The following is a 175,334-nucleotide window of genomic DNA, read 5'->3' as shown; positions in this document are numbered from 1 at the left end:
CGGTCCTTATGGCCCTCAAAACACGCATGAAGGCGAACGGGAAGGCCCCGAAGGAAATCATATGTGCGGCCATGCGCAAGCTGTTGCATCTGGTGTACGGAGTGCTCAAGTCGGGGAAACCCTATGACCCTGACATCGCGCTTGCTCGATGAGGGTCAAGACGGTATCTACAGATTTGTATTCCAATCCGAACTGTTACTAACGGTTTACCGCTTCAACATCCACCGCAACGTCTCTTTCAACGGCGGTGTCTGCCACTCTGGCACCAGCCCGCGCAGGCGTGAGTTATCCCCGCACAACGTCTTCACTTCGTTCTCCCGGACGAACGCCGGATTCACTTCGGTGATGATTTCATGGCCGGTGATTTCGCTGCACATGTCGATCACTTCGCGCAGCGAGTGAGTGACGCCTGAGCTGACATTGATGGTCTGCCCGACAGGCTGAACCTCCAGCAACCCCCGATACGCACTGACAACCGCACGGACGTCGCTGAAGTCGCGCCATACATCAAGGTTACCCAGCTCGATCCTGTCCGCCTTGCGCAAAAAGTGCGCGACGATTTTGGGCAGCAGAAAGTTTTCGTCCTGCCCCACGCCGGTGTAATTGAACGGGCGGGCAATGATGAGAGGTAAGCGGGCCTGCCAGAGATTAGCCATGTGTTCCATGGCTAATTTGCTGACCGCGTAATCATTGGCAGGGGAGGCTGGCGTTGTTTCATCCAGCGAACCTTCGGAGGCATTTCCGTAGACGTTCGCGCTGCTGGCGATCAGCACACATTCCGGGGTTTTGCCGCAGGCATCGATGGCCTCCAGCAGGTTGCGAGTGCCGATCAGGTTGACCTGATAAAACGCATCCGCCACGCCATGCCCGACAAAGGCCACTGCGGCAAGATGCACCACAATGTCGGGCTGGATTTCGGCCAACAACTTTTGCAGCGCTGCAGTGTCCGCCAGATCGACCTGGTAATAGCCCGCCTCTGCAGAAGGTTGACGACCAATGCCGATGACTTCGCAGCCCTGGGCCTGGAGTTCCGCGGCCATGTAGCGGCCGGTAAAACCGTGGATGCCGGTAATCAACGCGCGCTTGCCAGCAATAGTCATCAGAAGCTAATGCCTCTTTCATTACGCAGCAAATCTGCTTCAACCATCATGCGGCACAACTCCTCTAGCGTGGTTCTGGATTCCCAGCCAAGGATTTTCTTTGCCTTGGCCGGGTCCCCGACGAGCAGTTCGACCTCGTTCGGTCGGTAAAATTTCGGGTTGACCGTCACCAGCACTTTGCCCGAGGCAGCATCCAGCGCGTGCTCCTCTTCACCTGTGCCTTTCCATTCGATGTCCATGCCGACGGCTTTGAACGTCATGGTGACGAAGTCGCGCACGGTTTCCACGCGGTTGGTGGCGAGGATAAAGGTGTCCGGCTCGTCAGCCTGAAGCATTCGCCACATGCCCTCGACGTACTCCTTGGAATACCCCCAGTCACGCTTGGCGTCCATGTTGCCCAGAGAAAACGCGTCCAGCTGACCCAATTTGATCTTGGCCACTGAGTCGGTGATCTTGCGGGTCACGAATTCCAGCCCGCGCAGGGGCGACTCGTGGTTGAACAAGATGCCGCTGGTTCCAAAGATCCCGTACGACTCCCGGTAATTGATGGTCATCCAGTGCGCGTAAAGTTTGGCAACGCCATAAGGGCTGCGCGGGTAAAACGGCGTGCTTTCAATTTGCGGGATGGCTTGCACCTTGCCGAACATCTCCGACGTGGATGCCTGATAAAAGCGGATTTTCGGGTTAACGATGCGTATGGCTTCGAGCAGATTGACCACGCCCACGCCGGTAATTTCGGCGGTGGTCAGCGGTTGGTCGAAGGACACCCCCACGAAGCTTTGCGCTGCCAGGTTATAGATTTCCGTGGCTTCGGTTTTCTGCAGCAACCGAATGCTGGCTGACAGATCCGTCAGGTCATATTCGATCAAGTGCAGGTTGGGATGATTCTGTATACCCAGCTCGTTTATGCGCCAGAAGTTCACCGAACTGGTGCGTCGGTAGGTGCCATAAACCGTGTAGCCCTTTTCGAGCAATAACTCGCTCAGGTAAGCGCCATCCTGTCCTGTGATGCCGGTGACGATTGCTTTCATACGGTGGCTTTCAACTCCGTTCATGAGGATAGAGCGGTCGCCTGTCGGGATCTTCATGACCACAACGCTATGGCTGACCATCCTTGATACTGCGGGGGAGATGCTGCGCGAGACCCTTCACATGCTAGACGACACATCGGCCAAGTAAAGCCGGCTCGCAACATCTTGCAAAAAACACGCGCACGATTGGAAAGTCTGCTTTATTTACTCATGTGCGGGTAAGTAGTGAGTGGAAACGGGCTCGACCTCACGCATTTGGCGGCGTGTAGCGCGTTGCGTGAAATCTGACCAAGGGTCATAAGCCCTTTTCACCCTTTGCCGATAACCGAAAATACTCAACACATCGACCGGTGGCGAAATGTTCAACACTCGCTTGAAAAAGGAATTACAGGCGCAACAAGCCGAGTTGGCAATCTACAGGCAGATGGAAGTCGGCATGAATGCGCAGATGCTTTCCATCACCCTTGATTCCAACTATCGCATTACCCGAATCAACGACAATTTTCTGAAAATACTGGGCTATGGTTCCGAACGCGTTCTGGGCCGACCGCTGGATGATCTCGTTCCGGCCTATGTCAGACAACTGGAGTGCTACCGCAACCTCATTGCGGCGGTCGACAATGGCGTATCCGTCATCGACAACTACCGTTTCATCAAGGCGGACGGCGGTCTGGCCTGGGTGCGGGCGATCTGGTATCCGATCATGGGCGCGGATGGCAAGTTGTCCGAGGTCCGTTGCTTCGGTAGCGACATCACCGAAACGATCGAGCTGGCCACGGAAAACGCCGGTTTCATACAGGCGCTGCTGCGCTCGACTGCGGTTATCGAGTTCGATCTCAGTGGGCATGTCATCACAGCCAACGATCAGTTCTTGCGCGGCATGGGTTACAGCCTTTCGCAGATCAAGGGCAAGCATCACAGTATGTTTTGCGAGCCTGAAGAAACCTCTTCATCCAAGTACAAAGAGTTCTGGGCGACCTTGAATCGTGGCGAGTTTGTTGCCAGCCGGTTCAAGCGGGTTGACGCCAGTGGTCGTGTGGTATGGCTGGAAGCAACGTACAACCCGGTGCATGACGCTCAGGGCAAACTTTATAAGGTTGTGAAGTTTGCCACTGTGGTAACGGATCAGGTCGAGCGCGAGGTGGAAGTCAGTGAAGCGGCCGGCATTGCTTTCGAGATTTCCCAGCGTACGGACTTGAGCGCCCAGCGCGGCGCGACGGTGGTTCAGGACACTGTGGACACCATGCGCAAGATATCGGATGAAATGCAGTCGGCGTCAGAAGGTATCGAAGCACTGGGCAAGCAGTCGCTGCTGATCAGCTCCATCGTTCAGACCATCGGCGGCATCGCGCAGCAAACCAACCTGCTGGCGCTTAACGCAGCGATTGAAGCTGCCCGGGCCGGTGAACAGGGCCGGGGCTTTGCGGTGGTAGCCGATGAGGTCCGGCAACTGGCCGGGCGCACCAGCACCGCCACCGAAGAAATCGTCAGCGTGGTGCAACAAAACCAGAACCTGGTGGATGCCGCCGTTCGCGGAATGGCCAACAGCCGGGGTCAGGCCGAGCAGGGGTTGGGGCTGGCAAACGATGCAGGCTCAGTGATCGTCGAAATCCAGGAGGGCGCTCGACAGGTGGTGGGCGCGGTGAGCCGGTTTGCCAATCAGTTGAAGTGAAACCTCGCTGCAATACTTCCTGGTAGGAGCTGCCGAAGGCTGCGATTAGCGGTTTGTCTGATACACCGCTATCGCGGCCTCGCGGTGCTCGTGCGCTCCTACAGGTCTACCTTTTAGCGCGAGACAGCGCGGTGGGATGGACACTGGAGCAACTCCTAAAGGTTCGTCATTTACTGCGCGATGTTGTTGCGTCTCTGCTATCCGGGTTTCCCCCGGCTCACGCATTGAGTACCCTTGCGGCCCACACCGCTCCAGGGGAGCCGCAGTGCTCATGAACCTATCTTTCAAGCAATGGCGAAAAGGCCTGGTCTGGGCCGTGCCGTTGGCCGTTCTGCTCGTCGGTTGCGATGGCGGAGACAAACAGCCCGCCCCGCCACCCGAACCACCGCCACCGCCGCATACCACTTACACCCAGGCGAGCTGGGATGCCCTGCCTGCGGTGTCCGATGCAGACTTGCAAGCCGGTTTCGCTTCTTGGCGCAGCGCCTGTGTGCGACTCAAGGCCGATGCGGTCTGGGGCGCGACCTGTGCCGCTGCCGCTACAGTGCCGGCGGATGCCGACGCTGCACAGATCCGCAGCTTCCTGCAGACCAACCTTCAGGTCTACAGCTTGCGCTCGGCCACCGGCAGCGCGGACGGTTTGATCACCGGCTATTACGAGCCGGTCTACCCCGGCAGCCTGACCAAAACCGCCAAAGCCTCGGTGCCGATCTACGGCGTGCCCGATGATCTGATCATCGTCAATCTGGAAAGCATCTACCCCGAGCTCAAAGGCAAACGCCTGCGCGGACGTCTCGAAGGGCGCGTGCTCAAGCCTTACGATGACGCCGCAACAATTGGTGCGCAGGGCCTGAACGCTCCCGTGATTGCCTGGTTGACCGATCCGATGGACCTGCAGTTTCTGCAGATTCAGGGCTCTGGCCGGGTTCGCCTTGAGGATGGCAAACAGCTGCGTATCGCTTACGCCGATCAGAACGGCAGACCTTACCGGGCCATCGGTCGCTGGTTGGTAGAGCAAGGCGCGATACCGAAGGAAGACATCACCATGGGCAGCATCGCTGCATGGGCCAAAGCCAATCCCACGCGAATCCCCGAGCTGTTGGCGAGCAACCCCAGTTATGTGTTCTTCACCCGCAATCCTGATAGCAACGAAGGGCCACGGGGCTCGTTGAATGTGCCGCTGACATCGGGCTACAGCGTGGCGATCGACCGCAAAGTCATCCCATTGGGCAGCCTGCTTTGGCTATCGACTACCCGGCCTGATGGCACGGCTCTGGTACGTCCGGTTGCCGCACAGGACACCGGGGGCGCGATTGCCGGTGAGGTTCGTGCCGATTTGTTCTGGGGCACGGGCGATGAAGCGGGTCACCTGGCGGGCGACATGAAACAGAAGGGCAATATCTGGTTGCTCTGGCCGAAAGGTGTGGCGCTGCCTCAGGAGTAAATGCAGACAAACTCAAGGGCGCTCAGGCGCCCTTTTTTATTTGCCTGCGGTCACCCTTAAGAGCGGCCCCGGTAAACAGAGGGCTGGTGGGACCGGATTCCTCCGGGAAGACAGCATTCCAGACGAAGATGATGTAGCGGATGTGCTGGCCCCTTCCCGAATGAATTCGGTCCCACAGGATTTGCGTAATTCAGATAGTTACGTGTTGTTTGATGGGAGCGGTCTGAGCGGTTCTCAGGCTAAGTAACAGTTTGCAACGGTTTTGTATCGCCAAAAAAACGGCATATCACTACCGTTCGTCCGGTGGCTGTAACAACCTTTTCAAATTATTGACAGTGTCACTTTGATGGCACATTATTCGCGCCACACGGAATGAATGTTCACTGCCATGGCTGGTTTGTTGAAGGAATCAGATCGCGCGGTGGGGATGATCGCACTCATTTACACGCTCTGAATATTGAGGCTCGACGCGTATCAAACGCGCCGCCTTGACGAGCGCTTGCCTCGTTTTTTTGTTGTTCAAAGTTCTGGTAGTTCTGCCAACGTTCAGCCATTTCGGTCTGAGGGTTGCCTATGCATTCGAATTGATGGGGTAGCGCGTTTGGGTCATGTCACATTAGCCATCCGGCGTATGCAGGATGAGAACATGTTGCTGCGCCAGGGAGGTCTGTATTGGATCGCTCTGGATCTGGCATCGGATGCTGACATTCTGGCCCGACAGTTCTTGTCCGCGCTGACCGAGCAGCATCTTGCAACCCTGGTGAGCACCGATATTGATCCTCAAACAGTCGTCGAATCCATGGGCGCAGATTGTGGCCCCTCGGCGGTGCGCCTGTTTGCCGTTCCCGGAGCTGCCCGTGCACGCACATTTCTCAGGTCGCTGACTGCTGATCTGCACCGAATCAATCTGGCACGTGATAGCTATCTGGTCCTGATGTTGTCGGCTGACAGCCTGGAGAACTTCACCGGGCTGGAGTTGCAACGCTGGTGCGAAAGTACTCGCCAGTGGCTGGTCAAACGTAATTGCACACTGCTGGTGCTGTGCAGCGATCAGGCTCCGCAGTTGCATGAAAAACTGCTTGATCTCAACGAGCAGATTTCCGGTCTGGCGCAGTTATATCGCCAGGACGGAGGCGTGCGTTATCAGCTCAACTTCTGGCACAGCGGTCTGGGAGTCTGCGCCGCGCAGGCTTTCGATCTGAACGTGACAGGCGGTGCGTTTGCCCTTAGCAAGTCGCCATTGTCCAGCCCTGTGCAGGTGCGCACTGACGACCAACGTATTTACCTCACGCAACGCGCGGTACTTGAGGGCACTGCACCGTTGTCGGAGCAGTGGCGTCTGTTTGAAACACGCAGTGACTTGCTGGACCAGGCGGCACAGGCTCGGGCCGCCAGCGTCATCGTGGCGCTGGAGAGCAACAGCGAAGTGGAGCCGCTTGCCCGGCAGTTGCACCATTTGCGTGACCACTGCGGCGTGGCCCTCAAAATCATTGTGCGCGAGATGGAGCCTTGCCTGCGCTACCGGGATGAGCGCCTGTTGCTGGCGTGCGGTGCCAACCTGATTGTGCCGGCCAATACTCAACTGGCGAACTTCCTCAGCATGGTCGACAGCGCACAGGGCCAGACCTGGCATTATCGTCAGACGCCCGACTTCCAGTCGCTGTTCGAACGACTGCGCCCGCCTGCTCAGCGCGGCCTTTTGCCGCCGCAAGAATTCATCGCGTTGCTGGATCAAGTCTATAGCGGTGCCTCGGGCGAACTGGTTCACCAACTGCTGAGCCTTCGGCCACGGGGTGATCTGAACATTGATCAGTACCTGAACCAGATCAGCCTTCGGCGTTTTGGCGACGTGGCCTGTGTGGTCAACGGCGTGTTTTACCTGTTCCTGTTCGCCTGTCGTGGCGATGGCCTGGAACCGGCGCTGGGCAATATTTGCCGTTTGCCCTGGCGAGACCTGTTTACTGAGTGCAAGTCGCTTTCTGCGGTAGACATGCTGCCGCGTCAGGACTTCCTCGACGCCTCGCAGCTTCTCGAAACTTCCCGCCTTGCCACGGAGCAGGTCACTGCAGATCTGACTCAGGCCATTATCCAGGTGGGCTATGCACCGCAGCGGATCACTTTGACGTTGTCGGAGCACTGCTCATGAATTATGCCGAGCTGTTGCAGGTGATCGCGGCGACGTGTCTGATGACTGTGGCCTTGATGTTGGTATTGGGCCGTTTTCACTTGAGCCTCAAACTGTGGTTCCAGCGTTACTTGCCGCCGCGTTATCTGAAACCCCATGGTGTGCGCCGACGCGTATCCACTGCGCCAACGGTGAGTGACGCTCATGATCCATCCTGAGAGCGTCGGCGCTGCCCCTGCGCGTATGAATACTGTCTGGACCTGGCAGGGTCTGGGGCTGTGGAACCTGTATTTCATTATCAAGCTTGCGCTGCTCTGGGCTGGCTATCTGAATCTGCAAATCCTGCCGAACCTGGTTTTCGCCGCCGTATTGCTGGTGCCGCTGAGCAATCGCTATCTGAGGTTGTTGCGCACGGTGATTGCGATACCGGTAGGCGTAGCGTTGTTGTATCAGGACACCTGGCTACCGCCATTCAGTCGTCTGCTGGATCAACCTGGCGTCTTGAACTTCACCGGTGACTACCTGCTTGAGCTGGCGGGTCGCTTTATCGACTGGAACCTGTGCGGCGCATTATTGCTGCTGATGGTGGGGTATTTCTTCGTCCGTCAGTGGCTGCGTCTGACCACCCTGACCCTGGCCGGTTTTGCCTGGCTGGGTGGTTCAGGCTTGTTGGCGATGCATGCGCCCGCTCCGCAGCCGGTCAATCAAGTGGCCGGACCAGCAGCCACCATCAGCGCGGTGGAACCGGACAGCCCGACGCTCGATACCTATCTGCAGAAGTTCTACAGCACCGAGGCAGGGCGGCAGGTGGCGTTTGTCCCTTCGGCATCGGCCGCCCAGCCGTTCGATCTGCTGTTGATCAACATCTGCTCAATGGCCTGGGATGATCTGGACGCCGTGGGCATGCGGGACAACAAGTTGCTGCAGCAGATGGACGTGGTATTCGACAACTTCAACTCGGCCACTTCCTACAGCGGTCCCGCTGCCATCCGACTGTTGCGTGCCAGTTGCGGTCAGCAACCCCACAACAAGCTGTACGGCGTGGCCCCCGAGCAATGCCTGTTGATGGATGATCTGCGCAAGCTGGGCTTCGACAGTGAAGTCATGCTCAATCACACCGGGCAGTTCGAAGGTTTTATGGACGAGGTTCGTGCCCAGGGATCAATGCCTGGCCCGGCGGTCAGCACTTCGGATCTTCCGCGCACGTTAGTGGGCTTTGACGGCTCGCCGGTATGGCGTGACCGGGACGTGCTGGATAAATGGTGGAAGCACCGTGAGGGTCAGGCTGACTCCCGAGTGGCGCTGTTCTACAACACCACGACCTTGCATGACGGCAACCGTGCGCTAACCGCTGATGGCGGGACGAAAAGTGCCGAGTACAAACCCCGTGCGCAAACCCTGATCGACGACCTTGCCGCGTTCCTCAAGGAACTGGAAAAGAGTGGCCGAAGAGTCGCGGTGGTGATCGTCCCTGAGCACGGCGCGGCTTTGCACGGCGACCGGATGCAGATCGACGGCATGCGTGAAATCCCCAGCCCGTCAATTACCCATGTGCCGGTCGGCATCAAGCTGATCGGCATGGGCAAAAATCCGCGCCCGGAACCGTTGCACATCTCCGGCCCGAGCAGCTACCTGGCGGTCTCGGAAATCATCTCGCGGTTGTATGCCGCACCGCCTCAAGGGGACGGGCTGATACCTGACTGGAAAGTCCTGTTAGCCAATCTGCCAGAGACCCCGATGGTCTCGGAAAACTCCGGAACCGTAGTGCTCGACTACGCCGGCAAGCCTTACGTTCGGATCAAGGAGAAGGGCGCATGGCTGCCTTACCCGCAAAGGTTCAAGTGAAAAAGCAGGCGGTTTCGCGCAATGAGCGAGCCGATGACATTGCCCGGCTCAAAGTCGAACTGAGTCTGCCGAGTCTTGAGTACATCGATATCTCTGCGCAGATGGAACTGAGCCGTGCCCTGCAGCGTTGGCCGTTGCTGGTTGATCTGACGACTTCTGGCGAGCCGACGCAAGATTTGCCTGCTCATCAACCGATCCGCAAAAACAGGTTCGGGGCGCAATCGTGACAACCCTGAGCTTGCGCGGCATTCGCGGCGGCGTCGGCACCAGCTCGTTGCTGGCGGCAGTGGGGTATGCCCTTGAAAGCCTGGGCGAGCGGGTATTGATGATCGATATGTGCCCGGAAAACATGCTGCGCCTGCATTTCAATCTGCCCGTCGCGGAAAGTGGCGGGTGGGCCCGGGCCATGCTGGAGGGTGAGGACTGGTATGGTCAGGCCTGGAGTTTGTCACCGACATTGCAGCTCTTGCCCTATGGGCAGTTGACTCATGAAGAGAGCATGCTCATCGAAAGGCAACTGGTCGATGATTCGTTCCTCTGGAGTCGACGTCAGGCGAATCTGGCGGCCCACTACGACTGGATTCTGTTCGACCTGCCGCAACGCCTGACAGGCCACGCGATGATCGGCCCGTGTCAGTTCCCGATCCAGGTCGTGCAGGCGGATGCGGCCTGCCATGTGCTGTTGCTCCAGCCGTCGGCTCACCCGATACCGGTGCTGGTCAATCGCTTTGATCCGGGTAGCCAGTTACAGCGCGACTTGCTGCTGATCTGGCGCAAGAATCACGCGTCGCGTCTATTGCCACTCACGGTGCATGCCGATGAGGCGCTGAGCGAGTCGTTGGCGTTCAAGCAACCGGTCGGCCAATACGCACCTGACAGTCTGGCTGCCCAGGACGCGTTAAGCCTGGCGACCTGGTGCCTGACGCGCCGTGGTGAACTGGCATGATTGCGCGTTACTTCCCTTACGTGCAGCTGCGTCGCCAGTACGATTGTTATCCACCGACGGCATTCTTGCTGGCGTCTTTGATCAGCTTGAGCTGGCTGTTTTTGCGACTGGAATCTCCGGTCTGGCAACGTCTTCTGGAGCAACGTCAACGCTGGTATCCGCATCTGGCGGGCAAACAGCCGAGTGCCGGGGATCCGTTACGTATCGCCCTGCAAAGCCTCTGGTTGCTGGTGTTCCGGCCTTGGCCAAGCTATCGCCGCCGGGGAATACCGCAGTGGCTGCACACGACCAGACAGATTAATCAGCGCGTCTGGAAGCGTCTCGGGATTTTGCTGGATGGCTTGCCAGTGCAAGTGACTCAGAGCCAGTCGGTGAATGGCAGTGCCAGGTGGTGGCAAACCCTGAGCGCTCGCCAGCAGCGTTGCTTGGGCTATCTCTGCGCGGCCGTGGCCTTGCTGCTGGTGGCAGTGTGCATCACCGAACCCTTCAGCTATTTCTCGCAACTGTTGTTCGTGATTCTGCTGTGGGCGGTGGCGATGCTGATCCGTCGTGTGCCAGGGCGTTTTCCGACACTGCTGCTGATCATGCTGTCGGTCATTGTTTCGTGCCGTTATCTCTGGTGGCGTTACACCGCAACCCTGAACTGGGACAGCCCACTGGATCTTGCCTGCGGCGTCATGCTGCTCATCGCCGAAACCTATTCCTGGCTGGTGCTGTTGCTTGGGTACGTCCAGACCTGCTGGCCTTTGCGGCGGCCACCCGCGCAGCTGCCGCGAGACACGCGTTTATGGCCGACCGTGGATCTGCTGATCCCGACCTACAACGAAGATCTGTCCATCGTGCGGGGCACGGTATACGCCGCACTGGGTATCGACTGGCCGCATGACAAGCTGCGTATATCGATTCTCGATGACGGCAAGCGTGATGCGTTTCGGCTGTTTGCCGAGCAGGCGGGCGTGAACTACATCACCCGTTCCGACAACAAACACGCCAAGGCTGGCAACCTCAATCATGCGTTGCAGCAGCTTGATGGCGAGCTGGTGGCGATATTCGATTGCGATCACGTGCCGGTTCGCTCCTTCCTGCAACTGACCGTGGGCTGGTTCCTGCGCGACCCGAAGCTGGCGTTGGTACAGACGCCGCATCACTTTCTTTCGCCTGACCCTTTCGAGCGCAACCTCGACACTTTCCGGCAGCGTCCCAATGAAGGCGAGCTGTTTTACGGCCTTGTGCAGGACGGCAACGACATGTGGAACGCCGCATTCTTTTGCGGCTCATGCGCCGTGCTGCGTCGTTCTGCCCTTGATGACATCGGCGGTTTTGCCGTGGAAACCGTTACCGAGGACGCGCATACCGCGTTGCGGCTGCATCGCCAGGGCTGGAACTCGGCCTATGTGCGAATTCCTCAGGCAGCGGGGCTGGCAACAGAAAGTCTGTCAGCGCATATCGGTCAGCGGATTCGCTGGGCGCGGGGCATGGCGCAGATCTTCCGCACGGACAATCCGTTGCTGGGCAAGGGCCTGACGATCTTTCAGCGGATCTGTTACGCCAACGCCATGCTGCACTTTCTGGCGGGACTGCCGCGGCTGATATTTCTCACCGCGCCCTTGGCGTTCCTCCTGCTGCACGCCTACATCATCTATGCCCCCGCTCTGATGATCGTTCTGTATGTGATCCCGCATATGGTTCACGCCAGCCTGACCAACTCCAGAATGCAGGGCGAACATCGCCTGACCTTCTGGGGCGAAGTTTATGAAACCGTGCTCGCCTGGTACATCGCCCGGCCTACGACTGTGGCGTTGTTCAACCCGAAGAAAGGCACGTTCAACGTCACCGCCAAAGGTGGGTTGATCAGCGAGAACCAGTTCGACTGGGGGATCGCGAGGCCTTATCTGGTGCTGGCGGCGCTCAATATCCTTGGCCTGGGCTTTGCGGTATGGCGCTTGTTTACCGGCCCGTCGAATGAGATCGGCACGATTCTGGTCAGCAGTTTGTGGGTGCTCTACAACCTGCTGATTGTCGGCGCAGCAGTGGCGATTGCTGCCGAGGTGCGTCAGGTGCGTGAAACCCATCGCGTCCAGGCCCAACTGCCTGCCGCCGTGCGTTTGCCGAACGGACGGTTTTACCCTGGCATGCTGGTGGACTACTCCGACGGCGGCGCAGGCATCGAACTGGACGCGCAACTGAGTCTGCCAATGGGCGAGCGTGTCAGCTTGCTGATGCAGCGTGGCGAGCGCGAGTTTCTGTTCTCCGGAATTGTCAGTCGCAGCCACAAGAACTTCATCGGTATCTCGCTTAACGAACTGTCTGCGCAACAGAAAATCGATTATGTGCAATGCACCTTTGCCCGCGCTGATGCCTGGTTGAACTGGAGCGAAGACTTCGCCCCGGATCGCCCGCTGCACAGTTTCATTGATGTGCTGAGCCTGGGGGCTCGCGGCTATTACCGCCTTTATCAGTACCTGCCTGCCTGGCTCCGTACGATTGCGCGGCCCTTTGTAAGTGCGTGTGCGTGGCTGCTCAGCTATGTGCCGCGTTTTGCCAGATCCGAACCTTATTCCTCATCCTCCCGATCGGTAAGTGCCCCATGATTCGCTCTTTTAATCTAACCCTGGCGAGTCTGCTGTGGGTGGCCATGACCTGTGCCCAAGCCGGGGCTGCGGTGGTTTCCACTCCGGACCTCACGACGGCTGGCGCCACGCCAGGCTGGGATGTCACGCGCAGCTTTTTGCAACTGGGCCGCCCTGCGGACAGTCTTTTGCTGGGCACGCACACTACCGATCAGTTCGAGTTCACCATGCGCCGCGACCGCATCGCCAGCGATGCCAGGCTGCAACTGGAATACACCCCGTCACCGGCGCTACTGCCGACGCTGTCGCACTTGAGGGTTTACCTCAATGACGTGTTGATGAGCGTGATCCCCATTGAAAAGGACCAACTGGGCAAGAAAGTGGTTCGCCCGGTTCAGCTTGATCCCCGGTTGATCACCGACTTCAATCGGGTCCGGCTGGAGTTTGTAGGGCACTACACCGATATCTGTGAAGAACCGTCCAACAGCGCGCTGTGGGTCAATATCGGACGCACCAGCCAGATCGCGCTGAGAGAGCAGGCGTTGATCGTCAAAAACGATCTGTCCTACTTCCCGATGCCTTTCTTCGATGCCCGCGGGTATGAAAAACCGGTGTTGAACATGGTGTTCGCTGCCGAGCCTACACTGGGCGAACAGCGCGCCGCCGGGATTCTGGCCTCGTATTTCGGCAGCCTGTCTTCATGGCGTCCCATGTCTTTCCCGGTATTGTCAGATCAGTTGCCTGCCGCCAGCGCTGATCAAGTGACATCATCCGTTGTCTTCGCCACCAACACCCATCGTCCGGCGTTTCTGGCAGACCTGCAGAAATTCCCGGCGGTGGATGCGCCCGTGGTGCAGGTAATCGATAACCCTGGAGATCGCTTCAGCAAGGTTTTGCTGGTGCTGGGGCGTGACGACGCAGACCTGGTCACCGCCGCTCAGGCGCTGGCATTGGGCGGCGATCTGTTTCGTGGCGAGCGCGTGGTTATCGACAAGTTGCAACAGATCAAACCGCGTGTGCCCTATGACGCGCCAAACTGGATGCGCACTGATCGCCCGGTACGTTTCGCCGAGTTGATCAAGTACCCCGAACAGTTGCGTGTCAGCGGCCTGCAGCCTTTGCCGATCAGCCTGGACATCAACCTGCCGCCTGACCTGTTCGTCTGGCGCAATCAGGGCATCCCGCTGCAAACCAAATACCGCTACACGCCGCCCGCGTATAACGATGGTTCGCGTCTCAACATCAGCCTCAACAACCAGTTCATCACCAGCCTGCCGTTGCAGGTCAACAGTAATGACCGGCTTGAAGAGTTGCGCCTTGCGGTGATGTCCAGCGAGTCAGCGAACGTCAATGAAAACCTCTCGGTACCGGCCCTGAAGATCGGTGACCGCAATACCCTGAAGTTTAATTTCAGTTTCGCGACGACCAATAGCGGCTCCCAGCGTGACCGCTGCCAGACATCGTTGCCGGTGGACACCCAGGCCGTCATCGATGACCAGTCGACCATCGACCTGTCGGGTTACCACCATTACATGGCGATGCCTGATCTGGCGGCTTTCGCGCGCAGTGGTTTCCCGTACAGCCGCATGGCGGATCTGTCCGAAACCATGGTGCTGCTGCCGTCCCGGCCGAGTGCTGTACAACTGAGTACCTATCTGGAAGCGGTCGCGGGGATTTCGGCACGTTCGGGGTTGCCCGCCATGAACCTCAAGCTCAGCGATAACTGGGAGGAGGCGTCTAAATACGACGCGGACCTGCTGGTGCTCGGCTCGTTCGCACCCGATATGCGCGACAACCGCGACATGAATCTACTGCTTGAGCGCTCGCGTAACTGGTTGCTCAAGGCTAACCAGCAAGGGCCAGGTTATGCGTCAGCCATAAAGGGTGAGAGCAACCCGGTTGCCAGTCGTGTCGACGTGTCGGCTGAGGGACCGATTGCTGCAATCGTCGGCTTGCAGTCGCCTTACCATGACCAGCGCAGCATCGTCGCGTTGCTGGCCACCACTGATGCTGATTTCAGCCTGCTGCGCGAGACGCTTAATGACAGCGGCAAGATGGACGCCGTGGCTGGTTCTGTCGCCTTTATCCGCAGCAGTGGCGTCAACAGCCAGGTGGTTGGCGATCGTTATTTCGTCGGCGAGCTGCCGTGGTGGCTGATGCTCTGGTTCAAGCTTTCCGAGCATCCCGTGCTGTTGGCCTTCATGGCCGTTGGCGGCGTTTTGCTCAGTGCTTTCCTGATCTGGCGCATGCTGCAGTGGGCGGCTCGTCGCCGTCTGGCTTATGAGGAATAAGTCAGTGAACGGCGTCGGGTTTTTGTTGGCCACTGTTGCGTTGTCATTCCTGACTCAGGAGGCCGAAGGTGCGCCCGCGTGCACATGGCCCGCCTGGGAGAGTTACAAGCAACACATGATCAGCGCCGATGGCCGGGTCATCGACCGCTCCTCTGCGCAACAGATCACCACGTCGGAAGGGCAGAGCTACGGACTGTTTTTCGCTCTTGTGGCCAACGACCGGGAAAGCTTCGAGCGTTTGCTGAACTGGACGCACGGCAATCTCGCAGGTGGTGATCTCGACGCTCGTCTGCCCGCCTGGCAGTGGGGCCTCAAGGCAGACGGCAAGTGGCAGGTGCTCGACAGCAACAATGCCAGTGACGCTGATTTGTGGATCGCATACAGCCTGCTGGAAGCGGGGCGGCTCTGGCGCAGGCCGGATTATGTGCAGCTGGGCAATCACCTGCTTTGGCGCAGCGCCGCGCAGACTTTGCGCACACTGCCGGGCCTGGGGCTAATGCTGCTGCCGGGAGATAAAGGGTTCGAGTCGCCCCAGGGCTGGCGTCTGAACCCCAGCTATACGCCGCCGCAGCTCTTGGCTCGCTTTGCGCTGATCGCACCCGTCTGGGAGGAAGTGGCGAAAAACGCCCGGCGTCTGTGGATCGAGGGCTCGCCAAAAGGCTTCGCGCCAGATTGGTTGGTGTGGCAAGCGGGGCAAGGCGCAGTGGCCCAAGAGCAAGGCGCAAAAGGCAGTTACGACGCCATTCGCGTCTATCTCTGGTTGGGGATGCTGGCGCCCGATGCGCCGGAGCGTGCTTCGTTGCTTGCGCACTTCAAACCCATGATCGATGCCACGAAGCAATCGGGTTTTGTGCCTGAGCAGGTCGCCGTCGCAACTGGCGAGTCCACCGGCACGGGGCCTGTCGGTTTTTCGGCGGCCCTCCTGCCGTTGCTGACCGGCGACAGTGCGGCGTTGAGTGCCCAGCGTGAGCGGCTACGTACAGCGCCGCCGTTGGCTGACGCTTATTACAATCAATCGCTGCTGATGTTCGGACAAGGCTGGGACGAACAGCGGTATCGATTCGATAAGGATGGGCGTTTGCAGCCGGGCTGGACGTCTTCATGCAAACAGTGAATCCACCACCCGTTTCCGGCTACCGGCTGCTGCCCAAAGGCGCACTCAAGGCCTTGTTGATGTGCGGCGCATTGTCCTTGTCCTGCTGGTATGGCACGGCGCTCAGCGCCACCGCAGCGTTTGCTCCTCAGGATCAACAGCAGTGGCTGCTGCAACAGGCGCGCATTGGCGAAGCCTTGTATCGCGACGATCTGGTGCGTGATGCCCTGGCGAGGCTGGAGCTGATTGATCCCAATCATCCGCAGGTTCTGGTGGGTAAGATTCGCCAGGCCCTGGCTGATAAAAGTGCGCCGCAGAACACCGCCTGGATTGAGCAACTCATGGCCCGTTTGCGTCAGCAGGGGCCCGACTCGGCGGCGCTGCGTCAGGCAAGTGCGCTGATCCGGCTTAACAGCCAGGAAGGGGCGGGGCAGTTGCAGCAAGCGCGGTTGTTTGCTGCTGCCGGACGTTTCGATCAAGCGAGTGAGGCGTTTGAGCAACTGTTCGGCAAAGAGCCGCCGGACTTGCCTTCGGCGCTGGAATACTGGAGTGCCCGCAGTCGCATCAGCGGTCAGCGGGCGGCCGTCATCGAGCATTTAAAAGAGCTTGATCGTGACTATCCGGGCAATGCCAGCGTGCGGCAGATGCTGGTCGGTCTGTTATTTGCCGAAGGCCGTAATGATCAGGCGCTGGCGGTGCTGCATCAATTGGCAGCGGATCCTCAAGCGAGCAACAATGCAGCGGAGCGGGAGCTCATCTACCTGAATACGTTGCCGGTGAGCCCTGAAACAGCCCGAAGCTGGCAGGTCTTTCTCGATTCCTATCCTTATTCGCCATTCCGGAAGGACGCTACCCAGCGGCTGGCCGAACAGCAACGACTGCTTGCCGATCCTTCGTGGCAGGCGGGAGCCCAGGCCAAGCGTCTGCTGGAACGAGACAAGGGTAACGACAGCGCTCAGGCCGAAGTCCTGTTGCGGCGCGCCGTTAAAGCCTACCCGCAAGATTCGAGTTTCCATGGTGCCCTTGGCACAGCTTTGATGCGCCAGGATAAATACCCGGCAGCGCTTGAGGCGTTTTCCACTGCGCTGACCAAAGAGCAGGACACCTATTACATCAGCAAGTGGCAGGACCTGCAGTTGCTGACCCGCAACTGGATGATCCTTCAGCAAGGCGACGAAGCCTTGCAGCGCAAGGATTACGAGAAGGCGCGCAAGGCGTATCAGCAGGCGCGGATCCTCAACCCCAAGGCCGCTGCACCCTTGATGGGGCTGGCAGCCGTGGCCCTCGGCGAAGCCGATGATATCGGTGCCGAAGCGCTGTTACTGCAAGCGCGCAAGGCTGAACCGAACAACACCAGCGTGCTGCGTGCTCTGGTACGCTTGTACCGCGGGCAGTCCAGCGCCAAAGCCGAAGCATTTATTGATAGCTTGCCCGCCAGTAACCAGTCCGAGTTCGCCGCTTTGCGTCAGAGCTTCGAAATCGAGCGTTTGAATCTGCAGGCTGACGTGCTGAGTGAACGTTCCGATTGGGAGCAGTTGGTGCCGGTGCTGAAAAAAATCCGTCAATTGGACCCGGATAATCCGTGGCTGACCTATCGCCTTGCAGCCGCCGAAATCGTCTTGGATAAACCGGTTGAAGCGGATGACGCGTTTCGCCAACTGTTGGCACGCCAAGGCAGCAATCCTGAAGCGCGTTACGCACACGGTCTGTATCTGGCCAACCTGAATCGCGACAGCGACGTGTTGAGCAGCCTCGGGCAGATTCCCGCGAAGGCCTGGACGGACAACATGCGCGAGCTGGCCGCGCGGATCAAACGCAGGCAATTGCTGGCCCAGGCGCAGCAGTTGCGTGATGCCGGGCGCGAGCCGCAGGCCATTGCCTTGCTGCGGACCAATCCGACCCTGGACGATTTCGCCACGCTGGCCGATTGGGCCATGCAGCGTGGGGACTATTCCGAGGCTGAAAGCGATTACCGCAAAGTGCTTAAAGGTGATCCACAGAATGCAGAAGCACAGTTGGGGCTGATCGAAGTGCAGATCGCAACGGCGCGCATACCCCAGGCACACGCCGCGCTGAACAGCATCGTCGTGACCCCAGCCGCTCCGGTGAGCTGGCAACGCCGTCTGGCTAATGCCTGGGCTGCCGTGGGCGAAAAGGACAAGGCCAATGGGATCTTCGCCCAACTGCTGAAAACCCCGCAGACCGATCCTTTGCTGTACCGCGATGCCGCCCGCCTGATGGCCAGTGATCATCCGCAACAGGCACTGGATAATTACGCCCTGAGCATGGCCTCGGCTGGTTTGATTTCACCTGCGCAAGGCAGTCCGCGGGACAACCTGGCCGTGACTGAGGCCAGTCGTGCCAAGGACGCCGATGACTGGTTGCCACGCAGTCTGCGCAGTGAAGTCGATGAGCTGTATAAGCAGCAGAATCCAACGGTCAATGTGTACCGCGATTTCGCCTGGCGCACCGACAATACCGCGCCGGGGATTTCCGACCTGACTACCCAGACCACTATTTTGCGCATTGACTCTCCCTTTGCTGCGGGGCAGGGTTTTGTGCAGGCTGAGCAGGTGGATCTGCAGGCCACTGCTTTCGACACCGATGCCGATGGCCTGCATCGGGAGTCATTCGGCACCTGTGCGGTTCAGTTTCGTGACCGAACCACCGGGGCGCTGGCCGCCAACGGCTGTCGCAGCACCTCACAAAGCACCTCCGGGCCGAGCCTGGCGGTGGGCTGGAAAAACGCTCAGTGGGCCATTGATCTGGGTCATACGCCACAAGGCTTCGAAGTGGGCAATTGGCTGGGTGGCGTCGCCTATAGCAGCGATTGGCAATCCATCGGCTGGACCCTGACTGCCTCGCGCCGTCCGGTGAGCAACTCCGTCGTGTCCTATGCAGGTGCTGTCGATCCTGTGACCGGGACCCGCTGGGGCGGTGTGACCAGCAATGGCCTGACATTGAGCCTGAGCCATGATGAAGGCGGCGTTGATGGCGTATGGGCCAGCTTTGGCAGCCATTGGTTGCGTGGCACCAATGTGGTCGACAATCAGCGGCTTTCGGCAATGACCGGTTATTACTACCGCTTGATGGACCGTGCCGACGAGCGCATGCGCACCGGCCTGACCTTGATGTACTGGGGCTACGACAAGGATTTGAGTGAGTACACGCTGGGGCAGGGTGGTTACTACAGTCCGCAGCAGTACTACTCGATCGGTGTGCCGTTCAGTTATGCCTGGCGTAACGCCAATTGGTCCGTCCAGCTGGACAGCTCAGTGGGCTGGTCATTTTCGAAAACTGACAGCAGCGATCTGTACCCGCTGGATGGCCCGGCCGGCAAGTTCTTCAATCAGGCCTCGGACGCCGGACTGGATATTGATGGCAGTACCACGCTGACCAAGGCCGCGAGCAGTAGCTCCGGTGCAAGTGTTCGCTTGCAGGCATCGCTTGAGCGACGTTTGAGTGATCACCTGGTGCTTGGCTCCGGTGTCGCGCTGCAACACAGCGAAGGTTACGCACCGAGCCGCGCCATGCTTTATCTGCGTTATACCTTCGATGTATGGCAGGGAAATCTGCCGATGCCTATCGAAGCCGTGACACCTTACGCGGATATGCGCTGACAAGTCGGCGGGCGAGATAGCTGTCCAGACGGTCAGTATTTCGCCCGTCGGTCGCTTCAAGCCATGCTTTATACCTGGGTATGATTTCAGAAACGTGCCGCGCTGGTTACCGTGCAGGCCATGAGTGCGCAGATCATCGGCACTTCTACTCATGGGTATTGAAGGTAACTGGTTTTGGCAAAATCCCCGGTGATTGCAGTCGTCGACGACGACGCGGCAGTCCGCACTGGCATCGACAGTCTTGTTCGCTCTCTGGGGTTCGTCGCATGCCTGTTTGCTTCGGCGGAGGAGTTCCTGATCTCGCCCGTTCTGAAAACGGCTGATTGCCTCATCACCGACGTGCAAATGCCCGGCATGAGCGGCGTTGAGTTGCACGAGCACCTGACGGGGCAGGGTCTGCAGATCCCTACTATCTTCATCACCGCCTTTCCCGAAGAGTCCGTACGCCAACGCGCCATGACTGGCAGCGCAGTGGGCTTTTTAAGCAAACCCTTCAACGCCCGGGTGCTGATCGACTGTATCGAGTCGACGTTTCCTGCGGCTTGATTCCCGATAAATGACACACTGTCGCCCAGCAAACAGTGGATTCTGTAGTGAGCTTGCTCGCGATAGCGTCAGTTCAGGCAACCAGTTCGTCGATTAAAAAACCGAATTCGCGAGCAAGCTCGCTCCTACAGGTCTTGTGTTTGCTTCGCGACAGCGTGGTGTCAGCGACACTGGGGTGACTTCCTCAGGATGTGCGTGTCGATCCAGCGGGGCATGCTTTGTTTGATGGGCACCCATCTGCAGATCACTTCCCCAATTCCAGCGTCTCGGCCATGCGCACCAGCTCCGCAAATGACTTGGCATTCATTTTCTTCATGGCATGCCCACGGTGGATTTTGACGGTTATTTCGCTCAGGCCGATTTCACCGGCAATCTGCTTGTTCATCAGGCCAGAAGCCGCCAGGGCCATGATTTCTTTCTCGCGTGGGGTCAGGCTTTCGAAGCGGGTGCGTATTTCATGGGCGTTCTTGTTGGCCTGCCGACCGCTTTTGTCTTTTTCCAGCGCCGCTGTCACCGCGTCCAGCAAGTCCTGCTCACGGAACGGCTTGGCAAGGAAGTCCACTGCACCGGCCTTCATGGCGCGGACCGTCATGGCAATGTCGCCGTGGCCGGTCATGAACACGATGGGCAGATTGACGTTGGCGCGCACCAATTCGTTCTGGAAATCCAGGCCGCTGGTGCCTTGCAGGCGAACGTCGAGTATCAGGCAGCTGGGTACATCGGGCCGCTGAAACAGAGTGAAGTCGGCCACGGAAGGGAAGGTCTCGACCCGCAGGCCGATGGAGCGCAGCAGGCTGCTCAACGCATCGCGCAGGGCTGCGTCGTCATCAACGATGAACACGATCGGATCGTGGCTGATTTTGGCAGCGCTGAGGTTCATCGGATGATCATCGTTCATGAATTGTCTCTGTTTCTCGGGGGAGGGCGAAAAGCAGCGCCGCTCCTTCGCCTGGCTGGTTCTGGGCCCAGATCCGGCCACCGTGCGCTTCGATGATCGAGCGGCAGATAGACAATCCCATTCCCATGCCTTCAGGTTTTGTAGTGAAAAACGCATTGAACAGGCGTCCCATGTCGTCCGGCTGAATACCCGGTCCGCTGTCGCGTACCTCCACCACCAGTTCGTTTTGCGGCTCATGGTGCAAGCGCACGTTCATCTTGCGCAGGGAGCCCTGATTGCCGCCCATGGCCTGTATGCCGTTGATCAACAGATTGATCAGGACTTGCTGCAACTGAATGCGGTCCCCCATGACCCTGGGTGCATCCCGGTCGATGTCCAGGATCACTTCGACCCGTGCCCGTTGAATTTCCCGAGCGACCAGACTCACTGAGTCCTCAATGATTTCCTGCAGATCAACGGGGGCTCGTTGCGGGTCGGCTTTGCGCGACAATGCACGAATCCGCCGGATCACTTCACTGGCCCTGAAGGTTTCACTGAGAATGCGCTCCAGTGCCTGCGCGGCTTCGGTGATGTCCGGTTCTTTGCGATTGAGCCAGCGCAGCGACGCTTCGGCGTTGGTCATGACCGCCGCCAGAGGTTGATTTACCTCATGGGCGATCGATGCGGCCAGTTCGCCGAGGGTGGTGACGCGGGTGACATGGGCCAGCTCGGCCTGCGAGCGATGCAGCGCTTCTTCGGCCTGCCTGGACGCGGTCACGTCCATCAAGGCCCCGACGTATTCGCAGCTGCCGTCCTGATCGTAGGTCAGGTGCGCGAGCATGTGCAGATGCTTGATACGTCCGTCAGGCATCAGCAGACGATGCTCGACGCTCAGGTCTGGGGTCAGTTTTCGTGCCTGAGCAATGGAATCCAGCACGATTACCAGGTCATCGGGGTGGGTTCTTTGCAGGACCCGGTCCATGGATGCGTGAGCACCCGTTTCGTACTCGAAGATCCTTTGGGTTTCTTCCGACCAGTGCATCTCCAGATCTGGCACCCGAAAGCCGACGCTGCCGGTCTGGCTCAGGCGTTGGGCATCGATCAGAAAGGCTTCGTTGCGACGCAGTGCCTGGTGCGCCTCGGCGAGCAGGCAAATCTGCTCCTGCAACCGGTCATTGACCGCTTTGTTGCTGCGCGCCAGCACGGTGGTAATCCCGATCGCAGCGATGCTCACCAGGCAACGGGCCACGGCGGGTAACTCGGCGTCCTGGCCGTGGGTCAGCAAAAAGGAAATGATCGTCAGAAACAGGCAGCTCAAGGCGACGATGGTCAAACCATGGCGACTGAAGATGTTCACCGACAACAGAATGACCGTGACATAGAGCACCGCCACCGCAACGTCCAGCGAAGTCACCGTATCGACGATGAACACCGCAGTGGTAATGGCGACAGCGCCCAGGCGAAGCAGCAAAGATGAGGCGCGGGTGTCGAGAGGCGCACCGTGCCCGGCAGACAACGTAGCGGGTGTATTCATATGGACGCTTCATGCCCTTGAATGCTGGCCGACAACCGCACTGGACAGCTCTGATCCTTGAATGGGCGCAGCGGTAAAAATAATCAGGACCGCGTGCCGGTGTGAGACGAATTTTAAGCGGCGCGGTTGTTTCAACCTATAGTCAGAATGGTTATTTTTGGAACGCTTGTGCTTTTGCTTGTGCTTTGGCGGGCAGTCATGAGGCGTTGCAGGCCCCGCGGGCGCTCAAGTCGTCAAACTTTCAAGGGGCTGTTTCTATGGCCGGTTAATTGCAGATTTATCATCCACTGCCGATGTATGAATACATGAGCACGGATAACACAGTGTCTGTAATGTTGCGTGAGCGAGTGAACGTATTATTGGGCGCCGATTAAATGATCCAAGTGATTGTTTAATAAGGAAGTGTTCAATAAGGTTCACTTTTCTCGCGAGTGAAATGAAGCCCGCTGATACTTGCGCCAGAACTCTTTTGCAGTGAGAAACAATGCAATGCCGATGATTCCCTTGGTGATTTGCGACGACTCGAACATGGCCCGCAAGCAATTGCTCAGGGCTTTACCTGCCGAGTGGGGCGTGTCGGTCACGCAGGCGACCAATGGGCTCGAAGGCCTTGACGCGGTGCGCCGTGGACTGGGCCAGGTCATGCTGCTGGATTTGACCATGCCGGTCATGGATGGCTATGAGACCTTGGCGGCGATTCGCCAAGAGAATCTCGATGCCAAAATCATCGTCGTTTCCGGTGACGTGCAGGACGAGGCGGTGCGCCGCGTCATGGAATTGGGTGCGCTGGCATTTATCAAAAAGCCGGCTGATCCGGATGAACTGAAAAATACCCTGGCCCGATTGGGCTTGCTGGGCGAGCCTGCCCCCGTGCCGACTATTGCGCCCGCCATGACCGGCGCGGTCATCAGCTTTCAGGACGCCTTCCGCGAAACCATCAACGTTGCCATGGGCCGGGCCGCAGCATTGCTGGCCAAGGTGCTGGGCGTGTTCGTGCAGTTGCCGGTTCCCACCGTCAACATGTTCGAGGTGGGTGAGCTGCACATGGCATTGGCTGACGCACACACCAGTGAACGACTGACCGCTATCTGCCAGGGGTACATCGGTGGCGGCATCGCGGGCGAAGCGTTGTTGATCTTCCATGACTCGGACATCGCCGACATGGGCTCGCTGATGCATCGCGACTCGGCGGATTACACCGACGAGGAAATGCTCCTCGATCTGTCCACGATCCTCATCGGTGCCTGCCTGAGCGGTATTGCCGAGCAGATCGACGTGGAGTTCTCCCAAGGGCACCCGCAAATGCTCGGTTCTCAGGGCGGGATTGACGATCTGATCCGGATCAACCAGACCCGCTGGCAGAAGACCTTGGCCGTGGAGATCAGCTACAGCGTAGAAGGGCATAGCATCAACTTCGATTTGCTCATGCTGTTCACCGAAGATTCGGTAGACCGTCTGACTAAAAAACTTGCGTACTTGATGAGCTGACCCATGAGTAATCAGATCGATATCAAAGAGCTTCATTGGTTACTGACGGTCACCCAGAACATCGACGTGGGGATCGTAGTGCTCGACCGCGACTACCGCGTCCAGGTCTGGAATACGTTCATGGAAAACCGCTCCGGCGTGGTGCCATATGACGCGGCCGGGCAGTCGATCTTCAAGTTGTTCCCTGAACTTAACCCGATGTGGTTCAGCAAAAAAGTCGACAACGTGATCACCCTGGGCACGCCTGCGTTCACCATCTGGGAGCAGCGGCCTTATCTGGTGCGGTTCAAGAACTACCAGCCAATCACTGGCCGGGAAGACTTCATGTACCAGAACACCACGATGTTCCCGCTGCGCTCGACCACCAGTGAGATTACCCATATCTGCCTGGTGATCTACGACGTGACAGACGTCGCCAGTAACCGGCATCTGTTGCAGACGGCCAACAGCGAACTGCAGAAACTTTCCAGCACCGACCGCCTCACTGGCCTCTACAACCGTGGTCACTGGGAAGAGCTGCTCAAGCTCGAATACGCCCGCCATAGCCGATACGGCGCGGTGTCCTCGCTGGTGATTTGTGATATCGACCATCTCAAGCGGATCAATGACACGCATGGCCACCAGGCCGGCGATAAAGTGATTCAGCGTGTCGCCGAGGTCTTGCGCAGCCATATACGTAATGCGGATATCGCCGGGCGTTATGGCGGCGAAGAGTTCGCTGTGCTGATGCCGGATACCAACAAGGCCGGTGCGGCAGTGTTCTGTGAGCGGCTGCGTCTGGCGGTCGAGGCTGAGACCGTGAATTACGAAGGGCACGCAATCAAGTGCACGATCAGCCTGGGTGTTGCCGACCTCTCCAGGCCGACCACTGAGTACAGCACTGTCATTACATGGGCCGACCAGGCACTTCATCAGGCGAAGAAAAACGGTCGCAATCAGGCTTCGGTGGACGAATAAGGCGCCGATTGCTGGTAGCATCGATGTTTTTCCGGCGACGATCACGGACATCATGCGACCACAATCCACACTCACCGTAACCCCTGTAGACCAGCCATTGATCGGGCGCGTGAGCCCGCCGGGCTCGAAATCCATTACCAATCGCGCGCTCTTGCTGGCTGGCCTGGCCAAAGGCACCAGTCGCTTGAGCGGTGCGCTCAAGAGTGATGACACGCGAGTGATGTCAGAAGCCTTGCGCCTCATGGGCGTGCAGGTTGATGAGCCGGACGACAGCACCTTTGTGGTCACCAGCAGCGGCCAGTGGCATGCGCCCGGGCAAGCGCTGTTTCTGGGCAACGCAGGTACGGCAACGCGTTTTCTGACCGCGGCGCTGGCTAACTTTGACGGTGAATTTGTCGTTGATGGCGACGAATACATGCGCAAACGTCCCATCGGTCCGCTGGTTGATGCCTTGCAGCGCATGGGCGTCGAGGTCAGCTCGCCGACGGGCTGCCCACCGGTGGCCATCAAAGGGCAGGGCGGGCTGGCGGCGGGGCGTATCGAAATCGACGGCAACCTCTCGAGCCAATACGTCTCGGCACTGTTGATGGCGGGCGCGTGTGGCAAAGGTCCGATTGAAGTGGCGCTGACCGGCAGTGATATCGGCGCGCGCGGTTATGTCGATCTGACACTGGCCGCGATGAAAGCCTTTGGTGCTGAAGTCGAAGCGATCAGCGACACCGCCTGGAAAGTCCTGGCTACTGGCTACAAGGCAACAGATTTTCATATCGAGCCGGATGCTTCGGCAGCGACTTACTTGTGGGCGGCGCAGGCAATTACCGGCGGCGCTATTGATCTCGGCGTGGCCACCGAAGACTTCACTCAGCCTGATGCCTTGGCCAGCCAGTTGATCGAGCGGTTCCCGAACATGCCGTCCGTGATCGACGGTTCGCAAATGCAGGACGCAATTCCGACACTGGCGGTACTCGCCGCTTTCAATAATCAGCCGGTGCGCTTTGTTGGCATCGCGAATCTGCGGGTCAAGGAATGTGACCGTATTTCCGCGTTGTCCCAGGGTCTGTGTGCCATTGCGCCGGGGCTGGCGGTGGAAGAGGGTGACGACCTGATCGTCCATGCCGATCCTCAATTGGCAGGTCGCACTGTGGATGCATTGATCGACACCCACGCGGATCACCGCATCGCCATGTGCTTTGCCCTCGCCGGACTGAAAATCGCCGGCATCAGAATTCAGGACCCGGATTGCGTCGGCAAGACCTACCCAGGTTACTGGGATGCGTTGCAGTCGTTGGGGGTCAAGGTTCAGCGGCAGGATTAAGGTTATTTGACTCGAAATGCTTTTCCTGTAGGAGCTCACGAGTAACGCGAGGCAGCGATAGCGATTTGTCTGACACACCGCCATCGCTGCCTCGCGTTGCTCGTGAGCTCCTACAGGTCATTCAGTTCGCTTGAATCTGTCGCGCCATCTTCCATAAACAGCACGCTACGCCGTTGCCTCGGCGCTTTCAGCCAATGCTGCTTTGCATCTCAGGCATCATGAATGGCCCCTTCATGTTCAGGACTCATTCATGGCGCTGCTCTACAAAGCTGATCCCGCACGGGGCGAACAGTGGAAAGCACTGTTTGCCGAACATGCCCCGGATATCGAGTGGCGAGCCTGGCCGGACATTGGCGATCCGCAGGACATCACTTACCTGGCCGCCTGGCTGGCCCCGGATGATCTGCAAACCCTGCTGCCGAACTTGCAGGTGGTGTTTGCCTTGTCGGCGGGGGTCGATCAACTGGATCTGAGCCGCCTTCCCGAGACGTTGCCGGTGGTACGTTTGCTGGACCCGGGGATTGGTCGGGGGATGTGCGAGTACGCGTGCTTCGCGGTGTTGAGCCTGCATCGGGACATGGTGCGTTATCGACAGCAACAGGTTGAAAGCCACTGGCAGGCGCATCGTCTGGTGCCAGCCAACAAACGTCGAGTCGGTGTCATGGGCCTGGGGTTACAAGCGCAGCAGATTCTCGCCAGTCTGCAGAATTTCGGCTTCGAGTTATCCGGTTGGGCGCGCAGTGAGCATCAGGTCGACGGCGTTACGTGTTATGCGGGCAGTGCACAGTTGCCCGCATTTCTGGGGCAGTGCGACATTCTGGTGTGCGTACTGCCGTTGACTGAACAGACCACGGGCATCCTGAATCGTGAGTTGTTCGAGCAATTACCTAAAGGTGCTGCGCTGGTGAACATGGGACGGGGCGGACATCTGATTGAGCAGGACTTGTTGCACGCTCTGGACAGCGGACAGATCAGCGCTGCAGTGCTGGATGTGTTGCAACAGGAACCTGCTGACCCGGCGCATCCATTCTGGCGTCACCCGCAGATACTGCTCACGCCGCACATCGCCGCCATGACCCAGCCAGACAGCGCCTTCCCCGGCCTGCTGGAAAACATCCGCCGCTTCGAGCGAGGCGAGCCGATGCTGGGCCAGGTGGATCGCGGGCAGGGGTATTAGCAGCCATAGACATCTGTAGGAGCTCACCGAGTTTACGAGGCCAGCGATGGCGGTGTGTCAGACAGAACGCTATCGCTGGCCTCGTAAACTCGGTGAGCTCCTACAGGTCCCAGGTTGATCAATCAGCGCACCAACGAGCCCAGCAAACCGCCTAGAAACTTCTGTCCGGCAATCATTTGGCTCACCTCGATAAACTCGTCCGGCTTGTGTGCCTGTTCGATAGAGCCTGGCCCGCACACCACCACTGGCACGTTCAGGCGTTGAGCGAACAGACCGCCTTCCGTGCCGTAGGACACCTTGACGTGGGAGGTGCCAGCCGGCGCGAACGCTTGCAGCATTCGCACGGCTTCGACGCTGGGATGGGTATCCAGACCGGGGTATTCGTTCAAGGTTTCGATCTCGATGGCCGCCACTGCCGAGACCTTGCGTGCTTCACGAACGATGGCTTCAGCCTGTTCGCGTAACTGGTCGAGAAACAGTTCTGGATCATCCGCATTGAGATTGCGCAGCTCAAAATCCAGCGTGCAAAGATTCGGCACGATGTTCAGCGCCTTGCCGCCGTCGATGCGGCCGACATGCACCGTGCTGTAGGGAATGTCGTACTCAGCATCCTGTGCGCCATGTTGTTGCAGCTGCTTTTGGCTGAGGCGCAACGAGGCAATGAAATCGCTGGCCAGATGAATCGCGTTGACCGCCAGCGGTGCTAGAGACGAGTGCGCTTCCTGACCGCGACAGAAGGTCCGGAATGAGCTTTTACCTTTGTGGCCTAGCGCGAACTGCATGTTGGTCGGTTCGCCGACGATGCACAGAAACGGCCGCTGTGGCGCCAGATGCAACACGTCCAGCAGGCGTCGTACACCCACGCAGCCGATTTCTTCGTCGTGGGACAACGCCAGTTGTAGCGGACGGGTCAGGTTCAGGTCGGCGGCATCGAGCATGCAATCAATGGCCAGAGCGATAAAGCCCTTCATGTCGCAACTGCCACGCCCGTAAATCCGACCGTCCCGCTCGGTGGCCTGGAACGGCGGTAAAGTCCAGGCCTGGCCCGCGACCGGCACTACGTCTGTATGGCCTGAAAGCAGTATGCCCGGCTGGTCTTTGGGCCCGGTACTGGCGAACAGATTGGCCTTGTGGCCTGTTTCATCCTTGACGATCAGCGCCTCTACGCCCTTGGTCGCCAGTAAATCCCGCACGTATTCAATGAGCGCCATGTTCGATTCGGACGATACGGTATCGAACGCCAGGAGACGGTTAAGTATTTCCCGTACACGCGGTTTCATGAGGCTTTGCTCTGTTGGTTGGTGGCACTGGCGAAGCGGCGGATATCGAAAGGCGCAATCGAGGTGCTGGTGCTGCCGGTGCTGAGCAATTCGGCCATCACATCTCCCACACCGGGGCCGAGCTGAAAGCCGTGGCCGCAGAAGCCGAACGCGTAAAACAGGCCGTCGACAGTGCCGCTTTGGCCCATGACGGGCAGTGAGTCCGGCAGATAGCCTTCGATGCCGCTCCACACCCGAATGATATTCAGGTTGGCGACACCGGGCAGTAAGCGCCGCATCTGCTGCAATTGATTGATGGTGCTGCGTGGTTCGACCACGGCCCGTTTGTTGATCATGTCCGGTTTGCTGCGAAAGCCGCCGCCAATGATGATGTTGCCGCGTGGAATCTGCCGGAAGTAGATCACCTCTTCGGCGATTTTGGTGTAAACGCCGATGACTGTCGGCAGGGCGTAGGGTACCGGTTCGGTCACCGCCATTTGCGGACCGAAGGTGTCCAGTGGCACCGGCTCGCCGAACTGAGTGGACAGCTTTTGTCCCCAGGCGCCCGCGGTGATCAGCAACTGATCGGCGCTGAACACGCGACCGTCGCCGGTGGTGACTTCAAACTGGTTGCCGACTTTCTGCACCTCGGTGACTTCGGTACGTTCTTCAATGCGCGCACCGGCCCGGATCGCTGCGCGGGCAAAAGCGGGCGCAGCCAGACGTGGATTGGCGTGACCATCGTGCGGGGCGTAAGACCCCCCTTTGACCACAGGCCCGAGAAACGGAAAGCGCTGATGCAGTTCGCGGCCACTGTAGATACGCAGATCCAGCTCACGGGCCTCGGGTGCTGCGGCATAGGCCTCCAGCTCAGCGATTTCATCCTCGCGATAGCAGATGCGCATGTGGCCGCTGGGCAAGAACTCCAGGTCTTCACCAATCAGCTCCGGCAGGCGGCCCCACAGCGCACGGGAGCGATTAGCCAATTCCAGTTGACCGAGGAAGCGGCCCTGACGCCGCACGTTGCCGAAGTTAACGCCGCTGGCGTACTGGCCAATCATGTCGCGCTCCAGCAGAGTCACCGACTGGCCACGCTGGCGCAGGAAGAACGCCGTGGCCGAGCCCATGAAGCCGCCGCCGACAATCAGTACATCGGATTTTTGCTGTTTCATGACACGACCTCATCAGTAAGCATCGACAACGGCTTGATCGGTGCCTGGCCGCGCTGGCGGCCGACCAGCTCCACGGCAACACCCGCTTCGGCGGCGATTACTTCTGCCCCGGCCTGGGAGCAATAACGCCCCTGGCAGCGGCCCATGCCGACCCGACTGAAGGCTTTGGCACGGTTGACTTCACAAGCGCCTTTTTCCCGGACGACGCCGCGCAGTTCGCCCGCACTGATCATTTCGCAGCGGCAGACAATCGCTTCGTCAGGCAGCGCCCTGGCTTGTGCCGACGGCCACGGAAAGGCTTCGGCGAGCCCGACCCGGAAGCGATCCATGACGGCCAGCTGGCGCGTTTGCGTTTGCATCACGGCGACATCTACCGGCAGTTTCAGGTCCTGTAGTACAGCCAGTGCAGCCAGACGTCCGGCTTGTTCGGCAGCGTCCGCGCCACGAATTTTTGCCCCGTCGCCTGCAGCATAAACACCACTCACGGACGTGCGGCCAACCTCATCGACCTCCAGCAACCACTGGCTGGAAACCTCGTCGAAGCGCAGGCGACATCCGGCCAGGTCGGCCAGTTGAGTTTCCGGTCGCAGGTGATAACCCAGCGCCACGGCATCGCAATCCAGCTGTTGCGGGTTGCCTTTGCCGTCTTTGAAACGCACGCCACTGACACCGGTTTGAGCATCGCCCAGTACCTGTAAGGGCTCGATACCCAGGTGCACCGGCACCTTGGCGCTGCGCAAGCGTGCGATCAGTTTCATGCCTTCGAGCAGCACGCCGGGGCGCGCCAGCAATTTGGGCGTGGCCATGATCCGCTTGCTCAGCGGCGAGGTGTCCAACACCGCAGCGACGTCTGCTCCGGCCTTCACGTACTGGCTGGCGACCAGATACAGCAAGGGACCGCTGCCCATGAACACGACTTTGTGGCCGATGGAGACGGATTGCGCCTTGAGGGCAATCTGCGCGCCGCCGAGGCTGTAAGTCCCGGCCAGTTGCCAGCCGTTGATGGGCATCAGCCGGTCAGTGGCACCGGTGCAGAGAATCAGCGCGTCGTAGTTGAGCACTGAATGCTGGCCCTGATGGACGCAGCACAGTTGACCCTGGCTGAGGTTCCAGACCAGCGTATCGGGACGGTAATCGATATGTTCGCGCAGGCGATCAAAACTCTGGTGCAGATCACACGCCTTGTCCGCCTCGGTGCCATACAGTGCCGCGTAATCGCGCTTGAAACCTTCAGGCTGACGACGATAGATCTGCCCGCCATCGCGGCGATTTTCATCGATCAGGATCGGCTTGATCCCGGCGGCGAGCAGCGTTTGGGCGCAACGCGTACCGGCTGGCCCGGCCCCTACTATGACTAACCGTGGAGTGGCCATGTCGCCTCCGGTTGTGTGGTGACAATATCCAGGCCTTCACGGGCTTCGCTGGAGCAGGCGCGCAAACGCTCGCCGGAACGGGTCCAGACCCAACAGTCCTGACACGCACCCATCAGACAGAACCCTGCGCGACGGCCCGGATCGAACTCCGACTGGCGCAGCGAGACGCCCTGGGTCAGCAGCGCGACCATCAAGGTGTCGCCCTGCAACGCTTCAATCGGTGCGCCGTCCACCACCAGGTTTACGGTGGTTCGGTCGCGCTCGCCCAGCCTTACAAAACGCCCGTTCATGCGTAGGCTCCCACGGTCATGTTTTCCAGTTCCTGTTGATGTTGCCGTAGCTCGCTGCTGTCCAGATGGCAGAGCACCTGGCTGCCACCCGTGATCTCGCGGCGGCCAGGTGCGGTGCGGTTGCACAAGCCTTCGACGCGTTGCGGGCAGCGGTTCAAGAAGGTACACAGTTCTCGCGTGTTGGTCGGCGCACTGATGGGCGGCAACGTACCGCAGGTGGTCGTGCCACAGGTTTCCAGCCAGCCCTGACGCAGCTCGGGCACCGAATGCACCAGCAAGTCGGTGTAGGGATGAAACGGTGTCTGGCTGAAGGATTCGCGGCTGCCTTCTTCGACCTTGTGACCGCTGTACATCACCACGATGTCGTCGCACAAGGCACGTACTGTGGAGATGTCATGGCTGATGAACAGGTAGGAGACACCCAGCTCTCGGCGCAAGTCGCCCAGCAATTCGAGAATCGCTGCACCGACCACAGTGTCCAGTGCCGACGTCACCTCATCGCAGAGGATCAGGTCCGGTTTGGCGGCCAGTGCCCGGGCCAGATTGACCCGCTGCTTTTGTCCGCCGGACAGTTCACTTGGACGTCGTTCAGCCATGTCACGGGGCAGGCGCACCAGGTCAAGCAATTCATCGACGCGCTGGCGCAAGGCTGCACCTTTCAGGTTGAAGTACATCTTCAACGGCCGACCGAGAATAGTGCTGATGCTGTGCATCGGATTGAGCGCGGTGTCGGCATTCTGGAACACCATTTGAATGCGCCGGAACTGATCGTCGGTACGCCCGGCCAGATCGCCTGAGAGCGGCTGCCCGTCGAATCTCAAAATGCCGCGCGCTGGATCAAGCAGCCCGGCCACGACCCGAGCCAGGGTGGACTTACCCGAGCCTGACTCACCGATTACGCCAATCGCCTGACCCCGATGAATGGTCAGATCAATGTCTTCCAGCACGCGAATCATCGGCATGCCGTGCAGGTCTTTGTTGCCGTAACCGGCCGACATTTCGGTGATTGTCAGCAACGGTACATTCTGCGCGACCTCGCTGGCCGGGCGCAGTGTCGCGTCAGGTCGGGCTGCCGCAAGCAAGCTTCGGGTGTACGGATGCTCCGGGCTTTTGAGCAAGGCTGTCGTGTCGCTTTGCTCAACAATCTGGCCGCCCTTAAGCACCACAATCTGATCGGCCATTTGCGCCACCACGGCCAAGTCATGAGACACGTAGACCGCCGTGGCACCGCGCTCGCGCACGACGCGTTTGAATGCGCGCAGCACGTCGATCTGCGTCGTCACGTCCAGCGCTGTAGTAGGTTCATCGAGAATTACCAGCAATGGATCGCTGATCAGCGCCATCGCTGCCATGACCCGTTGCAATTGGCCGCCGGAGACCTGGTGCGGGAAGCGCTGACCAATGTGTTCAGGGTTGGGCAAAGACAGGTCTCGAAACAGCCCTATGGCCTTGGCTTCCAGTTCTGCGCGCTGGCCCAGACCATGAATCAACGCACCTTCGATCACTTGGTCGATCAGTCTTTTCGCCGGATTGAACGCTGCAGCTGCGCTTTGTGCAATGTACGAAACCCGGTTGCCGCGCAGTCCTTGCAGGGTGCTTTCGGGCAATTCGAGCATGTTGTGCTCGGCGATCTGCACCGTGCCACTGGCCAGGCGGCAGCCGCGTCGGGCATAGCCGAGCAAGGCCAGCGCGATCGTGGTTTTGCCTGATCCGGACTCGCCGATCAGCGCCAGCACTTCACCTTTTTCCAGGGCGAAGCTCACGCCTTTGACAATCTCGATGTCGCCGCTGTCTGCGCTGGCGACCACCCGCAGGTCCTGGACCTTGATCAATTGGCTCATATCAATGCCCTCCGGAACGTCGGCTGCGCCGCGACGAGAGCCTGTCGATGAACAGATTCACACCGATCGTCAGCGTGCCGATGGCCAGCGCCGGAATCACGATGGCGGGCGCGCCTTGATTGAGGCCGCCGATGTTTTCCCGGACCAGCGAGCCGAGGTCGGCGTCGGGCGGTTGAACGCCAAGGCCGAGAAAACTCATGCCGCTGAGCAGCAATACAATGAAGCCGAAGCGCAGGCCCAGATCGGTCAGGACCGGGTTGAGCATGTTCGGCAGGATTTCCACGCAGGCGATGTACAAGCGGCGCTCGCCGCGGGTGCGAGCGACCTGCACGTACTCCAGCGCCTCGATGTTGACCGCCAGACTGCGGGCGATACGGAATGCGCCGGGCGCAAAGCTCAGCACCGCCGTGGTGATCAGCAACATGACCGATGAACCAAACGCAGAGACCATGATCAGCGCCAGCATCTTGCTGGGAATCGAAATGAAGGCGTCCATCAAGCGGCTGATCACTTCATCCAGCCATTTCGGCACCACCACCGCGAGCAGCGCCAGGCTGGTGCCCAGACCGCTCGCCAGCACTGCGGAAATCAGCGCCAGGCCGACAGTGAAACGCGACCCGGCCAACACCCGGCTGAGCATGTCGCGGCCCAGATAGTCGGTGCCGAAGGGGTAGGTGCCACTGATGCTGTCGAAGACGTTGCTGGACACCACTTCACCGACTGGATGGGGGGCCAGCCATACCCCGAACAGCGCCACCAGCAACCAGAAGATGCACACGAACGCACCTGCCAGCCCCAGCCAGGATGTGCTGTGAGCGACCTTGCCTACTGACAGATCAGGAGAGGATGGCGTCGATTTTACAATGAGGTTATTCATTGGGTTCTCAGCCTCGGGTTGGAGAGGATTGCGCACAGGTCGGCTATCAGCACCAGGCCCAGATACGCCGAGCAGAACAACATGGTGCAGGCTTGCACCAGGGCCATGTCCCGGTTAGTCACGGCGTCGACCATCAAACTGGCGACACCGGGATAGTTGAAGATGGTCTCGACAATGACCACACCACCGAGCAAGTACGACAGGCTCAACGCGATGGCGTTGGCGATGGGGCCGATGGCATTGGGCAAAGCATGGCGCAACACGACGCGGACGGGGCTGACGCCTTTCAGGCGGGCCATCTCCACGTAAGGGCTGTCCAGTTGATCGATGACGGCCGCGCGGGTCATGCGCGCCATTTGCGCGACGATCACGCAGCACAGGGTCATTACCGGCAGCGCATAGGTGCGGATGAATTCCAGAGGGGAGTGGGTATCACTGGCATAGGACAAGGCCGACAGCCAGCCCAGGTTAACCGCGAAGATCAGCACCGCGAGGGTTGCCACCAGGAACTCCGGAACGGCAACCAGCGCCAGGGTGATGAAACTCAGCGCGCTGTCCAGACGCCCGCCACGGCCCATGGCCGAACCGATACCCAGCACCAGCGCGACCGGCACGGACACCAGCGCAGTGGCCCCGGCCAGCATCAAGGTATTGGGGAAGCGCCCGCCGACCAGTTCGGCAACCGACATGGCGTTGGACGCTGACTCGCCAAAATTGCCACTGAGCAGGTTCATCAACCAGCTCAGGTAGCGCACCACACCCGGCTGATCCAGGCCCATTTTTATCCGCAATGCCGCGACCTGTTCAGGCGTCGCGAATTGCCCGAGGGCTGCTTGAGCCGCGTCGCCGGGTAGCACCGCCGTAATGGCGAAGACCACCATGGAAACGATCAGCAGGGTCAGGATCGCAGCGCCGAAGCGTCTGCCGATCAACCAAAGTGTGTTGCTATTCATGGCATTGCTCCGGCAAAAGAAAAGCTACCCGCAATCAAGCGTCCAGCCAGATCTGCTCGCTGAACATGTAGCCCATGAAGCCGCCGAGCGGGTTGCTGCCATAGCCTTTGATGCGCTTGTCGACACCGTCGATGTTGCTGATGAACACCGGTATGCCGATCCCACAATGGTCGTGAACCAAGGTTTGCATGTCGCCATACATCTTGGTGCGCTTGGCTTCATCGGTTTCGCCGCGTGCCAGCATCAGCAACTGATCGAACTGGTCGTTCTTCCAGGCCGATTCGTTCCATGGAGCCGAGGACTGGAAGAACTGCGAGAAGATCACGTCAGCGTTAGGCCGCGGGTTGATGTTGCCGAAGCTCAGCGGGTGCTTCATCCAGTGGTTGGACCAGTAGCCATCGCTGGGCAAGCGGTTGACGTTGAGGGTCAGGCCTGCTTCCTTGGCGGATTGTTGCAGCAATACCGCAATGTCCACAGAGCCAGTGGCAGCAGGGGAGGCGGCCACGGCCATCGTAATTTTTTCCATACCGGCTTTTTTCAGGTGGAAACGGGCTTTTTCCGGGTCATACATACGCTGCGGCAGATCAGCATTGAAGTAGCGTGAGCCTGGGGAGATCGGTGTGTCGTTACCCACGCGGGCGTAACCCCGGAACACCGCCGATTTGACCTGCTCTCGATCCAGCAGGTACTTCATGGCCAGAGTGAAGTCCGGGTTTTGTCCCGGCATTTGGTCCTGACGGATGATCAGGTCGGTGTAGTTGCCCGACGGTGCATCGAACACGCTGTGCTTGGCGCTCGCGGCAATACGTGCGGTGGAGCGTGGGTTGACCTCGTTGATCAGATGGACGTCGCCGGACAGTAGCGCGTTGACCCGCGAAGGCTCGTCGCCAATGGCGATGAATTCGATTTCGTCCAGATACGGCAGGCCCGGCTTCCAGTAGTTCGGGTTACGCACGCTGATCGAACGCACGCCCGGCTTGAATTCCTTGACCTTGAACGGTCCGGTGCCGATGCCCTGATTGAAGTCGGTGGTGCCTTCCGGAACGATCAACAGGTGCGACACCGCCAGAATCGACGGCAGTTCGGCGTTGGCGGCGCTGAGGCGGATCTGTACTTCGTTTGCGCCAGTGGCTTTGACTTCGCTGACCTGAGCCATCAACGGCATGACTTTGGAACCGGTCAGCGGGTCTTTGTGGCGGTTCAATGAGAACACCACGTCAGCCGGGGTCAGGGGTTTGCCGTTGTGGAACGTCACGTCTTTGCGCAGGGTGACGGTCCACAGGGTGGCGTCGCTGCTTTCGATGCGCTCGGCCAGTTCCATCTGCGGTACCAGATGTGAGTCGAAGCGAGTCAGGCCGTTGTAGAACATGAAGTGGCGAACATAGTCAGTGGACAGTGCGCCTTTGGCGGGATCGAGGGTGTCAGCGGTAGAACTGGACATGCCTGCTACACGAATACGCCCGCCGGGTTTGCCCTTGCCTGGCGCTGCCGCTTCGTCGGCGAAGACTTTGCCCGCAGCACCGAACAGACTCGTCGCACCGCTGGCGACGACGCCGGCAACGCCCAGCATACGTAATGCATCACGACGTGAAAGACCGCGATTGAGCCCTTCGAATACGCGCAGGCTGTCCTGGCCTGAGATCAATGGGAAATCGTCTTTGTTGTCAGCCATATCAGTTCTACCTGTCGATTAAGGGAATGCATGAGTTGCCCACGGTTGACCGGAGCGTCCTTGAAACGCACACAACGACGGTTAAGCAAAAAATCTAATGCCGGGCATCCTGAAAGCGGTACCACGCGCCCACCAACGGCAGAAACCACGGGGTGCCGAAATGCCCGGGGACGGCTGGCCAATCCAGCTCGCGCCACGGGTTGGCTTGCGGATTGCCATCCATGACGTCGGCCATGACCTGGCCCATGTGGACGGACATCTGTACGCCGTGGCCGCTGTAGCCCATGGAGTAAAAAACACCGTCATGTTCACCCGCGCGCGGCAAACGGTCGGAGGTCATGTCCACCAGACCGCCCCAGCAGTAATCCACTTTGACGTTTGCCAGTTGCGGGAACATCTGCACCATGGCGGCTTGCAGCACCTTGCCGCTTTTCGCGTCAGAGGTGGCATTGGACATGGCGAAGCGGGCCCGGCCGCCGAACAGCAAGCGGTTATCCGGCGTCAGGCGGAAGTAATTGCCGATCATGCGGCTGGTTACGTAGGCGCGATGCTGTGGCAGCAATCGATCGATCAAAGCCTGAGGCAGCACCTCGGTGGCAATCACGAAACTCCCTACCGGCACGATGCGCCGCCGATACCAGCCTGGGCCGCCATGCTGGCAAGCACCGGTCGCCAGCAGGATCTGCCTGGCCTGAATAGAACCTTTGGCGGTATTAAGCAGATAGCCTGAAGCGTTGGCTTTCCAGTTCTTGACGGCGGCACCCTGAAATACCTGCGCGCCGTGACGCACGGCAGCCTCGGCCAGCCCGACGCCAAATCGCCCGACATGCATCTGCACACCGTTGCGCTGCAGCAGACCGCCGTGGAATTCGGCAGAGTCCACCTCGGCGCGTGTCTCTTGGGCAGACAGCAGTTCGACATCCGCGTCCACTTCGCGACGAATCAGCTCGCAGGTGCGGGCCATACTGTCGAAATGCATGGGTTTGGCAGCCAGCTTCAGCTTGCCGTTACGCGTCATGTCACAGGCAATCTGCTCCTGCTCGACCAAGGTGACGACACTCTTCACCGCGCTTTCATACGCCAGGTAATACGCGCGGGCCTGGTCGGCGCCAAGGCTCGCTGTCAGCGCCGAGTAATCCTGCGCTACGCCGGTATTGCACTGTCCGCCGTTGCGGCCGGACGCTTCGCCGATCACTCGGTCAGCCTCCAGCACCACCACACTGGCACCCTTCATCGCCAGGGCGCGCGCCGCCGACAGGCCGGTGAAACCGCCCCCGACAATGGCGACGTCCACCTGGCCTTGCACCGCGCCGGTCTGTGCCCCGGTAAAAGCCGGTGCGGTATCAAGCCAGTAGGATTCACTTCGCATGTCGCTGTCCTTACCTGTGGTGTTGCCGGAAACCGTGGGTGATGAAGATTACAGACCGACCAGCGCAGGCAAACCGCCGATGTCCTTGAGGGTGTGGTAGCCGTAGGACTCGTTGGCAGGCACATCATGGCCTCGGGCAACGAACGCGCGGTTCTTGATCTTCATGTCATGGGCCGGGAACAGGTCGTAACGGAAGCTGGATGAAACGTGCAGTACGTCTTGCGGGCCGCAACCGAGGTTGTCGAGCATGAACTCGAACGCACGAAGGCGAGGCTTGTAGGCCTGGGCCTGTTCAGCGGTGAATACTTTGTGGAACGGCGCGCCGAGCATGTTGACGTTGGACATGATCTGGCTGTCGCTGGCGTTGGAGAAAATTACCAGGGGGATCTTGTCGGCGATTTTCGCCAGGCCTGCGGGTACATCAGCGTGCGGACCCCAGGTTGGAACGGCGTCGTAGTAGATTTGGCCTTCCTGGCGGTATTCGATACCCCAGCGTTTGCAAGTGCGCTCCAGTGCAGTCTTGATGATCTCGTCGTAAGGCACCCAGTCGCCCATGACCTGGTCCAGGCGATAGGCGGAGAAATCCTTGACGAACTCATCCATCCGTTCGGCGGGAACACGGTCAGCGAAGAGCTCGCGAGTCATGGTGCCCATGTGGAAGTTGGTCAACGTGCCGTAGCAATCGAACGTAATGAATTTTGGTCGAAGAAAGCTCATTGAGTGCGGTCCTGAGGTTCGTTAAGTCGAGGCGAGGTCTGCCTGTGCTTCAGGTTTGAAGCGCGTGATGCAACGCAGCACCACACCTTCATTACAACACTGTGAAATCAGCAGATGACGTTAAAAGCGTCGGCTAGTTGATAGAAAACGCCGTTTTAGGGGGCACCCTCAGCACACTTTGCGGAGCGCTCCAGCCTTGGGCGGGCCTCGTGTTTATGCGTCTTTATGGGGATTTTTGGTACTGAGGCAGAGCAAACGCGCTTGCGGCGCAGCACAAACTGCGTAGATCCACTGGGAGCCGAGTCTGCTCGTGAGGCGGTGTGTCAGGCGGGATGTCTCGCGAACAAGTTCGCTCCTACCGTTGCGACGCGGTGTTTCAGGCTTGCCGCTTTCAAGGTAGGAGGCAACGTGTTGGCGAGGCGGTGTGTCAGGCGATGTCTCGCGAACAAGTTCGCTCCTACCGTTGCGACGCGGTGTTTCAGGCTTGCCGCTTTCAAGGTAGGAGGCAACTTGTTGGCGAGGCGGTGTGTCAGGCGGGATGTCTCGCGAACAAGTTCGCTCCTACCGTTGCAGCGCGGTGTTCAGGCCTGTCGCTTTCAAGGTAGGAGGCAACGTGTTGGCGAGGCGGTGTGTCAGGCGATGTCTCGCGAACAAGTTCTCTCCTACCGTTGCGACGCGGTGTTCAGGCTTGTCGCTTTCAAGGTAGGAGACAACTTGTTGGCGAGGCGGTGTGTCAGGGGGGATGTCTCGCGAACAAGTTCGCTCCTACCGTTGCGACGCGGTGTTCCAGGCTTGCCGCTTTCAAGGTAGGAGGCGGTGTGTCAGGCGAGGCGGTGTGAGGCGAGATGTCTCGCGAACAAGTTCGCTCCTACCGTTGCAGCGCGGTGTTCAGGCTTGCCGCTTTGATTCCGTGTTTTTCTGCTATTACTGCGCGATATCGATCAACACGCTTTTAAACCGCAGATTGGCTTCAAACGCCTCACGTCCCAGGTCCTTGCCAATGCCGGAGCGTTTATAGCCGCCAGTCGGCAGGATGTAGTCGTTGCTGCGCCCGTAGCGATTCACCCATACCGTGCCGACTTCCAGCTTGCGAATCAGTCGCAGTGCGCGATTCAGGTCAGCCGTGTGCACGCCCGCACACAAACCATAGATGTCGTGTTCGGCCAGTTGCAGGGCTTGCTCTTCGGTGTCGAATGCCTGAATGGTCAGCACCGGGCCGAAAATTTCTTCGCAGACTGCCGGGCTGTGGCTGTCCACTGCGGTCAGCAATGTCGGCTGGTAATAGGCGCCGCCCATGCCTTCGAACAGCCCGCCACCGGCCAGCACTTCCGCACCCGCCTGACGCGCACGCTGGACGATGTTGTCGATGCGGCTGCCCTGCAGGTGGGAAATGATCGGCGGCAGCGTAGCGTCTGGTGACCAGGTCGGGCCGGGGAGCAAAGAAGCGAAGTAGCCCTGAAGATGCTCAATGAACGGCTCCATGATCGAGCGTTCGATCAATAGCCGCGATCCCGAAACACAAACCTGTCCCGCATTACCGGTAATGGCCAGAGCGACAGTACGAGCCGTCTTGGCCAGGTCAGGAATATCAGCGAACACCAATTGCGGACTTTTACCGCCCAACTCCAGCGTCACGGGTTTGGGGCCCACCAGCGCGCAGGTGGACATGATGCTGGAGCCCGTCGCCGTGGAACCGGTAAAGGTCACTTTCGAGATGCGCGGATGACGACACAGCGCGTCGCCCGTTGTCCGGCCGTCACCCTGTATCACGTTGAACATCCCGGCTGGCAGGCCAGCCTGCACCGCCAGTTCGGCAAAGCGCAGGCTGGAAAATGGCGTCAGTTCCGAAGGTTTGAGTACCACGGCGTTACCGGCTGCCAGGGCCGGGGCGACTTTCCAGTGGCCCATGCTCAGCGGGAAATTCCACGGTGCAATCGCTGCAATCACCCCGTAGGGCTCTGCGATCTGCATGCCCAGGCGGTCGCTTTGGGTCGCCGCTACTTCACCGCCATGCTTGTCCGCCAGCTCGGCGAAAAAGCGAATCCCTTCGGCGACATAAGGAATGTCCCAGGCCAGCACATCTTTATGTGGCCGGGTCGAACCGACCGCTTCCAGCGGACCAAGAGTCGCGCCGTCAGCTTCAATCAAATCGGCCCAGCGCCGCATGACCCGGGCTCGCTCGCGAGGCGGGCGGCTGGCCCAGTCACTGTGCTTGAATGCCTGCCAGGCATTGCTGACCGCTTCGTCCACCATGTCGGCGTCAGCAATCGGCAGTCCGGCATAGACCTGCCCATCGGAGGGGCGCAATACGTCCATGCCTGAATGGGCATCGCGATAACGACCGCCGATGAAGTGCGCGCTGCGAACAGCAATTTGACGAGGATCGAAGCTATCCATGAAGGACTCCAGCCGATAAAAAGCGAGGTGTCCATCCTAGGAAAAAACAGCAAGCATTTGCTGCCGACCTTTGTGTCGTTTTAAGCAGTTACTGTGGTAAACGGCAGCGCGTTTTGCGCAATCTGCCGAATCGTTGCGAGCCTCTTGCCATGAGCGGTGGACAGATGGGATACAGGCGTTATTGCCCCTTTGACCGGAGAGCTTTTCATGGCCGACTCGCAACGTTCTTCCTACTCGTATCGCCCGATGACCGTCGACGATGTTGACGCAGCGCACCAACTTTCCGTCCAGTTGAAATGGCCGCATCGTCGCGAAGACTGGGCGATGCTGCAGCGCGTCAGTCAGGGCTTCGTGGCCGAAGATAAAGGGCGCGTGATCGGCAGTGCATTCACTTGCCATCAGGGGGGATTTTCAACCATTGGCCTGGTGATCGTCAGCGATGAATATCAGGGCAAGGGGATCGGTCGGCAACTGATGAATCTGGCCATTGAGGCAGCCACCCCTCGCACCGCCATTCTCAATGCGACCCTGGCCGGAGCGCCGCTTTATGCGAGTTTGGGGTTTGTGGATTTCGGCAGCGTCGAACAACGTCAGGGGCAGGCGCCGGCCGAAGCACCACCAGCGCCCTCGCTGGCGTTCAGCGAAAGCTGCCGCTCAGTGAGCGAAGCGGATTACCCGCGCCTCTTCGAGTTGGCCAACGCAGGCAGCGGGCTGGATCGCACGCAAGTGCTCAAGGACCTGCTGCCGAGCGTCGAGCACTCGGCAGCTATCGAGCGCAATGGGCAGTTGCAGGCGTTCGCTTTGTTGCGTCCGTTTGGTCGCGGCCTGTGCATCGGCCCGGTGATTGCCCAGAACATGGAACAGGCCAAATATCTGATCAGTCAGTTGCTGTCGCGAGTGCCGTATTCGTTTGTGCGCATAGACATCCCGACTGACAGCGGCCTGGCGGACTGGCTGGATCACGCCGGTCTGAAAGCCGTCGACAGCGTTACGCAAATGGCCAAAGGCGAGGCACCGCAGGCCACTGCGGGCGTCGCACAGTTCGCCCTCGTCACCCAAGCCGTTGGCTAATCCGGAGATTTTTTAATGTCACAGCTAAAAGCTTTGCTGTTGGTCCGCGCTGACGGCAGTCAAATTGATACCTCTTTCAATCACGGTGCCTTGAGCGCGGGCGATCCGTTCTCTGACGTGCGTGAGATTGCTTATGTCGGTGATGATGGCGTGAGTGCCGGTGTGGTCAGTGCCAGTGGTGTGCGCAGCAGTGACGCGTATCCATTCACGGAAATGCTGGTGGTCCACCGTGGCCGTGTCGCCTTGCGCAGTAAGGGTGAAACCCTCGAAGCCGGACCTGGTGAGAGCGTGGTCGTGGAGCAGGGCGTCGCCTGTCAGATTGATGCAGCAGAGGGGAGTCTTTGGGCTTTTTGCGCACTTAGTGGCAGCAAGCCGTCGACACAACCGGCGCTGACCTGGATCGACAAGCGCGTTGCGCTTGCACCGTCGGCAGCCCCCGAGGCCAGCATCCTGATTGGCCCGACACCGCAGTGCCGTTCACACAACGCCTATGAAGACCCGAACAGCTCTTTGCGCATCGGCGTCTGGGATTCGACGCCTTATGCCCGCGGTGGCCGACCGCACAAAGTCCATGAGTTGATGCACTTGATTGAAGGTCAGGTCATGCTCACTGGCGCAGACGGCACAGTACTGACCGTCAAGACCGGCGACACCGTTTTCGTCCCGCAAGGCGCGAGCTGCGCGTGGCAGAGCGATGTGTATGTGCGCAAGTACTATGTGGTGGTTTGATTCTTGGCTCTCATCTCATAGCCACACGAATACCGGATTTGGAATGCATTCATTTGTGGGAGCGGTGCTTGCCCGCGATAAGAGTGACTCGGTCTCGGATAATGAGATGTCCTTATCGCGGGCAAGCCCTGCTCCCACAGGGATTTGCTATCCGCCTGAAGTTGTTACAACGCCCGGTAACTCAGGCTGAACCCCAGCTCTGCCGACTCCCCCTGCCGTAACAACCGCAACCCCGGATGTCCCGGCAAGTGGTGAGCATTTACCGGATGGCTAACAGGCTCAAAGCAGAAAAAATCCAGCCCCGGCGGGCAGAACACCAGAAAGACTTCACTCCCGGTGGCCCGGCATTCAAGCTCATAACCCAAGTCCGGCTGGCTGATCAGGCCATTGCCATCCCATTCGGTAAAACCGTTATCGAGTCGGGTTTGTGGCAGGCTGTTCAGCGAATTGAAGTCCCACTCGGCCGGTATGTTTTCCAATTGAGTGGGCAGCCCGTCTTCATCCGTCAGCCAGACCTGCGAAGCCTTGGCCTGTAACCGGGTTTTGGCAGTGCGTGGCAGATAAGGATGCAAGCCCAGCCCGTGCCAGGCGGCCCGCGAGTCCAGGTGGGTCACCTGCAGCGTGATGCTCAGCGTGCCGTCCTGCAGGCTGAAACGCAGTTGCGCGCGATAAGCGAAAGGGATGCTGCTATTCAATTGCAGGCAGGCATGTTGCGGGCTCTGCTCGATCACCTCCCATGGTTGCTGCCAGGCGCTGCCGTGAATCGGCAACGCATCGTTGGCGCTGTTGGGTTCAAGCGCGAACCAGCCATCAGGGCTTTCAAAACCCCCGTCGCTGATCCGGTTTGACCAGGGCGCCAGCGGATAGCAGGCCAGTTTGCGTGCAGTTCCGGCGCTCAGGGCGTCGTCGTTGCTGGGGCGCAGCAGCGGCTGACCACTGGCAATCACATTCCAGTTAACGATGCTGCCGCCGGTTTGCGGGGCGAGTGTCAGTCGGGTGATGCCATCTTCAAGGGTCAGGATTGCCGGGTGCATGATGATCCGCCGTGTGTGTACAAATAAAGGCTCAAGCCGCTTTGCGACGCCAGGTCAGCAGCACAATGCCGGTGACCACAATCAGACCGCCAATGATCTGGCCGCCGCTGAGCAACTGATCAAGAATTAACCAGCCAAACAACAGACTCGCCACCGGCTCGATGTTCATCACCGGTGCGTTGCGGGCCATGTCCAGACGGTTTACGCAAATGAACAACAGGGAAAATCCCACGCCATAAAGCGTGACCAAGCAGGCCAGAGCAGTCCAGCCGGTGGAGGAAGACGGCAATGAAACACCGCCCGGCAGCACGCCGCTGAAACCCGCCAACGCAGCGGCGCTGAATACGATCAACATGGTCAGCATGCTGCGCACGGTGCCGCGCAGGGACGAGAGTTTATGGTCGGTGATCCACAGCGCGCAGGCGAAAACACCCGCTGCGCCGAAGCCAAAGGCGATCCCTTCAAGCCATTGAGCTTCGGTGCTGTGTTGGCTGGACAGGCGCTCTGGTACGTCCAGTGCGAAGACCAGACCGATCAGAATAAAACCCATCAGCAGGGCGGCACGGCCAGTCGGCTTCGCACCGCCCAAAGCCCAGGTGAGCAAGGCCAGCAGGATGGGGGCAACGTTGGCGATCAGCAACGCCAGCGCTACCGGAATACGGGCAACAGCCGAGTAGATGCAAAAACTTTGTGCGGCGATAAGCAGGCCCAGCAGCAATTGCCAGCGCCAGGTTCGAGCGGTCAGGTTTGGACGTTCCCGCTGCCAGAGCACCAGACCGGTCAGGACCAGCAAGGTCACGCCCGAGCGACACAGAATCGCCAGCAACAGGCCGGTGTCATGGTCGAAGGCGATACGCGCGGCAATGTGGTTGCCTGCGAAAGCACAGGCGAGAAGGGCGAGGAGCACTACAGCGATGTGGCGGGGAAACAAAGCAGGAGCAGACATGAGCAACCAGCCTCCTTGGCTGGGGGCGTAGCAGTAGCCTGTTGGAGCGTGGCTTGCCCGCGAAGAACGATAACTCGGTATGTCTGCAATACCGCAGTGATCCATTCGCGGGCAAGCCTCGCTCCAACGAGGTTTGCGTCAATTTCTCTTACAACACCACACTCGGCAACCACAGGGAGATTGCAGGGATGTAGGTCACCAGCATCAGTACCAGGAACAGCGCCACGTAGAACGGCAGCAGAGCTTTCACGGTGGCTTCGATGGTGACTTTACCCACCGCAGCACCGACGAACAGCACCGCGCCAACCGGCGGTGTGATGAGTCCGATCCCCAGGTTCACCAGCATGATCATGCCGAAGTGCACCGGGTCCACGCCTACACCGACGATCACGGGGAGCAGGATTGGGGTCAGGATCAGGATCAGCGGTGCCATGTCCATCACGGTACCCAGCAGCAGCAACATGACGTTGATGCACATCAGGATCACGTAACGGTTATCCGACAGCGTCAGGAACGCTGTGGTGATCTTCATCGGGATTTCCATCAGCGTCAGGATGTAACCGAAGCTGGCGGCGAAACCGATCAGGATCATCACGATGGAAATGGTACGCGCTGCCCGGTGCATCAGCTTGGGCAGGTCACGCCATTTGTAGTCGCGGTAGATGAACATGGTGACGAAGAACGACCAGACCACGGCAATCGCTGCCGACTCGGTCGCCGTGAAAATACCCGACAGAATACCGCCGAGGATGATGACCATGGCCATCAGACCCCAGAGGGCTTCACCGGCGATTTTGATCGCCTGACGCAGCGGGATTACTTCACCTTTCGGGTAGTTACGCTTGCGGGCGAAGATCATGCACAGGCCCATCATCACAGCGCTGAGCAACAGGCCCGGTCCGATACCGGCCATGAACAGCGACGCAATGGAGACCGTGCCGCCAGCCGCCAGCGAGTACAGCACCGAGTTGTGGCTCGGTGGTGTCAGCAAGGCTTGAACCGAGCCGCTGACTGTGACCGCTGTGGAGTAGTCACGAGGGTAGCCAGCACGTTCCATTTCCGGAATCAGTACCGAACCTACCGAGGCAGTGTCCGCAACCGAGGAGCCGGAGATGGCGCCGAAGAAGGTCGAAGCAACGATGTTCACCAGCGACAGACCGCCGCGCACGAAACCGACCAGTACCGCAGCAAACGCCACCAACCTTCGTGACATGCCGCCTTCGGCCATGATCGCGCCCGCGAGCACGAAGAACGGAATCGCCAACAGCGAGAATTTGTTCACGCCGCCTGCGATCTGGATCATCAGCGCGTCTGCTGGAATATCAATCCACCATGCACCGATCAGCGCGGAAAGACCCAACGCGTAAGCGACCGGCATGCCGATCAGGATCAGCGCGATAAAGCTGCCTAACAGTATTAAAGCGTCCATTTATGCGGCCCCTTCACTTTCTTCAATCACATCGAACCGCATGACAGCCCGGTGGCTTTGGTCGCCCAGAAAAAGTCTTTCAAGGACAAAAATCAGGGTCACGATGCCGCCAATGGGAATGGGCAGGTACGAGATGCCAACACGCAGGAACGGCAGCTCCCCGATGTATTGATTCCAGGTGGTACCGCAGAGCTTGAAGCCTTTGATAATCATGAACAGCGCAACGGTTGCCATCAAAACTTGCACCACCACCGCGGCAACTTTGCGTACCTGAGCCGGCATACGATCGACTGCCATGGAGACGGCCATGTGCGCACCGGCACGGTAGCTGGCAGCTGCACCGAAGAAGGTGAATACCACCATCAGCAGAATGGCGGTGGGTTCAGGCCAGCTGGAACCGCTGCCCAGTACGTATCGGGCAAAAATGCCCCACGGAATAATCAGCGTCATGATCAGAATCGACATACCGGCGATCCCGACACAGACTCGGTAAAGAACGTCGTTGAAGCGCAGCAGCGTATTTTTCATGGAGGCTCACCACAGCGGCGGCGAACGAGCTTGCGCTCGCCCCCGCGGCGTTATCGGACTGGCTTATAGGGCTGCTTGGTGGTTACTTGGCTGCGGCCAGAGACGCGTCGGTTTGCACGGCCTCGATGCGGCTGATCAAGTCTTTGTACGGCGCACCGAACTTGTCGCGAACCGGCTGGGTGGCGTCATAGAACGCTTTTTTCTGCTCAGGCGTCAGGGTGATGAATTCCACGCCAGCGGCCTTGAGTTTGGTTTCCGCATCTGCAGAAGACTTGTCCCACAGCACGCGCTCTTCGGCCTGTGCTTCACGGGCCAGCTTTTTCACCAGCGCCTGTTGTTCAGGCTTGAGCTTGTTCCAGGTGTCCTTGGCCATCACGATTGGCTCAGGCAGGATCAAGTGCTCGGTGATGGTGAAGAACTTGGCGTTCTGATAGTGGTTGTGCTGGTAGTAAGTCGGCGGGTTGTTCTCTGCACCATCGATGACGCCAGTCTGCAAGGCGCTGAAGATCTCGCCGGTGGCCATGGCGATACCGTTACCGCCCATGTCGTTAATGGTTTCGATGAAGACCGGGTTGCCTTGAACACGGATCTTCATACCCTTCAGGTCGGAGATCTGGCGTACCGGCTTCTTGGTGTACAGGTTGCGAGTGCCGCCATCCATCCAGGCCAGAGCGACCATGTTGAAGTTGGAGTTGGTGATCTTGTCGAGGATTTCCTGACCGATTTCACCGTCGATGATGGTGCGCATGTGCGCCTGATCGCGGAATACGAACGGCAGGTTGAAGACGTTCACGTCAGGCACTACCGGGCCAACGATGCCCAGGCTGACGCGGGTCATCTGGATGGCGTTGCTTTGTACCTGCTCCACCACTTCTTTTTCGGAACCCAGCACGCCACCGGCGTACATCTTGAAGCTGATCTCGCCTTTGGACTGCTCTTCGAGCTTTTTGCCCATGTTCTGTTCGGCCACTACCGGGGCATAACCGGCGGGGTGAACTTCGGCGAATTTGATTTTGACTTCTGCCTGGGCCAGGCCCGACATACAGAAGGCCAGCGGAAGTGCGGCGATGAGAAGCTTGCGTTTGAAATCCATGGATAACTCCAATTTTGTTGTTTTTGTGGTGCTGGTGGATTTGTGTGTGATTCGTTAGCCCTTGAAGGCAGGCTCCTCAAGGCCTCTGACTCCGGGTCTCAGGGCAAAGACGCCACCGGCCAGTGGCTGGTCGCTGATATCGCCACCGGGGCGAATCGAGGTCACGAACAGCGTGTCCAGATTCGATCCGCCAAAGGCGCACATAGTGGGTTTCTTCACCGGCACAACCAGTGATTGGTCAAGCTTGCCAGCCGGTGTGAAGCGGTGAATCAGCCCGGCATCATTGCCGCAGATCCAGTAACAGCCTTCGGCATCGACCGCTGCACCATCAGGGCGGCCCAGATAGTGATTCATGTCTACGAAGAGGCGGCGGTTGTGGGGTGTGCCGCTGTCGGTGTCGTAATCGAACGCCCAGATCTTTTGCACGCCGGGGTGCGAGTCGGACAAGTACAGGGTCTTGCCGTCCGGGCTGAACGCCAGACCATTGGGCACGATGAAGTTGGTGAGTTGTGCCGTGAGCGTTTCGCTCTGGCCTGCGCTGTAGCGGTACATCGCGCCGACCGATGCACCTGCGCCCATGTCCATCAACATGGTGCCCGCCCAGAAACGGCCTTGGCGATCACAGCGCCCATCGTTGAAGCGCATGCCAGGCAACGCATGCTCAACGCTGGCTAGAGAAGTGCTGCTCAAGGTGCCGTTGGCTGTTTCAGTCAGGCGATACAGACCGTCTTCCATGCCGGCAATCCAGTCGCCATTGTCATAACGGGCGATGCAGGCAAGCATTTGCGGTGCTTTCCAGCTTTGGCTGCTTTCATCGGCCGGATCCCAGCGATGCAGCATGCCAGCCGGGATATCGACCCAGTACAGGGCCTGTTCCCTGGCGCTCCACACAGGACTTTCGCCTGTCGCGTTTTTTGCGTCGAGAATCAATTCAGCATCCATGTCGCCCTGTCCTTTTATTATTTTTTTATCGGTGTTCAGTCGTCGCCGAAAGGTCCTGATGCAACGAAGGCGCCGCCCTGGTAAACCATCGCAGGGTCGTCAGCGGCTGGCATGGGCTGCGCTTCAACCTTGTCACGAAACTGTTCCGAGCTGTCCTTGGGGTGGTAACCAAGATGGGCTGCGTAACGGTTATCCCACCACACGTTGCGGTTGGCGGAAGCGCCGTAAACAATGGTGTGGCCGACGTCCGTCGCATACAGCGAACGCTCGATGAGCTGCGTCAGGTCGTCGAAGCTTAGCCAGGTGCTCATCATTCGGCGGTTTTGTGGTTCCGGGAACGACGAGCCAATGCGGATGCTCACGGTTTCAATGCCGTAGCGGTCGAAATAGAAGCTCGCCATGTCTTCGCCGTAGGATTTGGACAGGCCGTAGTAGCTGTCCGGGCGGCGAGGGGAGAGCGCGTCGATGGTTTCATCCTGCTTGTAGAAACCGATGACATGGTTGGAACTTGCAAAAATGATGCGCTTCACGCCGTGGCGGCGTGCGGCTTCGTAGATGTGGAACACGCCACTGATGTTCGCGCCGAGGATCTCCTCGAACGGACGCTCCACCGAGACGCCACCGAAATGCAGGATTGCGTCTACGCCTTCAACCAATTGATGAACGGCTTGCTTGTCGGAGAGATCGCAGGGTTGTACTTCTTCGCTTGCGTCAATGGCGGGGGCCATTTCGCTGATATCGGACAGTCGCAGGACCTTGGCGTAAGGCCGCAGACTTTGCCGCAGAACCTTGCCCAGACCGCCTGCTGCGCCTGTCAGAAGCAAGCGATTGAAGGGAGTTTGGGCGGTATGAGTCGTTGTCATGAGAGTCCCTTGCCGTTCTTATTAGTTGTCATCTGTTGTCGTATGACTTCCGGTGATTATTTGCAGTCGCTTATGGCTTTGTCAACGCGACTTAGGTCGAAATGATGGATCTGAATTCTGTGGTAATCCCTGTGGGAGCGGTGCTTGCCCGCGATAAGGGCGACGCGGTTAAGGATAAATCGCGTCGCCCTTATCGCGGGCAAGCACCGCTCCCACAGGGTGTTCGCTCAAATCTCGCGTATCACCTTAAGTTCACAGCAACGACAGCGGATAGCTGATGAATATCCGGTTTTCGTCGAACTCGTTGGTGCTGAAGTCGCGACGAATGGAAGAGTTACGCCACCGGAAGTTCAGGCTCTTGAACGTGCCGCTTTGTACGGTGTACGCGAGCTCTGATTCTCGGCCCCATTCCTTGCCATCGGTGATCGCGCCAGTGTGTACGTTGTCACCGCTGATGTACCTGTTCATCAGGGTCATGCCCGGTACGCCGAGGACAGCGAAGTCCAGGTCGTGACGCAGTTGCCAGGATTTTTCCTTCGCGTTGTCATAGCTGGCGTTGTAGCTGTCGTTTGCCAGCGTACCGCCGCTGGTCCCGTTGACCCGGAACCAGCCGTCATCGCCACTCACTTTCTGCAAGCCGACGTACAAGGTGTTGCCCTTGTATTTGGCCGACAGCAGGGCGTACGCGGTTTTGTTGTCCAGATCGCCCGCCAGTTTGTTGCCGTCTTCATTACCCCAGAAGTAACCCAGATTGGCGCCCAGCGTCACGTCGCCAATAGGCTGGCTGTGAAGCACGTTGATGAATTTCTGGTTGTAGATGTCTTCAAGCTGGGCGTACCACAGGCCGACCTGGGTGCGCTTTTCATTAAAGGCGTATTCGCCGCCACCAAAGTTGAAGCGATCAGACTGAAAAGCGCCCCGGCCGTTGAGCGACATGTCTTCCATGCTCGCATCGTTACGCGGGCTGTTGCCTCTGAACTGACCGCCGTACAAGGTCAGGCCATCCAGTTCCTTGGAGGTAATCTGCCCGCCACGGAATGTCTGTGGCAGCGAGCGGCCGTCATCCGAGCGCAGGATGGGCAGAACCGGCATCCACTCGCCGACTTTCAATTCGGTCTTGGAAACCTTGGCTTTGGCCGCGACACCCAAGCGTCCGAAATCATCGGCCGGACGACCGTCATCGTGGATCGGCAGCAGCTGTGTACCGCCTGTGCCTTTGCCGCCATCGAGTTTCACCGAGTACATGCCGAGGACATCGATCCCGAAACCGACTACGCCTTGGGTAAAACCGGATTTGGCATCAAGGATAAAGCTTTGCGTCCACTCTTCCGCCTTGCCCTGTGCGTTCGCCGGGTTGACGAAGTTACGGTTGAAGTAGGCGTTACGAAAAGTCAGCGTTGCTTTGGTGTCGTCTACAAAGCCTTCGGCCATGCCCATCAGCGGGAACGTCAGGCTCATGGTGCCCAGCCCGAGAAGCGCCAGTGAACGCTTGTTTTGAGATCTCATTATTGTTGTGCTCCCATTTTTTTGACAGAGCACTCCCCCTCCGGCACTTGAATGGCCTGTCCTGTGGAGAAGTGCAAGGTGCCCCCATGCCGGGGCTTCAGACTCTGGCCGCTATGCAGACGAGTCTTTGCTTCGAAACGGATTAACCGTCAGCGAATTCTATAAAAGAGGGTTATCCCGGACTTGATCGGGAGCGCAAACGATAGCTACCGCTGGGCACTGGGTGTGCGGGTCGTCTTATGCGTGGGCATTGCGGGGTGCGAACGAGGTTCGTCATACGTGTGCTTCCCTGATTATTGTTATTTTTGTTATCTGTCGTCGTACAACTTTTCGCGATATTTGCAGTCCGCCTGATGTTTGTCAATAAGCCTTTCGGACGTGCGTCGGGTGGTGCAAGTGTCTCCTTGGCGAATGAGTTCGTGAAGAGTCTACGAAAAAACGTAGGACTGGCTTTAGCCGGGAGGACGTCCGGACATCCGCTAAACATATTCGCCAAAAACACCGCTCTCCCGGCTAAAGCCGGTCCTACAAGATCACAAGCAGGCCGGGGGGCTAACTTAGGGTCCCATCAGGACTGTCCCGTCGCTCACAGAGCCCGAATACCGATATGCTCAGTCCCTACGTTTAAAAAGCACGAGCAGACATCATGAAAATTGGCCTGATCTCCGACACCCATGGCCTGTTGCGCCCGCAGGCGCTGGATGCACTCAAAGGTTGTGAACAACTGATTCATGCCGGTGACATTGGCAAGGTTTCGATTCTGGAAGCACTGCGCGCCCTCGCGCCGCTGACTGTGGTGCGCGGCAATAACGATCAGGACGATGCATGGGCTAGCGATGTGCCTTATTCGGCGGTGTTGAAGGTGGAGGGCATCGGCATTTACGTCACTCACATCCCCGCCGAGGTTCCCAAGTCCTTGCCGGACGACATCCGGGTCGTCGTCGTGGGTCACTCTCACAAACCGCTGATCGAACAACGGGACGATGTGCTGTTCATCAACCCGGGCAGCGCCGGGCCCCGGCGGTTCAAACTGCCGATTTCGGTTGCTGTGCTGCATATCGACGAGCAAGGCGTAAGGGCCGAGCTGGTTGAGTTGGCGGTGTGAAGCAGATCTCTACGTTTGGCTGGACTACATCCTTGTAGGAGCTGCCGAAGGCTGCGATGTGTTTTTCCTGACACGCCGTCATCGCAGCCTTTGGCAGCTCCTACACATTGCGTCAGCTCAGGCAATAATGAGCCGTTACTTGGCCACCGGATCCAGCCCGCTTTTTTTGATCGCGTCAGCCGCCGCCAGCGAGCCCAGATATTCCAGCAGCTGTTTAGCCTGTTCCGGATGAGCGCTGCGCGACGAAACCGCACCTGAATACAGGGTCATTTGTTGAGCCTGGTCGGGAATCAAACCAACGATGTCGATGCCTTCCACCTGCTTGAGCTCGCTCAACTGCTGAAAGCCAAGCTGGGCCTCGCCACGTGCAACCACTTCACCCACTGGAGTGGCAGGAATCATGCGGCTTTTGGTCTGCATCAGCTCACCAATATGCATCTGATTGAAGAGCACACGGGACAGGTAAACGCCGCTGGCACTGTCTGAATAAGCGATGGATGTTGAGTCGATCAGCGTCTGCTTGAAGGCTTCCATGGTGCTGATATCAGGCTTGGGAGCGCCGTGACGCACCGCCATGGCGATGTAGGATTTACCCAGATCGACGCGGCTCTTGGGGTCGATCTGGCCGTTCTTGATCAGTTTATCCAGCGCCGAGCCAACCATCAGTACAACGTCCGCGGGTTCATTGCGGGCCAGGCGGTTAGGTATCGCTTGCGGCGTAGCACCCATTGACGGCGCAGCCTCCGCCACCAGACGCACGCCCGTGCGCTGCTCATAATCGCTACTGATCGCGTTGAACGCGCCCATGATGCCGCCGGAACTGAGAACCACTAGAGAAACAGGCTTGGCTGCCGTCGCGGCGCTGACCAGCGCCACAGGAGAGAAGGAAAGGACGGCGCCGAGCAGGCAGGAAAGAATTTTTTGCATGTGAAGATAGACCTTGCAGTGGAAGAAACCCGACGATTATGTGGCAAAGCCCTCAATAATGCGCGTCTATCGGTTGAGAGCAGAAACCTTGAGTCAGGCGGAGTCAAGCAAGTACCGATTGTCTACCTGCGTCATGTGAGAATGTTGGAGGGCGTATCGGAAAGTACGAACTTCAGAAACGCTCAAGCCCGGCAATTAGCCGGGCTTGAGGTATACAACGACTGCTTGTCGAGGGTCAGACCTTGAAGTGGCTGACCAGCATTTGCAGCTGATTACCCAGACGGGCAAGTTCAACGCTGGATGCGGCAGTTTCTTCGCTGGCCGAAGCGGTCTGCTCGGAAACATCGCGCACGTTGATGATGCTGCGGCTGATCTCTTCGGCTACCGCGCTTTGCTCTTCAGCCGCGGCGGCGATCTGCTGGTTCATCGCCTGAATGTTGGAAACCGTCAGGGTGATGCTTTCCAGCGATGTACCGGCCTTGCGAGTCAGGGTCACGCTGCTTTCAGTCAGTTCACGGCTGCTGAGCATGATGCTTGAGACCTGACGGGTACCGTTCTGCAAACCAGCGACCAGGGCTTCGATTTCCTCGGTGGATTTCTGTGTGCGCTGCGCCAGGCCGCGCACTTCGTCAGCCACTACCGCAAAACCACGTCCGGCTTCACCGGCACGAGCCGCTTCGATCGCAGCGTTGAGGGCCAGCAGGTTGGTTTGTTCAGCGACCGCCTTGATCACATCCATGACCTTGCCGATCTTGTCGCTTTCCTGCTCAAGTTGAGTCATGGCGTCGGTGGAACGGACGACTTCAGCTGCCAGACGTTCGATCTGTACGATGGCTTCGCCTACGACCTTGTCGCCGTTGCGTGCTTCTTTATCGGCGACCGATGCGGCTTGGGATGCCTGTTCGGCGTTACGTGCAACTTCCTGCACTGTGGCCGACATTTCGTGCATGGCGGTGGCGACTTGATCAGTCTCGACCTTCTGGCTGTTTACACCGGCGCTGGTCTGTTCGGTAACGGCGGAGAGTTCTTCAGCTGCGCTGGCAATTTGCACAACGCTGTCACGAATGTTACCGATCAGGTCGCGCAGCGTGGTGCCCATGCGCTGGATGCCTTGTTGCAGCTCACCCAATTCGTCACGGCGGGTCACAACCATGGTGTGCGACAGATCACCAGAGCCGATGCGCTCTACAACTTCCAGGGTGTCCTTCAGAGGACGGGTAATCTGACGCGTGATGATAATCGCTGCCAAAACACCCAGCACGAGTGCGAGCAAGGTGCAGATCAACTGCATATTGCGGGCGTCGGCGCTCTCGATGTCACGGCGGTCCAGCTGGATTTTGTACATGTCATCGCTGAGTTTGACGATGGTCGCGCCCTGGGTCGTCATGTTCTTGCGCAATACAGCAAGGTTGCCAATGGTGGTCTTGAAGGCCATCAACGAGTTGCGGTACTCGCTCAGTTCGGTTTCCAGCTGCTTGAGTCGTTCAGCCTGGACGCCGCCAAAAGTCGATTGTGTAGCTTGCAGGCCTTTGATCGCGTTCTCGATCTCGCTCAATGCTTTCTGTTCGTTCTCCGGAGTGGTGCTGCCGGTGTAGCCACGCGTCGCGTAACGCGCCAGCATCAGGTCCTGTTTGACCTTGCTGATGGCTTGATACTGCTCGAATCGGCGCTCGTCGTCCGCACCGAGGTTCAGTACATCTGCGTAAAGCTGATCAACCAGCGCATTGCCTTTATCTGCATGGCCGCCCATTGAATCACGTGCGCTGTTACTGGCCTTGTAGCCAGCCCGCATGTCAGCGAGGCCTTTTTCGTATTCGGCGATGACGGTGCTCAGTTGTTTCAAAAGCGCGATATTCTCCGGGCTCTTGAAGCTTTTCAGCAGTTTTTCCTGCTGAGCCTTGAAGCCGTCCAGGGCCACCTGAACGCTCTGGGCCACGGCGTCGTCGCCGTCGGCAACCATGTATTGCAGGCGTGCTACCCGCAATTTGGTCAATTGGGCATTGAGCTCGGTGATGTCACTCATCCAGTTGCTACGGTCGATGAGTTTGCTCAGGCTGTTCCAGCCAGTCAGAGCGAGAATGGCAGTAAAAACAAGCACCAGCCCAAAACCGAGGGCGAGCTTCATGTTGACGCTGATGTTGGCAAACCAGCTGTTCATTGTGTTTCTCCACGATTTTTTTGCTTGGAAGATCAATCACAGCCGGAACATTGTTTTTTTAAGGCAGCGAGGGCATCTGTACAACACCCTATCGGCAACGACGTTCGAACCTTAATGGCCGACCGTCAAAAACCAGTGCAAAGTTTCAAGCAGTTGTTTGATAAGATTTTTTAGTTACCCGATTGTGATCGGACGTCATACTTGTGGAGGGTAATTATTAACGGTTTATTGGATCCAATTTTTTCGTCCAATAACTAGGTGATTATAACTTTGTATATATGTGCTGTCGGGAAGAACTTTATTCTGGACAAAATTAAGCCCGGCATAAGCCGGGCTGTAGACAAGCAGATTAGAAAATCAGCTTAGGCGGTTTGCACCTACGTGGTCAGCACCGTCAGCAGCAACGCGATTTGCACCTACGTGGTCAGCACCATCAGCAGCAAAACGGTTTGCACCTACATGATCAGCACCGTCGGCAGCGACGCGGTTTGCACCTACGCGGTCAGCACCGTCGGCAGCAAAGCGGTTTGCACCTACGTGGTCAGCACCGTCAGCAGCGACGCGGTTTGCGCCTACGTGGTCAGCACCGTCAGCAGCGACGCGGTTTGCACCTACGTGGTCAGCACCGCCTTCAGCAACTATTGGAGCGTTCAGTTGGTTGTGGACATTGACGGCCGGCAGGGCGAAAGCACTTGCAGCCAGCAGGGAGAAGGTAAAGCCAAAAATCAGGTTTGAAGTTTTCATAGTAGTTGCTCCAGATCGGTTAGTTGGTAACTGGGTATGGAGGCAATGCTACGCCGCTGGTATTTATTAAGAAGTCAATGCGATTACTACCCATCATCGGTCAAATTGATAGTTGAAAAATGTTTCTCAAGGATCTGTCATTCTGGTCGATGACGAGATGCACTCATACGGATACATTGACCTTGAGCTATCAGCCACTATCCAGCGTGTACGCGGATAGTGCGCCGGGTATTAATTTTCTTTGAATTACCCAACCGGATGGCAGCATGTGAGTAAAGCCCAGGCACCCTCGGGTCGTGACAACGGCTCGTATAGCACCTTCTTGTTACCTCTCGGGGTGCTGGTCATTGGCGCATTTCTGTCCTATGGGCTGGGCGCACTGGATAATGCACGTCACCGCGACAATGATCGGGCTGGTCTGGCTCTTCAACTCAGCAGCCTAGGGACGCGACTGGCAGAGCGTGTGCGATTTGCGTTCAGCGGCACCGAAGGCATCGCCCAACTGATCAGTATTGACGGGAGTATCTCGCCCCAGCATTTCAGGCGCATGGCCCATAGCGCCATCGATGCCGTGCCGTACATTCGCAACATCGTCATTGCGCCTGATGAAGTGATTCTGGATACCTACCCGCTGGCAGGCAATGAAGGCATCATCGGCCTGGACTATCAAAGCTGGCCCAACCAGTACCCACTCATAGAAAAAGCACGCGTAACCGGCGCCGCGTTGCTGGCCGGACCCGTAACGCTGTATCAGGGGGGCAGGGAATTGATCTATCGCCGTCCTGTTTTCCTTTCTGCACATCAGGAACATGAGGCCTATTGGGGCGTTATTTCCGTAGTCACCAGTACTGATGCACTGCTGAAGGCGGCCGGACTGGAAGAGGAAGAAGGGCTGCAAGTCGCGTTGCGCGGTCACGATGGCCTCGGTGCAGCAGGTCAGCTGATTTATGGCGATTCAGCATTGTTCGACAGCGATCCGATCGTGGTTGACGTCAGCATTCCCGGCGGTAGCTGGCAATTGGCAGCTCTACCCAGGAGCGGCTGGGTAACACGGTCCATCCTTGATTCCTCGCTTTTCCTGCTGGCCATATCGACGTCCATACTGTTGAGTCTCTTCATTCTGCAGGCCAGTCTGAATCACAGTCTGATCCGCCGGCGAAATGCCGAGCTGCGCAAGGAAATTACCGAGCGGGAAGTGGTGACCTCTTCGCTGGTACAAAGTGAAGATCGCTTCCGCATGCTATTTGAGCGGTCACCGGACCCCATCTGGATTCGGGGTCAGGATGGGCGGATCAATCAGGGGAACACTGCCGCAATGAAGGCCTTGGGATTCGAGGGCGACGTGTTCCCCAGTGTCACCGTGGCCGAGATCTCTCCACTGTTCCAGCCTGACGGGCAGTCCTCGGTGGCCAAAGCCGCAGCGCTTCGGGTCGAAGTAGAGCGTGAGGGTTCGCTGCGTTTCGAGTGGGATCACAAGCGTGTGGATGGCAGCGTGTTTCCGACCGAGGTGACGCTGTGCACCATGCAACTGGCGCAGGAGCTGGTGACCTATGCGATTGTGCGAGACGTCACGGTGCGCAAGGAAGCTGAACGCGGGCTTGAGCGGCTGGCTCACTTCGACTCGGTTACCGGGTTGCCCAACCGTGTGTTGTTCCACCAGCAACTGATCCAGGGCATTGAGCAGGCCAAACGGCAGAACAACTGCATGGCTGTGCTGATGCTGGACCTGGATGGTTTCAAGCTGGTCAACGACAGCCTCGGCCATCCGATGGGCGATCTGTTGCTGCAACAGGCTACCCACCGTTTTGTCGACGCGGCAAGGTTTGGGGATGTTGTCGCTCGACTGGGTGGGGACGAGTTCGGCTTTATCCTTGATGGAGTGGAGTGCGAGGCGGATGTCGTACCGGTGGTGGGCAAAATCCTTCAGTCGTTGCACAAGCCGTTCGATCTGGATGGGACTGCCGCGTTAGTGACTGCCAGCATCGGGGTCACGATGTATCCAGAGAATGGGACTACGGCCCAGGCGCTTCTGACTCAGGCCGATACGGCAATGTACGCCGCCAAAGAGGCCGGTCGTAACGATTTCTGTTTCTACCAGTCGCATATGACCACGCTGATTCAGGCCCGAGTGGCTCTGGAGGCGGCGATACGTCAGGCCCTTGAGCGCAATGAATTCGAAGTCTGGTACCAGCCCAAGCGCGATCTGAAAACCGGCAGGGTCGAGGGCGCAGAAGCATTGATTCGCTGGCGCAGCCCGACGCTGGGACTGGTATCGCCTGCAGACTTCATCCCGCTGGCTGAGCGCACTGGGTTGATTGTCTCGATCGGCCAATGGGTGCTTGACCAGGTGTGCAAACAGGTCCGGTGTTGGCGCGACTCCGGACAGTACAACCAGCACATTGCGATCAACGTGGCCGTGCTGCAAATAGAACGCAGCGATTTTGTCGAAGATGTACGGCTGGCCTTGCAGCGCTATGACTTGCCCGCCCAGGTGCTGGAGGTGGAGGTCACCGAAAGCCTGATCATGAACCGCCAGGAGTTGGCGCACACGGTACTCAGTCAACTGCGCAGCATGGGCCTGAGCGTAGCCATTGATGATTTTGGCACGGGCTATTCCTCTCTGGCTTACCTGAAAGATTTGCCCATCGACAACCTGAAAATTGATCGCACGTTCATTTCCGGTCTGCCTCACGACCGAGCCTACGTCGCAATCACTGAGGCCGTCATAGAACTGGGGCATGCCCTCGGCTACACCGTCACCGCCGAAGGCATCGAAACCCCGGAGCAACTGGCGTTTCTAAGCGATGCCGGGTGTGACACCGGGCAAGGCTATCTGATCAGCCGACCCATGCCTCTGGAAGAATTCGAGGCCTGGCTCGCGGAATGTGTGCTGACTTGAAAATTGTCGTCTACAGTCAAAATGCCACCATTCATCGGAAGACGTGCATAAACCGGCTGCGCTGCCGACACGAATAGATAAGTGCACGGTCTATCGATGTACTTGACCAAAACTGGAAGGGATATCTGGTCGGTTTATAACTGGTTGAACTTTCAGAGCCACGCCTGATGAATAAAACCTTGCTTGCCGATTTGCGAGCGCTCATGTCTGTGCCTAAAGACAACCCTGGCTTGGTCAAAGCCCAATACATTGCGTTGTCCCGGCAACTGCCGATGATGTATTTCATTCTGCTGATCAATACGCTGGTGCTGGCGGGCACTCACTATTCGGCAGCACCGGCCTGGCTGGCGGTCTATTGCCCGTTGGTCATGACGGTATTCGGTGTTATCCGTGCCGTGGAGTGGTGCCGTACGCGCACACGTACAGCCAGCCCGGCACAGATGCTGGCCGCCCTGAAACGCACCAATCGTCTCGCGCCATTTGTGGCCGCGGGTTTTGCCGCCTGGTCGCTGGCGCTGTTTCCTTATGGCGATAGCTACGGACAGGCTCACGTTGCCTTTTTCATGGCGATTACGGTCATCGCCTGCATCTTCTGCATGATGCATTTGCTGCCTGCGGCGCTGGCAACCACGGTCGTGGTCAATACGGCGTTCGTGGTGTTTTTTGCCTCGACCAACAACATCACGTTTATCGCTACGGCGATTGATGTGGTATTGGTTTCCATTGCGATGCTCATCATTCTCAAGGCCCAGTACGGCGATTTCACGCGACTGGTGAACATGCAGGCCAGTACCGAAAGGCTGAGCAACGAGAACCGTCGCCTCGCCAACATGGACAGCCTGACCGGGCTGGCTAATCGCCGACAGTTTTTCTCCCTGCTGGAAATCCTGCTTGAAGAAGCTCGCGTCCATGATGCGCGCCTGGCGGTTGGCTTGATCGACCTGGACGGCTTCAAGCCGGTCAATGATCTCTACGGCCATAGTATTGGCGACAAGCTGCTGTATCAGGTTGGCCAGCGTTTGACGGGTTTACTGGATGATGGCGTTCATCTGGCCCGACTGGGCGGGGATGAGTTCGCATTGATCATGACGGATGCCAAAAGCGACGAGCAGTTGCGTGCCTTCGGCGAGCGGATCTGTGCACAGATGCGTGAGCCTTTTCTGCTGGTGGATATTCCGATCCAGATCGGCGCTTCAATGGGCATCGCCACTTTCCCCGATTTGGCTGCCAGCGAAACTGAAGTTTACGAATACGCTGATTACGCGCTTTACCAAAGCAAGCGCAACCGACCGGGCACAGTCTGCATGTTCTCCGGTGTTCACCGTCAGCAACTCAGCCGACAAGGGCTGACTGAACAGGCGTTGCGCAGGGCCAATCTGCAGGAAGAGTTTCACGTGGTGTTCCAGCCGATCGTTGATATTCATAGCCAGCGAACCATCGCATTCGAGGCACTGGCGCGTTGGAAGAGCCCAGAGTTGGGGAATGTGCCGCCCAGTGATTTCATTCCCATCGCCGAGCGTATCGGCATGGTTAATCGCTTGACCGTGCCGCTGCTGAGCAAGGCGCTGGAGGCCGCATCGTCCTGGCCTGCCGGTATTCGCCTGTCGTTCAACCTTTCCGCTCATGACTGCGGGTCGGAAGAGGCTGCTCAGGTTATTGCCCAGGCCATCAAGGACAGCGGGTTCGATCCGTCATGTCTGGATCTGGAAATCACCGAGACCGCCGTTATTCAGGATCTGGCCCAGACTCAGCGGGCCATCGGCCTGTTTCGCAGTTTAGGCTGTGGTATTTCCCTGGACGACTTCGGCACCGGGTACTCGAGTCTGAGCCAGATTCACGCACTGTCGCTGACCAAACTCAAGGTCGACCGCACTTTTGTGACCGACATCCACCTCAACCCTGCGAGCTTCAAAATCGTCAAATCCCTGCTCGCGTTGTGTCAGGACATGCAACTTGAATGCATCGTCGAAGGGGTTGAAACGGCAGCAGAACTTGCCGCACTGAAGAGCCTGGGCTGCATGTCTGCGCAGGGCTACCTGTTCTCGCGGCCGATGCCGTTGGAAGAGATTGGCGTATGGTTCGAGCATGAGCAGGTTTCTGCGGCCTAGTTCCTGATTCAAAAGCCTCTGTAGGAGCTGCCGAAGGCTGCGATTGCGGCATGTCAGGAGTAAATGCTTCGCAGCCTTCGGCAGCTCCTACGGGTATTCGATGGGCATGACTATTCTGCAAACATCACTCCCCGCGACCGCCCCAGCAGCAACCCCTGATTCAACTCCGTCACCTCCCGAATGTAATCCCACAGCACCGTAATCCGCTTGAGCTTGCGCAGGTCTTCGCGGCAGTACATCCAGAAATGTCGGGTGATATTCACTTCATCTGCCAACACCGGTATCAACCGCGAATCCTGAGCGGCAAGAAAGCACGGCAAAATCGCCAACGCACGGCCTTGCAGCGCAGCGAGGTACTGGGCGATGACGCTGGTGCTGCGCAGTTGTGCTTGGGCGCCGGGGAGCAGGTTGCTGAGGTAAAGCAGCTCCGAGCTAAAGGCCAGGTCGTCTACGTAACTGATGAAGGTATGTTCAGCCAGGTCAGCCGTGCTGTTGAGAGGCTTGTGGTTGTCCAGGTATTCCTGGGTCGCGTACAGACGCAGGTTGTAGTCGCACAATTTGCAGCACACATAAGGTCCGTGCTCCGGTCGTTCCAGGGCGATAACGATATCGGCCTCGCGTTTGGACAGGCTGATGAAGTGCGGCAGCGGCAGGATATCCACCGAGATGTCGGGGTAGTCATCAAGAAAGTGGCTGAGCTGTGGCGTGATAAAAAAACTGCCGAAGCCTTCGGTACAGCCGATGCGGATATGCCCGGATAGCGCCAGGCCTGATCCCGAAACCTGCTCGCAGGCCAGATGCAGCGTGCTTTCAATGGACTCCGCATAACCCAGTAATCGCTGGCCCTCGGCGGTCAGTATGAAACCGTTGCCACGAGATTTCTCGAACAGCAGCGTACCCAGCGAGTTCTCCAGCGAAGTGATGCGCCGCGACACGGTGGTGTAATCCACTGCGAGTCGTTTGGCGGCGCTGCTGGCCTTGCGAGTACGGGCCACCTCAAGAAAAAACTTCAGGTCATCCCAGTTCAGATTGCTCAGGGAGGTGATGTTTTTTTGCATGTTGGTCCTGCTTTTATGTGCGTTCTTGTTAGAAGTTTGCACATCTATACTCCAGAACGCCGATCTGCGGATAGTCCGTAGGACCGGCTTTAGCCGGGAGGGCGATGCTCGACTCAATGACGCCCTCCCGGCTAAAGCCGGTCCTACGGCGGTTACGCGCATTCGTTTCAAATCCCAGGCAACACCCCACGACATAACACCCTGCACAACAATAAATAAGCGGAGGAGTTTATGAAGGACGCACTCACGGCGGACGCTGGCGCACTCGATGCCGGGCCCCCGAAAAAAGCCAAATCCTATCGCCTTGCCGGTGCCGCGAGCATGGCGGGTACAACCATCGAGTGGTACGACTTTTTCCTATACGGCACGGCTGCCGCGCTGATCTTCAACAAAATATTTTTCCCTGCACTGGACCCGATCACCGGCGTTCTGGCGGCATTTGCCACCTACGCTGTGGGCTTTCTCGGGCGGCCGCTGGGCGGGATTATTTTCGGGCATTTCGGCGATCGCATCGGGCGTAAATCCATGCTGCTGATGACCCTGATGATGATGGGGATACCGACCATCATCATTGGCCTTATCCCCACCTACGAACAGATCGGCTACTGGGCAGCGCTGATTCTGGTGGTCATGCGCTTCCTGCAAGGCATGGCGGTGGGAGGCGAGTGGGGCGGTGCAGTGTTGATGGCCGTCGAACATGCGCCCGAAGGCAAAAAAGGTTTCTACGGCAGCCTGCCGCAAACCGGTGTGGGCGCAGGCCTCGTGCTGGCAACGCTGGCCATGGGAATGGTCGCCAAACTGCCTGAAGAAGACATGCTCAGTTGGGGCTGGCGCCTGCCGTTCATTGCCAGCATCGTGCTGCTTGGCGTGGGCTGGTTGATCCGCCTGAAAGTGCCGGAGTCGCCGGACTTCGAAAAGCTCAAGAAGGACAAAATCGCAGTCAAGGTGCCGTTGCTCAAGGTGCTGCGTGAACACCCACGGGAAACCCTGACCATCATCGGCGCACGGACTGCCGAGAACGCCTGGTTCTACATGTCGGTGACCTTCGCCTTGGCCTACGCCGCCAATCAACTGCTGATCCCTCGTGCCGACGTCCTCAACGCGATTACTGCGGGGGCAGCGCTGTCACTGATCACCATGCCGTTCTGCGGCTACCTCTCGGACAAGGTTGGCCAACGTCGTTTGTACTTCGCCGGCTTGCTACTGCTGTGCGCGTTCGCCTACCCGTTCTTCGCCATGCTCGGCACCCGCGAACCGCTGTTGGTCTGGTGGGCGATGGTGCTGGCGGTAGGTGTGGTGTTCCCGATTCTGTATGCCCCCGAATCATTGCTGTTCGCCCGACAATTCCCGGCAGAAATCCGCTACAGCGGCATTTCGGTATCGGTGCAACTGGCGGGTGTATTGGGCGGCGGATTCGCACCGATGATCGCCACCAAGCTACTGGCTTACGCCGATGGCAGCCCGCATTACGTGATCGTTTATCTGGTGGGTATGGGCGTTGTGGCGTTGGTCTGCACGGCGCTGATGAAGCGCGATCCGCCCCGACATCCGGCGTCCGGACTGAGAGCCGAATAACTGTTTGATTAGGAGATTTCGATGAACGCTTCCCCGAACAACAAGGACAACACCGTGGATCGAGTCAAGCTGCTGATCAATGGCGAATGGGTTGAATCGCATAGCACCGAATGGCACGACATCATCAACCCGGCGACCCAGCAAGTGCTGGCTCAGGTGCCGTTTGCCACAGCCGACGAAGTCGATGCCGCCGTGGCCGCCGCACAACAGGCGTTCCAGACCTGGCGTCATACACCGATTGGCGCGCGCATGCGCATCATGCTCAAGCTGCAGGCATTGATTCGTGAACACTCGTCGCGCATTGCGGCAGTGCTCAGCGCCGAACAGGGCAAGACCATCGCGGATGCCGAGGGGGATATCTTTCGAGGTCTGGAAGTGGTGGAACACGCCTGTTCCATTGGCAGCCTGCAAATGGGCGAGTTCTCCGAGAACGTCGCGGGGGGCGTCGATACCTACACCTTGCGCCAGCCCTTGGGCGTCTGCGCGGGCATCACACCGTTCAACTTCCCGGCAATGATCCCGTTATGGATGTTCCCGATGGCCATCGCCTGCGGTAATACCTTCGTGCTCAAACCCTCCGAGCAGGACCCGATGTCGACCATGTTGCTGGTTGAGCTGGCGGTTGAGGCGGGCGTTCCGCCGGGCGTACTCAACGTGGTGCATGGCGGTAAAGAGGTGGTGGATGCCCTTTGCACCCACAAGGACATCAAAGCGGTTTCCTTTGTCGGCTCTACCGCCGTCGGCACTCACGTCTACAACCTGGCCGGTCAACACGGTAAGCGCGTGCAATCGATGATGGGCGCCAAGAACCACGCGGTGGTGCTGCCTGATGCCAATCGTCAGCAAACCCTGAATGCCTTGGTCGGTGCCGGTTTCGGCGCTGCCGGTCAACGTTGCATGGCCACTTCGGTCGTCGTACTGGTCGGTACGGCGAAGCAGTGGCTGCCGGACCTCAAAACGCTGGCGCAGCAGCTCAAGGTCAATGCCGGCAGCGAAGCGGGCACCGATGTCGGACCGGTGATTTCCAGACGCGCCAGGCAGCGCATTCTGGACCTGATCGAAAGCGGCGTGCGCGAAGGCGCGAAACTGGAACTGGATGGCCGCGACATCATGGTGCCGGGTTTTGAAGATGGCAATTTTGTCGGGCCAACCCTGTTCTCCGGCGTCACCACCGACATGCAGATCTACACCCAGGAAATCTTCGGACCTGTATTGGTGGTGCTGGAAGTCGACACCCTCGATCAAGCCATTGCGCTGGTCAACGCCAACCCTTACGGCAACGGCACTGGCCTGTTTACCCAGAGCGGCGCGGCGGCCCGCAAATTCCAGAGTGAGATCGACGTGGGGCAGGTGGGGATCAACATCCCGATTCCGGTGCCCGTGCCGTTCTTCAGCTTCACCGGTTCACGCGGCTCCAAACTCGGCGACCTCGGCCCGTACGGCAAACAGGTGGTGCAGTTCTACACTCAAACCAAGACCGTCACGAGTCGCTGGTTTGATGACGACAGTGTTAATGACGGTGTGAATACGACGATTAACTTGAAGTAGAGCTGGCGGGGCACCTCGGTCCCATTGAATGGCACCGCTCCCACAGGGAATTGCGGTGAGTTCGAATAAAAGGAGAACAACAATGAAAATCGCCTTCATCGGTTTAGGCAACATGGGCGCGCCGATGGCCCGTAATCTGCTCAAGGCCGGGCATCATCTGCACCTGTTCGACCTCAACACCACCATCCTCAATGAGCTGGCTGCATTGGGCGGGCGCATCAGTGAATCGCCCAGGCATGCGGCTCAGGGCGCTGAGCTGGTGATCACTATGCTTCCCGCCGCTGCTCATGTGCGTAGCGTGTATCTGAACGAAGACGGCGTGCTTGCAGGCATCGGCTCCGGTGTACCGGCGGTGGATTGCAGCACCATTGATCCACAGACCATTCGCGACGTTGCAGCCATCGCGGCCAGGCACGGCGTGACCCTCGGTGATGCGCCGGTGTCGGGCGGCACCGGTGGCGCGCAGGCGGGTACATTGACCTTCATGGTCGGAGCCAGTGACGAGCATTTCGAAACGCTTAAACCGGTGCTGGCGCAGATGGGCAAGAACATCGTTCACTGCGGTGACATCGGCACCGGGCAGATCGCCAAAATCTGCAACAACATGCTGCTGGGGATCACCATGATCGGCGTCGCTGAAGCCATGGCGCTGGGAGACACGTTGGGCATCGACACCGAAGTGCTGGCGAAAATCATCAACACCTCGACCGGTCGCTGCTGGAGTTCAGAGATCTACAACCCATGGCCAGGCATTGTCGATACCGCGCCCGCTTCGCGAGGTTATACCGGCGGTTTTGGTGCCGAACTGATGCTCAAGGATCTGGGCCTGGCAACCGAAGCGGCCCGGGTCGCCCATCAACCGGTGATTCTCGGCGCGGTGGCGCAACAGCTCTATCAAGCGATGAGCCTGCGCGGCGAAGGCGGCAAGGATTTCTCGGCGATTGTTGAGGGGTATCGCAAGCGCGATTGACCAAGCGTAGGTTTGGTGTGAACGCTGAACCTGTGCAGACTGTGTGGGAGCGAATTCATTCGCGAAGGTGCCGGTACATTCACAGCATCTTTGTCGACAGAAATACCGCTTTCCCGAATGAATTCGGTCCCACAGGATCGCGGTGGGCTTGAGGTTGGCGCAAACCCTGTGGGAGCGGTGCTTGCCCGCGATACATGAGACGAAGCTAGACGACATACCGCGTTATCGTTTATCGCGGGCAAGCACCGCTCCCACAGGGAATGTATTTCATGTCCGATACCTCATTTTATGGCGCGCGCAACAAATCCAGCATCTCATGCAGATCAGTGATGTGCTGCAGGTTCAGGCACAGTTCGCCCAAATGTTCGGCTTGTATGGCGGGCAAGGCGCGGGTGGCCAGCGAGCTGTATTTCGCCCACAGCGCACCATCGCCGATCGGGTTCAGCGGGCCGCCCAGCGGGGTTTTGATTTGCAGGGTGGCGCTGCGTCCATCTTCGCTGACGAGGGTGACATAAGGCTCATCCAGTGGCGCGAGGGACGCGTCGACCTGCATCTGAATCTTCTGCATGAAACCCGACACGGCGGGTGATGTGCGCTTGTTCTCTTCGTACGCATCCAGCCCCGCGTGCCCCAGCAAGCAGCGCACGGCCAAGGCGTATGGCAAGCTCATCTGCGCGGCGGCCAGGGTCTGCGTGTCGATCCCCGCGCACATGTCCACCAGAAAGGCGCTGGCGCTGACCTGAATGGACGCGACGTGATCGGCGTTGATCTGCAGCTCGCTCAGCAGTTGGCCGATGGCATCGATAGCCGAGTGAGTACCCCGGCATGCCGCATAGGGTTTGATCGAGCAACGAGCCAGCTTCCAGACCACGCCGAGATCTTCGGTCAGCGCCTGTGGTTGCGCCGTGTCGCGAGCGAGTGTGCGCAGGAATCCGCCCCACACGTCGTCGAACACCTGTGTCGGCCCGGTGATGCCTTCACGCGCCAGCAACGCCGCCAGCACACCGCCCTCGGCCGGGCGTCCGGCGTGGAGTTTTTTGCTGTCGGCACCGTCGTGGATAAATGCCCACAGACCGCCGCTCATGCTCGCTGCCAGACCCAGCGCCGAGCCGGTTTGTTGCTCATCCAGTTTGAGCAGTCGAGCGCACGCTGCGGCGGCGCCAAACACACCGCAAGTGCCGGTTGAATGCCAGCCTGCTTCGTTGTGTGGGGAATATCCGCCGCAGGCCTCCAGCACCCGGCGCGCCACGTCGTAACCCAGCACCATGGCGGTGAGCAGTTCCTGGCCGTCGGGCATTGGCTCGCACAAGGGCAGCACCGCCAGCATGGCCGGAACCACGACCGCGCCGGAGTGATCGCAGCCACCAGCGTCATCCAGCTCCAGCGCATGCGCCGCGATGCCATTGATGAGCGCTGCGTTGCGCGCCGACAAGCCGTAATCTGCGCCCCAGATCACCGACACACCTTCTGCCTCGCTGGCATTCATGGCCCGCAATGCATTCTGGGTCAGTGGTGCTTGCGACCCGGCCAGCGCCGCGCCCAACGTGTCGAGCAGATGCTGCTTGGCTTTGACGACCAACGATTCGGGCAGCTCATCGAATGACGTGCGGCAGATGAATTGGCTGAGGGTGGTAATGGCGTTGCTCATGGCGAGTCTCTTCAGGGCGCATATTTTTCTGGTTGAAATGCATGTCCTGTAGGAGCTCACCGAGGTTACGAGGCCAGCGATAGCGGTGTGTCAGACAAACTGCCATCGCTGGCCTCGTAACCTCGGTGAGCTCCTACAGGTTCAACATATGCCGATGCAAATCTCAGGCGTTCTGGACTTTGTTGTGCCGCTCAAACACCGCAGCCGGGTGATCTTCCGGCACTGCACTGTGATTGCCACTCCACCAGTCCGCAACTTCCTCAGCCGTGGCGAACCACACGTCCGGTTGCGCCTTGAGCCAGGTCAGCAGCTCCAGCAACAAACCACTTCGGCCCACGGTGCCGAGGGTTTCGGGATGCAGGCGCAGCACGTAGCACAGGCCGAAACGGTGGAAGCCATTGAAGTCATGCTGCCAGTTTTGCAACACCTCGGCGCTCGAACCGATACGCGCCTGGCTGACCGGCACTGCAGGCGCGAGGTTAAAGGCGAAATACGGCTCGTCCTCCAGTTCGCAATGCAGTGGCAGTTCAACCAACGGTGCAGAATCAACCTGAGTCGCCGGGTGCAAGTAAGGCAGGTCATCGCCAGACCACGACGAAGACCACGCGATACCCTCTGCACGCAAGGCATCAACGAAGCCTGGCGCATAACTGCCCGCGGGCACTCGAAAGCCGCTGGGACGCTGCCCGGTCATCTCGGCAATCACTTGGCATCCTTGTTTCAGCGAGGCGTGTTGCCCAGCTAAATCCAGTGTTGAAAAGTCTTCATGGCGATAGCCCGCGCAGGCGATTTCGTGGCCTGCGGCATGAATGGCCTGAATCACTTGCGGGTTCTCCTCGGCAACAATGCCGGGGATGCACCAGGTCGATGGCAGGTTCTGATCAGCCAGAATCTCCAGTACCCGCTGCACGCCGCGTGTGGTGCCGTAGCGCCAGACCGACAGGCTTTTATCGCGCCCGGCAATCGCCGGGACCTGAGTCAGGATGCCGTGAATGTCGTTGTAATCAAACGTGATGACCACCGCGCAACGATAAGGCGCGGGCCAGACAGACCTGGATTCAGTCATGCCGATGCTCCTTGAGCCAGAAGTTGGCGACGTCGTTGCAGGTCGCAAACCAGACGTCCGGATGACTGTGCATGTGCTCCAGAAAAGCCTCGAGAATCCCGATGCGCCCCGGCTTGCCGCTGATCTTGGGATGGAACAGCGTGGTCATGCACAGACCTTCGCGATAGGTGCCGTCGAATTCGCGACACCAGTTGTCCAGCGTCTGATCGTAACTGGCGATGCGGTCCAGCCCGGCCGGATAATTCGGCGCACGGGTGTAGGCCAGCGAGGCGTAGTCATCCAGTTCCCAGCGGCCGGGGATTTCCACCAGTCCGTTTGGCTGGCCGGGGACTTCGATGAAGTACGGGCGGTCATCGCCGCGCATGCTGCTGGAGTAAGTCACGCCGCAGTCCATGAGCAAGGCGGGTGTTTCGCTGTGCCAGTCGCCCGAAGGCGTGCGGAAACCCGTGGCAGTGATGCCCAGGTAGCGCTTGAAAATGTCGGCGCTGATCTTCATGACGTCGCGCTGGGCTTGCAGGTCCAGGGCGAAAAACGATTCATGACGATAGCCGTGATAGGCCACCTCGTGGCCGTGTTCGATGATTGCCTGACACTGTTTTGGCCAGTTCTCCACGACCCAGGCCGGGACGAAAAAGGTCGCCGGTGTCGCGTGGGCTTTGAGCATGTCCAGCAAGCGTGGCAATGCGCGATAGGGGCCATAGCCGCCGAAGGTGAAGTATTCCGGTTTCTGCCAGATCGAGCCGTCGAGCATGGCGGCACCGGTCGGGCCGTCCAGATCGAAGGCCAGGGCGACACTGGCACGGGCGTTGTTCGGCCAGCGCAGATCGTTAGAGGCAAACATGGGGAGTCTCCGCCTGTGTGAATATCACCCGCCCGGTCCTTGGGCGAGTGCAAGCCTGCTTTACTTGGCGCCGTTCAAAACAGCTTGTTCGACTGCGCCGTTCTTGAGCTGCCACTTGCCGAGGATCTGCTCGTAAGTGCCGTCTTTGATCATGTCGTTGAGGGTCGCGATGATCGCTGTGCTCAACTCGGCGTTGTGTTTGGCAACACCCAGGCCGGTCAACTGACGCGACAATGGCTCACCGATCACCTTGAACACGCCTGGCTCCTGGCCCTGGATGTACGGCAGGGTTTCGCTGCCTTGCACGGCGGCGTCCAGACGCGACTGGCGCAGTTGCGCACGGGCATCGGCGCTGCCTTCGGTGCCAACCACAGTGATTGCCGGTTTGCCGATGGCAACGCAGTTCACTTCACTCCACTTGGCGATTTCCACCGGGAACGTGGTGCGACGGCTGGTGCCGATTTTCTTGCCGCACATGTCGGCGGTGGTCTTCAAATCCTTCTGGGATTCGAGGGTGTAGAACTGCGGGCCGGTGCTGAAGTAGTCAACGAAGTCGACAGTCTGCTGGCGCTCAGGCGTATCGGTCATGCCTGACAGCACGATGTCGATACGGTTGGTTGCCAGGCCGCTGACCATTTGTTCGAAAGCGGTTTCCTGCCACTTGATCTCGACACCCAGACGCTTGGCGATTTCGGTGCCCAGGTCGTAATCGACGCCGGTCAGTTTGCCGGTCGCGGGATCCTTGAAGTCCATCGGCGGATAGTTCGGGGCGATGCCAGCGGTAATGTAGCCCTTGTCCTTGATGGATTTTGGCAACACGTGAGTGTCGGCTGCCCAGCTCGAAACCGAAATCAGAGCGGACAGTACGGCGGTAGCGGTAAGCGCGAAAGTTTTCAAATCGGACATCCTCAGCAAGGGTTTGAGTTCAGTTCAAAACGGCAGCAATAAAATCCTGGGTGCGGGGGTTGCGCGGGTTCATCAGCACGTCTTCCGGTGCGCCCGTCTCTATGATTTGCCCTGCATCCATGAACACCACGCGGTTGGCCACTTCCCGGGCAAAGCCGAGTTCGTGGGTGACCACGATCATGGTCATGCCGCTTTTAGCCAGGTCACGCATGACCGAGAGCACTTCACCTACCAGCTCGGGGTCGAGGGCCGAAGTTGGCTCATCGAACAGCATCAGCTTGGGACGCATGGCTAATGCGCGAGCGATGGCGACACGCTGTTGCTGACCACCCGAAAGCTCGATGGGATACGCATTGGCCTTGGCTTCCAGACCTACGCGCTTGAGCAGCTCCATGGCCAGTTCCCGACAGTCTTCAACGGGCTGACGCAGCACCTGAGACGGTCCTTCGATGATGTTTTCCAGCACGGTCATGTGCGCAAACAGGTTGAAGCGCTGAAACACCATGCCCGTCTTGAGCCGCTGCTTTGCGATCTGTACGTCGCTCAGTTCCACCAGCCTGTGGCCGTCGGTGCGATAGCCGAGGATTTCCTCGTCCACCCACAAACCACCGCTGTCGACTTTTTCGAGCTGGTTGATGCAGCGCAGCAGGGTGCTTTTGCCGGAGCCCGACGGGCCGATGATGCACAGCACTTCGCCGTGGGGGATTTCCAGATTCACGTCCTTGAGCGCCTGGAAGTCGCCGAAGAACTTGTTTACGTCTACTGCTTTGACGATGTTCAACATGGGGATGATTTCCTGCCTCTGGGGCTCAGTTACGTTTGCCAGCGCCGCGGGCGAAGCGTTTTTCCAGTCGGCTCTGACCCAGGGTCAGGATGGTCACGACCGCCAGATACCAGATGCCGGCCACGATCAGCAGCTCCATGACGCGGGCGTTGGCGTAGTAAATGTTCTGCGCGTTGTGCAGCAGTTCCGAGTATTGAATGACGCTGGCCAGACTGGTCATCTTCACCATGCCGATGAACTCGTTGCTGACCGGCGGGATGATGATCCGCATGGCCTGCGGCAGGATGATCCGGCGCAGTGCCTGCAGACGCGGCATGCCAATGGACTTGGCGGCTTCGTACTGACCACTGTCCACCGACAGCAGCCCGGCACGCACCACTTCAGCCGTGTAAGCGCCCTGATTGATGCCCAGGCCCAGCAGCGCTGCGGCAAACGGCGTGATCACTTCAACGGTCTTGAATTCGAACAGGCCGGGAATGCCCAGAGTCGGGAAGATCAACGCCAGGTTGAACCACAGCAGCAATTGCAGGATCAGCGGTGTACCGCGAAACAGCCAGGTGTAACCCTGTGCCACGTAGCGAAGCAGCGGGTTCTGCGACATGCGCATGACCGCCACGATCACCCCGAGCACCACGCCCAGCGCCATCGCCAGGATAGACATGATGATGGTGTTCAACAGGCCGAACATGATCGATTCGGCGGTCAGAAACTGCCGCACGAAACTCCATTCAATGTTGCCGTTGATAAAGGCGTGAACCAGTCCGATCAACAGCACCACGATCAGTGTCGCGGCGGCATAACGACCGTAGTAACGACGGGGCACAACCTTGTAGGTGGAAATGTCGTACTTGGCCGCGAGTGAAGCGCGCTCGGCGCTCGCAGAAGCTTGAGGCTTTGACATGGAATACTCTCCGTTGAATCAGCCGCGCGGACCCGCGTAGTCGAGTGCCCATTTTTCCTGCGCGATCAGTTGCTGCTTGAAGCGCTCAATCTGCTCGGCCACCCGTACCGGCGACGTCCCGCCCCAACCGCTGCGTGCGGCCAGTGCAGCTTCCAGCGTCAGTGCGTCGAGCACTTCCGGCGTCAGGCGCGAATCAGTCGCCGCCAGTTGCTGGGTGCTGAGTTCTTCCAGGCCGATATTGTTTTCTTCGCAGAGCTGTACCAGCTTGCCGGTGATCTCGTGGGCTTCTTTGAAAGGCACGCCGCGCACCGCCAGCCAGTCGGCGACTTCGGTGGCGAGGGTGAAGCCCAGTGGTGCCTGACGCAGCAGTTCGTCGGCACGCACTTTCATGGTCTGGACCATGCCCGCGAAGGCAGGGAGCACCAGATGCACGGTTTCCAGGCTGTCGAGAATTGCGTGTTTGTCTTCGCTCAAGTCGCGGTTGTAAGACAGCGGCTGAGCCTTGAGCACGGCCAGAATGCCGGTCAGGCTGCCGATCAATCGGCCTGACTTACCACGGGCCAGTTCGGCAATATCCGGGTTTTTCTTCTGCGGCATGATCGAGCTGCCGGTGGCGTAACCGTCGTCCAGTTCGACCCAGCGGAACTGACGGGAAGTCCACAGGCAGAACTCTTCGGCCAGTCGCGAAATGTTGATGCCCAGCATGCTGCTGCAGAACAGGAATTCAGCCACATGGTCGCGGCTGGCGACGGCGTCGATGGAGTTTTCACACGGGCCGCTGTAGCCCATTTCGGCTGCCGAGCGTTGCGGGTCGCGAGCGATGGCCGAACCTGCCAGTGCGGCTGCGCCCAGTGGCGACAGGTTGAAACGTGTGTCCCAATCCTGCAGGCGCTGAATGTCACGATGAATCGCCTGTGCATGCGCCATCAGATGGTGGGCGAACACAATCGGTTGCGCCTGTTGCAGGTGAGTGAAGCCCGGCGCGATGGTGTTGATGTGCTGCTCGGCTTGCGAGACCAGTGCCTTCTGCAATTCGAGAATCGCCAGAGTCATGACCCGCACCTGATCACGCAGTAACAGCCGCATGTCATTGGCCGACTGGTCGTTGCGTGAACGGCCTGCGCGCAGTTTGCCGCCCAGTGTGCCGAGGCGTTCAGTCAGCAGACGCTCAATGAAAGTGTGCACGTCTTCGTCAGCTGCAATCGGTTCGATGTTGCCCGCTGCGAAGTCCACATCGATGGTGCGCAACGCTTCAATGATGCGGGCGGTTTCGTCGGCATCCAGCAGTCCGGCACGGTTCAGCTCGTTGGCATGCGCCTTGGAGCCAGCGATGTCGTACGGCGTCAGACGAAAGTAGGCGCGTGGCGAGCGGGACAGGTTGGCCATGGCTTCTGCCGGGCCGGTCTTGAAACGTGCGCCCCAAAGGCGATCAGTGGCGTCAGACATGTAAATTCTCCGTTGGCACGTTGATTGCTCCACCCTGAACAACAGCGTGTTGTGCGATACGAACTGCGATGTGAAGATCGCGGGGCGAGCAAGGAATAAGTGGACTTACACTTAACGTTGAATCGATCAATTGGGAGGGATGCTAGAAAAATCCAACGCGCGGGGAAATGTTTTAAATGGCAAGTCAACTTACTGAAACTGGAAACCTGCCAAAAAGAAGTGGTGAAGCGGCGATGTCAATGGCCAGCGCCATGGACTTGAAACTCTTCAAGGTTTTTAGGGCAGTGGTTGAAGCGGGAGGGTTTACCGCCGCACAGGTAGAACTGAATATCAGCCTGGCGGCAATCAGTAAGCAGATATCGGATCTTGAAATTCGATTGGGCATGCGCCTATGTACGCGAGGGCGGGAAAAGTTCTGCCTGACCGAACAAGGCAAGATTATCTACGACGCCAGCCTTGACCTGTTCATGGCGCTGGATAACTTTCGTGACCGCCTCGGTAATGTGCGCGGCGAGTTGCTCGGCGATTTGAATATCGCTGTCATCGACAACACTGTGTCAGACCCTGACTCCCCGTTGGTTGATGCCCTGAAAGCCCTGCAAATAAAGGCCCCGAAGGCAAAGGTGCGGCTCAATGTGGCGCCTTTGGACGAGATCGAGCAAGGCATTCTCAAAGGCCGTTTTGCGGCCGGTATTGTGCCCGTGTATAGCGGTAAAGATGACTTTCAAGTGATCCCGCTGTATGACGAGGTGTCTGAGCTTTACTGTTCAAACAACCATCCATTTTTCGCCCTGAGCGATGAAAGTGTTGATGAAAAATGCCTGGCAGAAGCCGAATTTGTCGATCACGCTTATGCCGTTCATACAGGTAAGCCGACACTCATGATTCAGCGCGAAGTGACTGCCGTGGCCACTCAGGTTGAAGCCGTGGCGATCATGATAAAGACCGGCCGTTATCTGGGCTACTTGCCGGTTCATTGGGCCAGAAGTTATGTCGAGCGTGGCGAGATGCGCTCTATAAAGAGGCAGAAATTTGCCATAGCCACACCGGTGAAACTGTTGTACAAGCAGCAGGTTCCACGCAACCCATTATTGGATGTTTTCCTCGAAATAATGCAGGAAAGTTCCACTTCTAATAACCAGAATTAATAACGAACCCACTAATGCTCGCTGCCGGTGCATGTTACGGAAGTACCCGGTCATCGTGCACCGGAACGGGACATTAAGGTGCAGACTGCCCGTCAGTGGTCGTTTCGCGCAGGCGTTGGAGGAACACCGATTCGGCTTTGGTCAGGCGTTGCTCCAGATTCCACAGCAGGTTGATATCAACGTTGCCTACGCCTTCCTCGGGCGGCAGGCGCCACAAACGACCGGTCGCCAATTCGCTCTGGCAAATGTGTTGCGGCAGGCATGCGATGCCAAAGCCGGCCAGCACCAGACGCAAGACTTCCTGGGTATTGGCAGACGAGGCGACGATTTGTCCGGTGAGTTTGTGCAAGTCACGAAACTCGGCCAGCGACGACAGCGTGCCGCCCAGCAAATCCCCCGTGAAAATAATCAGTTGCTCGCTGCGTAGGTCAGCGAGGCTCAAATCCGTGCGGCCATATAAAGGATGCTCGTCACTGCAATAGAACGCGTAGTGCTCTTGAGTCAGGCATTGCTGGCCGAGCCAGGAGGGAGCGGTGCGGTTGACTGCCAGCCCGAAGCTGGCAGTTTTCTGGGACAGCGAGCTGAGGATTGCGTCGCTGGATTGCACGTCGATTTCCAGGGTGATGCCGGGATAATCGCGGTGCAGTTGGGCCAGAAATGCATCGTAAGCCGGGCAGCGAATGCCGCTCACCGTCAGCATTCGGACTTTACCTACGACCTGATCGCTGCTGCGTTCGAGGGCGGCGTCCAGTTGGGTGAAATGGCTTTGCACTTCCGCTGCTACACGCAGGGTTTCAATGCCTGACTGGGTCAACAGAAAGCGCGGCCCGCGACGTTCGATCAGCGCAGCACCCAACTGCTCTTCAAGACGTTTGATCGCCTGGCTGACGGCGGGCTGAGACAAGTGCAGGCGTGCGGCGGCGCGGCTGATGCTCAACTCCTGCGCGACCACTTGAAAGGTACGCAACAGATTCCAGTCCAGCCGCTCGCCCAATGGTCGCGAAGACGGGCGGGGAATGGCTACCGGGCTAGTCGATTGAGTCACTGCACAGCCTTTATTGGTGAAAAAAATAATGAATATAAGCAATGGCGAATTGAACTGCTTTGCCTTTTGCTCTTAAAAAGGCTGCACAAATTGCGCCATGACCTTTTGATGGAACCCACGATGTCCGCTCCCGCCAGCCACGATCGGCTACCGCTGCACATGCCCGAGACCGAACGCAACGCCCGCTGCGAACTCGCTGCGCTCTACCGTTTGCTGGCTCATTACCGCATGACCGACCTGATCGATACGCATATTTCCTTGCGGCTGCCGGGCGACAGTGGCCACTTCCTGATCAATCGCTACGGCACCCTGTTCGAGCGCATGAGCGCCAGCACGCTGGTGAAGATTGATAGCGACGGTAACGTCGTCGACGAGTTTTATCCCGAGCACCGCGTCAACCGTGCGGGCTTCGTCATTCATTCGGCAATTCATGCGGCGCGCCCCGATGCGCATTGTGTAATTCATACCCACACGGCGGCCGGTATGGCAGTGGCGGCGCAACGGGGAGGTTTGCTGCCGTTGAGTCAGCACGCGCTGAAGTTCTACAACCGCCTGAGCTATCACACCTATGAAGGCATCGCGGTTGATGTCGCAGAGCGCGAACGTCTGGTGGCCGATCTGGGGAGAAACAACGCGATGATCCTGCGCAATCACGGTCTGCTGGTCGCCGGTGGTTCGGCGGCCGAAGCGTTCGCCAATATTTATTTCCTGGAGCGAGCCTGCCAGGCGCAGGTTCAGGCGTTGGCCGGTGGCGTCGAGTTGGTACAGCCTGACCCACACATCTGTGAGCACACCGCACAACAGTTCGAAGCCGACGACAGCGAAGGCATCACCGAACTGGCCTGGGAGGCGGCCTTGGAACTGATCGCCAGTCAGCGTGACGAGTACTGCTCATGAAGCCTCTGGTGTTGCTTGGAACCGGCGGTGGCCTGGGGCGTGTTCGTGAAAATCTGCTGGCGCTGGACTCGTCGCTGACAATTCTGCGACCGGGCGAAGCAGGTGCGCAGGACGCCGACGTTGCACTCTGTTGGAACCCTTCACCGGGTGATTTGGGGATGTTCCCCAATTTGCGTCTTATCCATTCCATTGCTGCCGGTGCTGACCAGGTCTTCAAGGATCCGAGTCGGCCCGCGCATGTTCCGGTCTGCCGAATTATCGATCCAGACCATCGGCTGGGCATGATCGAGTACGTGTTGTGGGGTGTGCTGCACTACCACCGCGGCTTCGATCAGATGCTGAAAAATCAGGCCCACGTAGTTTGGCATCGGCCAGGACAGCAACCTGCCAAGCAAACCCGAGTGGGCGTTATGGGGCTTGGAGAGCTGGGACGCGCCGTTGCGGTGCAACTGGCCGGGCTGGGTTTCGATACACGTGGCTGGGCACGTCGTGCGCAGCAGGTTGAGGGCGTAAAAACCTTTCAATTGGCTGAATTCAATGAGTTTTTGCAGGATTTGGACATCTTGGTCTGTTTATTGCCTCTCACCACAGAGACAGTCGGCATTCTGAATACCGAGACCTTCGCGCCCATGACGAAAGGCTCGGTCATCATCAACTGCGGTCGTGGCGAACATCTGCGCCGCGACGACTTGTTAGCCGCGCTGGACAGCGGTCAATTGCGTGGCGCTTTGCTGGATGTATTCGAGCAGGAACCATTACCCACGGACGACTCATTCTGGCGCCATCCGCAGATATGCGTGACGCCGCACATTGCTTCATCCGCTTCCTACGAAGTGATAGCTGAACAGATTCTGGGGAATCTGAAACGCCTCGATGCGGATTTACCCTTGGCGAATCAGGTGAACCCGGAACAGGGCTACTAGGGAGAGTAGTAACAAGCCAGACCTGGGTTGGGGGCTTCTTGGGGAGAAGAAGCCGGGACTGGTTGTGTGTGGGAACAAATTGCTTGATCCAATAAGAAATGCCATCGCGAATGTATTGGCAAAGGAAACATCCCCTTCTGAATCTGCCAATAAATATCCGCTCGCCCAACGAAGGCAAGCGGATGCGATAACCAACGGAGCGCAGTAATGAATGTTAGCAAGCTAAGTGTCATTGCCCTGGCAGTGGCAGCGGGATCTGTGCAGCCGGTTTTTGCTGATTCGCAGGCAGACGCTACGGGTTTTCTGGAAGGCGCCAAGTTGAACGTCAAGGCGCGCAACATGTACATGAACCGTGACCAGCGTGCTCGCAACTCAGGCGATACCGGCGAAGAGTGGGCGCAAGGCTTCATCGGTAACTTTGAATCCGGCTTCACTCAAGGCACCATCGGTTTTGGTCTGGATGCTATCGGCATGTACGGGCTGAAGCTGGATACGGGCGATGGTCGCACCGGCCGCGGCACCGGTTTGCTTGAGCAGGAAGATGGCGGCACCCACGCTAAAGACGGCTACGGTTATGCAGGTGCAGCGGTCAAAATGCGCGTGTCGAAAACCGTCCTGAAATTTGGCGACCAGATCGTCAACAACCCGGTCTTCGCTACCTCCGACAGCCGTCTGTTGCCGGAAACGGCTCAAGGTCTGTTGGTGACCAGTAACGAAATCGACAACCTGACCCTGCAAGGCGGTCACTTCACCTCGCTGAAAAGCCGTAACTCGAGCAACCACGACAGCGGTGGTCTGGATGTCATCAACTTCGGCGGTGGTTTGTACAAGTTCAACAAGAACCTGTCGGCCAGTGCGTACTACTCGAACGTTGAAGACGTATGGCGCAAATACTACGGCAGCCTGACTTACGCGTTGGCGTTGTCACCACAGGACGTGGTGAAATTCGACCTCAACGGTTACGACACCAAGAGCATCGGTGCTGAAGAGCGGGGCGTTTACGACAGCACCATCTGGAGTCTGACGGCGTCCTACACCCTCGGCGCGCACACCTTTCTGGTCGGCCGCCAAGTGGTCAATGGCACCAACAACTACGACTACGGTGTTGATGGTAACAGCACGATCTTCGTCGGCAACTCGGTTCAGTTTTCTGACTTCAACCACGAAAACGAGAAGTCCTGGCAGGCACGCTATGACTTGAACATGGCGACCTACGGCGTTCCGGGCCTGAGCTTCATGACGCGTTACGTCATGGGTTCAGATGCAACCACCGCGACCCGCGACAATATCAACGCATGGGAGCGTGATATCGAAGCCAAGTACGTCGTTCAGTCCGGCCCGGCCAAGGACCTGAGCTTCCGTGTGCGTAACGCGACCTATCGCAGCGGTGCTTCGGACTTCAACTCGAAAGTCGACGACACTCGTCTGATCATCGAATACCCGATCAGCATCCTGTAATTCATTTCGATCCCCATCGAAATAGGGCCCGCCCCGGATTCATCCTCCGGAGCGGGTTTTTTATTGGCGCGCTTTCAGGCATTCAACAGGCGGTAGTCACGACCGCTTTTGATCAGCGCATCAATGGTTGCCAGAGGCGGGGTCCAGCCGAGTAAGCGACGGGCTTTATCCGAATCAACCACCAGCGATGCACACAGCGTGGAATACATCGGGCCTCTACCCAACAGCTTCGCGCCGCGGCGCAGTAACGACTCAGGCACAGGCACCAGTCGGGCTGTGGTGCCAATTCCGCTCGCCAGGTGCGTCACCATTTGAGCGGTGGACAGGTCAGTGCCATCCGACACCAGAAACAGCTCGTTGGCGGCTGCGGGATGCTTGATGCACAGCGCGATGAAATCCACCAGATTTTCCAGGGCAATCATGCTGCGCCGGTTATGGATGGCGGCGAACGGCATGGGAATGCCCGAACGAACCCACTGCATTAACTTCGCAAAATTCCTTGGGGCATGGCCTGCGTAGACCAATGGTGGGCGAATGATCACCAGGTCCATGGCTGTGCCGTGTAGCAGCTTTTGCAACGCTTGCTCCGCTTCAAGTTTCGACCGCGCGTAATCATCCGTCGGCGCGGGCAGGGATATTTCGTTGAACGGAGCATGGTGGGTTGTCGAGCCGTTGACGCCCACCGAACTGATGAAGATGAAACGTTGCGTACCCGCAGACAACGCTTGCCGCGCCAAAGTCAGCGTGCCGTCGACATTGGTGCGTCTGAGTTCTTCCAGCGAACTGCCGCGAGTGGCGAGATGGGCGGCAACATGGATGACGACATCGACACCTTGCAGAGCGGCCGACCAGTCGGTCGCTGCATTCGCTGTGCCTACCTGAATCAGGGACGCTACTGATGGCTCGGGGCTTTGCTGGCGGGTCGAGCCTGTTACCTGGTATTCAGGCTCTGTAACAAGCTTGTGCAGCAGCGCGTTGCCGATAAAACCTGTTGCGCCTGTGACGAGTATTTTCATGGTCTTCCTGATGTGCCGTTAGCTATTGCTGCAATCAGGATAGTAGGGGGATCGGGGAATGCTGACGGTTGAAGAAAAAAGACCCGATTGTGCCTGCTACAAAGAACTGTAGGAGCGCACGAGCACCGCGAGGCCGCGATTGCGGTGTATCAGACAGGCAGCCATCGCGGCCTCGCGGTGCTCGTGCGCTCCTACAGATCCAGTGTTTTCCGTGCGGCAGCACCTCCTGCCTGAAGTGCACTTCAATTCGGGGCCTGTTCGCCTTTCACACTCAACGCCTCCAGCAACACTGCTGCATACCCCGGCAACGCAGCGAAATCCATCGCGCACAGGAGCAATTGCCGGTCGGCCCATGCATCACGTAGCGGCACGCTTTTGAAGTCATGCGGCCCTTGCCAGCGTTGCACCGCTGCTTGCGGCACGATGCTCAATCCTGCGCCATGGCTGACCATCCGGATCGCTGCGTCAAAACCTTCAGCGCGCACCCTGATGCGCAGCCGTTTACCCACATGCAACGCTTGTGCTTCCAGATGCAGGGCCAAGGCGCTGTTGGCCGAGAGGCCGACGAATTCATAATCCAGCGCCTGGTTGAAATGCAGGTCTGTCTCGCGCTGCAAGGGGTGATCCAGCGGCATGATCAGGCTCAATGGATCTGCTCGAAACGGCCGGGTCTGCAGGTCACTGGCGTCGACCGCGTCGGAAATAATCCCCATGTCGGCCGTGCCGTTACGCAACGCATGAAGGATGCGCAAACTGGGCTGCTCTTCGACATCAATGTCGATGTGCGGATGACTGACCAGAAAATCCGCCAGCAGCTCTGGCAGATGCTCGCTGAGGGTTGAGCTGTTGCACAGCAGACGCACTTGTCCTTTGAATCCCTTGGCATAGTCCGCGAGATCAAACTGCATGCGCTCGACCTGTTGCAGAATCAATCGCGCATGCTGCGCCAGTGCCTTACCCACAGGTGTTGGCGTAACACCACGGCGACCGCGTTCCAGCAGGGGGATATTCAACGAAGCCTCAAGGCCGCGAATGCGTGCACTCGCTGACGCCAACGACAAATGACTGCGGGCAGCACCGGCAGTGATATTGCCGCTTTCCAGCACATTCAAAAACAGGCGTAGATCAATCAGATCGAAGTGCATGTGTGTCTTCCAGTGTGCGAAATCGTCTGCCAAACACAGACCTGTAGGAGCGCACGGAGGTTACGACGCCCGCGATGGCGGTGTATCAGACAGGACGTTATCGCTGCCTCGCGTTGCTCGTGAGCTCCTGCATGGACGAAGAACGATATTAAACAGCCTCTGCCCCTGCCTGAGGCTGGATCAGTATAGGGCGAATTTTCCAATCCGTTCTGCGCTGTCAACATACGACCATGAACGACATTATCGAACACTACCAAACCCTCGGCTGGGCCTTGTCACTACTGGTGATGGGGACTTTTCTGCTGGCCGGAACCGTGAAGGGCGTGATCGGCCTTGGCTTGCCGACGGTGGCCATGGGATTGCTGGGGCTGGCTATGCTTCCGGCGCAGGCGGCCGCGCTGCTGATCATTCCTTCCACCGTGACTAATGTCTGGCAACTGGCTGCTGGCGGGCACCTGTCGCCGCTCCTCAAACGGCTTTGGCCGATGCTGCTGATGATCGCATTGGGCACGGTCTTGGGGTCCATGGTCATTGGCATCAGCAGCGGTCCATTGATGACCCGGGCGTTAGGCGCGGCCTTGTCGCTTTATGCCTTGAGCGGTCTTTTTTTACCGACCCTGCGTATTGCGCCACGTCATGAAGTCTGGCTTGGCCCGGCATGTGGTTTTGTCACCGGCGTGATCACCTCGGCCACCGGGGTGTTTGTGATCCCGGCCGTGCCTTACTTGCAAGCATTGGGGCTGGAGCGTGACGCGCTGGTGCAGGCGTTGGGTCTGTCGTTCACGGTTTCCACACTGGCGTTGGCCGGTGGTCTGTTCTGGAATGGCGCACTGGGTGGCGGCGAGCTGGGCGCTTCGGTTCTGGCGTTGATCCCTGCGCTGCTAGGTATGTGGTTCGGGCAGTGGCTGCGTCAACGGATCAGCGCGAAGGTGTTCAAACGCGTGTTCTTTATCGGCATGGGAGCGTTGGGTTTACATCTGTTACTCGGCTAGTGGGTTTCAATAATGAGAGGTTTATTCGTGCTTCTGGGTCAAAAGTTATTTGACCTTGCCGGCCTTATTCTGACAGGCCTCAGCCTGTATCTTTCAGCCCATCAAATTTAATGACCCTCCTTGACTTGATGGGGCAATACATGAAAAAGATTCTGTTATTGAACGGCGGCAAACAATTCGCTCACTCCGATGGCCGTTACAACGCCACCCTGCACCAGGCTGCTGTGGCGTATCTGGACCGCAACGGGTTTGACATCAAAGAGACCTTTATCGACGGTGGTTACAACATCATCGATGAAGTGCAGAAGTATCTGTGGGCGGACGTGATCATTTATCAAATGCCTGGCTGGTGGATGGGCGCACCCTGGACGGTCAAGAAGTACATCGACGAAGTGTTTACCGAGGGCCACGGTTCTCTGTACGCCAACGACGGCCGTACCCGTTCCGATGCGTCGCAGAAATACGGCAGCGGCGGCTTGCTCAAGGGTAAGCAATACATGATTTCCGCGACCTGGAACGCGCCACGGCAAGCGTTTGAAGACCCGACTGATTTCTTCGAAGGCAAGGGTGTGGACGCGGTTTATTTCCCGTTCCATAAGGCCAACGAGTTCCTCGACATGAACGCCTTGCCGACTTTCCTGGCGGTGGATGTCATGAAGATGCCGAATATCGAGAACGACGTGAAGCGTTACGAAGCGCATCTGGCGCAGGTGTTTGGGGTGTAAAACTGACCTTAGAGTTGCGCAACCCCTTGTGGGAGCGGTGCTTGCCCGCGATAAGGCTGGACGCTATCTAAAGTGAACCGCGTCCAGCCTTATCGCGGGCAAGCACCGCTCCCACAGAGATTGAGTTCCCCGCTCAAATTAGCGCTAATATCCAGCGCTATTTGAGCGGAGTACATGGATGAAAGCCCGGTCTGACGAATTACAGGTCTTTGTTTCGGTCATCGAGAGCGGGTCCATTTCCGCCGCTGCAGAGCAGATCGGGCAGACACCATCGGCGATCAGCCGTACGTTGTCGCGCCTTGAAGCCAAGCTGGAAACAACCCTGATCAACCGCACCACGCGGCGTATGGACCTGACGGAGGAGGGCAAATACTTTCTGGAGCAGGCCCGGCAGATCCTCGCGCAGATGGAAGACCTCGAAGAACGCCTGTCACTGCGCCATCAGACCCCGGCCGGACGCTTGCGAATCAACGCGGCATCGCCGTTCATGTTCCATTCGGTCGTGCCTTACGTGGCCGAGTTTCGCCAGCGTTACCCGGAGATCCAGCTGGAGCTCAACACCAACGATCTGATCATTGATCTGCTGGAGCAAAGCACCGACGTCGCTATCCGGATCGGCACCCTCGCGGATTCAACCCTGCATGCCCGTTTTCTGGGCAGCAGCCCGCTGAATATTCTGGCTAGCCCGGCTTATCTTGAGCGCCACGGTCATCCCAAAACCGTGGCGGCATTACGTGATCATGCGCTGCTGGGTTTCACCCATACCGAAACCCTCAACCACTGGCCGCTGCGCCATCCGGATGGGGATCGCCTGCTGATCCAGCCTACCCTCTCTGCATCCAGTGGCGAAACCTTGCGTCATCTGGCGCTCGCCGGGGAAGGCATTGTCTGTCTGTCGCACTTCATGACCCACGAAGACATCCGCCTGGGTCGCCTCAAAGTCATCCTGCCCAACGCCAACAGCGGACATCGCCAGCCGATCCATGCGGTGTACTACCGCAACTCACAGCTGGCGCTGAGGATTCAATGCTTTCTGGATTTCATTCAGGAGAAGATGAAGGGGTATGTGGTTTAGTCCAGACTTTGAGCGCAGTTCATGACGTGGGACCGGCTTTAGCCGGGAAGGCTGCATTTCGGGCGAAACATATGCAGTGCTGTACTGACCTCTTCCCGGCTGAAGCCGGTCCCACGTCGTGTGTGCTGTACTTCCATTTGCGTTTATCGCCTCGCTGGTCATTAATCAACTTCGTCTGACCTTCACATTAAGGAAGCCTCATGCGAGTGGTTATGTTCAAGACACTGGCTTTGTCAGTGGCAATCTTCAGTTCTTCCTCTGTATTTGCTGTCACGCTGGAAGGTGGCGCGGTTGCGTCGCCGGATGAGTACGGCGCCAAGGTTGCGGCGGATGTGCTGCGCAAAGGTGGCAATGCTGTAGACGCGGCAGTGGCCACAGCGTTCACGCTGGCCGTCACGTATCCGGAGGCAGGCAATATCGGCGGTGGTGGCTTCATGACCTTGTTCATGAATGGCAAACCGTACTTCCTCGATTATCGCGAGACGGCTCCCAAAGCTGCCAGCCGCAACATGTACCTCAACGAAAAAGGTGAGGTGATCGAAAACATGAGCCTGGTCGGTGCCCGCGCGGTCGGCGTGCCGGGTACGGTCATGGGGTTGTGGGAGGCGCATCAGAAATTCGGCAAGCTGAAGTGGTCCGAGCTGCTGACCCCTGCCATTGGCTACGCCCAGAACGGTTTCAAGGTGGCTGAAAAACAATACATGTACCGCCAGGAGGCGCTCGATCTGTTCAAAGGGACCACGAACTTCAACGATTATTTCGGCAGCATGAAAGTCGGCGAAACCTTACGCCAACCCGAGTTGGCCAAGACCCTGGAACGCATCGCCAACAAAGGGGCGGATGAGTTCTATAAAGGCGAAACCGCTGATCTGCTGGTCAAGCAGATGGAGCATGACAAGGGGCTGGTGACCAAACAGGACCTGGCTGACTACAAAGCGCTCTGGCGCAAGCCACTGCACGTCAACTGGCAGGGCAATACTTTGTACACCGCGCCGTTACCTAGCTCAGGTGGTGTCGCGCTGGCGCAACTGATCGGTATCAAGGAGCAGCGGGCTGATGATTTCAAAGGCGTGGCGCTGAATTCCGCGAAGTACATTCACCTGCTGGCGGAGATCGAAAAGCGCGTGTTTGCTGACCGGGCTGATTACCTGGGCGACCCGAACTTCACCAAGGCCCCCGTTGCAGAGTTGACCGACCCGAGTTATCTGGCGAAGCGCGCCAACGAGATCAACCCGAACGCGATCTCCCCCACCGAAAACGTCAAACCAGGGCTGGAACCGCACCAGACGACGCACTTTTCCATCGTCGACAAACAGGGCAACGCGGTCAGCAACACCTATACGCTGAACTGGGATTACGGCAGTGGCGTGGTGGTGAAGGGCGCGGGCTTCCTGCTCAACGATGAGATGGACGATTTCAGCTCCAAGCCGGGCGTCGCCAACGCGTTTGGCGTGGTCGGTGGCAGCGCTAATGCCATTGAACCGGGCAAGCGCATGCTGTCGTCGATGAGTCCGAGCCTGGTGACGCGTGACGGTCAGGTGACGTTGGTGCTGGGCACGCCAGGCGGCTCACGGATCTTCACCTCGATCTTTCAGGTGCTGAACAATATCTACGACTACAAGCTGCCGCTGAAGGAGGCGGTGGGTGCGCAGCGTGTGCATCACCAGTTACTGCCCAAGGACACCATTTACTACGATTCCCACGCACCTCTGACCGGCAAGGTTGCCGACGAGCTGAAAGCCATGGGCTACACGCTCGAAGATCAGGGCTGGGAGATGGGGAACGTCCAGGCAATCAAAGTGGACGGCACGAAGCTGGAAACCGCCTCGGACCCGCGGGGCAGGGGAGTCGGGATGGTAGTGCGGTAGTTCCATTCCTGGATGGGATTGCGACCTGGTAGGAGCGAACTTGTTCGCGAGGCGATGTTCCTGAGTTCACAGAACCAATGCCTCGCGAACAAGTTCGCTCCTACCGGCCAATACGTGGCTTGACGCGTCGCACGGAGTTTCACGTCCGCCCAGCTGGGATGGTGGTGCGGTAGTTCCATTCCCGGAGGGGAGTGCGACCTGGTAGGAGCGAACTTGTTCGCGAGGCGATGTTCCTGAGTTCACAGAACCAATGCCTCGCGAACAAGTTCGCTCCTACCGGGACAATGTGTGGCTTCACGCGTCGCACGGAGTTTCACGTCCGCCCAGCTGGGACGGTGGTGCGGTAGTTCCATTCCCGGAGGGGAGTGCGACCTGGTAGGAGCGAACTTGTTCGCGAGGCGATGTTCCTGAGTTCACAGAACCAATGCCTCGCGAACAAGTTCGCTCCTACCGGGACAATACGTGGCTTCACGCGTCGCACGGAGTTTTATGTCCGCCCAACTGGGATGGTGGTGCGGTAGTTCCATTCTTGGATGGGAGTGCGACCTGGTAGGAGCGAACTTGTTCGCGAGGCGATGTTCCTGAGTTCACAGAACCAATGCCTCGCGAACAAGTTCGCTCCTACCGGGACAATACGTGGCTAATTAATGATGCTCACGCGTCGCGCGGAATTTCACATCCGCCCAGCGCTCTTCCATCAAGGCCAGGTTAACCCGTGTTGGCGCGAGGTAGGTCAGGTGACCACCGCCGTCCAGGGCCAGGTTTTCCACGGCTTTGACTTCAAACTCTTCGAGCTTCTTCTTGTCCGCACAGTCGATCCAGCGTGCTGAATACACAGTGATGGGCTCGTAAGCGCATTCCACTTTGTATTCTTCCTTCAGGCGGCTTGCGACCACATCGAACTGCAGCACACCCACGGCGCCGAGGATGATGTCGTTGCTGCGCAGCGGGAAGAACACCTGCGTGGCACCTTCCTCTGCGAGTTGCTGCAAGCCCTGACGCAGTTGCTTGGACTTGAGCGGATCCTTCAGACGCACGCGACGGAACAGTTCCGGGGCGAAGTGCGGGATACCGGTAAAGCCCAGGCTTTCGCCTTCAGTGAAGGTGTCGCCAATCTGGATCGTGCCGTGGTTGTGCAAACCAATGATGTCGCCCGCGTAAGCCTCTTCGAGCATTTCACGCTCGGAGGAGAAGAACGTCAGCGCGTCACCGATCCGCACATCTTTGCCCAGGCGGACATGGCGCATTTTCATGCCCTTGTCGTAGCGGCCCGAACAGATACGCATGAACGCGATACGGTCCCGGTGTTTCGGGTCCATGTTCGCTTGAATCTTGAACACGAAACCGCTGAATTTCTCTTCCACGGGCTCGACGGTACGCTCGTTGGCAACACGGGCCAAAGGCTTCGGTGCCCAGTTCACGACAGCGTCGAGTACATGATCGACCCCGAAGTTACCCAGTGCAGTACCGAAGAACACCGGCGTCAGTTGGCCGTTGATGAACTCTTCCTGATTGAACTCGTGGCAGGCACCCTGCACCAGCTCCAGCTGTTCAACAAAACGGTCGTACTCGTCGCCCAGGTGAGCGCGGGCTTCGTCCGAATCCAGCTTCTCGATGATGCGAATGTCGGTGCGCTCGTGGCCGTGACCGGCGGTGTAAACAATGATGTAGTCGTCAGCCAGGTGATAAACACCCTTGAAGTCGCGGTAGCAGCCAATCGGCCAGGTGATCGGCGCAGCCTTGATCTTCAGGACAGCTTCGATCTCGTCCAGCAACTCGATCGGGTCGCGAATGTCGCGGTCGAGTTTGTTGATGAAACTGACGATCGGCGTGTCACGCAGACGGCAAACGTCCATCAGAGCGATGGTCCGTGGCTCAACCCCTTTACCGCCATCGAGCACCATCAGCGCCGAGTCGACGGCGGTCAGGGTGCGATAGGTATCTTCGGAGAAGTCTTCGTGGCCCGGGGTGTCGAGCAGGTTGATCATGTGCTCGCGATAAGGGAACTGCATGACCGAAGTGGTGATGGAGATGCCGCGTTGCTTCTCCATTTCCATCCAGTCGGATGTCGCGTGACGATCTGATTTACGAGATTTCACCGTGCCGGCGACGGAAATGGCCTTGCCCATCAACAGCAGTTTTTCTGTGATGGTGGTTTTACCCGCATCCGGGTGGGAAATAATGGCGAAAGTGCGGCGTTTCGCGACTTCGGCGGCCTGTTGGGTCATGGGAAATCGCCTGGCAGGTGAGTCAAAAAAGGGCGCAGATTATAGCCTGATTCGGGACAAGAACCGAACCGTTCAGTCGATGCGCAATGGCTAAATAGCATCTTTCATGGGAACCTTTCAGATCGTGGAGACGTCCATTCCCCCGTCAAGGCCAGTAAAACGGCCAACTTCAGGGGCTGATTCATCAGCATGTTGGCTTGACGAAGCTGCGCTAATGGCTTGTGTTTTCGCCGAGGGCAACCTCAATGGCGACCCACCCGCTGCTCTTCGCGAACGTTATTCCTGGTCACCCGCAAGGGTCGGTCACGGCAACGCGTTCGCCGACTGAAATAAGGAGTCCGCCTGTGGCTAATCGCTATGGCAAGGGGCTGATTGGAGGTGCGGTTGTGATCGCACTCCTGGCCCTGCTGATCCACTGGATCGGCATCAGTACTATCAAGCAATACCAGGATGACCTGCTGTTCTATCTGCAAGCTCACCTGATTCTGGTTCTGGTTTCAATGTTGGCGGCCCTTGTGGTCGGGATCCCGGCGGGCATAGCCCTTAGCCGACCAAGCATGGTTGGCCGCGCCGAACGCTTTATGCAGATCTTCAACATTGGTAACACCGTTCCTCCTCTCGCCGTTCTGGCCATTGCCCTCGGGATTCTCGGTATTGGCAGTGGGCCTGCGATCTTCGCGCTGTTCCTCGCCTCGCTGTTGCCCATTGTGCGCAACACCTATGAAGGCCTCAAAAACGTTCAGGGTTCACTCAAGGAAGCTGCAGTCGGCATTGGCATGACGCCGCGTCAGGTCCTGTGGCGGGTCGAATTGCCCAACGCCGTGCCGATTATCGTCGGTGGTGTGCGTGTGGCGCTGGCGATCAACGTCGGTACCGCGCCTCTGGCATTCCTGATCGGTGCCAACAGCCTTGGCAGCCTGATCTTCCCGGGCATCGCCTTGAACAATCAGCCGCAACTGGTGCTGGGCGCAGCGTGTACCGCTCTGCTGGCGTTGCTGCTTGATGGTCTGGTGACACTCGCCAGTCGTACCTGGCTGGAACGTGGCCTGACTCGCTGAGCGAAAGGAATACCAATGAAAAAATTATGCTTGTTTCTAGGCTTTGCCGTGCTTTTCCCGGCATTTGCCCAAGCGGCGGAAAAACCGCTGCTACGCGTTGGCGCTCGTGTTTTCACAGAGCAAACCATGCTGGCTGAACTCACTGCGCAATACCTGCGTACCAAAAACTACGACGTGCAAATCACCGGTGGTCTTGGCAGTAACCTGGCCCGTAGCGCACAGGAAAGCGGTCAGCTGGATTTGCTGTGGGAATACACCGGCGTTTCGCTGGTCGCCTATAACCACATCGATGAAAAGCTCGACAGCGCGCAAACCTACGCACGGGTGAAAGAAGTCGATGCGAAGAAAGGCCTGGTCTGGCTTTCCCCTTCGAAATTCAACAATACCTATGCCCTGGCATTGCCGCAGAAAATCGCGGACAAATATCCGCAGGTCAACACCATGACCGACCTGACCAAAGTCCTCAAAGACGAAGCCAAAGAGGGTCATGTCGTAGCGCTGGACACCGAGTTTGCCAATCGTTCCGACGGCCTGATCGGCATGGTCAAGCATTACGACATGAATCTCGGTCGTGAGAACACTCGCCAGATGGACGCCGGACTGGTCTATACCGCGCTGCGTAACGGTCAGGTGTTTGCCGGTCTCGTTTACACCACCGACGGTCGCTTGAACGCCTTCAAGCTCAAAGTGCTGGAAGACGACAAGCATTACTTCCCGGACTACACCGCTGCCCCTGTGATCCGTCAGGAGTATCTGGACAAGCACCCGGAAATCGCCACGTTGCTCAAGCCGCTGGCTGATCTGCTGGACAACCAGACCATGATCGAGCTCAACGCCCGCATCGATGTTGGCCACGAAAGCCCATCCAAAGTTGCCGCAGAATTCCTGCAGCAGCACCCACTTAACTAAGGAAGGAGACGATATGAGTATTTTTAGCGCCTTCTCCCATCTGGACTGGGCACAGGTCATTCAACTGACCTGGCAGCACATCACATTGGTCGGCATTGCTGTGACACTGGCGATTCTGGTCGGCGTACCACTCGGCGTATTGATGACCCGCTTCCCGGCGCTCGCTGGCCCGCTGCAAGCCAGCGCCACGGTGCTGCTGACAGTGCCGTCGATTGCCCTGTTCGGCCTGCTGCTGCCGTTCTATTCCAAATTCGGCCAGGGTCTTGGCCCGATGCCAGCGATCACTGCGGTGTTCCTGTACTCGCTGCTGCCGATCATGCGTAACACCTACCTGGCGCTGACCGGTGTCGAACCGGGTATTCGCGAAGCCGCCAAAGGCATTGGCATGACCTTCGGCCAGCGTCTGCGCATGGTTGAACTGCCTATCGCCGTACCGGTGATTCTGGCTGGCGTGCGTACGGCCGTGGTGATGAACATCGGCGTCATGACCATCGCCGCCACCATCGGTGCTGGCGGTCTGGGTGTACTTATTCTTGCTTCAATCAGCCGCAGCGACATGTCGATGCTGATCGTCGGCGCGGTACTGGTCAGCATTCTGGCCATCATCGCTGACCTTCTCCTGCAATGGCTGCAACGTGCGCTGACTCCAAAAGGATTACTGAAATGATCGAACTTCAAAACCTCACCAAGACTTTCCAAAGCAACGGCAAAGAAGTGAAGGCTGTCGATTCGGTCAGCCTCACCGTCAACGAAGGCGAAATCTGCGTCTTCCTCGGTCCGTCGGGTTGCGGCAAGTCCACCACGCTGAAAATGATCAACCGCCTGATCATGCCGACCTCCGGCAAAGTGCTGATCAACGGCGAAGACACCACTGATCTGGACGAAGTGACCCTGCGTCGCAACATCGGTTATGTGATTCAGCAGATCGGTCTGTTCCCGAACATGACCATCGAAGAAAACATCGTCGTCGTGCCGAAGCTGCTCGGCTGGGACGCCAAGCGTTGCCACGACCGTGCTCGCGAACTGATGAGCATGATCAAGCTTGAGCCCAAGCAGTATCTGCATCGCTACCCGCGTGAACTGTCCGGTGGTCAGCAACAGCGTATCGGCGTCATCCGCGCTTTGGCCGCTGATGCACCTTTGCTGTTGATGGACGAACCGTTCGGTGCGGTCGACCCGATCAACCGCGAGATGATCCAGAACGAATTCTTCGAGATGCAGCGTGCGCTGAACAAGACCGTGATCATGGTCAGCCACGACATCGACGAAGCGATCAAGCTGGGCGACAAGATCGCGATCTTCCGCGCAGGCAAACTGCTGCAGATCGATCACCCGGACACCTTGCTGGCGCATCCGGCAGACGAGTTCGTATCAAGCTTCGTCGGCCAGGACAGCACGCTAAAGCGTTTGCTGTTGGTCAAAGCCGAAGACGCTGCGGACAACGCGCCATCGGTCAGCCCGGAAACCCCGGTGGCCGATGCACTGGAAGTGATGGACGAAAACGACCGTCGCTACATCGTGGTGACAGATGCCGAGAACAAGGCCATGGGTTATGTGCGTCGTCGCGACCTGCATCGCCAGACCGGTGACTGCCTGCAGTTCCTGCGTCCCTTCAACGCCACAGCGGCCTACGACGAACACTTGCGCATCTTGCTGTCGCGCATGTACGAGTTCAACCGCTCATGGCTGCCAGTGCTGGATGCCGAGAACGTGTTCCTGGGTGAAGTGACTCAGGAATCCATTGCCGAGTACCTGAGCTCGGGTCGTTCACGTGGTGGCAAGACGAGTATTGTTTCGCCGGCTGACATCGTGGCTGAAGCGCAGGCCTGATCGCAGGTTGAACTGCCCCCCAAAAGTTGGACACCTAATCCAGACTTTGGGGTGCAGTGCACGACGTGGGACCGGCTTTAGCCGGGAAGGCGGTAGTTTTGACGACAAAGATGTACCGACTGTACTGGCCTCTTCCCGGCTAAAGCCGGTCCCACGTCAGTGTGGGGGTACGCTCTATCGCGGCTCGACTGACACCAAAGAACGCTCAACCAACCCCTGCGCAATCTCGACCAAGTGCACCACCGAAAACGCCAGGTCGCGTTTCTGGCCGGTGAGCTGGTCGCTGGATTCGTAGGCGGTGGCGGCTGCGCAACGCAGCAGGTCGCTGGCGCGTTGGAGGTCCTGTTCGAGGGTGGTGGGATTTTTTATCAAGATGTAGCTCCTCAATATTCTGGAGCCACCGATTGCCGTTCTCACGCGGAAAGGGTGGCAGCTATGAACAGGGTGAGAAACCGGTGAGGAGCGTCCGGCCAGACCTAGGTCTGCCTGCACACAGCCGCCATATCTGACTGACAGACTGATGCACCTCATTACAACCGAGTTCTCACACCCGACCACTGATTTACAGTGGCGGAGCGCAGGCTAGTTCCGGGAAATGGCAGGCGCAAGCGGGTTTGAGTTTCTAGGAAACTTCACACGGGAGATAGGGACGAGTCATTCGTAATCGTCACATTTTTTGTAGGAAACGTAGGTCCTGTAGGAGTGAGCTTGCTCGCGATAGCGGTATATCTATGAAAAAGGAAGTGCCTGATCAGACGCCATCGCGAGCAAGCTCACTCCTACAGGGCCATGTGCTATTCACGATCAAATCGTGTCCAGAATGAACATCAAGCTGTCATACAGGTCCGTTACTACAATGGGGTAAGGGTGCCGGTCCGGCACAAACGTCTGCAAATGCGACATTTTTTGTTGATCTCTGACCCCTCAGGTCCTACAGTTCGCGCCGAACGTCCATGCTGGAAACGATCCATCCGGCTCAAGTACTGACGACGAGACAGCAAGGCCATAGGGAATGCGCTTCCTGGTGGCCTTTTTGCTTTCGGCGGACATGCCTTGGGAAGTAGGCGAACCAAAGTGGGGATACGGAGGACGTTCATTTGCACCCATTGATTAATGCAGTTTGCCAGTAGGAGTTTCCGCATGCCGATCCAGGTCGAAGACTATTTCCAGCGCGATACCTTCAACAAAATGAAGGCGTTTGCCGACAAGCAAGAAACCCCGTTCGTGGTCATCGATACCGCGATGATCAGCCAGGCCTACGATGACCTGCGCGCAGGTTTCGAATTCGCTAAGGTGTACTACGCCGTCAAAGCCAACCCGGCTGTTGAAATCATTGACCTGCTCAAAGACAAAGGTTCGAGCTTCGATATCGCCTCGATCTATGAGCTGGACAAGGTTATGGACCGCGGTGTCACTCCAGACCGTATCAGCTACGGCAACACCATCAAGAAATCCAAGGACATCCGCTACTTCTACGAGAAGGGCGTGCGTCTGTTCTCCACCGACTCCGAAGCTGACCTGCGCAACATCGCCAAGGCTGCACCGGGTTCGAAAGTCTACGTGCGTATCCTGACCGAAGGCTCGACCACCGCTGACTGGCCTTTGTCGCGTAAATTTGGCTGCCAGACCGACATGGCCATGGATCTGCTGATTCTGGCTCGTGACTTGGGTCTGGTACCTTACGGCCTCTCGTTCCACGTCGGTTCGCAACAGCGCGACATCAGCGTCTGGGACGCGGCGATTGCCAAGGTCAAAGTGATCTTCGAGCGTCTGAAAGAAGAAGACGGCATCGTTCTCAAGCTGATCAACATGGGCGGCGGCTTCCCGGCTAACTACATCACCCGCACCAACAGCCTGGAAACCTACGCTCAAGAAATCATTCGCTACCTGAAAGAAGACTTCGGTGATGATCTGCCGGAAATCATTCTGGAACCGGGTCGTTCGTTGATCGCCAACGCCGGTATTCTGGTCAGCGAAGTGGTGCTGGTGTCGCGTAAATCCCGCACTGCGGTAGAGCGATGGGTGTATACGGATGTGGGTAAGTTCTCCGGCCTGATCGAAACCATGGACGAAGCCATCAAGTTCCCGATCTGGACCGAGAAGAAAGGGGAGATGGAAGAAGTGGTTATCGCCGGTCCGACCTGCGACAGCGCCGACATCATGTACGAAAACTACAAGTATGGCCTGCCGCTGAACCTGGCTATCGGTGACCGCCTGTACTGGCTGTCCACCGGTGCCTACACCACCAGCTACAGCGCCGTAGAATTCAATGGCTTCCCGCCGCTGAAGTCGTTCTACGTTTAAGCGTTTTTAGCTGAGTAAGCTTGGCGAATGGAAAACCCGCGAGTGATCGCGGGTTTTTTGTGGACGCTGGTTTATCTGAAGACGTTTTTATTATGGCCTTAGCGTACTTGGCGTTTCAGAGATGCCCCCGTCGCTGATTCTTAATAGCTGGTTCCTCGCCTCGTCCATTATTTCGCGCAGGCGGGTGCAGTAAGCAAGCAGGTTGCTCGCCGCCGATAAAGCCTCGGAATATTCTGTTCTCAATGATTCAAGACTGCCATTGGCGAGCTCAAGTTGCTTTTTGCACTGGCGCGGAAAAGGTCGAGTCAGGCCTGCGATGCCAGCCTTCATGAAGTCAGTTGTATGCGGAATAATATCAGTGGCACTTTTCTGAGTCAGCTCTATGTCTTTAACGGTCTTATAAAGCAGGTTTTCAAAGTGCGTGAGCTTTGCGAGAGGGCATACGTGACATCGTATGTTTGACTGGAAGGGCTGATACCTGGTTTGCCGTTCTTAACGGCTCCGCATGCAACGCTAGTGTATTTAGATTTTCACGGACACTACCGCGTTAAGTTTTTCCATTTTTTGTGTGTACTTCGATGTCGTCACTTGGTTTTTACAGTATCCGAAGACAGGATTTATTAGCGGCTGAATATATGAAGTATGTCCAGCCCTACAGATTAAACCGAATCGTAGGACCTGCTTTAGCCGAGCGGTCGTTAGTAGACTCGTCACCTGTCCAGAGTCAGAAATAATGCCCTTGCAGCTAAAGTCGCTCTTACCGTGGGCGGCCGCATATCTAGCACTCTTCAAGAACCGGATACAGATGAGAATTCATCCCTTTTAGGCGCATAATGCGCCGCAGTGCGGGTCCATGAGGTCGTAGGGGTGTTGAAGAAGATTCTGTTTCAAGTCCACTGGTTCTTCGGCATCACGGCCGGGCTGGTTCTGGCGTTGATGGGCATCACCGGGGCTATCTATTCCTTCGAGGACGAGATTCTTGAGTGGATCAATCCGGACGCGCTGATCATTGAGGCACGCGGAACGCCCTTGCCGCCGGTTAAGCTGGTACGCAAGCTAGAAGCCGACTCGGGGCTGACTGTGGCGATCCTGCGTGTGCAGACCGTCGGTGACAAAGCTGCACAGGTTTATTTCACCCCGCTGCCCGGTGAGCGACGTGGGCCCATGCGCAATTTCAATCCGTACACCGGCGAAGTGACGGGCGAAGCTGCGGGTGCCGGTTTTTTTGACTTCGTTTTGCGGCTGCATCGTTTTCTGGCCATGGGTGAATACGGCAAACAGGTGACGGCAGCCTGTACGCTGATTCTGATTTTCTTCTGCCTGTCCGGGCTCTATCTGCGCTGGCCGCGCCAGGCTCTGAACTGGCGCATCTGGCTGACCATGGACTGGGCCAAAAAAGGTCGCAGCTTCAACTGGGATCTGCATTCGGTGTTCGGTACCTGGTGCCTGCTGTTCTATCTGTTGTTCGCCATTACCGGATTGAACTGGTCTTACGACTGGTTCAGCAATGGCATGCAAGCCTTGCTCGGTGATGCACCTGTAGGCGAGCAGCGGCGGGGTGGTGGCATCCGTCCGACGGGGACAAACGAACCGGCACCGAAAGCGGATTATGTCGCGATCTGGAACAGCATTCAGTCGGCGGCCGGTCCAGGATTGGCTGCATACAACATCCGTTTGCCTAACATCGCGGGTCAGCCCGCAACGATTTTCTACCTGCTCAAGGATTCGCCCCACCCGAGGGCGCTCAACCAGATCACCCTCGATCCTGTGACAGGCAGCGTCAGCGCAGTGTCCCGTTACAGCGAAAAGAGCTTGGGTGCGCAGTTGCTGGTCAGCAACTACAGCCTGCATGTGGGCAGTTACTTCGGCATGCCCGGGCGAATCATCATGACCGTGGCGTCGCTGATGATGCCGCTGTTCTTCATCACGGGCTGGTTGTTGTATCTGGATCGTCGGCGTAAAAAACGTGAAGTTCGTAATGCGCGTGCGGGTGTCGCTAGTCATACAGAGGGACCTGCATGGCTGATCGGATTTGCCACCCAGAGTGGTTTCGCTGAGCAACTGGCCTGGCAGACGGCCGGGCAATTGCAGGCGGCCGGGATGCCGGTGAATGTTCAGCGCCTGGCTGATGTCACCGAACAGGACCTGAGCCAAAGCCGCAACGCGCTGTTTGTGGTCAGCACGTTCGGCGACGGTGAAGCGCCGGACAGCGCTCGGGGTTTCGAGCGCAAGCTGCTCGGCGCAGGTCTCTCACTGAACAACCTCAATTACGCCGTGCTGGGACTTGGCGATCGGCAGTATCAACATTTCTGTGCGTTTGCTCATCGCTTGCAGGACTGGTTGAAAGAGCGGGGCGGCCGGTCGCTGTTCCCGTCTGTTGAAGTGGACAGCGCAGACCCACTGGCCTTGCAGCATTGGCAGCAGCAGTTGGCGCAGCTCACTGGCAATACACCGGCTGCGCTCTGGCAGGCTCCGACTTATGACAACTGGACGCTGTCACGGCGCGAATGGCTCAACCCGGGTAGCAGCGGTTCGAAAGTGTTTCTGCTTGGCCTGACACCGCCGCCGTCGATCATGTGGGAGGCGGGCGATCTGGTGGAGGTGATGCCTCGCAACAGCCCAAAGGCCGTCGCAGATTTCCTCGCCGGGCTGGGTATTGTGGTGAACACACACGTGAATATCGGCGGGTTGGAAGAACCCATTGAAGTGGCACTGGCGAGCCGACAGTTGCCTCATCATCGGGCACATCTGGTCGGGCTGCATGCTCAAGCATTGATAGATGCGCTGGTGCCGTTGAACCCGCGTGAGTACTCCATCGCGTCCATTGCCGAGGATGGGGTGCTGGAGTTGATCGTGCGTCAGGAGCTGCATCCCGATGGCACCCTCGGGCTGGGTTCTGGCTGGTTGACCGAGCACGTAGCGCTCGGCGAGGCAGTCAGCCTGCGGGTTCGGCGCAACAGCAGCTTTCATCTGCCGGGTGATTCGCGTCCTTTGATCCTGTTAGGTAATGGCACCGGGCTGGCAGGTTTACGCAGCTTGCTCAAGGCGCGCATCGCGCAGGGGCATACCCGCAACTGGCTGCTGTTTGGCGAGCGGAATCATGCCCATGACTTTCACTGTGGCAGTGAGCTACAGGCGTGGCTGGCGGCAGGAAAACTCACACGGCTGGACCTGGCGTTTTCTCGCGATCAGGCTGAGAAAATCTACGTGCAGGATCGCTTGCTTCAGGCCGCTGACGACTTAAAAGCGTGGCTCGCCGAAGGGGCAGCGATTTACATCTGCGGCAGCCTTGAAGGCATGGCGGCAGGAGTGGATGCGGCGCTGATCGAGATCCTGGGTGAGCAGGCAGTGGGGGAGTTGATCGAGGAAGGGCGGTATCGAAGGGATGTTTATTGAGCCGCAGATACTGAGTTGGAGTACGGTTTATTGTGGGAGCGGTGCTTGCCCGCGATAAGTCTGGACGAGCTCTAAAGTGAACCGCGTCCAGACTTATCGCGGGCAAGCACCGCTCCCACAGGATTCACCGTCACCTGTTGGAGCGAGGCTCTACCTACGCCGCCACAAACTGCTCAGCGTAATGGCAGGCAACCTGACGGTTGTCGACCAGACGCAGGGCCGGTTCTTCAGTGGAGCAGCGCTCGGTCGCGTACGGGCAACGCTTGTGGAAGGCGCAGCCGCTTGGCGGATCGAGGGGGTTAGGCAGTTCGCCGACGATCTTGATCTTGGGCTTCAGTGGGTCCGGATGAATCGTCGGGGTCGCCGACAACAATGCCTGAGTGTACGGGTGCAGCGGACGGTTATAGATCTCTTCCTTCGGACCCATTTCCGCCGGGCGCCCCAGATACATCACCAACACCGTGTCAGCAACGTGACGCACCACCGACAGGTTGTGGGAAATGAACACGTATGCCGTGTTGAATTCCTGCTGCAGGTCCATGAACAGGTTCAGCACCTGTGCCTGAATCGAAACGTCCAGTGCGGAAGTCGGCTCGTCTGCCACCAGCACTTTCGGCTGCAGCATCATGGCGCGGGCCAGGGCGATACGCTGACGCTGACCACCGGAGAACATGTGCGGATAACGCTGATAATGCTCAGGACGCAACCCGACCTGAGCCATCATCGCCTGTACTTTTTCGCGACGTTCCTTGGCAGAAAGACTGGTATTGATCAGCAGGGGCTCACCGAGCTGATCACCAATTTTCTGCCGGGGATTGAGGGACGCGTACGGGCTTTGAAAAACCATCTGAACGTCTTTACGCAGCTGTTTGCGTTGTTCCTTGCTGGCACCGGTGACTTCCTGACCGGCGATTTTCAGCGAGCCGGATGACGGCTCCTCAATCAGGGTCAGTGCCCGAGCCAGGGTCGACTTGCCACAGCCGGACTCGCCAACCACTGCCAGGGTTTTACCGGCTTCAAGTTCGAACGAGACGCCATTAAGGGCGCGCACCAATGCGTGCCCCTTGAACAGACCACGGGATACTTCGTAGTGACGGGTAAGGTCGCGGGCGGTAAGAACGACGCTCATTACGCCACCTCCTGATTCAGCGGATAGAAGCAACGCGCCAGGCTATGGGCTTTTGGATCAAGGCCAGGGCGCTGGGTGCGGCAGTTGTCCTGCACGTAAGGGCAGCGTGGCGAAAGCAGACAGCCTTGCGGACGGTCGTAACGGCCTGGAACCATGCCCGGCAATGTCGCCAGACGCTCGGCACCCATGCTGTGTTCCGGAATCGCCGCCAACAATGCTTCGCTGTACGGGTGCGCAGGCACGTCGAACAAGCCGGGCACCTGACCTACTTCAACGGCCTGGCCTGCGTACATCACACAGACGCGTTGAGCCGTTTCAGCAACAACGGCCAAGTCGTGCGTGATCAGCACCAGTGCCATGTCCTGCTCTTTTTGCAGGCTCAGCAGCAGGTCCATGATCTGCGCCTGAATGGTCACGTCCAGCGCAGTGGTCGGTTCGTCCGCGATCAGCAGCTTGGGTTCGCCAGCAATGGCCATGGCAATCGCCACACGCTGACTCATGCCGCCCGACAATTGGTGCGGATAGGCATTGAGACGCGAGGCCGCTCCCGGAATTTCAACTTTCTGCAGCAATTCAAGGGCACGTTGACGCGCCGCTTTGCCGGACATGTTCAAGTGTTGACGCAGAACCTCTTCGATCTGAAAGCCAACGGTGTAACTTGGGTTGAGCGCGGTCATCGGGTCCTGGAAGACCATCGCCATGTCTTTACCGATGATTTTGCGACGTTGACGCGAGCTGAGCTTGAGCAGCTCGTTACCGTCAAAGTTCAGCGAGTCGGCGGTGATGACGCCTGGGTGATCGATCAGGCCCATCAGCGCCATCATGGTCACGGATTTACCCGAACCCGATTCGCCGACGATGGCCATGACTTCGCCTTTCTCGACGCTCAACGACAGGCCATCGACAACAGGCACAGCGCTGGTATCGCCGAAGCGGACGCTGAGATTCTTGATTTCTAACAGTGACATGCGAATCTCCTCAGGCGGCATTTTTGAGTTTCGGGTCCAGCGCATCGCGCAGCCCGTCGCCCATCAGGTTGATTGCCAGCACGCTGAGCAAAATAGTCAGACCCGGCAGGCTCACTACCCACCAGGCGCGTTCGATGTAGTCCCGTGCCGAAGCGAGCATGGTGCCCCACTCAGGTGTTGGCGGTTGTACGCCCAGACCGAGGAAGCCCAGCGCCGCAGCATCAAGGATTGCCGAGGAGAAACTCAGGGTGGCCTGAACGATCAGCGGTGCCATGCAGTTAGGCAGCACGGTGATGAACATCAGGCGCGGCAGGGTAGCGCCAGCCAGACGGGCAGCCGTCACGTAATCACGGTTCAGTTCGCCCATGACCGCAGCGCGGGTCAGACGAACATACGCAGGCAGCGAAACGACGGCGATAGCAATCACGGTGTTCATCAGGCCAGGGCCGAGGATTGCGACAATGGCCACTGCCAGCAGCAGCGAAGGCAGCGCGAGCATGATGTCCATCAGGCGCATGATCAACGGGCCGAGAATGCGTGGGAAGAACCCGGCGATCAGGCCCAGGAGGATGCCCGGAATCAACGACATGACCACCGACGACAAACCGATCAGCAGCGACAGTTGTGAACCTTCGATCAGGCGCGAGAGCAGGTCACGGCCCAGTTCGTCGGTACCCAGCAGGAATCGCCATTGGCCGCCTTCGAGCCAGGACGGTGGGGTCAGCAGGAAGTCGCGGTATTGGTGGGTCGGGTCGTGCGGCGCAACCCATGGGGCGAACAGCGCGCAGAACACGATCAGGATCATGAACATCAGGCCGGCAACAGCACCTTTGTTTTTCGCAAAGGCTTGCCAGAATTCTTTGTACGGCGAGGGGTAAAGCAGGCTTTGATCGACTGCTACCGAAGGAGTAGGTGTGCTCATAGTCAAGGATCTCAGCGCTGGTGACGGATGCGTGGGTTGGCAAAGCCGTAGAGGATGTCCACCACGAAGTTGACCAGGATCACCAGGCAGGCGATCAGCAGGATGCCGTTTTGCACCACGGGGTAGTCACGCGCACCAATAGCCTCGATCAACCACTTGCCAATGCCCGGCCAGGAGAAGATCGTTTCGGTCAGTACTGCACCGGCGAGCAGGGCGCCGACTTGCAGGCCGAACACGGTCAATACCGGGATCAGCGCGTTACGCAGGCCGTGAACGAACACCACGCGGGCAGGCGACAGGCCTTTGGCGCGAGCGGTCCGCACGTAGTCTTCACGCAGCACTTCCAGCATCGACGAACGGGTCATCCGGGCGATCACCGCCAGCGGGATGGTACCGAGTACGATGGCAGGCAGAATCAGGTGATGCAGTGCATCAAGGAATGCGCCTTCTTCATCGCTGAGCAACGTATCGATCAGCATGAAGCCGGTTTTTGGCGGAATGTCATACAGCAGGTCGATTCGTCCGGAGACCGGCGTCCAGCCCAGCGTCACCGAGAAGAACATGATCAGGATCAGGCCCCACCAGAAGATCGGCATCGAATAGCCCGCCAGGGAGATGCCCATCACCCCGTGATCGAATAACGAGCCCCGTTTGAGCGCCGCGATGACGCCGGCCAGCAGCCCGAGAATGCCCGCAAAAATCAGTGCTGCAATCGACAGCTCCAGAGTGGCAGGAAACAGTGCGGTGAATTCGGTCCACACACTGGTCCGCGTGCGCAATGATTCGCCGAGGTCGCCTTGAGCGAGTTTGCCGACGTAATCGAGGTATTGCGCATACAACGGTTTGTTCAGGCCCAGACGTTCCATGGCCTGAGCGTGCATTTCCGGATCAACCCGGCGTTCACCCATCATGACTTCGACCGGATCGCCCGGAATCAGGCGGATCAGGGCAAAGGTCAGCAAAGTGATGCCGAAAAACGTGGGTATTAACAACCCCACTCGGCGGGCGATAAAACTAAACATCGTGTGGTGTTCCTCATCGGCCGGTTAGGCGTGCTCCAGCGGATCTCGGGTAGTGAGTCCGCCGGATTATTTTTCTACTTCACCCTGGTAGTGGCGAAGTTGTTATTAGTCAGCGGGCTAATTTGATAGCCTTCGACGTTGCTACGCATTGCAGTAAACAGTTTTGGATAAGCAAGGCTCAGCCAAGGCACGTCTTTGGCAAATATTTGCTGAGCTTGTTCGTAAAGTGCAGCCCGTTCAGACGGATCGGTCTTTTCCCGGGCCTTGGAGATTGCCTCTTCAAACGCCTTGTTACACCAGCGGGCGTAATTTTCACCATTCTTCGCGGCTTCGCAACTCAGGTTCGGCGTCAGGAAGTTATCCGGGTCGCCATTGTCGCCAGCCCAGCCTGCAAACACCATGTCGTGCTCACCGGCCTTGGCCCGTTTAAGCATCTCGCCCCATTCCATGACGCGCAGATTCAACTTCAGACCGATTTTGGCCAGGTCCGCTTGCAGCATTTGCGCACCCAGCGCCGGGTTCGGGTTAGTCACTGCACCGCCGTTACGCAGGAACAGGCTGAACTCCTGGCCTTCCGGTACGCCGGCTTCTTTAAGCAGTGCGCGGGCTTTTTCCTGATCGTGTGCGGGGTTCTTGATGTCGTGAGCATAGCCGAGCAGCGTTGGCGGATACGGGTTTACCCCTTCAGTCGCCTTGCCTTCGCCGAACAGCGCTTTTATGTAAGCCTTTTTGTCGAACGCCAGGTTGATCGCTTCCCGCACACGCACATCGCTCAAATACTTGTGCGAAGTGTTGATGGCGATGTAGCTGGTCATCATGGCTTCCATCTCATCGATCTTGAGCTTGGGGTCTGCCTTGATGGTTGCGATGTCGTCCGGTTTTGGATAAAGCGCGACCTGACATTCATTGGCCTTGAGCTTTTGCAGGCGAACATTGCTGTCCAGCGTGATCGCAAAAATCAATGTTTCGCTGGGCACTGCACCCTTCCAGTAATCCGGGTTGGCTTTATAGCGAACTTGGGCATCCTTGGCATAGCGAGTCAGGATGAACGGGCCTGTTCCGATGGGCTTACTGTTCAGTTCGCCGGTTTTGCCTGCCTTGAGCAGTTGATCTGCGTACTCGGCGGAGTAGATCGACGTGAACGGCATGGCCAGGTCACGCAGGAACGGTGACTCGGGACGTGTCAGAGTGAACTTGACGGTGTGGTCGTCGACTTTTTCGACGCTTTTAAGCAGGTCATTGAAGCCCATGCTTTCGAAATACGGGTAGCCGGTCAGAGACTTGTCGTGCCATGGGTGCTTCGGGTCCAGCTGACGCTGAAAGCTCCAAAGAACGTCGTCGGCGTTCATCTCGCGGCTTGGTTTGAAGTAATCGGTGGTCTGGAATTTGACGCCTTTACGCAGGTGGAAGGTATACGTCAGGCCGTCGTCGCTGACGTCCCAGCTTTCAGCCAGGTTGGGTTCAGTTTCGGTGGTGCCCGGTTTGAATCCGACCAGTTTGTCGAGGAAGGTTTCGGCCGTGGCATCAGCCGTGACAGCGGTGGTGTATTGAACGATATCGAAGCCTTCAGGGCTGGCTTCGGTGCAAACCACCAAGGGCTTGGCGGAGACGCTCAGCGCCGCGCTGAACAGAGCCAGGGCGATCGAGTTGCGTAGCGATAACAGTTTCAATGTGAACCCTCCGTTGATGTAACGCCTGTGCGACCGATCCGGCGCGGTGTTGGCCCCCGCGCCGGATCGGTCATGGTGCGAGTTACAGGATGTTGAATGGAATCGTGGTTACCAGACGGAACTCGTTGATGTTGCCATCAGCCTGATTTTCGCTTGCGCGGTGCGTGGTGTAGGTCGCGCGGATCGCGGTGGCCTTGAGAGGGCCGGACTGTACAGCGTATGAAGTGCCGATGCCGTACTCGTAGTGGGTTTCGCCGTCCATTGCCAGCACGTCGCTATATGCAGTGCCTTTGTATTTGGTGCCGTCGATGTCCCAGCCGCGAGCCTGGTAGATGTTGAATTTCAAGCCTGGCACGCCGTATTCAGCCATGTTCAACACGTAGCTGAGCTGCAGGGATTTCTCGTTCGGACCGTTGAAGTCCGACAGCAGGGAGTTGGCCAGGAAGATAGCGTTGGATTCGCCGAGGTAGTCAAAGTACTCGTCGCCGTTCACGTCTTGATAAGCCAGGCTCACGCTATGCGCCTTGTGGGTCGCGGTGAACGACAGACTGTAAGTGTCGTTGTCGATCGGGCCCAGTTTACGGCTGCCGGAATCCTTGGTTTTGTAGTAGTTCAGGTTGGAGCTCAGGCCCAGTACGTCGGTGTCGCCCAGTTCATGGGTGAACGCGAAGTAGTACTGGTGCCAGAAGTCTTCAACGTTGGAGGCATACAAGCTGGTGGTCAGACTCTCGAACGGTTTGTAGTCCACGCCCGCCATGTCGACACGATCAGCCGTCGCGCCATTGCTGGCGTACGAAGAGGTGAACTTGGTCATGCTCTGTTGCATACGGGGCGATACGCGATCGTAGCTACCCGCCTGGAAGGACAGGTTGTTGAACTCGTCGCTTTTCAGCGTCACACCGTTGAAGCTGGATGGCAGTGCCCGGTTACCGATGAAGGCAATCACGGGCGTGTTAACGGACTGGCGGCCTGCGGTCAGGGTGGTGTTGGAAACACGAGCTGTGATGTTGGCGAGACCTGCTTTGCTCCATTGACCCACTGCGTCACCGTCGCTGTCAGCCAGGGTACGGTTGGAGCTTCTGATGAAGTGGTCCTGATCCCGGTCCAGTGCAATCGCGTTGTAAAGTGCCAGCTCGGTGGAGAAGCCAACTACGCCCTGGGTGAAACCCGAGGTGTAATTGACGATGGTGCCTTGTTGCCAGTTGATACGACGTGGGGTCGTTTTGGTAACGCCGTCCTTCTGGTAAGTGTATTCGCCATCCCTGCGTTGCAGTTCGTTCGCATACCAGTTACGGGTCGTACCGGTCAGGTGTGAATCTTCAATGAAGCCAGCGGCCTCACCCTGTGCGCTTTTGGAACTCAGCTGGGTCGGCACGAATGCCTGGCTGACAGGTTCTGCCTGTGCCATTGCGCTCAGAGAAGCAATGGAAAAAGCGACTGCTGCGGTACTGACTTTTCTCACGATTGAAGCTCCCTTTACTACTTTATAGTTGCCAGTTTTTTGGGTCTGGCTCTGGTGGTGTGGGGCTTTTTTTGCCCCGTTCTTTTTTGATACATCTGCTAACAAAACGAATTTCTGGAACGGTGAAACTCGCCGCCCTGGTCAGGGGCAGCGAACATCTGTTGGTGAGTTGAGTTAGTCGGCGACGCTGACGCCGGTGAACGTGTTACGCCCGAACGGGCTGACTTTGAAACCCTGCACTTCTTTACGCAGTGGCTGGTTAACCGTGGAGTGAGCGATCGGCGTGATCGGTACTTGCTGTTTCAGGTACTGCTGAGCCTGCTTGTAAAGGTCGGTACGCTGGGCGCGGTCAGAGGTGGCAACTGCCGCCTTGACCAGTGCGTCGTATTTTTCGTCACACCACATCGAATAGTTGTTACCGCCAATGGCCGCACAGCTGTACAGCGTGCCCAACCAGTTGTCCGGGTCACCGTTGTCACCCGTCCAGCCGATCAGCGAAATATCGTGCTCGCCGTTCTTGGTGCGCTTGAGGTATTCGCCCCACTCGTAGCTGACGATCTTGACCTTGATGCCCACCTTGGCCCAGTCAGACTGCAGCATTTCAGCCATCAGCTTGGCGTTGGGGTTGTAGGGACGTTGAACCGGCATGGCCCACAGGGTCAGTTCGGTACCCTCTTTGATGCCCGCTGCGCGCAGCATCTCTTTGGCTTTTTCCGGGTTGTACGGCGTGTCCTTGATGGTGTCGTCGTAAGACCATTGAGTCGGCGGCATGGCATTGACGGCCAGTTGACCGGCGCCCTGATACACAGCGTTGATAATGGCTTGCTTGTTGACGGCCATGTCCAGCGCCTGACGCACTTCCAGTTTGCCCAACGGCTCATGGCGTACGTTGTAAGAGATGTAGCCCAGGTTGAAGCCAGCCTGTTCGATTACCTTGAGGTCTTTGTCTTCCTTGAGTTTCTGGAGGTCGGCAGGGCGTGGGTTGAGCGAAACCTGGCACTCGTTGGCCTTGAGTTTCTGCATCCGTACCGACGCGTCGGTATTGATGGCGAAAATCAGGTTGTCGATTTTCACGCGGCTTGGGTCCCAGAACTCTTTGTTGCCCTTGTAGCGAATCTGCGAGTCTTTCTGATAACGCTGGAAAACAAAGGCGCCGGTGCCGATTGGCTTCTGGTTGATGTCGTGCAGGTTGCCGGATTTCATCAACTGGTCTGCGTATTCAGCGGACAGAATCGAGGCGAAGTTCATCGCGACGTTCTGGATGAACGCGGCATCCACTTTATTGAGGGTGAATACCACGGTCAGCGGATCGGTTTTTTCCACTGACTTGATGTTTTTATTCAAGCCCATGCCGTTGAAATACGGGAATTCGGTCGGGTAAGCGACACGAAACGGGTGATCCTGCTTGAGCATGCGGTTAAACGTGAACAGCACGTCATCGGCGTTGAATTCGCGTGTTGGCTTGAAGTAAGGCGTGGTGTGGAATTTAACGCCTTCGCGCAGATGGAACGTGTAGATCAGGCCGTCTTCGGAAACATCCCACTTGGTTGCAAGTGCCGGAATGACGGCGGTGCTGCCTTGTTCGAATTCGGTGAGGCGGTTGTAGATTGGTTCAGCGGCATCGTTGTCGGTGCCGGCTGTGTACTGGGCGATGTCGAAACCGGCCGGGCTTCCTTCCGAGCAAAACACCAGATTGCTGGCGGCCTGCGCCGCGGGCGTCAGGGTCAGCAAGCCAAGGCTGAACAACGACGACATGGCAATGGTTTTACGCATGATGATCCTTATCCTTCAAGTGAGTAGTAAGTGCCCAACAATTGCCAGGCAAAGCATTGCCTGCAAACTGGAAGCCTTGGCGACCGCTCAGTAACAAAATGAAATAGCTTGGCCCGCGCCCACGAAGGTATGTCCGTCAGGCGGGACTGTATGTAGTACCGGATGCCTAAAAACGCGTAGGAAACTTCTGTATGTAATTAGCGCAGTTTATGTAGGAGCTGCCGAAGGCTGCGATAACGTCGTATCTGACGCACCGCAATTCGCAGCCTTCGGCAGCTCCCACAAAATTTGTGCAACTAACTTATTTAACCGACGAATGGAAATAACTGCGCTGTGTTACAGCGCAGTTATTTGGTCCTTACTTGCCGGTAACGCTAACCCCGTAGAACGAGTTCAGACCAAATGGGCTGATCTTGAAGTCCTGAACGGTAGTGCGCATCGGTTGGTAAACCGTTGAGTGCGCAATAGGTGTCATCGGGACGGCATCTTTGAGGAGATGTTGTGCCTGTTTGTACAGCTCAGTGCGTTTGGCCTGATCTGTCGTTTCCTTGGCCTGGTGAATCAAGGTATCGAAAGGCTTGTCGCACCATTTGGCGAAGTTGTTACCTTCCAGGGCATCACAGCCAAACAGGGTGCCGAGCCAGTTGTCCGGGTCACCGTTGTCACCGCTCCAGCCAATCAGCATCGCGCCGTTCTCGCCCGCTTTGGCACGCTTGATGTATTCGCCCCATTCGTAGCTGACGATCTTCACGTTGATACCGATCTTCTTCCAGTCCGACTGAAGCATCTCGGCCATCAATTTGGCGTTCGGGTTGTAAGGACGCTGAACCGGCATCGCCCACAGGGTGATTTCGGTGCCTTCCTTGATGCCGGCCTGCTTGAGCAGAGCCTTGGCTTTTTCAACGTCGAACGGTGCGTCTTTGATGGTGGTGTCGTAGGACCACTGGGTTGGCGGCATGGCGTTAACGGCCAGTTGGCCTGCGCCCTGATACACCGCATCAATGATGCCTTGCTTGTTCACGGCCATGTCCAGCGCCTGACGAACTTCCTTGATGGCCAGAGGGTTTGGCTGATCGCTACCCTTGATCTTGTCCATGGTGTTGTAGGCGATGTAACCCAGGTTGAAGCCTGCCTGATCCGGCATCTTCAGGTCCTTGTCGGCCTTGAGTGGAGCAAGGTCGGCAGGGCGTGGGTAAGCGGTGATCTGGCATTCGCCCTTTTTCAGCTTCTGTGCACGAACCGAAGCATCAGTGGTGATGGCGAAGATCAGGTTGTCGAGTTTGACGTCTTCAGGCTTCCAGTAATCCTTGTTGCCGGTGAAGCGGATGTTGGAGTCTTTCTGGTAGCTCTTGAATACAAACGGGCCGGTGCCGATCGGTTGCTGATTGATCAGTTCAGGCTTGCCTTCCTTGAGCAGCTTGGCTGCGTATTCAGCGGACTGAATGGACGCGAAGCTCATGGCCAGGTTTTGAATGAATGCAGCATCCACAGTGCCGAGAGTCAGTTTGACCGTGTGCTCGTCAACTTTTTCGACTTTCTTGATGTTGGTGTCCATCGCCATGTCGGTGAAGTACGGGAACTCGGTCGGGTACGCCTTACGGAACGGGTCGTCTTTGTTGATCATGCGATTGAGCGTAAACAACACGTCATCGGCATTGAATTCACGGGTCGGCTTGAAGTACGGGGTGGTGTGGAACTTGACGCCTTCACGCAGGTGGAAGGTGTAAGTCAGACCATCCGGGGACACGTCCCAGCTGGTCGCCAGGCCTGGTACTACCGCGGTGCCGCCACGTTCGAACTGGCTCAGACGGTTGAATACGGTCTCTGCCGATGCATCGAAATCGGTGCCGGTGGTGTATTGGCCTGGGTCGAAACCGGCCGGGCTGCCTTCGGAGCAGAACACGAGGTTCGATGCCGCTTGAGCGAAAGGAGCTGCAGTGATCAAGCCTGCACTGAGTAGAAACGGAATGACCGCGTGTTTGAGCATGGTGGCCTCAGTTGTTGTCATTTTTAATTTTGAGGATCTGACCTTGTGAGCCGATCTTGCCGATACTTATGCAGGGGCCATACCCAAAGCAAGGCGTTGGCGCCAGAGAAGTATCAAAGAGTGGCACGAGCGTACAGGAATGTCGCATCAGTGTAATTTTTGACGCATTTGATCGTTTGCGCGTCGTATCTGGAAAGGTTTTGCGCACCAATCGCGAGCAGTCATTTGTGTTGAATGCACTCGATTGGCGCGACAGTGTTACCAATTTTTCTAATGGTTCGTTTATTTGGTCAGGCTTACACCATAAAAAGGCGTGAGTCCGAAGGGGCTGAGCTTGAAGTCCTGAACTTCCTTGCGCACAGGCTGGAAGACTTTGGAGTTGGCGATCGGGGTGATCGGCACCTGCGCCTTGAGGATCTGCTGCGCCTGCTGGTAGAGCTTGATGCGCTCGTCGCGATCCGCGGTCAGTTTGGCTTTCTGCACCAGCTTGTCGTAGGCCGGATCACACCATTTCGCGTAGTTGCTGCCTTTAACCGCCGCGCAGCTGTACAGCACGCCCAGCCAGTTGTCGGGGTCGCCATTGTCGCCGGTCCAGCCATAAATCATCGCGTCGTGCTCGCCGGCCTTGGCGCGCTTGATGTACTCACCCCATTCGTAGCTGACGATGTTGGCCTTGATGCCAACCTTGGCCCAGTCGGCCTGAATCATCTGCGCCGACATGCGGGCGTTCGGATTGGAAGCGCGTTGCACGGTCATGGCCCACAGATTGATCTGGGTACCCGGTGCAACACCTGCTTCCTTGAGTAACTGTTTGGCCTTTGCCGGGTCGTGCGGTGCGTCCTTGATACTCGGGTCGTAACTCCACTGGCCTGGCGGGATGGCGTTCTGGGCCAGTTGTCCGGCGCTTTGGTAAACCGCTTTGATGATCGCCGGTTTATCAATAGCCATATCCAGCGCCTGACGCACTTTCAGTTGATCCAGTGGTGGATGGGTCACGTTGTAGGCCAGGAAGCCAAGGTTGAATCCTGGCTGACTGATCACTTTGATATTCGGGTCTTTTTGCATCTCTTCGATGTCTTGCGGGCGCGGATAGCCGCTGACCTGACACTCACCGGCCTTGAGCTTCTGCATCCGCACGGCCGCATCGCTGTTGATGGCGAAGATCAGGTGATCGAGCTTCACGTCCTCGGGCTTCCAGTACGCCGTATTGGCGTCGTACCGAATCTGCGCGTCTTTCTGATAGCGCTTGAACACGAACGGTCCGGTGCCTATCGGTTTCTGGTTGAGCTCTTCGGCTTTGCCCTGCTTGAGCAACTGGTCCGCATATTCAGCCGATTGCACCGAGGCAAAGCTCATTGCCAGGTTCTGCACGAACGCTGCATCGACATTGTTCAGGTTGAATTTCACGGTCTGGTCGTCGACTTTCTCGACGCTCTTGATCGTGGTGTTCATGCCCATGTCGACGAAATAGGGCGACTCCGAAGGGTATGCCTTGCGGAACGGATGATTGGCGTCCAGCAGTCGCTGGAACGTGAACAGCACATCGTCTGCGTTGAAGTCCCGGGTCGGCTTGAAGTAATCAGTGGTATGAAACTTCACGCCGGGGCGCAGGTGGAAGGTGTACGTCAGACCGTCATTCGAGACATCCCAGCGAGTGGCAAGCCCGGGCTCTACTTCGGTGCCGCCGCGCTTGAACTGCGTCAGACGGTTGAATACGGTTTCAGCGGAGGCATCAAAATCAGTGCCGCTGGTGTACTGGCTCGGATCGAACCCTGCCGGACTGGCTTCGGAGCAATACACCAGCGTGCTGGCTGCCTGAGCCATGGGCATGCAGGCCAGAAGGGCGGTGGTCAGGAGCAGTGGTTTGAATACGTTTTTTCCCATGGAACCCTCGCGAGTGCGGCAATGGCTGCCTGAATTTCCGTCTGGCAGTTGGACAGCGCAGAATGTCGCACTGGCAGGTTGCTCACAAGTGTTGCGTCTCGCGATTCGAAACTGCACCCGATCACCGCTTTGCTCAAACCGCTTTGCTGCTGCCCATCGCCTTGACGCTTTGACGCTGCTTTATCTCAGCGACATCTTTGAGCCCAATGCTGCTACCGAGTTTCTTGAGATAGTCCCACGTGCCGAGACTTTCTTTCGCGAACCCCTGAAAGTTCTTGCGCGCTACCTCCAGCAATTCCTGCTGCAGATGTTCGAGTTCGGTTAACGAACTGGCACGTTTGATTTGCTCGGGATTTTTGCTCGCCCACTCGAGAAAGATATCGTCCAGTTGGTACGTGTCTTCCGGGTGTACAAAATAGCTGAGGGCAATCTCTGTCGGTTTCATCTCCGAGCCAAAACGCCAGTAATTGAGCATTACGCCCGCCACTTCCCTGATCGCGCTCGACGCGCAGTTCGCTGCCAGCTTGTGCAGCGGATGATTCGCATGATCTTTGGATAACTGGGAGTGCGACGGATCCGTATTGCCCGGCCGATGGGGGTCAGGGCCGGTATGGGTCTGTATGTCATCAATACTGTTGCCGATGAGTTGCAGGATTCCCTGGAAAATCGCGCTGTAGGCGTTGCCTGCCAAGCGTAAGGGGCTGGAGATAACCCAATAGTAGAGTTCCAGCAAGTTGAAACCGGGAATTGAACTGGCTTTGTCACGAGCAGCGAGGAAGTCCTGGAACGCCTCCAGTAACCACGCTTCGTCATGTTCGTTGAGCAGGATCAGCAGCATTTGCTCCGAGTCCGAGCGAGCGCCGGGTTTCGTCGGGGTGAACTTCCATAGCTCGGCGGGGGCCAGAATCTTGGCGATTGGTCCTGCCAGGCTGGCGACAGTGTCACTTCCACCAAATGTCCCAGTCACTAATGGCAGCTTGTGTTTGCAGTCCGCCGGGCCTGTCCAGGGCAGGACGCCTTTATGATTCAGGCTGATCAGGTTCAACTCGACGAAATTGGAGTGGGCGAAAAAGTCTTCGAGAATATGCAGGGCTCCGCCCAGCTTGCGCAGCCCTTCCGGGGTGTAACCCTCTCTCATGGCGGCCGACAGCTCCCTGTACATCTTTGCCGCTGAGCGATGTATGTAGGATTTCATCGACGTCTCATAGTCGACTTCCAGCAAGGGATCATCGGCGAGCACCCAGGGCTCGAACTCCGGATCGCGTTCAGCGGGATCAGCGGGCGTGGGATTCTCGACTTTCGGGTTGTCGATGTGGTGGCTCGGGCGGTAAACCCCCAGTTTTTTCTCGGTCACTTTGTAGCTGAAGCTGTCTTTGGCGCGTAACCCGGAAAACTTTCTGGCTGCCATTACGTCGACGACTGCCGTCAGCGCTTCACGTGACATAACCGCGGGGAAATCTTTCTTTTGATCTTTGCCCCGGACGACCTTGGGGTCCAGTAATTGCGCATGATCCCGAAGCCAGTTGCCGAAATACATGGCTTGTAGATCCTCATCGGCAAAGCCGATCGCTTGCAAGCCTGCTTCAATCCGCTCGTGGCTGAAAAGCCCGTCGCCGCTGCCATCTGCCTCGAACGCTTCTCGGTCGGGGTCTATCGCGTCTCCATCCATCCGCGCAATGTCGCTTTGTCTTTCCCTTACCGCTCGCATGCCTTGGGCGTAATTGATTTTGATGACGTACTCCACGTTGTCCCCTTCGACGTACGTGCCCAGGATCAGATCGCCATCTTCCTGCATCCCGGACCTTGCCATATGCGTGGCATAGCGGGCGCCTTCTTCTCCCACGGAATCCGAATGCAGGTCCAGAGTGTCTTGTGCGTGAAGGGGGGCGATGTCCCGGCGGATGACATCATCCAGGTGGTGGCCGAACTCATGGAGCAGCACCGCCAGCAGTTCCCATGCCGCTTCGGGGTGTTTGACGATGTGTTCCAGCGCCTGAGCGTGAATCCGGACAGTCCGGTCGCGGTTGTTGTAGTCGGCGGGATACGTCCCTGACGAAACAATCTTGTAGCGGGGCAGGGGAATTGCGTCTGCCAACAAGGCCTTTTGTAGTTCCAGGTACACCTTGGGAGGGATGTCCAGGCCGAAGATCGTTGCCATTTCCATGATGAATTGCGGCGCGGCCCGGTCGTGCGCCAAACGGGTCAGGAGGTCCAGGGCAAATGTACTGTCCAGTCGCCCAGGTTCCATACGGAGCGCAAATGCGAACGCGTTGCCAGTTTTACCGCCACGCATCAGTTGGTTTATGTAGCGATTGTTTTTTTTCGGTGAAGCAATTGGAGGATTCATCCGTGAGTCCTTGAAAGTGTGCGAACGCGGACGCCCACGTCGCATAGAAATGATTGGGGTGGTGCCGGATGAAGTTTACGGACGCGTCCTGACCGAAAAAGCAGGACATGCCTTCAATTGCTGTAAGGCGGGGAGTCGAACGGTGTGCGAGTGGTGGGAGCGGGTATCAGGAAACGGCGGCAACCACGGGCTGCCGCCTTTCAGCTTACAAACGAATAGCTCAATGAGCTGCCTGAGATGTCATCAAGGGATTGCGACTTCGATCACGCCATCAGCGGTAACGGTCACATCGCTGGTCCCGGCTTCAACATCCGGTGTCGGTGCGCTGTCCGCCATGGAGGATTTCATCATCATGGCCGGCGCGCGCAGGTACGGCTGCGGATAACCGGACGTGTTGAAGTTCAGATTGACCACTTTGTAACCGGTACCACCCAAGGCTTCGGTGACCAGTTGTGCGCGGGCGCGGAACGCAGTCACGGCTTCTTTCAGCAACGTGTCTTCACTGGCCTTGCGGGTCGGTTTGGAGATCGAGAAGTCCATGCCGCCCATCTTCATGTCGCCCAGCAGTTCGCCGGTCAATTTGGATAAGGCCGCGAAATCGGCGCTTTCCAGGCGAAGTTCTGCACGTTCGCGCCAGCCGGTGATCTTCTGGCCTTTGTCATCGTAGATCGGGTAGCTGTTGCGGTTGCCCTGGCGAATCGTGACGCCTTTGACCTGACGCGCCTGACCAAGGGCTTTATTCAGGGTCTCGGTGACTTCAGCAGCCAGTTTGGCCGGATCAGTGTTCTGCGCTTCGCTGTACAACGTGACGTTCATCAGGTCGCGGGTGACTTCCTGATTGACCTCGGCGTGTACGGAAACCTGGTTGTAATTGATGCTGTCTGCCAACGCTGGAACGCTGGTCAATGCGGTGGCGCCCAGGGCTAGCAGGGCGGCAGTAGGGCGAAGGCTGAACATTGGAAACTCCTTGTTATGAGGCATGCGTATAGCAGGCAGGCCTGCGACGGACGCCGGCAGGGCGCAAAGCTATAAGACTGTGAGTGTGAGGTGTGGTTCCGGCAGCTTCATGGGTTGCCGGGCGGTCTGATCGCGGAGGCGAAAGGTAAATTATTCATGAAACCTGTGGTGGTTTGCCGCAGTTTGCGCAGTTTTTATTGTTGCTTGGTTATACTCGCATCGATTCGCCTGGAGCACTCATCAGGAGAGCTCATGCTCGCCCCCGTCAAATTGTTGTCCGCTACGCGTCAGAATCTCTGGCGTCTGACCTTTATCCGTACGCTGGTACTGGCCGCTCAGGCCGGTTCTGTGGGTATTGCGTACCTGTTTCATTTATTGCCGCTGCCGTGGATGCAACTGGCGATCACCCTCGGATTCTCGACGATCTGGTGTGCGGTGACGGCGGTTCGGCTGCGTACGTCGTTGCCGGTGACGGAGCAAGAGTACTCCGTGCAGCTGGCATTCGACCTGTTTATCCACAGCGCCCTGCTTTATTACTCCGGCGGTTCGACCAACCCGTTTGTTTCTTATTACCTGGTCCCGCTGACCATCGCGGCGGTCACCTTGCCATGGCGCTATTCGCTGATACTGTCGGGCATCGCGCTGGCGCTCTATAGCTGGCTGATGGGGCATTCCTATCCTTTGGACACTTATCCGATCTCGCGGGAAAACCTGCAGGTCTACGGGATGTGGCTGAGCTTCGCCCTGGCAGCCGCAGTGATCACGTTCTTTGCGGCAAAGATGGCTGAAGAGCTGCGGCGTCAGGAGCAACTGCGCGCCGAGCGTCGTGAAGAAGGGCTGCGCGATCAGCAACTGCTGGCGGTTGCGACGCAGGCTGCCGGTGCGGCCCATGAACTGGGCACGCCGCTGGCGACCATGAGCGTACTGCTCAAGGAAATGCGTCAGGACCATAAGGACCCGGCGTTGCAGGATGATCTGGAAGTCCTTCAGGAACAGGTCAAACAGTGCAAGCAGACACTGCAACAGTTAGTGCGCGCCGCAGAGGCCAATCGCCGTCTGGCCGTGGAAATGCAGACCGTCAGCCACTGGCTCAACGAATCACTGGACCGCTGGCATTTGATGCGTCCTGAAGCCAGCTACCGGTTTCAGTTGCTCGGCAAGGACGCAGCCCCCATGCTTGCGCCGCCGCCTGACCTGACTCAAGCGCTGCTCAATCTGCTTAATAACGCCGCTGATGCTTGCCCAGAGGGCCTGGAAGTGAGTCTGAACTGGGACAGCACAGAAATCTGTATCAGCATTCGCGACCACGGCCCCGGCGTGCCACTGGCAATTGCCGAACAAATCGGTAAACCTTTCTTTACGACCAAAGGCGGCAAAGGCTTCGGCCTTGGTCTTTTCTTGAGCAAAGCCAGCGTGACCCGCGCGGGCGGCTCGGTCAAACTCTACAGTCATGAGGATGGCGGCACGCTCACCGAGCTGCGCCTGCCCCGTGACGCCCGAGGAGATGATGCATGAGTGACGAAACCCAGATTGAAGGCGAAGAACTGCCGCATCTGTTGCTGGTTGACGATGACGCCACGTTCACCCGTGTGATGGCGCGGGCAATGTCCCGTCGCGGCTTCCGTGTCAGCACGGCCGGCTCCGCTGAAGAAGGCTTGATCCTGGCTCAATCGGACATCCCTGAGTTCGCGGCGCTGGACCTGAAAATGGACGGCGATTCCGGTCTGGTGCTGCTGCCCAAGTTGCTGGAGCTGGACCCGGACATGCGTGTCGTGATCCTCACCGGTTATTCCAGCATTGCCACGGCTGTTGAAGCCATCAAGCGTGGCGCGTGCAACTACCTGTGCAAACCCGCCGATGCTGATGATGTACTTGCGGCTCTGCTGTCGCAGCATTCGGATCTGGACACCCTGGTGCCGGACAACCCGATGTCGGTGGACCGCCTGCAATGGGAGCACATTCAGCGTGTGCTGACCGAGCACGAAGGCAATATTTCCGCTACCGCCAGGGCGCTGGGCATGCACCGTCGTACCTTGCAGCGCAAATTGCAGAAGCGTCCCGTTCGCCGCTAACGGCCGCTGTTTGTCATGGATGATCGCGTAGTGCGTCCGCCGCTCACGCCCGGACGCTGAACTTCACTGTGAAGTCGAGGCATCACCATGAATCGCAATGCCGAGTACACAACTGTAAATGACAGCGTGCGGGAGAAATTCTTCTCCCGGGTCTGGAAACTGATCACCCCCTACTGGCGTAGCGAAGAGAAGGGCCTTGCCTGGGTCCTCCTGATTGCTGTAATTGCGCTTTCGCTGTTCAGCGTGGCCATTTCGGTGGTGCTCAACAGTTGGTACCGAGACTTTTACAACTCGCTGGAAAAGAAGGATCTTGAGGCCTTTACCCAGTCGATTCTGTATTTCTGCGGTATCGCCACCGTGGCTATTCTGGGCGCGGTTTACCGTTCCTATCTGACGCAGATGCTGACCATTCGCTGGCGGCGCTGGCTCACCGAGCAGCATTTTGCCAAATGGCTCAGCCACAAAAGCTACTACCAGCTGGAGCAGGGCGGTTACACCGATAACCCTGACCAGCGGTTGTCCGAAGATCTCAACAAATTCACCAGCGATACCCTGACGTTAGGGCTTGGGCTGATCAAGACCCTCGTCAGTCTGGTGTCCTTTTCGATCATCCTGTGGGGTGTGTCCGGCAGCATCGAATTGTTCGGCATCGAGATCCCCGGCTACATGTTCTGGGCCGCATTCCTTTACGCGGTGGTGGGCAGTTGGCTGACGCATGTGATCGGTCGGCGACTGATTCCCCTGAGTAACCAGCAAGAACGATACGAAGCAGACCTGCGTTTTTCGCTGGTTCGCGTGCGGGAAAACGCTGAAAGCATCGCGCTGTCGGACGGCGAGCCCAACGAGAACGAGCGTCTGAGCTCCCGCTTCGGCATGGTCTGGAGCAACTTCTGGTCGATGATGCGCGTGCAGAAACGCCTGACGTTCTTTACGGCCGGTTATTCACAGATCGCGATCATCTTCGCCTTCGTGGTCGCCGCGCCACGCTACTTTGCGGGCAAGATAGAGCTGGGCGAGCTGATGCAGATCAACTCTGCCTTTGGCAACGTGCAGGAAAACTTCAGCTGGTTTATCGATGCCTACGCCACGTTGGCGTCGTGGCGGGCGACCTGTGATCGTTTGCTGAGTTTCCGGCAGGCCCTGGACCAGAACGAAGCTCACGTTTCAGCTATCGAGATCAGCCATACAGGCCAGTCGCTGAGCCTGGCCGGGCTGGCGCTGCAACTGGGGGCGAGCCGACAGTTGCTGAAGAACACGAGCCTGAACATCGCAGCGGGGGAGCGGGTCATGGTCGGCGGTCGATCCGGCAGTGGCAAAAGTACCTTGCTGCGTGCGTTGGGCGGGTTGTGGCAAAACGGTAAAGGCCACATTCAACTCCCTGCCGAACCCTATCTGTTCCTGCCGCAGAGGCCTTATCTGCCCATCGGTACGTTGCGCGAGGCCATGAGTTATCCACAGGCCGTTGAAGCTTACCCGGCGGAGCGCTTTGCCGAGGTGCTGGAAACCTGTCGACTGGGGCACCTGATTCCGCGTCTGGACGAGAGCAATCACTGGCAACGCATGTTGTCGCCGGGTGAGCAGCAGCGTGTAGCGTTTGCGCGTGCGCTACTGTTCCAGCCACGCTGGCTTTATCTGGATGAAGCGACCTCTGCAATGGATGAAGAAGACGAGGCGTTGCTGTATCAGGCGCTGATCGATGAGTTACCGGATGTAACGCTGGTCAGCATCGGCCATCGCAGCAGTCTTAAGCGGTTTCATAGACGGCTGCTGCGTATCGAGGACGGGGATTTGCGCGAACAGCCGCATTCTCTGGCTGTTGTATGATCGGGGCGTACGATCCATTCGGTTTTTATGAATGTGTTCGTATAACCCGGTGAGCTATCATCACTTCTTTCATTGCTCGAGATCGACGTTGGATATGGAAAATCAAAGCGCACTGCCTCGCGCACGCCGCAAGCACCGCAGCCTTGCGCAAGAGCTGGTAACTGAACTGTCCGAGCGTATTCGCAGCGGGCTGCTCAAGCGTGGCGACAAACTGCCCACCGAATCGGCCATCATGGAAGAACAAGGCGTCAGCCGCACGGTGGTACGCGAGGCTATCTCGCGTCTGCAGGCGTCCGGTCTGGTGGAAACCCGCCACGGCATCGGCACTTTCGTGCTGGATACGCCAAGCCCGAGCGGCTTCCGTATCGACCCGGCCACTATTGTCACGCTGCGTGATGTGCTGGCGATTCTCGAATTGCGTATCAGCCTTGAGGTCGAGTCGGCCGGATTGGCGGCGCAACGTCGCACCGATGAACAATTGCTGGCCATGCGTCAGGCGCTGGACGCACTGAATGAAAGTGCCGCCCATGCTGCTGATGCCGTGGGGTCGGACTTTCAGTTCCACCTGCAGATTGCGCTGTCGACGGGCAACCGTTATTTCACCGATATCATGACCCACCTGGGCACGAGCATCATTCCGCGTACCCGTTTGAACTCTGCGCGCCTGGCCCATGACGATCAGCAACACTACATGACCCGTCTGAGCCGCGAGCACGAAGAAATCTACGACGCCATCGCCCGCCAGGACTCCGACGCCGCCCGCGCCGCCATGCGCCTGCACCTGACCAACAGCCGCGAACGGTTGCGCCATGCGCATGAAGAGGCTGAATCGCAGCGGGCTTGATCGGATGGCGGTTGCGCTTGCCCGCGACGAGGCAGGACGCGATGGACCTGCTATCTGAGTCCCCTTATCCCGCGCAAGCCCCGCAGCCAGGATTCAATGATGACGTGGGACCGGCTTCAGCCGGGAAGAGGCCGGGACAGACGCTGGATTTTTATCTGCAGAAAAACCGCCTTCCCGGCTAAAGCCGGTCCCACGTCGTCAGCTTGCGGGCAACCATAGAATCTCCCACAGAACCTTCGTATTCCCGTGGGACCGGCTTCAGCCGGGAAGAGGCCGGGACAGACGCTGGATTTTTATCTGCACAAATACCGCCTTCCCGGCTAAAGCCGTTCCCACGTCGTCAGCTTGCGGGCAAACATAGAATCTCCCACAGAGCCTGCGTATTCCCGTGGGACCGGCTTTAGCCGGGAAGAGGCCGGGACAGACGCTGGATTTTTATCTACACAAATGCCGCCTTCCCGGCTAAAGCCGGTCCCACGTCGTCAGCTTGCAGGCAAACATAGAATCTCCCATAGAACCTGCGTATTCCCGTGGGACCGGCTTTAGCCGGGAGCACGTCCGGATATCCGCTAAATTTTATTCGGCAGGAATACCGCTCTCCCGGCTAAAGCCGATCCTACGGGGAAACACGTATCATCAGGTCAGCCGGCCCCTCATTTGCCCGGTGATCATACGACCTTAGTCTATTCAAATTCTCGCCAAGGCCCATTCCTCCGGGGCCTGCGCTAGTATCTGCCACAGCTTACGGAAAAAACCAAAAATCCCTGTTGAGTGATTTTATGATCAGTTGTACGATGACTTACGACATCGGCAGACGACCGGTGATCCATTCACAATAAATGCTCCCAGGGTGTTCGAATAATGAATCCACAAGAACTGAAGTCCATCCTCTCCCACGGTCTGCTGTCTTTTCCGGTTACCGATTTCAATGCGCAGGGCGACTTCCATCGCGCTGGCTACGTTAAACGTCTTGAGTGGCTGGCCCCTTACGGCGCAAGCGCTCTGTTCGCTGCCGGCGGTACAGGTGAGTTCTTCTCCCTGGCAGCCAGCGAATACTCCGAAGTAATCAAAACCGCGGTCGATACCTGCGCCACCAGTGTGCCGATCCTGGCGGGCGTTGGCGGTTCGACCCGTCAAGCCATCGAATACGCTCAAGAAGCCGAACGTCTGGGTGCAAAAGGCCTGTTGCTGCTGCCGCACTACCTGACTGAAGCCAGCCAGGACGGCGTAGCCGCTCACGTTGAAGCAGTCTGCAAGTCCGTGAAAATCGGTGTGGTCGTTTACAACCGTAACGTCTGCCGCCTGACCGCTCCGCTGCTGGAACAACTGGCCGAGCGCTGCCCGAACCTGATCGGTTACAAAGATGGCCTGGGTGATATCGAGCTGATGGTTTCGATCCGCCGTCGTCTGGGCGATCGTTTCTCTTACCTGGGTGGTTTGCCGACCGCTGAAGTCTACGCTGCTGCCTACAAGGCGCTGGGCGTTCCGGTCTATTCGTCTGCGGTGTTCAACTTCGTACCTAAACTGGCGATGGACTTCTATCACGCCATCGCCAAGGACGATCACGTTGCCGTTGGCAAATACATCGACGACTTCTTCCTGCCTTACCTGGACATTCGTAACCGTAAATCCGGTTACGCCGTCAGCATCGTCAAGGCGGGCGCAAAAATCGCCGGTTACGACGCCGGTCCAGTGCGTACACCACTGACCGACCTGACTGCCGAAGAGTACGAAATGCTCGCTGCGCTCATGGACAAGCAAGGCAAGCAGTAATACACCACGGAAACAAAGCCGCTGAGCGATCAGCGGCTTTGTGCCATGGGCGGTTTGCCAACAACACAGGGCTGATGAGGTCTGCGTCAGTTCGTAGGGATGCGTATCAACTGTGGGTGGGGAGTGTCGCTAACCACGATTTTTTCCAAGGGGCCGACAGGCGCAAGCAACACAAAAAAACAGATATACCCGCGTAAAAAAATAATTAGTGGGAGTTCACACACATGCAACAGTCCAAGCCGACTCACGTCCGCTATTTGATCCTGCTCATGCTTTTTCTGGTGACCACGATCAACTACGCCGACCGCGCCACCATCGCTATCGCGGGCTCCAGCCTGCAAAAAGACCTTGGTATCGACGCTATCACTCTCGGGTACATCTTCTCTGCGTTCGGCTGGGCCTATGTGGCTGGTCAGATTCCGGGTGGCTGGCTGCTCGACCGTTTCGGTTCCAAGAAAATCTACGCACTAAGCATTTTCACCTGGTCGCTGTTCACCTTGCTGCAAGGCTATGTTGGCGAGTTCAGCATTGGCTCTGCGGTCATCGTGCTGTTCATGCTGCGTTTCATGGTGGGCCTGGCCGAAGCGCCTTCCTTCCCTGGTAACGCGCGCATCGTTGCGGCCTGGTTCCCGACTGCCGAGCGCGGTACCGCCTCTGCGATCTTCAACTCCGCGCAATACTTCGCCACCGTGCTGTTCGCTCCGCTCATGGGCTGGATCGTTTACAAATTCGGCTGGCAGCATGTGTTCGTCGTGATGGGTGGCATCGGTATCGTGTTCTCGGCGATCTGGATGAAAGTTATCTACAGCCCGCGCGAACACCCACGCATCAACAAAGAAGAGTTCGATCACATTGCCGACAACGGCGGCATGGTCGATATGGATCAGGACAAAGGTAAAGGCAAAAGCGGCGGCCCGAAATGGGACTACATCCGTCAGTTGCTGACCAACCGCATGATGCTCGGCATCTACCTGAGCCAGTACTGCATCAACGGCATCACCTACTTCTTCCTGACCTGGTTCCCGGTTTACCTGGTTCAGGAACGTGGCATGACCATCCTCAAGGCGGGCATGATCGCCTCGTTGCCAGCCATCTGCGGTTTCATCGGTGGTGTATTGGGCGGCGTGATTTCGGACTACCTGCTGCGCAAAGGCCACTCGCTGACCTTCGCTCGCAAAGCACCGATCATTGGCGGCCTGCTGCTGTCGACCACCATCGTTGCCTGTAACTATGTTGATATCGAATGGATGGTCGTTGGCTTCATGGCCCTGGCATTCTTCGGTAAAGGTGTAGGCGCGCTGGGCTGGGCGGTGATGTCCGATGCTTCGCCGAAGCAGATCGCCGGTTTGAGCGGTGGCCTGTTCAATACCTTCGGTAACATTGCTTCGATCACTACGCCTATCGTGATTGGCTACATCATCAGCTCCACCGGCTCGTTCAAATGGGCACTGGTGTTTGTGGGTGCCAACGCAGTGGTTGCGGTGTTCAGCTACATCTTCATTGTTGGTGAGATCAAACGCGTTGAACTGAAAGAGCCTCCAACCAAGGGGCCACTGACTGGCGATGACGCCAGCGACCTTTCTCAAGCTAAATCCTGAGGAAACCGTGATGAACCTGATTCAACATGCCGACTCCCCACGCTACATCCGGCTGCACGAGCTGGATAACGTGGTGGTAGTAGTCAACGACCAGGGTGTGCCTGCCGGTACCGAATTTGATAATGGTCTGGTGACCGTCGATAACGTTCCGCAGAGCCACAAGGTCAACACCGTCGATATCGCTGAAGGCGAGCCGATCATCCGTTACGGACACACCATCGGATATGCTTTGCAGCCGATACCACGGGGCAGTTGGGTCAGGGAAGATCAACTGCGTATGCCATCGGCGCCGGCGCTGGACAGCCTGCCGATGTCAGACGCGGTGCCGGAAAGAGGCGCGCCGCTGGAAGGTTTTACCTTTGAGGGTTATCGCAACGCCGACGGTACTGTCGGCACGCGTAACATTCTGGGCATTACCACCACGGTGCAATGCGTGACCGGAGTGCTTGATCATGCGGTCAAGCGCATCCGTGAAGAGCTGTTGCCCAAGTACCCCCACGTCGATGACGTGGTGGCACTGACTCATACTTACGGTTGTGGTGTGGCTATTACCGCGACCGACGCTTACATCCCGATCCGCACGGTGCGTAACCTGGCGCGCAACCCGAACCTGGGTGGCGAAGCCTTGGTGATCGGCCTGGGCTGCGAGAAATTGCAGGCCGGGCAGGTCATGCACGAAGACGACCTTTCTGTTGATCTCAGCGATCAGTGGATGTATCGCTTGCAGGACTCCAGCCATGGCTTCAACGAAATGATCGAGCAGATCATGGAGTTGGCTGAAGTGCGCTTGAAGAAGCTTGATCTGCGACGTCGTGAAACCGTGCCTGCTTCAGAATTGATCCTGGGCATGCAGTGCGGCGGCAGTGACGCTTTTTCCGGCATCACCGCCAACCCGGCATTGGGTTACGCCTCGGACTTGCTGCTGCGCGCAGGCGCCACCGTGATGTTCTCGGAAGTGACTGAAGTACGCGATGCCATCTACCTGCTGACGTCCCGCGCCGAGACTCAGGAAGTCGCCGAGGAGCTGGTTCGGGAGATGGACTGGTACGACCGTTATCTGGCAAAAGGCGAGGCAGATCGTAGTGCCAATACCACGCCGGGTAACAAGAAGGGCGGGCTGTCGAACATTGTCGAGAAATCCCTCGGGTCGATCGTCAAGTCGGGCAGCAGCGCCATCAACGGCGTGCTGGGGCCTGGCGAACGCTTCAAGCGCAAAGGCCTGATTTTCTGCGCCACACCGGCCAGCGACTTTGTTTGCGGCACCCTGCAACTGGCGGCCGGGATGAACCTGCACGTGTTCACCACCGGGCGTGGCACGCCGTATGGTCTGGCGATGTCCCCGGTGGTCAAGGTATCGACCCGTACCGAGCTGGCGACGCGTTGGCCTGATCTGATCGACATCGATGCCGGTCGTATTGCGACGGGTCGTGCAACGATTGAGGACCTGGGCTGGGAGCTGTTCCACTTCTATCTGGACGTGGCCAGCGGCAAGAAAAAAACCTGGACCGAGCATTATCGTTTGCACAACGACATCACGCTGTTTAACCCTGCGCCGATTACATAATCTCTCGGTTTTCTGCAGTAGCCAACTTGTTGGCGAGATGGGCTGACGCGGTGTTGTGTCAGTTACGTCGCCCTCGCGAACAAGTTCGCTCCTACCGTGCAGCGCGGTGTTCCAGGCATGGCGTTTTCAAGGTAGGAGGCAACTTGTTGGCGAGATGGGCTGACGAGGTGTTGTGTCAGGTACGCCGTCCTCGCGAACAAGTTCGCTCCTACCGTGCGGCGCGGTGTTCCAGATATGGCGCTTTCAAGGTAGGAGGCAACTTGTTGGCGAGAGGCCAGACGCGATGTGGTGTCAGGTACGCCGCCCTCGCGAACAAGTTCGCTCCTACCGTGCGGCGCGGTGTTCCAGGCATGGCGCTTTCTAGGTAGGAGGCAACTTGTTGGCGAGGGGGCAGACGCGGTTTGGTGTCAGGTACGCCGCCCTCGCGAACAAGTTCGCTCCTACCGTGCGGCGCGGTTTTGCAGGCATGGCGCTTTCAAGGTAGGAGGCAACTTGTTGGCGAGAGGCCAGACGCGATGTGGTGTCAGGTACGCCGCCCTCGCGAACAAGTTCGCTCCTACCGTGCGGCGCGGTGTTCCAGGCATGGCGCTTTCAAAGTAGGAGGCAACTTGTTGGCGAGGGGCCAGACGCGGTGTTGTGTCAGTTACGCCGCCCTCGCGAACAAGTTCGCTCCTACCGTGCGGCGCGGTGTTCCAGGCATGGCGCTTTCAAGGTAGGAGGCAACTTGTTGGCGAGATGGGCTGACGAGGTGTGGTGTCAGGTATGCCGCCTCGCGAACAAGTTCGCTCCTACCGTGCGGCGCGGTGTTCCAGATATGGCGCTTTCAAGGTAGGAGGCAACTTGTTGGCGAGGGGCCAGACGCGATGTGGTGTCAGGTACGCCGCCTCGCGAACAAGTTCGCTCCTACCGTGCGAAGCGGCGTTCCAGGCATGGCGTTTTTCTGGGTAGGAGGCAACTTGTTGGCGAGAGGCCAGACGCGATGTGGTGTCAGGTACGCCGCCCTCGCGAACAAGTTCGCTCCTACCGTGCGGCGCGGCGTTCCAGGCATGGCGTTTTCTAGGTAGGAGGCAACTTGTTGGCGAGATGGGCTGACGCGGTGTTGTGTCAGTTACGCCGCCCTCGCGAACAAGTTCGCTCCTACCGTGCGGCGCGGTGCTCCAGATATGGCGTTTTTCTGGGTAGGAGGCAACTTGTTGGCGAGATGGGCTGACGCGGTGTTGTGTCAGTTACGCCGCCCTCGCGAACAAGTTCGCTTCTGCGGGTTCACCCCATCGGCACCAACGGTGCCGAGATTAACCACTGGTCATCTTTGCTTTAAGGCCCTCTGAACTTACATCTTCTTCGCGTTTTCCCTTGTTAGTTCCGGGCGCTTTTGCCCGACTGGCTTTATCGCCTGCAAGGAGAGAAAAATGCGCGCACTGACTTATCACGGATCTAACGATGTCCGGGTTGATACCGTTCCTGATCCGGTTATTCAAGAGGTCGATGACATCCTGCTGAAGGTTACTGCCACAGCGATCTGCGGCTCTGACCTGCACCTGTATCGCGGCAAGATTCCAGCCACGGAATCGGGCGATATTTTTGGTCATGAATTCATGGGTATCGTGGAAGAGGTAGGTTCACAGGTCACCACGGTCAAGCCTGGCGACCGGGTTGTTATCCCTTTCGTGATCGCCTGCGGCAGTTGCTTCTTTTGCCAGTTGGACCAGTTCGCTGCATGCGAAACAACCAACACCGGTCGTGGCGCGATTCTGAACAAGAAGTCCATTCCGCCTGGAGCTGCGCTGTTTGGTTTCAGCCATTTGTACGGCGGCATCCCGGGTGGTCAGGCTGAGTACGTGCGCGTGCCCAAAGGCAACACCGGCCCGTTCAAAGTGCCGGGCACACTGTCCGACGACAAGGTGCTGTTCCTTTCCGACATTCTGCCAACCGCGTGGCAAGCGGTGCTCAACAGTGGTGTAGGTCAGGGTTCGAGCCTGGCGATCTACGGTGCCGGGCCTGTTGGTTTGCTCAGCGCTGCCTGCGCAAGAATGCTGGGCGTCGAGAAAATATTCATGGTCGATCACCATGCGTATCGTCTGGCTTACGCGCAAAGCACTTACGGCGTGATCCCGATCAACTTCGATGAAGACGATGATCCAGCTGACACCATCATCAAGCAGACCCGTGGCATGCGCGGCGTGGATGGTGTGATCGATGCGGTCGGGTTCGAAGCCAAGGGCAGCACGACTGAAACCATTCTCGCGACCCTGAAGCTTGAAGGCAGCAGCGGCAAGGCTTTGCGCCAATGCATCGCCGCTGTGCGACGCGGTGGTGTGGTGAGCGTGCCGGGTGTTTACGCCGGTTTCATCCATGGCTTCCTGTTCGGCGATGCGTTCGACAAAGGCCTGACGTTCAAGATGGGCCAGACACACGTACAGCGTTATCTGCCCGAGTTGCTCGAACACATTGAAAGCGGGGCGCTTGCGCCAGAGGCGATCATTACCCATCGCATGTCGCTGGAAGATGCTGCCGAGGGTTACAAGATCTTCGACAAGAAGCAGGATGATTGCCGCAAGGTGATTCTGGTGCCGGGGATGAGTAGCGCCACAGCAACCTAAACACCGACTGTAGGAGCTGCCGAAGGCTGCGATAGCGGTGTAGCAGCCTGCGGCAGCTCGTACATAGGTTTACGGATCCGTCAGGAATACTTCGCCGAATGGTGCGGGTAATCCACAAGACGGGCACCGATGACCATCTCACTGATCCAGTTGGTCAGCATCGAGCTGTAGATACTTTGGCTCAAGTCGCTGCTCAACGCATGGTCGGCGCCGTCCACCAGGCGGTAGGTCAGGGAGTGAGCCAGTTCGAAGGCGCCGCGGTAGCTCATCAGCGTCGCGTGAGGCACATAGTCGTCCTGTTCTGATTCAATCAGCAGCACATCCCCGTGAAATTCTTTGCAGGCTGCCAGTGCACGGTTGTCGGCGGCGGTCACCGCTGAGCGGCGATAATGGGCCAGCTTGTCGCGATCCAGTTCCTGCTTGGGCATCTCCCAGTCAGCATCCCAATACAGCGCCGGTACACGCAACGCCAGCCATTTGACCGGGCGCATAGAGCTGAGGATAGTTGCCAGATAACCACCATAACTGCTGCCGATGACGGCGATGGCATCGCTGTCGACCGCCGGGTGGCTGACCAGCCGGTCGTAAGCTGCGAGCAAATCCGCCAGGCTCTGCTCCCGAGACACCTTGCCACGCATTTCGTGAGTGCGCTCGTGCCCGCGCAAGTCGAACGTCAGGCACACGCAACCCAGGCCAGTAATATTTTTGGCGCGTGCCAGATCCCGTTGCTGGCTACCGCCCCAGCCATGGACGAACAAAATACCGGGAATTTTCGCCCCTGGCGTCAGGATCGTTCCGGAAATGGATTGGCCATCTACTGCAATCTCAATGCTTTCACTGCTGACACTCATAAGGTTTGACCTTTGTGAATTTGCTGATGAAACCAACCTCGGGATCGTCGCCTTCGTAAAGGACGCTGGCGTCCGCCGGGATTGTGGTTTCGCCGTATATTTCGTGAGTCGACGCGCAGATACGTTGCAAGGCAGGATCGGCCGCAAAAGCCAATAAAGCGTCGACCTCGGCCGGACTTGCACCACCGATCCGCCAGGATTGTTCCAATACGCCGGAGCAGCGTTCTCCCTTGGCGTTGGTGCCTTGGGCAATGTCGTAGTTACGCCTTGAGGCGATGAAGTCGGGGAAATGTTTGAGCGCTGCGTTCTCGTAGTGCATGGCTTGAGTCACGGCGCGCCGAACCGGCTCATCCAACTCAAGCGCAAGCAGTGCTTCATAACCGCCGCGCACGATCCACAACGTGGAGCCGCCGTAAACCGTCTCGCCCTTGTTGTCCTCAGTCAGGCATTGGGTGCCGTGATAACTGGCGGTGATGCCGGCGACCTGAACCAGGCCAACACTCAGGGTGACGACGTCAGTGAGGTCTTCTTCGATCACCAGCCCCCATGTTGCGACTTCCTCCATGTCTTGCTCGGCAATCGCGGTCTTGAGTTGGTCCGGATCAGTGACCACGATTTGCCCACGTCCAGCCGTCGCCAGCACCGGTTTTATCCGCGCCGGTCCATTGGCCAATACCCGTTCACCGGCACGCACTGCGTCGGCTTCATTGAAAACGGTAAAGCCTGCGAGTACGGAGTCAGCGGCATCCTCATGAATGTGTCGCGACCAGCCGGGGGGCTGCGCCGTGGCGTCATCCAGCAGGGGATGGGAAATGGCCTTGGTGGCCATAAAGGGCTCGGCGATCAAACCACCGAACAGGTCGTCGTAAGACTGAATGTTCAGGGCGCTGTTTTCTTGCTTGCCAATCAAGGTGTCAGACGGGATGAAGTACAGATTCATGCCCTTGTGGATGGTGCTGTCGTACAGCCCGAGAAACTCGCAACCCAACAGCATCGCGATTTTCTCGGCCAGTTTCTGATGCACTACGACTTCGTGTGTGGCTAGTTTTTTGTGAGTAGGCAGAAGAACTACGGCAGCTTTTTCAGTGCTCGCTCCGGATCCGCTCATGGACGACTCCCTGTGTAGGCCAGTGGCTCGCTACGAGGTTTTTATACGTCGACTACCTGTTTTATGAACGGAGGGGCGGTTACAGAGTTCCCCGGCGCAGACCGCCGGGTCGTTGCATCAAGGCTCGTTTTTAGCCGGTGAGCCGAGAGCCTCGGTATCACCAATCGCCCTGTATTCCTTGCGCAGCGCACGAAGCTCTTTGTGATCCAGCTTGTCCAGGCTCAGCAATGCGTTTTGCGCGTCCTTGGTCGCGCGCAGCAGTTCGTCGATCTTGATGTGCAGTACATCGTTGTCGCGGTTCTGGGTGTTCTGAATCAGGAACACCATCAGGAAGGTGATGATGGTTGTGGACGTATTGATGATCAGCTGCCAGGTATCGTTGTAATGAAACCAGGGGCCGGTGATGGCCCACAGGCAGATCAGGGCAATCGCGGCGATGAACGTTCGTGCGCTGCCTGCCCATTTGGACAGCCCTTGGGCAAATCGGGAAAACTTCATGCGGTGTGGCCTTTCGTAGAATCTGTGAACTACAGACCACACCTGTTTCTTGAAATTTCTTCTTACAAATACTTTCATCTTCGTCAGCGGTGAAACCCTTTTGCAATGCTTAGCTGTTTACATCAGCGCATTGAATACTGGAAAGGGAGAAGTGCTATGCCGATGATCGCGAGATGGGCCCTGCAAGGTGTGGCGCTGTTTTTGTTCGCCTGGATGGCAGCGATGACAGGGCAGTGGAGCAGCGAAGTCATGGATGGCAGCCGATCAGACCGGCTAGCGGTGTTGGGCGAGGCGGCGTCGGTCAACAGTAAAACGGTTGCCAGCAATGAGCCTGCAAGCACCGCGCAGTAGTCTTTCAGAGCCGGATGAAATGGGTTTTCTGTAGGAGCTGCCGGAGGCTGCGAAGCGCTTATCCTGACGCGCCGCAATCGCAGCCTCCGGCAGCTCCTACAGGTCCAATGCTCAAATCCCAGACAAAAAAAGACCCGCTACGAGGCGGGCCAGGAGATTCAACAGGAGTGACGCTAGGTTAAGAGCGCTGCCGTGAAAATCATGTGAAAAGGATGTCGCAGAAATGGAAAGCCCGGCGAGTGAGCCGGGCTTTTTTGTTCCTGATCTTTAACCTGATCTCAGCCGACATGCGCCGCCGTCTGGTTGACCGATGTCGAACTGAACCTGCCGGGCAACGAATGCGGGGCATTGATTCGTGATTGCATTTTTTCAGCAAATTCGCGGGCTTCATCCCTGCTGCGACATTTGACGGGGTAGTTATCCAGCTTCACGACCCAATTAGCGCCGTGGGTCCCTTCTTCTATTTGGATTAGCATCGGTAAGCATCTCCATCAGTAGTGAGGTGAACGAAACGCCGAGTCAACGGCGGCTGAAAACGTCGGGAAAATCCTGCGCCGAAAATGGCAAATGGGCTACACAAAAATTACCTATCCGATGAACGTAATAGCCCCGCATTTATTGGCCGAAACGGCTTATGTTCAAGATGGCAAAAATGCCGCTGTGCAGGTGTGTAAGTGGCGTTTTAATATCGTATCGGCGTTATCAGGACGGTGAGTTGCGGGAGCTCCCAACTGTCCCTGACACCACGCTGTCGCGAAGCAAACACAGGACCTGTAGGAGCTGCCGAAGGCTGCGATCGCGGTGTATCAGAAGAAATGCTTCGCAGCCTTCGGCAGCTCCTACAGAAAATGTATTTCAATCTAGTGGCTTGCACGTTGTTTGATGAGAACAAGCTCTGCCCCCACAGACTCACGTCAGCCCGGATCATGCCGAAACCGACTGATATCCGGAGTAAAGGTCGTTTGGTATTGCCCTTGCATCGGATCAAGAATGAAGACGTTATTTTCGTGTGCAGTTCTGGCGGGGATTAGTTCGAGATGGATCAGTTGCGTGAAAAGTGTTTGTGGGAACAAGTCACGACTCGTCAGATTCAATCTGCTTCGCTGAGCGAATCGCTCAAGGTCGATGTCTGCGTGATCGGCGGTGGCATCACCGGTTTGTCGGCGGCATTGCACCTGCTGGAAGGCGGCAAGTCCGTCGCGCTGCTGGAAGCCTCGCGCATCGGCACCGGAGGATCGGGGCGCAATGTCGGGTTGGTCAATGCCGGTAGCTGGATTGCACCCGACGATGCTGCTGCGGTTCTCGGCCCCGGCGTCGGGGAGAAATTCAATACGGTCATGGGCCTCGCCCCGGCACTGGTCTTCGACCTGATCGAAAAATACGCCATCGACTGCCAGGCCCGTCACGAAGGCACCTTGCACATGGCTCACAACGCCAACGGTGCCAAAGACATCCAGGTGCGCCACGATCAGTGGAGGCGTCGCGGTGCCGACGTCGAACTGCTGACCGGCGCCAAGTGCCGTGAGTACTGCGGCACTGACAAAATCCCCACCGCATTGCTGGACCGCCGTGCAGGCACCATCAATCCCATGGCTTACACCGTTGGCCTGGCAGAAACCGTGCTCAAGCTCGGCGGGCAGATTTTCCAGAATTCGCCCGTGCAGGCAGTCACTCGCGAAGGCTCCGGCTGGCTGGTTAGCACGGCAGACGGCGCGGTATCGGCTGACAAGGTCGTGGTATCAACCGGCGCTTACACCGAAGGTGAGTGGGCGGGCATCAAGCAGAATTTCTTCAAGGGTTACTACTACAACGTCGCCTCCGAGCCACTGACCTCAAGCGCTGCGGATGAAGTGCTCAGGCACGGCCAGGGCTCGTGGGATACCCGCCTGGTGTTGAGCAGTATTCGTCGCGACAACGAAGGCCGTTTGATCCTGGGCAGCATGGGCAAAATGAACAACAAACCCGACTGGTTCATCAGCCGTTGGGCTGATCGCATTCAAAGCCATTACTTCCCGCAACTGGGCAAAGTCCAATGGCAGATGCACTGGACGGGCTGCATCGACTTCACCCCGGATCACATGGTCAAGTTGTTCGAACCTGCACCGGGACTCGTGGCTGCCAATGGCTACAACGGTCGGGGTAATACCACGGGCACAGTCATGGGCAAGGCTTTCGCGGACTTTCTGATCAAGGACGATCCAAGTGTATTGCCGATTCCATTTGCCCCAGCGCCAGAGCTGAAAAGCGCAGGCGTGCGGGCCCTGGCTTATGAGACAGGTTTCAACCTGTACCATGCGGGGCAGTGTTTGCGGGTTATTCTTTGAAAACTCAACAAGTGACGTGGGACCGGCTTTAGCCGGGAAGAGGCCGGTGAACCTGATGCATCAGTGTCGTTAAACATGCCGCCTTCCCGGCTAAAGCCGGTCCCACGACGATCGTCATTCAATTCAGGATCCAAGTCATGCCCACCGACTGGCACAGCAACGCAATCACCCGCGCCACTCCGGTGGACAAGACCTACAAAAACACCCAGAACGTTCGACGGTTCATGCTTGAACAGTGCGGTGAAAAATTCAAATTCGACCGGGATTTCATGGCCTGGATATGCAACGACATTCCCAAAACCATGGGCGATGTCGCTGATGAGTGGCAGCGTCGGCAGGAGTGATCAGTTAAGGCTATATAAGATTTCCGTAGGAGCTGACGAGCACCGCGAGGCTGCGATGGCGGTTAGTCTGACACTCCGCCATCGCTGGCCTCGTAACCTCGGTGAGCTCTCATCAAACAAAATATAACGACCTGATCTGGAATACTTTTTACTGTAGGAGTGACCGGGGTGGCGATCCACATTGCTCGCGATTGCGTAACTTCAGGCACCAATTTATCGAAACAAAAATTGAATCGCGAGCAAGCTCACTCCTACAGGGTTCATGTTTGCTGCGCGACTCCCGGATCAGGCCAACGGTGCGATGCCCAGCGCTTGCGAGCACTCCAACAGAGAGCGGCGCTGGGTGTCGGCGTAGAGCTTGAGCTCATTGATGGTGCCGCGACCTAATGCGCGTTCGAAATCCTGTTGATTGGAGCTGGTGCCGTAGTGGGACTGCGCGTCATCGCCCAGGTTGGACTGGAAAATCCCCGCCGCACTGACCGGTAAAAAATCTTCATAAACCAACGGCTCGAAGTGCACGTCGCCCGCGTTGATCAACTGCTCAAGGTCCACGTTCTGCTGTAGGCCTGCGCCCTTCGCAATACCTTGCTCAGTGGGGAAGTAACGGAAGTAAGCCAGATCCTGATCGCGCATCTGCTCGTAGCTGTCCGGGAACGCCTTGAAGGTTTGCCCCAGCAATTCGGCGTAACGCACGGCATTGCCTTCGTTGGGGAATTCACCCAGCGCGTCCCGAGCCTCGTTCAGCAACTGGTCATACAGCTCGCGGCCTTTGGGCGTCAAAGCTGCGCCACGCTGTTCGATTTCACCGAAGCGCGCCGAGTGGCTGCCTGCCTCGTGAGTGGATTGGCCAATAAAAGTGATGGGCTCTTCCAGCGCTTTGAAACTGGTCTGGCGCAGCAGGATCGGGCAGTTGCGGCGCGGCGGTCCTTCAACCACAGCTTTGGGCGTGATGCCTTTTTTGGGCATGCCTTCCTGCACGGTGTCGATGTCCAGCGTACGCGGGGTCAGGTGGTTGATGTGCGGACCATGAAACGCCACCACGTCCGCGATCAGACGATGCTGGGCATTGAGTTGCTTGTACTGATCCAGACTCACCGTGGCAGTGCTGTGCCAGCGAAAGGTTTCCAGTGCTTGCTCGACGAAGTCCTGCGCATCGGCCTCGGTCAGGCCGCCGTCCAGCTCAGACTTTTCAATCAGCTCAAGGGCGCGTGGGGTGAAGATCTTGCGCTGGCTGAGCACCTGACTGGCGAAGTCGCGCAGCTCGGGATTATCGATCAGCTCCAGACGCAGCAATGATGTGAACACCCGAAACGGGCTGACTTGCAGGGCGTGCTCATGCACGGCGCGAAAAGCCGTGGAGTGCACCGGTACGCCCGCGGGCGTCAGGTCGTAATAGCCCACCGGCTCCATGCCCATGACTGCAAATAACCGACTCAAGGTTGCCAGCTCAGTGGCGGTGCCGACCCGGATTGCGCCATGGCGCTCCATGTCCAGGCGCTGGATTTCACCGGTCTGTTTCAAGCTTTGCGCGACCTGCGAATTGCTCGCCAGCACCCCCTGGTTGGTTTCCGCGACCAGTTCCATCAGCGTGCCGTACAGCGGCACTTCGGTCTTGTACATGTCCGACATGGCTCGGGAAAAACGGGCGCGGATCTCGTCACGGTTGGCGAAGCTTGAAGCTGTCATTGCGGTGATTCTCCTGTTATTCGCATTAGGCGTCTTTATTCTTTGTGGGAGCTGCCGAAGGCTGCGAAGGCGATCCTCCTGACACACTGCGGTTCGCAGCCTTCGGCAGCGCCTACAGGGGCGATCCGCCAATAAAAGCTATTCCAGCGCAACCAGACACCGCTCAAAAATATCCAGCCCTTCGCGCAACACTTCCGGCTCAATTGTCAGCGGTGCCAGCAAGCGGATGATGTGGCGCGACTTGCCACTGGGCATCAGCAACAAACCTTCCCTACGAGCAGCCTCCAGCAACTGCGCCAACTGCTGCATACCAGGCGCTCCGTCAGCAGTGATCAGCTCGATACCGCGCATGGCCCCCACGCCCGTCAAACGCCCCAGATAAGGCGACAACTTGTTGGCCTGCCACGCCTCGTAACGGCTGACGATCATGCTTTCCTGCAGCTCGCCCCAGGCCGACAGGTTCGCGTCGTTCAACTGGTCGAGGCTGGCGATACCCGCCGCGCACGCAATCGGGTTGCCGGAATACGTGCCGCCCAGGCCGCCTTTGGGCAGCGTGTCCATCAATGCTCTGCGACCCACCACTGCGCCCATCGGGATGCCGCCCGCGATGCTCTTGCCCAGCAGAATCAGATCGGGCTCGATGCCCAGTCGGCTGAACGCAAAGCGCTGCCCGGTGCGGCCGAACCCTGACTGGATTTCATCGGCAATCAGCAGAATGCCTTTGTCATCGCAGAACCTGCGCAGCGCCTGGGCAAAATCAGGCTCCATGGCCAGAAAACCGCCTTCACCCTGTACGGCTTCAAAGATGAAACAGGCAACGTCGTTCACATCAATTTCGACGCTGAACAAACGGTCCATGGCCTTGAGCGTCTGCTCGGTGGTCACGTCGTTGTCTTTGCTGGGGTAGGGAATATGAAATACCGGGCCGGGCAACACACCAACTTTTTGCTTGTACGGCGCGACCTTGCCATTGAGGTTCAAGGTCGCCAGGGTACGGCCATGGAAGCCGCCATCAAAGGCAATCACTGCGGTTTTGCCCGTAGCACCACGGACGATCTTCAGCGCATTTTCTGCCGCTTCTGCACCGCTATTGGTGAGCATACCGCTGAGCGGATACGACACCGGGACAAACTGCTCCAGCTTGTCCATGAACCTGACGTAGGGTTCGTGAGGCACTGCGTTGAAGCAATAGTGTGTAAGTTTCGTGGCCTGATCCTGAATCGCCGCCACCACTTGGGGATTGGTATGCCCAAGATTGAGCACACCGATGCCGCCGACAAAGTCGATATAGCGCTTGTTATCGGTGTCCCACACTTCGGCGTTTCTGCCGTGGGACAGCGTCAGCGGGTGAACATGAGAAATGGATTGGCTGATGTTTTCGCGACTCATGATCAGTTTTTCTGCCAGAAGAGATTGCCCCTATATAAGCGAGTAAGGCCAATCACCCACAAGCGAAATAAACTCGCGGCGTCATTCCAATAATTCGGGACGTGGTACACCTGACCTATTCCCCCTGTAGGAGCTCACGAGCCCCGCGAGACAGCGATAGCGATTTGTCTGACAGACCGCCATCGCTGCCTCGCGGTGCTCGTGAGCTCCTACAGGTTGTGTATTAAAACCGGCAGGGCGCTCGGTTCACAGAGCAAATCGAGACACAAGCCTGTTCAAACCGACAGCCAGTTTCGACAGCTCGGTGCTGGCAATGGAGGTCTGGCTGGCGGCTGACGAGCTCTGGATCGACAGGTCCCGAATACTGACCAGATTCTGATCCACCGCCCGCGACACGTGAGCCTGCTCTTCAGAGGCCGTGGCAATCAGCAGGTTGCGCTCGTTGATGTCAGACACCGCCGACGCGATGTCGCCGATGGCGATATTCGCTTCTTGTGCGATGGTCAACGTCAAGACGGCCTCGCTGTTGCTTTGCACCATGGAGTGCACCGCTTTGGCCGAGCCTGTCTGAATACCTTTAACCATTTGCTCGATTTCAAGGGTCGATGTCTGGGTGCGATGCGCCAGTGCGCGAACCTCGTCAGCGACCACGGCAAAGCCTCGACCCTGTTCACCCGCGCGCGCCGCTTCGATGGCGGCGTTAAGGGCCAACAAGTTGGTTTGCTCGGCAATCGAACGAATCACGTCGAGTACCTTGGCAATGTCCTGGGTTTGCGTCGCTAGGCCTTCGATTTCAAGGGTGGTCTGTTGCACGGTCTGGCTGAGTTGCTTGATCGACTTAATGGTTTCCGCGACTTTACCTTTGCCAATCGTCGCGGATTTTTCCGAGTCCTGGGTGTATTGCGAAGCCGCCACTGCGTTACGTGCGACTTCTTCAACGGCCGCTGTCATCTGGTTCACGGCGGTCGCGGCCTGTTCGGTCTGCATGTTCTGTTTCTGAATACCCGACAGCGACTCTTCGGTGATGGAACTCATTTCTTCCGCCGCCGCTGCCAATTGGCCGGAGGAGTCCGAGATATGCTGAATAGTGCTCTTCAGGCTTTGAAGCATGGCGTCGGTGGAGAGCTGTAACTCTGTTAATTCATCTTTACCAGACACTTCGACGGTAGATCTCAAGTCACCTTCGGAAATCTGCTTGATGGATTGCACCAACTTTTTCACCGGCGCGCTGATGCTGTGGGTAAAGAGAAACGCAATAAACATCGACAGAATAATCGTGCCAATCATGATCGCAACGGTAAACGTAAAGCCCTGATCGTATTGCGTCTGCGCAGCAAGGCCTGATTGAGTGGCGCCGCTATCATTCACACTGATCAGATTGTCGATCGAGGTTTGCAGGGCAGTAGCCAACGGCACAGTGACGGTATTGATATAGACGGTGGATTCTTGTGTTGAACGGGTTTCGCTTTGAGCGATTAATACATCCAGTGTTTCTTCATAGCGCTTAAGGCCTTGCATTATATCGTTGTAAAGACGCTGTTCTTCTGGACCGGATACCAGCCCGGCGTAATCGCTTACCTGTTCATCCAGCTCTTTTTTCAACTGACCCATCTTGATGATCGACGCAGCTTTTTTGTCGTCCCCATCAGCGGTGTAATGCAGCGCTTCAAGCCTCAGGCGCAGCAGCGTGGCGTCTACCTTGCCTGCCTGACGTATGCTGGGCAGCCAATCGGTTTCCAGCTCTACGGTGGATTTGTGAACCTCGCTGATCTTGTAGAGCGAGAGGCCACTCAGGCCCAGCATCAGCAGGCAAATGGCGCCAAAACTGAGCAGCGCCCTAGGGGTTAATTTGAAATTTCTCATGAACATGAGTTCACCTGTAAGGAAAGACTAGAGCGTTTGAATGACTTAATGTCCATGTGCCATCACTCTTGCCGCCTAAGATCTTAAAAAAAGTCTCTATATGCAAGAAATTTCAGAGGAGTGGAGATTGTAAAATTCAATCGCGAAGATAGTTAAATGGTTGACTGGAAATAAAAGCTTTTTTGACGTCGGCTTTAAGTTTTTTTCGCGCCTGATTTCATTGGTGTTTTCACAGGTGAGTATTGCGAATGTTTATTATTAATAAAAATGCTATCACCAAAGTATTAAGCAAATCGCTGGTTTTGCGACTGTGGTTAATTGAATAGTTGTTCAGCTTGGGTTCAGGAAGTGCAACGTGCCTTTGATGTTAATAAAGGTTAGTTGTGCAGGGAGCACTCGTCGACCGATGATCGCTGCCGTGCCTGAGATCGCCGATCCAGCAAGCCGGGAACCCCTGGTCGGAATGCCAGGGCACAGGCACGCTAAGCCAACTTCATTCCGAACGGAATAGACAGCAGATGCAGGACGAAACCTGCTATGAGGCTGAAGATCATCACATTCCGGTATGTTCGCTCGTTAAACCTTTTATCGTAATGATTGACGACCAAGGCCAATGCGCCAGTGGCCCAGAAAAGAAGTGAAGCAACCGGCCAGATGATGTCCCGACCTGCAAAGTAAAACCATGTCGAATGGCCGTGCTTGCTCGGATAAAAAATCTCTACTTCCTGATAGATCAGCGCTTTTATCACGATCGTTATGAGCCACAAGGAAAGCGCACACAGCAGCACGCGCACGGCCAATGGCAGTCGCTTCTTGATGTACAGCTCGGGGTGCAACGTCCAGATCAGCGGCTTATGGCAACGCAGACACTTTGCTTCCTTTACCCCGTTGGGCCGCACCTTGTTGTGCTTTCTGCAATTTCGACACTTTATATCCAGTGTCCAATCCATGCCCTTATGACAACTCACGCAGTCGCGCGACAGGCTTGGGGATTCCCATTGGTTTACAGCACCACACTGGTCGCACTTCTTTTGCCTTGGTTCCATTGATCGCCAGACCTTTTTCGATAACTGAGCATACTGCGGCTGGTCGTTTGATTCGAGATCGATGAAGGTCTGGGGAGTTATGGCTGTGACCTTTCAAGACGACAGGCCGGAGATCAGGTTTAATCTCAACTCACGTATTCAGCCTGCTTACGATCCAGCAACCCATCCACCATCGCCTGAGCCATTTCCACCAGATGCATCACCGACATGGCGTGGTCCCGTTGTGCGCCGTGCAGGTTATCGGCGGCTTCGTAGGCGGTGCTGGTGGCGCAGCGCAGCAGGTCCGCGGTGTGGGAGAGGACGTCTTCCTGGCTGATGTCCGTGCGGACGGAAAAGAAGCGGTTAAGGGTGCAAAGTTCGGTTGAGTTGTTCTTCACCGTGTTGATCTCCTTATGCGTAACCGGTAACGGCCACCTTCAGGGTTATGGAGGGGTGGCAGCTGTATGAGGGTTAGTCGACCGACCGCATAAAAATCGGCGCACTCGAAAGTGCCCCGCATACAGCCGCCATTAAGCAGGTCAATACATGCCTGTAGCGGGACGCGTAAGATTTATACGTATCAGGCGACTAAACCCGGTCACTGATGTGCAGCGACGGGCGGGAGGTTAGACGCGCAACTTCCCGCAAACAACCCAGTGAGCGGCTCTGTCGAAAATTGAGACCAGTCCTACAAAGGCCCGTGCTGATGGATGACAGCGCTGGGTAACGTATGATTACCGTCTTATCGCAAACCACCCAAGGACCCCGCCATGCCGCCGTTAAGCAAACGCGATCAGGCACGTATCGAGCGTCGCCTGGCGTCTACCCTGACCGAGGCGTGCGAAACCGCAAAATCGGAAATCGTCGGCTTTTCGTGGTTGACCCACGAAGTGGATTACGCAGCGTTTCCTGCCAGCCTGCGCGTGGTGTGGATATTCGAGACAGAAGTCGAGAAAGACCAGGCCCTCGCCAGCGGCCAGCGTGAACGCATGGTTGAGCTGACGGCCCAGGCACTGGAAGACGCCGATATCGTTATCGCCGCTGTCAGCAAACGGGTGCAGTTCGACAGCGAAGAGCAATGTCAGCGCGCCAATGGCGGCAACTGGCAGCAGCGTCTGGCGCGGGGTTGAAGCGTGGCAAAGGACATTGAGAATCCCTGTACCTCGGTTTGCCAGCTCAGCGGCGACCTTTGCGTGAGCTGCGGCCGCAACAAGGAAGACATCCGCAAATGGCGTCGCATGAATCGCCCCGAGAAAATGGCCGCCGTGCAGCGCGCCAGTCAGCGCCTGAAAAGCCTGAACAAAAAGAAAGGTTGAGGGCCCTCAGTCAGCGGTGTGAAAGCGGCTTCCCTCTGCAATACTCCGAACATCTACACCCGACTGTCGCCAGGAAAAATCATGAAAACAAAAAACCTGATGTTCTTGTTTCTGTTCTGTGTGCTCGGTGCCTTTCAGGCGAACGCCGCTGATAAATCCTGCGCTGAAGCCATCGGAGACAAGCGCTCGGCATTACTCGTAAAACAATGCATCAGCGTATCGCCTGCGACCCGACCACCGTGCAACGCGGCCAACAGCTGCGAAATGATCAACAGCGAAGTGGAGCGCGGCTGCGGGATGTTGGCCGATGACGGAACCGCGCCGGACTTCTGCACGTTCGCCCTCACAAAGCCCGAAACCTTCCAGGGCGCGCTGATTTCCGGCAGCGGTATCGAGGATCACACCGTCACTGTTCTGCTCAACGACGGCCGCCGTTTCACGGCGTATTGCGATGGCAAATGCGGCTCGTGGTTTATCGCTGAAGACGAAGGGGAGGCCACCTTGCTGCCCAATATCGTGGGCAGAAACGTCAAGGTCACTGTGGCGAGTGAACCCAACAAAGACCGCATCGCCGGGCCCGCAGAGGATGAGCAGTTGGTTTTTGTGAAGAAGATTGAGTTGGTTAAGTAACAGCTCAACTTCTGATTTGCAGGATTCGCCCCGGTGCCACTGACACCAGGCTTTTGCGCAGCGGGGAACCTGTAGGAGCGCGCTTGCCCGCGATTGCGTCGGCACCGGCGACGTATTTATCGACTGACATACCGAATCGCGGGCAAGCGCGCTCATCAAACAAAATGCAAATTAATAGGTGAAATGCATTTCCTGTAGGAGCTGCCGAAGGCTGCGAAGCATTTCTCCTGATACACCTCGATCGCAGCCTTCGGCAGCTCCTACAAGTCCAATGTTTGCTTCGCGACAGCGCTGTGTCAGGGCACAGAGCGATCTCTTGCAGGAAAAAAGCATTTCGATTCAGAGATAGGTGTGTTGATGTCGCGAGGCGTTGGGGCGAATAGGCGATCTTGTTGCGGCGACCACCTACTTCTCCGGCCCAAACGCCTCAAGCCGCGCCTGCACTGCATCATCGAAAATCATGTAAAGCGCCTCTACATCACTCGGTCGCAAGCGCTTGGCGGTTTCCAGTCCGAGGATAAAAGCGATCTGCAGCTCACCCTCGCTTTCAACATCTTCGCGAGTACTGGCAGCATCGAGAGAGCGGAGCAGCTTATCAATAGGCCCACGAATAGGCTTTGGCAGCCGTAACAGGTCCAGCCTTTCTTGTGTCATTACGCGCTCCAGAACCATCGACTCGGGTCGAGGGCGGTGAGTAAGCCGGCCATAGTGGGCCAAAACGTGTGTGAAGGGGATAGAAAAAGCGACGTAATGTTTGGGGGCTACTACCGCCCAAATTTTACCGCCCCAGTTTTTCCAGGGCTGCATCAGCCAGAAAAGTGGAGCGGCTTTTGATGCTGTGCTCACGCACATAACGGTCGATGCGCTGAATCACGAAGCCAGGCAACGTCACGTTAACTTTCTCGGTTTTCCCGAGATAGGGCGTAATGTCGATTTCCAGCATGCCCCAGCCCATGCCTTCAAAGTCCGGATTTTTGGCATGATCAGCCCAAGTCTTCGGCCGAGGAATATCACCCCCTCTGGCTGCGATTTCCTCAAGCATAATATTCGCGATTTCTACGGCTGCCGTGTAGGCCTCTTCGAAGGTATCGCCCGCCGTGATTGCCCCAGGAATGTCGGGGATCTGAATCCCGAAGGCCGTATCGTCGTTGCCCCACTCGATACATATTGGATACTGCATTTTCGTCTCCCGCTAAGCGTTCAGAGGGTAAATCCGGATTACATCAATTCGGCCAGTTTCTTTATTGCCCTGACGGTTCCCAACGGGAGGTCCTTTTTGGGATGTGGCACCGGTACTGTCTGACCTTTGTCGGGATGTCTGAACATGTGATGGCTTCCGGTGATGCGATCCAGTTCCCATCCAGCTGCCTCAAGCTGTTTGATCAATTGTCTGCTTTGCACCTTCACCTCCCTGTCTGGCCGATAGGGGATGATGGCTTCCAAGTAACTTATCACGCAAACCAAAAGATGTATCTGGAGTTATATTTTAGCTGTCTTTTCACAGGCTGCAATGCTGTGTGAAAGGCCATTGGAATGCGCTGGCGGCCTGTGAGCCACGATCATTAAATGGCGCGTAGCTACTCAGCATTTCAACTGCGGCATACCCAACCCAAGACGATCACGCAATGTCTTGCCCTGGTACTCATGGCGAAACAGCCCGCGGCGTTGCAACTCCGGCACCACTTTATTGAGGAAGTCTTCAGCACCACCGGGCATGTAAGGCGGCATCACGACGAAGCAGTCGGCAGCGTCTTCCAGCGGCCGAGTTGTTCCAGGCTCCAACCAACTTCGATGGCGTTGCCAATCACCGTATAGAAACGGCGCATGCTGCCACGGATGTATTCGCGAATGTCCGGCACGAGCGCCTTGGGATCATGCTGAGCCAGTTTTATTTACTACGGTTTTATGAGCGGTGGGGGAGGCGCGGTGTTTGAGGCGCAGGTAGGCTTGGGGATAACCAACAACCAGCTTCTCGTGAGCTAGCGCCCGCTGATCTCCAAGTGACCATCACAGCTCATTAACGCCTGAAGCCTCTTTGGCCCGATGTCGAACGGAACTATCCACCAGTTCGTTCTGGAGTCGTACGATGCCCCTGGCTGTAGTTCGTAGGGTGTTGTTTTTACCTGCTCAGGGTGCCGTAAAAAATAGGCATCCAGTGATTGCAACCAGAACTGCTCGCCGTTATCGGGGCAGGACATTTCAGTTGATTCATCGCATCCGGAAAGCACAACCGACAGCAAAATGGCCGAAGCTTTAAAGCAGGATTTCATTGGCTATTCCTTGTGAGGTCGGGCTTAGCCTAACAGAGGTTCTTTCAAGGTTGGCGGCGCATGGCAGGTGGCTTGCGAGGGAGAGCGTCTGTATCTACCGGATCTACAGGCACAAAAAAAGACGCCCTGAGGCGTCTTCTTCTAAATGGGCGGTTCGGGATAATTTGAATCCACTTATTAACTTAATAATTTGTGGGGTAATCGAGACGGTCGTGGTCTTTCGATTGCGCTGACGACGGGTCGAAAACAGTAGTGCTACTGTGACTAAAGCAACTGCCCGCCCGAAACATCAAATGTCGTCCCGTTAGCCCACGCCATGTCATCGGACAGGATAGCCGCGACCGCACGGCCGATATCGTCCGGCAGACCGACACGGCCCAGCGCGATGCCTTGTGCCACATAGGCGTTCACGTCTTTGTTGTCGCGCACCACGCCGCCGCCAAAATCAGTGGCGATGGCACCGGGGGCAATGGCGCTCACCCGAATCTGGCGTGAGCCCAGTTCCACGGCCATGTAACGGGTCAGCACCTCGAGTGCGGCTTTTACTGCCGCATAGAGGCTGTAACCCGGCAAGGTAAAGCGCACGAAGCCGGACGAAACGTTCAGGATGCGACCGCCATCTTCAACAAACGGCAGCAGCTTCTGCGTCAGAAAAACCGGACCGCGAAGGTGCGTGGCGACCAACGAGGCAAACTGCTCTTCGGTCGCGTCAGTAAAGTTAGCGAAGAGACCATTACCAGCATTGTTGACGAGGAAGTCGAAGCGCTCGCGGCCGAACTCGGTCTTCAACGCATCCGTCACAGCACTTGTAAAATCCGGATAGCTGGCGGTGTTAGTGATGTCGAGCGGCAGCATCGCTACCTTGCCGCCCAGTGCCTGGATTTCCTGCTTCAGCGATTCGGCCTCTGCGACGCCGCTGCGGTAGGTGCCGATGATGTGAACGCCGCGTTTGGCAAGGTGCAGCGCCATATTGCGACCAAGGCCACGGCTGGCGCCGGTGATGAGTGCGATTTGATTAGTCATGAGTTATCTCAGCCAGGTTAGGGCGCGCCTTTCAGCACGTTTTGACCCGCTCAAGATAGGCAAACACCGGAATGTAACCCACGCCCAATAAGCTCAATTCATTGCCTGATTGTCTCAATCGTATTGCGCGGTGACCGGGCGCAGGCATAATCGCCCCATGAATAGAGACCTAGCGCCGCATCTCGACATAGCCCTGCGTCACGCGCCCCCGGGGCTGACCATCACGCCGATTCCGCGTGTGGACATCTGCGTGGGGCAAGGCTCTACAGATAAGGCGCCATGCCTGTATCGCTCAATGATCTGCTTCATCCTGCAAGGCTCGAAGCGCGTTGCGATCAACGACGACCTGCTGAGCTACGACAGTGAGCAATACCTTATCAGCGCTCTGGACCTGCCCTTGATCGGACAGATTCTGGATGCAGAAGGGGGCCAGCCTTATGTCGCGGTATCGCTGGTGCTGGACCCGGCGATATTGGCGGAATTGGCAGCGACCATGCCTGCGGTTCGCGAGAGTGAACAAAAAGGAATTGGCATCGCGATAAACCCAATGAGCGCTCCGCTGCGCGACACATTGCTGCGCTTGTTGTCATTGCTCGACACGCCCGGCGACATCCCGGTGCTCGGCCCCATGGTCGAACGGGAATTGCTTTATCGTCTCCTGCAAGGTCCCCAAGGTCGACTGCTACGTCAGATCGCCCAACCCGACGGCGCACTGGGCAGTATCCGCCGAGCCGTCGCCTGGATCCGCGACAACTACAACGTCCAACTTCGCATCGACGCGTTGTGCAATGCCAGCGGCATGAGCCGCGCAAGCCTGCATCGCCACTTCCTGTCCATGACCGGCCTCAGCCCCCTCCGATACCAGAAACAACTCAGATTGCAGGAAGCCCGCCAGCTTCTGCTGGCCGGTGAGCATCGTGCGTCTGACGTGGCGTTTGCGGTTGGTTATGAAAGTGCGTCGCAGTTTAGCCGCGAGTATTTACGGCAATTTGGGGCGCCGCCTGCGCGGGATGTGCGGGAGATACGGGAGGCAATCGGCACTCCGACCAGGGCGTAAAAGGGAGGATGGCTATCAACAACACGACCTGCTTTGAAAACAGATTAACCATTAGTTTTCTCGGCAGGGCATTGAGTTGGCGTGGAGCGAGCGTAATTAAAGTGTCGGCTTGGGGACTGGAGTGTCAGGAATTGACTTGGCGTTTTTAGGTCTTACCGGACAGCCGTCGGACAAGCCCCAACGTGTGATGACGCCACCCTCGACAAGAAACCTTTGAACGCACCACACATACCTTGAGTCATATCCACCGGCGCCTGCAAGCCAGAGGTATTCATAAGACAGCATGCTGGAGCCATCCGCCATCTTATAGCTGTTTTTGGGCGTTCCCCATGACATGACCAAATCATCTGCCGATGATCCCACCCATGAGGCCTGTACATCCTCGGTCGTCTGAAAACGCTGGTTGTACAGCAGATTTCCCAACGGAGTGTTTGAACACCCGGAGAGCATGACTCCCAACAACACGACACCTAATAACTTCATACCCTGACTCCGTTCATCAATATTTACCCCGCGACAGGCTTATGGTTAGCGCCGAGTGATTCTTGATTTTTCACGTGGTTAACCTGAATGAAGAATTCCACTTGCATCTTCCGATGTTAAAACTCGTAAGTGATTCAGGCCGTTAGATCAGTCATTTGATGAAGCTTTATACGCCCCGTCCTCAGCGTGAAAAATAGTACACGTGTACTATTTTGCTGAGCGCAGAAACACCCTAAGTTGAAGAGGAAACTGTTCGACATCCACATCGGGTCTCTGATGGCGGCGCAGGGCTGCTGGTTATTTCGACGGCCGTCAAAGTGCAGGGTGAGCGCTCGGGGGCGGTGTGGTGCAATCCTGGAGCGGATCTCAAGTGGAGAGTGCGGTTTTACCTGACTCAGGACGGAACCGGCGCTTCAGCATCAATCAGGCTCTGGCTTTTCAGGTCTTCCCAAAAGGCTGCCGGAATGCCGACCTTCATCGCCTGCACATTGGCAATGATCTGCCCCGGCGAGCGCGCCCCCGGAATGATTGCAGACACTTGCGGATGCGCTGCGGCGAACTGCAAGGCGGCCGTATGAATGTCGATACCATGTTGACTGGCCACCGCCATTATTCGCGCGCGCTTTTCTACCGCACCAGCGGGTATATCCGGGCTGAAGTTGTATCGGCTGCGTCCTCCCAGAAACCCATCATTCAGGGGCGTTCCAACCACGACACTGGTGCCTTTCCTCTTCAAGGCCGGAAATGTGTTACGCAACGCATCGCGATGGTCGAGAAGAGAGTATTGGCAGGCGAGCAGCACGATATCCGGAGTCGGGTCATCGCGTGTCAGCGCCTGAACCACAGCGTTCGGCGTATTGACACCGAAGCCCCATGCCTTGATTAACCCCTCGGCCCGCATCTTTTCAAGCTCGACCATTGCCCCTGTGCGCGCTACTTGATACGCCGCCTCCCATCCACCTTCCAGTTCAGTGTTGTCGGGCGAAAGGTCATGGATAAAGACGATATCGATACGCGGCAGACCCAATCGTTGCAGGCTGTCTTCCACTGAGCGACGCGTACCCGCTGCGGTGTAGTCATACCGATAGTTGAAGGGCGCGGGTGACTTCCAGATGGCATGATCCGCGCGCACGCCACCCGCCGCCGTCAACACTCGGCCGACTTTGGTGGAGATCACATAATCGGCTGGATTCTTACCGCGTAGAAAGCGGCCCAGACGATATTCACTCAGGCCAAACCCGTAGAACGGCGAGGTGTCATACAGTCTTACGCCGGCATTCCAGGCCGCCTGCAAAACGGAATTCGCCTGCTCGTCACGGATGGGTGCAAAGATATTGCCGATCTGCGTCCCGCCCATACCGAAGCGTTGCTGGGTCATGTAACGCATCTTATGCGAGGGCGAATTGAAGGGCAGGTCTGCGCGCACAATCCGCCCTTCTGTACGCATTACGCTTCCGGGCTCCGTCAGCGGGGAGGGCGCGGGCGCTGTAGCCAGCGAACTGGCGATACTCGATGCCGGTAACAAAGCAGCTGCTACAGCACCCGCTGCCGAATAGGTAAGAAAATCTCGTCTGTCCATACAGCTCTCCGTTCGCGGCTGAAGTTCTACGGGCTCATCGAAGCCGATATTCGCGATAGAAATTAGAGCAACGAGGGATAGGCGAGTGACCCTAAATCGCCATTGTTTATGCATAATCCTGCCGATACGCTTGTGCTGAGCACGCACTCTCAGCAGACTCCAACCTTCCATTAACTGGGGCGCATGTGATGACGAGCGGTTCTCTCTCGCAATTCGGTTTCGACCATGCACACTCCCTTGTCTCGCGCGAATCCGTTGAGCCCAATGAGCGTCTCCAGTCACTCGGACGGCTTATCGAAAAAGTCACCCGGCAGATCGGTCTGAACGAGATCTGCAAGACGTCGATTCCAGACCTGACTTTCTACCGAATGGCTGAACTGGGCACGCCCACTTACTGCATTTATGAGCCCTGCGTGGCAATCATTCTGCAAGGGTCGAAGGAAATCACGTTCGGTGAAGAGGCCTGTGATTTTGGGCAGGGAACGTTCTTTGTCACATCGGTCGACATTCCGACACTGGCTCGCGTGACCGCTGCGAGTGAGCAGACACCTTATTTATCCATCGTGCTGAAGCTCGACCTGGCCTTGCTTAACGAAGTTATTCAGATGCAGGCACCTTCCAGGCAGGACGTGCCTTCTCAAGCGCGGGGCTTCGCATCTGGAATGGCATCAAGCGAGATGCTCGACGCCTTCACTCGGCTCGCCACACTGATTGAGCAGCCACTTGAGGCTGGCTTGATGTCGGACCTTATCAAGCGAGAGATATGCGTCCGACTGTTGCTGAGCAGTGCGGGCCAGTGGTTGCGCAGTGTCACCCGCGATGGTCATCGAGACAAAGGCATCGTCAGAGCCATTGAATGGTTGAAACTCCATTACGAAAAGCCGCTTCACGTGGCCGAACTCGCCGAACGATCAGGAATGGCCAGCTCCACTCTGCATCACAACTTCCGCAAGCTGACCGGCACCAGCCCTGTTCAATATCAAAAGTCGTTACGGCTGCAAGCCGCACGCAGCCTGATGTTGACCGACAGGGTAGACGTGAACACCGCCGCGCTGCGGGTCGGTTATGAAAGCGTCGCCCAATTCAGCCGCGAATACACCCGACGTTTCGGAGCCCCGCCGTCGAGAGACATCAAGCATGCAAGGGCGCACGGTGGGAAGCTGGAATAGCAGCCCCATTCATATCGACCAAAAAACCAAAGGATGGAAAGGAATGTTCCTATGAAGGTGATACAAGCTGGGCTGTTTGCATCGTTGCTAGCGATTTGGTCTAACGTGACCGTTGGAAAGGAATCGCCGATCGAGGCCAGCGGTATACGCACAGACTTCGTGTGCACGCAGGATACGGGCCCCTCGGTCGTGCCTCAGGATTCAGATGCACAACGTTTATTCCTCTATGCACACCATCTTGAATACATGCGCGAGGGGGATTTCAACAGTGGGAGTCTCGATGAGTTCAACCGCATCAGTCGCTATTACCGTATCGCGTCCGCGTATGGAAACGCCGATGCGACCGAGGCATTGAGGTCCCTACAGTGGAAGTTGATCGATGACAGCTACGATGGTGTTGTCACTGAGCTTCGCCGCAATCGCCAGAAAGAGACCGAGCGCCTGGCAACGTTGCTCACACAGCAGTATCCGTCGAGAGGATACCTGCTCCAGGCCGCTATGTATGCCCAGGCATGGAATCTTACCGAGGCATTAACCCTGTATCGCAAGGCAGCGGACCTGGGCAATGCCCAGGCGCAGCACCGACTGGCCGAGTATCTCGACGTCAACTCGATCGCAATGTCCAAGGCATTCGGGGCGAAGGCCAAGGACATTGCGTTCGCCTTGCCGCTCTATCGCTGTGCCGCCCAGCAAGGACACGGTGGTGCGATGTACGAGCTTGCCATCAAACAAGCCAGAGACCGGCACTACGCCGAAGCGATGGCGGGATTCCAGCAAGCAGTAATGATGGGGGAAACTGCTGCTGCAGCCAGACTTGTGGATGCTTTTAACGAGAAAGCGAGCGGGCCTGAAACACTAGGAATGAAGAGTGACGCCGCGCGTTATGAAAGATACGAGAAGATCCGTATTTTCTTGATCGATGAGCAAAACTTCGACCCGCGCGTGCCCGAACTGAATCAAATTGTGCCGCTGCCTCCTGCAGCTTTGCCCGAATGGGACGGGACTTTTCAGTGGAAGAAAGAGCAGCTTGCACCGCACGAGGCTCCGTCGGAGACGTTAATGGCCAACATGGCAAAAGCCAAGGGGTTGGATCCGCAGACGGGACTACCGAAGGATAGCGCGGTGAAAGTGGAGTAGTTTCGGGGTGGGGGGAATCGCTTTGAAAATTTTGGGGCAGAGCACGTTTAGAACAAAGGTAGTCTGACCCCGATTTTCGCGCTGTAGCCGCCAGCCTGATTTACCCCGTAGCGGGTTTCAAGCCCACCCTCAGGGAGGCGGCAACGATGCAGATAGCGGCTGCTTTATTGGCGTTTTGCGAGTAAGAACTCAGCACTGACGTGAAAGATTGAGAGCTGTCCATAGCGTCTGTAGACGTAGACAGCTCACAGCTTTGGAAACTATTTAGTTTTTGTTCACGCAACGTCTCTCGGGTGAGGAGCGCTGTGGCTGAACTTCACAGCGTCTTCCATCTTGCATCGCGCCATTTCAATCAAGTGCACCACTGAAAATGCATGATCACGCTGACTGCCGCTCAGGCTGTCGGCGCTCTCGTAAGCCGTCGCCTTGGCGCAGCGAAGCAGCTCGTCTGTGTCATTGAGCAGTTGTTCAAGGGATTGGTGATTCGTCATGTCGAGCTCCTGGAGTAATGGAGCTGCCAGAGGCCTTCCTACGGGCTTTGGGTGGCAGCTGTGCGCAGGGTAGGAATACCGGAACTCTAGGAACCCGGCCACGCCGAAGCGTGCCCACGCACAGCCACCATGATTGACCGGGAAACGAACAGCGTTTTCCAGTCGCAACGGTTGGCATGTGCATACCTAGATAGTTCCGGGTTCCTACACCCAGGCCGCTGAATTTGCAGCGGCGGGAGGAAGGGTAGCGGGGTGGGGAGGGGCGGGCAAGGATAAGTTGGGCGGTGATGGGGAGGGACGGACAGACACCGAGCCTGGGTCGTGTTGCCTGCAGAGTTCAACAAGCCTCGAAATCACAAGGCAATATCTTCCCTCTGTAGTGGCACGTTGCTACAGTGCGCGCTTTATTTACTCCAGGAAGGAGATACCAATGAAAGGTTTGCAATTTTTGGCGCTAGCGGCAGTGGTCGCGCTCATGAGTGGTTGTGTTGTTCAGAGTTCCTACAGTAAGACTGTGGCAGTCACCAAGGACGCGCAGGGTAAAGTGATTCAAACCGTTGAAAGCGAAACAGTTGTTCAAGGGGCTCAAGGCTACCCAATGCGCCTGGAACTCATCAAAGGCGTCCAAGCCAACTGAAATATTAAAACTTGCTGAGAGCCCGCCGAATGCGGGCTCTTTGCTTGAGAGGGTATTGACTGCAAACACTCAGCTATTCGGCTGCGATGAGCGGTTTTTTTTGACTGGAGAAACGCCATGCCTACTGTTGATCCGCACGTCGAGATAATCTGAGGCAGATAAGATTGGAAATAATCACAGTAACTTTACCCCCCCTGGAAGCAGAGACACCCGCACGTGGCGGTCTTCTCGATGTTTCGCGTCGGCGGGGGATTTGAACCGCATCCATCCCCTGTTAACCGCGACTTTCAGGATACGAGCTGCCAATTTGCTGTCATTTCTCAATTGCACGCTTCTTTAGCAGCACCTTAGTCTCCACGACCTCTTCATAAAGGTCACAACTATCCCATACGGCGTTCAGTCCAGGCAAAGACCTCACCATTTGGCGGAGCGTCGCCATTGGATTTTTCTCCTGTTCGAGCTCTGGGCTTAGTCGGAAGGTAATCCGAGGAGGCAGATCAGTCCTCATCCACATGCTGACGTACCCGTCCCCATCGTACTGCCAAGATCCTGTTGTGACCGGGGTCAGTGCCGTACCTCCAAGGTCGGCACTATGTCTTGCAATTCTTCTAACTAAGCCGCACATTCTTCGGTAGCTTTGTTTATTAGAGGACCTGTATCTCAGTTCGTTAGACTTAGCAATATGGTCATTGAGGTCGGTGGCCTCAATAGGATATCTTCCTTCGCTTTCAATATAACTTTGAAGTCTAACAAGGTCTTCGGTGCTTTGCTTGTCGAGTCTGAAGTATATAGATTGAGCTATTTTTTGCAGATTGTGACCATATTCTTTGCTGCTGAGAGTTTTAAAAAGCTGCTCGCTGCACCCGTTTAGAGTTTTAGCTAGCCCGGCTTTCAAAAACATTTCTGCTGCGTAACCTAGCAGTAGCAAACTAGGTCCCAATAGCTGTCGGTCTCGATCAAGCAGCTGGCTTTCATTTGAAAGGGAATCGTCCCGTTTCCGAAGATAACGATTCAGAAGCCTTTGATTCGATGTCCAAGTGGCTCGAAGCGTTCTAGATGATGCAAGTAATGAGTAACCATTCCTTATCCACTCTTTAGAGTGAAAGACTCCCACACTACTATTTGTTATCAGCTTCAATGCTCGCGTCTGTTTTGACAAGGAGGCTCTCCCTTCTATCAGTTACCCATAGTCTTTCGGCTCTAATACCGTTGTCGAATCTGCGGCTGGCATCCGCCGGCCATGAACGCGAGCAATCATCGTCCAGTCAGTATGCCCTATTTGCTTTGGCATCAACATAGGATACTCTCCGGCAGAGAGCATATGGGTGAGTGTGCCGAGTCTGATATGGACCGCAATTCGAACACCCACCGTCTTCATGGCCTGAGCCCAGTTTTCGTACTGGCCCTCGTCAAGTATTGGGATAGTATTCTATGGCTTCTGATGTCCGCCCTCTCATTCACCTTCACTGGCGCAAATGTCGACCCGATTTTTCTCATATCATGAATTAACATTTCATAAACAGAGCTGAATGATTGAGTTTGGCCGTTTTCTGTTCGGGGCGAAAGGCAGAAACTGGACCAAGCTGTGTAAAACGTGCTGCTAATGACTTCTGGATCTGCGAATCGGTCATGTCGCGCAAAGACCCACTTACTTTTAACGAAAAGGACAGGTATGAGTTTTTCTGAATGGATATCGATATTGGCTTTGGCTATTTCTTTCTCTGCACTTTATTTTACCTTTAAAAAAGATGCCCATCGTATCAGGTTGAGTTTGAACAAAGGGCCATATGGGACATCGGATTTTATTTCTATAAATAATGATAGCTCATTTCCAGTGTTCATTTCATCCGTAGGTCATCTTCCTCTCAATGGGGCGATTGAGTGGATAAGTAAAATTTGCGATGGGAAAATCAATAAAAGTTTTGAATTTCCTGTTAGGGTAGATCCAAGATCCACATATCAGGGGGTATTTTTGGGGGGGTACCCTCATAAATCAGAGATGTATTCTTACTGTGTTCAGTTGGACTGCGGAAGAACTTTTGTGGTGTCAAATACAATTCCCCGTAAAGCTTATATCAAGCTAAAACTATTGTCCTTGTTATCCTGGTTAAGCTCTGGCCGATTTGGCTTTGAAAAAAATGATGTACATATTTCTAAATATAAGTAAATTCTCGGACTTTGTTCTCCTTGGGGGCACTACAGCTTTTTTTGCTATGCGCACCTTAGCGATAGTGTCTGCTTCACAGCTATGTGACGGGTGGCAATTGGCCTGCCTCTGATAACTGCGATGGGCTGGGGTCGGCCAATTATTGTTAAAATAGTAGAAGCCCTGCCTTGCCTGAGCCAAAATGAGGTCGTCGGCTAGGTGAATTCGGTTGCGCGAATTATTAGGGAATACAAAAAAACGGAATTGAAAACTGCCGCTTTTATATTTTTTCAACTAATGCCGACAGGCCATTGATAGATTTTCTAAGATCCAAGGGGTTGGGATAGAGATAGATTTTTGACTTGGGTGTCGGGTGCCAGCACCGGAAAGAATAGGGAACATTGCACTTGGAAGCAGCTGAGTACTTTGAATGTTGTATTAAAGGCGTGGGTGCGATAGTTCGCTAGTGCAGGCTTAAATCAGTTGCCACTTGCGTAGAGGCAACTGATCAGTTTTATAATGGTTTCTTAGGGAACTGTAAAACTTTTTGATGACCGCTTGCTGGAGCAGAACTACCGATTCTAGAGTTAGTGTTGGAGGTTCGAAGCTTAAGATCCAGCACTCTGTCTTTGCTGCTTGTTGAAAAATAATTCTTAGGTAAGTTACATAGCCGCTCAAGTCTGGCGCAGGGTAGACCTAATTCGTTTCGCAGCTGGTCCTTTGAAAGTATTTTATTTTCCACAAGCATTTGCACGCTCCGTGAAAGAAGTTTTGGTTGTTCAAAAGGGATTGAGTCGTCTAGTGGTTCCGATTTAACCCATCCGCGAGCGGACCTGGCTTTCCAAAGTCTTGTACCTGCGTCAGGGGAGACAAGCTCTAGATCAATACACCTTTTTATCATTGAGGCAATTGATACATTCCAACGTGGTTTCATTGAGTGAAAAGTATCCAGCGTCGCATAGCTGACTTCGTAACTAAAGCTCTCAGCAGGCATTAAAAACGCGCTAGCAAAACGGTGAGCCTGTTTCTCGATTAGGTCATAGTGACTCAAGTATTGCTCACTGGAAATTTTGCTGTGTAGTACGATGTGTCCGAGTTCATGAGCCGCGTCAAATCGATTCCGGACGGGTGCAGCTTTATCTGCAGCAAGGAGTACATAAGGGCGGTTATCAACTAACGACCATTTCGAAATCCCGTCCATTTTTACATATCCAATCTCGTCCCTTGCTACAACCACCCCTGATTTCTCAAGCGTATGCACGACGTCTTTTATCGGCCCATCTCCAAGACGCCATTTCTTTCGAAAGTCAGTAGCCAGCCGCTCAATCTCAGAATCATCGATCAAACGTGCGTCATCACCTTCGAAAAGTGGGATATCGACAGGTGGAAATTCTAAAGCCTCCTGAAGCTTATATGATATTTCCTCAAGCCAGTTCAGGCGGACTCGTCCTATTTCCCAAGACGACTTATGAGTACTTACTTGGCTTCTGTAAAAGCTGGGATTGGTTTTATGGCCTTGAACAGGAGTTTCCAGTAACCAATTTTCCGTTGTAGAAAATATCTCACAGATGCGGTTGAAACTCTGAGCTGATGGGCAGCTGTCGCCTTTTTCCCACTTGGAAATATTGCCAGCCGCGCACTCCAGCTTTTCAGCTAGTTCAGTCTGCGTCATGTCAGCAGAGAGGCGGAGCTGTTTCAGGCGTTCAGGTCTAAAACCTTGAATACCTATGCGCATGATACACGTACCTCATTTAAAGCTATTGGTCATCTTCTGAGTCGGTTTTTTCTTCTTCACTCCGCATCCGAATACGGAGCTTTGGCCATACAGACTCATCAGACTCATGATCAGCTTCGTCTTCGTAGCTCAGCAGAAGTTCCTGAACCGTGCACCATAAATGGAACTTGTCTAGATTGTTGGCATAAGGCACTGCGATCATTAGCACTTGGGGTTTTGATTGGTCCAGCGTGCTTTTCGTAGCGGGTGACAAAGGAGCGATGATGAGGTTCAGGCTGTCCGTGGGCAGTTTACCAAGAAGATCCTGTCCTTCGAACAAGTCTGGATTTCTCTGTAGGTGCTCTAGATAAGCATTAAGTCTCGAATTCTTCAGCCGACCTTTCGAGGGGCGTATCTTCTTCCGCCACGGTACAACTGATGCGGTAATAAGTGTACTACCTGCCTTAAGCAGGGCAAATTGCTCCCCGTTGTGGGATGCGGAGACACAGCTTCCTTGCCAGGAGCTCTGACCTATCAAGACATCCTGCAAGAAGAAGTTTCGGTCTTGCGCGAGCTTTCGGTGTGTTGGAAGGTTCCGAAGGCCTTTGCTCTGCTCGAAAGCCCGTTCGTATGCCAAGTGGATGGCGTCCACGAGCTCTTCAACCTGACCCTTCGAGGCCTCGGTCCTTAAGAAACGTAAAATATCTTTTTGAAGCGACATTAAATTCCCCTGCTATCGATCTTCTTAAAGCGGAATTTATCATCAATATTCTTCTTTTAGAAGAGGTGTTTTCAATCTCCTGAAGCTAGCAAGACGTTCACTGTGAACCAGCGGTAGGGCAGACACTTGAGAAAAAGGTCGGTTTCCAGGCACAAAAAAAGACGCCCTAAGGCGTCTTCTTCTTAATTTGGTGGAGCCGGGGGGATTTGAACCCCCGTCCGCCAGTACTCCGCTGTCGGTCCTACATGCTTAGCCGTGTCTATTAAGTTAACCCTCAGCGACCCGACGGGCAGGGTGCTTTGGGCGAGCTGTGTAAGTTTTAGCCGATTCGTCCACAGCGTACTGCACGGCGATTCTGTTCTATATGACAATCACTTCGGGTTTACAGACATCCCCTAATGATTGCTGGAGCCGAAGCTACCAGAAGTGCGGGCTAGGCTGCTTACGCAGCTAGTTGAGCACCGTAGTTATCGTCATTGGCAACTATAGAAAGTTGCAACAGTGGATTTACGACTTCTGTTACCAAGTCGGCATGCACCTAAAGTTTCATCACCGGCGTCGAATCCTAATCGGCCCCAGGTGACTGCTTTCGCAGTCAGGCCGCGGAGTGTACTCCAATGAGCTCCTCGCGTCGACCTTCTGTCGCAGCCTGGTTTCGGCCAGCCATCAGGCTGGCCGTTGCGGGGCTTTACTTGTTGCCTTCGTTACCAGAGCCGGTATTTTTCAGGCTGGTAATGGCTTGAGTAGTGAGCTCGATGCATTTCTTGTCGTCGCCAGCCTTTTGGGCGGCCACTGCTTCTTTTTCGGTTTTTTCCAAAGACATCTTGGTATCGGCGGCCAGGTTGGTGCCCGACGAAACCTGCGCATTCTGCAGGGTTTTCAGGTTGGCACCACAAAGGTCATCGGCGGCGAACGCCGGGGAACCCAACAGGGCAGCGGTGAGGAACAATCCAGTGAGTGCTGTGCGCTTCATTGTGTATCTCCTTTTATCGCCTGTGGACTCGGTATGGCCGGTCGATGAGGCCCGTCGCCGAGGTCTGTGAGTAAGCCCGGCTCAGATTGGCGGGCTTACTAGACTGACTGTGCGCAAACGCAGGGGTTCTATTTAATTTACAGTCTCATGTGAAAAAGCCATATTTCGCGATATAGGCACCAAAATGGGGCGATTGCCGCTGCTGTGTCGTGATCAGCCGATTTTCGCCTGTGTGACGCGATCTACCAGATAGACCAGCCCGTGGTAGTCGATGCCACCATGTTGCGACAGGCCAATCTCGCAGGTGCGGCTGGTGGAGATGCCTTCGCTGCAGTGCTGGACCACGTCTTTAAGCGTGCGCAGTGCGTGAGCGTTTAGCTCCGGGGTGGTGAAGCCTTTATCCCCCGCAAAGCCACAGCAATGAATGCCTTCCGGGATGACCACATTGATGCTGCACAGGCGCGCCAGCTCTATCAGCGCCTGGCTTTCGCCCAGATGCTGCGTGCTGCAGGTGACGTGTACGGCGATGGGTTCTTGCTGGGGTGTGAAGGTCAGTTTGTCGAGCAGGTGGGTGCGGATGAAACGTACGGGATCGTAGAGATCCAGCCGGGTGTCTTTGAGGTTTTCCATCAGGCGCAAGGTGCAGGGGCTGGTATCGCAGTAGATCGGATCGAGGCCGCCGCGACTGGCTTTGCTGAGTGCAGCCAGCAGTTGCTGACGCTTGTCGTCCGCCTGTTTGTTGTAACCTTTTGAGGCAAAAGGCTGGCCGCAGCACAGGTTGTCCTGATCGTCGGGGAACACCACTTGGTAGCCGGCTTTTTCCAGCAGGCCACGGGTTTTGTCCATCAGCGACATTTGTTCTTTATCACCCGCAGCAGGGCCCATGACTCGCGACACACAGGCGGCCAGATAGACCACGCGTGGCCGTTGATCCTCACTGGGTGGATTGAAACGAATCGCTTGTTCGGGCTGCGGCATGGCGGGGGACCACTGGGGCACGCGCCCGGCAGACGCTTTGCTCAATGCAGCGGATATTTTTGCCAGCCGTGGCGCACCCAGCAGCATGCGCGCGCCATTGGCGGCGTGCAGGGTAAAGCGTGCACCTTGCAGCATGGTCTTGAAGTGACTGGCCATCCAGCCTGCGGCCTGTGGGTGACTGGCCTCTTGGCTGCGCAGCTTTTTGATCAGCTCGCCGGTGTTGATGCCCACCGGGCAGCGTTGAGCGCACAGGCCGGTGGCGGCGCAGGTTTCGATGCCTTGATAGTGGTAGGCCTTTTCCAGTTCGTCGGTGTTGATGCCCGCACGTTTACGCGCCTGAATGTCGCGCCAGATGACGATGCGCTGCCGTGGGCTGAGGGTCAGGCCTTTGGAAGGGCACACGGGTTCGCAGAAACCGCATTCGATGCATTTATCGATGATCTCGTCAGCGGCGGGCAGTGGTTTCAGGTGCTTGAGGTGGATCTGTGGATCGGTGCTCAGCACCACGTCAGGGTTGAGAATGCCGTTGGGGTCGAGCAGCCGTTTGAGTTGCCACATCAATTGATAAGCGTCGTGGCCCCATTCCAGTTCGACGAAGGGCGCCATGTTGCGCCCGGTGCCATGTTCGGCCTTGAGCGAGCCGCCGAATTCCACCGCCACCAGTTGCGCGACGTCTTCCATGAACGCCTGATAGCGGGCCACTTCCTCCGGGTTGTTGAAGCCCTGGGTGAAGACGAAGTGCAGATTACCTTCCAGCGCATGGCCGAACAGAATGGCTTCGTCGTAGTGGTGTTTGTCGAACAGCGCGATGAGGCGACGCACGCCGACGGCTAGTTGTTCGACGGGGAAGGTCACGTCTTCGATGATCACCGTGGTCCCGGTTTGCCGGACTGCGCCGACGGCGGGGAAGGTGTCTTTGCGGATGGCCCACAGACGAGCGTTTTCCAGTGGGTCTTCGGTGAAGTCGACCTGTTTCTCCACCGGAAAAGACGCCAGCGAGGCCATGATCTGCGCCAGCTGTTCATGCAGTAAAGGGCGCGGCGCGGCGCGGGCCTCGATCAGCAGCGCGCAGGCATTTGCTGACAGTTCACGTACGAAAGCGGGCATGCCGGGTTTGTCCTGCACCGAGCGCATGCTGCGTCGGTCGAGCAGTTCGACGGCGGCCACGGGTTGGCTTTTCAGGACGGTGACGGCGTTGCAGCAGGTCTCCACGTCCGGGAAGACGATCAATGCAGAGGCTTTATTGGGATGGTCGACGACGGTGTCGTAGGTCACTGCGCTGATAAAGCCCAGCGTGCCCTCGGAACCGACCAATAGGTGGCTGAGGATATCCAGCGGTTCATCGAAATCCACCAGGGCGTTGAGTGACAGGCCAGTAGTATTTTTCAGACGATATTTGTGGCGAATCTTTGCGGCCAGTTCGGTGTTGGCTCGGGTTTCACGGCCCAGTCTGGCCAGCTGTTCCAGCAAGTCGGCATGGCTGGTGCGAAAGGCTGCGACGCTGTTCGGGTCTTCGGTGTCGATGCGTGTACCGTCGGCCAGTATCACGCGGATACCTGCGAGGGTGTGGTAAGTATTTTGCGCCGTGCCACAACACATGCCGCTAGCGTTATTGGCGACAATGCCGCCGATTTTGCAGGCGTTGATGGACGCCGGGTCCGGGCCGATCTTGCGACCATAGGGTGCGAGCCAGTTGTTGGCTTGCGCACCGATCACACCCGGTTGCAGGCGGATTTGCGTGCCGTTGTCGCGCACTTCGCGGCCGTTCCAGTTGTCGCCCAATACCAATAGCACTGAATCGCTGATGGCTTGGCCCGAGAGGCTGGTGCCCGCGGCGCGAAAGGTCACCGGGACGTTTTCGCGATGGGCCAGTTTGAGTAAGGCGATCATTTCATCTTCGGATTCAACGCGGATCACCAGCTTGGGAATCAACCGGTAGAAACTCGCGTCGGTGCCGAAGGCCAATGTCGAAAGCGGATCGTCGAAGCGGCGATTGGCGGGGATCAGGCGGTGGGCTTCGGTCAGGAAGGAGGCAGGGAGGCTCATGCGGTCTTCCTCAGGCAGTCAGGGGCTCAGGTTTTCAGGAGTATCGACGTCGCGGCATCTGGCGTGCCGCGTACGTTGTGATGCATGAGTTCAGACGCCCAATTCACGGACAAGGGAATCGCGGGAAATTTCGCTGATGGATTTGGCTCCGGTCAGCACCATGGCCACGCGCATTTCTTTTTCAAACAGGTCGAGCAGGTTCTTTACGCCAGCCTCGCCGTGGGTGGCCAAGGCATAAATGAACGCGCGGCCGATGAGCACGGCGTCGGCACCGAGGGCGATCATGCGCACTACGTCCAGCCCGCTGCGAATGCCGGAGTCAGCGAGGATTTTCAGGTCGCCTTTCACGGCGTCGGCGATGGCCGGAAGGGCGCGAGCACTGGACAGCACGCCGTCGAGCTGGCGGCCGCCGTGGTTGGACACGATGATGCCGTCAGCGCCGAATTTCACAGCGTCGCGGGCGTCTTCCGGGTCAAGAATGCCCTTGATCAGCATCGGGCCGTCCCAGGTGTCGCGGATCCATTCCAGATCCTTCCAGGAAATGGACGGATCGAAGTTGTTGCCCAGCCAGCCAATATAGTCGGCAAGGCCGGTCGGGTTACCACGGTAGGTCGAGATGTTGCCCAGGTCGTGGGGGCGGCCGTTGACACCGACATCCCACGCCCATTGAGGATGGGTCATAGCTTGCAGTACGCGGCGCATCGGGCCGTTCGCGCCGCTCATGCCGTGATGGGCGTCACGGTAGCGCGCGCCCGGCACCGGCATGTCCACGGTGAACACCAGCGTTTTGACCCCGGCGGCTTTGGCGCGCTCCAGGGCGTTGCGCATGAAGCCGCGGTCCTTGAGCACGTAGAGTTGAAACCAGATGGGGCGGTCAATGGCCGGTGCGACTTCTTCAATCGGGCAGACGGACACCGTGGACAAGGTGAACGGAATACCTTTGCTGGCGGCTGCGCGTGCTGCCTGAACCTCGCCCCGGCGGGCGTACATGCCGCACAGACCGATGGGCGCCAAGGCCATGGGCATGCTCATGGTTTCGCCGAACAGTGAGGTTTCAAGGCTCAGCTCGGACATGTTTTTCAGCACGCGCTGACGCAAGGCAATGCTGGCAATGTCCGAGACGTTGTGGCGCAAAGTGTGTTCGGCGTAAGCGCCGCCGTCAGCGTAGTGAAACAGGAACGGCGGCAGCTTGCGTTGCGCTGCTGCGCGGTAGTCAGTGGAAGCGGAAATAATCATGGGCTCTCACAACTCGAGTGGGTGGGCAGCCGGGCGCGCTCACTGCGCCCGGCGCTTGTTTCATCAGTGCACCAGCATGCCGGTGAACCAGTACGCCTGGGCGTAGGTCATGCAGCCGATGATGGTGGCGAAGAAAATGCTGTGCTTGAGGGTGAAGCGGAACAGGTCCGATTCCTTGCCCACCAGCCCGGTTGCGGCGCAGGCAACGGCGATGGATTGCGGGGAAATCATCTTGCCCGTCACGCCGCCGGTCGAGTTGGCCGCGACCATCAGCACATCACTGACGCCCACCTGATGCGCGGTGGTCGCTTGCAGTGAGCCAAACAACGCGTTGGACGAGGTATCCGAACCGGTCAGGAACACGCCCAGCCAACCCAGGAATGGCGAGAAGAACGGGAAGGCTGCGCCGGTGCCCGCCAGGACCAAGGCGAGAGTCGAGGACATGCCCGAGTAGTTCATGACAAAGGCAAAGGCCAGCACCATGCCGATGGACACGATGGCCCAGCGCAATTCTTTCAGGGTTTCTTTGAACGTTGTCAGACCGGTGCTCGGGGTAATTCGCAACACGATCATTGCGAGGATGGCGGAGAACAGAATCGCCGTACCCGATGCCGCGATCAGATCGAACTTGTACACCGCAGGCATCGCTGTCGCGTTGGCGACGATGGGCGCGGTTTTCATCACCAGTTGGTCGAGATACGGAATCGGGATGTTCATCGTCCACGCCTGCATGGCGCCACCTGCCAGAAACATCGCCTTGAAGGGCTTCAGCGTCCAGATGGTGACCATCACGGTGAGAATCAGAAACGGTGACCACGCCTTGAAGATCTGGCCCATGGTGTAGGGCGATTTAACCGAGGAGCGCGGCTGATTGAAACTGCCAGGGTTGCCCATGACCGCTGCGCCGCCCGAACTGCTGACCACGGTTTCCCCGGTTTTTTTCGGCTGCCAGACTTTAAGGAAGAAGGTCAGGGCGACCATGCTCACCAGTGCCGAGGTGATGTCCGGCAGTTCCGGGCCTATGTAGTTGGAGGTCAGGTATTGGGTGATCCCGAAGCTCAAGCCTGCCACCAATGCGGCGGGCCAGGTTTCTTTGACGCCTTTGACGCCGTCCATCATGAACATCAGCCAGAACGGCACGAACACCGACAGGAACGGCAATTGCCGACCCGCCATGGCGCCAATCTTGAATGGGTCGATCCCAGACACCTGGCCCGCCACAATCACCGGAATCCCCAAGGCACCGAACGCAACCGGTGCGGTATTGGCAATCAGGCACAGCCCCGCCGCATAAAGCGGGTTGAGGCCGAGGCCGACCAGCAGGGCGGCGGTAATTGCCACGGGAGCGCCGAAGCCTGCCGCACCTTCCAGAAAGGCCCCGAAACAGAACGCGATCAACAGCACTTGCAGGCGCTGGTCATCGGTAATGGACATGACCGAGCTGCGGATGATTTCGAACTGACCGCTTTTGACGGTCAGTTTGTAGAGGAAAACCGCAGCCACGATGATCCAGGCGATGGGCCACAGCCCGTACGCAAACCCATATCCAGCGGCCGCGAGCGCCATGCCAGCCGGCATCTGGAACGCGAAGATCGCAACCAGCACCGATAACGCCAGCGTAATACTGCCAGCGATGTGCCCTTTGAGCCTGAAGACGGCCAATGCCAGAAAGAAAAACACGATGGGTATGAGTGCAGCGGCGGCCGAAAGGCCAAGACTGCCCAAGGGTGTGTAGAGCTGTTGCCAGGTTTGCATATGGGAGGCCCCTAATTGTTTTTGGATAGGCCCGGTATTCCGTGTCTTACGTGCGAGGCTTCGGTCTGGCGCCCAGGGTGGCGGACGTCTTGCCGATGCTGACGAACGAATCGCACAGCTCACCAGTTCAAGCCCTTCGTCATCCCGAAAGGTACTTGCAGCGCAGTAGAGAGTAGCCGCTGACGCTGGCATTGGATAATTGGTAATACCAATTTACAATGTCTGATCGCTAGCGTAGAAGCCTTGGTATTGATGTGTCAATTTGCCGTGGGACGACTTTCGTAGCAGGCCCTGTGAAATCCACTGTTGATACGGTTTCTTAGGCGCTATCTGGCGGGTGCTTGAAGGGCTGCAATCAGCCAGAATACGCGGGCCCGGCAGCATGATCGGGGAAGTGGAGAAAGTGATGGGCTTTGATCAGGTGCGTCAGCGCCGTTTGTCTGACGATATTGTCGAGCAGCTTGAACGAATGATTCTTGAGGGCACGCTTAAATCGGGTGGTCGTCTGCCAGCCGAGCGCGCCCTTGCCGAGCAATTTGGTGTTTCCCGACCTTCCTTGCGTGAAGCGATCCAGAAACTGACCGCCAAGGGCTTGTTGATCAGCCGTCAGGGCGGCGGCAATTATGTGGTGGAGAACATCGGGTCCACCTTCAGCGATCCGCTGCTGCATCTGCTGGAAAGCAGCCCGGATGCGCAGCGCGACTTGCTTGAGTTTCGCCACACACTTGAGGCGTCCTGTGCCTATTACGCCGCCATGCGCGCCACGGATGTGGATCGCGAGCGTTTGCGGGTAGCGTTCGACACGTTGCAGGATTGTTATGGGCGTGAGGGGGAAGTCAGTCGAGCGGAGGAGGGCGCGGCGGATGCCAGCTTTCACATGGCCATTGCTGAAGCCAGTCATAACGCGATTTTGCTGCACACCATCCGAGGGCTATTCGATCTGCTCAAGCGCAATGTGGTGACTAACATAGGCGGGATGTACAAACAGCGCAGCGAAACCCGCGACATGCTGATCAGTCAGCACCGGGAGTTATACACCGCCATTATTGAAGGTCGCGCGGACGATGCCCGCGATATTTCCAGTCGCCATTTGCTTTATGTGCAGGAAGTGCTGGAAGAAGTGCGGCTGCAGGTGCAGCGCACGGCTCGGGCTGAGCGGCGTAATGGGATGTGATGAGATAGAACTGTAGGGCGGTTAGTCTGTGCTGTCCCGTCTGCCGTGGGACCGGCTTTAGCCGGGAAGAGGCCGTTACAGTCACTAAAAATGTGTCGTCAGAAATGCCGCCTTCCCGGCTAAAGCCGGTCCCACGTCGAGGGGCCCTATTTGCAGGCAGACATTAGGGCGCGCCTGAAAATAGAGCCTCGCAGAGTAATGAATCAGGCGCTAAGCCTAATCATCCTTACCCTTGGTACGCACGGCACGCTGCAGTTCGCGATCGGAATCACGTTCACGCTCGGTGTGGCGCTTGTCGTATTCCTTTTTACCTTTACCCAGAGCAATTTCGCACTTGATCAAGTGCTGCTTCCAGTAAAGGGAAAGCGCTACGCAGGCATAGCCTTTCTGCTGTACAGACGACGTCAGCTTTTCAAGCTCTCGCTGGTTCAGCAGCAGTTTACGGGTGCGTGTCGGGTCAGCGATGACGTGGGTGCTGGCGGTCGTCAACGGCGAGATATGGCTACCCATCAGCCAGGCCTCACCGTCTTTGAGCAGCACATAACTGTCGACCAGCTGTACCTTGTTGGCACGCAGACTTTTTACTTCCCAACCAGCCAGGACCAGACCGGCCTCGAACTTGTGTTCGATGAAGTAATCGTGACGCGCCTTTTTATTTTGCGCGATGGTCCCTGTAGGGTGTTTCTTGAGCTTAGCCATAGGCGACGCATTATAGGGACTCGCCGCGATGTCGGCTATGGGGAAGCGCATGCTTGAGCACGATGATTTAATCCCGGACAATGTGCCCGCTCAGGCGGCGTGTTTCGGGTCCTGAAGCAAAGGTGACTAATATTTCATTCGAACCGATGCTGGCTCGCCAGGTCGATTTGTTCATCACGCTGTTCACCACGGTGACGTGTGTTCGCAGTATCCGCAGGTTGGGTGACGGGCCTTGGCGCTCCTTGCTTTGACGTTTTTTTGATGCGCTATGTGGCGCCGTTCGGCATTCTTGTTGTATCTGCCGCGCAGCTTTGGAATTGACGCTGACATGACTACGCATATTCAACGTTCCGCTCTTTTGCCCTATCCGGCCAAGGCTCTCTATGACCTGGTCAACGATGTGGAGCGCTATTCGGAATTCTTGCCCTGGTGCTCCGCCTCTAAAGTGCTGGAGGCGAGCGAGGAGCACATGCGTGCCAGCCTGGAGATCGCCAAAGGCGGCCTGAGCCAGCATTTTGTTACGAAAAACACACTGGTGCCGGGGCAGTCCATCATCATGGATCTGGTTGAAGGGCCGTTCGAGCAGTTGCATGGCGTCTGGACGTTCAAGGCGCTGGGCGAGAAAGCCTGCAAGATCAGTCTCGATCTGTCCTTCGATTACGCAGGCCCAATCGTTCGCGCCACGCTTGGACCTTTGTTCAATCAAGCGGCTAATACGTTGGTGGATGCGTTCTGTCAGCGAGCGAAAGAGCTGCATGCCTGAGACGATGATCACCGTTGAGCTGGTGCACGCCGGTGTGGACCGGCAACTGCTGCGTGCTGTTGAAGTTCCTGCAGGGGCGACTGTTCAACAGGCACTGCTGCTCTCCGGCGTCGGTGGCGAGTTTCCCGAGCTGGATCTCGAGCATTGCCCGGTTGGCATCTTCGGTAAAGTTGTCAGCCATGAGCGTGTGCTGGAGCATGGCGACCGGATCGAGATCTATCGTCCGCTGCTGGCTGATCCAAAGGAGGTTCGGCGCTTGCGAGCCGCCAAGGCCGCCAAGGCTCGGCAGGCGAGCGAACGTTAGGCCCATCGTTTCAGCGAATCACAGACAGCAAAAAGCCCGGCATGCCGGGCTTTTTTGTGCCTGCAGTTTTGCTTACTGCGGCGACACATCCAGTGGTTCCTGAGTCGGAACTGGGACTGTCTCGACTTTGTCGACGTCCTTCTGGATCTGATCAAGCAGCGAGCCTGGCTTGGCAGGTTCTTCTTTCGGCTGCTCTGGCGTGGCCGTGGAATTACCGTCATTGCCGAGAATGGCTTCATCACGGCTCACGCCAGGCATGAAGTCACCCGACAGGCTGACCAATTGGTCGTTGCCGTTGAAGATCAGCGAAACACGCTCTTGCTGACGTTCACCGCCACCAGGCTGCAAGCTGTACAGGTAATCCCAGCGGTCGGCATGGAAAGTGTCGGTCAGCAGAGGGTTGCCCATGATAAACCGTACTTGCCGTCGGGTCATTCCCGGCCTTAACTGGTCTATCATGTCCTGCGTGACGACATTGCCTTGCTGGATGTCGATTTTGTAAACCCCGGGGAATGAACAACCGGCGAGTGCGAGCAGTCCCACAAGGGTGAAACTGGTTAGCAGGAGCTTGGTGTTTTGCATCGGTGGGCGACTTCCACTATCTTGGCTGGGACAACGTAAACCCCGATCATACCTGCATTAAGAGAAGCTGCGAAGCAGCGTCTGCGAGAAAGCTGACCATGGTTGAAAATAGCGAACTACGAAAAGCCGGACTTAAAGTGACCCTGCCACGGGTCAAAATACTACAGATGCTCGATTCCGCCGAGCAGCGCCACATGAGTGCCGAGGATGTTTACAAGGCTCTGATGGAAGCTAGCGAGGACGTCGGACTGGCCACGGTTTACCGTGTCCTGACCCAATTCGAAGCTGCCGGATTAGTGGTTCGCCACAATTTCGACGGTGGACATGCGGTATTCGAACTGGCTGACGGAGGCCACCACGACCATATGGTCAACGTGGAATCCGGAGAAGTGATCGAGTTCTTCGACGAAGAAATCGAAAAGCTTCAGAAGGCGATTGTCGAGCGGCACGGTTTCGATTTGGTGGATCACAATTTGGTGCTGTACGTGCGCAATAAAAAGGCTTAAATCCTTTTTGACGCAACAGCAAAGGCGACCTTAGGGTCGCCTTTGTGCGTTTTGGAGAACCTGACGACGTGGGACCGGCTTTAGCAGGGAAGACGGTATTTCTGACGATGCACATGCAGCGGCTGGTCAGGCCTCTTCCCGGCTGAAGCCGGTCCCACGTCATGAATAAGCGTCATCAGCTCTTCGCTGTCACCACCATCTTCTTCGCATGGGCCAGGGACTCTTTCGTCAGGTCGATACCGCCCAGCATCCTCGCGACTTCTTCTATACGTTCATTCTTGCTCAGTTTTGATACAGCGGTGCGCGTGGCCTCGCTGTCGCGGACTTTGTGAACGAACAGATGCTGATGCCCTTGTGCTGCGACTTGCGGCAGGTGCGTCACGGTCATGACCTGCCCGCGATCACCCAGACGACGCAGTAGCTGGCCGACGATTTCGGCCGTGGGGCCGCCGATCCCGACATCCACTTCGTCGAATACCAGCGTCGGTACTCGGGATGTTTGCGCAGTGATCACCTGAATCGCCAGGCTGATCCGTGACAGCTCACCGCCCGATGCCACTTTTGCCAGCGCTTTGAGCGGCTGGCCCGGGTTGGCGCTGACCAGCAGCTCTACCTGTTCAAGCCCGTTGGGCAGCAATTCTTTCTCGGGGTTGGCCTTCAGCTCGATGCTGAACCGCCCACCCGGCATCCCGAGGCGCTGGATTTCATGTTCCACGGCAGCTGCCAGTTCCGGCGCTGCGCGATGGCGCAGGTCGCTCAGTTCCCGTGCCTTCTCTTTATAGTGGCGTGCGAACGACGACAATTCATTTTCCAGTCGCTCAATCGCTTCGTCGTTGGCATTCAGTGTTTCGATTTCGTCCAGCAGCTTCTGTTGAAGCGTCGCGACTTCAGTCGGCTGGATACGGTGCTTGCGCGCCAGGGTATAGATCGCGTCGAGACGCTCTTCGAGTTGCTGCAGACGGGCAGGGTCGGCGTCGAAATGATCGAGGAAGCGGTTGAGCTCACCCACGGCTTCTTCCACCTGAATCTGAGCACTGGACAGCAGATTGGTGGCTTCGCTCAGGGCGGTCGGTGAGTCGTTGACGCTGCCCAGGCGATGCAGGCTGGCAGTTAGTGCATTCAGTACGTTGCCGGAATCGTTTTCGCTGCACTGTTCTACAACCTGACGGCAAATGCTCAGCAGGCTTTCGGCATTGGTCAGGGTTTTCTGTTCTTGCTCAAGTTGCTCCAGCTCGTTTTCGCCCAGGCTGAGGCTTTCCAGTTCTTCGAGCTGATAACTCAGCAACTGATGGCGGGCGCGTTGCTCGTCGCCGGAGTTGGAGAGCCTGTCCAGTTCCTGACGGGTCTGGCGCCAGCGCTGGGCGGCGAGTTGTACCTGACGGGCCAGATCAGTCGCGCCCGCGTATTCATCCAGCAGGCGGCGATGGGTGTCGGTCTTTAGCAGCGACTGATGCTCGTGCTGGCTGTGAATGTCGATCAGCAGTTCGCCCAGTGCCTTCAAGTCACCTTGGGGGCAGGGCGTGCCATTGATATAGGAGCGAGAGCGACCTTCGGCCGTAATAACCCGGCGCAGGATGCACGGGCCGTCATTGTCCAGGTCGCGCTCCTTGAGCCAGGTCTGCGCTTCAGGAATGTCGACCAGATCGAATGTCGCGAGGATGTCTGCCTTATCGGCGCCGGGACGAACCACGCCGCTATCGGCTCTGTCGCCCAGGGTCAGGCCAAGGGCATCGAGCATGATCGATTTGCCTGCCCCGGTCTCACCGGTGATTACGCTCATGCCACGGTCCAGCTCGAGATCGAGATGTTCAACGATGGCGTAGTTATGTACGGAAAGGTGCACCAGCATGGAGTGGCTCCCAGGCGATAAGTCTGGTTATTTATACAGTGTTTTATTTGTCGATGACAATGCCCGGATTTAGCTCGATTCGTTCGGCTACACGCTTTTTTTAGTCCATTTGGCGATTTGTTCAAGCGCGATAAGGACTTGGCTTTGGCCGGAAGGTTTGTGAGGACTTTTGTCGATTCGCTGAAATCTGCTCTTGAAGCTGAAAATTCCGCTCCCATATAGGTGGGCAGAAGCGCGATTTGAGCTCGCGGACGTACTTGAAAGGAGAAATCTATGGCTGACGAACAGAATCTGGATGCGCAGACCCAGGACCAGGCTGCCGAAGCAGTCTCCGGTGATGAATTGGTAACCCGCGTGCAAGTGCTCGAAGAGCAACTGGCCGCGGCACAGGACCAGTCCCTGCGTGTGGCTGCGGATTTGCAGAACGTCCGCCGCCGTGCAGAACAGGATGTAGAAAAGGCTCACAAGTTTGCGCTTGAGAAGTTTGCGAGTGACTTGTTGCCGATCGTGGACAGCCTTGAGCGTGGTCTGGACTTGTCCAATCCGGACGATGAAAGCATTCGTCCAATGCGCGAAGGTATCGAGCTGACGCTGAAAATGTTTAGCGACACGCTCAAGCGTTACCACCTCGAAGCGATTGATCCGCATGGCCAGCCATTCAATGCCGAGCATCATCAGGCAATGGCCATGCAGGAAAGCGCCGATGTTGAACCAAACAGTGTTTTGAAAGTGTTCCAGAAGGGCTACCAGCTCAATGGTCGTCTGCTGCGCCCGGCTATGGTCGTGGTCAGCAAGGCACCATCGCCTGTTCAGCCATCAATTGATGAGCAGGCTTGAAATCAGCTGTCTGGCCCCCATTTATAGGCCAAGCGTTTAAGAGCTACCGCAATTTGTAAACGCAGTTGCGGCAACCAAATTCAAAATTTCGGGAGATTCACAGATGGGCAGAATTATCGGTATTGACCTGGGGACCACCAACTCTTGCGTCTCCATTCTGGAAAACGGCAGCGTCAAGGTTCTGGAGAACGCCGAAGGCGCTCGTACCACGCCTTCGATCATTGCTTATGCCAACGACGGCGAAATCCTCGTCGGTCAGTCGGCCAAGCGTCAGGCAGTGACCAATCCGCACAATACTCTGTACGCGGTAAAGCGTCTGATCGGTCGTAAGTTCGAAGAAGAAGTCGTACAGAAAGACATTCAGATGGTCCCTTACAAAATCGCCAAAGCTGACAATGGCGATGCGTGGGTTGAAGTCAACGGCAAGAAAATGTCGCCTCCTCAGATTTCTGCTGAAATCCTGAAGAAGATGAAGAAAACCGCTGAAGACTATCTGGGCGAAGCAGTGACCGAGGCGGTGATCACCGTTCCGGCTTACTTCAACGACAGTCAGCGTCAGGCGACCAAAGACGCCGGTCGTATTGCTGGTCTGGACGTAAAACGTATCATCAACGAACCGACCGCAGCCGCTCTGGCTTACGGTATGGACAAAGCGAAGGGCGACCACACTGTCATCGTTTATGACTTGGGTGGCGGTACTTTCGACGTTTCGGTCATCGAAATTGCTGAAGTTGATGGCGAGCACCAGTTCGAAGTGCTGGCAACCAACGGTGACACGTTCCTGGGTGGTGAAGACTTCGACATTCGTCTGATCGACTACCTCGTTGACGAATTCAAGAAAGAAAGCGGCATGAACCTCAAGGGTGACCCGCTGGCCATGCAGCGTCTGAAAGAAGCCGCTGAGAAAGCCAAAATCGAGCTGTCTTCGAGCAATTCGACCGACGTTAACCTGCCGTACATCACTGCAGACGCGACCGGTCCAAAGCACTTGAACGTGAAAATCTCGCGCGCCAAGCTGGAATCGCTGGTTGAAGACCTGGTTCAGCGCACCATCGAACCTTGCCGTATCGCGTTGAAAGATTCCGGTATCGATATCAGCGCAATCAACGACGTGATTCTGGTCGGTGGCCAGACTCGTATGCCGTTGGTACAGCAGAAAGTTACCGAGTTCTTCGGCAAAGAAGCTCGTAAAGACGTTAACCCGGACGAAGCAGTTGCCATGGGTGCCGCTATCCAGGGCGCAGTATTGGCCGGTGATGTCAAAGACGTTCTGCTGCTGGACGTTAGCCCGCTGACCCTGGGTATCGAAACTATGGGCGGCGTAATGACCGCGCTGATCGACAAGAACACCACGATTCCTACCAAGAAATCGCAAGTGTTCTCGACTGCCGACGACAACCAGAACGCCGTGACCATTCACGTGCTGCAAGGTGAGCGTAAGCAGGCTGGTCAGAACAAGTCTCTGGGCAAGTTCGACCTGGCTGAGATTCCACCAGCACCACGTGGCGTTCCACAGATCGAAGTGACCTTCGACATCGACGCCAACGGCATCCTGCACGTAGGCGCCAAAGACAAGGCGACCGGCAAGCAGCAGTCGATCGTGATCAAGGCTAACTCAGGTCTGTCTGACGAAGAAATTCAGCAAATGATCCGTGACGCTGAAGCCAACACCGAAGAAGACCGCAAGTTCGAAGAGCTGGCGACCGCGCGTAACCAGGGCGACGCACTGGTGCACTCGACTCGCAAAATGATCTCCGATGCTGGCGACAAAGTGACCGCTGAAGAGAAGACGGCGATCGAAGCTGCGCTGGTTGCTCTTGAAACCGCTATCAAAGGCGATGACAAAGCTGCCATCGACGCCAAAGTTGAAGAGCTGTCCAAGGTTTCTGCGCCAGTGGCTCAGAAAATGTACGCCGAGCAGGCAGAGCAACCGGAAGCCGGTGCTCAGGCTGCGAAGGAAGAAGCCAAGCCTGCTGACGACGTTGTCGATGCAGAGTTTGAAGAAGTTAAAGAAAACAAGTAAGCGCAGGCTCACTTGCAAGCCAGTTGACCGTTTTCGGGCGGTCGCTGGTAGGATGTCGCCGCGCGGGAGCTTGCTCCCGCGTTGGCGTGTCTGGAACAGACGAATTTTTTTGGCCTGCTGTATTTACCGCAGGCCGCTGTGGCAAGGTCGTCATGCTCCTGCATGCGGCTTGTTCTGCCGCTTTCCCGGTCAGCCTGACCGGTGAAATGAAGACCAGGATCGTTGAATTGACGTGAGTTGGGTCCGGGCCTGTATGGGGCTCAACGAGTTTGGCGAAGCTCAGGAGGGTTTTGCCGGACGTCCTCAAGAGTGCGGAAGAATTTATGGCTAAGCGTGACTATTACGAAGTATTGGGGGTGGAGCGAGGCTCCAGCGAGGCTGATCTGAAGAAAGCTTATCGCCGTCTGGCGATGAAGCATCACCCTGATCGCAATCCTGACGATAAAGCGTCGGAAGAACTCTTCAAGGAGGCCAACGAGGCCTACGAAGTTCTGTCTGATGCCAGCAAGCGCGCGGCTTACGACCAATATGGTCATGCTGGCGTCGACCCAAGCATGGGTGGCGGCGGTTTCGGCGGTGGCGGGGCTGGTGGTGCGAACTTCTCCGACATTTTCGGCGATGTATTCAGCGACTTCTTTGGTGGTGGCCGCGGTGGTGGCGGTGGTCGTGGCGGCGCTCAGCGTGGCAGCGATCTGCGTTACACCCTCGAGCTGAATCTTGAAGAGGCTGTGCGCGGCACCTCGGTCAATATCCGGGTTCCGACGCTGGTCAACTGCAAGCCATGTGACGGTTCGGGTGCCAAGAAAGGCTCCTCGCCGGTGACGTGCCCAACCTGTGGCGGTATTGGCCAGGTTCGCATGCAGCAAGGGTTCTTCTCGGTGCAGCAAACCTGCCCGCGTTGCCATGGGAACGGCAAGATCATTTCCGATCCGTGCGATTCCTGCCATGGCGAAGGCCGTGTCGAAGAGTACAAGACCCTCGCTGTGAAAGTGCCGCCTGGGGTTGATACCGGTGATCGCATTCGTCTTTCCGGCGAAGGTGAAGCAGGTACGCAAGGTGGGCCTACGGGCGACCTGTACGTGGTGATCAATGTGCGCGAGCACGCGATCTTCCAGCGTGACGGTAAGCATCTGTTCTGCGAAGTGCCAATCAGCTTCACCGATGCCGCACTGGGCGGTGAGCTGGAAGTGCCAACGCTGGATGGCCGCGTCAAACTGAAGATTCCTGAGGGTACCCAGACCGGCAAGCAGTTCCGCTTGCGTGGTAAAGGTGTGGCTCCGGTACGTGGCGGCGGTGCGGGTGACTTGATGTGCCGTGTAGCTGTCGAGACTCCGGTCAATCTGGGTCGTCGTCAGCGTGAACTGCTCGAAGAGTTCCGCTCAACGCTTGAAGGCGACAGCTCTCACTCCCCGAAAGCCACTGGCTGGTTTGACGGCGTGAAGCGTTTCTTCGGCGATTTGTAACGGGAGCAGGGCATGCGACGTATTGCTGTGATGGGCGCCGCCGGGCGCATGGGTAAAATTCTGATCGAAGCTGTTCAGCAGGCGCCGGGCGCTGGCCTGACGGCGGCGATCGATCGGCCCGACAGCACGCTGGTGGGTGCTGACGCTGGCGAATTGGCTGCGTTGGGTCGTATTGGCGTTCCGTTGTCAGGTGATCTGGCCAAGGTGGCTGATGAGTTCGACGTGCTGATCGACTTCACGCACCCTTCAGTGACGCTGAAAAATCTGGCGTTCTGCCGCAAGGCAGGCAAGGCCATGATCATTGGCACCACAGGTTTCACCGCTGAAGAAAAGCAGCGTATCGCCGAGGCGGGTAAAGAGATTCCGATCGTCTTCGCCGCCAACTTCAGCGTTGGTCTGAATCTTTGCCTGAAGCTGCTGGACACCGCTGCTCGCGTGCTGGGTGATGATGTCGATATCGAAATCATCGAAGCGCACCACCGTCACAAGGTCGATGCGCCGTCCGGTACTGCGCTGCGCCTGGGTGAAGTGGTTGCCAATGCGCTGGGTCGTGACCTGGAAAAGGTGGCGGTCTACGGCCGTGAAGGTCAGACCGGTGCCCGTGATCGCCAGACCATTGGCTTTGCGACGATTCGTGCGGGTGACGTGGTGGGTGATCACACCGTCTTGTTTGCTTCTGAAGGCGAGCGCGTCGAGATCACGCACAAGGCTTCAAGCCGTATGACGTTCGCCAAGGGGGCCGTCAGGGCTGCAATGTGGCTTGAGGGTCGTGAAGCGGGTCTCTATGACATGCAGGACGTTCTCGATCTGCATTGATTGACCGCTACAAGAGAGGCGCGGCCCGTGAGATTCAGGGTTTGCGCCTCTGTTTTATCCTTTCTCGGGAACTTCTGTCGCATTCCCCCGTCATTTCGCCTCATTGGCGGTAGACCAAAAAAGCCTTTTTCTGTAAGCTACAGCTTTAGTGTGTCCACTAAAAGCGCGCAGATGATTCTATAAGAAAGCGGGGTGACGTAACTACGTCATTCCGCTTTTTTGCAACCTGCGAATGCCCTTTCAGGCTTTACTTACGGGAGGTCTTCTTGACTAAGCCAGCCATACTCGCCCTTGCTGATGGCAGCATTTTTCGCGGCGAAGCCATTGGAGCCGACGGTCAAACCGTTGGCGAGGTAGTGTTTAACACTGCCATGACAGGCTATCAGGAAATCCTTACCGATCCTTCCTATGCCCAGCAAATCGTTACTCTGACTTACCCGCATATTGGCAACACCGGCACCACCCCTGAAGACGCCGAGTCGGATCGCGTCTGGTCTGCTGGTCTGGTCATTCGTGATCTGCCGCTGGTTGCCAGCAACTGGCGCAACAAGATGTCACTGGATGATTACCTGAAAGCCAACAACGTTGTGGCAATCGCAGGAATCGACACCCGTCGCCTGACCCGCATTCTGCGTGAGAAAGGTGCACAGAACGGCTGCATCATGGCCGGTGACAACATTTCCGAAGAAGCAGCCATTGCAGCAGCGCGCGGCTTCCCGGGCCTGAAAGGCATGGACCTGGCGAAAGTCGTCAGCGTCAAGGAATCCTACGAGTGGCGCTCCAGCGTCTGGTCGTTGAAGACCGACACTTGCCCTGAAATTGCCGCATCCGAATTGCCATACCACGTCGTAGCCTATGACTACGGCGTCAAGGTCAACATCCTGCGTATGCTGGTTGAGCGCGGCTGCCGCGTAACCGTCGTTCCGGCTCAAACGCCTGCCAGTGAAGTGCTCGCCTACAAGCCTGACGGTGTCTTCCTGTCCAACGGCCCTGGCGATCCTGAGCCGTGCGACTACGCCATCAAGGCGATCAAGGAAGTGCTGGAAACCGACATTCCGGTATTCGGTATCTGCCTGGGTCACCAACTGCTGGCGCTGGCATCCGGTGCCAAGACGGTCAAGATGGGCCATGGCCACCACGGTGCCAACCACCCGGTCCAGGATCTGGACACCGGCGTTGTGATGATCACCAGCCAGAACCACGGTTTTGCGGTGGATGAAGCAACACTGCCAGCCAACGTTCGTGCGATCCACAAGTCGCTGTTCGACGGCAGCCTGCAAGGTATTGAGCGTACCGATAAGGACGCGTTCAGCTTCCAGGGTCACCCTGAAGCAAGCCCGGGCCCGGCGGACGTGGCTCCGCTGTTTGATCGCTTCATCGAAACCATGGCCAAGCGACGCTAAACGGTTGCCTTGAGAATGTGACGCGCAGCGCCGGGCTGGACCTGGATGAAACGTCCGGCGAAGACCGCCCGGTGGCTGCAAAGAAGTTCAAGACGGCTTGCCGACTGACCTACGGATTTGAGTGACAAACCCATGCCAAAACGTACAGACATAAAAAGCATCCTGATTCTCGGCGCCGGTCCTATCGTGATCGGTCAGGCCTGTGAATTCGACTACTCCGGCGCCCAGGCCTGTAAAGCCCTGCGCGAAGAGGGTTACCGCGTCATCCTGGTGAACTCTAACCCAGCGACCATCATGACCGACCCGGCAATGGCCGACGCGACCTACATCGAACCGATCAAATGGCAGACCGTTGCCAAGATCATCGAGAAAGAGCGTCCAGACGCCGTGCTGCCAACCATGGGCGGTCAGACTGCTCTGAACTGCGCGCTGGACCTGGAACGCGAAGGCGTTCTGGCGAAGTTCGGCGTCGAGATGATCGGTGCCAATGCCGACACCATCGACAAGGCAGAAGACCGCTCGCGTTTCGACAAAGCCATGAAATCCATTGGTCTGGACTGCCCGCGTTCGGGTATCGCCCACTCCATGGAAGAAGCCAATGCCGTGCTCGAGAAGCTGGGCTTCCCGTGCATCATCCGTCCGTCGTTCACCATGGGTGGCACTGGTGGCGGTATCGCGTACAACCGTGAAGAGTTCGAAGAAATCTGCACCCGTGGTCTGGACCTGTCGCCAACCAAGGAACTGCTGATCGACGAATCCCTGATCGGCTGGAAAGAATACGAGATGGAAGTTGTCCGCGACAAAAAGGACAACTGCATCATCGTCTGCTCCATCGAAAACTTTGACCCGATGGGCGTTCACACCGGCGACTCGATCACTGTTGCGCCAGCGCAGACGCTGACCGACAAGGAATACCAGATCATGCGTAACGCCTCGTTGGCGGTACTGCGTGAAATCGGTGTTGAAACCGGCGGTTCCAACGTTCAGTTCGGCATCTGCCCGGACACCGGCCGTATGGTTGTGATCGAGATGAACCCGCGTGTGTCGCGTTCCTCGGCACTGGCTTCGAAAGCGACCGGTTTCCCGATTGCCCGCGTTGCCGCCAAACTGGCTATCGGTTACACCCTCGACGAACTGCAAAACGAAATCACTGGTGGCAAGACCCCAGCGTCTTTCGAGCCTTCGATCGACTACGTAGTCACCAAGCTGCCACGTTTTGCCTTCGAGAAGTTCTCCAAGGCTGACGCTCGCCTGACCACGCAAATGAAGTCGGTCGGTGAAGTAATGGCTATCGGCCGGACCTTCCAGGAATCCCTGCAGAAAGCC

Annotated in this window: 145 protein-coding genes, 1 other RNA gene and 2 pseudogenes (1 of these 148 only partly in view); 68 read left to right on the top strand and 80 right to left on the bottom strand. The window is 57.3% G+C overall.

The genetic code is table 11. From position 1 onward, the window contains the following. Positions 1-206: 206 nt before the first annotated feature. On the bottom strand, positions 207-1,100 hold the full coding sequence (locus tag CKW31_RS19415; protein WP_095098652.1) for a GDP-mannose 4,6-dehydratase: 894 nt from the start codon (positions 1,098-1,100) through the stop codon (positions 207-209). Next, entirely contained in the window at positions 1,100-2,131 is a 1,032-nt protein-coding gene (gene gmd / locus CKW31_RS19410) for a GDP-mannose 4,6-dehydratase (RefSeq protein ID WP_095098683.1), read from the bottom strand. Before gmd ends, CKW31_RS19415 begins: the two co-directional genes overlap by 1 nt. Before the next feature lie 358 nt (positions 2,132-2,489). Between gmd and CKW31_RS30445 the strand changes: the two are divergent. From CKW31_RS30445 to CKW31_RS19350, 13 genes and pseudogenes are all read left to right on the top strand, one after another. After that, positions 2,490-3,260: pseudogene (locus CKW31_RS30445) on the top strand (PAS domain-containing protein); the annotation flags it as partial. Further along, entirely contained in the window at positions 3,246-3,803 is a 558-nt protein-coding gene (locus CKW31_RS30440; RefSeq protein WP_371856781.1) for a methyl-accepting chemotaxis protein, read from the top strand. The pseudogene CKW31_RS30445 and the gene CKW31_RS30440, both read left to right, overlap by 15 nt. A 271-nt stretch (positions 3,804-4,074) precedes the next feature. Continuing rightward, the gene (locus CKW31_RS19400) at positions 4,075-5,247 is read left to right on the top strand and encodes a murein transglycosylase A (RefSeq protein ID WP_095098648.1); all 1,173 of its coding nucleotides are present in this window, start codon (positions 4,075-4,077) and stop codon (positions 5,245-5,247) included. Between the two features lie 601 nt (positions 5,248-5,848). Further along, positions 5,849-7,393 (top strand): cellulose biosynthesis protein BcsE, encoded by a 1,545-nt coding sequence (gene bcsE, locus CKW31_RS19395; RefSeq protein ID WP_095098645.1) that lies wholly within the window; start codon positions 5,849-5,851, stop codon positions 7,391-7,393. Continuing rightward, the gene (gene bcsF / locus CKW31_RS19390; RefSeq protein ID WP_095098643.1) at positions 7,390-7,590 is read left to right on the top strand and encodes a cellulose biosynthesis protein BcsF; all 201 of its coding nucleotides are present in this window, start codon (positions 7,390-7,392) and stop codon (positions 7,588-7,590) included. Before bcsE ends, bcsF begins: the two co-directional genes overlap by 4 nt. Next, a complete protein-coding gene (gene bcsG / locus CKW31_RS19385; RefSeq protein ID WP_256582664.1) occupies positions 7,577-9,217 on the top strand; it encodes a cellulose biosynthesis protein BcsG in 1,641 nt (546 codons plus the stop codon). Before bcsF ends, bcsG begins: the two co-directional genes overlap by 14 nt. After that, positions 9,187-9,444 (top strand): cellulose biosynthesis protein BcsR, encoded by a 258-nt coding sequence (gene bcsR / locus CKW31_RS19380; protein WP_095098641.1) that lies wholly within the window; start codon positions 9,187-9,189, stop codon positions 9,442-9,444. Before bcsG ends, bcsR begins: the two co-directional genes overlap by 31 nt. Further along, complete coding sequence (gene bcsQ, locus CKW31_RS19375; RefSeq protein ID WP_095098638.1) at positions 9,441-10,163, top strand: cellulose biosynthesis protein BcsQ; 723 nt, start codon at positions 9,441-9,443, stop codon at positions 10,161-10,163. The genes bcsR and bcsQ overlap by 4 nt, the downstream gene beginning before the upstream one ends. Continuing rightward, positions 10,160-12,754, top strand: coding sequence for a UDP-forming cellulose synthase catalytic subunit (gene bcsA, locus CKW31_RS19370; protein WP_095098636.1), 2,595 nt, complete (start codon positions 10,160-10,162; stop codon positions 12,752-12,754). Before bcsQ ends, bcsA begins: the two co-directional genes overlap by 4 nt. Further along, positions 12,751-15,024: a cellulose biosynthesis cyclic di-GMP-binding regulatory protein BcsB gene (bcsB, locus tag CKW31_RS19365; protein WP_095098634.1), complete on the top strand. Its 2,274-nt coding sequence runs from the start codon at positions 12,751-12,753 to the stop codon at positions 15,022-15,024. Before bcsA ends, bcsB begins: the two co-directional genes overlap by 4 nt. Then, positions 15,014-16,138 carry a cellulose synthase complex periplasmic endoglucanase BcsZ gene (gene bcsZ / locus CKW31_RS19360; protein WP_095098631.1) on the top strand — a complete coding sequence of 375 codons (1,125 nt, stop codon included), beginning with the start codon at positions 15,014-15,016 and terminating at the stop codon, positions 16,136-16,138. The genes bcsB and bcsZ overlap by 11 nt, the downstream gene beginning before the upstream one ends. Beyond that, positions 16,126-19,737, top strand: a complete 3,612-nt coding sequence (bcsC, locus tag CKW31_RS19355; RefSeq protein ID WP_095098628.1) for a cellulose synthase complex outer membrane protein BcsC — start codon at positions 16,126-16,128, stop codon at positions 19,735-19,737. The genes bcsZ and bcsC overlap by 13 nt, the downstream gene beginning before the upstream one ends. Positions 19,738-19,911: 174 nt before the next feature. Beyond that, positions 19,912-20,283 (top strand): response regulator transcription factor, encoded by a 372-nt coding sequence (locus CKW31_RS19350; RefSeq protein WP_095098625.1) that lies wholly within the window; start codon positions 19,912-19,914, stop codon positions 20,281-20,283. 244 nt (positions 20,284-20,527) lie between these two features. Here the strand turns inward: CKW31_RS19350 and CKW31_RS19345 are convergent, their stop codons facing one another. Beyond that, positions 20,528-21,181, bottom strand: coding sequence for a response regulator transcription factor (locus CKW31_RS19345; protein WP_095098622.1), 654 nt, complete (start codon positions 21,179-21,181; stop codon positions 20,528-20,530). Next, on the bottom strand, positions 21,171-22,694 hold the full coding sequence (locus tag CKW31_RS19340; RefSeq protein ID WP_095098619.1) for a sensor histidine kinase: 1,524 nt from the start codon (positions 22,692-22,694) through the stop codon (positions 21,171-21,173). Before CKW31_RS19340 ends, CKW31_RS19345 begins: the two co-directional genes overlap by 11 nt. Before the next feature lie 489 nt (positions 22,695-23,183). Between CKW31_RS19340 and CKW31_RS19335 the strand changes: the two genes are divergently transcribed. The 4 genes from CKW31_RS19335 (at position 23,184) to CKW31_RS19320 (ending at position 27,631) form a co-directional block, all read left to right on the top strand. Beyond that, positions 23,184-24,182: a response regulator gene (locus tag CKW31_RS19335; protein WP_095098616.1), complete on the top strand. Its 999-nt coding sequence runs from the start codon at positions 23,184-23,186 to the stop codon at positions 24,180-24,182. 3 nt (positions 24,183-24,185) lie between these two features. Beyond that, a complete protein-coding gene (locus CKW31_RS19330; protein WP_095098613.1) occupies positions 24,186-25,139 on the top strand; it encodes a GGDEF domain-containing protein in 954 nt (317 codons plus the stop codon). A gap of 52 nt (positions 25,140-25,191) precedes the next feature. Then, positions 25,192-26,454: a 3-phosphoshikimate 1-carboxyvinyltransferase gene (aroA, locus tag CKW31_RS19325; RefSeq protein ID WP_095098610.1), complete on the top strand. Its 1,263-nt coding sequence runs from the start codon at positions 25,192-25,194 to the stop codon at positions 26,452-26,454. Positions 26,455-26,704: 250 nt separating this feature from the next. Continuing rightward, positions 26,705-27,631: a glyoxylate/hydroxypyruvate reductase A gene (locus tag CKW31_RS19320; protein ID WP_095098607.1), complete on the top strand. Its 927-nt coding sequence runs from the start codon at positions 26,705-26,707 to the stop codon at positions 27,629-27,631. 122 nt (positions 27,632-27,753) lie between these two features. On the opposite strand, the gene argE is transcribed toward CKW31_RS19320, so the two are convergent. The 11 genes from argE to CKW31_RS19265 form a co-directional block, all read right to left on the bottom strand. After that, on the bottom strand, positions 27,754-28,911 hold the full coding sequence (gene argE, locus CKW31_RS19315) for an acetylornithine deacetylase (RefSeq protein ID WP_095098604.1): 1,158 nt from the start codon (positions 28,909-28,911) through the stop codon (positions 27,754-27,756). Further along, entirely contained in the window at positions 28,908-30,062 is a 1,155-nt protein-coding gene (locus CKW31_RS19310) for an FAD-binding oxidoreductase (protein WP_095098601.1), read from the bottom strand. Before CKW31_RS19310 ends, argE begins: the two co-directional genes overlap by 4 nt. Beyond that, positions 30,059-31,435, bottom strand: a complete 1,377-nt coding sequence (locus CKW31_RS19305) for an NAD(P)/FAD-dependent oxidoreductase (protein WP_095098598.1) — start codon at positions 31,433-31,435, stop codon at positions 30,059-30,061. The genes CKW31_RS19310 and CKW31_RS19305 overlap by 4 nt, the downstream gene beginning before the upstream one ends. Then, on the bottom strand, positions 31,417-31,725 hold the full coding sequence (locus CKW31_RS19300) for a (2Fe-2S)-binding protein (RefSeq protein ID WP_027901147.1): 309 nt from the start codon (positions 31,723-31,725) through the stop codon (positions 31,417-31,419). The genes CKW31_RS19305 and CKW31_RS19300 overlap by 19 nt, the downstream gene beginning before the upstream one ends. After that, positions 31,722-33,566 carry an ABC transporter ATP-binding protein gene (locus CKW31_RS19295; RefSeq protein ID WP_095098595.1) on the bottom strand — a complete coding sequence of 615 codons (1,845 nt, stop codon included), beginning with the start codon at positions 33,564-33,566 and terminating at the stop codon, positions 31,722-31,724. Before CKW31_RS19295 ends, CKW31_RS19300 begins: the two co-directional genes overlap by 4 nt. A 1-nt stretch (position 33,567) precedes the next feature. Beyond that, positions 33,568-34,443, bottom strand: a complete 876-nt coding sequence (locus CKW31_RS19290; protein ID WP_095098592.1) for an ABC transporter permease — start codon at positions 34,441-34,443, stop codon at positions 33,568-33,570. Next, positions 34,440-35,396 carry an ABC transporter permease gene (locus CKW31_RS19285; RefSeq protein ID WP_095098589.1) on the bottom strand — a complete coding sequence of 319 codons (957 nt, stop codon included), beginning with the start codon at positions 35,394-35,396 and terminating at the stop codon, positions 34,440-34,442. Before CKW31_RS19285 ends, CKW31_RS19290 begins: the two co-directional genes overlap by 4 nt. A gap of 34 nt (positions 35,397-35,430) precedes the next feature. After that, positions 35,431-37,068: an ABC transporter substrate-binding protein gene (locus CKW31_RS19280; protein WP_095098586.1), complete on the bottom strand. Its 1,638-nt coding sequence runs from the start codon at positions 37,066-37,068 to the stop codon at positions 35,431-35,433. A gap of 94 nt (positions 37,069-37,162) precedes the next feature. Then, positions 37,163-38,437 (bottom strand): FAD-binding oxidoreductase, encoded by a 1,275-nt coding sequence (locus CKW31_RS19275; protein ID WP_095098583.1) that lies wholly within the window; start codon positions 38,435-38,437, stop codon positions 37,163-37,165. A gap of 48 nt (positions 38,438-38,485) precedes the next feature. After that, positions 38,486-39,154: a haloacid dehalogenase type II gene (locus CKW31_RS19270; protein ID WP_095098580.1), complete on the bottom strand. Its 669-nt coding sequence runs from the start codon at positions 39,152-39,154 to the stop codon at positions 38,486-38,488. A 924-nt stretch (positions 39,155-40,078) separates the two neighbouring features. Beyond that, the gene (locus CKW31_RS19265) at positions 40,079-41,551 is read right to left on the bottom strand and encodes an aldehyde dehydrogenase (RefSeq protein WP_095098577.1); all 1,473 of its coding nucleotides are present in this window, start codon (positions 41,549-41,551) and stop codon (positions 40,079-40,081) included. Between the two features lie 207 nt (positions 41,552-41,758). Here CKW31_RS19265 and CKW31_RS19260 point away from each other — a divergent pair, with 207 nt between their 5' ends. Continuing rightward, positions 41,759-42,622, top strand: coding sequence for a GNAT family N-acetyltransferase (locus CKW31_RS19260; RefSeq protein ID WP_095098573.1), 864 nt, complete (start codon positions 41,759-41,761; stop codon positions 42,620-42,622). Positions 42,623-42,637: 15 nt separating this feature from the next. Then, positions 42,638-43,351, top strand: a complete 714-nt coding sequence (locus CKW31_RS19255) for a cupin domain-containing protein (RefSeq protein ID WP_095098570.1) — start codon at positions 42,638-42,640, stop codon at positions 43,349-43,351. Between the two features lie 164 nt (positions 43,352-43,515). Here CKW31_RS19255 and CKW31_RS19250 read toward each other — a convergent pair whose 3' ends face one another. The 8 genes from CKW31_RS19250 to CKW31_RS19215 all read right to left on the bottom strand — a co-directional run bounded on the left by CKW31_RS19250 (position 43,516) and on the right by CKW31_RS19215 (position 51,692). Continuing rightward, positions 43,516-44,385 (bottom strand): aldose 1-epimerase, encoded by an 870-nt coding sequence (locus CKW31_RS19250; protein ID WP_095098568.1) that lies wholly within the window; start codon positions 44,383-44,385, stop codon positions 43,516-43,518. Between the two features lie 31 nt (positions 44,386-44,416). Further along, the gene (locus tag CKW31_RS19245; protein WP_095098566.1) at positions 44,417-45,331 is read right to left on the bottom strand and encodes a DMT family transporter; all 915 of its coding nucleotides are present in this window, start codon (positions 45,329-45,331) and stop codon (positions 44,417-44,419) included. A 148-nt stretch (positions 45,332-45,479) separates the two neighbouring features. Next, positions 45,480-46,760 (bottom strand): TRAP transporter large permease, encoded by a 1,281-nt coding sequence (locus tag CKW31_RS19240; protein ID WP_095098564.1) that lies wholly within the window; start codon positions 46,758-46,760, stop codon positions 45,480-45,482. Next, positions 46,761-47,288, bottom strand: coding sequence for a TRAP transporter small permease (locus CKW31_RS19235; RefSeq protein WP_095098560.1), 528 nt, complete (start codon positions 47,286-47,288; stop codon positions 46,761-46,763). 82 nt (positions 47,289-47,370) lie between these two features. Continuing rightward, complete coding sequence (locus CKW31_RS19230) at positions 47,371-48,381, bottom strand: TRAP transporter substrate-binding protein (protein ID WP_095098557.1); 1,011 nt, start codon at positions 48,379-48,381, stop codon at positions 47,371-47,373. Between the two features lie 54 nt (positions 48,382-48,435). Beyond that, positions 48,436-49,323 carry an SMP-30/gluconolactonase/LRE family protein gene (locus tag CKW31_RS19225; RefSeq protein WP_095098552.1) on the bottom strand — a complete coding sequence of 296 codons (888 nt, stop codon included), beginning with the start codon at positions 49,321-49,323 and terminating at the stop codon, positions 48,436-48,438. A gap of 35 nt (positions 49,324-49,358) precedes the next feature. After that, the gene (locus CKW31_RS19220) at positions 49,359-50,186 is read right to left on the bottom strand and encodes an NAD(P)-dependent oxidoreductase (RefSeq protein ID WP_095098548.1); all 828 of its coding nucleotides are present in this window, start codon (positions 50,184-50,186) and stop codon (positions 49,359-49,361) included. A gap of 252 nt (positions 50,187-50,438) precedes the next feature. After that, positions 50,439-51,692 (bottom strand): OprD family porin, encoded by a 1,254-nt coding sequence (locus tag CKW31_RS19215; RefSeq protein WP_095098542.1) that lies wholly within the window; start codon positions 51,690-51,692, stop codon positions 50,439-50,441. A 646-nt stretch (positions 51,693-52,338) separates the two neighbouring features. On the opposite strand from CKW31_RS19215, the gene CKW31_RS19210 reads away from it, so the two are divergent. Further along, complete coding sequence (locus tag CKW31_RS19210; protein ID WP_095098537.1) at positions 52,339-52,797, top strand: metallophosphoesterase family protein; 459 nt, start codon at positions 52,339-52,341, stop codon at positions 52,795-52,797. A gap of 135 nt (positions 52,798-52,932) precedes the next feature. Here CKW31_RS19210 and CKW31_RS19205 read toward each other — a convergent pair whose 3' ends face one another. The 3 genes from CKW31_RS19205 to CKW31_RS19195 all read right to left on the bottom strand — a co-directional run bounded on the left by CKW31_RS19205 (position 52,933) and on the right by CKW31_RS19195 (position 56,626). Then, positions 52,933-53,724 carry a substrate-binding domain-containing protein gene (locus tag CKW31_RS19205; protein WP_095098534.1) on the bottom strand — a complete coding sequence of 264 codons (792 nt, stop codon included), beginning with the start codon at positions 53,722-53,724 and terminating at the stop codon, positions 52,933-52,935. A 235-nt stretch (positions 53,725-53,959) separates the two neighbouring features. Continuing rightward, on the bottom strand, positions 53,960-55,849 hold the full coding sequence (locus tag CKW31_RS19200; RefSeq protein ID WP_371856780.1) for a methyl-accepting chemotaxis protein: 1,890 nt from the start codon (positions 55,847-55,849) through the stop codon (positions 53,960-53,962). A 390-nt stretch (positions 55,850-56,239) separates the two neighbouring features. Next, complete coding sequence (locus CKW31_RS19195) at positions 56,240-56,626, bottom strand: hypothetical protein (RefSeq protein ID WP_095098529.1); 387 nt, start codon at positions 56,624-56,626, stop codon at positions 56,240-56,242. A 268-nt stretch (positions 56,627-56,894) separates the two neighbouring features. Between CKW31_RS19195 and CKW31_RS19190 the strand changes: the two genes are divergently transcribed. Together CKW31_RS19190 and CKW31_RS19185 are read left to right on the top strand one after the other, a co-directional pair. Beyond that, the gene (locus tag CKW31_RS19190; protein WP_256582662.1) at positions 56,895-59,525 is read left to right on the top strand and encodes an EAL domain-containing protein; all 2,631 of its coding nucleotides are present in this window, start codon (positions 56,895-56,897) and stop codon (positions 59,523-59,525) included. A 167-nt stretch (positions 59,526-59,692) separates the two neighbouring features. After that, on the top strand, positions 59,693-61,633 hold the full coding sequence (locus tag CKW31_RS19185; protein ID WP_176469920.1) for a bifunctional diguanylate cyclase/phosphodiesterase: 1,941 nt from the start codon (positions 59,693-59,695) through the stop codon (positions 61,631-61,633). Between the two features lie 110 nt (positions 61,634-61,743). On the opposite strand, the gene CKW31_RS19180 is transcribed toward CKW31_RS19185, so the two are convergent. Beyond that, positions 61,744-62,691: a LysR family transcriptional regulator gene (locus CKW31_RS19180; RefSeq protein ID WP_095098527.1), complete on the bottom strand. Its 948-nt coding sequence runs from the start codon at positions 62,689-62,691 to the stop codon at positions 61,744-61,746. A 231-nt stretch (positions 62,692-62,922) separates the two neighbouring features. On the opposite strand from CKW31_RS19180, the gene CKW31_RS19175 reads away from it, so the two are divergent. From CKW31_RS19175 to mmsB, 3 genes are all read left to right on the top strand, one after another. Then, positions 62,923-64,266 carry an MFS transporter gene (locus CKW31_RS19175; RefSeq protein ID WP_095098525.1) on the top strand — a complete coding sequence of 448 codons (1,344 nt, stop codon included), beginning with the start codon at positions 62,923-62,925 and terminating at the stop codon, positions 64,264-64,266. Between the two features lie 21 nt (positions 64,267-64,287). After that, positions 64,288-65,814 carry a CoA-acylating methylmalonate-semialdehyde dehydrogenase gene (locus CKW31_RS19170; RefSeq protein WP_095098522.1) on the top strand — a complete coding sequence of 509 codons (1,527 nt, stop codon included), beginning with the start codon at positions 64,288-64,290 and terminating at the stop codon, positions 65,812-65,814. Positions 65,815-65,896: 82 nt separating this feature from the next. Further along, a complete protein-coding gene (gene mmsB / locus CKW31_RS19165; RefSeq protein WP_095098520.1) occupies positions 65,897-66,784 on the top strand; it encodes a 3-hydroxyisobutyrate dehydrogenase in 888 nt (295 codons plus the stop codon). 286 nt (positions 66,785-67,070) lie between these two features. Here the strand turns inward: mmsB and CKW31_RS19160 are convergent, their stop codons facing one another. The 7 genes from CKW31_RS19160 to argH form a co-directional block, all read right to left on the bottom strand. After that, positions 67,071-68,432, bottom strand: coding sequence for an MmgE/PrpD family protein (locus CKW31_RS19160; protein WP_095098517.1), 1,362 nt, complete (start codon positions 68,430-68,432; stop codon positions 67,071-67,073). Positions 68,433-68,595: 163 nt separating this feature from the next. Then, complete coding sequence (locus tag CKW31_RS19155; RefSeq protein WP_095098514.1) at positions 68,596-69,498, bottom strand: polysaccharide deacetylase; 903 nt, start codon at positions 69,496-69,498, stop codon at positions 68,596-68,598. Next, the gene (locus CKW31_RS19150; protein WP_095098512.1) at positions 69,491-70,339 is read right to left on the bottom strand and encodes a polysaccharide deacetylase; all 849 of its coding nucleotides are present in this window, start codon (positions 70,337-70,339) and stop codon (positions 69,491-69,493) included. Before CKW31_RS19150 ends, CKW31_RS19155 begins: the two co-directional genes overlap by 8 nt. 60 nt (positions 70,340-70,399) lie before the next feature. Then, positions 70,400-71,236, bottom strand: coding sequence for an ABC transporter substrate-binding protein (locus CKW31_RS19145; protein ID WP_027901630.1), 837 nt, complete (start codon positions 71,234-71,236; stop codon positions 70,400-70,402). Between the two features lie 28 nt (positions 71,237-71,264). Further along, positions 71,265-72,029 (bottom strand): amino acid ABC transporter ATP-binding protein, encoded by a 765-nt coding sequence (locus CKW31_RS19140; RefSeq protein ID WP_095098509.1) that lies wholly within the window; start codon positions 72,027-72,029, stop codon positions 71,265-71,267. A 25-nt stretch (positions 72,030-72,054) separates the two neighbouring features. Beyond that, entirely contained in the window at positions 72,055-72,930 is an 876-nt protein-coding gene (locus tag CKW31_RS19135) for an amino acid ABC transporter permease (RefSeq protein WP_095098506.1), read from the bottom strand. An 18-nt stretch (positions 72,931-72,948) separates the two neighbouring features. After that, on the bottom strand, positions 72,949-74,376 hold the full coding sequence (gene argH / locus CKW31_RS19130) for an argininosuccinate lyase (protein ID WP_095098503.1): 1,428 nt from the start codon (positions 74,374-74,376) through the stop codon (positions 72,949-72,951). Between the two features lie 176 nt (positions 74,377-74,552). On the opposite strand from argH, the gene CKW31_RS19125 reads away from it, so the two are divergent. Beyond that, positions 74,553-75,524 carry a LysR family transcriptional regulator gene (locus CKW31_RS19125; protein ID WP_176469919.1) on the top strand — a complete coding sequence of 324 codons (972 nt, stop codon included), beginning with the start codon at positions 74,553-74,555 and terminating at the stop codon, positions 75,522-75,524. Between the two features lie 73 nt (positions 75,525-75,597). Here CKW31_RS19125 and CKW31_RS19120 read toward each other — a convergent pair whose 3' ends face one another. After that, positions 75,598-76,569 carry a LysR family transcriptional regulator gene (locus CKW31_RS19120; RefSeq protein WP_095098497.1) on the bottom strand — a complete coding sequence of 324 codons (972 nt, stop codon included), beginning with the start codon at positions 76,567-76,569 and terminating at the stop codon, positions 75,598-75,600. A 120-nt stretch (positions 76,570-76,689) separates the two neighbouring features. On the opposite strand from CKW31_RS19120, the gene CKW31_RS19115 reads away from it, so the two are divergent. The 3 genes from CKW31_RS19115 (at position 76,690) to CKW31_RS19105 (ending at position 79,847) form a co-directional block, all read left to right on the top strand. Then, positions 76,690-77,466 carry a class II aldolase/adducin family protein gene (locus tag CKW31_RS19115; RefSeq protein ID WP_095098494.1) on the top strand — a complete coding sequence of 259 codons (777 nt, stop codon included), beginning with the start codon at positions 76,690-76,692 and terminating at the stop codon, positions 77,464-77,466. Then, positions 77,463-78,389 carry a glyoxylate/hydroxypyruvate reductase A gene (locus CKW31_RS19110; protein ID WP_095098491.1) on the top strand — a complete coding sequence of 309 codons (927 nt, stop codon included), beginning with the start codon at positions 77,463-77,465 and terminating at the stop codon, positions 78,387-78,389. Before CKW31_RS19115 ends, CKW31_RS19110 begins: the two co-directional genes overlap by 4 nt. Positions 78,390-78,596: 207 nt before the next feature. Continuing rightward, positions 78,597-79,847 carry an OprD family porin gene (locus tag CKW31_RS19105; protein WP_095098488.1) on the top strand — a complete coding sequence of 417 codons (1,251 nt, stop codon included), beginning with the start codon at positions 78,597-78,599 and terminating at the stop codon, positions 79,845-79,847. Between the two features lie 74 nt (positions 79,848-79,921). Here CKW31_RS19105 and CKW31_RS19100 read toward each other — a convergent pair whose 3' ends face one another. Together CKW31_RS19100 and CKW31_RS19095 are read right to left on the bottom strand one after the other, a co-directional pair. Further along, a complete protein-coding gene (locus CKW31_RS19100; protein WP_095098485.1) occupies positions 79,922-80,863 on the bottom strand; it encodes an NAD-dependent epimerase/dehydratase family protein in 942 nt (313 codons plus the stop codon). Between the two features lie 242 nt (positions 80,864-81,105). After that, on the bottom strand, positions 81,106-82,008 hold the full coding sequence (locus CKW31_RS19095; RefSeq protein ID WP_095098482.1) for a LysR family transcriptional regulator: 903 nt from the start codon (positions 82,006-82,008) through the stop codon (positions 81,106-81,108). Positions 82,009-82,238: 230 nt separating this feature from the next. Between CKW31_RS19095 and CKW31_RS19090 the strand changes: the two genes are divergently transcribed. The 4 genes from CKW31_RS19090 to ggt all read left to right on the top strand — a co-directional run bounded on the left by CKW31_RS19090 (position 82,239) and on the right by ggt (position 86,668). Then, positions 82,239-83,000 carry a sulfite exporter TauE/SafE family protein gene (locus CKW31_RS19090; protein ID WP_095098479.1) on the top strand — a complete coding sequence of 254 codons (762 nt, stop codon included), beginning with the start codon at positions 82,239-82,241 and terminating at the stop codon, positions 82,998-83,000. A 140-nt stretch (positions 83,001-83,140) separates the two neighbouring features. Continuing rightward, positions 83,141-83,725, top strand: coding sequence for an NAD(P)H-dependent oxidoreductase (locus CKW31_RS19085; RefSeq protein WP_095098476.1), 585 nt, complete (start codon positions 83,141-83,143; stop codon positions 83,723-83,725). A 178-nt stretch (positions 83,726-83,903) separates the two neighbouring features. Next, a complete protein-coding gene (locus tag CKW31_RS19080; RefSeq protein WP_095098473.1) occupies positions 83,904-84,800 on the top strand; it encodes a LysR family transcriptional regulator in 897 nt (298 codons plus the stop codon). A 200-nt stretch (positions 84,801-85,000) separates the two neighbouring features. Continuing rightward, positions 85,001-86,668: a gamma-glutamyltransferase gene (ggt, locus tag CKW31_RS19075; protein WP_095098470.1), complete on the top strand. Its 1,668-nt coding sequence runs from the start codon at positions 85,001-85,003 to the stop codon at positions 86,666-86,668. A 644-nt stretch (positions 86,669-87,312) separates the two neighbouring features. Here ggt and CKW31_RS19070 read toward each other — a convergent pair. Further along, positions 87,313-88,896, bottom strand: a complete 1,584-nt coding sequence (locus CKW31_RS19070; protein ID WP_095098467.1) for a peptide chain release factor 3 — start codon at positions 88,894-88,896, stop codon at positions 87,313-87,315. A 344-nt stretch (positions 88,897-89,240) separates the two neighbouring features. Between CKW31_RS19070 and CKW31_RS19060 the strand changes: the two genes are divergently transcribed. The 4 genes from CKW31_RS19060 to CKW31_RS19045 are packed head-to-tail and all read left to right on the top strand — an operon-like array spanning position 89,241 to position 92,693. Further along, positions 89,241-89,954, top strand: coding sequence for an ABC transporter permease (locus CKW31_RS19060; protein ID WP_095098671.1), 714 nt, complete (start codon positions 89,241-89,243; stop codon positions 89,952-89,954). Between the two features lie 15 nt (positions 89,955-89,969). Then, positions 89,970-90,863, top strand: a complete 894-nt coding sequence (locus CKW31_RS19055; protein WP_095098464.1) for a glycine betaine ABC transporter substrate-binding protein — start codon at positions 89,970-89,972, stop codon at positions 90,861-90,863. 13 nt (positions 90,864-90,876) lie between these two features. Next, positions 90,877-91,530, top strand: coding sequence for an ABC transporter permease (locus CKW31_RS19050; RefSeq protein ID WP_095098461.1), 654 nt, complete (start codon positions 90,877-90,879; stop codon positions 91,528-91,530). Then, positions 91,527-92,693, top strand: coding sequence for a betaine/proline/choline family ABC transporter ATP-binding protein (locus tag CKW31_RS19045; RefSeq protein ID WP_095098460.1), 1,167 nt, complete (start codon positions 91,527-91,529; stop codon positions 92,691-92,693). The genes CKW31_RS19050 and CKW31_RS19045 overlap by 4 nt, the downstream gene beginning before the upstream one ends. Before the next feature lie 174 nt (positions 92,694-92,867). On the opposite strand, the gene CKW31_RS19040 is transcribed toward CKW31_RS19045, so the two are convergent. Beyond that, complete coding sequence (locus tag CKW31_RS19040) at positions 92,868-93,065, bottom strand: DUF6124 family protein (protein WP_214658423.1); 198 nt, start codon at positions 93,063-93,065, stop codon at positions 92,868-92,870. A 768-nt stretch (positions 93,066-93,833) separates the two neighbouring features. On the opposite strand from CKW31_RS19040, the gene CKW31_RS19035 reads away from it, so the two are divergent. Together CKW31_RS19035 and CKW31_RS19030 are read left to right on the top strand one after the other, a co-directional pair. Beyond that, positions 93,834-94,997 carry a type III PLP-dependent enzyme gene (locus CKW31_RS19035; RefSeq protein ID WP_095098458.1) on the top strand — a complete coding sequence of 388 codons (1,164 nt, stop codon included), beginning with the start codon at positions 93,834-93,836 and terminating at the stop codon, positions 94,995-94,997. 870 nt (positions 94,998-95,867) lie between these two features. Further along, a complete protein-coding gene (locus CKW31_RS19030; protein ID WP_095098667.1) occupies positions 95,868-98,393 on the top strand; it encodes a sulfite reductase flavoprotein subunit alpha in 2,526 nt (841 codons plus the stop codon). A 154-nt stretch (positions 98,394-98,547) separates the two neighbouring features. Here the strand turns inward: CKW31_RS19030 and CKW31_RS19025 are convergent, their stop codons facing one another. The 11 genes from CKW31_RS19025 to CKW31_RS18975 form a co-directional block, all read right to left on the bottom strand. Then, positions 98,548-99,522, bottom strand: a complete 975-nt coding sequence (locus CKW31_RS19025) for a peptide ABC transporter ATP-binding protein (RefSeq protein ID WP_027901140.1) — start codon at positions 99,520-99,522, stop codon at positions 98,548-98,550. After that, positions 99,522-100,490: an ABC transporter ATP-binding protein gene (locus CKW31_RS19020; RefSeq protein WP_095098455.1), complete on the bottom strand. Its 969-nt coding sequence runs from the start codon at positions 100,488-100,490 to the stop codon at positions 99,522-99,524. Before CKW31_RS19020 ends, CKW31_RS19025 begins: the two co-directional genes overlap by 1 nt. A gap of 10 nt (positions 100,491-100,500) precedes the next feature. After that, positions 100,501-101,412 carry an ABC transporter permease subunit gene (locus CKW31_RS19015; RefSeq protein ID WP_095098453.1) on the bottom strand — a complete coding sequence of 304 codons (912 nt, stop codon included), beginning with the start codon at positions 101,410-101,412 and terminating at the stop codon, positions 100,501-100,503. An 11-nt stretch (positions 101,413-101,423) separates the two neighbouring features. Then, a complete protein-coding gene (locus CKW31_RS19010) occupies positions 101,424-102,434 on the bottom strand; it encodes an ABC transporter permease subunit (protein ID WP_027901137.1) in 1,011 nt (336 codons plus the stop codon). Between the two features lie 74 nt (positions 102,435-102,508). Next, positions 102,509-104,104, bottom strand: a complete 1,596-nt coding sequence (locus CKW31_RS19005; RefSeq protein WP_095098451.1) for an ABC transporter substrate-binding protein — start codon at positions 104,102-104,104, stop codon at positions 102,509-102,511. Between the two features lie 82 nt (positions 104,105-104,186). After that, the gene (locus CKW31_RS19000) at positions 104,187-105,566 is read right to left on the bottom strand and encodes an OprD family porin (protein WP_095098449.1); all 1,380 of its coding nucleotides are present in this window, start codon (positions 105,564-105,566) and stop codon (positions 104,187-104,189) included. A 174-nt stretch (positions 105,567-105,740) separates the two neighbouring features. Beyond that, on the bottom strand, positions 105,741-107,339 hold the full coding sequence (locus tag CKW31_RS18995) for an ABC transporter substrate-binding protein (RefSeq protein WP_095098446.1): 1,599 nt from the start codon (positions 107,337-107,339) through the stop codon (positions 105,741-105,743). Between the two features lie 358 nt (positions 107,340-107,697). Continuing rightward, positions 107,698-109,326: an ABC transporter substrate-binding protein gene (locus tag CKW31_RS18990; protein ID WP_095098444.1), complete on the bottom strand. Its 1,629-nt coding sequence runs from the start codon at positions 109,324-109,326 to the stop codon at positions 107,698-107,700. A gap of 282 nt (positions 109,327-109,608) precedes the next feature. Continuing rightward, positions 109,609-111,210 (bottom strand): ABC transporter substrate-binding protein, encoded by a 1,602-nt coding sequence (locus tag CKW31_RS18985; protein WP_095098442.1) that lies wholly within the window; start codon positions 111,208-111,210, stop codon positions 109,609-109,611. 133 nt (positions 111,211-111,343) lie between these two features. Continuing rightward, the gene (locus CKW31_RS18980; protein ID WP_176469918.1) at positions 111,344-113,557 is read right to left on the bottom strand and encodes an HET-C-related protein; all 2,214 of its coding nucleotides are present in this window, start codon (positions 113,555-113,557) and stop codon (positions 111,344-111,346) included. A gap of 243 nt (positions 113,558-113,800) precedes the next feature. Continuing rightward, positions 113,801-114,514: an SIMPL domain-containing protein gene (locus CKW31_RS18975; RefSeq protein WP_095098437.1), complete on the bottom strand. Its 714-nt coding sequence runs from the start codon at positions 114,512-114,514 to the stop codon at positions 113,801-113,803. 252 nt (positions 114,515-114,766) lie between these two features. Here CKW31_RS18975 and CKW31_RS18970 point away from each other — a divergent pair, with 252 nt between their 5' ends. The 8 genes from CKW31_RS18970 (at position 114,767) to CKW31_RS18935 (ending at position 126,789) form a co-directional block, all read left to right on the top strand. Then, positions 114,767-116,029 (top strand): ATP-binding protein, encoded by a 1,263-nt coding sequence (locus CKW31_RS18970; RefSeq protein WP_095098435.1) that lies wholly within the window; start codon positions 114,767-114,769, stop codon positions 116,027-116,029. After that, complete coding sequence (locus CKW31_RS18965; RefSeq protein ID WP_095098432.1) at positions 116,026-116,586, top strand: response regulator transcription factor; 561 nt, start codon at positions 116,026-116,028, stop codon at positions 116,584-116,586. The genes CKW31_RS18970 and CKW31_RS18965 overlap by 4 nt, the downstream gene beginning before the upstream one ends. An 87-nt stretch (positions 116,587-116,673) precedes the next feature. Further along, on the top strand, positions 116,674-118,410 hold the full coding sequence (locus CKW31_RS18960; protein WP_095098431.1) for an ABC transporter ATP-binding protein/permease: 1,737 nt from the start codon (positions 116,674-116,676) through the stop codon (positions 118,408-118,410). A 94-nt stretch (positions 118,411-118,504) separates the two neighbouring features. After that, positions 118,505-119,254, top strand: a complete 750-nt coding sequence (locus tag CKW31_RS18955; RefSeq protein ID WP_027901127.1) for a FadR/GntR family transcriptional regulator — start codon at positions 118,505-118,507, stop codon at positions 119,252-119,254. Positions 119,255-120,115: 861 nt separating this feature from the next. Beyond that, positions 120,116-121,027, top strand: a complete 912-nt coding sequence (kdgD, locus tag CKW31_RS18950; protein ID WP_027901126.1) for a 5-dehydro-4-deoxyglucarate dehydratase — start codon at positions 120,116-120,118, stop codon at positions 121,025-121,027. Positions 121,028-121,251: 224 nt separating this feature from the next. Beyond that, positions 121,252-122,625 carry an MFS transporter gene (locus tag CKW31_RS18945; protein WP_095098427.1) on the top strand — a complete coding sequence of 458 codons (1,374 nt, stop codon included), beginning with the start codon at positions 121,252-121,254 and terminating at the stop codon, positions 122,623-122,625. A 10-nt stretch (positions 122,626-122,635) separates the two neighbouring features. Next, positions 122,636-124,189 (top strand): galactarate dehydratase, encoded by a 1,554-nt coding sequence (garD, locus tag CKW31_RS18940; RefSeq protein ID WP_027901124.1) that lies wholly within the window; start codon positions 122,636-122,638, stop codon positions 124,187-124,189. Positions 124,190-125,598: 1,409 nt separating this feature from the next. Then, entirely contained in the window at positions 125,599-126,789 is a 1,191-nt protein-coding gene (locus CKW31_RS18935; RefSeq protein WP_095098424.1) for a zinc-dependent alcohol dehydrogenase, read from the top strand. A gap of 80 nt (positions 126,790-126,869) precedes the next feature. On the opposite strand, the gene CKW31_RS18930 is transcribed toward CKW31_RS18935, so the two are convergent. The 3 genes from CKW31_RS18930 to CKW31_RS18920 all read right to left on the bottom strand — a co-directional run bounded on the left by CKW31_RS18930 (position 126,870) and on the right by CKW31_RS18920 (position 129,246). After that, the gene (locus CKW31_RS18930) at positions 126,870-127,640 is read right to left on the bottom strand and encodes a S9 family peptidase (RefSeq protein ID WP_095098421.1); all 771 of its coding nucleotides are present in this window, start codon (positions 127,638-127,640) and stop codon (positions 126,870-126,872) included. Next, a complete protein-coding gene (locus CKW31_RS18925; RefSeq protein WP_095098418.1) occupies positions 127,624-128,748 on the bottom strand; it encodes a DUF3182 family protein in 1,125 nt (374 codons plus the stop codon). Before CKW31_RS18925 ends, CKW31_RS18930 begins: the two co-directional genes overlap by 17 nt. 117 nt (positions 128,749-128,865) lie before the next feature. After that, complete coding sequence (locus CKW31_RS18920; RefSeq protein ID WP_095098415.1) at positions 128,866-129,246, bottom strand: low affinity iron permease family protein; 381 nt, start codon at positions 129,244-129,246, stop codon at positions 128,866-128,868. A 156-nt stretch (positions 129,247-129,402) separates the two neighbouring features. On the opposite strand from CKW31_RS18920, the gene CKW31_RS18915 reads away from it, so the two are divergent. Next, the gene (locus tag CKW31_RS18915) at positions 129,403-129,597 is read left to right on the top strand and encodes a hypothetical protein (protein WP_095098413.1); all 195 of its coding nucleotides are present in this window, start codon (positions 129,403-129,405) and stop codon (positions 129,595-129,597) included. A 278-nt stretch (positions 129,598-129,875) separates the two neighbouring features. Here CKW31_RS18915 and CKW31_RS18910 read toward each other — a convergent pair whose 3' ends face one another. Continuing rightward, positions 129,876-130,073 (bottom strand): hypothetical protein, encoded by a 198-nt coding sequence (locus tag CKW31_RS18910; protein ID WP_095098410.1) that lies wholly within the window; start codon positions 130,071-130,073, stop codon positions 129,876-129,878. Between the two features lie 561 nt (positions 130,074-130,634). Between CKW31_RS18910 and CKW31_RS18905 the strand changes: the two genes are divergently transcribed. Beyond that, positions 130,635-131,921 (top strand): FAD-binding oxidoreductase, encoded by a 1,287-nt coding sequence (locus tag CKW31_RS18905; protein ID WP_095098407.1) that lies wholly within the window; start codon positions 130,635-130,637, stop codon positions 131,919-131,921. A 137-nt stretch (positions 131,922-132,058) separates the two neighbouring features. Further along, positions 132,059-132,265, top strand: a complete 207-nt coding sequence (locus CKW31_RS18900) for a DUF6434 domain-containing protein (protein ID WP_095098405.1) — start codon at positions 132,059-132,061, stop codon at positions 132,263-132,265. 285 nt (positions 132,266-132,550) lie between these two features. Here CKW31_RS18900 and CKW31_RS18895 read toward each other — a convergent pair whose 3' ends face one another. The 5 genes from CKW31_RS18895 to CKW31_RS18875 all read right to left on the bottom strand — a co-directional run bounded on the left by CKW31_RS18895 (position 132,551) and on the right by CKW31_RS18875 (position 138,626). Then, positions 132,551-133,951: a VOC family protein gene (locus CKW31_RS18895; RefSeq protein WP_095098403.1), complete on the bottom strand. Its 1,401-nt coding sequence runs from the start codon at positions 133,949-133,951 to the stop codon at positions 132,551-132,553. 138 nt (positions 133,952-134,089) lie between these two features. After that, positions 134,090-135,340 (bottom strand): aspartate aminotransferase family protein, encoded by a 1,251-nt coding sequence (locus CKW31_RS18890; protein WP_095098401.1) that lies wholly within the window; start codon positions 135,338-135,340, stop codon positions 134,090-134,092. A gap of 246 nt (positions 135,341-135,586) precedes the next feature. After that, entirely contained in the window at positions 135,587-137,209 is a 1,623-nt protein-coding gene (locus CKW31_RS18885) for a methyl-accepting chemotaxis protein (protein WP_095098399.1), read from the bottom strand. A 476-nt stretch (positions 137,210-137,685) separates the two neighbouring features. After that, positions 137,686-138,249: a hypothetical protein gene (locus CKW31_RS18880; RefSeq protein WP_141230167.1), complete on the bottom strand. Its 564-nt coding sequence runs from the start codon at positions 138,247-138,249 to the stop codon at positions 137,686-137,688. Between the two features lie 125 nt (positions 138,250-138,374). Then, positions 138,375-138,626: a DUF6124 family protein gene (locus CKW31_RS18875; protein WP_256582658.1), complete on the bottom strand. Its 252-nt coding sequence runs from the start codon at positions 138,624-138,626 to the stop codon at positions 138,375-138,377. Positions 138,627-138,998: 372 nt separating this feature from the next. On the opposite strand from CKW31_RS18875, the gene CKW31_RS18870 reads away from it, so the two are divergent. The 3 genes from CKW31_RS18870 to CKW31_RS18860 all read left to right on the top strand — a co-directional run bounded on the left by CKW31_RS18870 (position 138,999) and on the right by CKW31_RS18860 (position 140,174). Then, positions 138,999-139,358 (top strand): hypothetical protein, encoded by a 360-nt coding sequence (locus tag CKW31_RS18870; protein WP_095098392.1) that lies wholly within the window; start codon positions 138,999-139,001, stop codon positions 139,356-139,358. 3 nt (positions 139,359-139,361) lie between these two features. Then, positions 139,362-139,544 (top strand): DUF1289 domain-containing protein, encoded by a 183-nt coding sequence (locus CKW31_RS18865; protein WP_027901417.1) that lies wholly within the window; start codon positions 139,362-139,364, stop codon positions 139,542-139,544. 81 nt (positions 139,545-139,625) lie between these two features. Next, on the top strand, positions 139,626-140,174 hold the full coding sequence (locus CKW31_RS18860; RefSeq protein ID WP_095098389.1) for a hypothetical protein: 549 nt from the start codon (positions 139,626-139,628) through the stop codon (positions 140,172-140,174). A gap of 405 nt (positions 140,175-140,579) precedes the next feature. On the opposite strand, the gene CKW31_RS18855 is transcribed toward CKW31_RS18860, so the two are convergent. The 6 genes and pseudogenes from CKW31_RS18855 to CKW31_RS18830 all read right to left on the bottom strand — a co-directional run bounded on the left by CKW31_RS18855 (position 140,580) and on the right by CKW31_RS18830 (position 143,467). After that, positions 140,580-140,828 carry a hypothetical protein gene (locus CKW31_RS18855; protein WP_095098386.1) on the bottom strand — a complete coding sequence of 83 codons (249 nt, stop codon included), beginning with the start codon at positions 140,826-140,828 and terminating at the stop codon, positions 140,580-140,582. Positions 140,829-140,952: 124 nt separating this feature from the next. After that, on the bottom strand, positions 140,953-141,354 hold the full coding sequence (locus CKW31_RS18850; RefSeq protein WP_095098383.1) for a type II toxin-antitoxin system HicB family antitoxin: 402 nt from the start codon (positions 141,352-141,354) through the stop codon (positions 140,953-140,955). 38 nt (positions 141,355-141,392) lie between these two features. Next, the gene (locus CKW31_RS18845) at positions 141,393-141,575 is read right to left on the bottom strand and encodes a type II toxin-antitoxin system HicA family toxin (protein ID WP_095098664.1); all 183 of its coding nucleotides are present in this window, start codon (positions 141,573-141,575) and stop codon (positions 141,393-141,395) included. A 180-nt stretch (positions 141,576-141,755) separates the two neighbouring features. After that, positions 141,756-141,971 (bottom strand): annotated as a pseudogene (locus CKW31_RS18840) (hypothetical protein); the annotation flags it as partial. Positions 141,972-142,153: 182 nt separating this feature from the next. After that, positions 142,154-142,444 (bottom strand): hypothetical protein, encoded by a 291-nt coding sequence (locus CKW31_RS18835; RefSeq protein ID WP_095098380.1) that lies wholly within the window; start codon positions 142,442-142,444, stop codon positions 142,154-142,156. A gap of 264 nt (positions 142,445-142,708) precedes the next feature. Then, positions 142,709-143,467 (bottom strand): SDR family NAD(P)-dependent oxidoreductase, encoded by a 759-nt coding sequence (locus tag CKW31_RS18830; protein ID WP_095098377.1) that lies wholly within the window; start codon positions 143,465-143,467, stop codon positions 142,709-142,711. Between the two features lie 157 nt (positions 143,468-143,624). Between CKW31_RS18830 and CKW31_RS18825 the strand changes: the two genes are divergently transcribed. Continuing rightward, a complete protein-coding gene (locus CKW31_RS18825; RefSeq protein WP_095098376.1) occupies positions 143,625-144,524 on the top strand; it encodes an AraC family transcriptional regulator in 900 nt (299 codons plus the stop codon). 96 nt (positions 144,525-144,620) lie between these two features. Here CKW31_RS18825 and CKW31_RS18820 read toward each other — a convergent pair whose 3' ends face one another. After that, positions 144,621-145,007 (bottom strand): hypothetical protein, encoded by a 387-nt coding sequence (locus tag CKW31_RS18820; protein WP_095098375.1) that lies wholly within the window; start codon positions 145,005-145,007, stop codon positions 144,621-144,623. 394 nt (positions 145,008-145,401) lie between these two features. Then, positions 145,402-146,586 (bottom strand): aldo/keto reductase, encoded by a 1,185-nt coding sequence (locus CKW31_RS18815; RefSeq protein WP_095098372.1) that lies wholly within the window; start codon positions 146,584-146,586, stop codon positions 145,402-145,404. Between the two features lie 188 nt (positions 146,587-146,774). Between CKW31_RS18815 and CKW31_RS18810 the strand changes: the two genes are divergently transcribed. Both CKW31_RS18810 and CKW31_RS18805 read left to right on the top strand, forming a co-directional pair. After that, positions 146,775-147,755 (top strand): AraC family transcriptional regulator, encoded by a 981-nt coding sequence (locus tag CKW31_RS18810; protein ID WP_095098368.1) that lies wholly within the window; start codon positions 146,775-146,777, stop codon positions 147,753-147,755. 51 nt (positions 147,756-147,806) lie between these two features. After that, entirely contained in the window at positions 147,807-148,892 is a 1,086-nt protein-coding gene (locus tag CKW31_RS18805; protein ID WP_095098365.1) for a DUF6396 domain-containing protein, read from the top strand. A 275-nt stretch (positions 148,893-149,167) separates the two neighbouring features. Here CKW31_RS18805 and CKW31_RS18800 read toward each other — a convergent pair whose 3' ends face one another. Next, complete coding sequence (locus CKW31_RS18800; protein WP_095098363.1) at positions 149,168-149,383, bottom strand: DUF6124 family protein; 216 nt, start codon at positions 149,381-149,383, stop codon at positions 149,168-149,170. Positions 149,384-149,813: 430 nt separating this feature from the next. Here CKW31_RS18800 and CKW31_RS18795 point away from each other — a divergent pair, with 430 nt between their 5' ends. Then, positions 149,814-150,020, top strand: a complete 207-nt coding sequence (locus tag CKW31_RS18795; RefSeq protein ID WP_095098361.1) for a hypothetical protein — start codon at positions 149,814-149,816, stop codon at positions 150,018-150,020. A gap of 313 nt (positions 150,021-150,333) precedes the next feature. Here the strand turns inward: CKW31_RS18795 and CKW31_RS18790 are convergent, their stop codons facing one another. Next, positions 150,334-150,921: a hypothetical protein gene (locus CKW31_RS18790; protein ID WP_095098359.1), complete on the bottom strand. Its 588-nt coding sequence runs from the start codon at positions 150,919-150,921 to the stop codon at positions 150,334-150,336. Between the two features lie 771 nt (positions 150,922-151,692). Here CKW31_RS18790 and CKW31_RS29630 point away from each other — a divergent pair. Next, positions 151,693-152,187, top strand: coding sequence for a hypothetical protein (locus tag CKW31_RS29630; protein ID WP_141230166.1), 495 nt, complete (start codon positions 151,693-151,695; stop codon positions 152,185-152,187). Between the two features lie 493 nt (positions 152,188-152,680). Here CKW31_RS29630 and CKW31_RS18780 read toward each other — a convergent pair whose 3' ends face one another. The 7 genes from CKW31_RS18780 to CKW31_RS18750 form a co-directional block, all read right to left on the bottom strand. Continuing rightward, complete coding sequence (locus CKW31_RS18780; protein ID WP_095098357.1) at positions 152,681-153,901, bottom strand: ImmA/IrrE family metallo-endopeptidase; 1,221 nt, start codon at positions 153,899-153,901, stop codon at positions 152,681-152,683. A 22-nt stretch (positions 153,902-153,923) separates the two neighbouring features. Continuing rightward, entirely contained in the window at positions 153,924-154,601 is a 678-nt protein-coding gene (locus tag CKW31_RS18775; protein WP_095098354.1) for a hypothetical protein, read from the bottom strand. A gap of 188 nt (positions 154,602-154,789) precedes the next feature. Continuing rightward, positions 154,790-155,178: a transfer-messenger RNA gene (gene ssrA, locus CKW31_RS18770) on the bottom strand. Between the two features lie 111 nt (positions 155,179-155,289). Then, positions 155,290-155,574 (bottom strand): hypothetical protein, encoded by a 285-nt coding sequence (locus CKW31_RS18765; RefSeq protein ID WP_095098351.1) that lies wholly within the window; start codon positions 155,572-155,574, stop codon positions 155,290-155,292. Between the two features lie 213 nt (positions 155,575-155,787). After that, complete coding sequence (locus CKW31_RS18760) at positions 155,788-158,598, bottom strand: FAD-binding and (Fe-S)-binding domain-containing protein (RefSeq protein ID WP_095098348.1); 2,811 nt, start codon at positions 158,596-158,598, stop codon at positions 155,788-155,790. Between the two features lie 90 nt (positions 158,599-158,688). Continuing rightward, positions 158,689-159,834 carry an FMN-dependent L-lactate dehydrogenase LldD gene (lldD, locus tag CKW31_RS18755; protein ID WP_095098345.1) on the bottom strand — a complete coding sequence of 382 codons (1,146 nt, stop codon included), beginning with the start codon at positions 159,832-159,834 and terminating at the stop codon, positions 158,689-158,691. 63 nt (positions 159,835-159,897) lie between these two features. Then, positions 159,898-161,589, bottom strand: a complete 1,692-nt coding sequence (locus tag CKW31_RS18750; protein WP_095098342.1) for a lactate permease LctP family transporter — start codon at positions 161,587-161,589, stop codon at positions 159,898-159,900. A gap of 406 nt (positions 161,590-161,995) precedes the next feature. Here CKW31_RS18750 and CKW31_RS18745 point away from each other — a divergent pair, with 406 nt between their 5' ends. Next, entirely contained in the window at positions 161,996-162,763 is a 768-nt protein-coding gene (locus tag CKW31_RS18745) for a GntR family transcriptional regulator (protein WP_095098339.1), read from the top strand. Between the two features lie 216 nt (positions 162,764-162,979). Here CKW31_RS18745 and smpB read toward each other — a convergent pair whose 3' ends face one another. Continuing rightward, on the bottom strand, positions 162,980-163,462 hold the full coding sequence (gene smpB, locus CKW31_RS18740; RefSeq protein ID WP_027901440.1) for an SsrA-binding protein SmpB: 483 nt from the start codon (positions 163,460-163,462) through the stop codon (positions 162,980-162,982). A gap of 328 nt (positions 163,463-163,790) precedes the next feature. On the opposite strand from smpB, the gene CKW31_RS18735 reads away from it, so the two are divergent. Then, positions 163,791-164,225: a type II toxin-antitoxin system RatA family toxin gene (locus CKW31_RS18735; RefSeq protein WP_095098659.1), complete on the top strand. Its 435-nt coding sequence runs from the start codon at positions 163,791-163,793 to the stop codon at positions 164,223-164,225. Further along, a complete protein-coding gene (locus CKW31_RS18730) occupies positions 164,218-164,529 on the top strand; it encodes an RnfH family protein (RefSeq protein ID WP_095098336.1) in 312 nt (103 codons plus the stop codon). Before CKW31_RS18735 ends, CKW31_RS18730 begins: the two co-directional genes overlap by 8 nt. A gap of 72 nt (positions 164,530-164,601) precedes the next feature. Here CKW31_RS18730 and CKW31_RS18725 read toward each other — a convergent pair whose 3' ends face one another. Beyond that, entirely contained in the window at positions 164,602-165,111 is a 510-nt protein-coding gene (locus CKW31_RS18725) for an outer membrane protein assembly factor BamE (RefSeq protein WP_095098333.1), read from the bottom strand. Positions 165,112-165,209: 98 nt separating this feature from the next. Here CKW31_RS18725 and fur point away from each other — a divergent pair, with 98 nt between their 5' ends. Then, on the top strand, positions 165,210-165,617 hold the full coding sequence (gene fur, locus CKW31_RS18720) for a ferric iron uptake transcriptional regulator (RefSeq protein ID WP_002555142.1): 408 nt from the start codon (positions 165,210-165,212) through the stop codon (positions 165,615-165,617). 175 nt (positions 165,618-165,792) lie between these two features. On the opposite strand, the gene recN is transcribed toward fur, so the two are convergent. Further along, positions 165,793-167,466, bottom strand: a complete 1,674-nt coding sequence (recN, locus tag CKW31_RS18715) for a DNA repair protein RecN (protein ID WP_095098330.1) — start codon at positions 167,464-167,466, stop codon at positions 165,793-165,795. A 273-nt stretch (positions 167,467-167,739) separates the two neighbouring features. Here recN and grpE point away from each other — a divergent pair, with 273 nt between their 5' ends. The 5 genes from grpE to carA all read left to right on the top strand — a co-directional run bounded on the left by grpE (position 167,740) and on the right by carA (position 174,008). Next, the gene (gene grpE, locus CKW31_RS18710; RefSeq protein ID WP_095098326.1) at positions 167,740-168,303 is read left to right on the top strand and encodes a nucleotide exchange factor GrpE; all 564 of its coding nucleotides are present in this window, start codon (positions 167,740-167,742) and stop codon (positions 168,301-168,303) included. A 103-nt stretch (positions 168,304-168,406) separates the two neighbouring features. Continuing rightward, on the top strand, positions 168,407-170,326 hold the full coding sequence (dnaK, locus tag CKW31_RS18705) for a molecular chaperone DnaK (RefSeq protein ID WP_095098324.1): 1,920 nt from the start codon (positions 168,407-168,409) through the stop codon (positions 170,324-170,326). A gap of 323 nt (positions 170,327-170,649) precedes the next feature. Then, positions 170,650-171,789, top strand: coding sequence for a molecular chaperone DnaJ (gene dnaJ / locus CKW31_RS18700; protein WP_027900311.1), 1,140 nt, complete (start codon positions 170,650-170,652; stop codon positions 171,787-171,789). A 12-nt stretch (positions 171,790-171,801) separates the two neighbouring features. Next, complete coding sequence (dapB, locus tag CKW31_RS18695) at positions 171,802-172,605, top strand: 4-hydroxy-tetrahydrodipicolinate reductase (RefSeq protein ID WP_027900312.1); 804 nt, start codon at positions 171,802-171,804, stop codon at positions 172,603-172,605. A 266-nt stretch (positions 172,606-172,871) separates the two neighbouring features. After that, positions 172,872-174,008 carry a glutamine-hydrolyzing carbamoyl-phosphate synthase small subunit gene (gene carA, locus CKW31_RS18690; RefSeq protein ID WP_095098321.1) on the top strand — a complete coding sequence of 379 codons (1,137 nt, stop codon included), beginning with the start codon at positions 172,872-172,874 and terminating at the stop codon, positions 174,006-174,008. Here the strand turns inward: carA and CKW31_RS29875 are convergent. After that, positions 174,005-174,160 (bottom strand): hypothetical protein, encoded by a 156-nt coding sequence (locus CKW31_RS29875; protein ID WP_176469917.1) that lies wholly within the window; start codon positions 174,158-174,160, stop codon positions 174,005-174,007. The genes carA and CKW31_RS29875 overlap by 4 nt on opposite strands. On the opposite strand from CKW31_RS29875, the gene carB reads away from it, so the two are divergent. Further along, a protein-coding gene (gene carB, locus CKW31_RS18685) for a carbamoyl-phosphate synthase large subunit (protein WP_095098318.1) crosses the window boundary here: on the top strand, positions 174,141-175,334 show its start. The gene runs 2,028 nt beyond the window's last position; only the first 1,194 of its 3,222 coding nucleotides appear in the window; it begins with the start codon at positions 174,141-174,143; its stop codon lies off the right edge, out of view. The two genes, CKW31_RS29875 and carB, sit on opposite strands and share 20 nt — an antisense overlap.

Source organism: Pseudomonas sp. Irchel 3A5, assembly GCF_900187575.1.
GTDB lineage: Bacteria > Pseudomonadota > Gammaproteobacteria > Pseudomonadales > Pseudomonadaceae > Aquipseudomonas > Aquipseudomonas folii.
This window is presented reverse-complemented; position numbering and strand designations above follow the sequence as displayed.

What these genes read in the sequence shown, in the direction of transcription:
- dnaJ (WP_027900311.1), top strand. Translation starts at nt 170,650, where the DNA reads ATGGCTAAGCGTGACTATTACGAAGTATTGGGGGTGGAGCGAGGCTCC.
- CKW31_RS19235 (WP_095098560.1), bottom strand. Translation starts at nt 47,288, where the DNA reads ATGAAAAATACGCTGCTGCGCTTCAACGACGTTCTTTACCGAGTCTGT.
- ggt (WP_095098470.1), top strand. Translation starts at nt 85,001, where the DNA reads ATGCGAGTGGTTATGTTCAAGACACTGGCTTTGTCAGTGGCAATCTTC.
- CKW31_RS19205 (WP_095098534.1), bottom strand. Translation starts at nt 53,724, where the DNA reads ATGCAAAAAATTCTTTCCTGCCTGCTCGGCGCCGTCCTTTCCTTCTCT.
- CKW31_RS29875 (WP_176469917.1), bottom strand. Translation starts at nt 174,160, where the DNA reads ATGTCTGTACGTTTTGGCATGGGTTTGTCACTCAAATCCGTAGGTCAG.
- CKW31_RS19140 (WP_095098509.1), bottom strand. Translation starts at nt 72,029, where the DNA reads ATGTTGAACATCGTCAAAGCAGTAGACGTAAACAAGTTCTTCGGCGAC.
- CKW31_RS18980 (WP_176469918.1), bottom strand. Translation starts at nt 113,557, where the DNA reads ATGAATCCTCCAATTGCTTCACCGAAAAAAAACAATCGCTACATAAAC.
- fur (WP_002555142.1), top strand. Translation starts at nt 165,210, where the DNA reads ATGGTTGAAAATAGCGAACTACGAAAAGCCGGACTTAAAGTGACCCTG.
- CKW31_RS19200 (WP_371856780.1), bottom strand. Translation starts at nt 55,849, where the DNA reads ATGAAGCTCGCCCTCGGTTTTGGGCTGGTGCTTGTTTTTACTGCCATT.
- smpB (WP_027901440.1), bottom strand. Translation starts at nt 163,462, where the DNA reads ATGGCTAAGCTCAAGAAACACCCTACAGGGACCATCGCGCAAAATAAA.
- bcsF (WP_095098643.1), top strand. Translation starts at nt 7,390, where the DNA reads ATGAATTATGCCGAGCTGTTGCAGGTGATCGCGGCGACGTGTCTGATG.
- bcsC (WP_095098628.1), top strand. Translation starts at nt 16,126, where the DNA reads ATGCAAACAGTGAATCCACCACCCGTTTCCGGCTACCGGCTGCTGCCC.
- CKW31_RS19280 (WP_095098586.1), bottom strand. Translation starts at nt 37,068, where the DNA reads ATGGCTGACAACAAAGACGATTTCCCATTGATCTCAGGCCAGGACAGC.
- CKW31_RS18790 (WP_095098359.1), bottom strand. Translation starts at nt 150,921, where the DNA reads ATGTTTTTGAAAGCCGGGCTAGCTAAAACTCTAAACGGGTGCAGCGAG.
- CKW31_RS19115 (WP_095098494.1), top strand. Translation starts at nt 76,690, where the DNA reads ATGTCCGCTCCCGCCAGCCACGATCGGCTACCGCTGCACATGCCCGAG.
- CKW31_RS19240 (WP_095098564.1), bottom strand. Translation starts at nt 46,760, where the DNA reads ATGGACGCTTTAATACTGTTAGGCAGCTTTATCGCGCTGATCCTGATC.
- kdgD (WP_027901126.1), top strand. Translation starts at nt 120,116, where the DNA reads ATGAATCCACAAGAACTGAAGTCCATCCTCTCCCACGGTCTGCTGTCT.
- CKW31_RS19335 (WP_095098616.1), top strand. Translation starts at nt 23,184, where the DNA reads ATGCCGATGATTCCCTTGGTGATTTGCGACGACTCGAACATGGCCCGC.
- CKW31_RS18780 (WP_095098357.1), bottom strand. Translation starts at nt 153,901, where the DNA reads ATGCGCATAGGTATTCAAGGTTTTAGACCTGAACGCCTGAAACAGCTC.
- mmsB (WP_095098520.1), top strand. Translation starts at nt 65,897, where the DNA reads ATGAAAATCGCCTTCATCGGTTTAGGCAACATGGGCGCGCCGATGGCC.
- CKW31_RS18795 (WP_095098361.1), top strand. Translation starts at nt 149,814, where the DNA reads ATGAAAGGTTTGCAATTTTTGGCGCTAGCGGCAGTGGTCGCGCTCATG.
- argE (WP_095098604.1), bottom strand. Translation starts at nt 28,911, where the DNA reads ATGAAACCGCGTGTACGGGAAATACTTAACCGTCTCCTGGCGTTCGAT.
- CKW31_RS19320 (WP_095098607.1), top strand. Translation starts at nt 26,705, where the DNA reads ATGGCGCTGCTCTACAAAGCTGATCCCGCACGGGGCGAACAGTGGAAA.
- aroA (WP_095098610.1), top strand. Translation starts at nt 25,192, where the DNA reads ATGCGACCACAATCCACACTCACCGTAACCCCTGTAGACCAGCCATTG.
- dapB (WP_027900312.1), top strand. Translation starts at nt 171,802, where the DNA reads ATGCGACGTATTGCTGTGATGGGCGCCGCCGGGCGCATGGGTAAAATT.
- argH (WP_095098503.1), bottom strand. Translation starts at nt 74,376, where the DNA reads ATGTCTGACGCCACTGATCGCCTTTGGGGCGCACGTTTCAAGACCGGC.
- CKW31_RS19160 (WP_095098517.1), bottom strand. Translation starts at nt 68,432, where the DNA reads ATGAGCAACGCCATTACCACCCTCAGCCAATTCATCTGCCGCACGTCA.
- grpE (WP_095098326.1), top strand. Translation starts at nt 167,740, where the DNA reads ATGGCTGACGAACAGAATCTGGATGCGCAGACCCAGGACCAGGCTGCC.
- CKW31_RS19105 (WP_095098488.1), top strand. Translation starts at nt 78,597, where the DNA reads ATGAATGTTAGCAAGCTAAGTGTCATTGCCCTGGCAGTGGCAGCGGGA.
- CKW31_RS19220 (WP_095098548.1), bottom strand. Translation starts at nt 50,186, where the DNA reads ATGACAACGACTCATACCGCCCAAACTCCCTTCAATCGCTTGCTTCTG.
- CKW31_RS19150 (WP_095098512.1), bottom strand. Translation starts at nt 70,339, where the DNA reads ATGTTTGCCTCTAACGATCTGCGCTGGCCGAACAACGCCCGTGCCAGT.
- CKW31_RS18885 (WP_095098399.1), bottom strand. Translation starts at nt 137,209, where the DNA reads ATGTTCATGAGAAATTTCAAATTAACCCCTAGGGCGCTGCTCAGTTTT.
- CKW31_RS19050 (WP_095098461.1), top strand. Translation starts at nt 90,877, where the DNA reads ATGAGTATTTTTAGCGCCTTCTCCCATCTGGACTGGGCACAGGTCATT.
- CKW31_RS19195 (WP_095098529.1), bottom strand. Translation starts at nt 56,626, where the DNA reads ATGAAAACTTCAAACCTGATTTTTGGCTTTACCTTCTCCCTGCTGGCT.
- CKW31_RS19260 (WP_095098573.1), top strand. Translation starts at nt 41,759, where the DNA reads ATGGCCGACTCGCAACGTTCTTCCTACTCGTATCGCCCGATGACCGTC.
- CKW31_RS18890 (WP_095098401.1), bottom strand. Translation starts at nt 135,340, where the DNA reads ATGAGTCGCGAAAACATCAGCCAATCCATTTCTCATGTTCACCCGCTG.
- CKW31_RS19285 (WP_095098589.1), bottom strand. Translation starts at nt 35,396, where the DNA reads ATGAATAGCAACACACTTTGGTTGATCGGCAGACGCTTCGGCGCTGCG.
- CKW31_RS19090 (WP_095098479.1), top strand. Translation starts at nt 82,239, where the DNA reads ATGAACGACATTATCGAACACTACCAAACCCTCGGCTGGGCCTTGTCA.
- CKW31_RS19275 (WP_095098583.1), bottom strand. Translation starts at nt 38,437, where the DNA reads ATGCGAAGTGAATCCTACTGGCTTGATACCGCACCGGCTTTTACCGGG.
- CKW31_RS19070 (WP_095098467.1), bottom strand. Translation starts at nt 88,896, where the DNA reads ATGACCCAACAGGCCGCCGAAGTCGCGAAACGCCGCACTTTCGCCATT.
- CKW31_RS18965 (WP_095098432.1), top strand. Translation starts at nt 116,026, where the DNA reads ATGAGTGACGAAACCCAGATTGAAGGCGAAGAACTGCCGCATCTGTTG.
- CKW31_RS18920 (WP_095098415.1), bottom strand. Translation starts at nt 129,246, where the DNA reads ATGAAGTTTTCCCGATTTGCCCAAGGGCTGTCCAAATGGGCAGGCAGC.
- CKW31_RS18830 (WP_095098377.1), bottom strand. Translation starts at nt 143,467, where the DNA reads ATGACTAATCAAATCGCACTCATCACCGGCGCCAGCCGTGGCCTTGGT.
- recN (WP_095098330.1), bottom strand. Translation starts at nt 167,466, where the DNA reads ATGCTGGTGCACCTTTCCGTACATAACTACGCCATCGTTGAACATCTC.
- CKW31_RS18935 (WP_095098424.1), top strand. Translation starts at nt 125,599, where the DNA reads ATGCGCGCACTGACTTATCACGGATCTAACGATGTCCGGGTTGATACC.
- CKW31_RS19180 (WP_095098527.1), bottom strand. Translation starts at nt 62,691, where the DNA reads ATGCAAAAAAACATCACCTCCCTGAGCAATCTGAACTGGGATGACCTG.
- CKW31_RS19255 (WP_095098570.1), top strand. Translation starts at nt 42,638, where the DNA reads ATGTCACAGCTAAAAGCTTTGCTGTTGGTCCGCGCTGACGGCAGTCAA.
- CKW31_RS19095 (WP_095098482.1), bottom strand. Translation starts at nt 82,008, where the DNA reads ATGCACTTCGATCTGATTGATCTACGCCTGTTTTTGAATGTGCTGGAA.
- CKW31_RS19305 (WP_095098598.1), bottom strand. Translation starts at nt 31,435, where the DNA reads ATGGCCACTCCACGGTTAGTCATAGTAGGGGCCGGGCCAGCCGGTACG.
- CKW31_RS19015 (WP_095098453.1), bottom strand. Translation starts at nt 101,412, where the DNA reads ATGAGCACACCTACTCCTTCGGTAGCAGTCGATCAAAGCCTGCTTTAC.
- CKW31_RS19215 (WP_095098542.1), bottom strand. Translation starts at nt 51,692, where the DNA reads ATGAGATCTCAAAACAAGCGTTCACTGGCGCTTCTCGGGCTGGGCACC.
- dnaK (WP_095098324.1), top strand. Translation starts at nt 168,407, where the DNA reads ATGGGCAGAATTATCGGTATTGACCTGGGGACCACCAACTCTTGCGTC.
- bcsZ (WP_095098631.1), top strand. Translation starts at nt 15,014, where the DNA reads ATGAGGAATAAGTCAGTGAACGGCGTCGGGTTTTTGTTGGCCACTGTT.
- CKW31_RS18985 (WP_095098442.1), bottom strand. Translation starts at nt 111,210, where the DNA reads ATGGGAAAAAACGTATTCAAACCACTGCTCCTGACCACCGCCCTTCTG.
- lldD (WP_095098345.1), bottom strand. Translation starts at nt 159,834, where the DNA reads ATGATTATTTCCGCTTCCACTGACTACCGCGCAGCAGCGCAACGCAAG.
- CKW31_RS19185 (WP_176469920.1), top strand. Translation starts at nt 59,693, where the DNA reads ATGAATAAAACCTTGCTTGCCGATTTGCGAGCGCTCATGTCTGTGCCT.
- CKW31_RS18895 (WP_095098403.1), bottom strand. Translation starts at nt 133,951, where the DNA reads ATGACAGCTTCAAGCTTCGCCAACCGTGACGAGATCCGCGCCCGTTTT.
- CKW31_RS18725 (WP_095098333.1), bottom strand. Translation starts at nt 165,111, where the DNA reads ATGCAAAACACCAAGCTCCTGCTAACCAGTTTCACCCTTGTGGGACTG.
- CKW31_RS18945 (WP_095098427.1), top strand. Translation starts at nt 121,252, where the DNA reads ATGCAACAGTCCAAGCCGACTCACGTCCGCTATTTGATCCTGCTCATG.
- CKW31_RS19270 (WP_095098580.1), bottom strand. Translation starts at nt 39,154, where the DNA reads ATGAGCTTTCTTCGACCAAAATTCATTACGTTCGATTGCTACGGCACG.
- CKW31_RS19110 (WP_095098491.1), top strand. Translation starts at nt 77,463, where the DNA reads ATGAAGCCTCTGGTGTTGCTTGGAACCGGCGGTGGCCTGGGGCGTGTT.
- CKW31_RS18805 (WP_095098365.1), top strand. Translation starts at nt 147,807, where the DNA reads ATGAAGGTGATACAAGCTGGGCTGTTTGCATCGTTGCTAGCGATTTGG.
- bcsG (WP_256582664.1), top strand. Translation starts at nt 7,577, where the DNA reads ATGATCCATCCTGAGAGCGTCGGCGCTGCCCCTGCGCGTATGAATACT.
- CKW31_RS19210 (WP_095098537.1), top strand. Translation starts at nt 52,339, where the DNA reads ATGAAAATTGGCCTGATCTCCGACACCCATGGCCTGTTGCGCCCGCAG.
- CKW31_RS19265 (WP_095098577.1), bottom strand. Translation starts at nt 41,551, where the DNA reads ATGGATAGCTTCGATCCTCGTCAAATTGCTGTTCGCAGCGCGCACTTC.
- CKW31_RS18910 (WP_095098410.1), bottom strand. Translation starts at nt 130,073, where the DNA reads ATGCTAATCCAAATAGAAGAAGGGACCCACGGCGCTAATTGGGTCGTG.
- CKW31_RS18970 (WP_095098435.1), top strand. Translation starts at nt 114,767, where the DNA reads ATGCTCGCCCCCGTCAAATTGTTGTCCGCTACGCGTCAGAATCTCTGG.
- bcsR (WP_095098641.1), top strand. Translation starts at nt 9,187, where the DNA reads ATGGCTGCCTTACCCGCAAAGGTTCAAGTGAAAAAGCAGGCGGTTTCG.
- CKW31_RS19310 (WP_095098601.1), bottom strand. Translation starts at nt 30,062, where the DNA reads ATGAAACAGCAAAAATCCGATGTACTGATTGTCGGCGGCGGCTTCATG.
- CKW31_RS18855 (WP_095098386.1), bottom strand. Translation starts at nt 140,828, where the DNA reads ATGACACAAGAAAGGCTGGACCTGTTACGGCTGCCAAAGCCTATTCGT.
- CKW31_RS19225 (WP_095098552.1), bottom strand. Translation starts at nt 49,323, where the DNA reads ATGGATGCTGAATTGATTCTCGACGCAAAAAACGCGACAGGCGAAAGT.
- CKW31_RS18915 (WP_095098413.1), top strand. Translation starts at nt 129,403, where the DNA reads ATGCCGATGATCGCGAGATGGGCCCTGCAAGGTGTGGCGCTGTTTTTG.
- CKW31_RS18960 (WP_095098431.1), top strand. Translation starts at nt 116,674, where the DNA reads ATGAATCGCAATGCCGAGTACACAACTGTAAATGACAGCGTGCGGGAG.
- CKW31_RS18860 (WP_095098389.1), top strand. Translation starts at nt 139,626, where the DNA reads ATGAAAACAAAAAACCTGATGTTCTTGTTTCTGTTCTGTGTGCTCGGT.
- bcsB (WP_095098634.1), top strand. Translation starts at nt 12,751, where the DNA reads ATGATTCGCTCTTTTAATCTAACCCTGGCGAGTCTGCTGTGGGTGGCC.
- CKW31_RS18760 (WP_095098348.1), bottom strand. Translation starts at nt 158,598, where the DNA reads ATGAGCCTCCCTGCCTCCTTCCTGACCGAAGCCCACCGCCTGATCCCC.
- CKW31_RS19330 (WP_095098613.1), top strand. Translation starts at nt 24,186, where the DNA reads ATGAGTAATCAGATCGATATCAAAGAGCTTCATTGGTTACTGACGGTC.
- CKW31_RS19345 (WP_095098622.1), bottom strand. Translation starts at nt 21,181, where the DNA reads ATGAACGATGATCATCCGATGAACCTCAGCGCTGCCAAAATCAGCCAC.
- CKW31_RS18880 (WP_141230167.1), bottom strand. Translation starts at nt 138,249, where the DNA reads ATGGAACCAAGGCAAAAGAAGTGCGACCAGTGTGGTGCTGTAAACCAA.
- gmd (WP_095098683.1), bottom strand. Translation starts at nt 2,131, where the DNA reads ATGAAAGCAATCGTCACCGGCATCACAGGACAGGATGGCGCTTACCTG.
- CKW31_RS18955 (WP_027901127.1), top strand. Translation starts at nt 118,505, where the DNA reads ATGGAAAATCAAAGCGCACTGCCTCGCGCACGCCGCAAGCACCGCAGC.
- CKW31_RS19415 (WP_095098652.1), bottom strand. Translation starts at nt 1,100, where the DNA reads ATGACTATTGCTGGCAAGCGCGCGTTGATTACCGGCATCCACGGTTTT.
- CKW31_RS18850 (WP_095098383.1), bottom strand. Translation starts at nt 141,354, where the DNA reads ATGCAGTATCCAATATGTATCGAGTGGGGCAACGACGATACGGCCTTC.
- CKW31_RS19055 (WP_095098464.1), top strand. Translation starts at nt 89,970, where the DNA reads ATGAAAAAATTATGCTTGTTTCTAGGCTTTGCCGTGCTTTTCCCGGCA.
- CKW31_RS19300 (WP_027901147.1), bottom strand. Translation starts at nt 31,725, where the DNA reads ATGAACGGGCGTTTTGTAAGGCTGGGCGAGCGCGACCGAACCACCGTA.
- bcsA (WP_095098636.1), top strand. Translation starts at nt 10,160, where the DNA reads ATGATTGCGCGTTACTTCCCTTACGTGCAGCTGCGTCGCCAGTACGAT.
- CKW31_RS18870 (WP_095098392.1), top strand. Translation starts at nt 138,999, where the DNA reads ATGCCGCCGTTAAGCAAACGCGATCAGGCACGTATCGAGCGTCGCCTG.
- CKW31_RS18775 (WP_095098354.1), bottom strand. Translation starts at nt 154,601, where the DNA reads ATGTCGCTTCAAAAAGATATTTTACGTTTCTTAAGGACCGAGGCCTCG.
- CKW31_RS19020 (WP_095098455.1), bottom strand. Translation starts at nt 100,490, where the DNA reads ATGTCACTGTTAGAAATCAAGAATCTCAGCGTCCGCTTCGGCGATACC.
- CKW31_RS18995 (WP_095098446.1), bottom strand. Translation starts at nt 107,339, where the DNA reads ATGCGTAAAACCATTGCCATGTCGTCGTTGTTCAGCCTTGGCTTGCTG.
- CKW31_RS18730 (WP_095098336.1), top strand. Translation starts at nt 164,218, where the DNA reads ATGCCTGAGACGATGATCACCGTTGAGCTGGTGCACGCCGGTGTGGAC.
- CKW31_RS18735 (WP_095098659.1), top strand. Translation starts at nt 163,791, where the DNA reads ATGACTACGCATATTCAACGTTCCGCTCTTTTGCCCTATCCGGCCAAG.
- garD (WP_027901124.1), top strand. Translation starts at nt 122,636, where the DNA reads ATGAACCTGATTCAACATGCCGACTCCCCACGCTACATCCGGCTGCAC.
- CKW31_RS19175 (WP_095098525.1), top strand. Translation starts at nt 62,923, where the DNA reads ATGAAGGACGCACTCACGGCGGACGCTGGCGCACTCGATGCCGGGCCC.
- CKW31_RS19125 (WP_176469919.1), top strand. Translation starts at nt 74,553, where the DNA reads ATGGCAAGTCAACTTACTGAAACTGGAAACCTGCCAAAAAGAAGTGGT.
- CKW31_RS18765 (WP_095098351.1), bottom strand. Translation starts at nt 155,574, where the DNA reads ATGAAGCGCACAGCACTCACTGGATTGTTCCTCACCGCTGCCCTGTTG.
- CKW31_RS18930 (WP_095098421.1), bottom strand. Translation starts at nt 127,640, where the DNA reads ATGAGTGTCAGCAGTGAAAGCATTGAGATTGCAGTAGATGGCCAATCC.
- CKW31_RS19295 (WP_095098595.1), bottom strand. Translation starts at nt 33,566, where the DNA reads ATGAGCCAATTGATCAAGGTCCAGGACCTGCGGGTGGTCGCCAGCGCA.
- CKW31_RS19080 (WP_095098473.1), top strand. Translation starts at nt 83,904, where the DNA reads ATGAAAGCCCGGTCTGACGAATTACAGGTCTTTGTTTCGGTCATCGAG.
- CKW31_RS18835 (WP_095098380.1), bottom strand. Translation starts at nt 142,444, where the DNA reads ATGAAATCCTGCTTTAAAGCTTCGGCCATTTTGCTGTCGGTTGTGCTT.
- CKW31_RS18975 (WP_095098437.1), bottom strand. Translation starts at nt 114,514, where the DNA reads ATGTTCAGCCTTCGCCCTACTGCCGCCCTGCTAGCCCTGGGCGCCACC.
- CKW31_RS18810 (WP_095098368.1), top strand. Translation starts at nt 146,775, where the DNA reads ATGACGAGCGGTTCTCTCTCGCAATTCGGTTTCGACCATGCACACTCC.
- CKW31_RS19035 (WP_095098458.1), top strand. Translation starts at nt 93,834, where the DNA reads ATGCCGATCCAGGTCGAAGACTATTTCCAGCGCGATACCTTCAACAAA.
- CKW31_RS19025 (WP_027901140.1), bottom strand. Translation starts at nt 99,522, where the DNA reads ATGAGCGTCGTTCTTACCGCCCGCGACCTTACCCGTCACTACGAAGTA.
- CKW31_RS18820 (WP_095098375.1), bottom strand. Translation starts at nt 145,007, where the DNA reads ATGAAGTTATTAGGTGTCGTGTTGTTGGGAGTCATGCTCTCCGGGTGT.
- CKW31_RS18825 (WP_095098376.1), top strand. Translation starts at nt 143,625, where the DNA reads ATGAATAGAGACCTAGCGCCGCATCTCGACATAGCCCTGCGTCACGCG.
- CKW31_RS18750 (WP_095098342.1), bottom strand. Translation starts at nt 161,589, where the DNA reads ATGCAAACCTGGCAACAGCTCTACACACCCTTGGGCAGTCTTGGCCTT.
- CKW31_RS19010 (WP_027901137.1), bottom strand. Translation starts at nt 102,434, where the DNA reads ATGTTTAGTTTTATCGCCCGCCGAGTGGGGTTGTTAATACCCACGTTT.
- CKW31_RS19400 (WP_095098648.1), top strand. Translation starts at nt 4,075, where the DNA reads ATGAACCTATCTTTCAAGCAATGGCGAAAAGGCCTGGTCTGGGCCGTG.
- CKW31_RS18815 (WP_095098372.1), bottom strand. Translation starts at nt 146,586, where the DNA reads ATGGACAGACGAGATTTTCTTACCTATTCGGCAGCGGGTGCTGTAGCA.
- CKW31_RS19340 (WP_095098619.1), bottom strand. Translation starts at nt 22,694, where the DNA reads ATGAATACACCCGCTACGTTGTCTGCCGGGCACGGTGCGCCTCTCGAC.
- CKW31_RS19155 (WP_095098514.1), bottom strand. Translation starts at nt 69,498, where the DNA reads ATGACTGAATCCAGGTCTGTCTGGCCCGCGCCTTATCGTTGCGCGGTG.
- CKW31_RS18990 (WP_095098444.1), bottom strand. Translation starts at nt 109,326, where the DNA reads ATGCTCAAACACGCGGTCATTCCGTTTCTACTCAGTGCAGGCTTGATC.
- CKW31_RS19245 (WP_095098566.1), bottom strand. Translation starts at nt 45,331, where the DNA reads ATGTCTGCTCCTGCTTTGTTTCCCCGCCACATCGCTGTAGTGCTCCTC.
- CKW31_RS19170 (WP_095098522.1), top strand. Translation starts at nt 64,288, where the DNA reads ATGAACGCTTCCCCGAACAACAAGGACAACACCGTGGATCGAGTCAAG.
- CKW31_RS29630 (WP_141230166.1), top strand. Translation starts at nt 151,693, where the DNA reads ATGAGTTTTTCTGAATGGATATCGATATTGGCTTTGGCTATTTCTTTC.
- CKW31_RS19100 (WP_095098485.1), bottom strand. Translation starts at nt 80,863, where the DNA reads ATGAAAATACTCGTCACAGGCGCAACAGGTTTTATCGGCAACGCGCTG.
- CKW31_RS18905 (WP_095098407.1), top strand. Translation starts at nt 130,635, where the DNA reads ATGGATCAGTTGCGTGAAAAGTGTTTGTGGGAACAAGTCACGACTCGT.
- CKW31_RS18900 (WP_095098405.1), top strand. Translation starts at nt 132,059, where the DNA reads ATGCCCACCGACTGGCACAGCAACGCAATCACCCGCGCCACTCCGGTG.
- CKW31_RS19135 (WP_095098506.1), bottom strand. Translation starts at nt 72,930, where the DNA reads ATGTCAAAGCCTCAAGCTTCTGCGAGCGCCGAGCGCGCTTCACTCGCG.
- CKW31_RS18800 (WP_095098363.1), bottom strand. Translation starts at nt 149,383, where the DNA reads ATGACGAATCACCAATCCCTTGAACAACTGCTCAATGACACAGACGAG.
- CKW31_RS18745 (WP_095098339.1), top strand. Translation starts at nt 161,996, where the DNA reads ATGGGCTTTGATCAGGTGCGTCAGCGCCGTTTGTCTGACGATATTGTC.
- CKW31_RS19230 (WP_095098557.1), bottom strand. Translation starts at nt 48,381, where the DNA reads ATGGATTTCAAACGCAAGCTTCTCATCGCCGCACTTCCGCTGGCCTTC.
- CKW31_RS19250 (WP_095098568.1), bottom strand. Translation starts at nt 44,385, where the DNA reads ATGCACCCGGCAATCCTGACCCTTGAAGATGGCATCACCCGACTGACA.
- CKW31_RS19290 (WP_095098592.1), bottom strand. Translation starts at nt 34,443, where the DNA reads ATGAATAACCTCATTGTAAAATCGACGCCATCCTCTCCTGATCTGTCA.
- CKW31_RS19045 (WP_095098460.1), top strand. Translation starts at nt 91,527, where the DNA reads ATGATCGAACTTCAAAACCTCACCAAGACTTTCCAAAGCAACGGCAAA.
- CKW31_RS18925 (WP_095098418.1), bottom strand. Translation starts at nt 128,748, where the DNA reads ATGAGCGGATCCGGAGCGAGCACTGAAAAAGCTGCCGTAGTTCTTCTG.
- CKW31_RS19085 (WP_095098476.1), top strand. Translation starts at nt 83,141, where the DNA reads ATGAAAAAGATTCTGTTATTGAACGGCGGCAAACAATTCGCTCACTCC.